The organism is Solidesulfovibrio alcoholivorans DSM 5433, from assembly GCF_000702665.1.
In the GTDB taxonomy this organism is placed as follows: Bacteria; Desulfobacterota; Desulfovibrionia; order Desulfovibrionales; family Desulfovibrionaceae; genus Solidesulfovibrio; species Solidesulfovibrio alcoholivorans.
Genome location: NZ_JNJA01000005.1, coordinates 110,653 through 339,952, shown reverse-complemented (window position 1 = coordinate 339,952; position 229,300 = coordinate 110,653). Strand labels below are relative to the sequence as shown.

Sequence of the window (229,300 nt, the reverse complement as noted above, 5' to 3'; positions counted from 1 at the left end):
TCATGAGCGCCCTGCGGCCCATGGTCCTGGCCCTGGGACTGCCCACGGAGAAGAATTCGGCTATTTTTCGCAGCATCGTCCACTCGTCCCTGATCGACGCCCTGGAGCGCGGCGACGCAGCCGCCGCGGAAAACGTGCTCCGGGAAATCCTGCCCGCCGCCCTGCACGGGGACACGGCCGGGCTGATCGCGGGAGCCCTTGGCCATGCCGGCGCTTAACCTGCTCTTTATCTGCGTCATCGCCGCCTATTTCCTGGGCGCGACCCTGCATCTGCTCGGCGTGGTCACGAGACGGGCGCGCCTGCGCCGCACGGGCGAGGCGCTGACCCTTTCCGGCTTCGTCCTGCACACGGCCGATTTGGTCGTGCTGCTCGCGGCCGAGGGCGGCGCGGCCCTGCTGCTCGGCGAATTCTACTTCAGCCTCCTCGCCTGGAGCCTGCTTCTCATCTGCCTCATCCTGTGGTGGCGGCTGCGTCTGGAAATGCTCGGACTGCTCGCGGCCCCCCTGGCGCTTTTCCTCTTCCTGTCCTCCCAGGCGGTGACGGCCACGCGCATGCCCCTGCCCAAGGCGCTCGGCGGGCTTTTCTTCGGGCTGCACATCGGCGCGCTCTTTCTGGCGATAAGCCTGCTCGCCATGGCCTGCGGCGCGGGCGCGGCCTACCTCTACCTCGACCGCAAGATCAAGACCAAGGAGAAGCTCTCCGGCTTTTCCAAGGCCCTGCCGGCGCTGTCCACCTGCGACACCGTCAACCGCTGGGCCGTGGCCGCCGGATTTCCGCTTTACACCGTCGGCCTTCTTTCGGGATTCATCTGGGCCAAACTCACCTGGAACCGCATTTTCTCCTGGGATCCCAAGGAGATCACGGCCATCTGCGTCTGGCTGCTTTTCGCCTTTCTGTTCCACCAGCGACTGTTTCTCGGCTGGCGCGGCCGCAAGCCCGCGCGTCTGGCCATGTGGATATTCTGCCTGACGCTCGTGTCCTTGCTCGTCATCAACTTTTTCATGCCAACGCATCACAGCTTCGCGCGATATATCGATGGAGCATCAAATCTACCTGTTTGGCCTCAACCATAAGACCGCCGGGGTCGAGGTCCGCGAGGCGTTCGCCCTGGGCGACAAGCCCACGCTCGGCGATCTGCTCGTGCGCGGCGAGGCCCGCGTGCGCGAGGCGCTGGTGCTGTCCACCTGCAACCGGGTGGAGGTGCTCGTCGCCGACGCGCCGGGCCGCGACATCCGCCCGGCGGTACTCGCCGCCTGGGCGGCCCACTGCGGCCAGGACCCGGACATGCTCGCCCCGCACCTCTACGAGCACGCGGGACTCAAGGCCGTGGAGCACCTCTTTTGCGTGGCCTCGGGCCTCGACTCCCTGGTCCTCGGCGAGCCGCAGATACTGGGGCAGCTCAAGGCCGCCTACCGCCACGCCGTGAACCTGGGCACGGCCGGGGTCATCACCAACCGCCTGTGTCACAAGGCCTTTTCCGTGGCCAAGAAGGTGCGCACGGCCACGGGCATCGGCGCTTCCGCGGTGTCCATCAGCTACGCGGCCGTGGAGCTGGCCAAGCGCATCTTCGGCGAGATGGCCGGCAAGCGGGCCATGCTCGTGGGCGCGGGCGAAATGGCGGAACTGGCGGCGCTGCACCTGCTCAACGCCGGCGTTTCCGAGATCCTCGTCGCCAACCGCACCTACGCCCGGGCCGAGGAGCTGGCCGCGCGCTTCAAGGGCCGGCCCGTGGCGTTCGACGAGTTCGTCACCCGCCTGCACGAGGCGGACATCGTCATCAGCTCGACCGGCGCGCCCCATGTGGTCATAAAGGCCAGGGACGTGCGTTCCGTGCTCAAAGCGCGCAAGCATAAGCCCATGTTTTTCATCGATATCGCGGTGCCTCGCGATATCGACCCCGACGTCAACAGCCTGGACAACGTCTATCTCTACGACATCGACGACCTCCAGGAAGTGGTCGAGGAAAATCTGGCCCAGCGGCGCGAGGAAGCGGCCCGCGCCCGGGACATCATCGGTTTGCAGGTGGAGCGTTTCGGCGAGTGGCTCAAATCCCTGGACGTCAAGCCGACCATTGTGGATCTGCTTGCCGCAGGCGAGGACGTCGCCCGCCGCGAACTGGCCAAAACCCTGCGCCGCCTCGGCCCCGACGTCCCCGACGAGACCCGCCGGGCCATCGAGACCCTGTCCCTTTCCATCAGCCACAAATTGCTCCACGAGCCCATCTCCTTTCTCAAACGCCGGGCCAGGGAGGAAAAAGGCGACAGGTTCATCGATCTCACCCGCCGCATGTACAACCTGGACCGCGAAGGCGTGCCGCCAAACGCCCATGCGGACCGGAAACCGCCCGAAGACGGGGTCATGGCCCCGGACCTCGATGCGACGGAAGACAGCGAGTAACCCCATGCGATCCTACCTCATCGACGAAGTTTCCGCCGAGAACATGGAAACCATCGAGCGGCACCTGTCCGAGAAAGGGTTCAAAGGCCCCCTCGACCACATCTACTACATCCCCTTCCCCATGGAGATGTTAAACGACGAGCAGCAGCAGCACTACAACGAGTGCGGCCCGTACATGCTCATCCTCGAAACGGGGCGCAACTGGCTCAAGCTCGAACTGCTCGTGCGCGGCAGCGGCAAGCTGCGCTGCTCCTGCATCAGCTACTGCACGACCGAGCAGCGCCAGCAGATGATCGATTTCCTCGACAACTTCATCCGGGAGCTCGACATTCCGGTCTGAGCCGGTGCCGCAGGAAAAGCCCGTTACGGCAATCCGAATGCCCTTGGGAAAGCGTGCGCCGGATTGCCTGGCAATACGTCGAAACCCTTTGAAGGGAGTCCAGAGGGCGGGAGCCCTTTGGCCGCCGGAGGCGTCTCCCCTGACCACCACGCCCGGCCTGCGCGACCTGCCGCGGTCCCAGGCGAAACTGTGCCTGGGCGTGGCCCGCTTCCTCACCCGGGAATGCGGGCACGCCCCGGCCGGCGCGACCTGGATCGTCGCCCTCTCCGGCGGGCCGGACTCCCTTGTCCTGCTGACCGTCCTCGCCGTCCTCGCCCCGCGCCTTGGCGCGCGCCTGGAGGCCGCCCACCTGGACCACGGACTGCGCCCGGAATCCGCGGCCGAGGCCGCGCACGTCGCCGCCTTCTGCCGGCAGCGCGCCATCCCCTGCCATAGCCGCCGCATGGACGTTGCCGCCCTGGCCCGCCGGACGCGAAAAGGCGTCGAGGACGCCGGCCGTGACGCCCGCTACGCCTTTTTCGCGGAACTGGCCGCGGCCCGCGAAAACGCCTGGATCGCGCTCGGACACCAGCTCAACGACCTGGCCGAGGACCAGCTCCTGCGCGCCACGCGCGGCGCGGGCTGGCCGGCCCTTGGCGGCATGCCCGCCCTGGACGCCGCGCGCCGCCTGCTGCGCCCGCTTTTGCTCACGCCCCGGGCGGCCATCGAAGACTTCGCCGCGGCCCTCGCCCTGCCGACCCTTACCGACCCGGGCAACGCCGACCGGGCCTTCCGGCGAAATCGCCTGCGCCACGACGTCCTGCCCCTTTTGTGCGCCGAAAACCCGCGCTACCTCGACGCGGCGGCGCGGCTGTGGCGGCAGGCGCGCCTCGACGAGGGGCTGCTTGAGAGCCTTCTGCCCGCAACGGACGATCCGGCCGTCCTGCCCATGAATACCGTCCTCGCCCTGCACCCGTCCCTGCGCCCGCGCCTCTACCGCAAGGCGCTGGCGTCGCTTGGGCCGGGGCAGGCCCTGGCCGATGCCCTGCGCGGCCTGGACGATGCCGTGATGCGCCGCCAGACGGGCCGGGTGTTCCAGTTTCCGGGCGGCAAGGAGGCGCGGATCGCCCGCCGGGCCGTGGTTTTCAGCCGGTGCGCGCCTTGCGGGCCAAACCCGGAAACGCCATTGACAGGGCTTGCGGCGGAGGGTAGTGGAGTCGATTGTGAAAAATCAAACATGGAGGCAGTCCCGGTGAATATCCTCATTTTCGGTCCCAATGGCAGCGGCAAGGGCACCCAGGGTTCCCTGGTGAAGAAAAAATACGACCTGGCCCACATCGAGTCCGGGGCGATCTTCCGCGAGCATATCGGCGGCGGCACCGAGCTCGGCAAGAAGGCCAAGGGCTTCATCGACAAGGGCGAGCTCGTCCCGGACGAGATCACCATCCCCATGATCCTCGAGACGCTGAAGGCCAAGGGCGGCAACGGCTGGCTCCTCGACGGCTTCCCCCGCAACATGGTCCAGGCCGAGAAGCTCTGGGACGCCCTGCAGAAGGAAGGCATGAAGCTCGATTACGTCATCGAGATCCTGCTGCCCCGCCAGATCGCCAAGGACCGCATCATGGGCCGTCGCCTCTGCGTCAACGACCCCAACCACCCGAACAACATCTTCATCGACGCCATCAAGCCGAACGGCGACAAGTGCCGGGTGTGCGGCGGCGACCTCAAGACCCGCTCCGACGACCAGGACGAAGGCGCCATCGGCAAACGCCACGACATCTACTACGACACCACCACCGGCACCCTGGCCGCCGCCTACTTCTACAAGAAGCTGGCCGCCGAGGGGAAGACCAAGTACATCGAGCTCAACGGCGAAGGCACCATCGACTCCATCAAGGAAACCCTGCTGGCCCAGCTCGCCTAGTTCACCGGAATTCGCCTTGATTGCCGGCCCCGGGGGGAATACCTTCGGGGCCGCGTTTTTTTCGCGCGCAAAGGAGGGGCGCCCATGGCTCACGGGCCCTTGAAACTCGGCCGCATCGCCTACCTCAACGTCTGGCCGCTCTACGAATCCCTGATCCCGGACTTTCCCGAGGGGCCGGACATCACCTACGTGCCCGGGCATCCGTCCGAACTCAACACCGCGCTGGCGGCCGGCGACATCGACGCCGCCCCGGCCTCGGCGTTCGCCTACCTGGCCAGGCCCGGGGCCTTCAAGCTGCTGCCGGACCTGTGCATCCGCGCGGCGGTCGCGCCCATCCAGAGCGTGCTGCTCCTCTCGCCCGTGCCCCTGGCCGAGCTGCCCGCGCACCTGCGGCGTACCGGCGACCCGGTCCTTTTCTCCGGGGCCTCGGCCAGTTCCAACGCCCTGACGCGGGTGCTGTGGCGCTTCGCCTGGAATTTCCCCGACGTCCGCTTCGAGAGCGTGCCGCCCGGCACCGGGCTGGCGACGGGCAAACCCTTCGTCGAGATCGGCGACCTGGCCCTTGGGCGCTATCTCGATCCCCCGGCCGGCTGGCACGTCACGGACCTGGGCCAGGCCTGGTTCGACTACGCCGGCACGCCCTTCGTCTTCGCCCTCTGGATCGTGCGCGCCGGACTTTCCGGGCAGCGCCTGGAGGCGCTCGGCAAGCTCCACACGGCGCTTGCGGCCATAAACGCGAACCTGCCCGAGCGCCTGCCCGCCCTCGTGCGCGCGCCGTCGCGGCCCGACTGGATAAGCGAAACGGACCTGCTCAACTACCTGCGCGTGGTCAACTACGACCTGGACGCGTCGGCCAAGGCGAGCCTCGTGCTTTTCGCCGAACACTGCCGGGAGCTCGGGAGCATCGAGGCCGTGCCGGGGCTGCGCTTCGCCCTGTAGCGGCGTTCCCCGTTGACACGGCGCGGCCGGGCTTTTACCCAGAGAGCATCCCCCCCCCCGGCCCGTTGCCGCAACGCCAAGGAGACCGCCATGACGCCTCTGTGCTCCGCCCGATTCCTGCCCCGGCTGCTCGCCTGCGCCCTTTTCCTCGCGATCCTGGGCGCCGCCAAGCCCGGCCCCGGCGCGGACGGTCCCGTGCTCATCTACGACTATCCGCCCGGGCAGGCCCTGCCCATCCACTTCCGCCTGGCCGACGGCGGCCCCAAGGGCGACCCGGCAAGCGCGAAACTGCGCCTGTCCGGCAGCTCGGAATTCGACGCCGCCGGGCTCGACAACCTCGCGCGCACCCTGCCCGGACCGCTCACCATCGTCGATTTGCGCCAGGAATCGCACGGATTCCTCAACGACCGCCCCGTGAGCTGGTTTGCGCCAAAAGACGAAGCCAACATGGGCAAGACGCCCGAGGAGGCGGCCCGCGACGAAGCGCAGCGCCTGGCCGCCCTGTCCAAGGCGGGTACGGCGGCAGTGACGGTCATCGAGGCGAAGAGCAAGTCCGGGGGCATCAAGAAGGCGCGTACGCTTCGCGTGGACGTGGTGGGCGTCGCGTCCGAGGCGCAGCTGACCGCGGCGCGGGCCGTGGGCTACCTGCGGCTTTTCGTCACCGACGACATGGCACCGGATGCGGCACAGGTGGACAGGTTCGTGGAATACTGCCGGAGCATGGCCCCGAACACGTGGCTGCACGTGCATTGCCATGCCGGGGACGGGCGCACGACCACGTTCATGGTGCTCTACGCCCTGCTCCACAATCCCGCGGGCCGGTCCCTGGAAGAAATCGCCGCGGATCAGGCGGCGGCCGGTGGCGTGGACCTCATCGGCCAGCCGCGCAAAGGCTGGAAGAAGCCGCTCTACATGGCGCGGGTCGCGTTCCTCGAACGCTTCGCCGCCTACGCCGCAGCCAATCCCGGCGGCGCGCCCATGACCTTCAGCGCGTGGACAGCCACGCACAAATAAGGCCAAGGCGATCGCGGGGCCCCCTGCCTCAGCAGCAGGGCAACCCCAGGATCTCGGATTTGCGGGCCTGGACAAGGAGGTCGGCGAGGCGGATGGCGTCGAGTTCCCGAAACAGGCTGGCCGTGGCCCGGGCCCAGATCTGGCGCGTGACGCAATCGCCGGAGATGACGCAGGATTCGGGGTTGCCCACGCATTCGGTCAGTTCGGGCCGGCTTTCCAGAGCCCGGACCACATCGCCCACCCGGATGTCTTCCGGCGACACGGCCAGCACGTGGCCGCCCTTGGGACCACGCTTGCTGTGGATGAAGCCGGCCTTTTTCAACGCGCGAATCAACTGCTCAAGATACTTGATGGAAATGTTGCGGCGCTTGGCGATGTCCTGGATGCGCACCGGTCGCTCGTCGCCGTGAAGAGCGATGTCGAGAAGCATGCGCAGGCCGTAGCGGCTACGCGTAGTGAGTTGCATGAGCCGGGTACCCCTTGGGAACGGATTTGTGCAAAACCGAACAAGGGTTCCCTAGCAGATAGATTCACGGATGGCAAAAGGCGGTTTTTCACAGCGCCTGGAAGCCCGGGGCCAAAGACCGGGGGCCGATCGGGCGAAGGTTTTCCGCTCCCTGGCGCAGTTGGCGGCGCGTCACCACGCCGCCGACCGGGATGTCCCGCTCCAGCACGCACTGGCTGCAGATTTTTCCCTGTGCCCGCAGGATATAGACGTCAAGCGCCTCGATGGCGCGGCCGCATACGCAGCAATGCCGGGAATCCATGGTGTTCCTCCCGCCGGTGAAAGGTGCCGGCGGGAGGGACCGTTTCAAGAACCATACCGGCGGCCTCAGGATCCGGCCGCGCCCGGCCCGTCGCCCGCAGCGCCCGAACCGTTCCCCGGAGTGTCGTCGCCTGGACCGCCCGGCTTGGGACGCCGGCGCGGCAGGCGCAGGGCGCGCCAGCCGCCGCCGGTGGTGACGCTCTCGAAGCCCAGGCGCAGCCAGCGCGGCAGCATGAAGGCCAGCCAGGCGGCCCAGGCCAGCATCAGCGCCCGGAATACCGCCATGGGCGCGGAAACGACCGTGGCCGCGGGCAACACGCCCGGCACGCGGTCCCAGGTCCAGGCAAGCCCCGCCGCTCCGCCGCCGGGACCGGCCACCTGCATGCGCGGCAGTCCGAGCAGGCCCTGGCCGAGCACGTCGTAAAGCGAAAACAACCCGATCAGGGTCAGGACCACGAGCCCCACTTGCGCCGCGTCGAAGGCCAGCGCGCCCTGCGGCCAGCGCCGCCGGCGCAGGCCCAGGGCCGCAAGCCAGGCCGTGGCCAGAACCACGCCGCCGGGCGTGGCCTGGCTGAGGCCCAGGGCGTAGAGCAGCCACTGCGTGCGGCCAAGCAGCGTGTCCGGCAGGCAGGAAAGCCCGAATCCCAGGGCCGCGACCACGGCGAGGAATCCCCAGTAGAGTACGGCCGGCCCCATGAAGGTGTCGGCAAAAACGGCAAGCAGCCAGCGGCCCTGCGGCAGGTCCAGGCGCGTCGTCGCGGACGCGGCGGGAAGGCCGAGGTCCGGCGCGGGCGTTTGCAGGAAAAGCCCGAGCCCGACCGGTTCCCGGAAGGCCAGTTCCACGTCCGTCACGCCGGGCGGCAGGGAAAAGCCCACCTGCCCGCCCTCGCCCGTGGGCAGCGTCTCGCGGCCGGCGACGGCCAGGCGCGTGACCGTGGCCCCAGGCGGCAGGGTCAGCACATGGCGCGCGCCCTTTGCCGCGCGGAAACGCAGGGAAAGCGTGCTCTCGCGCATGGCGCCGCCCTGGCGCGTCGCAAGCGTCGCCCGTTCGAGCGTGAGCGCTTCGCCCGGCGCAGCCTTGGGCCGCGAAACAGCCACATCGAGCTTCTCGCCCGGCCAGGGCACGAAGCGCGGCCGCAACCCGCCCGCAGGCCCAAGAAGCGCCACGGGCGGCACGCCGGTAAAGGCCACGTCGTAAAACGGCGCGGCGGTCAGTTCCCAGACCTCGACCACGTCCGTCCCCGACGGCGCGGCCAGGGCCACGGACTCCCGGGGCGTCAGGCGCGAGCGCCAGGAGACGCGCGCCACGCCCGCGGGAAAGGCCGCCTCGGCCATGCCGCCGGCGACGGTCACGCCGGCCGCGTCGGGATGCTCGCCGGCAAGAAGCGCCACCCGGGCCACGGCCGCGACATCCGCCGGTGAACGGCGCACGACCTCGGTTTCCACCTCCCAGGCAAGGCCCAGGCGCAACGAACGCCGCACCTCGAAAAAGGGCGGAATGTCGCGGCCGGCCGGCTGCGCTGTCTGGGCCGCCTGCCCGTCAGAAGTTTTCCCCTCGGGCGCGGCCCGGGTCAGCTCCAGCGGCCCGGCGAGCATGCCCCGCGCATCCAGGCCGCGGATGCGGTAGCCCGGGGCGGCAACGACGACCTTGCCCGGCGCAAGCGCCGGGGTCACGGTAAAGGACACGGCCGTCGGGGCCGGGCCGGACAGGATCAGCACGTGGCGGCCGGGCTCGACGAGCGCCTTGAGGGCGTCCCCCGCGCGCGTAAGCGGCGCGCCCGGCGCGCCGTCCAGGGTCACGGCGTCGGGCCGCCAGCCCTCGGAAACCGCCGGTAGCGGCGCGGCCACGCGCGCGGCGGCGTCGATTGCCGTGGTCACGACCAGCCGGCCACCCTCCAGGCGGACCTCGAAGGAGGGGCTGCCCAGGCAGTGCGGCAGGCAAAGGGGCGGTTCGGTCAGGCGCTCGCGCAGCAAGTCGAGAAGTTGTCGATCCGGGAAATCCGCGGCCCGGGCCGCCGGGACAAGGCCCACAAGAATAAGGAGGACCGCGCCCGCGCCGACGGAGGCCAGGCGCACGCGGCGCAAGCGCGCCCGGTCGCACAGCAGGAAAAGCGCCGCGCCCCACAGGAGCGCGCGCAGCAGATGCAGCAGGCGCGAGGCGAAAGGCGGCACGAGATAAAGGCGCAGCCGCTCGCCCGGCGCGACCGGCCCGTTCCAGGTCATGGTCGCCGTGGCGAAACGCCAGTCCGGCATGGCCGGCCCGGTCTGCACCAGGGCCTCAGGGTCCTCCTCCGGCAGCTCCCGCACCGCCCCGGCGGCGGCATCGGCGGCGGGCGCGGCCATCTGCATCGCCCTGGCCTTTCCCTTCAGTGCGGCGGGAGGCGGCGCGGGGGCCATGGCCGCATTTTCCTGCATCGCCAGGCGGGGCAGCGGCGCGGCGGCCGGCGGCACGATCTGCGGCGCGACGGCCCCGCGCAACTGCCAGGACAGAAAAGGAATCGAAACGACGACCAGACAGACCAGGGAGGCCGCGAAAACCAGCACGGCAAAGCGCCGCACGCCGGCATGGCCGGCGAGGCGGCCGGCATCGGACGCCAGGCGCAGCAAGGCCAGCCCGCACAGCACGAACACCCACACGCCCGTGGGCGCGTCCGGCTCGTGCCAGGAGAGCAGAAGAAAAAGGCCGAGCGCCAGACCGGCCGCCCCCCCGCGCAGGGAAAAGGCGGCCACGGCCAGGACCAGGGCCAAAAAGACGTCGAGCAGCGTCCAGGGCGAAAGCAGGCCGCCGCGCACGGCGTCGGGCCCTGTGGCGAAAAAAAGCGCCCAGCCCGGAGCCAAGTGGAGCGTGGCCGTCACATGCGTGAATTCCCGGTCGAAGCCGCCGGCCGGCAGCGGCGCGCCGGCGTCGGGATAGCGGGAGAACGCGGAAAGGGACAGGCGCGAAGCGCGCAGTTCCACGCCCCGCGCGGTCCCTTCCTTGCCGAGCAGCAGCACGGGCTGGTCCCGGCCGTCCGCGACGACCCGGCCGAGTTCGCCCGGCGCGGCCATGGCAAGCGTGAAGCGGGAGCGGTTCTCGCCCGAAAGCGTGTCGTGGACGCTTAGGCCCGCGCCGCTCATGTCGAGCCACATTTCCCGCGAGACCGTCAGGGCGTCACGGCCCGGAGGCACGCCGCGCCCGAGTTCGCGGATGTCGAGCGTCGCGCCGGCGGCCACGGCGAAGGCCGGCAGGTTGCGCCAGGAGTCGGGCACGTCGGCGGTCTTGGGGTCCAGGGCCGGCGCGCCTTCCAGGCGCGTCTCGCGCAGTTCGGGCGCGGCGCGGTAGGACCAAACCTCGCGGCCGTAGGGCGCGGCAACCGGGCCGATCCGCCCGGTTTTGCCCGGAAAGCGGGAGACAACCTCCACGTCGTAGCGCCCGGGCCCGGCGTCGAGGACCACGCTGCCGTCCGGCCCGAGCGTCGCGGGCACGGGGGAGCGCACGGCCAGGGCCAACGCCTTTTCCGGCACGGCCCCGGCCAGGGAGACGGAGCGGGCGAGCCCGGAGACTTCCAGCCGGAAAAACGTCGTCAGGGTTGCCGGGTCGCCGTCGGCAAGCTGGCGGAAGACTTTGACGTGTTCCGTGTTTTCCACGGCCTTGGCCGCTTTTTCGCCGGCCAGGGACAGCTCGCCCGAGGCAGAGACGACAACCGGCGCGGGAGCGCCCCGGCGGGCAAGGGTCACAAGTCCGACACCCGCCGGCAGGCGCAGCGCCTCCGGGGCGGCGTTCCAGGCAAGGCGACCGGAAAGGACGTGCTCGCCCGGACCGAGCCAGACCACGGGGCCGCGCTCCCCGGCGACCACGGGGAGCGCCTTGCCGCCCTCGCGCGCCGCCGCGACCCACACGCCCGCGCCATACGGCAGCGGCACGGCGGCGGTGTCGAAAAGCCGCGCCGCAAGCGTGAAATCCGCGCCCGCCGCATCGACATTCACGTCCAGCCGCGACGGGAACAGGCAGATTCGGGCTTTGGCGTCCCCCCCGTCCGGCGGGCACAGCCGTTCGGCCGCGCCGTGCAGGGAAAATCCCCGCCAGGGATCGAGGGCCGGCGGCACGTCGGGCGCGCCGGCCTGGGCCAGGGCCGGCAAAGCGGAACCGGCAAGGATGGAAACGACGAGAAAAACGCACGCCAGCGCATGCCGCATGACAGGCCTCCTCGGGCTCTCTCCTTCGCCTTATTCCCGAAAGGCGCGGCCTTGGCAATCGAGCGCCCTTTCCTCACGGCGCAATCGGCATTATGGGATTGTCCACGAGGTTATATGCACATGTCCGACGTTTCCGCCTTCGTGCCGCTTCTGCTTGACTGGTTCGCCGCCAACAAACGCGACCTGCCCTGGCGGCGCTGCCGCGACCCCTATGCCGTCTGGGTTTCGGAAATCATGGCCCAGCAGACGCAGATGGACCGTGTGGTCGTCTATTTCGACCGCTTCATGGACCGCTTCCCGGACGTGGCCGCGCTTGCTGCGGCTACCGAGGACGCGGTGCTCAAGGCCTGGGAGGGCCTGGGCTACTATTCCCGGGCCCGCAACCTCCACGCCGCGGCCAGGCGGATCATGGCCGACCACGGCGGCGCGTTTCCGACCACGTTTCCGGCCGTGCGCGCATTGCCCGGCGTCGGAGCCTACACGGCCGGGGCCGTGGCCAGCATGGCGCTCGGGCTCGACGAGGTGGCCGTGGACGCCAATGTGCTGCGTGTGCTTGCGCGAGTGTGCGACATCGACGCGCCCGTCAAGGAACCGGCCGGCCGCGCGCGGGCCGAGGCGCTGGCGCGCGAACTGTTGCCGCCGGGTCGGGCCGGTGATTTCAACGAGGCGCTCATGGAATTCGGGGCGCTCGTCTGCCGGCCGAAAAACCCGGACTGCGCCCGCTGTCCCCTTGGCGGCGTGTGCCAGGCGCGCCACCTCGGCATCGTGGCCGACCGGCCGGTACTCTCCAAATCCAAGGACATCACCCCGCTTTTCGTGGCCACGGGCGTGCTCGTCCACCACGGCAAGGTGTTCATCCAGAAACGCCTGCCCGCCGGGGCCTGGGGCAACCTCTGGGAATTCCCGGGCGGACGCATCGAGGAGGGCGAAACGCCCGAGGCGGCCATCGTACGGGAATTTCGCGAGGAAACGGACTTTCCCACCGCCGTTTCCGCCAAGCTCGCCGTGATCCGCCACGGCTACACCACCTACCGCGTGACGCTACACTGTTTTTTGCTGTGCCTGACGAACGGCGCAAGACATGGCGCAACACAGCCCGAACCGACGCTGACCGCCGCGCAGGAGAGCCTCTGGGTCGCGCCCGAAGCCCTGGCCCGCTTCGCTTTTCCGGCCGGACACAGAAAGCTCATCGACCGGATGGCGAACAGTTTGTGGCTTTCCTAGGCCGAAAGCGTAACGGAATCCGCCCTGTTGCGTCTTGACGGACGCCCTGTGGCTTGCCATGACCCCGGAAACACGAAACGGGAGTCCCATGAGCGATACCCTCGATGCGCTGCGCATCACCGCGGCGGACAAGTCCGACCGGTTTTCGGGCCCCGGGCCGCGCCGCCGTCGCCGCCGCTGGCCCTATGTCCTGGCAGTGCTGCTTGCAGCCGCCGTCGCGGCCTGGGCGTTTTCGCCGCGCACGTTTACCGTGACGGCCGCAACCGTCGGCCTGGCCTACCCGTCGCGCACGCTGACCAAGCTGACGGCCAGCGGCTACGTCGTGGCCCAGCGCAAGGCGTCGCTCGCCACCAAGGCCACGGCCCAGCTCGTCTGGCTCGGCGTGGAGGAAGGCAGCCGGGTGCAAAAAGGCCAGGTGGTGGCGCGCCTGGAAAGCGCCGACGTCGAAGCCTCGCGCGAGCAGGCCCGCCATGACATGGAAGCGGCCAGATACCAGATCGCCTCGGCCGAGGCGGAGCTCGCCGACGCGCGCATCCATTACGGGCGCATGGGAAAACTCGTGACCGGCGACTATGTGGCCCGCTCCGACTACGACACTGCCGAGGCACGCCTCAAAAAGGCCGCCGCGTCCCTGTCCCAGGCCAAGGCCAACCTCAAGGCCCGCAGCGAAGCCCTGAACCAAGCCGAGGCACAGCTGACCTACACCGACCTCGAAGCGCCCTTCGACGCCGTGGTGCTGACCAAAAACGCCGACGTCGGCGACATCATTTCGCCGCTTGGCGCCTCCTCCACATCCAAGGCCGCCGTGGTCAGCATCGCGGACATGGGGTCGCTCGCCGTGGAGGTGGACGTCTCGGAATCGAGCCTGCGCGAAGTGGCCATGGGCGAACCCTGCGAAATCATGCTCGATGCCATCCCCAGCGAGCGATTTCCCGGCAAGGTGCACATGATCGTGCCCACGGCCGACCGCACCAAGGCCACCGTGCTCGTCAAGGTGCGTTTCGACGCCCTGGACCCGCGCGTGCTACCGGAAATGAGCGCCAAGGTGGCCTTTCTCTCGCGCGCGCTGACACCTGCCGAGACCACGCCGCGCCTGGCCGTGCCGGCCGCCGCCGTGACCACGCGTGACGGGCGCGACGCCGTCTTCGTCATCAAGGACGGCAAGGCGCTGCTCACCCCCGTGACGCTCGGCGAGCCCCTCGGCGATATGCGCGAAGTGACCTCGGGCCTGGAATCCGGGCTCAAGGTCGTGCTCTCGCCCCCGGACAAGCTCGCCTCCGGCGACGCCGTGACCCTGGCCGAGGGCTGATCATGACGCAGCAGCCGCTGATCGAGATCGCCCACCTGTCGAAGTCCTACCGGCGCGGCGACCAGGTCATCCCCGTGCTTTCCGACATCACCTTCGACATCGCCGCCGGGGAATTCCTGGCGCTGATCGGCCCCTCGGGCTCGGGCAAGTCCACGCTTTTAAACTGCATCGCCGGCATCGACGCCGTGGACGCCGGCACGATCACCGTCGGCGGCACGGACATCACGACCCTAAGCGAAGGGGAGCTCGCCGCCTGGCGCAGCCGCCACGTGGGCTTCGTCTTCCAGTTCTACAACCTGATCCCGGTGCTCACGGCGCTCGAAAACGTGGAACTGCCGCTGCTTTTAACCGGCCTTTCCGCCCGGGCGCGCCGGGAGCATGCCCTGGCGGCGCTTGCGGCCGTGGGCCTGCCCGAGCGCACGGACCACAAGCCTGCCCAGCTTTCCGGCGGCCAGCAGCAGCGCGTGGCCATCGCCCGGGCCATCGTCACCGACCCGGACATCCTCGTCGCCGACGAGCCCACGGGCGACCTGGACCGGCAATCCGCCGCGGACATCATGGCGCTTTTAGGGCGCCTCAACCGGGAACTGGGCAAAACCATCGTCATGGTCACCCATGACCACCGGGCCGCCGAGGCCGCCCACCTCGTACGCGAGCTCGACAAGGGCGAATTGCGTGTTGCTCCTTAGGCTCATCGTCAAAAACGCCTTCCGCCACCGCCTGCGCTCGCTTCTGACCATCGTCGGCGTGGCCATCGCGCTCACGGCCTTCGGGCTCATGCGCACGGTCCTCGACGCCTGGCACGCCGGGGTGTCGGCCTCCTCGGCCAACCGCCTCGTCACGCGAAACGCCGTCTCCCTGACCCAGCCCCTGCCCTATGCCTACAAGGGCCGCATCCGCCAGGTCACGGGCGTGGACATCGTCGCCGCCGGCAACTGGTTCGGCGGCGTCTACCTCGACGAAAAGAACTTCTTCGCCAACTTCGCCATGGAGGCCGAGGATTTCTTCCGCCTCTACCCGGAGCTCGTCGTCTCCCCCGTCGAGCGCAAGGCCTTTCTGGCCGACCGCAAGGCCGCGGTCATCGGCCGCAAGCTGGCCGCGCGCTTCCACTGGCGCGTGGGCGACACCATCACCCTGCGCGGCACCATCTTCCCGGGCCAGTGGCCCATGACCATCCGCGCCATCTACAAGGGCGCGCGGCCGGACACCGACGAAACCGTGCTCTACCTCCACTGGTCCTACGTCGACGAGGTCATGAAAAAAACGACCCCGCGCCGCGCCGGCCAGACGGGCTTTTTCATGGTCGGCATCGACGACGCCACGAAGGCGGCGGAGATTTCCAAGAACATCGATGCGATCTTCCGCAATTCCCAGGCCGAGACCCTGACCGAGACGGAAAAGGCCTTCCAGATGGGTTTCGTCTCCATGAGCGAGGCCATCCTCATGGCCATCACCGTGGTCTCCTATGTGGTCATCGTCATCATCCTGGCCGTGGCCGCCAACACCATGGCCATGTCCGCCCGGGAACGGCTGGGGGAATTCGCGGTGCTCAAAACCCTGGGGTTTTCCGGCCCGGCGCTCGGGCTCATGCTCCTGGCCGAATCCCTGCTATTGTCCCTTTCCGGCGCGGCCCTGGCCATGGGCCTGCTCCCGGCCATCACCGACGCCTTTGCCAAGCACCTGGCCGAATATTTCCCCATCTTCTTCGTCTCGCGCGAAACCATGCTCCTCATCCCGGCCTTCGGCGCGGCCGTGGGCGTGCTGGCCGCCGTGGCCCCTGCCGTGCGCGTGGGCACGGTGCGCATCGCCGAGGCGTTCCGGAGGATCGGCTGATGGCCGTGCCGCTCGCCTATTCCTGGCGCAATCTGACCACGCGCCGCCTGACCACGGCGCTGACCGCCGGCGGCATGGCCCTCGTGGTCTTCGTGTTCGCGGCCACGCTCATGCTGGCCGAGGGCCTGCGCCAAACCCTCGTGGCCACGGGGTCGCCCGGGAACGCCATCGTGCTGCGCAAGGGCTCGGAAACCGAGGTGCAAAGCGGCATCGAACGCGCCCAGGCCGCGGCCATCGTCACCCGGCCCGAGATCGCGCTCGGCGGCGACGGCCAGGCGCTTGCGGCGAAGGAATCCGTGGTGCTCATCGGCCTCACGAAAAAATCCACGGGCAAGACCTCCAACGTGGTCATCCGGGGCACGGAACCCGCCTCCCTGGCGCTGCGGCCGCAGATACGCCTCGCCTCCGGCCGCCTGCCGCGCCCGGGCACGCCGGAAATCATGGTCGGCACGGCCGTGGTCAAGGGGTTCGAGAACGCGGGGATCGGCCAGAGCCTGCGCTTCGGCAAGCGCGAGTGGCCCATCGTCGGCATTTTCGATGCCGGGCAGACCGGATTTTCCTCGGAGATCTGGGGCGACGCGGACCAGCTCATGCCGGCCTTCGGGCGCGGGGCCTATTCGATCGTGGTCGCGGGGCTGCGCGAACCCGGGCTTTTCGACGCCTTCAAGGAGGCCGTGGAGGCCGACCCACGCCTACAGGCCGAGGCCTGGCGCGAGACGCGCTATTACGAGAAGCAGTCGGACATGATGCGCAAGTTCCTGACGGTCCTTGGCGTGGCGCTCACGGCCATCTTTTCGCTGGGGGCGATGATCGGGGCCACGATCACCATGTATTCCGCCGTGGCCAACCGCGTGCCGGAGATCGGCACCCTGCGCGCCATCGGCTTCACGCGCGGGAGCATCCTGGCCGCGTTTCTGCTCGAATCGATGTTCCTCGGCCTGCTCGGGGGCGTGGCGGGCCTGATCCTTGCGGCCGGACTTTCCTTCGTCTCTCTTTCCACGACCAACTTCCAGACATTTTCCGAACTCTCCTTCAGGTTCGCCCTCGCGCCCTGGATCGTGGCCCTTTCCCTGGCCTTCTCCCTGGTCATGGGCGTGGTCGGCGGCTTTTTGCCCGCGGTGCGGGCCTCGCGCATGAACATCGTGTCAGCCCTGCGCCAGGGCTGACGTCCCGCCACCAAAACGTCACCGCGCGTCGGTAACGTGTCGGCGTCGTCCTCCCCGTCCGGGGCGGCCAGTTCCCCTTTCGCGAGGCTTCGTCATGCTCAGGCACATGCGCCCCCAACACGTCAAGGCCAACCAGGACTTCGGCACCGTCTCCTATGTCGGCGCGGCCAAGGCCTTTTCCCCGTACGTCAGCGTCATCGTCTACGGCGACGGCAGTTTCGCCGAAACGCGCTACGAACACGGCCAGACGCCCGTCATCCCCGCGCCGCGCGAGGACCGCGTCATCTGGGTGCGCGTGGTCGGCGTCCACGACATCGGCGTCATCAAATCCGTGGGCGCATCCATCGACATGCCCTCCATGCTCATGGAGGACGTGGCCGACACCACGCAGCGTCCGAAATACGAGGAATTCGGCGACGCCATGTTCATGGCGCTCAAGATCATCGACATGGACGCGGCGCAGGAGTCGCTGACCGCCGAACAGGTGAGCATCGCCATGGACGGGGCGTCGGTCTTCACCTTCCAGGAAAACGCGGCAAACGTCTGGGACAACTACCTGGACCGGCTGCGCAAGGGCCGGCACCTGGGCAAGTCCGATCCGCACTACCTGATGCTCGCGCTGCTCGACGTCATCGTCGACCGCTACATGATCACGCTCGGCAAGCTCGGCGACAAGGCCGAGAAGCTCGAGGAACTGCTTTTCGGCGCACAGACCGAGGCGACGCTGTCGGAATTCTACAACCTCAAGCGCGAGACGGCGTACCTGCGCAAGTACATCTGGCCCCTGCGCGAGGTGTTGCAGGCGCTTTCGCACAAAAAGCATTCAAAAAAAGTCAGCGAATACGCGAAATCCTACATGCGCGAGATCGTGGACCACGTCAAAATGGTGGTGGAGACGGTGGACACGCTCAACCAGATCGCCACGAGCATGATCGACGTCTATTCGTCCGTTGCGGACATGCGCATGAACATGGTGATGAAGGTGCTCACCGTCATCGGCACGATATTCCTGCCGCTCACCTTCATCACGAGCCTGTACGGCATGAACTTCGAAAACATGCCGGAACTCAAATGGCGCTACGGCTACTACTTCATCCTCGGGTTCATGCTCGCGCTGTCGATAGGCATGCTGGCCTGGTTTCGCAAGAAGAAGTGGCTGTAGCCGGGCGAACAGTTCTCGCTTTCAGGGAGGGCCGGAAAGGGGTAGTCCCCCTCCCGGCCGCCAAAGGCGTTCCTCCCTTCCCCTCTCTCACTAGATCGCGTCGCCGCCGGTTTCGCCGGTACGGATGCGCACGGCGTCGTCCATGTTCAGGATGAAGATCTTGCCGTCGCCTACCTCTCCCGTATGCGCGGCTTCGCGGATGGCCGCGACGAGCGTCGGCACCACCGCATCCTCCACGATCAGTTCGATCTTGACCTTGGGCACGAAATCCACGTTGTATTCCGCGCCGCGATAGATTTCCGTATGGCCGCGTTGGCGGCCAAAGCCCCGCACCTCTTCCACGGTCATGCCCTTGATGCCGATGGAGGCGAGCTTTTCCTTGACCTCGTCGAGCCTATACGGCCGGATGATGGCTTCGATGCGTTTCATGGCGCTCCCGGGACCTGGGCCTGCGGCCCAGGTCGGTCGTAGGGTTGTCCGCTACTCGCCGTAGGCGGCTTCGGTATGTTCCGAAAGGTCGAGGCCGATGGTCTCCGCCTGGGGCGCAAGCCGCAGGCCCATGGCGGCGCGCACGGCCACGAGGAGCAGCCAGCTCACGGCAAAGGCGAAAACGCCGACCACGACCACGGCCAGGGCCTGGACGCCGAGCTGGCCGGGATTGCCGCAAGCCAGGCCGTCGGCCCCGGCCGGGTTGACCAGCTTGCTCGCCGCGACGCCGACCAGGAGCGTCCCGAGCACGCCGCCGACGCCGTGGATGCCCACCACGTCCAGGCTGTCGTCGAAGCGCAAACGGGCCTTCACCAGAACCGCGCCGTAGCACACGGCCCCGGCCAGCATGCCGATGGCGACGGCCCAGCCCGGGGAGACGAAGCCCGCGCCCGGCGTGATGGTGGCCAGTCCCGCGACGGCCCCGGAGGCCGCGCCCAGGGTCGTGGGCTTGCCGCGGTGCCACCATTCGATGACGCACCAGGTGGCCATGCCGGCCATGCCGCCGAGATGGGTGGCGGCGAAAGCCCCCACGGCCACGCCGTCGGCGGCCAGGGCGCTGCCGGCGTTGAAGCCGAACCAGCCGAACCACAAAAGGCCCGTGCCGAGCAGCGTCATGGGCAGGTTGTGCGGCACGATCTGATGCCGGCCGTGGTCCTTGCGCGGCCCGGTTGCAAGCACCGCTGCCAGCGCGGCCGCGCCGCAGGTCAGATGCACGACGATGCCGCCGGCGAAATCCAGCACGCCCATTTCCTTGAGCCAGCCGCCGTTGCCCCAGACCCAGTGGCACACCGGATTATAAACCAGGATGGTCCAGGCCAGGGAAAAGACCAGAAACGGCCCGAAGCGCAGGCGTTCGGCCACGGCCCCGGTGATCAGCGCCGGCGTGATGGCCGCGAACATGCACTGGAACATGGCGAAGGCCAGATGGGGCACGGTTGCGGCGTAGTCCGGGTTGGGCGCGGCGCCGACGCCGGAAAATCCCGCCCAGCGCAGGGAACCGATCAGTCCCTTGATGTCCGGGCCGAAGGACAGGGAATAGCCGAGGTAGACCCATTCGAACGTGACCAGGGAAATCAGGATGAAGCTTTGCATGATGGTGCCGAGCACGTTTTTCTTGCGCACCATGCCGCCGTAGAAAAGGGCCAGTCCCGGAATCATGAGCAGCACCAGCGCCGCACTGATGAGGACAAAGGCCGTATCGCCGCTTTGCAGCATATCGCCCCCCTCAAAAAGGTTTGGCGGGCCAGTAGCATGGGCTCCGTGGTCGAGCAAATCACCGAATTGTCAATTGCTGTTCTTGAAGGCGGGTTTTCCCGGCCGCTGTTTTCCATAATTCACGGGAAGGGGCCGCACTGCGGACGGCCACGCGCACGGTTCACGGAAAGTGATGCTTGCGCTGCAAGGGAAAGATGCCCCTGCCACCCGGACGCCTCGTCCGCGTGAGCGCATGTCGCTTGTCCGGGCGCTGCGTCGACAAAGCCGGGGCTAATATTTCAAATCTGAAATAAATGCTCCGGGATCGCGCCGCCCGAGAGCCCGCCCCCGGTGCGCGGCCCGCAAAACGCCGCTCCCGGACGTGCCGCAGGCGGCTTTGCGGCCTCGAAAAGGGCCGAACTGTGGAAAACTCCGGGACTATGCCCAAAAATGGAAAACCGGGGCAGGACGAATCCGCCCTGCCCCGGTGCGAAGAAAACCGAACCGCGTTGCGGCACGGAAAATGCGGGCGTTTTGCCCTAGCTGGAAAGGCTCCCCCGGTAGGCATCGAGGTTTTCTACCCCCAGCTCCTCCATCAGCGCCGGCAGGCGCTCGGCGATGCGAAACGCCGTGTCCGGCCGCATGAAGTTGGCCGTGCCGATCTGCACCGCGTGCGCGCCGACGAGGATGAATTCCAGCACGTCCTCGGCGCTGCTGATGCCGCCCACGGCGATGACCGGTGCCGAAACCGCCCGGCAGACCTGCCAGACGCAGCGCAAGGCCACGGGCTTGATCGCCGGCCCGGACAGCCCGCCGATCACGTTGGCCAGGCGGGGCCTGCGCGTGCGGATGTCGACCGCCATGCCCGTGAGCGTATTGATGCAGGTCAGCGCGTCCGCGCCGCCAAGCACCGCCGCGCGGGCGATCTCCACGATGTCCGTGACGTTGGGCGAGAGCTTGACCCAGACGGGCTTGTCCCCGGCGCGCTTTTTCACGGCCTCGGCCAGCCGGCCGGCCATGGCCGGGTCCTGGCCGAAGGCGATGCCGCCGGCCTTGACGTTGGGACAGGAAATATTGACCTCGAGCGCCGCCACGCCCTCCGCGGCCGACAACACGCCGGCCAGCTCGGCGAACTCGTCGGCGTCGCAGGCGTAGAGGTTGGCAACGATCGGCGTTGTGGCATGGGGCAGCAGCGGCAGCTTGTCGCGCAGAAACTTTTCCACGCCGCAGTTCTGCAGGCCGATGGCGTTTAACATGCCGCACGGCGTCTCGGCGATGCGCGGCATGGGATTGCCCAGGCGTGGTTTCAGCGACAAGCCCTTGACCACGATGCCGCCAAGGGCCTGCAAATCGCCGTAGGGCGCGAACTCCAGGCCGTAACCGAAGGTGCCCGAGGCGGTCAGGATCGGATTCTTGAGCGCCAGCCCGGCCAGGCGCACGCTTGCGTTCGCGCTCATGCGTCCTCCGCAAGGGCCAGTTCCTCGACCCAGAAGACAGGCCCCTCGGTGCACGTCTGCACGTACGCGCCCAGGGCGTTTTTCTCCACGCAACCCAGGCACCCGCCCACGCCGCAGGCCATGCGGTTTTCAAGCGACACCTGCGCCCGGGCGCTGTACTTGCGCGCAAGCCGCGCGACCGTAAGCAGAAAGGGCCTGGGGCCGCAGGCCAGGATCAGTCCGGCCGCGGCGGCGGCCACGGTCTTGTCGAGCAGCTCGATAAACGCCGGCAAATCCTCGGGGCTTTTCTCGCAAAACGCCTCGGCGCGTCCGACGATCTCCGCCAACGCGTCGAAAGGATAGCAGGAAAGCGGCTGGCGGTGGCCGAAGACCAGGGACAGGTTGGACGGGGCGGGATGCGTGGCCGCGTATTCCACGAACGGCGCGATGCCCACGCCTCCGGCCAGCATGACCGTGGGCGTTTGCGGCGCAAGCGCGAACCCCTGCCCGAGCGGCCCCCAGACCGTGACCCGGTCCCCGGCGGCAAGCCCGCACAGGATATCCGTGCCCCGGCCACAGGCCTGGACGAAAAGCGTCAGCGTCGCCGACGTCAGCCGGCAGATGGAAAACGGACGCGGCCAGACCGGATTCTGGCCGAAACGCTCCGGCCTCACCATGACGAACTGGCCGGCCACGGCCGGTCCCAGGCCGGGATTTTCCAGTTCCAGCAGATAGCAGCCGTGCGCCGCCCCCTCGGGACCGCACGGGGCCACGGACAGGAGCTTCACGTCACGGCAGGCGCTTTCCTTGCCCAAGCGTCACCTCGCAACAAAATGATGCCGCGTTGTAGCCTCTTTGCCGCACCTTGTAAAAGGCCCGAAAGCTCCAGGGAATTACGGGCTTCGCCGGCCGGGGTTCTTGAACTTGGCCGGTGTTGCCCGTAGGGTGAAGCGCGATGGAATAACCGGCCGCCCAGAGCGGAACGGGAGGCAGGCATGCGCCAGGACATCGACCTCGAAGACGAAGACGACCACGACTCCATCGTACGGACCTTCCACAAGGGCGCAGTGCTGTTCAAGGAAGGCCAGCCGAGCGATGTGGCCTACATCATCAAGAAGGGCCGGGTCGCCATCTACCGCCTCGTCAACAACAAGCGCGTGGGTCTTGGCGAACGCGGCCCGGGCGAAATGGTGGGCGAGATGGGGGCCGTGGGCGGCGCTGTCCGCTCGAGCTTCGCCGAAGCCGTCGCATACACCGAGGCGCTCGTGTGCGACCAGCGCCTGCTGCGCACCATGCTGCTCAAAAGCCCCCGGCCGGTGCAGCTGCTCACGGGCTATCTGGTCGAACGCGTGCGCGCCCTGTCCGAGCAGATCACGGACCGCCCCTCGGGCAACGCCTTCTGGTCCGTGTGCCGCGTGACGGCCCTGTGCTGGCAGGGAGCCGTGCGCTCCGGGGCGCAGGAGTTGAGCTACGCGGAACTCTCGCGCACGCTCAAGGACATTTTGCTCCTGAGCCAGATCGAAATCGACGCCGTGTTCGACCGCCTCAAAAAATTGCGCCTCGTATCCCTCACCGACGTCCAGGGCAGCTTCAGCCGCGAGGACCCGCTGCTCGGCCGCAAGAAGCCCGGCACGAAATTCGTGCGCGACCGCCTGCTGCGTCTGCCCGACGCCGACAACTTCCTGGCCGTGGCCAAGAACGTGGCCCGGGAATACCGCGACCGTCCCGACTTCGGCGTGGATCTGGAATTTTTCGATCTGGCCGATTTCGCCCGCGAAGCCCAGTCCTCGCCGGACATCCTCTACAAGAAGATCGGCTACCGGGAAATCCCCGAAGACCTCTTCTTCTTCCACAAGGCCCGCGCGCAAGCCTACATCGAAGCCATGGGCCTGGAGTTTTTCCGCCAGGCGCGCCGGCCGCGTCTGGCCGCGGCGGACCTCGCGCGCATCGACGACATCGTAAACGTCGACAACGCCACGCTCCAGGAAGCCTTCTCCGCACTGGGCTTCCACAAGGTGGCCGTGGCCCTGGGCGCGGCCGGAGAAGCGGCACGCGAGAAAATCCTCAAGAACCTCTCGAAGAAAATAGCGGCCGTGGTGCGCGAGGAAGCCGCCGCACTGGGCGAACCCGACGAAGACGAGGGCGCCGACGTGGAAAAGGAACTGCTCGACCGCATCAAAGCCATCAAGGGACTGGCCTCGTGAACATCGCCACCGTCATCGGCATCGTCTTCGGCATCGCCATCCTGGGGTTCGCCACCTTCCTCTCCACGGACAGCGCGGGGGTGTTCATCAATGTCCCGGGCCTGGCCATCGTGCTCGGCGGCACCCTGGCCTCGACCTTCATCTGCTTCCCCATGAAGGAAGTGATGCGGGTCTTCAACACCTTCCTCGTGGCGCTCAGGCGCGAGGAACTGCCCACGGACAACTACATCGAGGAAATCGTCGCCATCGCCCGCCAGGCCTCGACCCGGGGCAAGATCCACCTGGAAACCGCCCTGCCCGGCATCGAGAACGAATTCCTGCAAAGCGCCATTCAGATGCTCGTGGACGGCTACTCCCGCGAGGAAATCCAGGAAATCCTCGACACGCGCATCGAGCAGACCTACCAACAGGAACTGTCCTCCGCCGGCATCTATCGCACCATGGCCAAACTCTCCCCTGCCTACGGCATCATCGGCACGCTGATCGGGCTCATCGGCATGATGCAGTCCATGAGCGTAGGCCTGGGGAACCTCGGCGCGCACATGGCCGTGGCGCTGACCACCACGCTCTACGGCATCCTGCTCGCCAACCTCATTTTCCTGCCCATCGCCGTCAAGGTGGAAAAACTCATCGAGGAACGCGTGGTGCTCATGTGCGTCATCCGCGACGGCACGCTGTTCATCAAGGACAAGACCCCGGCCGCCATCGTGCTGGACAAGCTCAAGGCCTACCTGCCCACGCGGCGCTGGGCCTCCATCGAACGGCGCGAGGCCGAGGGGGACGCCTGACATGGTCCCGACCCGCCGCAAACCCGGCGCGTCCCTCGTGAGCCTGTCCGACCTGCGCAAGCAGCGCCACGACGACGAAGACCTCTGGCCTATCTCCCTGGCCGACATGATGACGCTGCTGCTGTGCTTTTTCCTGCTCATCGTGGCCGTGTCCCACGTGGACCTCAACCGCTACGAGCGCGTGGCCGACTCCATGCAGAAAGCCATGGTCACGGATCGGCCCGCGCCACGGCAAAAAACCGCCGAAACGCCGCCCGTCACCGCCAAAACAGCCCCGCCCAAGCCCGAAAAATCCCCGGAACCGTCCACCGTGCGTTCCAAGGTCAGCCACACGACCCTCAAAAGCGAAACCCCTCCCCTGGAGCCCGCGAAACCCAAGGAACAACCCGCCCCGTCCCAGGTCGTCGCCCAGCCCAAGCCCGGCGAAGCGCAGCCGGCTCCGACCGCGACAGCCCCCCAACCGCCCGCCAAAGCCCCGGAGAACGAACGTACCGGCCCCACGCGCAAAAGCCTGGATGACATCCGCAAGGAACTCGCCTGCAAGCTCGACATCGCCTCGGGAGCCGTCGAAATCGTGCCGCGCGAAAACGGTGTGGAACTGAGCCTTCGCGGCGCGGCCTTCTTCGACCTCGCCAGCGCGGACATCAAACCCGCCGGGCTGCCGCTCCTGCGCGACATCGCCGCGACGCTCGCCGGCACGCCCTACAAAGTCACCGTCGAAGGGCACACCGATAACCTGCCCATCGAATCCTGGCTCTACCCCTCCAACTGGGAACTGTCCTCGGCCCGGGCCAGCCGCGTGGCGCGCTTCCTCATCGACCACGGCGTGGCGCGCGAACACCTGCGCGTCGAAGGCCTCGCCGACACCATGCCCGTAGCCCCCAACACCGACGAGGCCGGCCGCTCCATCCCCGAGAACCAGGCCAAAAACCGGCGTGTCGTGATACTGGTCAGCCCGTCGTAAGGGTGTGGGGGGAGGAAAGGCAAAAGGCGTGAAGAGGCCTCCGGCGGCCAGGAGGGGGTGCCCCCCTCCTGGACCTCCGCGATGGGGGGAGATGGGAAGCGGGTGGAAGCGTGGTCGTAGGCGGGGTGCGTCGGCGACCGCTTCGCCATCCGCTTGCCATCCCTCCCTCACAACGCCGCCGCGTCGGGATCATGACGCCCGTACTGCGCCAGGGCGCGCTCGAAGCTCGACGTGGCGTAGCAGTAGCGGCAGCCGAACAGGCAGCGGTCGTACGCGCCGATATCCTTGCTCGGCGCGCAGCCGCAGCGCGGGCGCTGGTGCGCGTCCTTGCCGGGCGGCAGGGGCTTGCCGGTGCGGGCCGCGATCCAGTCCGGGTCGATGCAGCGGGAGGCGGCGATGCCGGCCTGCTCAAAGGCTTCGGGCTGGCAGCAGGTGAAAAGGCGCATGCCACAGGCGGCGGCCATGTCGCGCAGGTCCGTGAGCAGCGAGACGGCCTGCGCCTGCTCGAGAGGCAGCATGGGGAAACCGGCCTCGGCCACGTGCCGCATACGGCCGGCGATTTTGCGGTAGGGTTCCATGAAACTCACGATCACGCGGTCCGTGAAGCCGGACAGGCGCGCGCACAGCCGCTCGAATGTGGCCCGGTGCCAGTCAGACGGCGTTTTTCCCGTGAGCACCAACGGATCATAGCGCCAGGCGACACGCCCCGGCAGGGCCTCGGCCAGGGCGGCAAAGGCGGGGATCGCGACCTCCGGCCCGGGGCATTTGGGGTCCAGGGCGCGGGGGTTGTCCATGAGCGTGAAGAGAAAAAACGGCTCGTGGCCCATGGCCATGATCTCGGGCAGATGCGGCATAAGCGGCCTGGGATCGCGGGTCCAGAAGACGATGGCGTCCACGTCCGCGGGCAGAAGCGACACCAGGCTCACCTGGGCGGCGTTGAAGGGGTTGGCCACTTCGCAGCATCCGGCGCGCAGCCGGTTGAGGAGCCAACGGGAGTAGAAGGCCGGGATGTCCGTGCGCCGGCTGGCGCTGACGATCACCGGCCTTCCCCGGCCAGGGCGAGCACGGCGGCGAAATCGTCGTCCGGCAGCATGCCGCCGCCCGTGGCCCAGACGATATGCGTAGCCGGCCGCCCGGCCAGGACGGGAAGCTCCGCGGCGCGGGACATGGCCGGGCCGACCAGGGCAACGGCGGCGGAAGGCTCCAGGCGCAGGCCGCCTTCCTGCCGGGCGCGGGCGACCAGGCGCGGCAGATCGGCTTCGGCCACGGTCGCGAGGGCATCGACCACGTGTTCCATGAGCTTGGCCACGAGCCCCGACGGCCGGGGCACGGCCAATCCGTCGGCCAGAGTCAGGCCGGTAAGGCCCAGTTCGCGGATATCCGCGTCGTCGCGGCGGCCGCTCGCCAGGCCCCAGAGCATGCACGGGGCTTGCGTCGGCTCGATGAAGACGGCCAGCGCGGCATCGCCCAAGGCATAGCGCGCGCCGAGCGCGATGCCGCCCGGCGCGCCGCCCACGCCGCAGGGCAGGTGCAGACAGAGCGGACGGTCGGAGGAGACCTCCATCCCTTTGGCGGCGAGCTGCCCGGGCAGGCGCAGGCCGGCCACGGCGTAGCCGAGGAAGAGGTCGCGGGAATTCTCGTCATCGATGAAATGGTTGCGCGGATCGTGCGCTGCCTGCGCTCGCGCCACCGCGCAGGCGGCGGCGTAGTCGCCGGCATGTTCCACGACGGTCGCGCCGGCGCTGCGCAGCATTTCCTTTTTCCAGACCTTGGCCTCGGCGGACATGTGCACCGTGACGGCAAACCCCAGCGCCCGGCCGAGGATGCCGATGGAGAGGCCGAGGTTGCCGGTGGAGCCGACCGAAAGCGTGTGCCCGGCGAAAAAGGCCCGGGCCGCGTCCGTGGCCAGCGCCCGCGTGTCGGCCTCCGCCCCCGGCAGCAGCCCGGCGGCCAGGGCCAGGGATTCGGCCACGCAAAGCACGGCATGAAAGCCGCCGCGCGCCTTGACCGAGCCGGCCACGGGCAGCAGGTGGTCGGCCTTGAGCCAGACCGAGTCCCCGGGCGGCAGGCCCTGCGCGGCCCAGTCGCCAAGGGGCAGCAGGTCGGATTCGATGATGCCGCCCGTGGCGGCGAGTGCCCCGGGGAAAAGCGCGGCCAAAAGCGGCGCGAACCGGGCAAGCCTGTCGGCGGCGGCCCGGACGGCGTCCGAAGTGACGGATAAGCGGGAACGCGCGGCGTCCAGGGGAAGACGTCCGGGATTTTTCCAGAAAACGGGCTTCGCGGCCTCAAGGGCCTGACGCAAGAGGGCTTCCATGGCGACCAAAGTAGCCCAAAGGCGCAGCCGGGCCAAGACGCGACATGCGCCGGGAGCGGGCGGCAGCGCTCCCGGCGGCGGAAACGGTGTCAGTCGTAGGACGGCACGTAGACCTGGGCGCGGACGAATGCCTCGATGTCCCTGGGCCGCTCCACGCCGGCAAGGCCGTCGTCGAAGATAAGCGTTGCCACCGTGGTCGCGGTCCTGATCTCGGTTTCGAGGATGTCGGCCTGGAGCGGATAGAGCAGGCCCTGCGCGAGCTGCGCGTCCGTGACCTGCGCGGCCACGGCCCGGGCGGCGCGGATGAACATGCCGTCGGTCACGCGTCTGGCCCGGGTCGCCACGATGGCCATGCCCACGGCCGGGAAGATGTAGAAGTTATTGGCCTGTCCGGGCAGGAAGGTACGGCCCTCGCAGGTCACCGGCTCGAACTGCACACCGGCGGCGAAAAGCGCCTTGCCCTTGCTCCAGGCATAGGCCTGCTCCGCCGTGCATTCGGCCTTCTCCGTGGGATTGGACAGCGCCAGGATGATGGGGCGTTCATTGACCTCGCACATGGCCTCGACGACGTCCTGGTCGAATGCGCCGCCCGTGGTGCTCACACCAATGATCGTGGTCGGGCGCAGTTCACGCACGGCCTTGGCGAAATCACTTCGCGCCATGGGCGCGTGGGCATGGGCGTAGGGCTTCTGGAAATCGACGAGGTCCGTGCGCGTGGATTCGAGCAGGCCCACGACGTCGAACATGTGGACCCTGGCCCGCGCGGCCTCCAGGGGCAGCCCCTCCTCCACCAGGGCCGCGCACAAGAGATCGGCCAGGCCGATGCCGGCCGACCCCGCGCCGAGGAACAGAAAGGACTCGTCGGCGAGCTTCGAGCCCTTGGCCCGGCAGGCGTTCAGCATGCCGGCGAGCGTGATGCCGGCCGTGCCCTGGACGTCGTCGTTGTAGCAGCAGACCTTGTCGCGGTAGCGCGCGAGCAGATGCACGGCATCGACGCCGGTCCAGTCCTCGAAGTGGATGCAGCAGCCCGGGAACACCTCCTGCACCGCCTCCACGAACTCGTCCACGAAGGCGTAAAGCTCGGCGGTCGGCGGCCGCTTGCGCCGCAGGCCCAGATAGAGCGGGTCATCGAGCAACGTTTCGTTGTTCGTGCCGGCGTCGAGGAACATGGGCAGCAGGCCGCGCGGCGAAACGCCGGCCGCGGCGGTGTAGAGCTCGAGCTTGCCTATCGGGATGCCCACGCCATTGGCCCCGAGGTCGCCAAGGCCGAGGATGCGTCCGCCGTTGGTCACGCAGATGACGCGCACGTCTTTTTCCGGCCAGTTGCCGAGCACCTCGCGCACCCGGCCCCGCCGCAGGAGGGAGAGGTAAAGCCCGCGCGGCTGGCGGTAGATATGCCCGAACTTCAGGCAGGCCTCGCCGATGGTCGGGTCGTAGACGATGGGCAGAAACCGCGTCGGATCGGACATGATGGTCTTGAAAAAAAGCGTCTCGTTGTGGTCGAGGAGATTGACCAGATAGATGTAGCGTTCGAGGTCCGAGGTCTTGTGGTCCAGTTGCCGCAGCACGCGCGTCAGTTGCAACTCCAGGGTTTCCACGGTCTCGGGCACGAGGCCGATCAGGCCCAGGGCCTCCTTTTGCGCCTCGGTAAATCCCGTCAGACGGTTGAGCGCGGGGTCCAGCAACACATCCCTGCCGCGTTTCATCCACTGCGTCATAAGGCACCGCCTTTCCGGCACGTCGGCCGGCTGCCGGAAGCGTTGTCAGTCCTTGGCCACAAACGGCGTGGTCATCCGCGAAGGCACCACGATGCGGTCGTATTCGGCCGCGTCCACATAGCCCAGGTCGAGCGCCGCCTCGCGCAGGGTGAGGTCGTGCTCCATGGCGTGGTGGGCGATCTTCGAGGCCTTGTCGTAGCCGATGACCGGAGACAGGGCCGTCACGAGCATGAGCGAGCGGCCGACGAATTCGGCGATGCGCTTGCGGTTGGGCTCCATGCCCTCGACAAGGAAGACCCGGAAGTTGTGCATGGAATCGGCAAGCAACCGGATGGACTTCATGATGTTGTAGATCATCAGCGGCTTGTAGACGTTCATTTCCAGGATGCCGCCCGCGCCGCCAAATCCCACGGCCACGTCGCAGGCCATGACTTGCGCCGCCGCCATGGTCAGGGCCTCGCACTGGGTGGGGTTGACCTTGCCGGGCATGATCGAGGAGCCGGGCTCGTTGGAGGGGATGACGAGCTCGTAGAAGCCGGCGCGCGGGCCGCAGGCGAGCAGGCGGATGTCGCAGGCGATCTTGTAAAGCGATACGGCCAGCGTGCGCAGCGTTCCGGAGAGCTGGACCAGGGCGTCGTGGGAGCCCTGGACCGTGAACTTGTTGGGCGCGGGGACAAACGGCAGGCCGGTCAGCCGCGCGATGGCCGCGATGGCCGCCTCGGCGAAGCCCGGCGCGGCGTTGATACCCGTGCCCACGGCCGTGCCGCCGAGCGGCAGCTTGTAGACGTCGCCGAGAGAGGCTTCCAGGCGCGCCGTGTCGTCTGCGAGCAGCCCGGCGTAGCCGGAAAATTCCTGGCCCAAGGTCAGCGGCACGGCATCCTGGAGGTGGGTGCGGCCGATTTTCACGATGTCCTTCCAGGCCTCGGCCTTGGCGGCCAGGGCGTCGTGCAGGGCATGAAGCGACGGCAGGAGCTTTTCGGCAACGCCCATGGCCGCGGCCATGTACATGGCCGTCGGAAAATTGTCGTTGGACGACTGGGACATGTTGACGTGGTCGTTGGGATGCACGGGCTTTTTGGAGCCGAGCGCCGTACCGGCCAGCTGGCAGCAGCGGTTGGAGATCACCTCGTTGACGTTCATGTTGAACTGGGTGCCACTGCCGGTCATCCAAACGTGCAGGGGAAACATGTCGTCGTGCCCATGCGCGAGGATCTCGTCGCACACGGCAATGACGACGTCGGCCAGTTCCCTGGGCAGCCGCCCCTGTGCGGCGTTGGCCTCGGCCGCGCCTTTCTTGAGAAAGGCGTAGGCGGTGATCATTTCGCGGGGCATGAGGTCGTCGCCGATGCTGAAGTGCGCAAGCGACCGTTGCGTCTGCGCCCCCCAGAGCTTGTCCGCCGGAACCTTCACTTCGCCCAGGCTGTCCGTTTCGATGCGCTCGTCCATCAAGCCCTCCTTCCCGGGCTTCGGGAAACGGTTTGGCGGCCGAAACTTCGGTCGCGCGGTCACGGAAAGATCACCCCCACCGCGCGGGGGAAGCCTGAACCCACACTCCCCCGGTACCGCATCGGGCAGGACGCGGCAAGGCAAAAGGAAATATTGGCCCCTCCCTTCAAAAAGCCTGGGTCAGGATGCGCGCGCCGGCCTGCGCGCCCACCATCGCGCCCGGGGCGAGGCAGATCGTACGGTGCACGCCGTGGACGAACACGCCGGTGAAGACATGGCTGAGCGCCCGGCGAGGGCCATGCTCGCCAGGATGAAATGGGACGTGGCCGTGGCCACGTGCACGGGAAAGGACAGAATATTGACCAGGGCCGGCACGTGGATGATGTCGCCGCCGGCTCCGATCAGCGTGCCGTACGCGCCGACGCCAAGGCCAAGCAGGATGGAGCCGAAATCATGCACTCCCTCGGGCGACAAGGGGCGACCTCCGCAACAGGGATCAACGGCCGCGTCCCCGCAGGCGACCGAGCAATGGCGCAAGCCCGGCCGGGGCCATGCGCAGGAGCACGTTGTCGCGCAGCACGAAATGGTGCTTCATGGCCGCGCCGGCGTGCAGGAAAAAAAGCAGTGCGAGAAGCGCGGCCACGGCCCCGTGCGCGCCGGCAAGCAACTCCCGCGCCCCCGCTCCGGCAAGGCCGCCCCAGGGCAGCTTGGGGATGGGGAAAAGCCCGAAAAAGGCCCGCGGCACTGGCGAAAGCGAATAGAGGCTCCAGCCGATGAGCGGTTGCAGGAGGAGACACGCGTAAAAAAGCCTGTGCACGGCCACGGCGGCAAAGGCCTCCCACGGCCGCAACCCGCCGGGAAGCGGCGGCGAGGCATGCCCGAAGCGCCAAACCAGGCGCGCAAGCGTCAGCAGCAGGAGGCAAAGCCCCAGGGATTCGTGCCACATGACCAGCGACGGCGTGGCACGGGACATCAGGCCGCCCAGGACGAACAGGGCAAGCACGATGGCGACGGTCAGCCAATGGATCGTCTTCCAGACGGGGTCGTAGTCCGTGGCATTTTCGGAAAAAGGCATGGCATCCCCCTGCGCTCGCGGAAGCGGCCCTGGCAGGCTTTCGCACACGGGCGCGGGCTCGCGTAAGGCACTCCTTCCGCCCATACTCCAGGGTTGTGCCCCTTCCTTGTGACGAGGACAAGGCGGATGCCGGCAGGAAAATACGGGGGCAACGCGGAAGCAGACGTTCTTCGGCGGGTCTCGTGCAGGGCGGACAACACCGCCGACGGGCACTGCGCGCGGCAAGGAGCCCTACGCGGCTTCCCACGCGTGGGGGCAAGGCTTGTCGGGCCCGGGTCGCCATCCCTCCTGCCCCGACCGTCGCGGCGATTATGAGGGGAAATCCAGCCTTCCGTCCTGGTAGCGCAGGGTGGCGGCGTTTTGCCGGCCCGCGACGAGGTCGGCGTGGCCATGGGCAAGCCAGGCTTCGGTGATGCCCTCCTGCCCGGCAGCGGCGTTTTCGTTCACAATACCCGCCACCACCCGCATGTCGGCCAATACGCCCTGTTGATTCCAGAGGCCCAGAACATCCGAACGCAGCGCGGAATTGTCCTGGAAAAGGTTCTCGACAGCCTGCCATTGGGGATGGTCCCGACCGACATGGATCTGGCTTTCCCCAGCCTCGTCGTAGGTCACCGTCATGGAAAAATCGCGCGAGGGATCGATCCCCGCCTGCTCGATACAATTGGCAAGCACCTCTTCGACCGCCGGCGTGTCTTCGGCGACCTGGGTTCGCAACGCATCCATGCGCCATAAGGAGTCCGGCGTCGGGCACGATACGAAGTCCCCATCCGATGCCGCATCACTGCCTGTGGCGGCAGGCACCCGCATTATCGAATACGCGACGCCACTGATTGGCCTCTGCAAGAGATCCGTGCGCTCCCCCGTCATCATGTTGAGGGTCTCATGAAACGAGGCTCCTCGCTCCACAGCCTTCTGATGCGTCAGGAAAAGCGAGCCTTCAATGCATTCGGAATCGGAGATGCCGGAGACACTCATAGGATACGCTCCATCCGCCGCAGCCTCGCTTGGGCGCGGATTATGACAAGACGCAATGGCAATCGTGCGGCCGGCCCTCGCCGAGGGCGTCACCCCCGGCCGGGACCTCGGCCCGGCGCAGCCAGTTACCGGGGAACACTGGTTCAAGTCGCTCACAGACGACGGACGCAGGTTACATGCAATCCGTAAGCCATGCATAAAAACTCATTATTTACAATAAAATCAGAATATTATAAAGACAATCACACACCCTTGCCCGGCAAGAATTGCCCTTCGGGCAACATTCGCGCGATGCGCAGGGAAGAGCTTGCCTGCAAGGGCATCGCGCCCCGCGTCACCCCAAAGGAGAAACCGTCCCCGCGCGCTTGCTGCTCCGTAACTTGAACGCCCGCGCCAGCGTCCCGACCGGGACCGGCGACGCGGTTCCCGGCGAGCCGCCTCCCCGCCCTTTACCCCCGGCCTGTCGTGCATTATCCTCATTCCAGCCATGAAATTTCACATCACGACCATGGGCTGCCAGATGAACGTCGGCGACGGCGACTGGCTGACCCGCTCCCTCGTTTCCCAGGGGTTCACGCCGGCTCTGGAGGATCAGGCGGAAATATTTATTCTTTTCACCTGCTCCGTGCGCGACAAACCGGAGCAGAAAGTGGCCAGCGAGCTGGGCCGCATCGCCGACCGCCACGGCGGCAACCCGCGCGCCTTCGTGGCCGTGGGCGGCTGCACGGCGCAGCAGATCGGCACGGCGCTGTGGCGGCGCTTCCCCATGGTGCGACTGGTGTTCGGCACCGACGGTCTGGCCGGGGCGCCGCGCGCCCTGGCGCGCATCGTCGACGAACCCGGCCTGCGCCTGTCGCTTCTGGATTTCACCGAGACCTACCCCGAGCGCGAGCAGACATGGCCCGAGGACAGGCTCCCGCCCAAGGCGTTCGTGTCCATCATGCAGGGCTGCGACAACTTCTGCGCCTACTGCATCGTGCCCTTCGTGCGCGGGCGGCAGAAATCCCGCAGCCTGCCGGCGGTCGTCGCGGAGGTGCGCGAGCTTGCCGCGCGCGGCGTGCGCGAGGTGACGCTCCTTGGCCAAAACGTCAACAGCTACGGCCTGGACGCCGCCGGCGACGGCACGCGCTTCGCCGCGCTGCTCGACGCCGTGGCCGCGGTGCCCGGCATCGCCCGCATCCGTTTCACCACCTCCCACCCCAAGGACTTAAGCGACGACGTCATCGCCCGCTTCGCCGACCTGCCCCAGCTGTGCCCGGCGCTGCACCTGCCGGTGCAATCCGGCTCGGACGCGGTGCTTGCGCGCATGGGCCGGGGCTACGACACGGCCGCCTACCTGCGCCTGGTGGAAAAGCTGCGCCGGGCCAGGCCCGACGTGTCCCTGACCACGGACCTCATCGTCGGCTTCCCGGGAGAGACGGACGCCGACTTTCGCTTGACCCTCGATCTCGTCCGTGCTGTAGGATTTGATAGCGGTTTCTCCTTCATGTACTGTGACAGGCCGGGAACCGCATCCGAACGCCTGGAGCCCAAGGTCGCCCAGGACGTCAAATCCGCCCGCCTGGCCGCGCTCCAGACGCTGCTCGACGCGCGGCTGACAGCGGCCCTGGCCGCCCAGGTCGGCATGGTCACGGAAGTGCTCATCGAGGGCAAAAGCCGCAGGGACGGCCCCGACGGCCCGTCCTGGCAGGGGCGCGATCCCGGCGGGCGCATCGTCAACATGGCCCTGCCCGGGACGGCCGACGCAACGGGAAGCCTCGTCCGGGCGCGCATCCGCCAAGCCAAAAAGCACTCCCTGATCGGGGAGGCGGAGGCCGATCATGATTGAAATGAAAGTGTTCGGACTGGCGCTTGACGAAGAGTCCCAGGTCCCCGTGCTCATCCTCAAGGACATGGAGGAAAAGACCGTCCTGCCCATCTGGATCGGCGCGATGGAGGCCATGGCCATCTCCCTGGCCCTCAACGACGTGGTGCTGCCGCGGCCCATGACCCACGACCTGCTGCTGCACATGATCCAGAAGCTCGACGCGCACGTGGTGGCCGTCAACGTCACGGAGTTGACGGAAGGCACCTACTACGCCGATATCGAGGTGGAGGTCGAAGGCGGCATCCGGCGCATCGACAGCCGCCCTTCCGACGCCATCGCCCTGGCCCTTCGCGCCAAGTCGCCCATCCTGGTGTCCGAAACGGTCATCGAACAGGTGGCCAATGAGGCCAAGGATTCGAGCGTGCCGGCCTTTTCCAGCGACGACACGGACAAATGGACGGAGTTGCTCGAACAGTTCGACTTAAACGACACCAAATACAAAATGTAGGGCCATGATCGACCTGCACACCCACACCACGTTTTCCGACGGCGAGCTCATCCCCGCGGAACTGGCCCGGCGCGCGGCCAAGGCCGGCTACCGCGCCATGGCCATGACCGACCATGCCGACTTCTCCAACCTGGACCTCATCCTGACGAACATCGGCCGGTTCGTGGCCGAGACCGGCCCCTTTCTCGGCGTCACGGTGATCACGGGCGTGGAGATCACCCACGTGCCGCCGCCGCTCATTCCCCACATGGTGGAAATGGCCCGCGAACGCGGGGCGCAGCTCGTGGTCGTGCACGGCGAAACCATCGTCGAGCCCGTGGAGATCGGCACCAACCTCGCCGCCATCGAGGCCGGCGTGGACATCCTGGCCCACCCGGGCCTCATCACGCCAGAGGAAACGGCGCTCGCCGCCGAACGCGGCGTGGCCCTCGAAATCACCACGCGCAAGGGGCACAGCCTGACCAACGGCCACGTGGCCGCCATGGCCAGGCGTTTCGGGGCCAAACTCGTCATCGACAACGACGCCCACGCCCCGGACGACCTCGTCTCCCAGGACCGGCGCAAGAAAGTGGCGCTCGGCGCGGGCCTCAGCCACGAGGAATACCTGCGCGCCGAAGCCAACTCCCGCGACATCGTCTCCCGCATCCTCGGCCCCGGCCGCATGGACTGAGTTATTGGGGGGAAAATGCCTCCGGCGGCCAGGAGGGGCCGGGGCCCCTCCTGGACTACCCCGAAAGGGGGAGGCTGGAGGCATGGCTTGATTTTGTCGGGGCGGCCAAGACGAAGCCTTCGCCGCCTTTTATCGTCGCACCGACGCCGCGCCGCGCACAGACGGCGCTTTCGATGAACGGCGTCAATTCCTCGATAAACGGCCTTTGCGATCCTTCCCTATGGGTTTATGGATTTCGAGCCGCCATTTACCGAAAATTCCTGGCCGGGCCGGCCCGATTGCGGCAAGGTCCGCCTGACATCGACCCAACATCCCAACACCGGGGGAAACCATGATCGCCGACAACATTGAAAGCCTCATGCACGAAAACCGCTGTTACGAACCGCCCGTCGAAGGCCGCGACCGCGCCCACGTCAAGAGCATCGAGGAATACAACGCCATCTACAAGCGTTCCATCGAGGACCCGGACGGCTATTGGGGCGACCGTGCAAGCGAGCTGCTCACCTGGTTCAAACCCTGGGACAAGGTGCTGGAATACGATTTCGACAAGCCGGAAATCAAATGGTTCGCCGGCGGCAAGCTCAACGCCACCTACAACTGCCTGGACCGCCACCTGACCGACGGCCGGCGCAACAAGGCCGCGCTCATCTGGCAGGGCGAGGACGACGGCCAGGTGCGCACCTACACCTACCAGATGCTCCACGACGAGGTCTGCCGCTTCGCCAACGTGCTGCGCAAGATGGGCGTGAAAAAGGGCGACCGCGTCAGCCTCTACCTGCCCATGATTCCCGAGCTCGCCATCGCCATGCTCGCCTGCGCCCGCATCGGCGCGCCGCACAGTATCGTCTTCGCCGGCTTTTCCGCGGGCAGCCTGCGCGACCGCGTCAACGACTGCGAATCGAAAATCCTGGTCGTCAGCGACGCAGTCATCCGCTCGGGCAAGACCATCCCGCTCAAGCCCAACGCCGACGAGGCCGTCAAGGAATGCGCCAGCGTCGAGAAGGTCGTGGTCGTGCGCCACGCCGGCAACGACGTGGAGATGCTGCCCGGCCGCGACCTCTGGTGGCACGATGTCATGTGCGATCACGATGTCCAGGGCTGCTGCGAACCCGAGCCCATGGACGCCGAGGACGTGCTTTTTATCCTCTACACCTCCGGCTCCACGGGCAAGCCCAAGGGCGTCTACCACACGACCGGCGGCTACCTGACCTACGCCGCGCACACGAGCCAGCTCGTCTTCGACCTGCACGACGACGACATCCACTGGTGCACGGCGGACATCGGCTGGATCACCGGACACTCCTACATCGTCTACGGGCCGCTGGCGCTCGGCGCGACCTCGCTCATGTTCGAAAGCGTGCCCACCTACCCGGCCCCGGACCGCTTCTGGCAGATCTGCGAAAAGTTCAAGGTCAACATCTTCTACACCGCGCCGACCGTCGTCCGCTCGCTCATGCGCTCGGGGCCGGCCTGGACGCAAAAGCACGACCTTTCCTCGCTGCGCATCCTCGGCTCCGTGGGCGAGCCCATCAACCCGGAAGCCTGGATGTGGTATCACGAGCACATCGGCCACGGGAAACTGCCCATCGTCGATACCTGGTGGCAGACCGAGACCGGCGGCCTCATGATCTCCCCCCTGCCCTACGCCACGGATTTGAAGCCCGGCTCGGCCTCCCTGCCCCTGCCCGGCATCGACCCCATCATCGTGGACACGGACAACAAGGAAGTGCCGGCGGGCCAGGGCGGGTTCCTGGTCATCCGCAAACCCTGGCCGGGCATGCTGCGCGGCATCTGGGGCGCTCCCGAGCGCTTCAAGCAGCAGTATTTCACGGGATTCAAGGGCAGCTACGAATCGGGCGACGGCGCGCGGCGCGACGCGGACGGCTATTTCTGGATCATGGGCCGCGTGGACGACGTCATAAACGTCTCCGGCCACCGCATGGGCACGGCCGAGATCGAGTCGGCGCTGGTGTCCCACCCGACCGTGGCCGAGGCGGCCGTGGTCGGCATGCCCCACGACATCAAGGGCCAGAGCATCTACGCCTACGTGACGCTCAAGGCCGGCTACGAGGAGAACGACGACCTCCTCAAGGCCCTCAAGATGCACGTGCGCAAGGAAATCGGGCCCATCGCAGCGCCCGAGGTCATCCAGTTCGCGCCGGGGCTGCCCAAGACCCGAAGCGGCAAGATCATGCGGCGCATCCTGCGCAAGATCGCCTCCAACGAGGTGGAGAGCCTGGGCGATACCTCGACGCTGGCCGATCCGAGCGTGGTGACGGAGCTGATCGAAGGCAAGAAGAAGCTCTTCGGCTAGCCGCCGTCGCGGGAAGCCGCACGAGGAAAACGCCGGCCCGGACGCGCTGTCCGGGCCGGCGTTTCGCGTTGGCGGCAGGAGCGCGGTTTACCGGCCGTCGCCCAGGCGGCCGTCGGCCCACAGGCCGGCTTCCAGATGGCGCAGAGCGTCGTAGGACACCTCCCCGCCCAGAGCGTCGTAGACCGGCGTCAGGCCCATGGTCCTGGCCCGGCGCGCCTCCAGGATGACCTCTTCGGCGCGCGCCGCCACGGCCGCGTCGAGCCCGGCGGCCTCGCACGCGGCAAGCTCGCCCCGGCGCACGAAAAAAAGCAGATGGCCGTGCACCGTGGTCAACGCAAGCCCCCGTTGCGCAGCCACTTCCTCGGCCGTGCCGCATTCCCGAAAAAGACGCAGGCTCTCCGCGGCCGTGGCGCTCGGGGACTTTTCCCGGGCTTCGCGGCGGGCGACGGCCTCGGCCGGTTCGATGGCGACGTCCGACACCCGGCGGCCGTGGGCGGCGCAGTGCGTGTCCAGGATCGCCAGCAGTTCGTGGCCGTACTTTTCGAGCTTGGCCCGGCCCATGCCCGGGAGATCGGCCAGGGCCTGGGCGGTTTCGGGCTTGGCCGCGGCCACGGCGACCAGGGTGCGGTCCTGGAAGACCACATAGGGCGGCACGCCCGCCTCCCGGGCCGTCTGCGCCCGCCAGGCGCGAAGCGCCTCCCAGAGTGCAAGATCATCCGGCGTGGGAAGCGCCTCGCGAATCCAGTCCTGGACCGGCTCCGTTTCCCGCCGCCGCGTCCGCCCGCCTGTCCGCCCGCCCGGCGTTTTCACCGCCGCCTCGGGCAGGCGCATGGAAAATTCCCGCCGGCCCTTCAGGATATCCCAGGCCGCGGGCGTCAGCACCAATCCGCCGTGGCCTTCGGGATGGGGCGCGAGCGCGCCCATGGCCGCCAAGCGGCGCATGAGCGCCTTCCACTGGTCCTTGGACAGTTCCGCGCCGATGCCGAAGGTGGAAAGCTCGGTGTGGCCGAGCGTCACGGCCCGGGTCGTGGGCTTGCCGAGCAACACGTCGATGATATGTCCGGCGCCAAAGCGCTGCCCCGTGCGGAACACGCACGACAGGGCCTTTTGCGCGGGAACGGTGGCGGGAACTGCCGGCTGCGGGTCGAGGCAGATGTCGCAGTTGCCACAGGGCGCGTCGAGCGCCTGGCCGAAGTAGCCGAGCAGCACGCCCCGGCGGCAAGCGTCGCATTCGCAGTAGCCGGCCATGGCGTCGAGCTTGGAGAGCTCCACGCGGCGGCGGCCTTCGCCCGTGCCCTCGGGGTCGATGAGGTGGCGCAGGGCCACGAAATCGGCCGGCGCGTGGAGCAGCAGCGCCTCGGCCGGCTCACCGTCGCGCCCGGCCCTGCCCGTTTCCTGGTGGTAGGCCTCGAGGCTCTTGGGCGGGTCGAGATGGGCGACGAAGCGCACGTCGGGCTTGTCCACGCCCATGCCGAAGGCGACCGTGGCGACCATGACCAGCCCTTCCTCGCGCATGAAGCGGTCCTGGCGCGCGTCCCGTTCGGCGGCGGAAAGGCCGGCGTGGTAGGCCAGCGCCGGCACGCCGTGCGCCGTGAGCCACTCCGCCAGATCCTCGACCTTGCGCCGCGACAGCCGGTAGACGATGCCCGACTGGCCGGGGTGCTCGTCCTGGATAAAACGCAACAGCCGCCGGCGCGGATGGTCCTTGGCCTCGACGCGGTAGCGGATGTTGGGCCGGTCGAAGCCCGTGGCGAAGACGCGCGCGCGGCGCAATTCCAGGCGCACGAGAATGTCGTCGCGCGTGGGGCCGTCGGCCGTGGCGGTCAGGGCCAGACGCGGCGTGACCGGAAAGCGCGCGGCGAGCTGCGCCAGTTGCAGGTATTCCGGCCGGAACTCGTGCCCCCACTGCGAAACGCAGTGCGCCTCGTCGATGGCGAAAAGCGCCAGGGGAACGGATTCGAGCAGCGCGGCGAAGGCCGGGGTCATCACCCGCTCCGGAGCGGCGTAAAGAATGTCCAGGCGGCCGGAAGCCAGGCGCGCCGTCACCTCCCGCGCCTCGCCCGCGCCAAGGCCGGAATGGAGCGCGGCCGCGGCCACGCCCAGGGCTTCGAGCGCGCGGACCTGATCGCGCATGAGCGCAATCAGCGGCGAAACGACCACGGCCGTGCCCGGTAAAATCAATGCCGGGATCTGGTAGCACAGCGACTTGCCGCCGCCTGTCGGCATGACGACCAGCGCGTCGCCGCCCGCGCAAACGTGGTCGATGACCTCCTGCTGGGGGCCGCGAAAGCGGTCGTAGCCGAAGACCTGCTTGAGGATATCCTGGGGCGTGGTCATGGGAAAGCGGAAGGAGCGGTTACGGCGCGGGGTCCACGGACACGAGGCGCTGGCCGTGAAACGTCCCGTCCGGGCCGAAATCGAAGGAGACCGCCACGTGCCCGAGCACCTCGCAGGCATGGCAGCCGTTAAGGAGCGCATAGGCGAACGTGAACCCCTGGCCGCCGTCCGCCAGCGCTTCCACGGCGCGCGGCTCCTCGCCCACGGGCCAGGTCATGACGTCGGGATGGGCTTTCTTGATGGCGGCGTATTGGGCGTTGGCCGCAAGGCCCGGGATGTCCGCATCGAGCTCGCTGGAAACGAGCGGCGGCTCGCCGTTGACGAGGTAGGCCACCTCGTTGGAATTGGCCCGCAGCGGAAAGGTCACCTCGGCCACGTCCACCCGGCCCGCTTCGCGAAACGCGGTCATGTAGCCTTCGCCGTCGAGCAGTTTGTTGATTGCGACGGCCTGCGGCGACGCCCCGCCGTCTTGCATGAGCGAGGCCAGACAGCCTGTGGCGTCGGCATTTCGCTTGAGGCAGGCGGTCCAGGCCGCCTCGGGCAGGGTCCAGACGCCGTCCGGACCGAAACGCGCCGTCACCTGGCCCGCCGCCGTGGCCGCGAAACAGGCGACGGCCGCGAGCGCAAGCGGCAGGGAAAGCGGGCGTCGGGGCATGGCAGGCTCCTTGGCGGGTTGCGGTTGCGACGGCGTCAGGCCAGAAGCGGCGCGGCAACGGCCGCAAGCACCCGTTTGGCGTCGGCCGGGGACAGGCGCACCATCACCCCGCGCTGGCCGGCGTTGATGATGACGTGGGGTTCGGCAAGCGCCGCCTCTTCCATGGCCGTGGGCACGGCCTTGCGCTGGCCGAAGGGGCTGATGCCGCCGACATGGTAACCCGTGACCTTCTCGGCCTCGGCCGGGGGCAGCATGGCCGCCGTCTTGCCGCCAAACGCCGCAGCCACGCGCTTCATGGACAGCTCGCCGTCGGAGGGAATCACGGCGCAGGCGGGCTTGCCGTCCACGCTGACCATGAGCGTCTTGAGCACCCGCGACGGTGCTTCGCCGATGGCCGCGGCGGCGTGCAGGCCGATGCGGTCCGCTCCGGCTTCGTAGGCGTATTCGACGACGGTGAAGGCGACGCCGGCCTTGGCCAGGGCCTGGGTCGCCCGGGTGGCCTTGGCCATGGGACGTTCCTTTTGCACGCCGCTCCGGAAGGGATGCGCGCGGCGGTGATGCTTGTCGCCGCCGGCAAACCTACTCCAAGGCCATGGACCAGGCAAGGCCGCGCCGCCGGTTGCGCCCTTCCGGCTGATCGTGCTGATTTTCCCGAGCATTTCTCGCGTGGCGCACTTGCCTGGCGGGCGAAAACATTCTAGGGAACGAGGGGGTTTATTCTTCCAAGGAGGACTGTATGGAGTTTCGAGGCGCAATCACGGCATTGGTGACGCCCTTTCGAAACGGCGAAATCGATGAAGAGGCCTTCCGCGCCTTCATCGAATGGCAGATCGAGCAGGGCATCCACGGGCTCGTCCCCTGCGGCACCACGGGCGAATCGGCCACGCTCTCCCACGAGGAGCACAAACGGGTCATCCGTATCTGCGTGGACCAGGTCAAAGGCCGCGTTCCGGTCCTCGCCGGCGCGGGTTCCAACAACACCCGCGAAGCCATCGAGCTGACCAAGGACGCCCAAAAAGCCAAAGCCGACGGCGCGCTTCTCATCACTCCCTACTACAACAAACCGACGCAGGCCGGTTTGGTCGCCCATTTCAAGGCCATCGGCGAAAAGGTGGACTTTCCCCTGATCGTCTACAACGTGCCGAGCCGCACGGCCGTCAACCTCCTGCCCGAAACGCTGGCGACCCTCAAAAAGGAGATCCCGCAGGTGGTCGGCGTCAAGGAGGCCACGGGAGACCTGAACCAGGTGTCACGGGTGCTGGAATTCTGCGGCGAGGACTTCATGGTGCTCTCCGGCGACGACTTCACGGCCCTGCCCACCATGGCCATCGGCGGCCGTGGCGTCATCTCGGTGGTTTCCAACTTCGTGCCGGGAAAGATGGCCGCAATGTGCGACGCCGCGCTTTCCGGCGACCTGACCAAGGCCAAGGCGCTGCACTACGCCATGAGCCCCCTGTACCGGGCCGCCTTCCTCGAGACCAACCCGGCCCCGACCAAGGAAGCCCTGGCCATGATGGGCCGCTTCCCGTTCGAGGTGCGTCTGCCCATGGTGCCGCTTACGCCCGCGAACCGCGAAAAGCTCAAAACCGCGCTCAGCGAGGCCGGACTGCTCTAATGTGTTTCAACTTTTGACTTTTGAAACGGGCCTCTCCCGGGAGGCCCGTTTTTTGTTCCCTCCTTATGGCCATATCCACTCTGCGCATCACCCTTGAAAACGCCTGCGTCTCCTTTTCCGGCCGGCCTGCGCTCACGTGCGCGAACCTGACGCTCGGCCCGGGCGAGCGCCTGCTCGTGCTCGGCGGCAACGGTTCCGGCAAATCCACCCTGCTGCGGCTTCTGCGCGGCGACATCTGGCCCGACGACGACGGCCGGGGCGTGCGCGCCTACGTCGCGGACGACGGCCCCGGCCGGGCCTCGCCCATCGGCGTGCGCGAGCGTTGCGGCATCGTCTCCCCGGAAATCCAGCGCGCGACCAAGCGACTGTGCGCGCAACTGCCGGCGCGCACCGTGATCCTCGCCGGCATGCGCGACGCCGTCTACATCCAGGGCAAGCCCAGCCCCGGTGAGCTTGCGCAACTGGCCAAGGTCACGGACCTGCTCGGCATCGCGCACCTGCTGGACACGCCCGTGGAGGCGCTTTCCAACGGCCAGTTGCGCGCCGTGCTCCTGGCCCGCGCCCTGGCCACGCGCCCGCTGGTCCTTTTCCTCGACGAATTCCTCGACGGCCTGGACGACACGGCGCGGGAATCGGCCACGCGCGCCGTGGGAAAAGCCTCCACCGACGGTGCGGCCATCGTGCTCACCAGCCACCAGGGCGCGGCCCTGCCACCCGGAGAGGCCAAGGGAATCACCCTGGCCGGTGGCCGAATCATCGACGCCGGGCCGGCCGCGACCGTGCTCGCCCGCTACCGCAAGGCCATGGACGGCCCGGTCCGGGAACAGGCCGCGCCGCCCCCGGCCACGGACACGCCCCGGGAGGGGCTGCCGCTGGTCGTGCTCGAACACGCCACGGTCTTTCTGGCGCGCAAGGAAATCCTCAAGGACATCTGCCTGACGGTTTCCCCGGGCGGGCACATGGCCGTGTTCGGGGCCAACGGCGCGGGCAAGTCCACGCTGCTGAGGCTCATCGCCGGCGAGCACCACCCGGCGCTCGGCGGCCGGGCCGTGCGGCCGGGACTGGCCGCGCCGGAAGGGTTCACGGACCTGCGCGAGATCCGCCGGCGCATCGGCATGGTCTCCTTCGAGCTGGAAGCGGACTACGACAAGGACCTCTCCGCCCTGGAACTCGTCACGTCCGGCATCGCCGCCACCATGGGAATCTACGCGGAACCTTCTCCCGCCGATTTCGCGGCGGCCAGGCGCTGGATGGAATTTTTCGGCGTAAGCGACCTTGCCGCGCGCCGGCTGGGGCAACTCTCCGCCGGCCAGACGCGGCGGCTGTTCCTGGCCCGGGCCATGGTCGGCGAACCGCGCCTGCTGCTCCTCGACGAACCCTTCTCCGGCCTCGACGGCCCGTCGCGGCGGCTGGCCATGGAAGCGGTCTCGGCCGCGGCGCGGAGCGGCGTTACGGTCATCGCGGCCGTGCACCGCCGCGGCGACGTGATCCCGGAGATCCAGAGCGTCTACCGCCTGGAAGCCGGCCGCCTGCGCTTGGCGTAGGGGGAAAGAGGGGAAGGGGGAAGAGGCCCTCCGGCGGCCAGGAGGGGCGACGGCCCCTCCTGAACCTCCCGAAAAGGGGAGAACGCGGCCGCGGCAACTCCTCGGAAGCTTCCGCTCGCGCGGAGCGCTACCCTTCCGGCGGCGCTTCGTTCGCGGACGTGACCACGATCACGTTGCCCACGATCTTGGAGTTGGGCACGATGATGACGTCGCCCGTGTCGGAACGGATGACGGTGTTGAAGACGTCGATGGACGCGACCACGCCCGAAGCGCCGGCTGCGCCGGGCACGTTGACCCTGTCGCCCACGCGGAAAAATCGGAAAAGCAGCAGCATCACGCCCGAGGCGAAGTTTGAAAGCGTGTCCTTGAGCGCCAAGCTGACGGCGAGGCCGGCCGCGCCGAAAAGCGCGAGCAGCGAACTGACGTTGAGCCCGAACTGCCCCAGGGCGGCGATGAGCACGACAAGGTAGAGACCGTAGCGCACGAGGCTGGCCACGAAGGACACGATCTCGGACGGGACGTTTCGCCGGCGCATGATCCGCGACAGCAGCAGCGTCAGCCGGCCGGCGACCCAGATGCCGGCGAAAAAGAGCAGCAGCCCCGACACCAGCCGGCTGCCCAGGGACAACGCCCAGGGCACGATCTGGTCAGCGAAGAAAGTCTGGCCGCCCACGGCGAGGCGCGTGCGGCCGCCGACCTTTTCCACGGCCACGGGCACGGCGGCCGCCGCATTGTCCTTGAGCGCCGCAGCGGCCTTGTCCAGGGCGGACGCGTCACCGCTTGCAGAGGCGGCCACAGGCGGCGTCGGCTGGGATTGCGTGGCGGCGGGAGCCTGCGCGGGCGCGGCCTTGGCGGCAGCGGCCGGAGGCGGTGCGGCCGCGGGCTTGGCAGCGGTCGCGGGCAGGTCATGCTCCCTGATCCCGCTGCCGGGCAAGGGCTGAGTGGCCTGGGGCGCGGACTGGGGACGCAACTCGACGCCATGGGGCTTTTCGGCCGTTGGCTGCGGAGGTTGCTCCTCGGCCGCCGGCGCTGCCGCAGCGGGAGCCTGGGCGGCCGGCCCCCGGGGCGGGATGACGAGGGCCTTGCCCAGTTGCAGGCGCGAGGCGTCGAGCCCGGGATTGGCCCTCAGGATGGCGGCGGCCGGCACGCCGTAGCGCATGGCCAGGGCGTTGAGCGTGTCGCCGGCCTTGATCACGTGCCTGGTCGGCGCGACCGCGAGCACCATGACCGGGGCCGGTTCCCCGGTGCGCGAAAAGCACGGGCCCGCGTCCGAAAGCAGCATGCTGCCCGCAAGCAGCGCCGTGAGCAGGAAGTATTTCGCCAGATCGCCCATCGTCACCTCCGCTTGCAGTCTTCAAAAATCCCGTCGCGCCCCAAAGGCTAGCACACGGACGAAGGGCCCGCAAAGCCATGCCCCGGCGCGCAGGTGTTACGCCTTGGCGACGGAAAGCCGACCTTACGCGCGACGCCTGGCCAGCAGCACGCCCGAGCCGATGGGCACGACCACGCCGTCGAGCCTGGGGTCGGCCAGGATGCGCTCGACCACGCCGGGAATCTCGTGGGCGTGGCTGATGACGTTGTCCGCGGCCAGGATGCCGCCGGGGACCAAGCGCTCGGCGAGCAGCGCGACGCAGGGCCACAGCACATCGCGGTTGGCGTCGATGAAGGCGAAGGCGATGCCGCGCATGGCGGCGAGCGCCTCCAGGGCGTCGCCGCGCACGAGCCGCACCGCATCGGCGCAGCCGGCCAGGCGCAGGGTCTCCTCGGCCAGGGCGAGCTTGTCCGGGTCGCGGTCGATGCTCGCCAGCACGCCGCCTCGCGCCCGGCAGGCAAGCGACAGCCACAGGGCGGAATAGCCGGCGCTCGTGCCCACCTCGACAAGGTTCCCGGCCGGCGCGGATGCGGCCAGTATGGCCAGGAACCGGCCGGTTTCGGGCGGAATCTGGCGCAGCCGCTTCGCGTGCGGCGTGCCGTCGGTACGGTCCGCGGCGTCCAGGGCCTCGAGCGCCTGCATGCGCGCGGCCATGGCCGGCGTGATGGCTTCGAACACGGCGTTGTCCTTTCCTGTCGCGGGCATGGAAGCATGCACGCGGCCTGAGCCGTAACCCACCTTATTGAAACACGAATTCCTGGAAGTAGATGTTTTTCACCTTGCCCGCGCCAGCGTACTTGTTGAAAAGCTCGATCAGCTCCTGGCGCAGGGCCATCTTGCCGGCATTGGTCAACAAATCCTCGGCGAGTTTGGTGGAGAGGCGGAAAATCAGATCCTCCCGGGCGTCCGGCAAAGTGATGCGCTCGGCCGCCGCATTGTCCTCGCACTGCACGAGCATGGACAGGCGCAGGAAGCGGAAGCCCTTGTTGCTCAGGATGTTGACTGTGAGCGGGCCGACGACGATGGCCCCGTTCTCGGGCTTGTTCGCGTCCTTGCCCTCGCCCTTCTTCTCGCTTTTCTTGGAATCGCCGCCGTGGCCGCCTTCCGAGGAGGCGTGCAGCGCGCCCATGTGCGGCGTGGCCAGGACAAATGCCAGGAGCATCAGCCCGATCTTCACCCAATGCGACGGCAGCATCACGGCAGATTCCTCCGTTTCCCGGCCATGGGGTCAGCCCCGGGCCTTGGCCTGCCGCCGGCGGGCGTGCAGGATGGGTTCGGTGTAGCCGCTCGGCTGCGCGCGGCCCTCGAAAATGAGGTCGCAGGCGGCGGCGAAGGCGACGCTTGCGGAAAGGTCCGTCGCCATGGGCCGGTAGGCCGGGTCCAGGGCGTTTTGCCGGTCGACCACGGCGGCCATGCGGGCGAGCACCTCGCGCACCTGCTTCTCGTCGCAAAGGCCGTGGCGCAGCCAGTTGGCGATGTGCTGGCTGGAGATGCGCAACGTCGCCCGGTCCTCCATGAGGCCGATATCGGCAAGATCCGGCACCTTGGAGCAGCCGATGCCCTGGTCCACCCAGCGCGAGACGTAGCCGAGAATGCTCTGGGCGTTGGTTTCGAGCTCGTGCAGGACGTCTTCGGGCGTGGGCCGCGCTTTGCCGAGGAGCGGCAGGATGAGCAGTTTTTCGCGGTCGGCGCGCACGCGGCCGGCGATCTCGCGCTGGCGGTCGAAGACGTCCACGGCGTGGTAGTGCATGGCGTGCAGCGTCGCGGCCGTGGGCGAAGGGACCCAGGCGCAGTTGGCGCCGCTGCGCGGGTGTTCGACCTTGGTCGCGACCATCTCGGCCATCTTGTCCGGCTTGGCCCACATGCCCTTGCCGATCTGCGCCCGGCCGGAAAAGCCGCAGGCAAGGCCCACGTCCACGTTGCCGTCCTCGTAGGCGGCCATCCAGGGCTCGGCGCGCATGGCGGCCTTGCCGACCACGGGGCCGGCCTCCATGACGGTGTGGATCTCGTCGCCCGTGCGGTCCAGGAAGCCGGTGTTGATGAAGACGATGCGCGTCTTGGCCGCGCGCACGCATTCCTTGAGATTGAGCGACGTGCGCCGCTCCTCGTCCATCACGCCGATCTTGAGCGTGTTGCGCGCCATGCCGAGGGCGTCCTCGACGCGGTCGAAGAGCGTGCAGGCGAAGGCGACTTCCTCGGGGCCGTGCATCTTGGGCTTGACGATGTAGACCGCGCCCGAGCGGCTGTTGTGCAGCCGCCCCAGGCCGCGCAGGTCGTGCAGCCCGGCCGCGGCCGTGGCCATGGCGTCGAGCATGCCCTCGGGAATCTCCTCCCCGCTTGCGTCCAGCACCGCGTCGGTCGTCATCAGGTGGCCGACGTTGCGTACGAAAAGGAGGCTGCGCCCGGGCAGGTCGAGCGCCCCGCCGTCCGGCGCGACGTAGCTGCGATCCGGGGCCAGGCCGCGGTCCACGGCCTTGCCGCCCTTGTCGAAGCGGGCGGTCAGGTCGCCGCGAAAAAGCCCAAGCAGGTTATGGTAGGCGAGCGCCTTGTCCGGGCCGTCCACCACGGCCACGGAGTCCTCGCAGTCGAGGATGGTGGTCACGGCGGCTTCGAGCAGCACGTCCTTGAGTCCCGAGGGACTGGCCTTGCCCACGGGATGGTTGCGGTCGAAAACGAGTTCGATGTGCAGGCCGTTGTTGCGCAGGAGCACGTGCGTCGGCGCGGCGGGATCGCCCACGTGGCCGGCGAAGCGCTCGGGCCGGGCCAGGCCCGTGGTCTGGCCGTTTGCGAGGGTCACGGTCAGCACGCCGTCCGCGACGGCATAGGCGGTCACGTCGGCGTGGCGGCCGTAGGCCAGGGGCACGGCCATGTCCAGGAAGCTCGATGCATAGGCAACCACGGCCGCGCCGCGCGCCGGGTTGTAGCCCGGCCCTTTGGCGGCGTCCCCGGTTTCGGGGATGACGTCCGTGCCGTAGAGCGCGTCGTAGAGGCTGCCGAATCGGGCGTTGGCGGCGTTTATGGCGTAGCGCGCGTTGGTGATGGGCACCACGAGCTGGGGCCCGGGGACGGAGGCGATTTCCGGGTCCACATCGATGGTTTCTATGGCGAAATCCGGGCCTTCGGGGAGCAGGTAGCCGATGCCGGCCAGGAAGCACTTGTAGGCTTCGGGATCGTGGGGCTGTCCGGCGCGTTCCTTGTGCCAGACGTCTATGGCGGCCTGCATGGCGTCGCGTTTGGCGAGCAGTTCGCGGTTTTTCGGCCCGAGCGTGGCGACGATGTCGGCCAGGGAGGCGAAGAAGGCTTCGGGCGCGATGCCGGTTGCGGGGAGGATTTCCCCGGCGATGACGTCGTAGAGCGTTTTTTCGACGGACAGGCCGGCGACGGCGATGCGGTCTGACATGGGCGGCGCTCCTTGCTGCTGCGGCCGTGATCTGCCCCGGATGGGGCAACGATGCGGCAGTGTACGGGATTTGGCCGCCCGCGCAAAGGGGTGGCGGATTACGGGGTCATTTCATGAATTCGCTTTCCGAAGGCGGCAAGGCAGGGGTTAGCTTTCGGCTGGGGGAAAATCCTGGGCGATATCTGAGAAACAGGGCTTCTCCTTTTGAAGCGGTTTCCACCAATAAGCGTCCGAGGGCTGGCCGGTCAGAACAAAGCAACTATGTTAGTTGCGCAGTTGTTGAAGTTGTCTCACTATGTAATTTGACAATGGAAACGAGGATTCTTCCGCGCGTTTAATTGCTGTAATAATATCTTCTTTAGTTGTATGTTTGGAACCATATTTGGGCAAATAAACATCTTCATAATACCTAAATCCAAGCTTTATCATTTCCTGATCTTTCTTTTCGTCACCATAAGGAGCACCTTGAAATGCTTCTTTAAAATCTAACAATGCCTTACAATACTCTTTATCATGATAGTCAACAACAGATTTATGCTGATAAATCTGCACAATACCAGCGGCCTGAAGAGCCCATTTTTCTTGAAATCCAAAGGCTTTTGCCGTAGCCCCGAAATTAAAATTTCCAAAATTCTCGTATTCAGGGTCTTTTCGTTTATAATCCCATGCCCCTTTAGGCATCACCATTTCCACGAACCAATAAGGGTTAAAACTTTCTCTCGCTTTTTTAATATTTGCATCGATATCTGCATCCGAAGGGTGTGCCGGAATTTTAAGAGGAGGAAAGTTCGGATCAATATACCCAGCATCCTCATCCCTTTTATTCATCGTCCCATACCGTATTTTCATTATCTTGTTTTGAATGACATAAAACGTGCTTATTTCAAGCAATGTCTCAGAGAATGCATCCATCGCTTTGGGCTCGACTCCTTCAACCTCTCCATAATTCTCTCTCGCCATGGTCATTTCCTTTTTTTATTTGACAAAAGCATTCAATCACTTATAAGTCCACACATTATTTATCGTGTCAACCTGTTTTGCCCAAAGTTCAAAAAATAAAAAACAACACCACACCATCATTGAAACTGCATCCAGAGCAGCGGCAACCATCCGAAAAGACCGCGTCCTCACCCCCTTCTCCGGCCAAACGGGAAATCGCCCTGCGACGTTGCAGGCTGGCGCTTCTCTGGACGCTTTGTCTTGAATGCTTATCATGGCCGCTTCTGAACTATGAGTTCATAATCTATTCTTATTTACCACCCGTATTCTACGACTGGGGTCCACCGCTTCTCACAATTACCACTCTCGCTACGGAAATATACAGCATATACCTTCCACTTCGCTATCTTAGACGGGCAAGATTTCGTTCCATATATCCATTTATCATCGTCATACTTTCGCATTACGCTATTGGCGCGACAAGTCCTGTCAATACAAACATTACTTCCTACCATACATGGTTCAAAAACGAACGCGAAAATATCGTAGCATCCTATTGTTCCGGCAAAATCTCCCTCGAACCAGGCGACTGCGAGAAGTGTGTGCAGCTCCCGAAAGAATGGCAGCGTTTCTCCCTCATGAGCGATCACCTCGACATCACATGCGACGAGATAAAAACACAGGCGCTTTTCTATACCAGATGGGGATTCTTCAGCTACTGGGAAGCGCTCTTGTATCGAGCGGACGGCAGCTACCCGGACGACCCGCTCATTCTCAGGTCATATAAAATAACAAGACTGGACGATAACTGGTTTTACATTATACATTAAGAATTGTTGTCCACAGTTTCCGAGCTGCGGCGAAGCCAGGACAATGCTTAGCTTCGCCGCAGCTCGATCCCGTTATTTGAGGACGATCTCTTCCATCGTCTTGCGCTTGCGCGGGTACACCTCCGGCTCGTCGGGATGGCCCACGGCCAGGATGTTCACGATGCGCAGGCCTTCCGGGATGGCGAAACGCGCCTTGATGTTCGCCTCGTCGAACATGCCCACCCAGCACGTGCCAAGACCCATCTCCACGGCGCGCAACATGAGGAACGCCTCGGCAATGGCCGTGTTCATGGCGCAGGCCCCGAACTTGGCCTGCTCCGCCGCCGCGGCCTCGCGCGCCACATAGGCGTCGATGCCGTCCATGGGCTCGCCCGTGATGATGTTGCTGTCGCGGTAGAAAAACGCCGCGGACTGCGAATCCTTCACGTAATGCGCGAGGTCCGCGCAGCAGATGAAAATCGCCGCGGCACCCGCCAGCCAGCCCTGCTTGCGCGAGGCTTCGCTCGTGCCGAACCAGGCGAGATCCGCCGGGTCCGTCACCACCTTGAAGCGCCACGGTTGCGTGTTGAGGCTCGACGGCGCGTTGCGGGCCGCCTCCAGCAGTTCGTGAATCTCGTCTCCGGTCAACGGTTTCCTGGCGAAGGCGCGCACGCTGTGGCGCGCGGCAATGGCTTCCTTGACGCCCATGCTCATGGTCGCGACTCCTTGTCGGTAAGGTTATGGCGGCGCAGCAGCCTGCGCCACGCCATAAGCCCTAGCGCGTCCTGGGGCCGCCACCAAGCCCCGTTTCTGTCGCCGGCTTGCCTGATCCTGCGAAATGTCGGATTTTCGGCTGCACATGACGCGCTTTTGCGGCAGGATAACCGAAAGGAGCGGCACGAATGACGCAAGCGACCGAATGCGACCGGCAGCGCCTGGCCAGCCTGCTCGCGGCCCAGGTGAAGCGCGACGGCTTTTCCGATTCCCCGCTGCCCGGCGTGCGCTACGCCCGGGCCCTGCGCCACTATCCCCTGGCCCCGGCGCTCTACGAACCTTCCGTGGTCATACTGGCCACGGGGAACAAGCGCGCCGTGGTCGGCGAAACGATCCACATCCTGGACCCCGGCCACTACTGGGTGGTTTCCGTGCCCCTGGCCTTTTCCTGCGAGACGTTCGCCACGCCGGACACGCCGCTTTACGGGTTTTCCGTGCGTGTGGACCCGGCCATGCTCGGCGAACTGCTCCTGGAAATGGACGACGCGCCCGAGGCGACGCCCCCTGTTGCGTTCGAGGCGTCGCGCGACCAAACCTCGACCATCGGCATGCGGGCCATGCCCATGACCGAGACCCTGGCCGATGCGGCGGCGCGGCTGGCGGCCTGCCTTGCCGAACCGGGCGAGGCCCGCATCCTGGGGCCGGGCATCGTGCGCGAGATCCTCTACCGCGTGCTGCTCGGGCCGCAGGGAGCGACCCTTCGCGCCCTGGCCGCGCAAAACGGCCGCCTGCGCGCGGTCTCCCGGGCGCTAAAGCGCATCCATTCGGATTTCAAGGAAGAGCTGGATGTGGAGATGCTCGCTCGCGAGGCGCACATGGGGCTCTCGACCTTCCACCATGCCTTTCGCGCGGTCACGGCCACGACGCCGCTCCAATACGTGAAGGCCGTGCGCCTGCACAAGGCGCGGACGTTTCTGGCCGAACCCGACGCCACGGCCGCCGACGCCGGCCGGCGCGCGGGCTACGTGAGCGCCTCGCAGTTTTCGCGGGAATTCAAGCGCCTGTTCGGCGCGACGCCGTCGGAAGAACTGGCGCGGCTGCGCAGTGCGGCGGGCTAGCCGCCCAACCGGAACATGGCCAGATATTCCTGATTGCCCTTGGGGCCCTTGACCTTGGACGGCACGACGCCGCCCGGCGCGAGCCCGAGCTCCTCGCGGGCGAAAGCCGTCACCTTGTCGATGGCCTCCTGGCGGAAGGCCTCCTCGCGCACGACGCCGCCCTTGCCCACCTTCTCGGGTGTGAGCTCGAACTGGGGCTTGACCAGCGTCACGACCAGCCCGCCGGGCTTTAAAAACCGCACGAGCGCCGGCAGCACCTTGGTCAGCGAGATAAACGACAAATCGGCCACGACAAGGTCCACGGGCTCGGGCAGCAGGTCGGCCGGCGCATGGCGCAGGTTGACGTTCTCCATGGACACCACGCGCGCGTCGGCGCGCAGTTTCTCGTGCAGTTGCGCCGTGCCCACGTCCACGGCGTAGATCCTCGCCGCGCCGTGCTGAAGCAGACAGTCCGTGAACCCGCCCGTGGACGCGCCGGCATCCAGGGCGACAAGGCCCGAGACGTCCAAGCCGAACGTCTCGAGCGCCGTTTCGAGCTTGCCCCCGCCCCGGCTGACGTACCGCTCCCCCGCCTCCAGGGAAAAGACCGTGCCGGCAACGAACATCCGGCCCGGCTTGTCCACCACCGTCTCCCGGCCGTCCACGGCCACGCGCACGAGCCCGGCCATGATCAGCCGCTTGGCCCGTTCCCTGGTGTCCGCCAGCCCCTGCTCGAACACGAGCTGGTCCGCCCGTTGCTTGTCCTTGGCCATGACGCGTCCTTGTGAAGAGGAAGAACCGGGGCGCTGCCCCGGATCCTGCCGGGGGGAAGGCTTCCCCCCGGACCCCCTCGACGGGAAGAGGGTTGCTTCAATCGGACACAAAATGCGTCCGGCAAAATGCGGAAAAGACGCGTTACGCGTCCTTGTCGCAGCGTCCCAGAATGCGGCGCAGCGTGTCCTTGGAGATGCCCAGTTCGCGGCAGGCGGCGTTGCGGTTGCCGCCGTGGCGGTCCACCGCTTCCTGCGCGGCCTGGAAGCGGACCTCGGCCATGGTCCGGCCCCGCTTGTAGGCGCAGCCGGCCTCGCCGCGCAGGTGCTCGGGCAGGTGGCAGGGCTCGATGGCGCGGTCCTGGCAGAGGATGGCCGCGTATTCGATGATGTTTTCGAGTTCCCGGATATTGCCCGGATAGTCGTAGGCCATGAGCCGTTCCATGGCCTCGGCGCTCACGGATTCGACCTTCTTGGCCAAAGCCACGCGGCAGCGCCCGAGCACGCGCTCGACGAGCAGCGGCACGTCGCCGCGGCGCTCGCGCAGGGGCGGAATGCGAATGACCACGACGCTTAAGCGGTAATAGAGGTCCTGGCGGAACTGGCCGTCGACCACCATGCGGCCGAGGTCGCGGTTGGTCGCGGCGATCACGCGCACGTCGGCCGGAATGGTCTCCACGCCGCCCAGGGGCTCGTAGGAGCGCTCCTGGAGCGCGCGCAGGATCTTCGCCTGCATGGCGTAGGGCAGGTCGCCGATCTCGTCGAGGAGCAGCGTGCCGGAATCGGCCAGGGCGAACCGGCCGGGCTTGTCCTTGCGCGCGTCGGTGAAGGCCCCGGATTTGTAGCCGAAAAGCTCCGATTCAATGAGCTGCTCGGGCAGCGCGCCGCAGTTGACGGCGACGAACGGCCCGCTGCCGCGCTGGGAGAGTTTGTGGATGGCCCGGGCGAAGACTTCCTTGCCCGTGCCCGATTCGCCAAGGAGCAGCACCGTGGAGTCGCTTTGCGCGATCTGCGGCAGCATACGCACGATTTCGGACAGATGCGGGTCGCGGGTACCGAAGTCGTCGAGGGGCTGCAACCCGGCCAGACGGCTGACGAATCCCCCGCCCGAGAGGTCGCGAAAAATCTGCACGCCGCCGATGACCATGCCGCCCGTGGCCCAGATGGGCGCGACGCTCACGCACACCGGCACGTCCGGGCAGCCCGTGCGCTTGAGCGTCACGATGCGGTTGGCGATGGGCCGGGCCTCCTCCATGCACTGGCGCAGCACGCAGACCGTGCGGCAGTTGGAGACGCCGAACACCTCGCGGCAGGTGCGGCCCACGGCGTCCGCCGGGTCCATGCGGGCGATCTCCCCCGCGGCCAGGTTGCAGTAGCGCACGATGAAATCGCGATCCACGGCAAACACGCCATCCGCCACGTTTTCCAGGGCAAAAGCGCTGGCATCGTCTCCGGGAAAAACATCAAAAGGTCGCTTCATGCAGGCTCCGGCGGCAAAGTGATCCGGCGCCAGTGTGCCCATCCCCTCGGGCGAGGTCAACGCTAGCGGAAGCAAAAGTCGTCCACAAGCTGCTTCCCAAGCACAGATAGACATGCAACATGCCGGAATAAAAGAAAGTTCAGAACGGCACGAAAAGTGCTTTTTTTCCCAAACAAACGCGAACCCCGCTCCAAGGAGAACCGATATGAACCTGACCCTGACCATCACCGGCCTGTGTTGCGATCTGGCCCTGCACCCCGTGGACAACGACAATGCCGCCCGCGTGTGCATGCTCGGCGAGAATCTCTACAAGACCAACTCCCTGGAGTGGTGGCGCGCCAACGGCAACAACACCTGCGGCATGCGCCTGACCCGCGATTCGCGTATCGAGGCCAGCATCGACGGCGCGCCCGTGCTCCTCGACCCCGCCCACATCTCCACCGCCGCCACCATGCTCACGCAACGGGAACTGCTCGACCGCCCCGAGGCGCAGGTCTGCCTGCTCGGCTACGATGACGAGCAGTGCTCCCGGACCTGGACCTGGCGCAACGTGAGCGCCTGTGACGTGGAGCGCTTCCAGTTCCTCGTGCAGTGCTGGGACCGCATCCTCGGCGAAAAGGAATATCTGGTCCTCGAAGATGTGCTCTACGCCGGCCGCGCCGCCGACAGCGCCGCCTGGGGCGAGAGCCAGGGCTTTTCCTTCCGCGAGCCCATGGTCGTGCCCATGGATGTCGTGCGCAACGAACTCGGCGCGCGCCAGGAAAAGGCCGCCTAACCAACGCCTGCCAGGGGATTGTGGGAACCGACCCCTCCCGCCCCCTTCGTCGGTAGGACATCCGCCCCAAAGTCCCTGCCCTCCTTCCGGGAGGATGTCCTACCGATCTTTTTCCCAAGGCCCGTCGGCCGCCCCGAGGCAAACACCAGCCAAGGGGTCCCCGGCGGGACTTTTTTTTTGCGCTATGGGTGGAGAGGGAGGCGAGGAACGCCTCCGGCGTCCAGGAGGGGTCGGGGGCCCCTCCTGGACCACCCCATTCTGGGATGCGCCGGGAAGCGGAAGGAGGGGTGGGCGCTATTTGCGCGAGAGGCCGAGCGTCTCGACGATGGCTGCGGCCGCCTTGGCCGTGTAGTCCTCGGGCGAAAGCGACGCCTTGTCCGCGTCGGAAAGGATGCCGCGCGGCTTGTTGACGAATCTGGGGTCGGGCGTGACGCCGTAGGATTCGGGGAAGGCGTTCTCGAAGTACATCTCCTGGAAGCCGATGAACTTCAGGTGGTGCGCCGTGGCGTCGAGGATGGACACTTCCGACGGCTCCACGAGCCCCATCTCCCGGGCCTTCATGAGGCCGGCCAGGCATTCGCCGCCCTGCGTGCAGCTGATGTGTCCGTGGCGGTTGGCCGTGAGCATGCCGTCCATGATGGCCTGCTCGGTCACCTGGATCACCTGGAAACTGCCCGGGCCGCCGATCTTCTCGTACTGCTCCACGAAATGGGCCACGCGCGGGAACGAGACCGGATTGCCGATCATGGCCGCCTGGGCCACGGACGGGGTCACGGCCACAGGCTCGTAATGCCGCTTGGCCGGGTCGGACTCGGCGTAGTAGCGCCAGACCGGGTCGGCATGGTGGGACTGCACGCCGAAGATGCGGGGCAGGGAGCGGATGACGCCGAGCTTTTTGAGCTTCAGGAAGCCGCCCATGATCGCCGTCACGTTGCCCGCGTTGCCGATGGGCACGAACACGCACTTGCGGTAGGTGTCCCAGCCGAACCACTGCGCCACCTCGAAGGCGTAGGACTCCTGGCCCAGGATGCGCCAGGCGTTTTTCGAGTTGAGCAGCGCCACGCGGTAGTTGTCGGCCAAGTGCTCGACCACCTTCATGCAGTCGTCGAACACGCCCGGCACCTCGATGACCGTGGCCCCGCTGCCGAGCGGCTGGGCCAGCTGCTGCGGCGTGACCTTGCCCTTGGGCAGGATGACCACGGACTTGATGGGGCCGCCGACGTAGGCGGCGTAGAGCGCGGCCGAGGCCGAGGTGTCCCCCGTGGAGGCGCACACGGTGAGCACGGAATCCCAGGCGTTGACCCGCACGAGGTGCTTCAGATAGCTGAAGGCGCAGGCCATGCCCCGGTCCTTGAAGGAGGCGCTGGGGTTCTGGCCGTCGTTTTTGTAGTAGAAGGGCACGCCGACGGCTTCGGTCAGGGCCTCGTTGGCGGCCACGAGCGGCGTGTGCCCCTCGCCGAGGTAGACGATGTCGCCCTCGTCCATGACCGGGGCCATGAGCTCGTAGTAGCGCAGCACGCCGCGCAGCGCGGTCACGCGCGTGGACGCCCGCTTGTCGAACAACGACTGCCAGTAGCTGGCCGGGTATTCGAGCAGGCTGTCGAAGGTCGTGTCCTCAAGGATGAACACGCCCCCGCAGTGCGGACAGGTGTAGTAAAGCTCCCGGATGTCGAACCGGGCCTGGCAACCCAGGCAGACATATTCCATCTTGCCCCGGTAGGCCGGAAAATCGCTGACCGTGATCATGGCGCTTCCTTCTCCTCGCGTCGTGTCCCCGAAGCCTGCCCGGCACGGACCGACCATCGCAACAACGAACTTCGCTCAATAAACACGTTCCAGGCTCCAACAACAATCCACTTTATCCCGGAACACACCCAAAATCGCACAATGCCCAGACCCCAAAAAAGGAGTCCAGAGGGCGCCAGCCCTTTGGCCGCCGGAGGCTTTCCCCCCACTCCACCCTCATCTCCACAGACTACGCCGGCCACAAGGCGCGGGCCGTGGCCACCCACATGACGACGCCGCAGGCGACCTTGGCGGTCATGCCGAACACCTTGCCGTACATGGCCCCCATGGCGGCCCGACGCGCCCCGGCGTCGTCGCGCCCATGGGCGCGCTCGAAGACATAGCAGCCGACAAACGCGCCGGCAACGGCTCCAAAGAGGGCCCCGATGCCGAGAAAAAACGGTGCGCCGAGCAGCGCGCCGGCGAACGCGCCGAGAAACCCGCCCAGGTTGCCCTTGCCCGTTGCCCCGTATTTCTTCGCGCCGAAGATCTGGGCGAAAAGCTCCACCGCCTCGCCGGCCAACCCCACGCACACGAGCATGGCGTAGAAGGCGAACCCGAGGTGCGGCGCGGGATGGAAATAGTCCCACAGGGCCACGAGCCCGAGCAGCAGCCAGTTGGCCGGGAGCCCGAAAACGTGCAGCGTCAGGCACCCCAGCAGCACGAGCAGGAACACGACGACAAAGGCGATCGTCACGCGCCCTTCTCCCTATTGTCGATGACGCGCGTGGCCTTGCCCTCGGACTTGGGCAGGGAATTGCGCTCCACGAGCTCCACCTTGGGTGTGACCAGAATTTCGTCGCGAAGCCGCGCCACGATGCGCTTTTGCAAAGCGGCCAGCTGGCGCATGTCCTCCACGAAGTACTCGTCGCGGATTTCCACCTTGACCCGCAGGTTGTCGATGAATCCGTCGCGCTCGAGCATGATGAGGTAGTTCTGGCCGACCTCGGGCATGGCCATGAGGATGCGCTCGATCTGCATGGGGAAGATGTTGCAGCCCTTGACGATCATCATGTCGTCGCAACGCCCCTGCAAGCGGTCGAGGCGGCGATGCTCGCGGCCGCAAGGGCAGGTACCGGGCAGAAAGCGCGTCATGTCGCGGGTGCGGTAGCGGATGATGGGCATGCCCTCGCGCCCGAGGCTCGTCATGACGAGTTCGCCGAGTTCGCCGTCGGGCACGGGCTCGCCCGTGGCCGGGTCCACGATCTCGGGCAGGTAGGCGTCCTCCCAGACATGCATGCCGTGCTGCTCCCGGCACTCGAAGGCGACGCCCGGCCCGTTCATTTCGGAGAGGCCGTAGGAGTTGTAGCACTTCATGTCGTAGAGCGCTTCCAGGCGGCGGCGCGTCTCCTCGGTGTAGGGCTCGGCACCGACCAGGGCGACGCGCAGCGGCAGCGTGCGCGGGTCGACGCCCATCTCGGCGAAAACCGTGGACAGGTACAGGGCGTAGGACGGAATGATGTGGATGCCCGTGACCTTGAAGTCCATGAGCAGCTTGATCTGGCGGTGGCTGTTGCCCGCGCCGGCGGGAATGGTCAGGCAGCCGAGCTTTTCCGCGCCGCAGTGGATGCCGAGGCCGCCGGTGAAAAGGCCGTAGCCGGACATGTTCTGGAAGACGTCGTCCTTGCGCAGGCCCACCATATGCATGCAGCGCGCCATGAGCGACGCCCACCAGTCCAGGTCGTTTTTCGTGTGGTAGATGACCGTGGGCGTGCCGGTGGTGCCGGAAGAGACGTGCATGCGCACCATTTCGCTTTGCGGCAGGGCAAGCAGCTTGTCCGGGTAGCTGTCGCGCAGGTCCTGCTTGGTGGTAAACGGCAGGCGCTTCACGTCATCGAGGCTCGTGACCGCCTCGGGATCGACGCTGCACTCCTTGAAGCGCTGCGCGTAAAACGGCGATTTTGCCGCCTGCTTGAGCGTCGTTTTCAGGCGCTTGAGCTGCAACCGCTCGATCTCGAGCCTCGAAAGCCCTTCCGCTGCATCGTAATACACGGCCGCTCCTTTACGCGCTTTGCGTGCGCATGCGGAGGGGAATGAAGATGTGGGGAGAAACCCCCCTTTTTGAAAAAAGGGGGGTTTCTCCCCACACCCCTCTTCCCCCCAAAAACTTTCAACGTAATATAGCGTCCAGGAATCGCCGTCCAGGCGGCGCGGCCGCTATTTTGCGGGAGCGCCGACCTCGCCCTTGGGGGTGGTCCAGGAGGGGCCCCCTGCCCCTCCTGGCCGCCGGAGGCGTTCCTCCTCCGTTACCCTGTTACCCCGTTACCCGAAGCCCAGTTCGGACGGGGGCGGGATGTCGGAGAGATTCTCGAACGCTGTGGATTCCTTGAAAAAAGTCAGCCGTACCATGCCCGTGGGCCCGTTTCGCTGCTTGCCGATGATGATTTCGGCCACATTGTCCTCGGGCGTGAGCTCTTCCTTCTTTTTGTAGGCGGCGGCGCGGTAGAGGAAGATGATGACGTCGGCGTCCTGTTCGATGGCCCCAGATTCGCGCAGGTCGGACATCATGGGGCGTTTGTCCGCGCGTTCCTCGACCTTGCGGTTGAGCTGGGAGAGCGCGATGACGGGCACGTGCAGTTCCTTGGCCAGCGCCTTGAGGCTGCGGGAAATGTCGGAAATCTCCTGCTCGCGCGAATCGATGTGGCGCGAGGCGCGCATGAGCTGCAAGTAGTCCACCACGATGAGCCCGAGGCCGTGTTCGGCCTTGAGGCGGCGGCAGCGGGCGCGCAGGTCCATGGTGGTGATGGCCGGGGTGTCGTCCACGAAGATGGGCGAGGCCGAGAGATGGTTGGCGGCGTCGTAGAGCTTGGCCCAGTCCTCGTCGTCCAGGCGTCCCCGGCGCAGCTTGGCGAGGTCCACCTTGCCCCAGCAGCACAGCATGCGCTGCATGATCTGCTCCATGGACATTTCGAGGGAAAAGACGGCGGTGGGCACGCCGTGCATGGCCGCGCCGCGCATGGCCACGTTCATGGCGAAGGCGGTCTTGCCCATGGAGGGCCGGCCGGCGATGATGATGAGGTCCGAGGGTTGCAGGCCGGCGGTGTATTCGTCGAACTGGTAGTAGCCCGTGGGCACGCCGGTGACGAGCTCCTTGTTCTCCATGCGCTTTTCGATCTGCTCGAAAACGCGGGTGACGAGGTCCTTGGAGGAGTGCAGGCCCTTGGTCGTGCGCGAGTCGGCGATGGCGAAGATGGCCTGCTCGGATTCGTCGAGGAGCTTTTCGGTTTCCTGGCCGCCCTCGTAACAGCGGGAGATGATGTCCACGGCCGCGCCGATGAGCTTTCGCTGCACGGCCTTTTCCCGGACGATGCCGGCATGGTGCAGGGCGTTGGCCGCGGCGATGGTGGAGGAGGTCAGTTCGGCCAGGTAGGCCGGGCCGCCGACCTCGTCCAGGCGTCCGGACGCGCGCAGGCCCTCGGCCAGGGACACGAGGTCGATGGGGGCGTTTTGGCGCGAAAGATCGAGGATCGCCTGATAGATGAGACGGTGGGCCGGGGAGTAGAAATCGTCTTCGCCGACGAGGTCGACGAGATTGAACAGGATGGAATTTTGCAGCAAAATCCCCCCCAGAACCGCCTGTTCGGCTTCGAGGTTCTGGGGGGGAACTTTTTTAAGGACGTCTGCGGAGACCCGCTCCAGGGCCTGCCCGGTCAGCGGCTCGCCGCTTCCGACAAGGCCGGAAGACTTGGCGTTACGCGGTTTCTTCCTCGGGCTGTCCACTGGCTTCGGCGGAGGTTTCGACTTCGGCCCCGGCAGGCGCGGCGGCGGCCGGCGCGGCAAGGACTTCCTCTTCTTCGACGCCGCCCTGGCGGACGACGGACACCTTCACGATGCCGCGCACCTCGGGCATGAGCTTGACCGCCACTTCGTACTGGCCAAGGGCCCGGATGGGGTCGTCCAGCACGATCTTCTTGCGGTCGATCTCGATGCCGAGTTCGGCCATCCTGTCGGCGATGATGCCGGAGGTGACGGAACCGTAGAGCTTGTCGCCCTCGCCCACGCGCACCTCGATGACGACCTCGACCGCAGCGATCTTGTCGGCCAGGCTCTGGGCGGCGAAAGCCAGCGCGTCGCGCTTGGCCTGCAGTTTTTTGCGCTCGTTTTCGAAACGGCGCAGGTTGGCGTCGGAGGCCAGCATGGCCAGTCCCTGGGGTATCAGATAATTGCGGCCGTAACCGGGCTTGACCGAAACCTTGTCGCCAAGGCGGCCCAGGCTCTCCACGTCCGCGCGCAAAATCAGTTCCATGGCGTCCCTACCTTACATTTTCTTGAGGTGCTCGGCGCTATGGGTGGCCGTGTAGTACAGAAGGGCCATCTGCCGGGCGCGTTTGATCTGCAAGGTCAGGCGACGCTGACACTTGGCGCAGGTGCCGGTGATGCGCCGGGCGATGATCTTGCCCCGCTCCGTGACGAAATCCTTGAGGATGTCCGGGCGTTTGTAGTCGATGGGCAGGTTCTTGTTGGCGCAGAAACGGCAGAACTTCTTTTTGGGGGTGAATTTCTTTTTGAACGCCATGGCTTAGGCTCCCTCGGGCACGTACTTGTCGGCGAGCTTGACGGTGACGAACTTCATGATGCCGTCGGTGATGCGCACGATGCGCTCGAATTCGGCGATGGCCGTGGCCGGCGCGGCGAATTCGAAACGCGTATAGTGGCCACGGGTCTTTTTCTGGACGGGGTAGGCGAGCTCGCGCATCCCCCACTCGTCCACGGCCAGCATGGCGGCGTCCTGGCGTTCGAGAACCCCTTTGAGGTTCTCGAGGATTTCCTGCCGGTTGTCGGCTGCGAGCTCGGGTGAGAGCAGCAGCAGGGCTTCGTACTTCCGCATGGTTCCTCCTTGTGGTCTGTGGCCCTTTCTCCCGGGTGCGGCCCATCGGAAAGAGCAAGGCGAGCCGGAGTGATTACCCCCGCCGCCCGCCCCTGTCAAGCGGCTTGGCCGGCTTCTTGCCAAAGCACGCACCCCGGCATAAAACCGCGCGTACCCGACAGGAACCATCCCCGCCGCGGCGTCGCGACGCGGCCGCCGAGGAATCCATGCGCATCCGCACCAAGCTCCTGCTCGTCCTTCTGGCCCTGGCCCTGCCACCGCTTATGGGTGTGTGCTTCTACGCCGTGTACGAAGGCCGGCTGCTCGGCCACGAACTGGCCACCCGCGCCGCGGACGCCTCCCGCCGCGCCGCCGAGCAGGAACTGGCGCTCATGGTGGACCTCATCGGCGAGGACCTCAACGACAACAGAAGAATGATGGAGTTGTCCCTGGCGCTGCTCGGCCAGGAGACGCGCACGGCCCTGACGTCGCCCCTTCCCGCCGGGACCGCGTCGGCCGCGGGCGCGACCTTCGACGCGATCGACGGCATTCCCCCGAGCCTCGCCACCTTGCCGGACTACCCCGTGCCGGCCACGGCCGCCGCCATGTCGCTGAGCCTCACCGGCGGGAGCGGGACGCGCGTGCCGGCGGAACAGGCGGCACGGCTCGCGCTGTTGCCCCCCACCATGCACGTGCTGCGGCGCAAACTCGCCGAGAACATGCTCTGGGCCTACGTCGCCCTGCCCGACGGGCTCATGGCGTCCTATCCCGGCCACGGGCGCATGCCCGACGACTACGACCCGCGTACCCGCCCCTGGTACGAAAACGCCGTCTCCCGCAAGAAAGAGGTCTGGAGCATCCTGGTGGACGCCTCCACAGGGCGGTTGACGGCCACGGTGTCCGGGCCGATCTACGACGCCGGGGGCAAACTGCTCGGTGTCGCCGCCATCGACGCCCCTTTCGAGGCCATGCTGCCGGAAAGCGACCTGTCGCGGCGCTGGGGCAAGGGGGTCAAGGCGCTGCTCGTGCACGCCGCGCCCGGGGATGCCGGCCAGTTGGAAGTCATCGGCAGCCAAAGCTTCCTGGATGCGGCGCAAAGCTGGAAAACCACGCCTTCACCCGAACCGTTTTCTTCCACCGACTCCGGCGACGCGGTCCGCCTGGCCCGGGCCATCGCGTCCAAAATGCCGGAGCAGCTTTCGATGCAGGTGGAGGGGCAGGCGTATTTCGCCGTGTTCAAGCCCTTCCCGGACACGCCGGCCGGGCTGCTCGTGCTCGTGCCGCGCGAGGCGGTGCTGCGCCAGGCCGATTCGGCCGAGGCCGCGATCCTCGAGCGCACGCGCGGCATGATCGCCGTGGTCGTGGGCGTAAGCCTGCTTGCCGTGGCCGGCGCGGTCCTCCTGGCGGGCTTCGGCGCGCGGGCCGTAACCAGACCCGTCATGGCCCTGTGCGAGGCGGCGGGCAAGCTGGCCCAGGGCGATCTGGCCTGCCGCGCCCCGGTCACGAGCCGCGACGAACTGGCCGACCTGGCGAAGACCTTCAACGAGATGGCCCCCAAGCTGGCCGAGCGGCTGCGGCTCAAGCAGGACATGCTGCTCGCCATGGAGGTGCAGCAAAACCTCCTGCCCGCCACGCCGCCAAAGCTGGCGGGGCTGTCCATCGCCGGGTCCACGCGGTTTTGCGACGAGACCGGCGGCGATTATTTCGACTTCCTCAAGATGACCGACGACGGGGCGGGGGGGCTTGACGTGATCGTGGGCGACGCCACGGGGCACGGCATCGCGGCGGCGCTGTTCATGGCCACGGGGCGCGCGCTCTTGCGCGGAGGCCGCGCGGCCAAGGCCGACCCGGCCGCCCTGCTCACCCTGGCCAACGGGCTTTTGTGCGAGGACACCATGGACTCCGGGCGGTTCCTGACACTTTTCGCCCTGCGCCTGGTCCACGGCGGCCTCGCCCCGGGCGGCCACCTGGAATGGGCCCGGGCCGGGCACGATCCGGCGCTCGTCTACGATCCGGCGACCGACGCCTTCGAGGAGCTTTTCGGGCCTGGCCTGCCGCTTGGCGTCTTGCCCGACTATATCTACGAGGGCCAGGCCCATCCCGGGCTGCGGCCGGGGCAGGTGCTGGCCCTCGGCACGGATGGCATCTGGGAGGCGCGCAATCCCGCCGGCGAGATGTACGGCAAGGACCGTTTCCGCGAAGTGCTGCGGGCCAACGCCGCGGCCTCGGCCGAGGAGATCCTGGCCGCCGGGCACAAGAACGTGGCCGATTTCCAGGCCGGAGCCCCGCGCGACGACGACATCACGCTGGTGATCGTCAAAGCGGACCCGGCATAAGCTCCACGTCCCTCCAGCCCCGCCCCATGCCCCCTACAGCCAGCGCGCCTGCACAGGGTTGCGCGGCGGCACGCCGGCATAACGCGCCTTGGGGTAGCCGAGCATGAGCCCGCCGTGGACCACATGCCCCTCGGGCACGCCAAGCGCCGCGCGCAGGGCCGCGTCGCCGTTGGCCGCGAACGTGAGCAGTCCGGCCCAGCACGTGCCGAGCCCGCGCGAAACGGCGGCAAGCTCCAGAAACGTCAGCGCGATGCCGGTATCCGCCGCGCCGAAGCGCATCTCCGCCTCGGTATGGATCACGGCCAGGGCCGGTGCGCCGCGCAGGTACACGTCGAGTCCCCCCTTCCACAGCGCCGCGTAGCGCGTCAGCACGGGCCGGCTGTTGTCGCCGGCGAACCACGCCGCCGTCAGCGCGGCGAGTTCCCGCACCTTGGCCGGATCGACCGTGACGATCCAGCGGATCTCCTGGACGTTGGAGGCCGTGGGCGCATAGCGGGCGACATCGAGCAGCTCCTCCATGAGCTCCCGCGCAAGCGGCTTTTCCTTGTAGGCGCGGATGGAGCGCCGGCCGAGAAGCAGCCCGTCCACCGCCTCGGGCGCGGGCCAGGAGTTGAGGTTCCCGCGCACGCCGGAGGCCGGATTGACCGCCTCCACCTTGGCGTTGACGAGCGCGCCATGGGGGCAAACGGCCACGCAGTGCCCGCAGGCGTTGCAGATGACGGCATCGGTCACGACGGGGCCGCCCGAGGCGTCCAGCGCGAGCGCCCTGGTTGGGCACTCGAGCACGCACAGCCCGTCCTTTTTGCATTTTTCGGCATCCACTGAAATCAACTCCATCACTCCCTCCTTCTCGCAATGCATCTCCGCCGCGACCGCGCGGCAAGGCATCGGTCGCGAGAGTAGCGCGACGCCCACGGTTTGCAAGAAGGCACGCGAAAGTGGCGTGGCCACCGCCAGGGAACCGGCGGGCAAGACACAGGATGCGACCTGTCGGAAATCAAGGGGACAGCGACGCCGGAACGGGAGTCCAGAGGGCGCCAGCCCTCTGGCCGCCGAAGGCGCTCCCCCAAACTCTCTATCGTATATATTCGGCAGCGGTTCGGGGCAGCGGCGGCCGGACCCGGAGGCAGGGGACGGGGCCGGCCGACGGTCCCTTCAAGAAGGGGGGACCCGCCATGCGCGTGTACGGGTCGGCGCGACAAGTCGCGCGGCTTGGCGCTTTCGAGGACGCGACAGGCCTAGAGCCAGGTGATCCTCGTGCCGGGGACGTTCTCCCGGCCGGCGTTTCGTGAACCGGGATAGCCGAGGAAGACCGCGGCGCAGACCGTGGCCGTGGACGGAATGGCCAAGGCCGCGAACAGTTCCGGGCATGCCGCTGCGGCGCGCACGATCTCCCCGGCGAAACAGGTGGCAAGGCCCTGTCCGGCGGCGAGCCACTCCATGCGGGCCACGGCCAGGGAACAGGCGGCGACCGCGGCGTCGTCGCCGGCGGGGCCGTAGGCCACTGCCATGTGCGGCGCGCCGCCGAAGACCACTTTCCGGGCCTTGGCCTCGGGAGCCAGCCCGTCGGCCAGGAAACCTTCCCGGCGCAGCCAGGCCGCGGCCAGTTCCGACGCATTGTCCATGGCGTTTTCGGATTCCAGTACGACGAAACGCGCCAATCCCGCTGTTGCGCCGGGAAGCGGGAAGCACGCGCCGTCCACCAGGCCGCGCAACACCCGCATGCCGACCACCTTATCGGCAAAAACACGCACCGCGCGGCGGCTCTTCATGAGTTCCTGCTGCGCCTTGCCGGCGACACCGGTCCAGGCGCAACGTCCCGAGGCCGGATTCGCCTGTCCGGGCAGAAGGTTGTCCCGACAAAAGCCCGCATTGACGCGAAATGCCACGTCCGGGCCCACTGCTGTTGCGGCCTGGAGGGACGGCTTTGGCTGCAACTTCATCGGTGCTGCGGGAGCTGGAGAAGCAGCCGGCGCGTCCCCAGACGCAGATACGTCGTTTTTCCCCGCAGGCTGGGGGCATTTGAAGGGAATGCCCCTGATGGACATGATCCGTACCGATGTGCCAATGCCTTTGTCCTGCATGTGTTCCATGAGACGCTCCTTTAAGACTTTCTGGTCTTATGTACGGGCCTACGCCCAAACTTCGCCCTGCACAACAACCCGAATTCCCTATGAAGCGTGACCGAACACGCCGTGACCGCTAGCCCCACCTGTTTTTTTCTTGTGCCCACCTGCCGGCTGCGATATGAATTTTTTTCAAAAACAGGGAGGAAAACGCCATGCGAGTGCTTGTGGTGGACGACGACCCGGCCAGCCGGCAAGTGCTTGCGGCCCATCTTTCCGGGCTGGCCGAAACCTTCCTGTGCGCCAGTGGCCCCGAAGCCGTGGACGCCGCGGGCGCGGCCATCGCGTCGGGAGCCCCGTTCGACGTGGTCTTCCTGGACATCATCATGCCGCACATGGACGGCCACGAGACCCTTGTGCGCCTGCGCGAAGTCGAAGAACGCGCCGGCGTCGTCCCGGAAAACCGCATGCGCGCCGTCATGATCACCTCCATGGACGACGAGACGAACACCATGACCGCGCTCTTCGACGGCCAGGTCGCCGCCTATCTGGTCAAGCCGCCCAACCGCTCGGAACTCCTCGAAAAGCTCGTGACCCTCGGTTTGCTCTCCCTGGGCTAACGTCGCACCCGCGCAGCCCGCGTCTGTCCTTTCAAGGGGAACACCCTTGAATCGTTTCTTTTTACTTGAAAAACACTCCCGTATTTTTCAAGGGACACGATACGAGCGGTTTTTCTTGCACGCATCAATCGATTAGTCTATTTTTATTTAAAAATAGATTGGTCGACGCCCATGCCTTTTCCCTACCGCCTGCCGGCCTGCCTGCTGGCCGCCTGCCTTGCGCTTGGCGCGGGAAGCGCCCTGGCGCAAACCGCCCGCGACTACGGAAGCGTCGCGGCCGTGGTGGTACGCGTGTGCGACGGGGACACGGTGGTGGTGGACATCCCGGAGTACCCGGATGTTATCGGCAAGCAGATTCGCGTCCGCCTGGCCGGCGTCGATGCGCCGGAGCTGCGGGACAAGGCCCCGGACGTGCGGCTGGCGGCACGGCAGGCCCGCAACGCCATGGCCGCCCTGCTGCCGCCGGGAACGGCGGTGACGCTTTCGGGGCTTCGGCGCGACAAGTATTTCCGCCTCGACGCCGCCATCGCGGTCGGCGGGCGAGACGTGGCCCAGGCGCTCGGGCTGCCGGAGAGTGCGCCGCGTGGAACGCGGCCGGCCGTCAGTCGGGATTGAAATCGGCCAGCGCCGCCGCCAGGGCGTCGCGACGGGCCGTGAGGTCGGCCAGGGCCTGGCGCCGGGCGGCGATGTCCTCGAAAAAAGGCGCGAAGCGGGCGGCGAGCTCGCGGAACACCCGGTCCAGGCGGGCGGCGAGGCGCTCGTCGAGTTCCAGGCGCAGCCGTTCGCCGCCGGCAGCCAGCCGCCGGCGCATCTCGCGCAGCACGCGCGGGCGCTGCCAGAAAAGCGCGCTGCCGGCGATGAGCGCGCCAAGCGCCGCGACCACGCCACCGGTCACGTCGAGGACCGTGCCCTTGACCGCCACGGCGAAAATCGTGCCGAGCACCACCAGCGCCCCGCCCAGCGTCGCCTTGGGGTCCATGCCCGTGACGCTGCCCGGGTCGATGCCGGACAGCGGCCCGCCGTCGGCAAGGAGCGCCTCCACCCGTTCGACGGTTTCGGCGAGCACGCGGTCGCGCTGCTCGCCGAGCGCGTCGGCCGAAAGCCCTTCCCCCTCGCGCCTCCGGCGCAACTCGTCCACGAGCATGCGCACCGAACCGGTCACGCTCTCGAACACGTGCTGCGCGCCCTGGCGCGCGATGGCCTCCACCTCGCGTTCGAGGTCGCGGGCGAAGACCTCGCCGAGCTCCCGCAGGCGCGCCGCCGGCCCGGCCTCGGACTTGCGCCGGAACATGCCGGCAAAGGAGCGGCCGAGCATGCCGCCAAACGTCAGTTCGCGGGCGAACGCCACCTCGAATGCGCCGGAAAGCCGCGTATAGGCCGCCTCGATCCGCGTGCGCAGCACCTCTGCCTCGCGCCCGGCGGCCAGCCGGGCGGCGTCCAGCCGCTTGGCGATGCGCGTGGCCTCGGCCGCGTCGGCGTCGAGCTCGCGCGCCCGGCCGTCCAGGGTCTCCGACAGCCCGGCCAGCACCCGCTCGGCCGCGCGGCGGGTGGCGTCGAGCTTGGCGGCAAAATGCCCGCCCGAGGCGGTCAGCGCGCGGATGTGGCGGCGCAGGGCCTCGATGCCCCCGGCTTCGGGATCGGCAAGGCTTTTGGTGGCGGATACGAGGAAAATTCGCGGTTCGGCCACGCCCCGGGCGGCGGCCAGCTCGCGCAGGCGGAGGGAATTGACCGCGATCTGTTCTTCGCTCGCCAGGTCCGCCTGGGTCAGGGCGAAGGCGACGTTGCGCCGCCAGGTCGCGGAGGCCAGATCGAAAAATTCCCAGGCCGAGCGGGAATAGGGATTGAGCGCCGAAAAAACGAACAGCACGAGATCGGCCCGGGGAATGAACTCCTCGGTGATCTCCTGGTGTCGGTCGATGATGCTGTCCACGCCCGGGGTGTCCACGATGGCCAGACCGTCGAGGATGGGGTTGTCGAGGGTCACGCGCGTGTGCAACGGCCCCTCGGGCGTCTCGCCGGGTGCGTCGCCGCGGCCGATGATGCGGATGCGGTCCGTGCAGGGGTCCGGCGCGACGTCAGTCACGGTTGCGCCGAGCAGGGCGTTTATCAGGCTGCTCTTGCCGGTCTTGACCTCGCCGACGACCACGAAAAGAAACGGTTCCAGGGCATGGGCGGCAAGCTCCGCCGCGACCTTTTCCAGGTCGGCCCGGCCGCAACGGGCCGTCAGTTCGCCAAGGCGTCCCATGAGGCCGGACAACGCGGCCCGGCGGTCGAGAAACCGGGATTCAAGCAGCGAATTCCCCACGCGTTCTCCCAGGCGTCCCCGTTAATGGGGCAGAAACCAGTCCAGGCCGAGGGCTTCGGCGTCCACGGCCAGATGGGCGGAACCGCCCGCGCCCGAGGCCTTTTTCTCGGCCGCGCGGCACAACTCCTCCTCGCGCACCATGGACGTCGCCGCGATGCGGATGGAGTTGCCGTCGGTAAACGCCCCGTCCTCGCCCTCGTAGTGCATGAGGATCAGGCTTACGGGCTCGCCGTTCGCGGCGCGCAGCCCCCATTTCCAGGTGCGCAGCGTGCCGAAGGCGTTGCCGCGCCATTCCCTGGGTTCGCCGTAGCGCTGCTTGAGCGCGGTCATGAGCTTGTTGAAAAACGCCAGGGAATCGTCGGCGTAGTTCATCTTGATGCGCACGATCCGCCCGGGTTTGGCGCAAAGGCCGACATCGACGTAGCCGCTGCGGTAGCCCGGCAGGGGGGCCACGGCCACGACGCCGATGGACGGCCGCTGGGGCGAGCGATCGACGACGGGCGAAACCAGTTTCCCGGCCAGCGCGTCCACGGTTGCCCCGAGCCGGATGCCGGCCAGTTCCATGGGCCCGTCCGCGGCGCGCACGCCCGCCGCGAGAACAAGGAGGGCAAGCGCCAGGACGCATGCGGCCAGCGCACGCGGCAGATGGCGAAAAAAGGCATGCATGGCGACGACTTCTCCCCGGGGATGCCCGTCCCCGACGTCGGTTGCGCCCCCGGAAACCGTGCCGACGCCTTCCGGGGACAAGGGACCCGCTTCACTCCGGCCCAAAACGGGACGCGCGCTCAGGCGAAATGGCCCAAGGCCTCCTCCTGGGTGGCGTAGATCGGAAAGATCTCCGTATAGCCGGAGATCTCGAACACTTCCTTCATGTAGTCCTTGATGGTGGACAGCACAAGCTTGCCCTGGGTCTTTTTCAGCTGTTGCAGGGCGAGCAGCAGCACGCGCAGCCCCGTGGAGTTGATGTAGTCCACGTCCTTGAAGTCCATAAGGACCTTTTTCTTCCCCTGCCCCAGGATCTCCATGACCTTGTCTTCGAGCACTTTGGACGTGTTGCTGTCCAGGCGTCCCCCGAGCTCCAGCACGGTGACTTCGCCGCTCTCCTTCTCCACGAGTTGCATGGCCCCACCCCTTTTGCGTTAATCGATGTCCTTCTCGAGTATCAGACGATTCGTGCCGCCCACCCTCTCGTAGGCGACGCGATCCATGATCGTGCGCACCAGATGGATGCCGAGGCCCCCGATCTGGCGTTGCTCCACCGCGGAGTCCAAGTCCGGGGCACCGGCCGTCAGCGGATCGAAAGGCCGGGCGTCGTCCTCGATGACGAAGCGCAGCCGGCGGCCCTTCTGCCCCATGGCCACGGCAATGCTGTGCACGCCGTCGTCGCCGTAGCCGTAATTGATGATGTTGGTCAGCAGTTCGTCGAGAACCAGTCGCACCTGGAAGCGGAGCTTGGCGGCGAGGCCGTGGGCCTCGCCAAACGCCTCCACCGCGTCGGCGAGGCGGTCGAGTTCCAGCAGTCGGTTGTCGAGTCGCAGGGTAAAACCCGGTTCCATCCTGACCCCGAGCGGAGGGCCGGCGTAACGCCGGCCCAGGCCGCAGGCATGTTTGCCGCGCCTGACGCAACGCGGCGCGCGACCGTCGGCAGCCGGCTCCCCTCTGCGCGCCCCCATTCGTCGGGACGCCGCCGGCTCCTGATCGATCTCCGTCAATTTCCGTTTTTCGCCCCACTGTCAAGGCGGGCTGCGCGCCGGGAGCTGTGCGCAGCCGTGCGTTTTGTCGGGACAAACAGCAATTTTATACCGGCATTCCCCCCCCACTATGCGCTTTCGGATACGGAAACAACGGCAGTCGTGCTCGCCCGGCCGGCGGTTGCCAAGGCGCGTTCGGGGACGTAGAAGGCCCGGGCAAGGAGCCTGCCGCATGAAAGACTTAAACGACGCCCTGGCCGAAACCGAGGCCGACGCCACCGACGCTTTCCTCAACTCCCTGCCGGAGCTCAAGCCCGGGGAGTCCTTCCGTTTCGCCTGCCATCCCGAGGTGCCCTGCTTCAACGCCTGCTGCTCGGACCTGACGCTCATGCTCACGCCTTACGACATGCTGCGCCTGCGTCGGGCGCTTTCCATTTCCTCGACGGATTTTCTCACGCATTTCGCCCTGCGCATCACCATCCCGGACTCGGGTTTTCCCATGCCACGGCTCAAGATGCGCGAGGAACGGCTCAAGCGCTGCCCCTTCGTTTCGCCCGAGGGCTGCAAGGTCTACCCCAACCGCCCCGGGGCCTGCCGCACCTATCCCCTGGGCCGGGCCAGCCGTATGGGCGAGGACGGGAAAGTCGTGGAGCAGTTTTTCGTGGTGCGCGAGCCCCATTGCCAGGGCTTCGAGGAGGCCGCGTCCTGGGACGCCGCGAGCTGGCTCGCCGACCAGGACCTCGCCGCCTACAACCGCAACAACGACCGCTACATGATGCTCATGTCCCTGGCCCGGGGCAAGGGGGCGCGGCTCACGGCCAAGCAGGAACAGATGGTCTGGCTCGCGCTGTACCAGCCCGACGACTTTCAGAAATTCATCGCCAAGATGGACCTGTTCCGGCTGGTGGAGATCGACGAGGAACGCAAGGCGCGCATCCTGGCCGACGAGGAAGCCGCGCTCGACTTCGGCCTGGACTGGCTGGAACTGGTCTTTTTCGGCATCGAAGAAGGACTTAGGCGCAAGCGCCACCCCATGCCGTAAACGCTACGGCAGCCCCCAGCCCTGTCGGCCTTCGCGGTAGAGCCGCTCGGGCAGCACGGCCATGACCGGGGCGGCCGCCGGGTCGAGCCAGGCCGCAATTCCCGCCGCCACGTCCTCGGGACAGCCCACGGCTCCGCCCGTGGGCGGTCCGGACGCAGGGCGCATGTTGAGAAACACGCAGGAACCGGCTCCGGGGTCGGACGCGTCGCGGTTGTGCCCGATGACCACGCCCCAGAGATTGGCGCGGTCGTCGCGCACCATGCGCTCCTGGCGGGTGACGCCCGCGGCGGCGCGCTCGTCCGGGCCGACGACACGGCCGAAAAGCGGCGACGCGGCGTCGGTCACGCAGGCCGCGCGGTCGGTCAGGGGCTGATAGGGAAGGCGCACGCCCGCCGCCTTGGCCGCAGCCTCCTCGGCGTAGCCGAAGGCCTCGGGCAGGCTGAAAAAACCGGCGGGCGTACGGCCGTCGCCCTGCTTTTTTTCCGGTCCCCCGGACAGGGGCACGAGGCCGCGCCCGATGCCGAGGCCATGGCGGCCCAGCGTACACGGCGTCGCCGGCCCTTCCTCACGCCAGGGCGCGTCCGGACTTTGGCGGCTGAAGCGGCGCAAAAGGCCCTTTGTCGCGGCGAAATCCGGGGCCGTGACCAGCACCAGCTGCCGGCAGGCAGCCACGGGAAAATCCTTGGATGCCGCGCCGCCTGCCGCCCCGGCGGCTCCAGCGGAGGTTGCCGTCGCCGCAGGCTGCGGCATGGCAACTGTCGCGGTCTGGGACGCGGCGGGCGGCGCGGCCTGGGCCATACGGGCCGGCGCGGCGACGGGCGCGGCCTGCGCCACAGCCGGCGGCGCGGCCTGTTCCGGCTTTGCGGCGGGAACGGTGTCAGGCCTGCCTGCGAACAGGCGGTTCGCGCCGGGCTCCGCGCCTGCGGCCGGGGCGTTCTCGGCCTTGCGCTCGAGATCGACGGCCAGGGACTGGCGGTAGTCCGGGGAGAGCACCGCCGCGCCACCGGGGCTGCGCCGGTGCACGTCCTCGGGGCGCACGACCGGGGTCTTGCCCGTCACGGAGTGCCTGTCCTCGAGCGGCGCGTCGTCGGAACAGCCGGAGAGGGCCAGGGCGCACGCGGCCGCAAGGCACCACAAGCACAGGGCCGCCGCCCCGAGGCGCGCCCGGCGACGCGTTTGGCCCCGCCTCATGCCGCGCCCGGCTCCCCGTCCGCTTCGTTGCCGTCCGTTTCCGGGGAGACCGCGCCGGCATCCGGTTCCGGCTGCGCCTTGTCCTTGCGCTTGCCCCGCTTGCCGCCCGGCAGGAGCGCGGCCAGCTTTTCCGCGGCCTTGCCCGCGTCTTCGGATTTGCCCAGGAAATGCATCTCCCCGCGCGGGGAAATCCAGTGCCAGCCGGCAGGCTTGACCAACTCGGTCGCACCGTGCTTTTCCAAAAACTCCAGGGCCTTCACCGCTTCGAGTTCCACCGCCACGGAAGCCAGCAAGGCGTCCGCCTCGAAGACGGCCTCGGCGTTGCGGAAAATCTCGAACGCGCCGTGGGCCACGTCGAACAGGGAAAAATCGCCTTTCTTGCGCCGCCCGGACAGCACGGCCTCGAGCACGGCCAGATCGCCGCGCAGGGCCTTGAGTTCCTTAAGCGCCGCGTCGCGGGCGGCTTCACGCCGCTCTTCCAGGGTCTTGCCGACTGCCGCCGTAGCGGCGCGTTTCGGGGGCATCGCAACCTCGCTTCGTTTCCTTTAAGTGTAGGGCCAAACGCGCCGAATGTGGAGTATAAAGTCCGCGGCACCCCTCCTGCGGCAAGCTCGCGGAAGAAAATTGCGTTTTGCGCGCCGGGCCGCGCTTTCAGGGCTGCCCCGCGCGTCTGGCGCAGGCCGTGCAGCGCCGTCGCTTCCGAAAAAAAAACGACCCAGGAATACAGGCGCGCCATGAAACACAGGAGTCCGCAGCACAAATAAAACGAAAAAAACATTGTCCCGGCAAGGGCATCCGTGTAGGCTGACGTTCAGGAACCGGCCTTGGTGCAACCATGGAACGCAACGCGCCCAACATGCACAACCCCGTCAGGGAAAAGGGAATCGCCATGGCCTCAATCGCTCAAGCGGAAAGCCAGCGCTTTCTCACCATGACCCTCGGCCATGAGATCTTCGCCATCGACATCTTTTCCGTGCGTGAAATCCTCGACTACACGGATATCACGCGTATCCCCCAGACGCCGGAATTCATGCGTGGCGTGGTCAACGTGCGCGGCAGCGCCGTACCCGTGGTGGACCTGCGCATGAAGTTCGGGCTGGGCCAGGTGGAGCGCACGCTCAACACGCGCATCGTCATCGTGGAAATCCGCCGCGACGACACGGTATCGGTCATGGGCGCCCTGGCCGATTCGGTCAAGGAAGTGCTGGAACTGGAAACCGACCGCATCGACCCGCCTCCACGCATGGGCGCGGCCGTTCGCGCCGACTTCATCCGGGGCATCGGCAAGCACGCCGACCGGTTCATCCTCATCCTCGACGTGGACAAGGTCTTTTCCAGCGACGAGATCCAGGACATGTCGCAGATGCTCGCCGAAGGCGGGCCTTCCGTCGGCGCCACACTGCCGCCGTCGGCCGACGAAGACTTCTTTCGCTGATCGTGAAGCCTGCGAGAGGATTGCCGGCATCACCGGCGCACCGGGGGCTTCGTTCCGTCTGAAGGCCACGGGAATCGAAAATGCGCAACAGCAGGAAGAGGTGCCTCATGTTCAAAAACCGCGGTCTTGCCTTCAAACTCGGTCTGGGATTCTGTCTGGCTATCCTCTTCACCATCATCGTGGCCGGCGTCGGCTACAAAAGCCTGGACATGCTGCTGTCACGCTCGAAAAAAATGGAAACGGTCAATTCCATCAGCGATGCGATCACGGGCGCCCGCATGGACATGCTTTATTACATGAACAACAAGGATGCGGCGCGCCTCGAGAGCTTCCGCAAGCACCTGGGCTCGGCCAAGGACATGGCGCAAACCCTCAAACGCGAACTCGACGACCCGCGCAACCGGGAGCGCATGGACGCCATCATCACCGATGCCGCCGCCTACGAAAGCGGCCTCGGCCGCTACCTGGAGAACGAAAAAGCGCGCGACGAGACGCTCAAGACCGTGGTGGAAGCGGCCACCGCCCTGCAAAAGGCGGGCGAGGCCCTCGTCAAGCGGCAGGCCGAGTCCATGGAAAAAGCCGCCGGCCTCGGCGTCGAAGCGGTGGGCAAGATCGCGATGGCGCAGCACAAGGTCGACGTTCTCGTCGAGCAATTCCTGCGTTCGCGCATCGAAGTCCTTTATTATCTTTGGAAGGGCGACAAGGCCCGCATGGACACCGCCCGGGGCGTCCTCGAACACCTCGCCGCCACAGGGCGCGCAGCCATGCCTCTGATGACGACGCCGGATGAGCGGACCATGCTGGAAGACATCGTCTCCCGCGCCGAAACCTACAAGACCCGGATGGAAGGTTTCGTCACGGTCTCCGAGGCCCAGGCGGTCATCACAAAGGAAATGGCCGCCGCCGCCGACAAGGCGGGCAACGTCGCGGCCGCCGCCGTGGAGATGCAACAGGAGCAAATGCGCCAGGAATCGAGCACCGCAAATACCATCACCCTCGTCACGGCCGTGGTCGCCATTCTGCTCGGCGCGCTTTTCGCCACGCTCATCACCAGGGGCATCCTGCGCGGAGTGAAAAAGGCCATTACCGCAGCGGAAGCCGTCGCCCACGGCGACCTCGACGTGGATGTCACGACGGACGGCCGCGACGAGATCGCCATGCTGCTGACCGCCATGAGTCGCATGATCGAGGCCGAGCGGACCACGGCCGAAGCGGCCGGCCGGCTGGCCGACGGCGATCTGACCGTCAGCGTGACCGCCCGCTCGGACAAGGACGTGATGCTTTCAAGCCTTGCGGAAATGATCGACCGGCTGCGCGACGTGGTCGGCGAGGTCCAGTCCGGGGCGGAGAACGTGGCCTCGGGCAGCGAGGAAATGAGCGCTTCGGCCGAATCCCTGTCCCAGGGGGCCACGGAGCAGGCCTCGGCCGTGGAGGAATCCTCCTCGGCCATGGAGGAAATGGCGTCGAGCATCAGCCAGAACGCCGACAACGCGAGCCAGACCGAGGCCATCGCCGTCAAGGCCGCAAACGACGCCCGGGAATCCGGCCAGGCCGTCACCCAGGCCGTGGCCGCCATGAAGGAAATCGCCGGCAAGATTTCGATCATCGAGGAGATCGCCCGCCAGACCGACCTGCTGGCCTTAAACGCCGCCGTGGAAGCGGCGCGGGCCGGCGAGCACGGCCGGGGATTCGCGGTCGTGGCCTCGGAAGTCCGCAAACTCGCCGAACGCAGCCAGGCGGCGGCCTCGGAAATCACCCAGCTCTCGCGCACAACCACCGGCGTGGCCGAACGGGCCGGCGAACTTTTGGCCAAGCTCGTGCCCGACATCCAGCGCACCGCGGACCTCGTCCAGGAAATCAACGCCGCGAGCCAGGAGCAGTCCAGCGGCTCGGCGCAAGTCAACAAGGCCTTGCAGCAACTCGACCAGGTCATCCAGCAAAACGCCTCGGCGTCCGAGGAGCTGGCCTCCACCTCCGAGGAGCTCTCCGCCCAAGCCGAACAGCTGCAAGCCAGCATCGCGTTTTTCCGCCTGGACACCGCCGTCCGTTCGCCCAAGCCCCTGCCCCAGGCGAACAAGGCCAAGCCGGCAGGCCGACCCGGGGCGGCCAAAACCGTCGCACCGGGTCGCAAGGCCATCGCCGCGTCGACGCGGGCGCGGGAAAGCGCCGCGGTCAGCATCGATATGGACAACGACGACGAGCAGTTTGAACGTTTCTAGCACCCGCGCGACGACGACGCGGGCAGCCCTTGCGCAAACGGAGGCGCGCCATGTCGGAAATTGATCCTTCCATCGCCCTCTATGTGGAAGAAACGCGGGAACTGCTCGGCGAACTGGAAAGGGCCCTGCTTGAGCTCGAGAAAAACCCGGGCGACATGGAGCGCGTGGACGCCTGCTTCCGGGCCATGCACACCATCAAGGGCGGCGGGGCCATGTTCGGCTTCGAGGAGATCTCGCGCTTCACCCACGACGTGGAAACCGTGTTCGACCGCGTGCGCGCGGGCGTGCTGCCGGTGACCAGCGAACTGCTGACCCTGACGCTCGGGGCCAGGGACCATATCCTCGCCCTGCTCGAGTCCCCTGGAGGGACTTCCCCGGAATTGCGCGAGGCGTCCGACGCCCTGCTCGCGTCCTTCGCGGCCTTTCTGCCCGAAGGACGCGAAGCCCGGGCTCCGGCCGCCGCGCCGCCGCCCGCGCAACGGCAGCCTCTGGCCGTCCTGGAAGAGGAAGCCTACGCCTGCGCGGCCGAACCCGGGCCGCCTTCCATCTACTGGCTGCGTTTCCGACCCACGGCGCGCATCCTGCACACCGGCAACGACCCCGTGCGCCTGCTGGCCGAATGCGACGCCCTGGGCCGCGTGCGCGCGCTGCGCCACGGCCCCATGCCCGACCTCGACGCCTCGGAGTTCGAGCCCGAGGAGGCCTACGGCGTCTTCGACCTGCTCGTGCGCACGCCTTGCGGCGCAAACAGCCTGCAAGACGTGTTCATCTTCGTCGAGGGCGATTCCGACATCATTATCGAGCGCATCCACCAAGGAACGCTTCGCGACAGCGACTTGAGCGATCTGCTGCACACCCTGGAGGGGCTCGACGCCGCGCCGCCGGAGGTCGTCCTCGACGCCCTGTCCCGGGCCCTTGCCGCCAAGCTCGCCAGCATCACCGAAGCCAAGGCCCGCGTGGCCGCAAAAAGCGCCCGCCTCGGCGTGGCCGACGCGGGAAAACAGCGGCACGCGCCGGCCGCCTCCACCACGTTGCGCGTGGACGCGGCGCGCCTGGACAGCGTGGTCAGCATGGCCGGCGAACTGGTCATCCTCCAGTCCCGCCTGCGCCAGGCCGTGCAGGCCCGCGACCTCGACGCCGCCGCCGCCGTGGACGAGGACCTCGAACGCCTGACCGACGCCATGCGCGACGTGGCGCTGGGCCTGCGCATGCTGCCCATCGGCACGGTCTTCAGCCAGTTCACGCGGCTTTTGCGCGACCTTTCGGCAACGCTCGGCAAGGACGTGGAATTCGAGGCCCTGGGCGGCGACACGGAGCTCGACAAGACCGTCATCGACCGCATCAAGGACCCGCTGGTCCACCTGCTGCGCAACAGCCTCGACCACGGCATCGAACCGCCGGCCGAACGCCTGGCCGCCGGCAAGCCCGCCCGCGGCCGCGTCACCCTCTCGGCCAGCCACTCCGGCGGCAACGTCGTCATCTCCATCAGCGACGACGGCCGGGGCATCAACGTCGCGGCCGTGCGCAAAAAGGCCGTGGAACGCGGCCTGCTCCCCGCCGACGCGGAGATCGGCGACAAGGAAGTCATGGAGCTGATTTTCGCCCCGGGCTTTTCCACGGCCGAGAAGGTTTCCGACGTTTCCGGCCGGGGCGTGGGCATGGACGTGGTCAAGCGCAACATCGAGGCCCTGCGCGGCATGGTGGAACTCGAAAGCGCCGAGGGCCGGGGCTCCACGGTCACCATCAAGCTGCCGCTCACGCTCGCCATCATCGACGGCTTCTCCGTGGTCGTCGGCGGCGATTCCTTCATCGTGCCCCTGGTCAACCTGCGCGGCTTCCAGGAACGCTTCCCCGAAGGCGAGGTGCGCACCGTGGAGAACATGGAGCGCATGGGCGACCTGATTCCGGTGGTCAGCCTGCGCCGGCTCTTCGAGGTGCCCGGGGACCAGCCCGGCTACGAACGGGTGGTCGTCACCGAGGTCGAAGGGGAAATGGTGGGATTTTGCGTGGACAAGGTGGTAGGCCGGCAGCAGGCCGTCATCAAGAGCCTCGACGACTGCTACCGCCATCTCAAATGGATTTCCGGCACGACGATCAACGGCGATGGCAGCATCTCGCTCATTCTCGACGTGCCGCAACTGGTACGCTTCGTGCGCGGGCAGGAAGACTCCCGCTTGCATGCGGCCAAGGCCTCCCGTACACTGACCCAGTAGCCCCGGAAACGGGCGACAGGAGCGCCATAAGGCATGGAAATAAACCAGACGCGGGAAGGCGATTGCCTCACCCTGGCCATTTCCGGTAAATGCACGGTGGAGCACGCCACCGCCTTGCGCGAGGCCCTGCTCAAGGCCGTTGCCGCAGGCAGCGTGCTCGTCCTCGACGTCTCGGGCGTCGAGGAAGCCGACGTGACGTTTTTGCAGCTCGTGCTGGCCACGGCCCTGACCTTGCAGCGCGAGGGCAAGACCCTGCTCAGGCATGGCCCGGTCAGCGAGGCGGCCGGCCAGGCAGCCCGCGTTTCCGGGTTCGACCGCACGCCCCAACTCCAAACTTTTTTCGCCGATGAGGGACGCGATGGCTAAAAGAATCATGACCGTGGACGACTCGGCGAGCGTACGCCAGATGGTGGCCTTCACGCTCAAGAAAGAAGGATACGACGTCGTTGAGGCGTCCGACGGCAAGGACGCGCTGTCCAAGCTCAGCGGTACCGTGGACATGGTCATCACCGACCTCAACATGCCCAATCTCGACGGCATCGGCCTTATAAAAGGCATCCGCGCCCAGGCCGCCTACAAGTTCATCCCCATCGTCATGCTCACCACCGAATCCCAGGCCGGCAAAAAGGCCGAGGGCAAGGCCGCCGGCGCCACCGGCTGGATCGTCAAGCCCTTCACCCCGGACCAGCTCGTGGCCGTGGTGAAAAAAGTCCTGCGCTGATTCCGGCAACTCCCGCTTCGCCCCGACGCCCGGCCCAGGTTCTCGCCCCGGCCGGGTTTTTTCATGCGCAAAAGCCGCGTTACGGCGTGAGCAGCACTTTGATGTCGCAGACGTTGGTGTTGGTCGGGCCGGTTTTGAGCAGACGGCCCACCGCCTCGAAATAGTGGTAGGCGTCGTTGTCGGCGAGATAGCGCCCGGCATCGAGCCCCAGCGCCTGACCCCGGCGCAGGATGGGCAGCGACGCGAACGCGCCCGTGGCGTCGGTCGGGCCGTCGGAGCCGTCCGTGGAGGCGGCCAGGAACACGGCGTCCTCGGCGTTTTTGGCGTCGCGCCCTAGTCCCGCCAGATAGGCCAGGGCCATCTCCTGGTTGCGCCCGCCCTTGCCATGGCCGCGAAGGGTCACGGTCGTCTCGCCGCCGGCGATGACGCAGGCCGGGCGCGGCAGGGGCACGCCGTATTCGGCGATGTCGCGCGCCATGCCCAGAAACAGGTTGGCCATCTCCCGCGCCTCGCCCGTCAGGTGGGAGGTGACGATCACCGTGGCGTAGCCGAGCGCGGCCGCCTTGTCCCGCGCCGCGAGCAGTGCCTGGAAATTGGTGCCCACGAGCACGGTGCGCGTGTGTGTAAACGCCGGGTCGCCGGGTTTGGGCGTATCCGGAGCGCGCCCGGCGGCCACGTCCGTGAGCACGGCCAGGGCGTCCGGCGCGACGGTGTCCGTCACGCCGTAGCGCGCAAGCACGGCTAGGGCGTCGGCCCCGGTCGTCGGATCGGGCACGGTGGGGCCGCTGGCGATGACGTCGAGATCGTCGCCGACCACGTCGGACAGCAGCAGCCCCAGGCAGTGGGCCGGGGCGATGGCCGCCGCGAGCCTGCCCCCCTTGACCGCCGAGAGCTTCTTGCGCACGCAGTTGATCTCCTGGATCGTCGCGCCGCAGGCAAGCAGCACCCGCGTGGTCTGCTGCTTGTCGGCCAGGGTCAGGCGATGGCCGGGCAGTTCCAGGGGCGCGGCCAGGATGGCCGAGCCGCCGCCGGAAACGAGCACGATGACAAGGTCGTCCGGCCCGGCTTTTCCGGCCAGGGCGAGCACCTCCCGGGCCGCGGCCAGGCCGCGCGCGTCGGGCACGGGATGGGCCGCCTCCATGAGGCGGATGCGCGAAAGCGTCTCCAGGTAGCCTTCCTTGACCGCCGCCACGCCGTCCGCGATCCGGTCGCCCAAAATCCGCTCGAGGCCGAGCGCCATGCGCGCCGCGGCCTTGCCCGCGCCGAGCACATAGATGCGCCGGTAGCGCGCCAGGTCGTAAGCATGGCATTCGGTTTCGGTGGTCACCCGCAGGATGTCCCCGTCCAGGGTCAGCACCCGGCCCATCATGGCCAGGGGATCGACCCGGGCGAGTCCCGCGCGGAAAATGGCCTCGGCATCGGCGACGGCGTCGCGCATGGCGTCCTCCCTGTGCTTCCGTATCCGGCTGTGCCAGGGCGCAGGCGCGGCGTCAAGGCCGCACGCGCTGGCCAAAACCCGCCGGCCGGCGTATCCTCCGGGACGCGGGCCGGGAAGGCGGCCCGCACAAACGCACGAGGACGCCATGCCCTACCCCGAAGCCGTCAACCTCGCCTTCAACCGCGCCTCGATCGCCGCGGACTATGCCTTCGGCACTCCGGACAAGGATGTACCCGGCGCGCCCGGCTACTGGCTGGCCCTGCGCGAGGGCGCTTTGTTCGTGCGCGCGGAGGAACCGGGCCAAGCCCCCGAACTGCCGTTTGGCGCCGCCCCCCCGGCCGGCCCCTTCGCCGTGCCACCGGTCTATGTCGGCACATGGCGGGGAAAGCCGCTGCGCGCCCTTCGCCTGGAACCCGAGGCGGATATCCCCCACCGACTGCGCGCCGTGCCCTCGGGCTACCGCTCCGAAGACCTCGGCGAAGCCCTGCTCACGCTGGCCGGGCTTGCCCGGCAGGTGCTGCACTGGCGCGACCGCAGCCGCGTCTGCCCGGCCTGCGGCGGCGCGCCGCGCGAGATTCCCGGCAGCTTCGGCGCGCGCTGCCCGGACTGCGCCCGCGAATACTACCCCCGCATCCACCCCGCGGTGATCGTGCTCATCCGCCGCGGCGAGGAATACCTGTTCGTGCGCAAGCCCGGCTGGCCACAAGGCCAGTACGGGATGGTCGCCGGCTTCGTGGAATTCGCCGAGTCCTTCGAGGAATGCGTCGTGCGCGAAGTCATGGAGGAAACGGGCCTGACCGTTGCCGACATCCGCTACGCAGGCAGCCAGAACTGGCCCTTCCCGAGCCAGATCATGGCCGGCTTCACAGCCCGCTACGCCGGCGGCGAACTGGCCGTGGACACCACGGAACTGGAGAGCGCGGCCTGGTTTTCGGTGAAAAATCCCCCCGCCGCGCTGCCCCCGGCCTCGAGCATCGCCCGCCACCTCATCGACCGCTACGCCCCGGATCTGGCCGCGGCCGTCCTGGCCAAAAAATAACGGCATGGGGCGGCGGGAATTCCGTTGACAGGCCCGCGCGGGCCATATATAGGATCAATCAAGTCCGATTAATCCAAATTGAGGTCCGTCATGCGTCTGACCCGCGCCGGCGAATACGCCATCCGCTGCCTGCTCTACCTGTCCATGCACCGCGACCGCGAGGTCATCGGCCGCAAGGAAATCGCCGAGGCCATGGACATTCCCGCCCAGTTCCTGGGCAAGGTGGCGCAGCAGCTGGCCCGGGCCGGCATCATCGCCATCCGCCAGGGCGCGCAGGGCGGCTACGAACTCGTCACGCGGCCGGAAGCGCTCACCCTGCTCTCCGTGGTCGAGGCCATCGACGGGGAAATCTATTTGAACGACTGCATTCATCGCCCGGAAAGCTGCGACCGGCAGTGCATCTGCTCGGTGCACCTGGTGTGGGAAAAGGCGCGCACGCAGCTGCGGGAGACGCTGGCCGGCACGACGCTGGCCCGCTTGGCCGAGGAAGAGGCGCAAGGGTGCGCAAAACGGTCTCCCGGACCGTGAAAATACAGGGCCGCGCAAGCGGAAAATACCGTGGGGTTGGTGCATTTTCCCCGGCGGGGTGCTAGGAAAGGGCCGGAAAGACGTGTGGCCGGCGGCATGAAGGGCCGCCCCGCGCCGGATACGGCAACGCCAGGGACGATGCGCCAAGGGAAGTCAAGACCTTTGGACCAGACGGAGGAAAAGGAGACGGATCATGGACGTATTAATGCTTTCCCGGTTGCAGTTCGCCTTCGCCACATTCATTCACTTCATCTTCGTGCCGCTCACCCTGGGCCTGTCGTTCATCACGGCGGTCATGGAGACGAAGTACGTGCGCACGGGCGACGAGACGTACAAACGCATGGCCAAGTTCTGGGGTAAACTATTTCTGATCAACTTCGCCCTGGGCGTGGTCACGGGCATCACCCTGGAATTCCAGTTCGGCACCAACTGGTCGCGCTATTCGGAATTCGTGGGCGACATCTTCGGCTCGCTGCTCGCCATCGAGGCCACGGCGGCCTTTTTCCTCGAATCCACGTTCCTCGCCGTGTGGGTGTTCGGCTGGGAAAAACTCTCGCCCAAGCTCCACGCCGTCTGTATCTGGATCGTGGCCTTCGCCGCCAACCTTTCCGCCCTGTGGATCCTCCTGGCCAACGGCTTCATGCAGCACCCGGTGGGCTATGTGATCCAAAACGGCCGGGCGGAACTGGGCAGCTTCCTTGACGTCGTCACCAACCCCTACGGCTGGAACGAATTCTTTCACACGGTGACTGGCGCCTGGGCCCTCGGCGGCTTCTTCGTGGTCGGCGTCTCCGCCTACCACCTGCTGCGCAAGCAGAACGTCGATTTCTTCACCAAGTCCTTCCGCGTGGGCGCGGCGTTCGCGCTGATCTTCTCCCTGGTCGTGGCCCTGGTCGGCCACCGTCAGGGCAACATCGTGGCCGAAGTCCAGCCCGCCAAGCTCGCGGCCATGGAATCCCACTGGGAAACCCAGAAGAACGCCCCCATGTATCTTCTGGCCGTGCCCGATCCCGCCAACGAGGGCAACAGCATCCAGATCGGGCGCATTCCGAGCATCTTAAGCCTCATGGCCTTCAACGATCCCTCGGCCGAGGTCAAGGGCCTCAAGGACTTCCCCAAGGAAGACCGTCCGCCCGTGACGCTGACCTTCTCCGCCTTCCGCCTGATGGTCGGGCTCGGCACGCTCATGCTCATCATGGCCGTGCTGGCCTTCATCTCCCGCCACCAACCCGCGGAGAGTTCGCCCAAGCTCCTGAAGGCCCTCGTCTGGATGATCCCCGTGCCCTACATCGCCCTGCAGGCCGGCTGGGCCGTGGCCGAGGTCGGCCGCCAGCCCTGGATCGTCTACGGCCTCATGCGCACCAAGGACGCCGTTTCGCCGATCGCCGTCGAACAGGTCGCCATCAGCCTCGTGGCCTTCTTCGTGGTCTACATCCTGCTCGCGGCCCTGGACATCTTCCTGCTGGCCAAGTACGCCCGCAAGGAACCGGCATAAGGCCTTCCGGCGACACGGGATTCCTTTCGACGCAACAAGCCCGACCCCCGGCCCGGCCGGCGGCAAGCTTTAAGGAGAATGGCCATGGATCTCGGAACCACCTGGTTTATCCTGTGGGGAGTGCTCTGGGCGGTCTATTTCGTCCTGGACGGATTCGACTTCGGCATCGGCATCATCCGCCCCTTCTTCTCCAAAAACGATACTGAAACCCGCATCATGTACAATGCCATGGGCCCCTTCTGGGACGGCAACGAGGTGTGGCTCATCACGGCCGGCGGCGTGACCTTCGCCGCCTTCCCCAAGACCTACGCCGTCATGTTCTCGAGCCTGTACACCCCGCTGATGCTGCTGCTTTTCGCCCTGATCCTGCGCGGCGTCACGCTCGAGTTCCGCTCCAAGGTGGACAGCGACGGCTGGCGCAAGCTCTGGGACACCTGTAACTTCATCGGCAGCTTCCTGCCCGCGCTGCTGCTCGGCGTCGCCTTCGCCAACATCTTCAAGGGCGTGCCCATCGACGGCGACGGCATCCTCCAGGGCAACCTGTTTACCCTGCTCAACCCCTACGGCCTGGCCGGGGGCCTGCTGTTCGTGTTCCTCTTCGCCCACCACGGCGCGCTGTGGCTGGCGTTCAAGTCCGAAGGCGACATCCGCGACCGCGCCATGCGCCTGGCCGGCAAGCTCTGGCCGGTCGTGGCCGTGCTGGTGGTGCTGTTCCTCGTCATGTCCTGGGGCATGACGCAGCTTTTCACCAACTACCTCGTGCATCCGGTCCTTTTCGCCATCCTGCTCGTGCCCGTGGCCGGGCTGTTGCTGACCTACAGCTACCGCCGCCAGGCACGGCCGCTGGCCGCCTGGGTCGGCTCGGCCCTGCTCATCGGCGGGGCGGCGCTCTTTGGCGTCGTCGGCATCTTCCCGGCGCTTCTGCCCTCGAGCCTCAATCCGGCCTATTCGCTGACCATCGCGAACTCCTCCTCCACGCCGCTGACCCTTTCCATCATGCTCGGCGTGGCCCTGGTCTTCGTGCCCATCGTCATCATCTACCAGGTCTGGGCCATCCACACCTTCCGCCATCCGGTGACCAAGGAAGATCTGGAGTACGAAGAAGCGTATTAGGCTTTCCGACGCATTGTTTGCCAAGCGCCTCCGACGGTCCGCCGTCGGAGGCGCTTTTTGTTTCCACCCGACCCATTCGACATTGACAACCATTTTCATTTGGGCGTATCCCTGCGTCATCGCATGCGGAACATGCGACGTCGCAAGCCTCCGGCAAGCGAAATCTGAAAGCGACCGCCCGGAGCGGCGCAGGAACGGATCGACGATTACGACGCATCTTGGAGCACCCGCGCATGCAGTACCGCGCCGCCATTCGCCTCTCACCGCCCCTCTCCCCGACGCCGCATGCCCAGGAATCCAGATCCCCCGATGCGGTCGCCATGCCCGAACCATGCGATGCCGCCCCCCCGAAACGGCAGGGGAGCGGAAGGGTGCTCGCGCCGCAACGCCCTGTCGCCGGGGCGCAGAGCCTTGCGGACGTCCTGTGCCGCACGCCGGCAGGCGACGCCGGGGTCATCCATCTCGTCCATGAGTTGGCCGCCTCCCTGGGGCGGGCCATTGACGCCAAGGACGCCCACACCCAGGCCCACTCCGAAGAAGTGGCCGAGGTGGCGCGGGTGCTGGCCGCCGGCATGGGCCTGCCCCAGGCCCAGGTCAACGTGGTCCATGTGGCCGGGCATCTCCACGACATCGGCAAGATCGGCGTGCCGGACGCGGTGCTGCTCAAACCCGGCCGCCTCACCCCCGAAGAATGGGCGTGCATGCAGGCGCACCCGGCCATGGGCGGCGAGATCCTCGCGCCGCTGTCCTGCCTGGCCGAAATGGGCGTGGTCGCCATGGTGCGCGCCCACCACGAACGTTTCGACGGCCGCGGCTACCCCGCCGGTCTTGCCGGGCGCGTGATTCCGCTTGGCGCGCGCATCATCGCCGTGGCCGACAGCCTCTCGGCCATGCTGCAGACGCGCCCCTACCGCCCGGCCATGGATTTCGACCGGGCCTGCCACGAAATCGTCGCCTGCGCCGGCACGCAATTCGACCCGGACGTGGTGGCGGCGTTTACGGCGGCAAAGGACGCCCTGCGCCGCCTGACCGAGACGTTTCGCGACACCCCGGCACGGGCCTGACAACCGCGCCGCCGTGGCCATGACGCACGAGAACAAGGACGGGCCCATGCAAACCGTATCCACCGCCGACAGATTGCAGGCCGGACAGGCTGCCGCGACGCCCCGGGTCGGTGCCGCCGAAAAGGCGCACCCCAGGCGCGGCATCGGCGTCACCACGCGCATGCGCCTGGTGCTCCTGCTCCTTTTCGCCCTGCCCCCGGGCGTGGCCCTGTATCTTGTGGAAAACGATCTCGTCGCCTCGCCCGGGCGCATGCTCGGCCTGTGGCTGGCCGGGGCGCTCGTGCTGGCGCTGCCGCTCTCGCGCCTGGCGGCGCGGTTCGTGGTCCTTGGCGACGTCGCGGCCATCAACGCTTTTTGCGCGGCCCTGCGCCGGGGCGAATACCAGCGCCGCCTGCCCCTGCCCCCCCAGGGCGACGACGAGCACGAGCTCCTGCGCCTCAAACGCGACCTCAACTGGCTGGCCCACGGCGTGGAGACCCGGGAGACCTGGCTGACCGCCCTGCTCGACGAGACCAAGCGCCGCGAACGCCATTTCGCCGACCTCTCCCGCACCGACGGCCTGACCGGGCTCTACAACCGACGCCACTTCGACGCGACCCTGCCGGCGCTCGCCGAGGAAGCCGCTTCCAGCGGCCATCCCCTGTGGCTGGCCTTTCTCGACTGCGACGCCTTCAAGGGCGTCAACGACCGCTTCGGCCATCCGGCCGGCGACGCGGTGCTTGCCGCCATAGGGAAAACCCTGCTCGACTCCACGCGCGAAGGCCTGGACATGCCCTTTCGCCTCGGCGGCGACGAATTCGCCGTGCTCCTCACCCGCCTGCCCGCCGAAGCGGCGCTGGCCGTGGCCGAACGCATCCGCCGCCGCTTCGCCGCGAGCCAGGAATACGGGGTCACGGCCAGCATCGGCCTGGCCCGCTTCGACCCCCGCCGCGACGCCAAGCCCTACGCCGCCTCCCTGGCCTCCCGCTGCGACGCGGCCCTGTACGCGGCCAAGGCCGGCGGGGGCGACACCGTGTCCGTCGCCCCCGGCGACGGCGCGCCTGCGCCCAGACCGCCTGCGGAGGAACAATAAGCCATGTCCCCGTCCCTCACCTTCGCCCTGGCCGGCAACCCCAATTGCGGCAAGACCACCCTTTTCAACGCCCTGACCGGCGCGCGCCAGCACGTGGGCAACTACCCCGGCGTCACCGTGGAAAAGCGCGAGGGACGGGTGCTGTCCGCCGGCCGCGACGTGACCCTGGTCGATCTGCCGGGCATGTACTCCCTGACCGCCTACTGCGCCGACGAACAGGCCGCGCGCACCTTTCTCGTGGAGGAAAAGCCAAGCTGCGTCATCGACGTGGTCGATGCCGGCACCCTGGAGCGCGGCCTCTACCTCACGGTGCAGCTGCTCGAACTCGGTGCGCCCGTGGTCATTGCGCTCAACATGATGGACGAGGTCCGCCGCCGGGGCATGGTCCTCGACACGGGCCTGCTCGCGCGCCTGCTCGACCTGCCCGTGGTCGAGACCGTGGCCCGCGTGGGCGAAGGCACGGATACGCTCGTGCGCGAGGCCCTGGACTACGCCAGGGCGCGGCGCGGCCAATGGAAGCCGTTGGAGCTCTCCTACGGCGCGGACGTGGACCGGGCGCTTCTCGCCATGCAGGCGCGCATCGAGGCCGACCGTTTCCTCGTCGACCGATTCCCGGCCCGCTGGCTCGCGCTCAAGTACCTCGAAAACGACGAGGACGTCCGGGCCCTGGGCCGCCGCGCCGGCGCGACCGCCGCCTTTCTCGAGGAGTCCGCGGCCGCGCTCGCGCGCCACGTCAAGGCCACCCGGAACACCTTTCCCGAGGCCGTCATTTCCGACTACCGCTACGGCTTCATTGCCTCCCTGCTGCGCCGGGGCGTGCTCCGAAAAAACGCCTCCCCGGACCGCGTCGCCCTGACCGACGCCTGCGACAGGGTGCTCACCCATACCGTGGCCGGCCCGGTCATCATGCTTGCCGTGCTGTTCGGCATGTTCCAGCTGACGTTTCTCGTTTCGAGCTATCCCATGGCCTGGCTGGAGGCGGGGTTCGGCCTGCTTGGCGACACGGTCGGGGCGCTTCTGCCCGAGGGTTTGCTGCGCTCCCTGGCCGTTTCCGGCGTCATTGCCGGCGTCGGCGGGGTGCTCGGGTTCGTGCCGCTCATCTGCGTCATGTTCTTCCTGCTCTCGTGCCTGGAGGACCTGGGTTACACGGCGCGCATGGCCTACATGCTCGACAGGGTGTTCCGGGCCTTCGGCCTGCACGGGGCGTCGGTGATGCCGTTCATCATCTCCGGCGGCATCCCCGGCGGCTGCGCCGTGCCCGGGGTCATGGCCGCCCGGACCCTGCGCAGCCCCAAGGAACGCCTGGCCACCATCTTAAGCGCGCCTTTCATGGCCTGCGGTGCGAAAATTCCGGTCTATCTCCTGCTGATCGCCGCATTTTTCCCCGAGCATCCGGGGCTCGTCATGTTCGCCGTCACTCTCGCTTCCTGGGCCGCCGCCCTGGGCGTGGCCAGATTGTGGCGCTCGACGGTCATCCCCGGGGCCTCGACGCCCTTTCTCATGGAGCTGCCGCCCTACCGCCTGCCCACCCTGCGCGGGCTTTGCGTCCACACCTTCGAGCGCGCCTGGCAGTACGTCAAAAAGGCCGGCACCGTGGTCCTGGCCATCTCCATCGTGATGTGGGCGGCCATGACCTTTCCGGGCCTGCCCGCCGCGCGCCAGGAAGCCTTCGACGCCAAGCGCCTGGAACTCGCGGCCGCGCGCGATACGCTGCCCGAGGGCGAGGCCCGCACGGCGCTTTCCCAGGAGATCGACGCCCTGGACAACGTCCGGGCCGAGGAGGCCCTGCGCGCCTCGCTCGCCGGCCGGCTCGGCGTGGCCCTTACGAGCGTGAGCCGCCTGGCAGGCTTCGACTGGCGCGTCAACATCGCACTCATCGGAGGGCTCGCCGCCAAGGAGGTGGTGGTCTCCACCCTGGGCACGGCCTACGACCTGGGCGAAGCCTCGCCCGACGCGCCGGAAACCCTGTCCGCGCGCCTGGCCGCCGACCCGGGTTTCACTCCGGCCGTGGCCCTGGCGCTTCTCGCCTTCACCATTTTGTACGCGCCCTGTTTCGTGACGGTCGCCGTCATGGCCCGGGAAACGCATTGGAAATGGGCCTCCTTCGCCGTGGTCGCCAACACGGCGTTGGGCTTCGTCGTGGCCGTGGCGGTCTTTCGGATCGCCCGCGCCTGGTGAGCCCCCAAACCTGCAACCGGAGGGAGGAGCAGCTAGACAACATATAAAATAAAAAATAGTGTTACCTGTAAAACATGTCATAACTTTCCACCCAAGGGAGACATCCTGTATGCGAGTAAGGCACCTTTTCGCCGCCCTGCTCTTCGTGGCGGCCGCAGCGACCGCCGCGCACGCCGCCACGGAAGTGCGCATGGCCGGCGATACCCGCGTCTACGGCGTTTTCTTCGCCAACCGCAATTTCACCGGTTGGGATGAGACAGGGACCCAGACCGAGGACCGCGTGACCATCTGGCAGCGCCTGCGGCTGCGCAGCGACTTCGTGGCCAACGAAAACCTCAAGTTCCGCTTCGGCATGCGCGTCGACGACGAAGCCTGGGGCCACGGCTACCTGACCGCGGCCAACCCGACCGTGGCCATCGAGCCCTACCTCGCCTACCTGCAATTCAAGTTCCCCGGCACCGACATCGAGGTGACGGCCGGCTACCAGCCCCTGTCCGTGCCCCACACCGAGGTCTTCTACGACAGCATCGTGCTCGCCGCCGACGACGGCGACCAGTCGAGCGCCGCGCTGCACGTGAACATCCCGGTGAATGAAAACCTCTCGGTCCAGGCCGCCTACGGCAGACTGCTTGCCGCCAACCGGACCTTCCAGCAGACCACGACGCAGGTCGGCGACGCCTTCGACGTCTACCAGCTCGCCCTGCCCGTGACCGTGGACGGCTTTGCGGCCACGCCCTGGGGCCTGGTCGGCGTCTACGGCAAGAACGCCGATCCGGAAGGCCTGTTCAACGCCGGCCTGCTTTCGGCCGGCAGCTACTTGAACACCACGGGCTATCCCTACAAGGACAACCAGAACGCCATGTGGTGGGGCGGCCTCGCGCTCACCATGGAAGCCCTCGATCCCGTCAAGTTCTACGCCGACGCCATCTACGGCGACGCCGCCCCGGGCGACCGGGAGCGCAACCGCCGCCGCGGGTATTTCATCGACGCCGGCGTCACCTATTCCGGCTTCGACTGGATGCTGCCCGGACTCTTCGGCTGGGTGGCCAGCGGCGAGGATTCGAGCATCAGCAACGGCAGCGAGCGCCTGCCCGTCATCACGCCCAAATGGGGCCCGGGCACGTCGTTTCTCTTCGACTGTGACCAGGAGTTCGCCAACAACAGCATCGGCGTGGACCCGACCGGCACCTGGGGTCTGGCCGCGAGCCTGCGCGACGTGAGCTTCATCGAGGCGCTCAAAAGCCGCCTGACCGTGGCCGTCATCGCCGGCACGAACAGCGCCGCCGGCCTGCGCAAGGCCGTCGTCGCCACCGGCGGCGTGGGCGAATACGTGACCATGGGCCGCAACCTGGCCGAAGGCGAATGGGTGCTCGGCGTCAACTTCGACAATTCCTACGCCATCACCGAACAGCTGAGCCTCACCATGCAGACCGGCTTCGCCTCGCCCCAGGGGCTCAAGACCAGCATCTGGGGACACCGCTTCACGAACCAGGCCGAAAACGCCTTCATGGGCTCCCTCGGCTTCCTCTACACCTTCTAGGCCAAACGCCCGCAACCCCCGCAAGCCTGGACGCCCCGCAGCCCCCGTGCTAGGGGATGTCCAGGCTTGCGGCGTCACGACAGCCGCCGCAGCGAAGCGAACATCCTCAAAGCCCAGCCACCGCAACGGCCGCGACGGCGCGCCGGATCGGAGAGACCACAGGATCGCCATGTATCGCCCCACGCGGCCCGCCCCGAACGGTTTTCCGCATGCCGTGCGCCTTGCCGGCGGCGCATGCGCCCTGCTCCTTATCCTGGCGTCAGTGGGCGTCGCCCGCCCCGTCACGGCCGCGCCGCCCCCCAAAGAGGCCGCCCCCGCCGCGCAGGAAGCGCCGGCCCCCGCGCCGGCCGCTCCCGGTTCCAAATCCATCAGCCTCAACTTCGACGGCGTGGACCTGCGCGCCTTCATCAAATACATCAGCCAGGTCACGGGCAAGAATTTCGTCATCGACGACGCCGTCAAGGGCAACGTCACGGTCATCTCCCCGGCCCCGCTGTCCGAGGAAGAGGTCTACAAGGTCTTCGAGTCCGTGCTCGAGGTCAACGGCTTCACCGCCCTGCCCACGGCGAACTTCGTCAAGATCGTGCCGGCCAAGACCAGCCGCACGCGCAGCATGCCCGTGGTCGACGGCCGGGAGGTGGTCCCCTCACCCAACGACCACATGATCACGCAGGTCATAAACCTCGCCAACGTGCGCTCGCCGGAAGTGCGCAAGGTGCTCGCGCCGCTGGTCTCCCCGGACGGCCTGCTCGCGGACTATGCCGACACCAACACGCTCATCATCACCGACTACCGGCCCAACATCCAGCGCATCATCGGCATCGTCAACCAGATCGACGTGGCCTCGGCCAAGGCCTCGCTTTACCTCTTTCCCCTGAAACACGCCTCGGCGGCCAAGCTCGCCCAGAAAATCGAAAAGGTCCTCTCCCAGGAAGCCCGCAAGGACGGCGGCGGCGCGGCCAAGCTCAACGTCGTGGCCGAGGAACGCACCAATTCCATCATCGTCATGGCCGAGCCGCAATACGTGAGCCAAGTCAAGGCGCTACTCGCCAAGCTCGACGTGCCCAACCAGACCGAACAGGGCAACCTGCGCGTCTACAAGCTCCAGCACGCCGACGCCGAAAACCTGAGCAAGGTCTTAAACGAACTCTTCACCAAGGGCTCCACGACTTCGGGAGGCGACGGCAAGGCGCAGGGCGCGCCGACGATCTCCGGCGGCTTCAACTTCGTGGCCGACAAGGCCACCAACAGCCTGCTCGTCACGGCCGCGCCCGAGGACTTCGGCTTCGTGGACAACGTGGTGAAAAAGCTCGATTCCCCGCGCAAGCAGGTCTACGTGGAAGCGCTCATCATGGAGGTGTCCACGGACAAGTCCGTGTCCTTCGGCGTGAACCTGAACGTGGCCAACAAGCAGAAAGCCCTCGGCGACAGCAAGTACGGCGGACTCGTCTTCGGCTCGTCCAACCCCTCGGGCTACGAATCGCTCTACAATTCCTCCGGGGCCTTCGTGCCGCCGGCCGGCGGGTCGCTCGGCGCGCTGGCCTTTCCCGTGAAAATCGGCGAGGTCGTCTATTCCAACCTCCAGGCCATGGTGAGCGCCGCCAAGTCCGACAACAACTTCAACATCATCGCCACGCCGCAGCTCATGACCCTCGACAACGAGGAAGCCACCATCACCGTGGCCGAGAACCGCCCCTACCTGACGAGCCAGGACGTGGGCCAGTCCACCACCGACCGGCCCTACCAGCGCTTCGACTACAAGGACGTCGGCACCACGCTCAAGGTCACGCCGCAGATCAACGAAGGCAACGCCATCAAGCTCAAGATCAAGCAGGAAACCAGCCGCATCGACGAGACCGTGACCAAGGAAACCGGCACGCTCCAGCCCACCACACGCAAGCGCGTCACCGAGACCACGGTCATGTGCCACAACGGCGAGACCATCGTGCTCTCGGGGCTGATCGGCAAAAGCCGCAGCGAGGGCAACAGCAAGGTGCCGGGCCTCGGCGACGTGCCGGTTGTGGGCTGGCTTTTCAAGAACAAGTCCGTGGTGGACGACCGCACCAACCTCTACGTCTTCATCACGCCGCGCATCACCTCTCCGGGCCCGGACAGCGACAAACTCCTCTACGACAAGCAGAAAGACATCGAACGCCAGATCGAGTTCGGCGAAGAGGAACTGTCCACGCCCATCCGCAAGGCCCCGGTCTTTTTCGCGGCCGGCGGCGGCAGGCGGCCATGACCGGGACGCCGTCCCCGGCCGCCCCCCCCCGCCGTCCCCTCCTTGCGCGCCTGGGCGCGGCCTGCCGCCTGCCGCTTTTCGCCGGGCAGGCCGTTTCCCCCACCGCGCCTTCGCGGGAGCCCGCGACCGCGCCCGAACATTGCCTGCCCCGACGCGTTCTGCTCGAACCCGTGGCCGAAACGCTCGGCATCGGCTGCGACGCCCTGGAGGAAACCTTCCGCGAAGCGGCGCGGCTCGGGCAAAATCCCCTCAAGCGGCTGGCCGAGGTCCACAAGGCGGACCCCGAACTGGCCGGCCGGGCCTTGGCCGAGGCGCTCGGCGTGCCCTATCTCGCGGCGATCGAACTCTCCGAGGAGGACGCGGAACGCATCCGCGCGCTGCCCTTCGCCTACCTCAAGCGCAACCTCGCCATCCCCCTGGGGCCGCCCGAGGACATGCGCCTGGCCATGGCCGACCCGTTTTGCCCGGAGCTCGCCGACGACGTGCGCCGGCTCGTGGGGGCGGGCGACCTCGCCCCGGTCCTGGCCCCGGCCGAAGCCATCCTCTCCGCCATCAACCAGGCCTTCGGCGAGGCCGACGCCGCAAGCCAGCCCGGCCTCGGCGACGTCAGCCTCGACGATTTCATGGGGCCGCCGCCGGAAAACATGTCCACCGAGGACCTGCTGGACGAGACCAGCAACGCGCCGGTCATCCGCCTTGTGAACCAGCTCCTCACCCAGGCCGTCAAGGACTTGTGCAGCGACATCCACATCGAGCCCTACCAGAACGCGCTCAAGATACGCTTCCGCCTCGACGGCGTGCTCTACGACATCAAGACCCTGGACAAGCGCTGGCATCCGCCGGTCGTCTCCCACGTCAAGATCCGCTCCAAGCTCGACATCGCCGAGCGGCGGCTGCCCCAGGACGGCAGCTTCGACATTCGCCTCGGCAACCGCAACGTGGACATCCGCGTCTCGGTTTTTCCCACCAAGTTCGGCGAACGGCTCGTGCTGCGCCTGCTCGAAAAAAACACGCGCATCCTGAGCCTTGGCGAGCTGGGCCTGGCCCCGGGCAACCTGGAGATCGTCAAGCGCCTCGTGGCCCTGCCCCACGGTATCATCCTGGTCACCGGCCCCACGGGCTCGGGCAAGTCCACCACGCTCTACGCCACCATCAACCACATCAATTCCTCGGACAAGAACATCCTCACCATCGAGGACCCCGTGGAATACCAGATCGAGGGCGTGGGCCAGATGCAGGTCAACGCCAAAATCGACCTGACCTTCGCCAGCGGCCTGCGCTCGATCCTGCGCCAGGACCCGGACGTGATCCTGGTCGGCGAGATCCGCGACGAGGAAACGGCGCAGATCGCCTGCCAGGCGGCGCTGACCGGCCACCTCGTCTTTTCCACCCTGCACACCAACGACGCCGCTTCCGCCGTCACGCGCATGGTGGACATGGGCATCGAACCCTACATGGTCGCCTCGGTGGTGCGGGCGCTCGTGGCCCAGCGCCTGGTGCGCGTGCTGTGCCCCCGCTGCCGCGAACCGTTCGCCGCGGCCGAGGAACACTGCATCGCCTTGGGCCCCGCGGCTGAAAAGCTCATCGGGCGCACCCTGCACCGCGCCGTGGGCTGCACCCAGTGCATGCACACCGGCTTTCGCGGCCGCACCTCCATCCACGAGATCCTGGTCGTGGACGAGCCCATGGCCGAAACCATCCTGCACGGCGCCGAGGCCGGCCGCATCCGCGCCACGGCCATCGCCGCCGGCATGTCCACGCTGCGCGACGACGGCATCGCCAAGATCCTGGACGGCGTCACCACCCTCGAAGAGGTCGTGCGCGCGACCGTGGTCTAGGCCGCGCGCCAGTCTTTCCCGCTCGAAAACACAGGCTTGACGGCCCTGCTCCGGGCAGGCTATCAGCCCCCTTCCCCATTGAAATTCTTTCCTTGACACCACGTAAACAGGTGTTAACTTCCGTCCATGGCAGAACGCTTGGAGTCCCCCCTGCGCCGGGAGCAGATCGCCGAGGCGGCGCTCGCCATCGTGGTCGAGCACGGCATCGGCGCGGTGACCGTACGCCGCGTGGCCGAGGCCGTGGGCATTTCGGCCGCGGCGCTGTACCGGCATTACAAGAACAAGGGGGACATCCTGGCCGCCATCCTGGAGGAGCACCACGAACTCCACATGGTCAACGTCCGCCGGGCTCTCGCCACGGGACGTAGCCCCATGGACTCGCTGCGCATTCTCTACGCGGACATCATGAAGCTCGTGGCCCGGTTCCGGGCCCTGCCCGTGATCTTCCTCTCCGATGTGGTCTGGTTCGAGGAGACGCGCCTGCGCGAGCTCAAGATGCGCCACCACGCCGCCATCCGGGACGTCCTCATGGAACTGATCCTCAAGGGGCAGGAGCAGGGAGAGATCCGGGCCGACATCCGCGCCCAGGAGCTGGTCAACCACTTCATCAGCCTCGTGGCCATGCCCGCGCTCATGTGCGCCCGCACGCCCGAGGACGTGGACATGGCCCTCCAGACCGCCGCCAACTGGGAGTTGTTTGCCCATGCCGTCACTGTGTGATTTTTTTTGCCGGACAAGTGAACATCCGTTCACCCGCAGGCGCGCCCGGATCGGGCTCGTCGCGGGCTTGGCGGGCCTCACGGTCCTGGCCCTTTTTGCGGCCGAGACGGCCGCCGCGACGAATGATGCGCCGGAGCCGCAGGCCGTGCGCGCCAAGTACGCCGCCTTTCTCCCGTTCGTCTCCAGCGAAGGGGAACTGGCCGTATACCAGGGCGATCCCGACCTGCCGGTCGTAGACTGCGCGTCGCTGCCTGCCGGGCGCACCATGGTCGCCCTGGTATTCGGCCAGTCCAACGCGTCCAACACGGTGGATCCGGGCTACGACGCGGTCAAGCCGGTCTACGCCTTTTCCGGCGGCAGCTGCCGCCGCGTGCGCGACGCCATCCCCGGGGCCACGGGCGCAAAGGGAAGTTCCTGGGCGCGCCTGGGCGACCGGATCGTCGACAGCGGCCTGTACGACGCCGTGGTGTTCGTGGACATCGCCCGGGGCGGCTCGTCGATCCTGCACTGGAGTCGGGGCGGCCAGTTCCACGACCTTCTGACCGGCTCCCTGGACGCACTGGCGGTCCGGGGCATACCCGCGACCCACGTCCTGTTCCACCAGGGCGAGGCCGATTGCGCCATGGGGATGACCCGCCAGGAATACGGCGCGGTGCTCGCCGAATTGCTCGAAGACGTCCGCGCCCATGTCGGCCCGCGCACCGATATCTTCGTCTCGCGCGCCTCCCTGTTCCTGGACCCCGCCTGCGGCGACAGGCGCAACCCCGGCTGCTACCAGTCCTGTCCGGCCGTCACCGCAGCCCAGACCGCGGCCGCCGACCCCGAACGCCGGATATTTTCCGGCCCGAACACCGACCTGCTCGTGCCCTGGTTCGACCGCAGCGATGGCTACCATTTCACGTCCCGGGCGGCCGATCGCTTCGCCGCCGCCTGGATGCCGCTGCTTGCACGGGGAGACGCCCCGCAGCGGCAGATACGCTAACCGATGACGCACGCAACTCCGCCTGCGCCCCGGGTGACGGGGCGCAGGCGCGAATCGTTCCGGAGGAGAGCATGACCGTTTTCCGTTTGTCCGCGAAATTCCGCATTCTGGCCGCCCTGGGCATGGCCTCCCTGCTGGCCATGAGCCTGTCCGGCTGCGCCACGGACAGTTCGGGCCAGGAGACCGCCGCACAGGCCCCGCCGCCGCCCGAAATCGTGGCCTATTCCGTCCGCCACGCCGACATCCCCCTGGACATGGCCTTCATGGGCCAGACGGCGGGCTCGCGCGAGGTCGAGGTCCGGGCCCGGGTCGGCGGCATCCTGCTGCGCCGCAACTATGAGGAAGGCCGTCCCGTGCGCCGGGGCGAGCTCATGTTCGAGATCGACCCCGCCCCCTACCAGGCCGCGCTCGAGCAGGCCAAGGGCGCGCTGGGCCAGGCCGAGGCCACCCTGGACCAGGCCAAGCGCGACGCCGCCCGCATGGAGACGCTCTACAAGGGCGACGTGGTGGCGAAAAAGGACTACGACGACGCCAAGACCACCCTGGATTCGGCCACGGCCGCCGTGGAGACCGCCCGGGGCAAGGTGCGCGAGGCCTCGCTCAACCTCGAGTGGACCAAGGTCACGGCCCCCATTTCCGGCCTGACCAGCAAGGAGGCCCGCTCCGAGGGCAGCCTCATCACCACGTCCAGCGACGGGAGCCTGCTCACCACCATCAACCGCGTCGATCCGCTCTACGTCAACTTCTCCATGTCCGGGCAGGAGTCCCTGCGCCTGCGCAAGCTCCAGGCCGAGGGCAAGGTGGCGTTCGGCCACGAGGGCGACTTCGTCGTGCGCCTGACCCTGCCCGACGGCAGCGCCTACAAGGAGCCCGGGCGCATCAACTTCACGGACACGCAGGTCGATCCCACCACGGGCGTGGTCAAGGTCCGGGCCGAATTCAAGAACCCGGACGCGGCCGTGCTGCCCGGCCAGTTCGTGCGCGTGCGCCTGGAAGGCGCGCACTACAAGGCCGTGCTCGCCGTGCCGCAGGGCGCGGTGCTCAACACGCAGCAGGGAGCCATGGTCTGGGCGCTGGACGAGAAGAACCAGGTTTCGCCCCGCCCCGTGGCCCTCGGCGACGCCGTGGGCAACGACTACCTGATCGAAAAGGGCCTTTCCGACGGCGAGCGGATCGTGTCCGAAGGCGTCATCAAGGTGCGCCCCGGCATGACCGTGCGCGTGCGCCAGGATGCCCCGGCCGTCGGTTCCGGCGCGGCGACCAAGGCCGCCGACGCCGGTGAGCCTGCCAAGGAGCCTCGTTCATGATCTCACGCTTCTTCCTGGGCCGCCCGGTCTTCTCCATCGTCATCTCGCTGGCCATCGTCCTGGCCGGCCTGGCGGCGATCCGCAACCTGCCCATCGCCCAGTACCCGGACATCATTCCGCCCGAGGTCAACGTCACCACCGCCTATCCCGGGGCCAGCCCCGAGGTCATCGCGGAAACCGTGGCCGCGCCGCTCGAACAGCAGATCAACGGCGTGGACAACATGCTCTACATGCGCTCGACGAGTTCCGGCGACGGGTCGTTGTCCATCACCGTCACCTTCGCCGTGGGCACGAACCCCGATCAGGCCACCATCAACGTCAATAACCGCGTCCAGGCGGCGCTCACCACCCTGCCCACGGAAGTGCAGCGCCAGGGCGTGGTCGTACGCAAGAAATCCTCGAACACCCTGCAGATTCCGGTCTTCGAGTCGCCCAACAAGCGCTACGATGCCGTCTACATCAGCAACTACGTGCTGGTGAACGTCATTGACGAGCTCAAACGCCTGCCCGGCGTCGGCGACGCCTCCATCTTCGGGGCCAAGGACTACTCCATGCGCGTCTGGCTGCGCCCGGACAAGCTGGCCCAGCTCAAGCTCACGCCGACCGACGTGGCCGCGGCCATCGAGGAGCAAAACGCCCAGTTCGCGGCCGGCCGCATAGGCGCGGAACCCACCGATCCGGCCAAGCCGGTGGCCCTCAACTACATGGTGACCACTAAGGGCCGCCTCGTCAGCCCCGAGGAATTCGAGAACATCATCCTCAAGGCCCAAAACGACGGATCGGTACTGCGCCTCAAGGACGTGGCCCGGGTGGAACTCGGGTCCAAGGACTACAACTCCGTCTCCAAGCTCAACGGCAACCCCTCGGTCGCCGTTGGCATCTTCCTGTCGCCGGGAGCCAACGCCCTGGACACGGCGGACCTCGTCAGCAACAAGCTGGCCGAACTGTCCAAACGTTTCCCGGACGGCCTGGACTACAAGATCGCGCTCGACACCACCACGTTCGTGCGCGTTTCCATCGAGGAGGTCATCCACACCCTGGTCGAGGCCATGATCCTGGTCTTTCTCGTGGTCTTCCTGTTCCTGCAAAACTTCCGCGCCACGCTCATTCCGTGCCTGGCCGTGCCGGTTTCCATCATCGGCACCTTCGCCGGCATGCAGGCCCTCGGGTTCACCATCAACACGCTTACGCTCTTCGGCATGGTGCTCGCCATCGGCATCGTCGTGGACGACGCCATCGTGGTGCTCGAAAACGTCGAGCGCATCATGACCAAGGAGAAGCTGCCGCCCAAGGCGGCCACGGCCAAGGCCATGGAAGAGGTCACGGGGCCGGTCATCGCCATCGTGCTGGTGCTTTGCGCCGTGTTCGTGCCCGTGGCCTTCCTCGGCGGCCTCACAGGCCAGATGTACAAGCAGTTCGCCATTACCATCGCCGTGTCCGTGGTCATCTCGGGCCTTGTGGCCCTGACCCTGACCCCGGCCCTGTGCGCCGCGTTGCTCAAACCCGGCCACAAGGAACCCAACCTTTTCTTCCGCGCCTTCAATCGGCTTTTCGAGAAGATCACCAACGGCTACGCCGCGGGCGTGGGCTTCCTGTTGCGCCGCAGCTTCGTGGCGGTGGTGCTTTTCGCCGGACTGTGTACTGGGGCCTTAATGCTGTTCCGCCTCGTGCCCGGCGGCCTGGTGCCCGACGAGGACGTGGGCTACATCCTCGGCATCAACATCCTGCCCGACGGCACCTCGCTGCGAGCCACCGAAGCCGTGGACGACGCCATGGACGCCATGAACGCGCAGGACCCGAGCAGACTCTATCAGATCACCATCTCGGGCCTCGACATCCTCACGAGTACCTACCGTTCCAACTACGGCACCATGTTCATCCCGCTCAAGCCCTGGGATGAGCGCAAAATGCCCGGCGAAAGCTCGTTCGACATGGTCAAGCGTCTGTTCGGGCGCGGCATGGCCCTGCCCAAGAGCCTGACCCTGGCCTTCAATCCGCCGCCCATCACCGGCATGTCCAACACCGGCGGCTTCGAGGCCTACCTGCAAAGTCGCGGCGAGGGCGGCGTCCAGGAGCTGGCCGCCATGACCGACAAGCTCATCGCCGAGGCCAAAAAGAACCCGGCGCTCGGCCGTGTGGCCACCACCTTCGGGGCCAACGTGCCGCAGCTGCGCGTGGAGCTCGACCGCCAGAAGGCCAAGGCCCTGAGTGTGGCCGTAAGCGACGTCTATGCCGCGATGCAGGCCACGTTCGGCGCGTATTATGTCAACGACTTCAACAAGTTCGGCCGCACCTTCCGGGTCCAGATCCAGTCCGAGGCGGACTATCGCGACCGGCCCGAGGACCTGCGCGACGTGTACGTGCGCTCGAGCAAGGGCGAGATGATTCCGCTGACCGCCCTGGCGACCATCGAGAAGTCCACCGGCCCCGAGGTCCTGGAGCGCTTCAACGTGTTCCCGGCGGCCAAGATCATGGGCCAGCCCGCCGACGGCCACACCTCGAGCGAGGCCCTGACCGCCATGGAGCAGGCCGCGGCCAAGGTGCTGCCGGCGGACTACACCCTGGCCTGGACCGGGTCGGCCTACCAGGAAAAGGCGGCACAGGGCTCCTCGGCGCTCATCTTCGCCATGGGCATCGTCATGGTCATCCTGATCCTGGCCGCCCAGTACGAACGCTGGACCCTGCCCTTCGCCGTGGTCATGGCCGTGCCGTTCGCGCTTTTCGGCGCCATTCTCGCCGTGTTCGGCAGGGGGCTGTCCAACGACATCTACTTCCAGATCGCGCTGGTCACGCTGATCGGCCTTGCGGCCAAGAACGCGATCCTCATCGTGGAATTCGCCGTGCTCGAGGTCAAGGCCGGCAAATCGCTCGCCGACGCCGCCCTTTCCGCGGCCAGGCTGCGCTTTCGCCCCATCATTATGACCTCGCTGGCCTTCATCCTCGGCTGTCTGCCCCTGGCCATCTCCACCGGCGCGGGCGCCAACAGCCGCCACGCCATCGGCACGGGTGTCATCGGCGGCATGCTCGGCGCAACGATCCTCGCGCCGTTTTTCATCCCCGTCTTCTTCAAGCTCATCATGGGTCTCGGCGCCTGGACCAAGCGCCTGACCGGCGGCCACGACGACGACGGCACGACCGCCTGATCCTCATATCGCCCTCCCCCCAGCCCGACCGGGCGTCGCGACGCACTGCCCCCCGCTCGCGACGCCCCGCCGGGCCTTTCCCCCCTGCGCAAAATGCAACTTGTCCAACGCGCTTTTTTCCTGCATCATCGCCACGACGTTCATTATGAAAGCCGACGCCTGCGACGTCGCCCGTACGCCGCAGCGCATCCAGCCCCGAGGGTATGTCCACGCACCAGTCGTCCTCACTGCGGCGTCTTGCCGCCGCTGTCGCGCTCGCCGTCCTGTGCGTCGCCGGCTGCGCCGACAAGCGGCCGCCCACGGCCGTGCGCGCGCCCGACGCCGCCACGGGTCCCGGCCCGGAGGATGTCGTCCGCGAGGCGTCTCCGGCCATCGCCAAAGGCAACGCCCCGGCCGCGACCTACCAGGAGCGCGGGGAAGCCTACTACCGGCTCGGCCAGTTCGAGCTGGCGCAAAAGGATTTCGAAAAGGCGCAATCCGCCGGCGGGGCCTCGGCCGAAACCCTCTACGACCTCGGCGCGGCGGCCTACATGCGCCACGACTACGACGACGCCCTCAAGCGCTTCAGCGACGCCCTTGCCCGCGACGGCGGCATGGGCCAGGCCTACAACAACCGGGGCGTCACCTACTTCGCCCTGGGCCAGTACGAAAACGCCCTGGCCGATTTCAACACCGCGCAGCGCCTCGGCGGTCCGAGCGAAAAGGCGGCGCTTTTCAACCGCGCCCTGACCTACCAGACCATGCGCGACCTCGACCGGGCCATGGCCGACTACGACAGGATCATCGCCGCCGACCCGGGCAACGCCGCCGCGCGCAACAACAAGGCCGACATCCTCATTTCCCTGCGCCGCTTCGACGAGGCGGCATCGCTCCTCGACGCGGCCATCGCCACCACGCCGGGCGACCCGGAACTCTACTTCAACCGGGCGCTCGCCCGGGAGGCATTAAACCAGTACCCCGCGGCCAAGGCCGACTACGACCAGGCCCTCCGGCTGCGTTCCAATTTCGCCGAAGCCTACCGCAACCGGGGTGTGCTGCACCTGCGGCTGCACCAGACCAAGGAAGGCTGCGCCGACCTCGCCCTGGCCTGCCGGTTCGGACAGTGCAAGCAGACGCAGAAAGCCAAAGACTTCGGCATGTGCCAATGACCGGGGGAGGCGGATCGCGGCTGCCATGACCGAATCCCGATTCCACCGCGCCGTCGTCCTGACGACCGTGCTCTCCCTGGCCGGGGCCATTGCCCTGGTGGTCCACGCCGTCTGGTTTTCCCCCCTGCCGGCGGCTCCGGCGGCGAACCCCCGGGCTCCCGAGGAAAAACACGCACCCAAACGCGCACCGCAAACCGCGGAACTGACCCGGGCCATCCTCGCCAACGACATTTTCGGGCTCAAACCCACGGCCGCCGAGGCGACCCGCAACGCCGTCCCGCCCAAGCCCGCCGAGATCGACATGGACCTGACCGGCACGGTGGTCACGGCCGACCCTGACCGCAACGTGGCCTTCCTGCGGGAACGCAGCGGCAGGACGCAGAAGCCCTACCGCATCGGGGCCAGCGTGAAGGACGCGACCATCATCTCCATCGGCAGGAATTCCGTCATCCTCTCGCGCCAGGGGCGCGAGGAGATCCTGACGATGAAACCCTGACCGGCCGCCCGCCCGACGCCAGCGCACACAGGAAGCCATGCCCGTTTTCGAATACACCGCCGTCGACGCCAGGGGACGCTCCCGCCAAGGCATTCTCTCGGCCGAAAGCGCCCAGGCCGCCCGTCAGCTGCTGCGCGCCAAGCGCCTTTTCGTCAGCGCCATAGCCGAAGCCCAAAGCCCCGGCGCGGCCGCCGCCGGAACCAGGGAACGCCAGCCCCTTTTTTCCCGCCGCGTCGGCCGGGCACAGCTGTTGACCGCAACGCAGGTCCTCGCCACCCTGCTCGAAGCCGGGCTGCCGCTGGACAAGGCCCTGGCCTCGCTGATCGACCAGATGCGCCCCGGCCGGGCCAAGTGGGTCTTTTCCCACATCCTCGAACGCATCCGCGAAGGCCAGGAGTTTTCCACGGCCCTGGCCGCCTACCCCGGCGTCTTTCCGCCCACCTACATCAGCATGGTGCGCTCCGCCGAGGCCACGGGCATGCTGCCCATCGTGCTGTCCAACCTGGCCGAATACATGGATCGGCAGATGGCGCTCGCGCGCACGCTCCAGGCGGCGCTGGCGTACCCGGCCTTCATGTTCTTTTTCGGCATCCTCGTGCTGGCGTTGCTCCTCACCTACGTCATCCCGGAGGTCACGCGCATCTTCGTCGACCTCAAGCGGTCCCTGCCCCTGCCCACGGTCATCCTCATCGCGGTGAGCGACTTTTTCCGGACCTGGTGGCCGGCCCTGCTCGGGGGAAGCGCCGGCGTCATCGCGCTTGGCGTACGCCTGGCGCACACCGCACGCGGCCGTGCCCTTCTCGACCGGTTCACCCTGGGCCTGCCCGTGGTCGGGACCATCGCCCGCAACGCCGCCACGGCCCGCCTTTGCCGCACGCTCGGCACCTGCCTGCTCCAGGGCGTGACCATGCTCGCGGCGCTGCGTATCGCCGGATCGGTCTCCGGCAATACGGTCTTCGAGCAGGTCATGGAGCGCATCCGCGACGAAGCGAGCCAGGGCGGCGGCCTCACCGACCCCATGCGCGAGGCCGAGATATTCCCGCCCATCGTCATCCAGCTCGTCTCCGCCGGCGAACAGAGCGGCCGGCTGGGCGAACTGCTCGTCAACCTCGGGCGCATGCTCGAAAACGACGTTTCCACGCGCATCCGCGCGGCAAGCGCCCTGTTCGAGCCCCTGATGATCCTGTTGCTCGGCGGCATGGTGGGGCTTATGGTCCTGGCCGTACTGCTGCCCATCTTCGAAATGAGCAGCCTCATCGGATAATGTGCGCTCCAGCAGCGACAAGGAGGAACCATGAACGCCCACGCCCGCCCCTTCCCGCGCCGCCGCGCCGCCCGTTGCGGCGACGCCGCCGGCTTCACCCTGATCGAGCTGATGGTGGTCATCGTGATCCTCGGCGTCCTGGCCGGGCTCGTGCTGCCGCGCATCGTGGACCAGCCGGACAAGGCCCGGGTGGTCAAGGCCAAGATGCAGATCGAGAGCCTGTCCATGGGGCTTAAGCAATACAAGCTCGACAACGGTTTCTACCCCAGCACCGAACAGGGCCTGCGCGCGCTCAAGGAAAAACCCTCCATCGGCCGCGTGCCCCAGAACTATCCGGCCAAGGGCTATCTCGACACCGTGCCCAAGGACCCCTGGGGCCGCGACTACGTCTACATCTGCCCCGGCGAGCACGGCGACTTCGACCTGCTCTCGCTCGGCGCGGACCGCGAGGAAGGCGGCGAAGGGGTCAACGCCGACATCAAGAGCTGGGACCTTGGCGGCTAGCCGCCGCGTTCCGGCGCACTGCGCCGCGCCGGGGACGTCCGGCTTCACCCTGGTGGAACTGACCATCGCGCTCGTGGTCATGGGCATCGCCGCCGGCCTGACCCTGCCCATGCTTTCCAGCCTGCTCTCCCGCGAAGGCGAAAAAACCGCGGCCAGGGTGCTCCAGGGCGTGCTGCGCCGCACCCAGGCCGAAGCCCTGCTTTCCGGCCGCGACTGGCGTGTGGACATCGACTGGGCACGGGGCAAATGCCGGGCCATGCAGATCGAAAAACCGCTTCCCGGGCCGGTGCGCGCCGCAGGGGACGCCGCGTCCCGGGGGTCCAAAGCGCCCACGCCCCGCGCGCCCGACGCCAAGGACGGCCGGGACGTCGTGGTGACGGCCGACCTGCCCGACGCCGCCCGGCCGGCGCTGGTCCTGACCGCCGGCGGCGAGGCCCGCCTGCCCGAAGTCACCTCCCTCGTGCTGCGCCCCCAGGGCCTATGCCAGCCGGCCTTCATCCAGCTGGCCGACGTCGCGGGCAAAAGCGCGGCCCTGGCCATTTCCGCGGTCGGATGCCGTGTGGAGCTCGTCCAGGCCGACCTGGACACGGCCCGGGAGCGTTTCGCCAAGGCCCACGCCCTGCCCCGCCTGCCCTGGGGCGACGATCCCCTGCCCGCAGCCGGGAGCTGAACCGTGGCCGGCGACGCATCCCGCAACGAAGCCGGACAGGCCCTGCTCGAAACGCTGATCGCCGTGGCCATCCTGGCCATCGCCCTGGTGGCGCTCCTGGCCGGGCTCGTCCAGCTCCAGGACCGCCGCCTCGACGCCGCCCGCACCCGCCATGCCGGGCAACTCGCCGCGGACAAACTGGCCGCGGTGGAACTGCTCGGCGAAGCGGGCATCGCCAATGCTTCGGGCGAATTTCCCGCGCCGGACACCGATTTCTCCTGGAAGGTCACCGTCACGGCCACGCCCGACGCGCTCTTCCGGGTGCTCGCCGTGGAGGTGCGGGCCAAGGGCTCCCAGGATCTGTCCGTAACCTACTCGCGCCTGGAGCCCAAGCCGTGATCCGGCCAGGGCCGCGCCAGGCGGGCTTCACTCTGGTCGAGGTGCTGCTGGCCGTCTTCATCGCGGGCCTCGTCATGGTCGGCAGCTATTCCGTGGCCTCCCAGGTCATGCGGCTCTCGGAAGAGGCGGGCGTGCGGCTCGCCGAGGAATCGGCCCAGGACATCCTGCGCCTGGCCCTCGGCAACGACCTCGGCTCGATCATCTACGTGGAAAGCGCGAAAGGCGACGCCAAGGACGCCATGGCGTTTACGGGCGGCGCTTCCACTACGACGCTGTCCGACCAGACGGAAAAGACCTTGTTGTCCCTGGCCACCGCCGCGACCCTCGATCCCGGTCGCCCCTTTCCTTCCAACGGCTTCAACCACGTCGTCTACGTGCTGCGCCAGGACGAAAGCACGCGCCAGGACAAGCGTACGAGCCTCGTGCGCCGCGAACGCAGCGCCGCCACGGTTCCCCGACGGCCGGGAAAAGAACTCCCCTGGGACGAGACGGTGCTTGCGGAGCGGGTCGAAAACATGACCATCCGTTTCTACGCCTCCGGCGGTTCGGACGCGGGCGAAACCTGGGACAGCCAGGACCGGGAGCGGGCCAAGACCGCTCCCTTGCCGGCCCAGGTGCGGCTGCGCGGCGTCATGGTCGTTTCCGGGCAACGCTTTCCCTTGGATGTGCGGGTCAACCTCCCGGCGCGCGCCATCGCCATGGAGCGGCGCTGAGATGTCGCGGCGCGCGCAACCGGCCGGCGCGGTGCTGCTTTTCGTGCTGGCGCTGGTGGCGCTGCTGTCGGCGCTTGCGGTGCAAACCATCCGCACCTCCCAGCTCGAGGTGTTCGCCGCCTACGCCGGCATCTATTCGCGCCAGGCCGAGGCCATGGCCGAATCCGGGCTGCTTGCGGCCGCGTCCCTGCTCGGCGCCGAAGAAAAGTTCGGGACGACGGTCAACCTGACCCAGGACTGGGCCTATTTTCCCGAACTCAATGCGTATCCCGGCAAATGGTTTCTCGACGGCCACCTGCACGGGCGCATCGAGGACGAACTGGGCAAATTCCCGATCAACAACCTGCATCCCGGGCTGTCCGGCCATGCCGTCTACGAGGCCGTTTTCCTGCGACTGTTGACGGCCAAGCCCTTTTCCCTGCCGACGGCCAAGGCGCAGGCGTTGCTGGCCGCCGTCGTGGACTGGCTTGATCCTGACGACGCTCCGGTTTCCGGCGGGGCAGAGGACGCCTTCTACGCCGCCGACAACCTGCCCTACCGTGTGAAAAACAACTCCCTGGACACCTTGGGCGAGCTCCTGCTCGTCAAGGGGTTCTCCAGGGAACTGCTCTATGGCCATAAGGACAAGCCCGGGCTGTGCAGCTTGCTGACCGTCTGGGGGCCGGGGCTGATCAACGTGAACACGGCCCCTGTGGCGGTCCTGGCCGCCCTGCCGTCGAACATCGACGCCGTCCGCGCCCGAACCGTCGCCGAGGCCATCGACGCCTACCGCCGCGACCCTGTGCGCCGCGACAGCCTCGACTCCCTGGAATGGCTGCAAAAAGCCGTTCCGGACCAGGGCATCGAGTGGCCAAGCGAAATCATGACGCATCGCAGCGTCTGCTTTTCCGTCACCCTCGAGGGCGTTTCCGGGGCGGCGTCCAGGCGTCTGTACGCCGTGCTCAAGCGCAGCCAGCAGAAACATTCCAACCGTGCGGCAGGCTGGGACGTCCTGTACAGGGAGTTGCGCTGACCGTCCCGGCATGCCACAATTCCCCCATGGCTCCTTCCGTCTTGTCCGTGGTCTGCCGCCGCGACGCCGTGCGCCTGTTGCGTCTTTCCCGCATGCCGGGCGGCATGGACATACGTTTGGCCGAAGCCATGCCAGGCGCCGACGACACGCCGGCCGGCCTGGCACGGCTGGCCGCGCAGACAGCCCTTGGCGCGGGGCTTGGCACCGAACGCCTGATCCTCGGCCTCGACGGCGGGGAGGCCACCCTGCGTCGCCTGCGTTTTCCCTTCACCACGCGCAGCAAGATCGATCTGGTGCTCGGCCCGGAACTGGAGCCGCACCTGCCCGTGCCCCTGGCCGAGACGGCCCTGTCCTGGGTCAAGACCGCCCTGGAGCCGTCGCCTGCCGTCGTCGCCCTTGTCGCCGCCACGCCCCTTATGCCGCTGCAGGATATGCTCGAGGCCTTAAGCGACGCGCTGCTGCCCGCCCCGGGCGCGGCCTGCCTGGACCTCGCCGGGCTCGACGCCGTCCTGGAACGGCTCGCCCCCACGGGCGCTGCGCTGCTGCTTAGCCTCGACGGCGCGCAGGCTTCCTGCCTCTGCCGCCTGGCCGGCGCGCCGGCCATCTGGCGCACGTTCCCCGCGCCGACGCAAGGCGACCCCGCCCTGCCCGACATCCTGGCCCGGGAAGCCCTGCTGACCCTGGCCGCCGTGGCCCCGAGCCCTCCCCGGGACCTCCGGCTTTTTACCGTCGGGATTACGGACGCGTCCGTCGCCGCGGCGCTTGACCGCGCCATGGGCGCAACCGCCCATCCGGTCGCCGCACAGCCGCGCTGGCCGAAGCTTGCGGACGGGACGGCGCTGCCGGACCGTTTCGCCGCCGCCTACGGCCTGGCGCTTTTGGACGCGGCCGACCCGGGCACGCGGAACTTCCTGCGCGGGGATCTCGCCCCGGTCATCGCCCCGGCCGTCAAACGCCGGGGCCTGCTGCTGGCCGGCACGGCGCTGGCCGCAGTGCTCCTTTGCGCCGTGGGCAGCCTCTGGTTCGCCTACCACCGCCTGGACACGGCCATCGAGGCCGCGGGACATCGCACGGCCGCCCTGGTGGAACAGGCCGCGCCGGATGCCGGCCCCGGACTCACCGTCACCCAGAAGCTGTCCGTGCTGCGCGGCCGCATGGCCGCCCAGGCCGATGCGGCCAAAAACAGCAGTGACACCTCGGGTTCTGCCATCGAGCTCCTCGCCGCCATCCATCAGGCCCTGGGGCCGGGCGGACGCACCCACGTGCGGCGCATCTCCCTCGACGACCGGCGCGCGACCATCGACGCCACCGCCGACGACTACAATACCGTGGAAGAAGTCAAGCGTCGCCTTTCGGCCTCGGACCTGTTCACGGAAGTGGAAATCAAGGGGGCCAAGAACGTGCCCGAGAAAAAACAGGTCGAGTTCCAGCTCGATATGCGGCTGTCCGGCCGCAGGGACAGCGGCGCGTGAACACACGGCTTCCCCATCCCGCGGTCCTGGCCGCCGGCGTGGCGGCGTTGCTGCTCGGAATTTACATGTGGGTGGTCACGCCCCTGGCCGACGGCCTGACGGCGCGGGAAAACCGGCTGGCGGCGGCGCTTCGCGCCGAAGCCGACGCCGCGCGCCTGGCCGCCGCCATTGACCGGGCGCAAAAGGGCCCGGCCGCGCCGGCACGCCCCGAGACCTTCACGATCTTTTCCTTTGTCGAGAACGCGGCCACCCGGGAAGGCATCAAGGACCATGTGGAATTCATGCGCCCGGCGAGCAAGGACCTGGGCGACGGCAGGCGCGAAATGGCCGTGGACCTGCGCCTGTCGGGCCTTGGCATGCAGCAGGTGCTCGCTTTTCTCCAGCGGGTGGAAGCCCCGGACATGGGCGTGCGCGTGCGCCAGCTGATCCTCCAGGCCTCCCAAAAGGGCGGGCTGGACGCCGACATGTCCGTGGCCGTCGTGACGGACAAACCCCGCTGAGCCGGCCGGCTTAATAAAAAGTGCCGAGCACCGGCGCGGTGACGGAAAGCGTGCTTGTCGTGGTGGACGTGGAGGAAGAGGCTGTCGTGTAAGGGAGGGAAGACGAAGCATACGACGTCGTCGTGGACGAAGGAGAGTATGACGTTCCGACCAGCGAAGACGTGCCGCTGGAGTAGGACGTGGACGTCGCCGTGGTGACGGTGTTTTGCATCTTCTGGACCTGGGCCAGATCGTTCTGGGCGTTTTTCTGGTAGTTCGCCGCCATGACGGGATCGGCCGTGGCCGTGGCGATGGCAGCCCAGGATGCCGCGCGCCCGACCAGGGCGATGACGTAATTTGCGTTTAAGGACAAGGCCTTGTCGTACGCTTCCAGGGCGTATTTGTAATTGCCCTGCAGCGCGCGCAGCAGTCCGAAACTCGCATAGGCCGCCAGGTAGTTCGCATCCTGGGCCACTGCGGCCTCGTATTCCTCGTTGGCCCGCGCGTAATCCCCGATGCTGACCCAATAGGCGCCCCTGGCCACGTAGGCGGCCGGCTCGGAAGGCGCGTAGGTCACGGCCAGATTGAGTTCGGTCAGCGCCGCCGAAGAGGCTCCCTGCCCGAGATAGGCCAGTCCCAGGCCGGCCGCGGCCTTGGCGTCGCTTTCGTCGAGTTCCAGGGCGGCGGCGAAGCCCCGCTGCGCCTGGGCATAGCTTTGCCCCAGCAGATAGCCCCTGCCGAGCGACGTGTAGCCGTCCACAAGCGCGGTCAGGTTGTTGAGGTAGATGCCGCCACAATACGACGAGTACAGCGCCATCTGTGTCGCCGTCTCGTTGTATTCGTTCATTGTTTCATTTTTTTCTTTATCCTTGTCCGTCAAGTCCTCGGCAACGGGCAGATTGGTGCTGCCGCTCGAGGAGGCGAAGAGGCCGGAACTGGTCGTCGAGGAGGAAGAAGAGGTCGACGAACTCGTCGTCGAAGTGGTCGTGCCCGTGCCGGAAGTTGTCCCCGTCGTGCCGGTTGTTGTCGTCCCTGTCGTGCCGGTCGTTCCCGTCGTTGTGGAACCGGAGGTGGTCGAGGTTCCCGTGGACGACAGGCCGTTGATGGAAGTCAGGTTGAGGACGCTACCGTAACCGTAAAGTCCGCTCAGGCCGGAGGTCAGGCCAAGGGTGTTATACGTGCTTGAAGAAGCAAGGAGCAGCGGGTTGTCCGATTGCAGGAACTGGTCGCATGTATCCGAAGCGCGCAGGTAGGCGACGGCGGTCGTCGCGTCGCTGACGGCATTGGACGGCAGATAATAAAGCAGATCGAGTTTCGACCGTTCCAGATACACATAGCCGTTCTGGCTGTTGTTCGTCAGCGCATTGTTGAGATAGACGAACGCCGTGTTGTAGTCCTTGGCATCTATGGCGGCAAGGGCGGTCTGGTAATCGGTGTCGTTGGTCGTGGAAAGCTGGTTGGTGCTCGCCGCCCGCGCTCCCCAAGGCAGCAAGCAGACGGCGCAGACAAGGAACAGGGCAAACCCTTGATGCGCGTTCGATGCCTTCATGCCCCCCCCTGCTTCGCCGCATGGCGGCGCCTTTCCCGCAACGCGCGACAGCGCGCGAAGCCGCAGTCTTGCTCTTGTCTTAAGGATGCGTCGCAGCGGCGTCAAGGCTGCCGGTTCCTGGCGGCCTCCACCCATGCGATTTCGCGGCTGATGGACGCGGCCACATCCGCGATTTTCAAGTCTGGCGGCAGGACGCTCCAGGTGTAGGTCTCCACCTCCATCGGCGTATCAGGGGGGAAAAGCGGCAGTATCTCCTGCAAGAAAGGCTGCGTCGTCTCACATTCCGGCAATGCGCGCACGAATACCGGCAAATGGAAATGCACGCGCCATGATGCAACGTCGGCCGGTGCTGCGGCGAGGGCTTCGTGCAGATCGTTAAACCGCAGCAGGGTTCCATCCTTTTGCCGCGCCACGGCCTGATGCAGGTACACGGGCTCCACGAAACGGCGCAGGAGTGAAAGCGCCGCGCCTTCCAGATGCAGTGCCGAGGAAACCTGCACGTGCCCGACGGCGATTCCCGCCGCGGCAAGGCGCGCCAGGGACGCGGCCGGGTCCTCGTATTGCAGCGCCTGATGGCAGCAGTCGTAGCAGATCGCCAGATGCCGCCGGTATGCGCCTTCGGGGTCCAGGGCCGCGCACAGGGCGACGGACTCGTCCGTGGTTTCGACGAGGCAGCCCGGTTCGGGCTCCACGGACAGGCGGATCACCCGGCCGGTGCGCGCGGCCAGGGCGACCAGGGCGGCCAGGGCGCGGCGCATCTGCGCAAGCGCTGTCGGCCGGTCCTTTGCGGGAAATCCCCGGCGAAACCCGACGGGCACCGTGGAGAGGGACCCCGTCGCGCCCTCCGGCAGCCAGCAGGCGAGCGCCTCGGCCAGGCGCAGGGTGTAGGCCAGGCGCTCCGGGTCGCGCCAGTCCGGCAGATAGACCGCCTCCTTGACCGGTGCGTCGTGGAAGCGGCCGTACGGGAAGGCGTTGACCGTGGTCACGGCGAGGCCGTTTTCCTTCAGCCACCGACCGAGGTCCTCCGCCTCCCCCGCCTGCGCAAGTTCAAGGCTGGCCCGCCCCGACAGGCGCAGCCCCACGGGAAAAGGGGCATCCGGCGAACAGGCCGCCTTGACGCGCAGCGTATGCGCCGCAAGGGCCGCGCGCGTCTCGGCCAGGCTCTCCCCGGCATGGATGTTGGTGCAGTAGGTGACCGCGCCCATGGCGTCCTCCCGCGTCAGGCCCGCGGACGCAGCCGCTCCCGGGCGGCGGCCATCAGCGCGAAATCCACGTCGTGGACCTCGACGCGCCGGCCGATGCCGTCGAGCAGGCTCAGGTGGAGCCGGCCGCCCAGGTGCTCGCGAAAGGAAGCCACGGCAGCCTCCATGTCGAGGGAATCCAGGGCGGGATGCCACACGGAAAGCCCCAGCGCGCCAAGAAGCGCGAGCACGGTCCCGGTCGCTTCCGGACCGATGCGGCCGGTCAGCTCCGAATACACGGTGTCCAGGGCCACGCCCACGGCCACGGCCTCGCCGTGGCGCAGCGCCCCGTGCGTGGCCTCCTCCAGGGCATGGGCGGCCCAGTGGCCGAAATCGAGGGGCCGCGCCGACCCGAGTTCGAAGGGGTCGCCGCCCGTGGCGATATGCGTGAGATGCGCCAGGGCGCAAAGCCGGTTGGCTTCCTCCAGGGCGTCGTCGTCGAGCACGGCGAGGCGCGGGGCGAGCTCGCGCAGGCGCGCGAAAAAGGCCGCGTCGCGCACGAGCGCCACCTTGACGGCCTCGGCCAGCCCCGCCCGCGCCTCGCGCGCGGGGAGCGTCGCCAGGAGCGCGTGGTCGTTGACCACGGCATACGGCGGCGCGAAGGAGCCCAGAAAGTTCTTGCGGCCGAAGGCGTTGACGCCGTTTTTGACGCCGACGCCGGCGTCGTTCTGGGCCAGCGCCGTGCTCGGCATGCGCACAAGGCGCACGCCCCGGTGGGCCGTGGCCGCAGCGAAGCCGGCGGCGTCGAGCACCGCGCCGCCGCCGAGCACGAGCAGAAACGACTGGCGGCAAAGCCGCGTCTCGAAAATATGCCGCCACACGGCCTCGACCACGGCGAAATCCGCCTTGGCCCGCTCGCCGCCGGGGACGACCAGCGGCGGCGCGACCAGGGCGAAAACGTCGGCGCGCGCCGCGAAAAAACCGCTTATGCGATCGCACAGCCCGGGCTCGGCCCCGGCCGCTCCCGCGTCCACGACCACGCCCAGGCGGTGCGGCCCGGGCCCGGCCCGCTCCACGGCCGCGACCAAGGCGGGATTGGCCGGGTCGAAGGCGTCACGGGTGAAAAGGACGGGAAAATCGAAGGCGAGCGCGATATGCTGCGAAGTTGTACGGATCATGCATCCTCGATCGACGGACGTTGCGCCTCCTCGGCCTCGACCCGGTCGCGGCCCAGGGATTTGGCAGCGTAAAGAGCCTGGTCGGCCCGGGCCAGGAGGCTTTCACCAGTATCGCCGGCGCGCGCCGCCGCCACGCCGAAACTGCACGTGACGCGCAGCCCCCCGGTCTCGAGGACAAGGGCGTGGGTGGCGCGCCGCAAATCTTCGGCCAGCCGGAAGGCCGCGTCCAGGGCCATCCCCGGACAAAGCACCACGAACTCCTCGCCGCCCCAGCGGCCGATTTCGCAGTCCACGGGCACGCCGCCGCGCAACAACGCGCCCAGGGCGGCAAGGACCGTGTCGCCGCGCAGATGGCCGTAGCGGTCGTTTATGGCCTTGAAGTGGTCGATGTCGAGCATGATGAGGCCAAGCGGCCGGCCCTGCGCCCCGGCCCGGGCCAGGACCTCGGCCAGGCGGGCATCCGCGTGTTGGCGATTGGCCAGGCCCGTGAGCAAATCCGTGGTGGACAGGCGCACGAGTTCGATGTTCTTCAGCGCCAACTCGGCGTGGGCCTCGGCGAGGCGGTTCTGCGTCTCCTTGAGTTCGGAGATGTCCACGGCGATGGAATACTTGACCACCCTGCCGTCGGGCCAGGTCATGGCCCGCACCTGCATCTGGTACCAGCGGTCGTCGGCCTCGTTGAAATGCTCGAAAACCTGGGTGGCGCCGTTTGGCAACCCGTCCGGCGCAAGCAGTTCGGCCATGCGGCAGTGCCGGCATGGCGCGTCGTTTTCATAGAGCGCCTTGTGGCAGATGCGGCCATGGTGGTCGCCGAAACGCTCGATGAAGGCTTTGTTGCTGTAAATGAGGGTGTAGGAAGCCGCGTCCACGACGTAGATGCCGAAGGGGATGAGATCGAAATGGCTCTCGAAGAGCGCGTTTTCCATCATGACGCGCTACCGGGCCGGCGCGGCAACGTGACGGTCACGCTGGTGCGGCCGGGAACGCCCGCGTCCAGGGCGACGCCGCCGCCGTGCGCCCTGGCGGCCAGGGCGGCGGAATAGGCACCGAGCCCCGTGCCGCCCCGCTTGCCCATGGTGACGTACTTGTCGAACATCCGGTCGCGGATGCCTGCGGGCACTTCCCCCTGGTTGGACAGAACCACGGCCAGGGTCGCGGGATCGTCGTCGCGGATGTCGATGACGACCTCGCCACCGTGGGGCGTGGACTCCAGGGCGTTGACCAGGAGATTTTGCAGCATGGGGTCGAGCAGGAGCGCGTCGCCGTCGAGGGGGACGACGTCCTTCGTGGCCAGGGGCACGCCGTTTCGCGTCAGGCGGATCGTGCGGCTGCGGGCCACGGACATGGTGGCCAGGCGCGCGGCCGTGCGCCGGACCATGTCCGCGAGGTCGAGCGGCTGGGAAGAGAGGTCATAGGCCCCGGTTTCCAGGCGGTAGAGCACCAGGGACTGGTTGAGCATCTCGAGCATGGAATGGCCGGCCTGCTCGATGAGGCGCACCACCTTCTCGGCGTCGGGGGGCAGGTCATAGTTGTCGAGCAGCACCTGGGGCAGGCCGATGAGCGCCGAAAGAGGCGCTTTGAGGTCGTGGCGGGCGATGCGCTCGACGTGTTCGCGCAGCTCGATGTTTTCCTGGAGCACACGGTTGCGGCCGGCGAGCTCCTTGTTGCGGATGGCCAGCTCGGCATGGGCCTCGGCGAGGCGGTTCTGCGTTTCCTTGAGCTCGGAAATGTCCACGGCGATGGCATACTTGACCACGCGGCCATCGGGCCAGCCCATGGTCTTTTCCTGCATCTGGTACCAGTGCTCCTCGCGTTCGTTGTAATGGTCGTAGATCACGGTGACGCCGTTCGGCATGCCGGCGTCGGTGAGCAGTTCGGGAATGCGGCAATGCAGGCAGGGGCCGGGCTCGTCGAAGAGCACCTCGTGGCACCGCCGACCTTCGGCGGCGCCCAGCATGTCCCGGAAGTGCTTGTTGACGAAGACGATTTCGTAAGTCGACACATCCACGACATAGATGCCAAAGGGAATGACGTCGAAATGCGTCTGGAGCAAGGCGCTTTCGAGCATGGAGGCGTTCATGGGAGATACTTTGCGGCCACGGTTTCGAGGGTTTCCTTGAGCTTTTCCGGCTTGACGGGCTTGAGGATATAGCCCTTGGCCCCGGCTTCGATGGCGTCCATGACCATCTGCTCCTGGCCGTGGGAGGTGACGATGACGATGCGGGCGTCGGGGGAGACGGCCATGATGCGGCGGGTGGCCTCAATGCCGTCGAGGTCGGGCATGGTGATGTCCATGGCCACGATGTCCGGGGCCACAGCGGCGTAGGCGTCCACGGCTTCCTGACCGGTAGCGGCCACGGCCGCCACCTCGTGCCCGAGGCCTTCCAGCATCTTGACCATTTTCTTGACGGTGAGGCCGGAGTCGTCCACCACCATAATGCGAAGCGGTTTCATGCCCTACTCCTTCACGTATTCCAGGGAGTCGTTGAAAAGCTCCCCCGGCCCGATGAGGTGGATGCTCAGCCGGCCTGGCTCGGCCGACAGCTCTGCCGAGGCGAACTTGGCCGCCCGGTGGCGCATGACGGACTTGGCCTCGGTCAGGATGATAGGCGGGGAAAGCGCGATGGCCGGGCCTTTTTCGGCGACGTCGGCCAGGGCGTTGCCGACGATGATGTTGATGATATCGCCCGCGGTTTCCTGGACGGCGTCCTCGCGTTCGTCCTCGCCGATGTCGAGGCCGTCGGTGTAGGCGACGAAGGCGGTGTCGAGCAGGGCGGCGTCGAAACTGTAGGCCAGGTAGAGCTTGAGCTGCCCGGCGGCGCTGAGGATCGCCGTGGTGTGGCGCAGGTCGAGCTTCTGCACGTCGTCGACATGGAAGTCCGGCGGCGACAGGAGGATGCCGAGTTCCTCGCGGAAAAAGGCGTCGGTGCGGTCGGCCAGGGCGCGCAGAAAAGCGGCAAGGTCAAGGTGCTCGGTCATTAACCCTCCACGGACGTCTTGTGCGGCTCAAGGGGAACCTCGATCACGAATCGGCTCCCATGGCCGGGGGTGTTTTCCAAATCGATCGTTCCGCCCAGGCGTGCGGCCTCGGCGCGCACTGCGGCGAGCCCCACGCCCCGTCCGGACAGATCCCCTGCCACCCGGCGCGAGGTGAATCCGTCGCGAAACACCAGGCGCAGGATGGCGGCGTCGTCCATGCCGGCCAGTTCCTCGGCCCCGGCGAGCCCGAGTTCGAAAGCCCGGGAGCGGATCAGGCCGACGTCCACGCCCCTGCCGTCGTCGGCGACGACAATGCGGACCTTGCCCGGCATGGCTTCCACCACCAGGGAAATATGGCAGACCTCGTCCTTGCCCAGGGCCTCGCGCTCGGCCGGAGGCTCCAGGCCGTGGTCCACGGCATTGCGTATCACATGAATCAGGCTTTTCGCCAGAGCGGCATAGCGGGCCGGATCGACCAACACGGCGTCGCCCTCCACCGCGAAGGGGGCGAGTTCCTTGCCCTGGGCCGCGGCCAGCCGCCGGGCCGTGCGGGGATAGACGGCGAGCATCCTGCGCAGATCGACGAACCGCAGGGTGCGCGCCGCGCCGAGCACGGCGGCGTCGGCCGCGTCGAGTCCCAGTTCGTCCAGGCGGGAGAGCAGCCGGCCGGCCAGGGACGCCAGCGCCCCGGCCAGCGCGCCGTCGAGGCAGACCTCGCCCCGGCGATCGAAATATTCCCGGCCCAGGGCCTCGCGCACCACGTCCAGGTCCTGTTCCAGGGCCGCGTCCACGTCGTTTCCGTCCAACAGGGCGCAGACCGCCTCGCGGTCCGACGCGGCTTCCTGGCGCAACTGCGACAGGCGATCTTCCAGGGTGTCGAGGGCCTTGGCCACATGGCCGCATTCGAGCTGCAGAAAAAGCCCTTTGAAGGTATGCACCTTGCGGTAGAGCGCGTCCAGGGCCTGGCGTTCGTCGGGTGCCGCCTGGGCCTGCGCCGCGCCCTCGCGCCGGAATGCGGCGAAATCGTCGAGCACGGCGAAAAAGTCCCGCTGGTCGCGCACGGCCGCGACCACACAGGCCAGCCGGTTGCGCTCCCGGGTCACGGCGTCCTTGAGGCGCGCCTCGCCCGTGACATCGGTGATGACGAACATCAGGCGGTCCTCGCCCAGGGGCCGGTAGGCCAGGCGCAACGACGCCTCGCCGCGCCGGATCATGGGCGGCATGAGCGAAATGTAGAGGTCGCGGCGGTAGGGATCGGGCTCGTCCACCACCCGGCGGACATTGACGGACATGGCCGCGCCGTCGGCTTCGTCGTGGGGGAAAAGCAGCGCGGCGACGTTGTCCCCGGCGATGTCGCGACCGAAAAGGTTGCGGCATTCGGCGCTGTACTGCGGGTCCACCATGCCGTCGCGGTCCACGGACAAAAAGCCCTGCCCGGCGTTGTCGAGCAGCGCGGCCACGCGCCGCGCCGCAGCGTCGCGGGCCTCGTTGGCCTGGCGCAAGGCGCGGTTGAGGCTCGAAAGTTTGCGGTTCCACCAGACCACCACGACCAGGACGCACACGGCTCCGGCCACGATCTTCCAGACCAGCGCGTAGTCGAAGCCCTGCTCGAAGGTGACGGCCAGCCACCGCTTCATGATGGCGTCGGATTCTTCCTTGGTCAGCGTGTTGACGGCCTTCTGGAACAGCGAAGCCAGTTCCGGTTCGTCGTCGCGGCTGGCCATGGCCAGGTCGAGGTGGGCCTCCAGGCGACCGGCGATCTTGAGGTCGCTGTAGTGGTCCTTGGCCAGGGCCTGGCTGATGGCCGGCACGGTGTCGATATAGCCGTAGAGCCGACCGTCGGCCACGAGCTTGAGGCCTTCGGCGACGCTCGGCACTTCCTTGAGGTTCATGCCCGGGTATTTGGCGCGCAGGATGTCGAGGCTCGCGTAGCCATTGACCACGCCCAGGGTCTTGCCGGCGAGGCTTTCGGGATTTTCGATGTACGGGGCCTTGGCCAAGGTGGCCACGACCATGGGAAAGTGCAGATAGGGCGAGGTGAAGCGCAGGAACCGGCGGCGGTCCTTGGTGTCGCTGGCGGCGGGCAGGAAATCGCAGCGCCGTTTCTTCACCGCCTCCAGGGTCTGACTCCAGGAGGCCGTGGGCACAAGGACCATGGGCACGCCGATGCGCTCACCGATGAGTTTCAGGAAATCCGCGCCGATGCCGACATAGCGGCCGTTTTCGTCGATGCGCTCGATCGGGGGCCAGTCCGGGTCCACGCAATAGGACAGGGCTTTTTTGCGGGCCAGATAGTCGCGCTCCCGCTCGGTCAGGGCGATGGCGCCGGCCGCCGGCCCGGCCGTATCCAGGCCGGATTCGGGATTGGCCACGCCATGCTTGTACACGGGCAGCCATTTGGCGAGCAGCGCCGCCATCTCGGCCTCGGTGACCAGGGCCTGCCCTTTCTTGAGAATGGAAGCCAGCTGCGGCCAGTCGTCGCGCACCAGGGTGTAGATCTCGAAGTTATAGTCGAGCTGGCCGGAAATCTTGACATTGGTCAGGCCCGAGGCGCGGATGGCGTAGGCGGCCACGGCGAGATTCTCGACGGCCGCGTCGGCCTGGCCCATGGCGACCATGGACAGGGCGTCGCTGGCGTCCCTGGCCGGCAGGAGCGTGATGTCGCGGCCGTTGGCCTTGATGTATTCGTAGGCCGTGCCGCCCCGGCCGGCGGCGACCTTCTTGTGCGCAAGCGTCGCCAGGGAATACGCCGTGGCGTCGTCGCGGGCCATGATCGCCAGGGGGAAGCGCAGGAAGGGTCCGACGAAAATCGCATACCTGGCCCGGTCCGGGGTCTTGCCCGTGCCGTCGATCATGTCAATGCGCTTTTCCCGCAAGGCGTCGAGCACCTGCTGGAAATCATGGCCGTCGCCGATGCGCTCGAACTGGAAGGCCAGCCCGGTCTTCTGGGAGATCAGGGTGTAATAGTCGTGGAAAAGCCCGGAGATACGGCCGTCTTCGAAGATGGACAGGGGCCGCCAGTCGGTGTCACAGAAACGGATGACGGGATGGGCCTCGATGAAGGCCTTCTCGTCAGGGGTCAGTTCCAGGTCGTCGGCCCGGGCCGACGACGCTGCCGCCGCCAGGAGCAGGGCCCAGGGCAACAGAAAAAAAAGCGCCCGCATCGCCGCCAGGACGTTTGCCGATCGGTTCCGGTACGTCACAACACCGTTCGCCATGTGCACAATGTTAGCGCAACGAGACACGTTTCCCAACAAAAAAAAGCCGCTTCATCCGGCTTCGGCCAGATGGAAGCGGACGGCATGGGTGAGCCGTGCCGACGGCGCGTCCCCCCGGAACGTGCCCACGACCGGGGCGGCATCGGCCGGGTCCGCGGCGGCGGCGACCGCCACATGGCGGTCGGCTACGGCCAGCCCCAGCGACGGATCGAAGCCGCGCCAGCCGCCTCCCGGCAGCCAGGCCTCGGCCCAGGCATGCAGGTCCCGTTCCTCGCGTTCGGGATCGCCCTCGTGATAGCCGCTGACGAAACGAGCCGGAAGGCCTGCATGGCGGCAGGCCGCGATGTAGCACAAGGTCAGGTCGCGACAGGCCCCCTCCCCGGCGGCCAGCACCGCGTCCGGGCTCATGAGCCCAGGCTCTTCGCGCGCCACGGAGACGAGGTTCTCGGCCATCCAGCCGAGCAGCGCCAGGGTGAAGGCCTGCGGCGTGTCCGCGCCGTCCCGGCGCAACCGCGCGGCCAGGGCCGCGGCCGCGCCGTCGGGCAGGCCCGTAGGCGCCAGGCACGGGGCGGCGGCCAGGGCCTCCCCGGGAGCAAGGGGCACGGGCAGGACGTTTTGTCCCGCTTGCAGCAGGTAGTCGAAGGGATTTTTGCGCAAGGTCTCCACGGAAGCCGCGACATGCACGTCCAGGTGGTCGGTCAGCTCCGAGAACCAGACCGAGAGCACGGCGTTGCCGGAAAGGTCCGTGCACAGGGAGCGGCCCACAGGCTCCGGCGAGACCTCCACCTCCAGGGCGCGGACGCGCTGGCAGGCGTCGGGTCTGGGCAGCAGGCGCAACACATGAGGCTCCAGGAAGACGGGCCGGGAAAAATCGTAGCGCGTGCGGTGCGAAAGCAGGCAAATCACGGATTACTTGGCGGACGCGGGATGGCAGGAGGAACGTTCGGAGACCTTGGTCAGCTTGGAGGCGACGTTGTCGATCCATTCCGAAGGCAGGTCATGGACGAGGCCGCGCAAATGCTCCTGCCACCAGGAGGAGATGTCGGCCAAGTCTTCCTTTTCGTAACGGTGCTGGGCCAGATCCAGGCAACCTTTGTGGTAGAGGACCACGTCGATGGGAAAATCCACGTCCGCGGAACTGATGCGGGTGGAATCGAAGGCCAGGCAACCGACCTTGAGGGCCATGCGCAACGGATCGGAATACTTGAGTGTGCGGTCGAGCACCGGCTTGCCGTACCCGCTCTCGCCGATGATGTGATACGGCGTGCCGTGGCTGATCTCCACCCAGTTCCCCTCGGGGTAGACGAGGTAGAGCTTGTGCACGGCGTCGTTCGTCAGTTGGCCGCCGATGAGCACGTGCAGGTTGAAGTGCAGCCCGGATTCGGCCAGGTACGGCTTGTCCTCGGCGGCCACCCGGCGCAGGGAAGCGGAAAAGGCGTTGACGGCCTTGTAGAGCTTGTCGAAAGGCGAGGTGCAGGTTTCGAGGACTTCGTCGAAATAGGTGAGGGTCTTGTCGCGCACCGAACGCAGGCCCGAGGTCATGAGGAAAAACGCGCCGTTGCCGTTCTGGTAGGTGGTCACCTTCTGGGCGCTGGTCAATTCGTTGCCCGACGTGATGCGCGTGTCGGCGATGCCGACGAGTCCTTCCTCCACGGTAATGCCCAGGCAAAAAGTCATGGGCGTATCCTTGTCACTGTTGCCCTGCGGCGTCAATAGCCGGAAACGTTGCGAAAAACGTGGCGTAGCAGGCCTCGTCCACGAGGTTCATGCGGGTCTGGAGATCGTCGGTGAATTCGTGCAGGCCGAAGGCGAAAACCTCGTCCACGACCTTGTAGGCCAGGTCGCCGCACAGGTGCCCCAGGCGCTTTTCGGCGGGATTGCTGAAATAGCCGATCTGCGTCCCGGTAATGGCGTGCAGGCACTGTTGGGCGCGCAACAGGCAGGCCAGGACCGAACGGGGGAAATCGTGGTCGAGCAGCAGGAATTCCGCGATGCGGTCGGGCTGGATGCGGCCGTGGCGGCGGCGGTAGGCCTCCAGGGCGCTGATGGCTTTGAGGAGCGCCGCCCACTGCACGTAGTCGAGGTTGGAGCCGACGTCGGTGGGGTGCGGCAGGAGGATGAAGTACTTGACATCGAGGATGCGCGAGGTCTTGTCCGCGCGTTCGAGCAGCTTGCCCAGGCGCAGGAAGTCCCAGGCCTCGTCGTGGGACATGGCGTCGCTGGCGATGCCGCTTATGGTCAGGTCGCGGCGTTTGATCTCGTCGCAGAACTGGTAGGGGTTGGCCAGGATGGCACGGCTGTCGCGGGCGGCGTCGCGGGCCAGGTGGTAGAAGACGTTGATCTGCTCCCACATTTCCGTGGGGATGATCTCGCGGATGGTGCGCGCGTTGTCCCGGGCGTGGGACAGGCAGGAGACGATGGAATTGGGCGAGGCGGGATCGAAGGCCAGAAAGCGGATGACCCCGTCGCGGTCCTGGGAGACGCCCTTTTCCAGGAACAGGTCCCAGTCGCCCATGGCGCGCACGAGCGGCGTCCACTGCTCCGTCCTGGCCCCGGGCGCGTCCAGGGTCAGGTGCCAGTTGACGTCGATGAAGCGGGCGATGTTTTCAGCCCGTTCCAGGTAGCGGCTCATCCAGTAGATGGCGTCGGCCACGCGGCTCAGCATGGGGAGCTCCTTGCCGGAAATGTCGGGTTGGAAAAGGACGTCGCCGCCTCAGGCCGCCGGGCCGCCCAGGACCCAGGTGTCCTTGCTGCCGCCGCCCTGGGACGAATTGACCACGAGCGAGCCTTTCTTGAGCGCCACGCGCGTGAGGCCGCCGGGGATGACCCGGATGTCCTCGCCGTAGAGCACATAGGGTCGCAGGTCCACGTGGCGTCCCTCGAAATGGTCGCCCACGATGACGGGCGTGCGCGAGAGGCCCACGGTCGGCTGGGCGATGTAGTTGCGCGGGTTGGCCTCGATCTTCGCGGCGAAGGCCTCGCGCTCCTCGGGCGTGGCCGCAGGTCCAACGAGCATGCCGTAGCCGCCCGATTCCGCCGCGGCCTTGACCACCATCGTGTCCAGGTTGGCGAGCACGTGCCGGCGCGCCTTGTCCTCCCAGCACAAAAACGTCTCCACGTTGTCGAGCAGCGGCTCCTCGCCCAGGTAGTAGCGGATCATGCGCGGCACGTAGGCGTAGACCACCTTGTCGTCGGCCACGCCCGTGCCCGGCGCGTTGGCCATGGCCACCCGACCGGCCTTGTAGACCTCCATGATGCCCGGCACGCCGAGCAGGGAATCGGGCCGGAAGACCGTGGGGTCGAGGAAGTCCTCGCCCACGCGGCGGTAGAGCACGTCCACGCGCTTGAGGCCCCTGGTCGTGCGCATGTGCACGTAGCCGTCCACGACCACGAGGTCGCGGCCCTCGACCAGCTCGATGCCGGCCTGCTGGGCCAGGAAGGTGTGCTCGAAATAGGCGGAGTTGAAGACGCCGGGCGTGAGCAGCGCGGCCGTCGGCCGGGAACCGCCCACCGGCGCGATGGAATGGAGCATGTCGAGCAGAAGCGGCGCATAGTCGTCCACGGGGCGGATGTCGATGGCCTCGAACACCTGCGGGAAGGCGCGTTTGAGGATGCGGCGGTTGGCCAGGACGTAGGAGACGCCGGACGGGCAGCGCAGGTTGTCCTCGAGGACCAGAAAGCGGCCGTCTTCGTCGCGCACGAGGTCCGTGCCCGTGATGTGGCACCAGACCCCGCGCGGCGGCGTAAGGCCGATGCAGGCGGGAAAATAGCCCGAGGAGGACTCCACCACCGAGCGCGGCACCACGCCGTCGGCCATGATGCGGCCCTTGCCGTAGACGTCGGCGATGAAAAGGTTGAGCGCCGCGATGCGCTGGACGAGCCCCCGTTCCAGGGCGTTCCACTGCGCGGACTCGATGACGCGGGGGATGATGTCGAAGGGAAAGATCTTTTCCGTGCCGTCCTCGTGGCCGTAGACGGTAAAGGTGATGCCCATGTCGTAGAGGGCCTGCTCGGCGGCGGCCTGCCGGGCCAGTACTTCTCCCGGCGGCAGGGAGATGATTTTTTCGTAAAGCATCCGGCAGCCAGGTCGCGGCGCACCTGCGGCGTCGAACATCTCGTCGTAATAGGGGCCTGGGTCGTAACCGGAAAAGTCCATTTTCTGCGCCATGGAGACTCCCTTCCGCCGTGGGGGACGACGCGGTTTCGGCCCGGGGGATCACTCGCAACGCCCCTTTTCGCGACCCTAGGGCCTGGGCCTGATTAACTTTTTTGGTAAACCAAGCCGCGAAGCCCTGTCAACGGGAATCCCCCGCCCCCCCCCTTTGCCCGCACGCCGGTGGACACGATGCCCTCCCCGGCTTACGAACAAACCATGCGCCAAGATCCCGCCCTCGCCCTGCTCGACGCCATCGCCTCCCGGTTCGCGTCCGGCCTGCCCCAGGACGCCTCCGTGGCCCATTACATCCGCTCCACCCACGGCGACCTGCCGCCACAGCGCCTGGAGGCCCTGGTCGCCGACGGCGACGACCCGCAGGGCGCGAGCCTTGCCGAATTGCTGCTTTTCCCTGGCGAGGACACGGCCCGCGCCCTGGAGCCCGCGCTCGCCGCGGCCGCCCTGGACGACGCCGGAGTCGCCGCCCTGGCCGCGAACCTGGGGCAGCGCGTCATCCGGGCCACGGCCATCCTGCCGGACGGTACGCGCCTGGCCGTGCCCGTTTCCGCGGACGCGGCCGCGCGGTTCGTCTCGCGCCTGGGGCCGCAGCGGACGCTGCCCGCCGCAGCGGCGGCCTGCGTCGCGGAGCGTTTCGGCGACGACGCCGCCCTGGCCCTGGCCGTGGCGGCGCGGCGCACGGGCCCCGTGCCCTGGACGCCGGGAGCGGCGTCGCTTGCGCGCGCGGTGGCCTCGCGCCTGCCCGCGGACGCGCCGGACGCCCAGGAGACACTACACTATGTCGTGCGCTTCCTCGGCGGCCTGGCGCAGGACACGCTTCCCCTGCCCGCGCTGATTGCGCGCCGGAGCCGGCTCGCGGCCCAGCTGCGCCGGGCCCGCCAGCAGGAACAGGCGATGAAAGCGAGCAATTTCGAGACGCTGGCCATGACCGGCGCGCGCCTGCCCTACCTGCACGCCCCGGACATCGCCAGGGAACTGGCCCTGGCCGACGCGGCCATCCTCGCGGCCACGGGGCGGCCGGCTCCGGACACCACAGGAAGCTGCCTGGACATGGGCGTGGTAGCGGACATGGACGGCCTGCTGGCCGCGCTCGACGATCAGGCGGACTGACGCGCGTCCGCGCCCCCGGCCAGGGGCAGGCGCACGGTCAGGGTGGTGCCGGCGATGTCGTCGGTCTCCATGGCGATGTCGCCGCCGTGCAGCCGGGCCACGGTCCGGGCCAAGTAGGCGCCGAGCCCGGTACCGTCCTTCTTGCCGCTCGTGGCGTATTTCGCGAAAAAGCGTGCGCGGATATCCTCGGGCACCGCGCCGAGGTTGTGCACAACGATGCGCGCCTCGCCCGCGGCGACGGACAAGGCGGCGCGCACTTCGCTGCCGGCCGGCGCGGCTTCCAGGGCGTTGGCGAAAAGGTTCGCGAACATGGCGGCCAAAAGCGAGGATTCGCCGGAAACGACGGGCGCGTCGCCCGGCGCGTCGCAGCCCGGGCCGACGATGCGCAGCGTCACCCGCCGCGCGCGGGCCATGGCGGCGTATTCCCGCCCCAGGCGCAGCAGAAGCGCGGCCAACGGCACCGGCGACGGGGAGAGCGCGTAGCGTCCCTGCTCGATCTTGAGCAGGTCGAGGTTGCGCTCCACCATGGAGTAAAGCCGTTCCGCGGTCTCGCGGATCACCTCGGCCATTTCCGCGCCTTCGGGGCACAGGCCGGCATCGACCAGGTGCGCGGACAGGCCGACGATGCCGGACAGCGGCGAGCGCAGGTCATGGCGCAGCATCTGCTCCACCCTTTCCCGCGCCTGCTCGGCGCGCACCCGCTCGGTCACATCGTGGACGATGGAAAAAAGCAGCGTGCGGCCGGCGAACTCCACCGGCCCCGAATACACCTCCACCTCCCGCAACGTGCCGTCAGCCAGGCGGTGGGTGAAGCGAAAAAAACGCCTCCCCTCCTCCTTGGCCGCACGCATTTCCTCGCGGGTCTTTTCGGGACCGAGCACGTTGATGTCCCAGATGGAGAGGCCGCGCAGCACGCCCGGCGCATAACCGTAAAAGGCGCACGCCGCCGGGTTGGCCTCCACGATGCGGCCCGAGTCCGGATCGACCAGGAGCTTGACCGCGACGTTGGCGAAAAAAATGGCCCGATAGCGCGCTTCGGCTTCGGCCAGGGCCCGTCCCGTCTCCTGGCGGGAAAGGGCCATGGCCACGCCCACGGCCAGCCGCTCCAGCGCGGTCACACCCGCGGCGTCCAGCCGGTCCCGGCGGGAGTCGTTGAGCTGCAACAGCCCCAGTATCCGGCCCTCGGCCCGCAGGGGGACCAGGGCCACGGTCTCGAACCCGGCACTGTTGCAACGGTTGCGGGTGGCGCCCAGGGAGCCGTCGACTGCGGCCCGGGCCAAAAGATCGCTGGTCGCGCCGGTGAAAAACGAGCCTCCGGGCGTGAAAAACGGCAAGGCAGGATCGGTTCGGCCGCGCAGCACCCGTCCGCACATGCAGGCGAGTTCGGCCCGGCCCGCCGCGTCCCGCACGGGCTCCCCGGTCCCGTCACGGACGCACAGCGAGGATTCCGCCAGCACGAACGCCTCGGAAAACCCTTCGGTCGTATAATAGGGATAGTCCTCGCCCTGGGCCAGACGCACGCCGACGGCGTCGCAGCCCGTAAAGCGGCGCAGCAGGCCGATGACGCAGCGCAAGAGCCGTTCCCTGTCCGGCATGGCCAAAAGCAGGGAAACAGCGTCGTCAAGGCCTGGGTCCACGTGGGGGGGAGCCGGTTCGGCGATCATAACCGCCGCATAACACTCTTTTTAGGACGATCTCAAGAGGTGGCCGCCTCGCGCACGGCTTCCGCCGGCGCGGGGGGCGTCTCGGGGATGCGCACCGAGAAGTGCGTGCCGACGCCGGGTTCGGAAGCCAGGGCGATGGAACCGCCGTGCTTGACCACCATGTCGTTGGCGATGAAAAGCCCAAGCCCCGTGCCGCGCAGGCCCTTGGAGGAAAAAAAGAGCGTAAAGGCCTTTTCGCGCGTCTCCTGGTCCATGCCCATGCCGTTGTCCTCGATGTCGAAGACGAGGGTGCGGCCCTCGCGCGAGATGCGAAAGGCGATGCGGTGCGCTGGCTTGGCCGTGTCGGCCACGCAGGCGTCCACGGCGTTTTCCAGGATGTTGACCAGGGCAGCCTGGAGGTTGACGGCGTCCACGGCCATTTCGCCCAGGTCCGCGCCGATGGCGGTCTCGAGGGCCACCCCCTCCCGCGCGGCCTTGGGGGCCACGGTCTGGGCCATGGACGCGGCGAAAGCGGCCACATCGACGGTTTCCGGAGCCAGCTCCCGGGACTTGGCGTAATACAGGACGTTGAGCACGAGCGCGCGCACGCGGCCGACCAGGGTGCGCACGGCCTCGGCCGCGGCCTGGGAACGGGGGATGTCGCCGCGCCGCAAGCCCGATTCCACGCGGTAGACCGCGCCTTCGAGCGCCGTGAGCATGCCCTTGACCCCGTGGGAGATGGAGCCGAGCATGAGCCCGAGCGAGGTCAGATGGCTTTGCAGCTCGCGGATGCTCGTGATGTCGGCGGACATCTCCATGACCTCGACCACTTCACCCGCGGCGTTGCGGATGGCGGCCGTGGAGATGAGCACGTTGCGCTGACGGCAGTCGCGCGTGGTGACCACCGTCTCGTGGTAATGCGGTTCGCCGTCGGCGAAGGTCAGTGCGGCCGGGCAGTCCGGGCAGGGTTCGCTGCGGTGCGCGAAGACGTCGTGGCAGGCCCGGCCCACGCCCTCGCCGAAGTCCTCGACGAAACGGTGGTTGTTGGCGACCACCGTGCCCTCCCTGTCGCGCACGGCGATGTAACAGGGCGTGGCGTCGAAAAGGTCCATGTATTTCTGCTGGGTGACGCGCAGCTCTTCCTGAAGGCGCTTGATTTCGCTCACGTCCACGGCCATTTCGAGCACGAGCTCCACCTTGCCGTTGGTGGCGGCGATGGGCGAGGTGTGGACCATGACCGGCAGCTCGTTGCCGTTCTTGCACAGCATGGTCTCGCGGCAACGCTGGCCCTTGCCGGTCTCGAACGTCTTCCAGATGGGGCCGGTGAAGCCGCGCAGGGCCTGGCCGGCATAGACCTCCCAGCTGTGGCGGCCGACCATGTCGCCCAGGCGGTCCTTGTAGAGCTGGTTGGTGGCCACGACCTCGAGGGAGGCGTTGTGCACGGCCACGAAGCAGGGCATTTCGTTGAAATAGCCCGTGCCCTCGCCGAGGTCGGCAGAGAGCCCGGAGATGGCCTGGCACATGGTCTCGGCCATCTGCCCGGCGGCGAGCTGGCGTTCGAGCTCCACCACGCGGCTGGACTTCTCGCGCACGAGCTTTTCCAGGTTCTGCGTGTACTGGCGCAGTTCCCGGCGCATGGCGAGTTTTTCGTCGATGCGCTTGAGGGCCGCGTCGAGGATGTCGTGGTTGATGGGCTTGGTGACGAAGTCCGCGGCGTCGTTTTGCAGGCAGCTGATGGCCAGGTCCATGTCGCCGTGGCCGGAGATCATGACCACTTCGATGTCGGGATTCCTGGCCTTGATGCGTTTGAGCAGCTCCAGACCGTCCATGACGGGCATCTTGATGTCCGTGAGCACGATGGAGGGATCGACCTCGTCGAGCACGGCCAGGGCTTCCTCGCCGTTGGCCGCGGCGTGGACGACGTAGCCGAGGTCGGCAAGAAAAAGCCCCAGAAACCGGCGGATGTCTTCCTCGTCGTCGACGAGCAGCAAGGTCTCGCTCATGACAGCATCGCCTCGTCGTGTCGGGCCGGCCGAATGTTTGGGGGAGGCCGCGCCAGGGCGGCCTCCCCCGGGCCGGGTTATTCGCCGAGGATGCCGCGCACCACGCGCACGACTTCGTCGGCCTCGAAGGGTTTGGCCAGAAAGGCCGCCGCCTTGGGGATGATGTATTGCAGCTCGCTGTGCCCGGTGATGACCACGATGGGGATGGTGGCCAGGGCGCTGTTTTTCTGGATGGCCCGGCTGACCCAGGGGCCGGTCTTGTCGGGCATCTCCACGTCCAAGGTGATGAGGTCCGGACGCATGGTCGCGAGCAGCTCCATGGCCTTGTCGCCGTTTTCCGCAGTGACCACCGCGTAGCCATTGTCGGTGAAGACGGCTTCCAGGTAGTCGCGGATATTGGGATCGTCATCCACGGTCAGAATGGTTTTCTTGCTCATGGTTCCACTTCTCCTTTGCGTGGAGGGGCAGACGCGGGGATCGCGCTAGGCATCCGCCGTCGCCGGGAGCTTGTCCGGCCGGTTGATGCTGATCACGGGACACGTGGCCCGCACCAGGACCTGTTCCAGGGTGCTGCCGAAAGGACGCTCGTCGGGATCGAGTTCGCGGGTATGGTGGGCCATGACGATCAGGTCGGCCTGCCGCTCGCGCGCGAACTTGACGATCTCCACATAGGGCGATCCTTCCCAGACCTCAATGGTGGTCCGCTTGGCCAGATCGCCGAGCTTGGACGCGTAGGAAACCTGGATCTTGCGCCGGGCCTCGGCCAACCGGCCCTCGATGCCCTCCTGGGTGAGTGCGATGGGCGACTGCAGGCGGTCGAGGTTCAGGCAGTGGAACAGGTGCAAATCGCCGCCCACGTCCTTGGCGATGGACGAAGCCAGCTGGAAGGCCGATTCCGACGCCTTGGAGAAGTCGGTGGCGAAGACGATGTTGGAAAAGCCGCCCCAGAAAGACGCGGCCGGCCGGGCCACGGTCAGCACCGGACAGCGGGCGGCCTTGGCCACCTTTTCGTGGGTGCCGCCGATGACGCCGCGCTTGTAGAAGCCGCCGACCTCCATGCCCGCGCCGCGCGCGCCCATGACGACGAGATCCGCGTCCTCCTTGCGGGCGATGCGCAGCACCTCCCGCGAGGGATTGCCCACGGCGATCTCGATGCGGGCGTTTTTGCAGCCCGTAAGCTGAATGGCGTAGGTGGTGCGCAGTTCCTCGCGCACGCCCTCCAGGTATTCCTCGTCGGCGTCCACTTCCTCGCCCGTGCGCACGTCGAGCACCAGGCTGCTGTCGCCCTTGCCCGGGATGCCCAGGCAATGGAAGACGATGATTTCCGAGCCGTAACGGCCCGCCATGTCGAAAGCCACGCGGGCGGCGCTGTCGCAATCCGGCGCTCCCGAAGTCGCAAACACTATTTTCCCAAACATTCCGGACCCCCCTGGTACGTGATCGCGTTAGCTGCGTGAGAGGTGTCTTGCCGCAAGGGCACAAGCGCCCGCCCTATTCCTCGTCCTCGTCCTTGGGCTTCAAATGCTCCGGCACGATGACCATCTTGATAAGCAACGGCTTGAGGAAAGACCAGTCGATGCCGATCTCGTACTCTTCCTCGAGGTCGCGGATGGCGTCCCAGCAGTTGTGGCAGGGCGCGATGACGAGCTTGGCCCCGGTGGAAAGGATCTGGTCGCGCTTGGTGAGAAGCGCCTTGTTGCGCTGGGGGCGGAACTTGCCGATGCCGTTGAAGCCGCCGCCGCCGCCGCAGCAGTAGTTGTGCTCCTTGTTGGGCGTCATCTCGCGCAGGTAGCCGGGTTCCACGAGGTAGGAAAGGATCTCGCGGGCGGTCTCTGCCAGGCCCCAGTTGCGGATGTAGTTGCAGGAGTCCTGGTAGGTGACGGGCTGCTTGATGCGCTTGGCCGGATCGATCTTGAGCTTGCCGGTGCGCAGGGCCTCGGCCACCCACTGCACGTAGTGGATGTAGGGCGCCGGCGGCTGGCCGTCGGGACGACCGGCCCAGTACGGGCCCTCGATGACCGTGGCGCGGTGGGCGTGGCCGCATTCCGTGCCGATGACGCGCTTGGGGCGCAGGCGCTCGATGGCGGCGTAGACGTTTTGCACCTGCAGCTTGCAGGCTTCCCAGTCGCCGGCGAACATGGACAGGCTCGTCTGCTCCCAGCCCTCGGAAGGAACGGTCCAGTTCTCCCCGGCGATGTGGAACAGGATGGCCGCCTCGGCCAGGTCTTCGGGATAGTGCTTGGGCTCGCGGGCATTACACGTGTACATGATGTCCGCGTCTTCCTTGTCCACGGGAATCTCGAGGCCCGGCCAGTCGTCCTGCTGCTCCTCGGCCATCCACTCGCAGGTCTCGACCCAGTCCTCGGTGGTCACGTCCATCTGGGCGCGGTAGACGCGGTGCATGCCGGCGCCGATCTTGAGTTCCCAGGGCACGAAGCCCTGCGAGTAGAGCAAGCCGCGCAGATAGCCCATCATGATGCCGATGTCGATGCCGTGGGGGCAGTACATGGCGCAGCGGTTGCAACAGGTGCAGCGCGACCAGGCCACTTCCATGGCGTGGCGCATGAAGGCGTTGTCCACGTCGCCCTTGCGCTTGACGATCTCGCCGAGCGTGGAGTGGATCTTGTAGGACGGCACCTGCTCGGGGTTGCGGTCGTTGACCAGGTAGAGGAAGCAGGAGTCGGCGCACAGCCCGCAGCGGGCGCAGACGTCGAGCCAGGTCCGCATGCGGGATTTGAAGGTCTTCTGGACGGTGGCCCACAGCTTTTCGCGGTCCACTTCCAGCTGTTCCATTTCCTCGTAGTATTTCTTGCCGCGGGTGTCCGAAAGCAGGGCCTTGAGGGCCTCCTCGGTCGTGATCGGCGTCTTGTTGCAGTAGATTCCTTCAGGCATGTCGATTCTCTCCTTGGCGACGTGGCGTCGGCCGTTTCTACCAGACGATGCCGCGGCCGCGCTGTCCGCCGCGTTTCACGCCGAAGTCCACACCGATCTGGGCCCGGGAACAGAAGAACAGCACCACATGGGAGAGCTTGGTGAAGGGGATGGCGATGAGCCAGATCTCGCCGGTAAGGATGTGGGCGAGCAGCCAGCCGCTTCCCTCGCCGCCCTGATGCGCGGCCACGAAACCCGTGACCAGCGGCGCGAGGCTGATGGCCATGATCCAGAGGTCATGGGCCGTGGTGATGATGCGCACTTCCGGCAGGGCGAAGCGGCGCAGCAGGATGAACGCCCCGGCGGCGATGGCGAGCACGGTCAGCGTGTCGGCCAGCCCCGCAGGCAGGGTCGGCCAGCTGATGCCGAAACGCTCGGACACAAGCATGACGTGGGCGAAGAGAAACAGCGGCACGAGGACCAGGCCCACGTGCAGGAGGAAAAAGGCCGCCGCATACAGGGGCTTCAGGCGCCAGCTGCGCGAGCCGTAGGGGGTCAGCCAGTGGAAAATGGATTTGAGCGCGCCCTTGACGGCCAGCTCGCGGTAGTAGCCGTACGGCACGCGGTCGAGCTGCCAATCGAGGCCCTTGACGTATTTCACGACGCGCCAGGCGCTGCCGATGATGAAGATGGCGAACGACAGCCACAGCATCGGCCCCGTCAGGAATGCATACATGGTCTTCTCCTTGCCTTTAGCGAGGTCCGTCGGGCTAGTAGCGCCGGTTGCGTTCTTCGCGACCCGTTAAAAACCGCCAGAAGCCTATGAAGCAGATGAGCACCACGGCCATGAGCACATAGGTCACGCTCTTGTTGTGCAGCATCAGATCTTGCAGGGTGTTAAACATCACGTATCTCCCCTTTCATCCTAGTGGGACGAGTCTTTGTACGCCGGGTGCGCGTAGAAGATCGGCATGCGGGTGACGATCCAGCGGAAGACCAGGACGCCGACGGTGACCACGAACAGCGAAATGATGATTTCGCCCAGGCTCGGGAAGTAGCGTTCGGCGCTCGGCAGCTGCCAGTTGAAGGCAATGAGGCTCACATCGAAGCGGTTGAGCATGATGCCGATGACCGTCCACGGGGCGGCGAGGCGCACGAGGCCGATGTTGCGGTCGCGGTAGCCCACGGCGTAGCAGTAGCACGGCAGCATGACGAAGCCGACGACCTCGAACAGCCACCACGCGCCGTAGCCCGTGAAGAGGTAGTGCCAGCGGTTGTCCATGGAGAGCCCGAGCAGCTTCATGGCCAGGTAGCCGGCCATGATCCAGGCCGCGCCCTTGGCGAAGGCGAACTGGAGGTCCAGGTAGTTGGCGTTGTAGTCCTCGTCCATCTTGTGATGGAAGTACTTGTGCGAGAGCGTGCCCTCGAAGACGACCATGGACAGGCCGGCGAACATGCTCGACATGAAGAACATCACCGGCAGGTACGGGGTGTACCAGAGGGGATGCAGCTTGGACGGGACGATGAGGTAGAGCGCGCCGAGCGAGCTCTGGTGCAGGGTCGAGAGGATGACGCCGAGGATGGTCAGCCCCATGGTCAGCTTGACCAGGATGCCGCGGTACTTGTCCAGGCCGCCCTTCCACTCGAGGGCGGCGGGCAGGTATTCGAGGAAGAGCACCGTCAGGTAGATGAACACGCACAGGCCGACTTCGAAGAGAATCGAGGTCGTGCCCTGCTGGTAGAAGATGGGGTACGGCAGGCGCCAGGGGCGGCCGACGTCGTAGTTGAGCGCGAACACGACCAGGGCGTAGCCCAGGAAGGCCGTGAGGATCGCCGGGCGCACCGCGGCGTGGAAGCGCTTGAACCCGAAGATGTAGCAGGCGGCGGAGGTGGTGTAGCCGCCGGCGGCCAGGGCGACGCCGCACAGGAGGTCGAAGCCGATCCAGATGCCCCAGGGGTTGTTGTCCGAGAGGTTGGTCACCGCGCCAAGGCCCATGGTGAAGCGCATGATCGTCACCACGATGCCGGCGGCCAGGATGATGCCGGCGACAATGTTAAACGGCGTGAACAGGGAACCGTTTTTGCTGTTTTCCGTCGACATTACGCGTCCTCCCCGCCTTCGGAATCCTTGGCGGCCGCTTCGAGGGCCTTTTTCACCTCGACCTCGATGCGCCGCTTGTTGGCGACCTCGGCCTTGGTGAGCTCCTCGGCCAGCTTGGCTTCGGCGTCGGCGCTGGCCTTGGCGATGGCCGCCTCGACCGCCGCCTTCTTCTCTTCCTCGGCGATTTTGTCCTTGCGCTTGCTGATGGCGTAGATGCCCGTCAAAAGCACCGGCCAGATGCCGGCCACGGCCGGCACGGCGGCCAGCGCCCCGGAAGTCAGCTCGGGGGCCGAGGCCGTGCCCAGGCCCTCGTCCATGCCGAGCGAGGCGAAGGAGGGCTTGGGCGCGATGTAGAGCCAGCTCGTGCCGCCCATCTCGTGCTCACCGTAGACGTGCTGCACGTACTTGTCCGGGTTCGCCGTGACGCGGTCCCAGGCGATGTTGAGGAGCTCCCGGCGCTTGCCGAACTGCAAGGCCTCCTTGGGGCAGGCCTCGACACAGCCGGGGAGTTTTCCTTCGAGCAGGCGCGGGTGGCACAGCGTGCATTTCATGACACGCGGCGACAGCGCCTTGTCGTACTCGTAGGCCGGGATGTTGAAGGGGCAGGCCACCATGCAGTAGCGGCAGCCGACGCAGACCGAGGGGTCGTAGACGACCGCGCCGGTCTCGGTCTTCTTGAACGCCTTCACGAAGCAGGCCGAGGCGCAGGCCGGCTCCATGCAGTGGTTGCACTGGATCTTGCGGAAGACCGGGTTTTCGCCGGGCTTCGGCACGTATTTGTTGACCACGGTGTAGCTCTTCGCGTCGGTGCGGCGCGTGGTGTCGAGCACCGTGAGGTCGTCAAAGGGTTTCGCCGGTTTGGGCAGATCGTTGACCTGGTTGCAGGCGGCCTCGCACTTGCGGCAGCCGATGCAGCGGCTGGCGTCGAAAAGGACGCCCCCGACGTTCGGCATGCCCGCGACATCCGCGCTGGAGGAGGCCTTGGCCGTGACGGCCGTTGTCAGGCTCACCCCGGCCGCTCCCATAAGGCCCAGAAAGTGTCTCCGTTTCATCGTATCGCGACCTCGACTGGTTGGGGTGCTATTGCTTCTTTGCCGCGTGGCAACCGGTGCAGTCCGTAGCCTTGGGCACGGGTTTGGCCCCCGGGGCCTTGTCCACGACCTTGCCGTCGATGCCCATGGCCGTATGGCAGCCCATGCACTGGTTATGATAGGCGGCCTTGAGGGCCGGACGCGGCGAGGCGGCCGTGCCTTCCACGGCGGGATGGCAGTTGCCGCAGCGCGGCGGAGTCTTGGAAGCGGGGCTGTTATGATGGCAGCCCTGGCACACGGCCGCGTCGGTGGCGTGGAACGCCCCGGCGAGCTTGCTGTCCTTCATGCCCGCCACCATGGAGAGCACGATCTTGCGGTGCGGCAGCACCGACGCCTCGTACTCCTTGGCAAGGGAGCCGATGGTCACGGTTTCGGGAATATCCGAGGCGGCGAAGGTCACGGTTTGCTCACGCTTGCCGGCGAGGAGCCTCTCGGCCAGGGCCGGGGCCATGGCCGCGGCTTCCTTGTCGTTGCGCTCCATGAATTCCGACACGGCGGCGTCCAGGCCGTCTTTGGGCGTCACGTGGCAGGAGCCGCACTGCGACTTGTCGCCGACACCCTTCTTCATGGAATTGTGGCAGCCGGCGCACTCGGGCTTTTTCTGCAACGCGGCGTGGCAGCCGGCGCAGCTTTGCGTCGCGTCCGCCTTGTGCATGGCCCCTTCCAGGGTCACGAAGCCGCCGTCCTTGGAGCCGGGCACGGTGTGGCACTTCTCCGCGCAGGAGGTCAGGGCCGCGTGGTGGCAGGAGACGCAGGTCTCGCTCTTGGCCTCGTGGTACTTGTGGTCGAAGGGCACCGGCGGCATGCCGTAGGGCTTGACCGGCTTGCCGTCCGCGCCCACAAGCGGCTTGGCGGCGGCGGCCGGGCGGATCATGGCGTAGTCGGGCTGGCCGCGCTTGATGCGCAGGTCGGCGTCGGCCGGGACCTTTTTCAGCGACGTCTCGGCGATGGCCTTCTGGTCGAGCGGACCGTGGCAGCCGGCGCAGGTGGACGGGCCCGTGGCGACGTCCTTGCCGCCGGAAGCGGCCACGGAGCGGTGGCAGGTCACGCATTCGCCGTGGGCGGCCAGGCGCAGCGACCGGATTTTTTCGGGCTTGCGGCCAGGCACCACCGAGCCGGACTCGGTGTGGCAGTAGACGCAGGCGCCGGGCACCTTCTCGGGCGCGGGCGCGGCGATGGTCTTGCCGGCGGCCTCGTCGTAGATATGGTGGCAGGCGCCGCACTTGTTCTCCGACTGGGCCTGCGTGGCGGCGTGGCGGAAGTGCAGGCGCTTGTCCACGACGATGGGCTGCCAGTTGGAGGCGACGTCGGGCTTGCCGTTGTGGCAGCCCTTGCACTGCACGTCCGTGGGGCCGGATTTGACGCCCGCTGCGGACATGTCCATATGGCATTTGATGCAGTTGTTGTGGTAGGTGTCCTTGATCTTGTCGGCCGAGGCGGGCGCGTCGTCGCGCCGGTAGGCCAGGAACATGGTCCCGTCCTTGTCCGACAGGTGGCAGGTGCCGCATTCCTTCTGGTAGAACTTGGCCTGCTTGCCGAGCGCGGCCGTGTGCTTGTCGTGGAGGAAGACGACCGGAGGCTGGGTGAGCGGCCCGAACTGTTTCAGTTCGTCGATGGAGAGGATGTCGGCCCGCAGCTTCTCGTCCCCCTGCTCCTTGGCCGCGCCTTGTCCCGCGGTCAGCGTCAGCAAGCCGCCGGCCCCGGCCAGGACCAGGGCGACAAGCAGTGTTCCCGTGCGCCGTTTTGCATTTTTCATACGATCTTCGACCTTCTGCTTGACGTGTTCACTTCACCCATCTCCCATGGCCACGGTCCTTGGCGCGCCGTCCTGCGGCCCTTGCCGGCCGTCCCCGGGGGAACGCATCCGGGAGGGAAAACCCGCTTCAAAAATGGTTCTTGACAGCGTCGCAAAAAATAATCACGATTTGCATGCAATACGTGAGGTTAGTCCTTAGCGAGTTTTGTGAAACTTGTCACCTGATTTTTTGACTTCCTGCGGACGGCACCACGGAGTTTGTCACGAAATGCCGAAGTCACGAAACCCATCCGTGACACACCGGAACGGGGAATAGAGGACAATATTTTGGAATCATTGATAAAAAATAAAAAACTGGACGCCTCTGGCGACGGCGTTCCCACGGCTTCCACCAAGTTCCTGACCACGGAACAGCTCGCCCAACTCGATCAGGCCTTCGCCACATGGGTGGCCAACGCCCGGGGCAAGCGTTCGCGAATGTCACGAAACCGTTGTCGTCTGGTCTTTCTGATGCTGCGCCACACCGGCGCCAAGCTCGGCGAAGTACTGGCCGTGCGCGACGACGAGGACTTCGACCTCGTCGCCCGCAAGGCCCGCCTGGGCGGGCGCGGCGAGGAGGCCCGGACCTGGCGCGAGGTCTACATGCCCCACGAGCTGCACGCCGAGCTCGGCCAGATCCTGCGCGACGCCGACTACGCCCCCCTGCGCGGCGCGCTCTTCGCCCTGGACCAGGGCTACGTGCGCCGGGTGCTCTACGAACGCGCGGCCGAATGCGGCCTGCCCCGCCACCTGGCCAACCCCAACACCCTGCGCCGCTCGCGCGGCATCGAGCTCTTGCGCGGCGGCGTGCCCCTCGTCGCCATCCAGCGCAGCCTCGGCCACCTGACCGCCAATTCCACGGCCGCCTTCCTGGAGCTCTCCGGCGAGGACACCGCCGCCTTGGACCTGGCCCTGCTCGAGCGGGAGAAAAATCCCACCGAGGACAACCGCAACGTCTTTTCCGGCAAGATCGCGGCCATCAACCCCGGCGACCTGCAATCCCTGGTCGAGGTCGAGACCCCCGGCGGGCACAGGCTCGTCTCGGTGCTCTCCAACGACCACCTGCGCGCCATGGGCCTGCGCCGCGGCAGCGCGGTCACGGCCCGCATCCGGCCGCCGCGCCTCAGCCGCGACGACGCCGGCGGCGCGGCCGCGGGCCCCAACCGCTTTCACGGCGTGGTCGAACGCATCATGGTCGGCGCGGACACGGCCGAGGTGGTGGTGCAACTCGAGGACGGGGCCCGGGTCTGCTCCGTCGTCACCCCGGAAAGTCTGGCCAACATGCGCCTGGAGGTGGGCGAACCCGTCTGGGCCATGACCGGGGCGTTTTCCATCACGGTCAGCCTGCCCTGACCCCGGGCCGGAACCGTCGGAGGGACCATGGGAAAGCGCACAACATCACAGGGAGCGACAGCGGCCCGACCGCCGCTCGAGCACTTCGCCCAGAGCGCCGGCGGGCTGTTCGCGCGCATCCGCTGTTCGCTCATCACCAAGCTCGCCATTGTCTCCGGCGCGGCGCTCATGTTTTTCTTCTTCCTGTGGTCCTCGCTCAACATGGAAGCCATGGAAGCCCTGTCCATGGAAAACACGATTTCCGACATCGACCGCCTGGGCACCACCATCATCCTCGGGCTGCACGATTCCATGCTGACCTACACGCCCGACGCCACCCAGGAAATCGTGCGCAACATCGGCACCCAGCGGGCCATCCGCTCCATCCGCGTCTACAACAAGCGCGGCGAGATCAAGTACTCCAACCAGACCACGGAAATCGGCGCGGTCACGGACATCAAGCAAGAGGCCTGCTACGTCTGCCACCGCCTGGAACCGCCCCGATCGCGCCTGGACATCAAGCAGCGCACCCGCGTCTTCACCGACGCCGCGGGCGAAAAATGCATCGGCATCCTCTTTCCCATCCGCAACGACACCTCCTGCTCGGGCGATCCCTGCCACGTGCATGCGCCCGGCAAGGAGATCCTCGGCCTGCTCGACATGGTCGTCTCCCTGGAGGGGCCGCTGGCCAACCTGTCACGCTTCAGTCGCATCAATTTCCTCATGGCCCTGGCCATCGCCGGGGCGCTTTTCCTCATCCTCTTTCTGTGCCTGCACCTGCTCGTCAACAACCCCGTGCGCAAGATGATGCGCGCCACGCGTTCCATCGCCCGGGGCGAGGGATTCGCGGGCCTCGACATGCGCCAGTGCGACGAGATGGGGGAGCTCGGCCGGGCGATAGGCGCCATGGGCCGCGAGGTGCTCTCCAAGCAGGCCGAACTCGCCCGCCAGATGAAGCGCTACCAGGAGCTCTTCGAACACGTGCCCTGCACCATCACCGTGCAGGACCGCGACCTGCGCCTGGTCAGCTACAACCAGCTCTTCTCCGGGGAATTCCACGCGCGCCCCGGCGAATACTGCTACAAGGCCTACAAGGGCCTGGACGCCCCCTGTCCCAACTGCCCGGTGATCCGCACCTTCGAGGACGGCCTGCCCCACGTCACCGAGGAGGTGACCACGGCCAGGGACGGCTCCAAGCGCGCCCTGTTCGTGAGCACCGCGCCCATGACCGACGCCGCGGGCAATGTGAACGCCGTCATGGAGATCAGCCTCGACATCACCTCGAGCAAGTTCCTGGAAGAGGAGCTCGAACGCTCGCGGCGCAAGTACCTCGGCATCTTCAGCTGCATTCCCACGGCACTGTTCGTCCTCGACCAGGAAACGCTCACCATCCTCGAGTGCAACCAGAAGGCGCTTACGGTCTACGGCTACAGCGAGAAGGAGCTCCTGGGAAAACGCTTCACGGAACTGTTCGCCGACCGCGACCGCACCGGCTGCGAACGCCGCATCCGCGAACAGGCCGCCATCGACCGGGCGCGGCACGTCAGGCAAAACGGCGACGCCATCTACGTTTCCATGCGCATCTCCACGGCCGCGTTCCCGGGCAACCAGGTCTATCTGGTCTCGGCCACGGACATCACCCGGCGGCTGGAAACCGAACAGCAGCTCATCCAGGCAAGCAAGATGGCGACGCTTGGCGAGATGGCGACGAGCGTCGCACACGAGCTCAACCAGCCCATGACCGTCATCCAGACCATTTCCGATTATCTGTTGCGCAAGACCAAGGGCGACGCGGCCGTACCCCGCGAGCTCTTCACGGAAATGGCCGAGGGCATCGGCCGCCACATCGCCCGGGCCACGCGCATCATCAACCACATGCGGGAATTCGGCCGCAAATCCGACCTCGTGATCGAACCCGTGGACCTCGGCGAGGTGCTCACCCGCACCCTCGAGCTCTTCACCCAGCAGCTCAAGGTGCGCAACATCGAGGTGGACTGCGCAATCGACCCGGACCTGCCCAAGGTCATGGCCGAGGGCAACCGGCTGGAGCAGGTGTTCATGAACCTGCTCTTAAACGCCCGCGACGCCATCGAGGAGCACGCGGGGGCGGCCGGGTCCGGCGCGGCCAAGCGCGTGACCCTGCGCGTCCATGCCGCGGGCGACGACGTGGCCGTGGAAATCGCCGACACCGGCGGCGGCATCGCGCCGAACATCCAGGACAAGATCTTCGAGCCCTTTTTCACCACCAAGACCGTGGGCAAGGGCACCGGGCTCGGACTCTCCATCAGCTACGGCATCATCAAGGACTACGGGGGCAGCATCGAGGCGGTCAACGATCCCGGGCAAGGGGCGCGCTTCATCATCCGCCTGCCCCGCGTGCGCCCGGAAAACGGCCAGGAAGCCGGGGAGTTGCGTGCATGAAACGATACGTGTATGGTTTTGGAAATAATTTCAGACCATTATACGTAAGAATCGGCAGAGGGAAACCGGCGCACGCGCCGGAGTAACGCCCGAACAGGGAAACCCGTTGTCGCGCCCTTTCCCGGGCGCGGGCCCCTGTGCTAGGCAACGGGCATTCCCGCAAGGCTATGGCGTACATCGCGATCAACCGCATCGGGACCGCGTCCGCAGCCGGCCGCGCGCCCACCAAGGAGACGGAGATGGCCAAGAAAATCATGGTGGTGGATGACGATCCGCAGATCGTCTCCTATCTCGTCACGCTGCTTGGGGACAATGGCTTTGAAACGTGCAGCGCTTCCGACGGCGACGCGGCCATGGACGTGCTCGAGCGCGAGCGTCCGGACTGCATCACCCTGGACCTGGAGATGCCCCACGAATGGGGGCCGCGCTTCTACCGGAAGTTCTCCCAGAAGGAAGAGTACAAGAACATCCCCGTGGTGGTCATCAGCGGCCTGACCGGCCATGACATGGCCATCCGCAAGGCCGTGGCCGCCATCCACAAGCCCTTCGAGCCCGAGGCCGTGCTCACGGCCGTCAAAAAGGCCTGCGGCGAATAGCGCAAGCCCCGGGACCGGTCCCGGCGGGGACCGGTCCCGGCTCCTTCCCGCCCCGTTTACATGCCCCGCGCAGCGGGGTATCATGCCAGCATGTCGGAAATCGCACGACTCATGGATGCCCTGTGCCGACAGGAAGGAGCCACGCCGACCCCACTTCCCGGCGTGCGCCTGCACCGCACTTCGCGCGACATCGCGCGCGTCCCCCTGCTCTACGCCCAAGGCATCATCATCGTCGGCCAGGGCTCGAAAAAGGTCCATCTCGGCGGCAAGGTCCACGCCTACGATCCGGACCATTACCTGGTGCTGTCCGTGCCGCTGCCTGCGGAATGCGAGGCCGTGGTCGACCCGGCCCAACCGCTCCTGTCCATGGTCGTGGACATCGACATGGAGATGCTGCGCGGCATCATCGGCCGGCTCGAAGAGCGGCGGGAGACCCCGCGGCCGGGCTGCGCGCAAAAGGGCCTGTACCTGGCCCGGGCCGACGCGGCATTCAAGGACACGACGACGCGGCTTCTGCGCGCGCTGGCCGCGCCCGACGAGGCGCGCGTGCTGGGGCGGGGACTCGTGCGGGAGCTGCTTTTCCGGGTGCTGCAAGGGGAAAACGCCGCGGCGCTCTATGCCCTGGCCGCGCACAACACGGGGCTGTCGCGCATCGACAAGGCACTCAGGCAGATCCACGAGAACTTCAACCAGTCCTTTAACGTGGAGCAGCTGGCCGAGGTCGTCAACATGAGCCCCTCGGCCTTCCACCGCGCCTTCAAGGAAGTGACCGCCCAGTCGCCGATCCAGTATCTCAAGCGGGTGCGGCTCAACAAGGCCAAGAGCCTGCTCGTGGAAAGCGGCCTGCGTTCGAGCGACGCGGCGCGGCTGGTGGGCTACGAAAGCGTTTCCCAGTTCAACAGGGAATTCAAGCGCTACTTCGGGGCGAGCCCCCGCCATCTGCCGGAACTCGCCGGCTGGCAGTAAACCTCCCGCCACGCACCATCTGCGCCCCTGCGGGGCGTCTCTCCCAACGCCCCCCTACAAGGGGGCCGGGGGATTATCCCCCCCGGCCGCCGGAGGCATCTTCCCTTTCCCTCTTTCTTCTCCTCCCCTCAAATCACCATCCCGTTCGCCGCGATGTCGGCCACGATGCGTTCCTTGATCATCCGCGACACCGGACCGGGCTTGCCGTCGCCCACGGCTGCGCCGTTGTAGCGCACGATGCTCAGGCAGTCGTTGGTGGTGCCAAGGATCATCATCTCCCTGGCCGTGGCCACGGCCTCTTCGCGCACGGAGGCAAAGACCACTTCGATCTCGCCCTGGATCAGCTCCACCGCGCGCATGAGCGTCGTGCCGCGAAGGGCGTTGTTGAGCTCCGGCACGATGAAACGGCCCTGCGCGTCCACGAGGCAGATGTTTTCCGTGGCGCCCTCGGCCAGGAAGCCCTTGTCGTCGTAGCAGACCGGATAGTCCTCGCCGCGCTCGGTTGCCTCGCGGCGCATGAGGACGTTGGGCAGGTAGTCGATGGACTTGATGCGCGCCAGATAGTTCTGTTTGGCCGGGATGGAGGTGCGAAAGGCGGTGACGCCCTTGGCGAACGCCTCGGCCGGCCGGGGATGGAAACGGTAGGCGACGATGGTGAGGCTCGGCGTCGGGCACTCGGCCGGATCGATGCCGAAGCCGCCGGGGCCGCGCCCGACGATGACGCGCACAAGGCCCGTGTCCGAACCGCCGGCCCGGCAGACGTCCAGGGTCAAGGCCGCGACCGCGTCCCAGGGACAGGGCGGGGCCAGGTAGATGGCGGCCGCCGAACGCTCCATGCGTTCGAAATGCGGGCCGACCTGGTAGAGCCTGCCGCCGACGTACTTGAGAGTCTCGAACACCCCGTCGCCCCGGTGGACGAGGTGGTCGTCCAGGGGAATGAGCAACATCCGCGGGTCCGTGCAGATCACGCCCAGGCGGTGCTCGTAGAAGGCCAGCACGTTTTCGCCGCCCGGTCGCGGCGTGGCGAGCAGCCGGGCGACGTAGGCGTCGGCGTCGACAATATCGGGCATGGATTGAACTCCTTGAAAAACAGTTGGGGGAAACGCCCCAAGGACGTTTCCCCCATTCACGATTTTTCCTGTCCGGTCAAATGCGCGTCAGGCGGGCACGCCCACCTTGTCGCGGCTGATGAGCAGCTCGGCGATCTGCACGGCATTGAGCGCCGCGCCCTTGCGGATGTTGTCGGACACGATCCAGAGATTGAGCCCGTTGTCGATGGTGTTGTCCTCGCGGATGCGCCCCACGAACACGTCGTCCTCGCCCGCGGCGTGGATGGGCATGGGATAGATCTTCTCGGACGGGTTGTCGTAGACCGTGACCCCGGGAGCCTGGGAGAGGATGACCCGGGCGTCCTTGGCCGTGAGCTTTTTCTCCGTCTCGATGTTGACCGACTCGCTGTGGCTGTAGAAAACCGGCACGCGCACCGTGGTGGCCGTGACCTTGATCGAGTCGTCGCCCATGATCTTGTTCGTTTCCTTGATCATCTTGATTTCTTCGAAGGTGTAGTCGCCGTCGGAGAAAACGTCGATCTGCGGCAGGCAGTTGAAGGCGATCTGGTAGGGATAGACCTTCGCCTCGGGGTCCTGCATGTTGAACAGCTGGCGCACCTGGGTCTCGAGCTCGGCAATGGCCTTCTGCCCGGTGCCGGAAACGGCCTGGTACGTGGAAACGACCACGCGCTTGATCTTCGCCGCGTCGTGCAGGGGCTTGAGCGCCACCACCATCTGGATGGTCGAGCAGTTGGGGTTGGCGATGATGCCCTTGTGCCAGTCCACGTCGTCGGGATTGACCTCGGGCACCACCAGCGGCACCTCGGGGTCCATGCGCCAAGCGCTCGAATTGTCGATGACCACGCAGCCGGATTTGACGGCGAAGGGCGCAAATTTTTTCGAGGTGGCGCCGCCGGCGGAGAAGAGGGCGATGTCCACACCCTTGAAGGAATCCTCGGTCATCTCCTCGACGGTGAGCTCCCCATCGGCATACGGCACGGTCGTGCCCGCCGAGCGCGAGGAAGCCAAGGCCTTGACGGTCTTGGCCGGAAACGCGCGCTGTTCGAGGGTCTTGAGCATCTCCCGTCCCACGGCTCCCGTGGCCCCAGCCACGGCCACAACCCATTCGCCCCTGGCCATATGGTCCTCCATTAGGTGATTAAGACGCCTCCGGCGTCCAGGAGGGACACTGTCCCTCCTGGACCTCCCGCAAGGGGAAGTCACGGAAAGCTCTGTCTAGGCGATTCCCCGGGGAAACGCCAGATTTTTATCAAATGAAATGAGGCTATTGTAAAAATTCACAATCCCGCGTCGCGAGGATACACAAACGGTAACAGACTGAAATCATTGGGGGGGACTTCCCCCTTAAAGCCCCATCGAAAAGCCGAACAACCATTTTCGTGTATCCCTGCAACACACGCTCCGCCCCTTTCGGGGTGGTCCAGGAGGGGCCCTCGGCCCCTTCTGACCGCCGGAGGCATCTCCCCTCCCCTCACCCGAGCCCGGCAATAATGGACAACACGGCCTCGGCCTTGTTGAGCGTGTAGAGATGCACGCCCGGCGCGCCGCGGGCGAGGAGATCCTTCGCCTGGCGCGTGGCGTAGGCGATGCCGGCCTTGGCCACGGCCGCCGCGCCGCCCGAGGCGTCCGCGGCCTCCAGCTCGGCCAGATAGGCCGACGGCAGGGTCGCGCCGCACATGCCGACCAGCCGCTTCACGCTCGCCAGGCTCATGACCGGCAGCACGCCCGGCACGATGGGCGCGTCGATGCCAAGCGCCCGCACTTTTTCCACGAAGCGGAAATAACAGTCGTTGTCGAAAAAGAGCTGCGTGACCACGAAGTCGCCGCCCAACGCGAGCTTTTGGCGCAGGAAATCCAGGTCCGCCTCGGGCGAAACCGCCTCGGGATGGCACTCGGGATAGCCGGCCACGCCCAGGCACAGCCCGGGGTATTCCCGGCGGATGAAGCCGACGAGGTCGGAAGCGTGCCGGAAGTCATCGGAATCCGGGACGAAGTTCTCCTGTCCCCGGGGCGGGTCGCCACGTAGCGCCAGCACGTTGTCCACGCCCGCCGCGCGCAATCCGTCGAGGAAACCGCGAATCTTCTCCCGGCTCGCCCCGACGCAGGTCAAATGGGCCATGGGCTCGAGGCCGTAGGCGGTCTTGAGGCGCGACACGATCTCCAGCGTGTGGGCATGGGTGCTGCCGCCGGCCCCGTAGGTCACGGAGACGAAAAGCGGATGCACCGGCAACAGCCGCTCCACCACGTCGAAGAACCCGGCCCAGGCCTCGCGCTCCTTGGGCGGGAAAAACTCCAGCGAAACGAACGGCCGCCTGGCCGCGATCAAGTCTCTGATGCGCACGCGGTCTCCTTTCCGGGGAGGAGCAGAAGAAGCGAAGACCGGGGGGGAACCCCCTTTTTGAAAAGGGGGTCCCCCCCCCCCCGGCCCCCCTTTCCCCGAAGAACTTTCAAAGGGGATAGCGACAAAACGTAGCGGCAACGCGACAGACGGTGTTGGTGGGAGGAATTACGCCCCCCCTTTCGGGGTGGTCCAGGAGAGGCCCCTCGGCTCCTCCTGGCCGCCGGAGGCATTTCCTCCTCCCCCTCTCCATCACCCGCACCCGCACTCTCTACTGAATGACTTCGCTGCCCGTGACGGCCAACTGCGCCACGATGTCCTGGTCCGCTTCAAGAAAAGGCCTGTCCTTCCCCTCCTCGGGGGTCAGCCATTCCATTTCCTGGCCCTCGCGCGGAGACAGTTCGCCCTCAAAGGCACGGACATGGAAGAAATGCAGGTGCACGGAAATATGCGCGTAGGAATGCTCTTTTTCCTGGAAAAAGGCAATCGAGGTAGGCGTTATGTCCAATTCCTCACGCAGTTCCCGCACGAGCGCCGCGCGCACCGATTCGTCGGGCTCCACCTTGCCGCCGGGGAACTCGTACAGCCCGGCCATGGGCTTGCCCTGGGGGCGCTTGACGCCCAGATACTTTCCATCCCGCCAGATGACGGCGGCCACAACAGTCACAATCTTCGGCGCACACTTCATGATGCCTCCAGCAATGCGGCCCGGCGGGCCTCCAAATCGGCGAGTTCCTCTTCCAGTACCGCCATGCGGGCAAGCAGTTCCTCGGCCTCGTGGCCAAGGGCCCCGTATTCCTTGCCGAGCGAGGAAAAGAGCTCCTTTTGGGCATACGTTTCCGGCTCGGCCATGACAGCTTCCACTTCGGACTGGCGCGCCAGCACCGCTTCAAGCCTGGCCTCGAGCTTGTCGAAGGCCTCGCGCTTGGGCTTGATGTCGCGGTAGAGGGCGTTGCGCTGTTCGGCCACGCGGCGTTTGCGTTCCTTGTCCTCCTGGCGCGAGAGCTTCGGCGCGGACGGGGCGTCGCCGGCGTCGTCGCCGGAGGTCGCGGCGGCCTCGTTTTGGCGGGCGGCCTGCGCCTGCTCGTAGGCGGCGAACCCCTCGTCGTAGACCGTGACGCCGTCCTCGCCCACGGCCCAGACTTCCCCTGCCGCCTCGCGCAGCAGATAGCGGTCGTGGGCGACCATGAGGATGGTGCCGGTGTATTCCGCGAGCGCCCGCACAAGGGCTTCGCGGCTCTCCAGGTCCAGGTGGTTGGTGGGTTCGTCGAGGACGAGGAAATTGGCCCGCGCGGAAAAAAGGCCGGCCAGCACCAGCCGCGACTTCTCGCCGCCGGAGAGTTCCGACACCCGACGCTCCCAGTAGTCCTCGCCGAGAAGAAACAGCCCCAGGATGGAGCAGACTTCCAGGTGCGTGGCGCGGGGGCCGGCCATACGCTTCATCTCGGACATGACCAGGGCGTCTGATTGCAGGATCTCCGTCTGGTGCTGGCTGAAATAGCCGAGCTTGACCCCTGTGCCGAGCAGCAGCCGGCCCGAGGCGGGCTTGAGCGCGCCGACCACGAGCTTTAAAAGCGTGGTCTTGCCCGCGCCGTTGTGCCCGACCAGCGCCACTTTCTGGCCGCGAAAGAGCTGGAAGGTCAGCGGCGGCCAGAGGGGTTTGCGGTCGGGATAGGAGTAAGAAAGATCGGCCGCCGCGCACACGGTCTTGTCCGACTTCTCGGGCTCGGGCAGCGTGAAATTGAGCGTCTTGGCGCGCACGTCCGGACGCTCGTTTTTGAGCGCCGCCATCTCCTTTTCGAGCTTGTCAACATTCTTCAGTTTGCTTTGCGCCTGGCGCGCCTTGGTCGCCTTGTAGCGGAAGCGGTCCACGAAGGCGTTGTGCTGCTTGATCTTGTTGTCGATGGCCGCCGCCTGCCGCTCCCACTGCTTTTCCATCTCCTCGCGCCAGGCGAGGAACTGCGTGAAGGAGCCGGGCCGCCAGATGGGCTTGACGTCGCCCATGAAGAGCGTGTGCGTGGCCACGCGGTCGAGAAAGACGCGGTCGTGGGCGACGAAGACCAGCACACCGGGGAAATTGCACAAAAAGGATTCGAGCCAGGACACGGCGTCAAGGTCCAGGTGGTTGGTGGGCTCGTCGAGGAGCAGCACGTCGGCCCCGGCCGTAAGCACCCTGGCGAGCTTGGCCCGCTCGCGCCAGCCGCCGGAAAGCGCGGCAAGGGGCGCGCCCTGGTGCTTTTCCTCGAAGCCCAGGCCCGTGAGGATCGTCTTGGCCCGGTGCTCGGGGTTGTAGCCCAGCGCGTGTTCGAGGCTCGCCTGTTCGTGGGCCAGCGCCTCCATGGCGGGCTTGTCGCCGGCGGCGACGGCCGCGTCGTAGCGCGCCCAGAACTCCTTCCAGGACGGCAAGGCGGCCATGACCCAGGCTAAAAGCGTCATGCCGAGGTCGGCCTCGTCCATGTCCTGGGCGACGTAGCCCAGGCGCGCGCCGGTCGAGAGCGACACCTTGCCGCCGTCGGGTTCGGACACGCCGGCGATGAGTTTTAAAAGCGTGGATTTGCCCGCGCCGTTCTGGCCGACCACGGCCAGGCGCGTGCCGCCGGGAATCTCCAGGGAAAAATCCTTGAAGAGGTCGCGGCCGCCATAGGACTTGGAGAGATTTTGCAGACTGACTTTGGCCATAACTTCCATCGGGCGCGGCGCAGGCCGCACAAGAACTGCCGGGCGGGACCGTCCGGCCGTGCCTGCATACGCAAAAAAGGCCCGGAAAACCAGCCCCCGCCGCCGGTGAATGCCGGCAGTCGGCAGCTGTTTCGCCGGGCCTTGTGATTAAAGGGGGTTGCCTAACCCAACCGGGCCACGACGAGATCGCCCATGGCCTTGCAGCCGACGAGATTCCTGCCCGGCTCCATGATGTCGCCCGTGCGGTAGCCCTCGGCCAGCACCTTGGCGCAGGCCGCCTCGATGGCGTCCGCCGCAGCGATTTCATTGAAGGAATGTTTGAGCATCATGGCCACGGACAGGATGGTGGCCAGGGGATTGGCCTTGTCCTGGCCCGCGATGTCCGGGGCCGAACCGTGGATGGGCTCGTACAGGCCCGGGTTGGCCGCGCCGAGCGACGCCGAGGGCAGCATGCCGATGGAGCCGGTGATGACCGCGGCCTCGTCGGAGAGGATGTCGCCGAAGAGGTTCTCGGTCACGATGACGTCGAACTGGGACGGATCGCGCACGAGCTGCATGGCGGCGTTGTCCACGTACATGTGCGAAAGCTCCACGTCCGGGTAGTCCTTGGCCACTTCCAGCACCACCGCGCGCCACAGGCGCGAGACGTCGAGCACGTTGGCCTTGTCCACGCTGCACAGCTTGCCGCGGCGCTTTTTCGCGGTTTCGAAGCCGACCTTGGCGATGCGGCGCACCTCGTGCTCGGCGTAGACCATGGTGTTGAAGCCGACCTTCTCGCCGCCACGCTCCTCGATGCCGCGCGGTTCGCCGAAATAGGCCCCGCCCGTGAGCTCGCGCACGACCATGACGTCGAGGCCCTTGCCCACGATGTCCGGGCGCAGGCAGCAGGCGGCGGCAAGCTCGGGGAAGAGCCTGGCCGGGCGCAGGTTGGCGAACAGCCCGAGCGCCTTGCGGATGCCGAGCAGGCCCTTTTCCGGGCGGATGGACGGATCGAGGGTGTCCCACTGCGGGCCGCCGACCGCGCCGAGCAGCACGGCATCGGCCGCCTTGCAGGCCGCGACCGTGGCCTCGGGCAGGGGGCCGCCCGTGGCGTCGATGGCCGCGCCGCCGATCAGCGCTTCGGTAAAAACGAATTCCAGGCCGTACTTCTTGCCGACCGTCCCCAGTACCTTCATGGCCTCGGCCACGATCTCCGGCCCGATCCCGTCGCCCGGCATCACACAGATGTTATAACGCATGGTATATCCTTGGGATATGCCTCCGGCGGCCGGGAGAGGCGCTGCCTCTCCCGGACCCTCTCCGCCGGGGGGGATCATCCCCCCCGGACCCCCGGCATAGGGGGCGAGTCATTCATTTGCTATCACTCAGAATACCCTCCGGGTTTCACCCCCCCTTTCGGGGTGGTCCAGGAGGGGCCCCCGGCCCCTCCTGGCCGCCGGAGGCATTCCTCTTCTCCCTCTGCCTCTTCCGCGCTACGCGCGTACGGCCAGCCTATCCTTGACGTAGGGAATGAGCCCCCCCTTGTCGAGGATGCCCTTCATGAAGGTCGGCACGGGCTTGCACTGGATTTTCGCGCCCGTGGTCAGGTTTTCGATGACGCCGGTGTCGGCGTCGACGTTCAGTTCGTCGCCGTCGCTGATCTTGCTCACGTCGTCGCCGATCTCCAGCAGCACGAGGCCCATGTTGAAGCCGTTGCGGTAGAAGATGCGGGCGAAGCTGTGGGCGATGACCACGGGAATGCCCGCGCCGAGGATGGCGACGGGCGCGTGCTCGCGCGAGGAACCGCAGCCGAAGTTCTCGCCGGCGACCATGAGGTCGCCCTTCTGCACCCGCTTGATCCAGCCGGGCTCCAGGCCTTCCATGCAGTTGGCCCCGAGTTCGGCCACGTCGGTGGTGACCAGGAACCGGGCGGGAATGATCGCGTCGGTGTCGATATGCGCCCCGACTTTGTGCGCTTTGCCATGGAACATTATATTTCTCTCCTTCGTCGCTGGGGAATCCCCCCCCATCGAGGGGGTCCGGGGGGCATCATGCCCCCCGGCCGCCGGAGGCATCTTCCTCTTCCCTCTTCCTTACACCTTCGCCGGGTCGATGATCTCGCCGGCGATGGCCGCAGCCGCCGCGGCGGCGGGGCCGGAGAGGTAGACTTCGCTTTCGAGGCTGCCCATGCGGCCCTTGAAGTTGCGGTTGGTGGTGGCGATGGCGCGCTCGCCGCCGGCCAGGATGCCCATATGCCCGCCCAGGCACGGCCCGCAGGTGGCCGGGCCGACGATGCAGCCGGAATCCATGAAGGTCTCGATGAGCCCTTCGGCCAGCGCCTGCCGCCAGATGGCCGGGGTCGCGGGCAGGACGATGCAGCGCACGTCCTTGCTGACCTTTTTGCCCTTGAGCACCGCAGCGGCCTGACGCAGGTCCTCGATGCGGCCGTTGGTGCAGGAGCCGATGACGGCCTGGTCCACGCGCAGGCCGGCGACCGCGGACACGGGCTTGACGTTGTCCGGCAGGTGCGGGCAGGCGATTTGCGGCTCCATGCCCGTGGCGTCGATGGTCACGACGCGCTCGTAGGTCGCGCCGGCGTCGGCGGCGAGCGCCACGTCGCCCTTGCGGCCATGGGCGGCGGCGTATTCCAGGGTCTTGGCGTCCACGGGGAAAAGCCCGACCTTGCCGCCGGCCTCGATGGCCATGTTGGACATGGTCATGCGGCCCTCGATGGAGAGTGCCGACGCCAGGGGGCCGGTGAATTCCAGGGCCTTGTAGAGCGCGCCGGAGACGCCGATGGTCCCGATCAGCGCGAGCATGAGGTCCTTGCCGCCGACGAATTCGCCGAGCGTGCCGGTCAGCACCACCTGGATGGTGGGCGGCACCTTGAACCAGGTTTCGCCAAGGGCCATGCCGCCGGCGATGTCGGTCGAACCCATGCCCGTGGCGAACGCGCCGAGGCCGCCGTAGGTGCAGGTGTGGGAGTCCGCGCCGATGACCACGTCGCCCGGGCCGACGAGGCCGAGCTCGGGCAAGAGCGCGTGCTCGACGCCGACGTTGCCGCCCTCGTAGTAATGGGTAATGCCCATTTCCTTGGCGAATTCGCGGCAGACCTTGACCTGCTCGGCCGAGGCGATGTCCTTATTCGGCGTGAAGTGATCGGCCACGATGGCCACCTTATCCTTGTCGAAAACGGCGGTCGCGCCCATCTTCTTGAAGGACTTGATGGCCAGCGGCGCGGTGATGTCGTTGGCCAGGACCAGGGACAACCGGCAACGCACGATCTGCCCGGGTCCGGTGACCGTCTCGTCGCTGTGCGCCTGCAGGATTTTTTCGGCTAAAGTTGCGGGCATATCCGGTCTCCCTCCTTTTTGGCCAACCGGTTGAGTGCGTTGATGAAGGCGAGCGTGCTCGCCATGATGACGTCGTCGTGGACGCCGCGGCCGACCGAGGTGGCGTCGCCTTCGCGCACGCGCACGGTCACTTCGCCCTGGGCGTCGGTGCCGCCGGTGATGGCGTTGATGTGGAATTCCTCGAGCTCGGGCTTGCGGCCCACGGCCTCGCACACGGCGTTGAAGGAGGCGTCCACGGGGCCGGAGCCGGAGGCGTACTGGCGCACTTCCTTGCCGTCCACGATCATCTTGACCACGGCCATGGGCGCGAGTTCCACGTTGCCGCAGTGCACGGAGATGAACTGCAAGGCGTAGTGGTCGGGCCGGCGCAGCACCTTTTCGAGGATGAGCGCCTCGATGTCCTCGTCGAGAATGTTCTGCTTGCGGTCGGCCAGTTCCTTGACCGCGTCGAAGACGATCTTGAGCTCGTCATCGGTGAGCTTGTAGTTGAGTTCCTTGACCTTGGCGTCCAGGGCATGGCGGCCGGAGTGCTTGCCGAGCACGACCACCGCGCCCTTGCGGCCGATGTGCTCGGCCGTCATGATCTCATAGGTACGGCGGTCCTTCAGCACGCCGTGCTGATGGATGCCGGACTCGTGGGCAAAGGCGTTGCGGCCGATGATCGGCGCATAGGGCGGTATGGGCTGGCCGATGATGCCGGAGAGGCGGCGGCACGAGGGGAAAAGCTCCTCGGTGACGATGCCCGTGGTCAGGTTGTAGTAGTTGGGCCGGGTGACGAGGCCCATGACCACCTGTTCGAGGGACGCGTTGCCGGCGCGCTCGCCGATGCCGGAGAGCGTCACTTCCGCCTGGCGCGCGCCGGCGTGCAGCGCGGCCAGGGTGTTGGCCACGCCGAGGCCGAGGTCGTTGTGGCAGTGCACGGCGAAGGTGACGTTGCCCGCGCCTGCGACCGTGGCCAGGAGGTGGCGGATGAGGTCCGCGAATTCGGCGGGCTGGGCGTAGCCCACGGTATCGGGGATGTTGACGATGGTCGCGCCCGCGGCGATCACGCGGTTGCAGACTTCAACCAGGAATTCGCGATCGGAGCGCGAGGCGTCCTCGGCCGAAAACTGGACCTCGACGCCTTTGGATACGGCATGGCGCACGGCCGCCTCGGCCATCTCCAGCACCTGCGCCGGGGTCTTGCCGAGCTTGTGCTCCATGTGCAGGGCCGAGGTGGCGAGGAAAGTGTGGATGCGCTTGCGTTTGGCGTTTTTGATCGCCTCGTAGCCTCGGTCGATGTCCGCGGGCAGCGCCCGACACAAGGCCGCGACCACGGGTTTTTCCACGGCTTCGGCGATGGCGGCCACGGCTTCGAAGTCGCCGACGCTTGCGGCCGGAAAGCCGGCCTCGATCACGTCCACGCCGAGCGTTTCCAGCTGGCGGGCCATGCGGACTTTTTCCTCGCGGGTCATGGTGGCCCCGGGCGACTGTTCGCCGTCCCGGAGCGTGGTGTCAAAAATGTATACCCTGTTTTCGTCGGGCATGGAGATTCTCCCTTTAATGTCCCGCAACGGGCGCGGGATGTGCCGGCCTGACGGCGCGCAACAGCGAATGTTGGTTAGCCGAGGCCCCGGACGATGACAAGCGATGTCAGAAAGGGAATGACGGTATTATGAGAGCTCCTGGAGGGGCTCCCGTAGCTTGGCGCGGCGCGGCAGAACGAAGAAGGTGTAGAAGGGACCGGAGAGGAGGTAGGCGGAGAAGAGCAGGAAGCCCATGAGCCAGGGCTCGGAGGCCACCACGACGAAGAGGAGCATGGCCGTGACCATGGCGCTGAAGGGGTGGGCCTTGACCAGCCCGAATTCCTTGAAGGAGGCGTAGCGCACGCGGCTGACCATGAGGAAGGACAGGGCGTAGACGAGGGCGAGGCAGGCCTTGGGCATGACCACGGCGGCGATTTCGGCGGGCAGGTAGCGCTCGAACATGTAGAAAAGCGCGAGCATGCAGCCGGCTGCCGGGATGGGCAGGCCGACGAAGAACTTCTTGGAGGTCACGGTCTTGCCGGACATGACGTTGAAGCGCGCGAGCCGAAGCGCCCCGCAGGCCACGAGCATGAACGAAGCCAGGATGCCCAGGCGGCCGAAGGGGGCGAGCTGCCACTGGTAGACCATGATCGCCGGGGTGACGCCGAAGGCCACGAGATCGGAGAGCGAATCGAACTGGACGCCGAAATCGCTGCTGGTGCCCGTGAGCCGGGCGACCTTGCCGTCGAGGCCGTCGAAGAGGCAGGAAAAAAGGATGGCCAGGCAGGTCATGTCGAAACGGCCCTCGATGGCCCAAAGCGCGCCCAGAAACCCGGCGAAAAGGCTCGCCATGGTAAACAGGTTGGGCAGGATGTAGACGCTCCTGCGCGCTTTGCTTTTGCTGATCTGCTCTTCTTCCATCGGGTCCGGCTTCAGGACCGGCATCCTCGCAATGCGTTTCCCGCATTGCCGGGACACCGGGCTCGACAATTTTCCTTCAAAAATACAGCCGTATTTTTGAAATGGGGTGCGGCTTCAGTCGTCCTTTTGCGCCAGGACGGTGACGCCCGCCATGGTCTTCTGCCCCATTGTGACGGCCGGATGATAACCACGCGGCAAATAGACGTCAAGCCGCGAGCCGAACTTGATCATGCCGTAGCGCTCGCCGCGCTTGAGGCTGTCGCCGGGCGCGGCCTTGCACACGATGCGCCGCGCGATCAGCCCCGCGATCTGCACCACGGACCACTGCCCGCCGTCGGCGCCGCGCAGGCCAAGGACGTTGCGCTCGTTGTCCGTGGAGGCCTTGTCGAAGGAGGCATTGAAAAATTTTCCCGGGATGTAGCGCACTTCCGTCACCGTACCGTCAACGACCGCGCGGTTCACGTGGACGTTGAACACGTTCATGAAGATGCACACCACCTGCCGCATCTCGCCGGTCAGGGGATCGGCCGCCTCGCCCATCTTGCAGACCACGCCGTCGGCCGGGGCCACGGCGATGCCGGGGCCGGTCGGTGCGGCACGGTCCGGGTCGCGAAAAAAATTGAGGCAAAACGCCGTGAGCAGAAGCAGCGCCACGGCGGGAACGGGCCAGCGCAAAAGCGCCGCGACAAGGGTCGCCAGGGCGCACAGGCCAATGATGGGCAGGCCGTCGCGGGCCAGACCGAAGAGGGGATTATACACGCGGGACTCCAAGGGTCGGACAGACATCGGCGAAATCACGGAAGAAACCGGCCTCGTCGCGGTAAAGGATGGTGGAAAAGCCAAGCGACGCGGCCAGTTCCACGTTGCGCGGCGCATCGTCGATGAAAAGCGACGTCTCGGCCTTGGCCCCCATGGCGGCGAGCGCCAGCTCGAAAAAGGCGGCGTCGCGCTTGCTCACGCCGTGGTGGTAGCTGTTGAACACCGCGTCGAAATGGGAAAAAATGCCGTGGCGGGCGTCGAGGCGGCCCAGCCACTCGGTCTGGTCGCTTAAAATCGCGGTCCGGATGCCGGCGGCCCGTGCGGCGTCGGCCAGGGCGAACATGCGCGGCCGCAGGGTGAAACGCGACAGCACCGTTTCCGTCAGCCACGCGTCGTCGGCCGTGATGCCCGTGGCCTCGCGAAACGCCCGCCAGAAGCCGGCCTCGTCGCAGCCGCCGACCACGAAGCCCGTGCTCCAGGCCATCTCGTAGGCCAGCGGTTCGAGCACGTCAGGATCGCGGCCGGTCTCCCGGGCGATGGCGAGCAAGGCCGCGCGAAAGCCCTCCTCGGCCAGCACGCCGCCGAAATCGAAAAATATGGTCGTGGGGCGGCAAAGCCCCTCCAGCACATGATTCAAGAAAGCCTCCGTTCGCTTCCCATGCCGGGCCAAACCCCGTAAACTGCCCGAAGGCCAGTTCGCCTTTAGCCGGTTCCCCCGCGCCAAGCAAGCGCGGAGGGGAAGGGAAGAGGAGAGAAGACCGGGGCGCTGCCCCGGGCCCCGCCGGGGGGAATGATTCCCCCCCGGACCCCCTCGAAGGGGGTGGGGGGAGAGGGAGGGAATAATGGCGGAGACGATCCGTGTGGGGGTGAGCGCCTGCCTGCTCGGGCAGAACGTGCGCTACGACGGCGGGCACAAACGCGATGCATACGTCGTGGAAACACTGGGGAAATTCTTCGAGTTCGTCCCCGTGTGCCCGGAGGTGGAGTGCGGCCTGGGCGTGCCGCGCGAGGCCATGCGCCTTGTCGGCGATCCCGAGGCCCCACGCCTGGTGACGATAAAATCGGGCGTGGACCTCACGGAGCGCATGCGCGTCTGGGCCTTGCGCCGGGTGCGCGAACTCGGAGGCGAAGATCTCCGCGGCTTCATTTTCAAGGCCAAATCCCCGTCGAGCGGCATGGCCCGGGTGAAAGTCTACGGCGAAAAGGGCACGCCGGCCCCGCGCGGCACCGGCCTTTTCGCACGGGTCTTCATGGACGCCTTCCCCCTGCTCCCCGTTGAGGAAGAGGGCCGCCTGCACGACGACCGGCTGCGGGAAAACTTCATCGAGCGCATCTTCACCCTCGACCGCTGGCGCGCGACCCTTGCCGGCGACGGCCGCACGGGCCTTCCCGCCCGGCTCGTCGCCTTCACCGCGACCAACAAGCTGCTGCTCATGTCGCACAGTCCGGAGATGGCCCGCCAGCTCGGCAGGCTCACGGCCGAAGCGAAGAACTGGCCCGCCGACGCCCTGCGCGCATCCTACGAGACCGTGCTCATGCGCACCTTGAGCCTGCCCGCGACCCCGGCCAAGCACGCCAACGTGCTCGAGCACATCGCCGGCTATTTCAAGAAGTTCCTCGACGCGGACGACAAGGCGGAGTTGCAGGCCGTCATCCGCGACTACCGCACGGGCCTCGTGCCCCTGGTCGTGCCCGTGACCCTTTGCGCCCATTACGCGCGCAAGTTCCAGGTGGACTATCTCCTGGCCCAGGCATACCTCCATCCCCATCCCGTGGAGCTCAAACTGCGCAATCACGTCTAACCCCGGAAACACCGCATGCGCATCCTGTTTGTCGCCCTGCTCCTGCTCGCCTGCCTTCCCGCCTCGGCCGCGGCGGCGCGGCCCAGGGCCCTGCCGAGCGCCCAGGCCACGGCGCAAGTCGTCGGCAAATTGACGGCGTCCGGCCGTGTCCACGGCCTGGTGGTAGGCTTCGTCAGCCCCCAGGGACGGGCGGTCTACGGCTTCGGGCATTTCGGCGAGGGCAAAAACGACCCGCCCCCGGACGGGCGCACGCTGTTCGAGCTCGGCTCCATCACCAAGACCTTCACCGGCCAGATGCTGGCGCAGGCAATCATGGCGGGGCGCGTGCGCGTCACCGACCCCATGCGGCTCTATCTGCCCCAGGACGTCATCGCCAAGGACTCGCCGCTTTTCTGGGTGAGCCTGCTCGACCTCGCCACCCACACCTCGGGCCTGCCCGAAACGCCGTCCAACCTGCCCTCCAAGGACCCGCGCAATCCCATGGCCGGTTATTCCACCGCCCTGCTCCTGGACTACCTGCGCACGGCCAAGCCGATCGCGCCCGTCGGCCAGAACTTCTATTACAGCAACACCGCCGCCGGCGCCCTGGGCATGCTGCTCGCGCGGCTGTGGGACACGGACTACGAAACGCTCGTCAAAACGCGCCTGTGCGCGCCACTTTTCCTGCGCGACACAACGATTACCCTAAGCCCCGACCAGGCCGCGCGCATGACCCGGGCCCATGCCGCAGACGGCAGCCTGCTGCCCAACTGGGACGTGACCGGGCTCGAAGGAGCCGGGGCCTTCCGCTCCACGGCCGAAGACATGCTCACCTACGCCGCGGCCAACCTCGGCATCCTGCCCTCGCCGCTTTTGCCGGCCATGAAGCTGGCCCAACTGCCGCGCAAGCACGTCTCGTCCATTCCCACGCTCTACATCGGCCTCTTCTGGAACATCATGAACTTCGGCGGCAAGGAGTACGTGCTCCACGCCGGCCGCTCCGGGGGCTATTTCGCGCTGGTGCTGCTTTCGCCCGAGGACGGGGCCGGCGTGGTGTTTCTGTCCGACACCGAAGGCGACTTCTCCGACGAGGGCTGGAAGCTCCTGGAACTCGTCTCGGGCAAGCGCCAGCCCTGACCCGGGCCGGATGGAATCGGATTTGCATCGGGCAGGCCGCGCGACACAATTCCCAAACGCCGGCCGGCGCGTCCCGCTCCACCGCGCTCCGGCCCCAACGCCCCAACCGGAGGAACCGCATGGCCGCGTCCGACAAACCACAAAAAGCCGCCGGCATCGGCTGGGACCTCGACGCCCTGCCCCTGGACAAGGCCTGCCGCTACTTCCGCAATTATCTCGACGCGTTCGCCATCGACCTCCCCCTGGCGGTCACCTTCGTCAACCGCATCCTCGAGGACAACGCCTCGAACCTGCCCACTCTGCCCGAAGACGCGCACCGGCTGCTTACGCACGCCATCCGTTCGGCCGTGCGCCTGGCCACGTTCGATCCGGCCATCCTGGGGCTTGGCGCAAGCTCCGGCGTCGCGCCCGGCGTGCAGACCATCGTCAAGGTGCTCGAAGCAACGCACGTGGAGCCGGAGATCTTCAACCAGCTGCGCAAGGCTTCGGTCAGGTACCAGGCCGAGGACATCCGCGCCATCTGCGAAAAGGTGCTGGCGCGAAACCCCATGGCCGTGCGCTACGCCGACCTGCTGCTCGCCGTCGATTTTCACGAGGGCCGGCCGCCGAGCCCCGCCCTGGGGGGCTTCCGCTGCCCCAAGGTGCTCTCGCCCCTGTGGGCCAGGCGCCTTTTCGACCACCACGCCGGCATGGGCGACGACGACGCCGCCCTTGCGCTGTGGGAAAGCGTCAAGCCCCTCGCCGACGACCCCGTCACCCTGGGGCTGGCCGCCGAACTGCACCGCCGCGCCGGGGATACGGAAACGGCCCTGGCCCTTTACGACAGGGCCATCGCCCTCGACCCCTTCGGGCGGCCGTACCGGCTGCGCCGCGAAGAACTCGCCGCGCCCTTTCGCCCCGATCCCGGGCTCGTGGAGCGCAAGGACGTGGCCGTCTACCTCTACAGCTTCAACAAGGCGCAAGTTCTCGGCGAGACGCTTACGAGCCTGCGCGGCAGCGCCATCGGCCCGGCGCGCATCAAGATTCTCCTCAATGGCTGCACCGACGACAGTCTGGTCGTCGCCAGACGGGCCAAGGAACTTTTCCCGGAAAACGAGGTGGAGATCATAAGCCTCCCGGTCAACGTGGGCGCGCCCGCGGCGCGCAACTGGCTGCTGGCCCAGCCCGCCACCCGGGAATGCGAATACGTGGCCTTCCTCGACGACGACGTCTACGTCCAGCCCGACTGGCTGGCCCACCTGCTCACCGTGGCCGAGCGCGACCCGCGCATCGGCAACGTGGGCTGCAAGGTCGTCTTTCCCGGCCGCTTTCCCCTGCTGCAATACCTCTACCGCCACGTAGCCATCGCCCACCCCGAGGTGATCCGTGTCAGCCTGCCCACGCCCCCGGACCAGTACGACACCGGGCTGTACGACGTGGTGCGCGAAACGCGCGTGGTCATGGGTTGCCAGCACCTGTTGCGCACGGCCTCCCTGGCCGACGCGCCCGCCTTCGACATCCGCTACTCGCCCTCGCAGATCGACGACACCGACCACGACCTGCAACTGTGCCTGGCCGGCTGGAAAGTCTTCTACTGCGGCACGGTGACCTGCGTGCACCGCCAGGGCTCGGGCACCTCCGCGCGCAGTCGGCTTTCCATGGCGAGCCAGGGCAGCATCATCGGCAACGACGTGAAGTTCTCCTACAAATGGTTCGACCGCCGCGAGGAGCTGGAGCGCCTCGACGCCATGAGCCTGCACGAAGGGACGTAAGCGCCGGCCCTCCCCTTGACACGGCGCCGTTCGTGTCAATTATTTGAGCATACGAAACCACCGATGAGGAGGTTGGATATGTTCAGGAGTCTTTTGCCGCGCCTGCGGGAAAAGTCCGTGGCGGCCAGGCGGCCGGCGAGCATGGCCGACCTGATGGAGGATTTCTGGCGCGAGCCTTTCGGCGCGCTGCCCGCCCTTTTCAAGGACATGGAGTATCCGGCCGTGGACGTCAGCGAAGCCGATGGCGTGGTCACGGTCAAGGCGGAACTGCCGGGACTTGAACCGGGCGATGTGGAACTTTCCGTGGAAAACGACGCTCTGGTCCTTCGCGGCGAAAAGAAGTTCGCCGACGAGGAAAAAAAGGACGATTACCATCGCATCGAGCGGTCCTACGGCGCGTTTTCCCGCGTGATCCCGCTGCCGGGCAAGGTGCGCGAGGCCGAGGCCAAGGCCCGCTTCGACAAGGGCGTGCTTGTCGTGACCCTGCCCCGCGACGCGGCCGAGGCCGCCAGGAAGATCACCATCGAAAGCTAGCTTCCCTTCCGCGGCGTATCGCCGCATCCCACCGACCGGGAGCGCCCGTGCAGGCGCTCCCGGTTTTTTTTCGCCCAATCCGGGGCCGGCCGTCGCATCCGGCCACGCGGCACGGTACGGGCAGGCACGCGCCACAGCCGACACGGCCGGCCGGCGCGGCGACCCCGTTTCTCTTGCCCTCTGCCTGCGGGTCGACCTCCCGTGCCCTCCACCGGGCCAACCCCGTTTCGGCACGGTCGCAAGGCCGGACAAGCGATTCAAAAACAATTATAAAATCAATATATTACAAAATTTATTCATTTCTCCGCAAATTCCTTGTTGACGACGGCCCGCTGATTTGGCAGTTATGCCCCTCGGCAACGGCGGCCGCCCCGCCGCTCCGGACCGGACGGAAAAAAGTGAAAGAAATTGATTGACAACCGGGCCGGGCGCAAGTAACTAGACGGGTCCTTGAAACGAGGCGGCATAGCCAAGTGGTAAGGCAGAGGTCTGCAAAACCTCCATTCTCCGGTTCAAATCCGGATGCCGCCTCCACAGCCGATCCTGAGCGGGAATAACTCAGTGGTAGAGTGCAACCTTGCCAAGGTTGAAGTCGCGGGTTCAAATCCCGTTTCCCGCTCCACCGAACAATCGAAGGCCGGCCCCAAAGCCGGCCTTTTTCTTTGCCTCCCCGGCCGATTCGCGGTAAGCCGCCTTTGTCTACCAAAACGGGAGCCAATCGTGAGCCGTACCATTTCCCTCGACGCCCCCCTGGACGAACTGCTCGATTTCGCCAAGAGCCGCTACACGGTCCGTTTCGAACCCGTGGCCGTGGCCGGCGAAACGCTGGACATCCTCCAGATCGACGACCTCGAAGCCCTCATCGACCGCCTGGTCCGGGAAGCGGGCAACGGCCAGATCACGCTGCCCTACTGGGCCAAGATCTGGCCCGCCGCCATGCTCCTTTCGCATTTCCTGCCCCACCTCGGCCCGGGCGAGGGGCGCACGCTGCTGGAACTCGGCGCGGGCGTCGGCGTGTGCGGCCTGTTTGCGGCCCGGCGCGGCTTCGACGTGCTCCTGACCGACATCAACCCCGACGCCCTGTTGTTTTCCCGGATCAACATCCTGCAAAACGGCCTGTCCGACCGGGCGCGCGTCGCCCGCGCAGACTTTGCCGCCGACCGCCTGGGACGGCGCTTCGACGTCATCCTCGGGGCCGAGGTCCTGTATATCGAGGACCTCTACCGCGGGCTGTGCAAGTTCCTCCTGGCCCACATCGCCCCGGATCCGGCCGCCGAAGTCGTGCTGATCAAGGACTTCACCCGCCGGGCCGGCCGCTTCATGACGCTGGCCGAAAAGGAATTCCACATCACCGAACGCGTGGTGGGCTACAAGGAAACCGACCCCGCCGACGGCAAGCCGGAACGCAAACTGTGCCAGGTCTTCCGCCTGCGCCCCCGCAAGCATGCCTGAACCGGCCCGCGTCCGGCCCTGCCGCCACCCATCCCCCCAGCGCGGGCGACGCGTCCGCCCGGCCGCAAGACCGCCCCTGCCGCCTGGGAACACAGCGAGCATCGCATGAACGCATCCCCCGCCGCCCTGCGCGGCCTGACTTCCCGGCCCAAGACCCACACCCTGGAACTGGACAAGACCTGCCCCCCGGCCGAGACCGTGGCCCGGGCCAAGGAAGCCTTCGCGCGCCTGGGCAAGGGGGTGCTCGCCGAAACCCGGCGCATCGACACGGGCCGCCTCGGCATCCCCGTGTACATGAGCCTGTGCGGCGAGGCCGCGCGCGGCGTCATGCCCACGCGCAAGCAAATGGGCAAGGGCGCAAGCCCCATCCAGGCCGAGGCCTCGGCCCTCATGGAGCTGGCCGAACGCTTCAGCTTCTTTTCCTACTTCGCCGACACGGACCGCTTCGCCCCGGCCACCTGGAGCCAGGCCGAAACCTTTTTCGGGGAGGCGCTCCTGCCGCCGCGGCTCGTCGCCCACAGCGTCGGCGACGCCTGCGACGCGGCCACGGCAAGGTGCATCCTCGACCTGTACCCCTGGGATTTCGTCCTGGCCCGGGACGTGGCCGCCGGGCGCGACGTGGCCGTGCCCCTCGACTGGTTCAAGCTCTTAAACGAATTCAACGGCTCCTCGGCCGGCAACTGTTACGAGGAATCCGTGCTCCAGGGCGCGTGCGAACTCATCGAACGCCATGTCTGCGCCGTGATCGACCGCACGCGGCCCACGCTCCCCACCATCGCCCCGGAAAGCTGCACCGACCCGGTGCTGCGGGAACTGCTCGCCGCATTTGAGAAAACCGGCGTCCGGGTCGTGCTCAAGGACTTCAGCCTCGGCATGCCCGCGCCGACCGTCGCGGCCATCGCCTACGACCCGGCCACCTTTCCCCACGCTTCGGAGATCGTCTTCACCGCCGGTACGGCCTCCTCCCCGGCCAAGGCCGCCATCCGCGCCCTGACCGAAGTGGCGCAACTGGCCGGCGATTTCGAGACGGGGAGCAACTACGAGGCCTCGGGCCTGCCGAAATTCACGCGCCTTGCCGACGCCGCCTGGGTCATGGACGGGCCGGTCGCGCCCCTTGCCAGCCTGCCCGATCTCGCCGCCCCGGACATCGCCGCGGAACTGGCGACCCTGGCCGACCGGATGGCGGCGCTCGGACATCCGCTTTTCACCGTGGAAACCACCCACCCGGAGCTGGGCCTTTGCGCCAACTACAGCTTCGCTCCGGGCCTGGCCTTTCGCGAGCGCACTCCTGCCGCGAGCCTCGGGCTTTTCACCGGCCGGATGCTCGCCGAGCGCGCCGACCCGGACACGGCGCGGGCCGGGCTTGCCGTGCTCGCCGCGCTTTTCCCGCAGGCGGCCTACGTGCCGTTTTACGAGGGCATGCTCGCGCTGCGCCTGGACGACCCCGAAGGGGCGCTGCCGCACTTCGCCCGGGCCTGGGAACGGGAGACGCGCGACGAGGACCGGGCCCTGGCCGCCTTCTACCAGGCCCACGCCCTGTCGCTTATGGGCCGCCATGCCGAAACCCCGCCCCTGCTCGACCGGGCCATCGCCCTTTGTCCCGAGGTCAAGGAATACTACAACCTGCGCGGCGTGGCACGCTTTCGCGCCGGGGACTACGCCCGCGCGGCCGAAGATTTCCAGGCCGCCCTGGACCTTGACGCGGGTTCGGCCATGGACCTGGCCAACCTGGGGTTGTGCCTGGAGCGCATGGGCCGGCTGGAAATGGCCGTCCACCATCTGGACGCGGCCCTGTCCCTTGATGCCGGCATCGACTTCGCCAGGAAGGCTTTGGCGCGCATCAAAGGGGAAGCAATTTGACACGCTTTGCCACAATAAAGCGATTTCATGGACATTTTTGGCAATACTACACGGCCAATCCCGTGAAAGGCATTGACAAAACAGGGCTGCGGCGATTACGTTAAAAAAATAACTCGGGAGCCGGAGCCTTCTCACACGGCTCGCCAGTGCAACATTGACCCATCGGGCATCAAGGGTGCTCTGATTCATGGGTGAGGCCTCCCGTAACACGGGGCGCCGTCAGGAACCCGCCCGGGTTTCCGCAAACGGTCCGGGCGCTTTTCTCACAACCTGTAAGGAGGATGCGCATGGCTACTGTCGAGTACAAAGGCAAATCGTTCGAAGTCGATGAAGACGGCTTCCTGCAGCGCTTTGAAGATTGGACCGAGGAGTGGGTTGACTACGTGAAGGACTCCGAGGGCATCAAGGAACTGACCCCCGAGCACAACAAGGTCATCGAGTTCCTCCAGGACTACTACAAGAAGAACGGCATCGCCCCCATGGTGCGCATCCTTTCCAAGGTCACCGGCTTCAAGCTCAAGCACATCTATGAGCTGTTCCCGTCCGGACCCGGCAAAGGAGCCTGCAAAATGGCCGGCCTGCCCAAGCCCACCGGCTGCGTCTAGGCCTACCTTTCCTCGAGGAAAAAAGGCGGCGAGGCGACTCGCCGCCTTTTTTTGCGCCCATGGGCCCGTGCCGGGGCGCGGCTGCGCCGCAGCCCTTCCCTGCCCCGGGGACAAAGCGGCGACGGCCCGACAGACACGCCGGACCGCGACGAGGCGCGCGCGGGCGCGGCAACCGATGCCGGCCCGCGAGCCCAGCGCGCATCGGGCGTGGCCTGCGCGGCGGCGTTTCCGCCGCGGCCTCCCGGCTACTTTTGCGGTTTGGGCTTGGCCTTGGGCTTCGGCTTCTTTTTCGGCTTGGGCTTTTTCTTCGGCAGCTTGCCTTCCTCGGCGAGCTTGAACAGCTTGCGCTTTTTCGACTCGAAGGAGATGGCGGTCTTGATGGCCGCCAGCGCCATGGCCGCGATGGTCAGGATGATGACCAGCCCCTTTTGCAGCTGCCACTTCTGCTGCTCCATCATGTCCGCCACCCAGCCCTGGCCCGAGGACTGGAACAGGTAGACGAAAAGCGGCACCAGCACCAGGGACAGCCCGAGTCCCGCCACTTCCATCCACAGGAAGTTGCGGCCGAGCAGCATGCAGAAAAAGGTCGAATCGCGCACGATGCGCAGCGTGATGAGCCGCGTGCGCAAGGTGCGGATACGCTCGTCCACCTCGGGCAGGTATTCGCGGCTCTTGTGGAAGTTCGCCGGCTCGTCCATGGGCGAGGTCCGCATCCAGTTGAGCTTGGTGGCGCAGAAATTGAAATCGGTGTTGAATTCCCGCAGCAGCGACGGGAACGGAAACCAGGCCGCCTCGCGCTGCACGCTTTTGAGGTCCTCGTACTGCCGGGCCTGCTCCGCCTGCATCACCTTGACTTCGCTGGCGACCTTCTTGGCGACCTGCGCCTCGACATCCGCGACGCCGGCCTCGAACCCCTTGTAGGCCACGTAGTTGCCCAGCTTGCCAAGCGCCAGCAGTTCCTGGATCTTCTCCTCCGAGGCGACGAGGTACGGCTCCCCCTCGAGGAACCGCTCCCGCAGCGATTCCGAAAGCGCGCCAAGGCTGGCCACGAGCGCCTGGGACGCCTCCTGCGCCTGCTTCCAGACCCGCCACAGCGCGGCCAGGATGTGCAGCCGGCCCCGTTCCAGTTCCGGGTCGATCATCACCCGGTTGAACATGGACGGGTCCGTAGCCATCAGCTGCGAAAAAAGCTGCATCGCCTGGTCCGTGAACCCCATCTTCACCAGACACACGCCCTGGCGGTAGACGGGTTCGAACCAGCGGGGGCTTTCCTTGAGGCTCTCCCGATACAGGGAGATGGCCTTGTGCTGCTCGCCCTGGACCTCGAAGGCCCGGGCCTGGAGCCAGAGGAAATAGGCACGTTGCAGCGCCGTGTAGCAAAGCCGGCCGGACTCCTGCCAGTAGTAGACCGCCTTGGTCCAGTCTCCTGCCTCCATGGCGGCGAAGCCCTGGAGCGACTTGGGCTGGTAGGCGCGGGGGTACTTGGTCAGGGCCTGAAGCAGCATTTCCTCGTACTTCTCGGCGTTGCGCTCGCGAAGCGCCGTCAGCGCGTCCCAGTAGAAATCCCCCTCGCGCCGGCCGGTCTGCGCCAGCCCCGCGGGCAGATCCTTGCCCTTGGCGCGCCAGACCGCCTCCAGCATGCGCGTCTGCAGGGACTGGTCGATCTCGAAAATGGCCGCGAGCAACAGGTCCGTGTCTTCCTTGCCGGTCAGGCGCCTGGTCATCTCGCCCAGCGTGTCGTTCGCCAGGGCGGCGTCGAGCTTCTGGGAGAGCGCTTCGAGCCCGGTGATGGGCAGCCGGCCGAAGCGCTCCCAGACGTCCGGGCGGGGCGCGTCCAGGACCTTGGACGGACACTGCCGGGGCTCGTGGTTGCTCAGGCCGCAGTAGAAGCAGGGCACGGCGTCGGCCGCGGACAGGTTGCCGGGCAGCGGCACGGCCAGGGAGCCGGCCTTGTCGGACTCCTCCCCGGCCGTGACCAGGCTTACGTTGCACCAGTCGTCGATGTTCACGCCGCGGGAAAGCGCCCGGGCCTCGTGGATGACGAACTCGTCCCCCAGGAAGAAGGCCGAACGAAAGCTCATGTGCGGAAAGTCCGGGGCCATCTGGTCCCAGTTGAGCCCCAGCCGGCGCGGCAGGTCCTTGCCGAAGGTGCGGCCCTTGGAGGGGACCGCGGCCATGACGCTCGGCCAGTAATGCCCGTCGCCGCCCGCGTCCTTTTCCGCTTCCAGACGCATGATGCGCGAGACGGTGTCGCGGCACCAGGTACGGAAATGCTTGAGCCCCGGGGCCTCGAACAGCAGGAAGCCCTCGTGGCGCATGAACCTGAGTCCCAGGCGGTCGATGATGTCGTGCAGTTCCGCCGCGATGTTGCGCCAGCCCTCGGCCGTGTCGCGGCTCAAGGGGTCGCCCAGGGGCCGGATGACCCCCATCCAGGCCAGCCCCGTGTCGTAGGCCAGGCCGGGGTCGGCCTCGAAGCGCTCGAAATGCACCCGGGCCAGCCCCGAGGACGGCTTGACCGGCGTGCCCGACAGGCCCGGATTGCCGGCCAGCTGGGGCTTGAGGTTGGGATGGAGCAGGATCTCCAGGGAATCCGAAGGAATGGCATGCTGCCGGGACAGTTCCACGGAAATGGACAGGGTGCGGTCGAATTTGGGACCGACGAGCAGCGAGGCCGGGAAGACCTCGATGAAGATCGGCAACGCGTTGACGCGGCCCCAGACATGGATGCGGGCCAGGGCGCGCAGCCCCTCGTCGCCGAGAAAGTACCACAGCGACTGCCCCGTGGTCTCGGCCATGCGGAAGCCGCCGTAGTCCTCGAGCATGGCGTCGAAGGCCGCGTCGAGTTGCCCCTCCCAGGCCACCCACACGCCGATGCCCGTGTGCACCATCCGGGTGGAACTCACATGGGGCAATTTCTCGAGTAAACTAGTAATGTATAATGTGGACAACGGCGGGCTTCTCCCTTATCTGGCTTCCATGGACATCTCAAAAACCATCGCATCTCTCAAGGCCGAGCCGGGCTTTCTCGAAAAGGTCGGCATGGTGCTCGTGCACAACGGCGTGGCCCGGGCCACGTCGCGCAACGGCGCCCCCGTGGGCAAGCTCGAAGTCCGCGTGGACCAGGACCTCGTCGAGGCCATCCGCCGCGAGGGCGAAGCCATGCCCGGCATGTTCCGGGTGCTGGTCGAAGCCCGGGCCGGCACGTTCACGCCCGGCGACGACCTGCTGTTCATCGTCGCGGCCGGCGACATCCGCGAGCACGTCCTGGCCGGGCTGACGTACACGCTCACCCGCATCAAGGCCGAAGCCATCACCAAGAAAGAACTCGCGCCGGAGTGAGAAGGGCCGGGGGGACGCCTCCGGCGGCCAAAGGGCTGTCGCCCTCTGGACTCGCGTGACGATTTCCCTCCTTTCGCTTCCACTCTGCCGCCCGCTTCCAGGTGATCCGGTTGATCGGGGGCCACCCCGGCCGTCCGGTTCATTTATGGTCCGCCCCGGCTGTGCGTATCAATTCCATTATGCGTGCGGCTTCTTCCGGCTTGTCGCGCTTGAGGCATCCCTGCGCGTAGCGCAGGGCCTTGCGCCACAGTTCTTTTTGTATGCATTCCCTGTGCCAGTCCGTAATATCGTCGCGGGCGAGGAGCTTGCACATGGAACGGATGCGAAAGAGGTCCTGGCCGAGGTAGATGGCCGAAAGCTGGTCCGCGCGGCCGCCGTGGCGCACGGCCAGGGGCGCGTCGAGCAGCCCCACGGGATGGCGCAGCAGGGTGCGCAGCCACAGGTCGTAGTCCTCGCAGGCCGGCAGGGTCTCGTCGAAGCCGCCGATCTCCAGCCAGAATTCCCGAGTGAGCATGACCGTGGAGGGGCTGACCAGGCAACGCGCCAGCGCCTGCTCGAAAAAAAAGCCGTCCGGCTTGGCGTGGACGCGCCCGGGGTTGACGCGCCGGCCGCCGCGCATCCAGATCTCCTGGGTCTGGCTGATGGCCAGCCCCCGCGCGCGCATGCATTCCAGTTGCCGTGCGGTCTTTTCAGGAAGCCAGACATCGTCGGAATCAAGGAGCGCGAAATAGGCTCCCCTGGCCGCAGCGAGCCCTGTGTTGCGCGCCGCGGAAACGCCCCGGGAGTGCGCGTGGGCGAGCACGCGCAGCCTGGGGTCGCCGATGCCCGCAAGCACCGCCGCCGTGCCGTCCGTGGAGCCGTCGTCCACCACCACCACTTCCAGGGAAACGCCCGTTTGCGCAAGGGCCGAGGCCACGGCGCGCCCGATCATCCCCGCCCGGTCCCGCACGGGAATGACGGCGGTGACCAGGGGCGCGTCCGTTCCGGCGAACGTCCCGGCATGGCTTGGCTGCTCCATGGCCGCGAGCTTACATGCCCGCTTCCGCCCTGCCAAGGCCGCCCTTCCCAGGCGCGCCGGCCTGGCGTAATTTGCTGCACGCGCCCCAAGGGAGGACCGCCGTCCATGCCGTCCGTGTTCACCGATTCCGTGCGCGCCTACCGTCAGGAACTGCTCGCCCGCGCCGGGGAGCAGGCCTTCCAGGTGGTGGTGGCGCAGACCGACCTGTTCGTCCTGGCCGCACGCGACCTCGGCCGGGACGTGGCCGCTTACGTCTCCGCCCTGCGGCGCGGGCTCGAGACGTACATCCTGCTCCACCCGGATTTTCGCACCTCGCTTTCGCCCGTGGCCGTCGGCGACGACGCGCCGGCCATCGCCAGGGACATGGCGGAAGCGGCGGCGCGCTTCGGCGTGGGACCCTTCGCGGCCGTGGCCGGTGCCTTTTCCCAGGCCGTGGCCGACGCCTTTGCCGCAGCCTCGCCCGAGATCGTGGTGGAAAACGGCGGCGACATCTTCCTGCGCGGCGCGGCGGCGCGCACGGTGGCCCTTCTCGCCAGGCCCGTGGACGGCGCGCGCCTGGCGCTCACCTTCGCGCCGGACAAGCTGCCGGCGGCGGTGTGCGCCTCCTCGGCAACGGTGGGGCATTCGCTCTCCCTCGGCGAGGCCGACATGGTGACCGTGGTCGCGGACCGCGGCGCGGTGGCCGATGCCGCAGCCACGGCCCTTGGCAACATGCTGCGCACGAGCGCCGACCTGCCGGCCGTGCTGGCGGCGGCGGAAGCCCTGCGCAGGCGCGGCGTGCGCGGCGTCTTCGCCCAGCTCGGCGAGATGGTCGGCGTGGTCGGCGACGTGGAACTCGCGGCCATCGAATCCTGACCACTTCCCACGGGGCGGCATTTGTGCCAAGAATTGCCCACGCTCTCCACTTCGGGAACGGCAGGCATACCATGGAACAGGCAAACACCTCGATCGCACGACTCCGCGGGGAACTGGCCACGGCGCGGCAAAGGATCGCGACGCTCGAGGCGGCTCTCGCGGCGACGGGGCAGGAATCGCCGGGGTGCGGCCGGACCAATGCGCCGGCCAACTTCTACCTCACCATATTAGACGACGCGCCGGCACTCATCTGGCGGGCCGGGCGCGACGCCAAGTGCGACTGGTTCAACAAGACCTGGCTGTCCTTCACCGGACGCTCGCTCGAGCGGGAACTCGGCGACGGCTGGGCCGAGGGCGTGCATCCCGACGATTTCCAGCGCTGCCTCGAAACCTATCTGCACGCCTTCCACGCCCGGCAGTTCTTCGAGATGGAATACCGCCTGCTGCACCACAGCGGCGGGTATCGCTGGATTCTCGACATTGGCTGCCCGTTTACGGAGCCCGACGGCGCGTTCGGCGGCTACATCGGCTACTGCTTCGACGTTACCCAGCGCCGGCAGGACGAACAGTTCCGCCGGGACGTGGACCGCATGATCCGCCATGACATCAAGGCGCCGCTCAATTCCCTGAAAACCCTGGCCCAGGCCCTTTTTTCCGATGTGCAGGACGCGGAGGTCAAGCCGCTGCTGCCACGGCTGCACCACGCCATCGGCAACGTCGTCAACCTCGTGGACTCCACGGAAAAGATCCTCCAGATCGAGCGCGGCGAGTACGCCCCCCCGGCGATCCGCCTGGACCTGCGCGCCATCTGCCGCAACACGGCCGCGACCCTGGCCCCCCAGACCGAAGCCGGCGGCCCGCGCATCCTCTTTCCCGAAAGCGGCCCCGAGGCCGCGCCGCTGTGCCACGGCGAGGAAGTTCTTATCGAAACGCTGCTCACCAACCTCGTCAAAAACGCCGTGGAAGCCTCTCTTCCGGGCGCGGCCGTCACGGTGCGGACATTCTCCGGACCTGACGCCGTGGGCGTGGCCGTCCACAACCAGGGGGTCATCCCGGAGGCGATCCGGGACGTCTTTTTCGAGAAAGGCGTCACCTCGGGCAAGGCGGGCGGCGCCGGACTCGGGACATACAGCGCGGCGATCATCGCCAAGGCCCACGGCGGGCGCATCGACTTCACCACCTCGGAGACGGCGGGCACGACGGTGACCGTGACCCTTCCGCCAGCCCCCCGGGCGTCGCGCGAAGACGCATGACTTCGCGGCCTGTGGACACGGCCTGAGCACCTCTCCGAAGCGCTGTTTCAAGCGTCCTCGCCCGAGCGGACAGGCGCGACGCCGGAGCCGCCCCCAAAACGAACGCCGGACGCTTGCGCGCCCGGCGTTCGCCTGGCCAATGGCGGCCTCCCCCTAGCTGGCGATGGCTGATCGTATGTCAAGGCGCGCCAAAAAACCGGCCGCCCGGCCGCAATGCGGCCGGGGACGCCGGGGCGCGCGACAGCGCGAAGCCGGAAGGTACGGGGAAAGTTCAGGCATGGACGCTCTCGATGGTCCGTTCGAGTTCCCGGCCAAGGGGCGTGCGCAGGGACAGGTGGCGCTCGATCGACGTGATGCCCTTGACCACGGTGGAGTGGCGGCGGTTGAAGCGGTTGCCGATGTCCACGAGCGACAGGTCGGTGTGCTGGCGGGCCAGGAGGAAGGCGGTGTTGCGGGCGAGCACGTACTGGCGTTTGCGCGATTTCGAGACGAGCTGGTCGGGCGAAATGCGGTAGACGTCGCAGACGTAGCTCACGATGTCGTCGAGGGTGAGCGGCCGTGCGGCGAGATCGTAGTGGCGCAGCACGTCCCAGGCGAGGTCCACGGAGATGCGGCAGTTCAAGAGCCGCGCCTTGAGCACGAGGTTTTGCAGGCAGCTTTCGAGCTGGCGCACGTCGGCGTGCAGCCGGTCGGCCAGGAGCGTGGACACCTCGTCGGGCAGCAGCACCTGGTGGATGGCGGCCTTGCGTTCGAGGATGCGCTTGCGCGTGGCCAGATCGGGCTTGTCGATGACCGCCAGGAAGCCCGAGGAGATGCGCGAGAGCAGCTGCGGATCGAGGCCCGTCAGGTCGCGGGGCAGAAAGGAGCTGGTGAAAACCAGGCGGCAGCCCCGGGAATTGAGCGCTTTCAAGGTATTGAGCAGTTCGTCCTGGATGCGCGGCTTGTCGCGGAAAAAATGCACGTCCTCGAGCAACAGCACATCCACGTTTTCGCGAAACGCGGCCTTGAACCGCTCCACCTGCTTGGTCTTAAGCGCCATGACCAGGCGGTTGGCGAATTCCTCGGCCGAAAGGTAGGCCACGCGCAGGCTGCGGCCGTGATCCTCGCCGTCATGGCACAGGCGGCGGCCCATGGACTGGATGAGGTGGGTCTTGCCGAGGCCGGGCGCGGAACTGATGAAGAGCTGGTCGGCGGAGAGCGACATGTCGCAGATGCCCTTGCTCGCCACGTAGGCCAGTTCGTTGGAGGGGCCGACCACGAACTCGTCGTAGCTGAACCGGAACCGGTCCGGGATCAGTTCCGGAGCCTTGGGCTCCATGGGCAGGGTCAGGGATTTGTGGATCTTGGCCGGGCGCGGCGGGACGATCGCCGTTTTCGCGGGCGCGTCATCGACGGCGCGGGCGGTGACGACCACCTTGGGCCGCGTGCCCATGACCACGGCCGCGGCCTCGGTCACGGCGTCGGTCAGCCTATCCCGCACCCAGGTTGCCACGAAGGCGTTGGGGGCGGAAAGTTCCAGAACTCCGTCACGGGCCCGGGCCGAAAGCGGCTTGATCCAGAGGTTGTAGAGTCCAGGACTCAAGGTCGATTCAAGTAGCTGCTTTGTTTTGGGCCAGATCGTTTCCATGGGGGGCACATTACGGAGGGGGGGACATGGGGCAAAGGCCGGTTAGGAGCCGCTTTCCCGGGGGGGCGCTTCCGGTTCTCTACAGCATAACAGGCTTGATTTATGAAACTTATTTTTCGAGCAAGCAAGGACGGGGCTTTGGGGCCGTCCCTGTGAGGCCACGCCGGACGGGGCTTTCCGGCTGTCGGCAGTTATTATACACACATGTGAAAGCGTTTTCCACAAGCGCATCTCGCAATATCTCCACTTTTCGCACTGAAGATTTATTTTTTTCGTCTTCCAACATATCACTTTTGGGTTGACCACAAGGGAAACCCGCTTGGCCGTTGCCGATCCGTGGTCAAGCCCCCCCAAACGGTCATGCACATGTCACGAACAACAAGCTAATTTCATTGTAAAAAAAAGATTGTCCCGCATCCGTGCCGCGTTACGATCGGAAAAACGAAAAAACCCGCCACGGAAATGGCGGGTTTAAAACAGACACGGGAAGGCCGAAATTCGGGATTTAAACCGAACTAGACGACATTTGCGCCAATCGCGGATAACGGCCGCAGGAAAACCGTTCGTCTTCCGGGCAATATCCGAGCCGCTCGCAACGCGCACCGGCTCCGGCGAAGATGACCGGCAGCGCCTCGCGGCAAAGGCCAAGCATGGCGCAGGCCATGGCCCGGATCTCCCATTGGGCGCGCATGCAGCAGCGCAGTTCGAAAAAGTGCAAGAGCGACCGGCAGTTCATGGTCACGACGACTTTCGTCTCGCAGGCGTTGGGCAACACGAACCGGGCGTCCTCGTTGGCCTTGGCCCCGCGCCCGTTTGCGGCGAGGATTTCCTGGAGCTCGGCGTAGGCCGCGCCGGCCTGCGCCATGGCCGCCTCGAAGCGCGCGCGCGCTTCGGGGATGGCGGCGATCTGCGGCGGCAGCACGTAGTCGAAGCCGGCGGCGTCCACGTAGCGCTGGGACTGCTGGGAATAGCTCGCGATGCGATGGCGCACGAGCTGGTGGGAAAGCGCCCGGGACACACCGGCCACGGCAAAGGTGAAGGAAACGTGCTCCACCGGGGACTCGTGGCCCGAGGCCAGGATGCGGGAGACGAATTCTGCCTGCTTTTCCGGCGCGATCTCGCCGGAAAGCAGGCGCGGCCACATGTCCGCCACATACCCGGGATGGTAACATTGCCGGAAGGCGGCGTAGATGAGCGAGAGCGCGTCCGGGGTGTGGGCGAGGAGATTTACGGCGAGGGTCGTTGCGGGCATGTCAGTCCAGCATTCCTTTCTTGATGTGCGCATACGCCTTGGCCGTGGCCACGCGGCCGCGCGGCGTGCGTTTGATGAGCCCGCATTGGATCAGGTAGGGCTCGTAGATTTCCTCGATGGTGCGCACCTCTTCGCTTAGGGCCACGGCGAGCGTCTTCACCCCCACCGGGCCGCCCTCGTAGTGGCCGATGAGGATTTCGAGGATCTTGCGGTCCATCTGGTCGAGGCCGTGCGGGTCCACGTCCAGGCGCGCGAGCGCCTCGCGGGCGAGCTCCTCGTCGAGGGTCGTCGCGCCGGCGACCACCGCGAAATCGCGCAGCCGGCGCAAAAGCCGTCCGGCGATGCGCGGCGTGCCCCGCGAACGCTGCCCAACGACCAGCGCCCCGGCCGGAGTGATGCCGATGCCGATGATACCCGCCGCGCGGGTCACGATGCGCGCGAGTTCCTCGGGCGAGTAGAACTCCAGGCGGAAAATCACGCCGAAGCGGTCGCGCAAGGGCGAAGTGAGAAGCCCCAGGCGCGTGGTCGCGCCGACCAGCGTAAAGGGCTCGAGGTCGATGCGCACCGTGCGCGCCCCGGGCCCCTGGCCGATGATGAGGTCGAGCTTGAAGTCCTCCATGGCCGGGTAGAGGATCTCCTCCACCGCCGGGGGCATGCGGTGGATCTCATCAATAAAGAGGATGTCGCCGCGCCGCAAATTGGTGACGATGGCGGCGAGGTCGCCGCAGCGCTCGAGCACCGGTCCCGTGGTCGTGACCAGATTGACGCCGAGTTCCGAGGCCATGATCTGGGCGAGCGTGGTCTTGCCGAGTCCCGGCGGGCCGTAGAGCAAACTATGGTCGAGCGGTCTGCCCTGCTCCATGGCCGCATCGAGGAACACGCGCAGGTTGGCGCGCAGGTCGTCCTGGCCTATGAAATCGTTTAAGCGCGACGGCCGGATGGAGTCGTCGGGAGTGGCGGCAACGGGGCCGGAAGGCGGGCAGGCGTCGTTCATGTCTTCTCGGAGGCCAGGCGTTTGAGCGCCTGGCGCAACGCCCCGGCCACGTCGAGGTCGGGCTCGTCCTCGAGCACGGCCGCCCCCACGCGCCTGGCATCGGCATCGGCATAGCCCAGATTGGTCAGTCCCGCCACCACGTCGGCGAGCACGCCCGCGCCGACGCCGGCCGGCGCGGCCAGGGGCGCGGCGGCCGACGCGCGGCCTTCCAGCTTGTAGGTCAGTTCGATGAAAATGCGTTGCGCGCTTTTCTTGCCGATGCCCGGCACGCGCACGAGGGCTTCCATGTCGCCCGTGGCCACGAGCCGCGCCAGATCGTCCGCGGAAAAGCACGACAGGATGCCAAGGGCCGTGCGCGGCCCGAGCTTGCTGATGCCAAGGAGCAGGCGGAAGGTTTCGCGGTCGTCGAGCGTCGCGAAGCCGAAGAGCTCGAAGGCGTCCTCGCGCACCACGGTGTGGACGAAAAGGGCGCAGGTGCCGCCCGGGGCCGGCAGGGACGCGGCCACGGGAGCGGGCAGCTCCAGCTCGTAGCCCACGCCGCCCGGGGTGAGCACGATGGCGAAGCGTTCGCGCCGGGCCACGACCCGGCCTTCGAGATAACCGATCATCGCGCCTCGCACAGGCGCTTGAGCCGCCTCTGGTTCAGGTGACACACGGCCGCGGCCAAAGCGTCGGTCGCGTCCACGGCGAATGTTTCCCGGCATGCGAGCACCCTGGCCACCATGAAGGCCACCTGGGTTTTTTCGGCCCGGCCCGTGCCGACCAGGCTCTTTTTAATGATGGTCGGCTCGTAGGAGGCCACGGGCAGCCCGGCCACGGCGCAGGCCGCCAGGGCCGCGCCTCGGGCCTGGCCCAGTTTCAGGGCCGTTGCCGCGTTTTTGGACACGAACACGTTTTCCACCGCGACCTCGACGGGCGCGTGGCGGGCGATGAGTTCGGCCACGGCGCTGTAGATCACGCCCAGGCGGCGGGGAAAATCCGTTTCCGCGCCGGTGCGCACCACGCCCGCGGCGACGAGCTCCAGCACGCCCGAACGCTCGCGCACGAAGCCGTAGCCCGTGACGCGCGAGCCCGGGTCGAGCCCGAGCACAATCAGTTCCTGCGCCTCCCCCATCCGTCGTGTCCATCCTCCTGCACCTTATTGCTGCCCCCCTTTCCCCCCTAGCGAGGGGGTCCGGGGGGCATCATGCCCCCCGGTGGGGTGGGTCCGGGAGGGGCAACGCCCCTCCTGGCTCTTCGGTTCTATCCCAGCAATTCGTCGGGCAGGTCGCCGTTGGTGTGGACTTTCTGCACATCGTCGTTGTCTTCGAGCATATCGATGAGTTTGAGCAGCTTCTGGCCGTTTTCCGCATCCAGGGAAACGGTGTTGGCCGGCATCATGGCCACTTCGGCGTCCTCGGAAACCATGCCCGCGGCTTCGAAGGCGGCGCTTAAGGCATCATAATCCTCGGGCGCGCAGTGGACCTCCCAGACGTCACCTTCGTCGGCGACTTCCTCGGCCCCGTGCTCCAGGGCCACTTCCATGAGCTGGTCCTCGGTAAAGGACGCTTTGGGGAAGGCGAAGACGCCCTTTTTGGAGAACATCCAGCCGACGCAGCCGGCCTCGCCCATGGCCCCGCCGCCCTTGGCCAGGATGTGGCGCACTTCGGCCACGGTGCGGTTGCGGTTGTCCGTGGCGGCCTCGACCAGGATGGCCACGCCGCCCGGGCCGTAGCCTTCGTAGAGGACCTCGTCGAAGCTCTCGCCGGCAAGTTCGCCCGTGCCCTTCTTGATGGCCTGCTCGATCTTGTCCTTGGGCAGGTTCACGGCCTTGGCCGCGGCGATGGCGGATTTGAGGCGCGTGTTGAGCGCCGTGTCCGCGCCGCCGGCCCGGGCCGCGAGCATGAGCTCCTTGGTGACCTTGGTGAAAAACTTGCTCTTCTTGGCGTCCTGCACCGACTTGCGGGCCTGAATGTTATGCCATTTGCTATGTCCGGCCATTGCGCTTCCTCACTCTCTGCCAAACCGGGCGCGCCCGGTCGCTGTCTTTACCTTGTTGCTTCAGTCCGTATTTTCCCTAGCCGTCCCGTCCGGATCGGGCAAGGGCGGGGGATCGGGCTCGGGCAGCTCCGCGCGGGGACGGAATCCCGTGGCCACGTAGAAGATTTCCTTGCTCTCGGCCCGGGAGCTTTTGGGCTTGGCCACACGGACCTTCTCGAAATAGTCCCGCAACCCCTTCTGGTAGGCCGGGGCGTCGGGGCCCTGGAAAATTTTCACCACAAACGCGCCGCCGGGCTTGAGGCGGGCAACGGCCACGGCCAGGGCCGCCTCGCACAGTTCCAGGGAGCGGGCCTGATCCGTGAACTTGACCCCCGTGGTCTTGGGGGCCATGTCCGAAAGGACCACATCGAAGGGCCCAAGGCGCGAAAACGCCTCGCGAATCTCCGGCCCGGGATCGAGCATGTCGCCGGTCAGGTACGTGACATGGCCGGGAAAGGCCGTGCCGGGGGGATTGAGGTCGATGGCGAGCACCCGGCCGGCCGGGCCGACGCGCGAAGCGGCGTAAAGCGTCCAGGAGCCCGGGCAGGCTCCGAGGTCGAGCACGGCCGCGCGGGGAAAGAGCAGGCGCGACTGCTTCTCGATCTCTTCCAGCTTGTAGACCGACCGGGCCGGATAATTTTCCTGCTTGGCCTTCTTGAAATAATGATCGCGGTACGTTTTCATGGCGAGCTGCCCGGGATACCGTTATCCGAAACAGGTTTCAAGGGAAAGACGCCTGGCGCGGCCGCAAAGGCGGCCCTTGCCGCCGCCGGGGCAGGCCTTATGTACGGCACAGACCCCAAGGAGCGAAAGACCTATGGCTGGCATCACCCGGGACGCCGTGCGGCGCGCCCTCGACTGGGCCTGGGAGCGGGCCGCGCGGGGCCTGCCCGGCCAGAAGACGGCCAGGGAACTGGCCGACCGGCACAACGACCCGTCCGTGCCGCTGGCGCAGCGGCTGCGCACCCTCGTCAAAGAGCACAAACGCCAAGCCGCGGCCGCCGGGTTCCTCACCAACGCCGGCGGGCTGGCCCTTCTGCCCGTGTCCGTGCCGGCGAGCCTTGCCGGCACGCTCTACGTGCAGCTGCGCATGGTGCAGTCCATGGCGCTCGTGTGCGGCCACGACCTCGCCGACGCCAGGGTGCGGGCGCTTTGCGGGCTGTGCCTGTGCGGGGCCAAGGCCGCGGACGTGGCGGCGGCCGCCGGAGCGCTTGCCGGGGGCAAGCTGACGGAGCGCGCGCTTTTAAACCTTGGCGCGGAAACCATCCGGCGCATCAACGAACTGGTGGGATTTCGGCTGCTGGCCCAATTCGGGGAGACCGGGCTGCTCGGGGCCTCCCGGCTCGCGCCCGTGGCCGGGGGGATCGCCGGGGCCGCCGTCGGGGTCGCGGCCACGGCCGGCATCGCCAAGGCGGCCATGACCCTGCTCGCCGACCTGCCGGGCGAAGACGCGGCGGGAACGGGAGCGGGATGACCTAGTGCCGCGGCAGCCGCCAGGACGCGTCGTAATGGCCCTGCCTGGGCCGGCGCGAGGTGTCGCCGTGCAGGCCGCGGCGGATCATGTAGAGCAGTCTGCGCGTGAATTTCGCCGCCCAGGCGTCGCAGGCCTTGTCCTGGCGGATGCGCTCGACCATGGTCGCTGCGGCCGGCGGCAGGCCTTCGCGGCGGGCGATGCGCCGGCGCAGGGCGTAATGCCCCAGCTCGTCGGCCAAGGCCATGGTCTTGCGGAAATCACGCACCGAGCGGTTGATGAAAATATTATAGTGGCCGTCGCGAAACAGCAAAAATCCCCAGCTATCGATGTCGTCGACCTCGGTCACCTTGAGGTCGGCGCGTTTTGCGGCTAGTTCGAAAAGCCTGGCCAGCAATCCCGCCATACGTGCTCCTTCGCCGACCGGTCGGTCCGACAGGGGAAACATAACCCATGGCCGTCACCCGTCAAGGCGGCCGCCCCGCGGTGTTGCGCGGCGACGGTGCGGGTGCTAGGCTGCAACGGCGTGACAGGACGCGATTTTCGCCTGAAGTATCCAGGGCTGACGTCATGGCGCTGCTCGAATACAAACGCTGTCCCCATTGCGGCAAGGCCACCTGGCAGGAGTTCATCCCCCAGGCCCCGCCGGCCTCTTCCTATTGGCGTTGCCGCGACTGCGGCGACCGCCGCGACGCGCTGCGCATCAGCGTCGGCAACGGGGCCGAACTCAACCGCGGCCGCGTCCAGACCGAGGAAATCTGCGCGGACGTGTTCATCGTGGATATCAGCCGCCGCGGCGCACGGCTGCGCTGCGACGACGACCTGCCCGTGCGCGTCAGCCTCGGCCAGCGGCTGCTGTTCAATCCCCAGCTCCAACCCTTCGGAGAGCTTGCCCACTACCAGTCCGGCGTCGTGCGCTGGATTCGCGACAACGAATTCGGCATCTGCTTCGAGCGGCCCCTGGCCGTGTCCCCCGGCGACATCACGCGCATCGTCAAGAACTGACGCCGTGCGCGGTTGCGCCCGAACGGGCAAGCGGCTATCATTTCGCAAAGTCGCGGTCCGATCGGCGGACGCGACGCAAGCAAAGGCACGGCCCGGCCCATGCAGGACTACGAAAAGATACGCCACGCGGTCAAAACCGGCGACAAGATCATGGAACTGGCGGCGTCGCTGGGCCTCGACCCCCGGCGCAACACCATCAAGGACCTGGCCGACAAGCTGCTCGAAAACGCCCTGGCCGAGGACGCCCCTCCCGCCGTCACCGGCGGGTGAGATAATAATGGGGAAAGAATGCCTCCGGCGGCAAGGATGGGCCGGGGGCTCCGCCGGGACCACCCCGGAAAGGGGGGAGCGGCGGCAGACAGGCGTTATGGCGATGCGCCCGGGCTAGAGAGATGGCTGTTTAGGGAAGCCGCGCAAAAGAAAAGCCCGACGCCGGAGCGCCGGGCCTAAAAGAACGCATGCGTCGGCAAGCCGCCGACGGCGTCAATTCTCCAGATCGATGATGACCGGCCCGAGCACCGTGGGCAGCGGCCGCGAAAGGAACTCCTCCCGCTTGATCTCCTTGCCGTCGTAAAGCATGCTCTCGATGTGGATAACCTTCTGCATCCAGACGTTGTTCTCGATGGTCTTGGGCACTTCCGTCTCGACGATGCGGGCCGTGATCTTGTCGATGTCGATTTCTTCCACATCACTGAAGGAATAGGTGTGGATATATTCCTCGTTGTAACCGAAGCAATACAGCAGGCTGTTCTTCACAAAGGGCTGAAAAATCTTCTTGGCCGGGTAATTCTTGACCTCACAATTGATCTTGTTTAGGCTGACCCGGAGCTTTTCTTTTTCGTTCACGATGATGTAGACAACAGGGCGATTGCTTTCCAGAAGATCCTCGCCGGAAGAATGGATGTTGTTGTCCACCCCGTGGAAGATGTATTCGATGTAGCGTTCCCGGTTGGCTTCTCTGGCTTCGCGGACCAGTTCCTTTTCAATATAGGAATAAAAAACCCGCTGACCGAAACCCCTGATCTCAATGTTGAACTTCATCCTCCGCCTCCTGAGCAGATTCCTTGGTGTTCCGGCCTGGTCCGGGAAACGGCCCCAGCCTTTCCGGCCCGGTTATCTTATTCACGCTACGCGGCTTTTTAAGCGCGGTCAATTTGTTGCATCGGCCATCCTGCTTGCGCTCGCCATCGGCCTGACCCCGGCCGTTGCCGCGTCGGCCGCCGACCCGGAAACGCTGCTCGCACCCCTTGCCGGCATGCCCTACCGCGACGACGGCGTGGACGCCCCGGACGGCCGCCACACACTTTTCGCCGACCCCGCCGCCACGTTCCCCACGCCGGGCTACAATTGCAGCGGCTTCGTGGTCACGGCCTCCCGCGCCCTGCTCCGCCGCCCCCTGCCGCCGGACGCCGCCAAGCGCGACCGCAAGGGCGATTCCGGCCCCGGCAGCCGCCAGGGCGAGGATTGGGACTTCGGCTACGACCTGATCCTCAACATCGGCGAGGGCCTGCCCCGGCGCATCCTGGCCCCGGGCGCGCCCCTGCCCGATCCGGCAACCATCGACGCGGCGAAAACGCGCGGCTTCCCCCTGCACGACGCCGCGGCCTGGAAGGAGGCGCTTTCGCGCCTGCGGCCCGGGGAGATGGCCCTCGCCGCGCTCAGCAAGGACGTCAAAGGCCGGCTGCTCTACTACCATGTGGCCCTGGTCGCGCGCGACCCGGCCGGCCGCGTCTTCTTCCACCACGCCACGCCCGGGACCGGCGTCCACCGCCTGGAAATCTCCGCGCCGGCCGGCATGGCCGCGCTGCGCAAGGAATTCGCGGAGAAGCGTTTCGGCGACAAATGGGTGCTGCTCGTGGCCGTGCCCCTGCCGTAGGCAGCACCGCAAGGGGGACGCGCGGGTACCGCCGGCTTCCACCGGTCCGCCGTCTTTCACTGTCTCCTCCCCGTCAGGCCGACAGCCATGCGGCCCGCTCGCCCGTTCGGGGCGAGCCGGATTGCAGGCGAGACCGTTACGGGATTCCCCTTTGCCCAGCGGCAGCGGATCGAAGCCTTGCAGCGCCCTGCCGCAAAAAGGCTCTCCTTGAAAACCGGTTGCCAGGACGGCCTGCTCTGGCCGTCCTGGCAACCGGTTCGATGACGCGAAAGTCCCTCCAGCGGCTGGGAACCGCCCTGCCCTTGCCCCGCCGGGGCCTTTCTCCCCTGCTACGCCATGTCTTCCTTCTTCTCTTCCTTATGGCCGGAGATCCAGGTCTGGAGCTGGTCCATATAGGTGTAGAAGACCGGGGTCAGGTAGAGGGTGACCAACTGGGATATGACGAGGCCGCCGGCAACGACCAGGCCCAGGGGCTGGCGGGCGTCGCCGCCCGCGCCGACACCGAGCGCGATGGGGAAGATGCCGGCGATGGCCGCCACCGTGGTCATCATGATCGGACGGAAGCGCACGACGCAGCCCTCGAACACGGCGTCGAACGGCGTCTTGCCCTCGCGTTCGGCCTCGATGGCGAAGTCGATGACCATGATCGAATTCTTCTTGACGATACCGATGAGCATGATGATGCCGATGAAGCCGTAGAGGTCGAGCTGGCGGCCGAAGACGAGCAGCGTGACCAACCCGCCGAGCGCCGCCGAAGGCAGGCCCGACAGGATGGTGATCGGGTGGATGAAGCTCTCGTAGAGGATGCCGAGAATGAGATAGATGATCATGATGGCCAGGAAAAGCAGGAACGGCACGCTGGCCAGGGACTCCTGGAAGGCCGTGGCCTGGCCTTCGAAGATGTAGCTGATGTTGGTGGGCAATTCCTTTTTCGCCAGGGCCTGGATGGAGGTCACGGCCTGGCCCAGGGAGTACTTGCCGGCGGTATTAAACGAGATGGTCACCGAGGTGAGCTGCCCGGTGTGGTTGACCACGAGCGGCCCCACGCCTTCGCTCATTTTCACCAGGCCGTTTAATGGCACCATGATGGGATTGCCGTCGGAATCGACGTTGCTCGACTTGACGTAGAGCTTGTTGAGCAGGTCCGGCCGGCGCTGGTACTCGGGCTGAACCTCGACGATGACCTTGTAGGTGTCGGTGGATCCGTAGAGGTTGGTCACCTGGCGGGCGGAATAGGCGGTCATGAGCGCCGTCTCGAGGGAGGAGGCGGTGATGCCAAGCGCCTGCGCCTTGTCGCGGTCGATGTCCAGAAAGACTTGCGGCCCGTCGATCTGCATGTCGGTGTTGACGTCGGCGATCTCCGGCAGCTTGCGCATGGCTCCGGCCATCTTGCGGGCCACGGGGTAGAGTTCGTCGGGGTCGGGCGAGAGCAGTGTGAACTGGTAGAGGGCTTTCGTCTGCTTGCCGCCGATCTGGATGGACGGTGGATTGTACATGAAGGTGAACATGTCGGGCAGCTGGGCGAGCTTGGGCCGCAGGTCGTCGATGATCTGCTGGGCGCTGCGCTTGCGTTTGTCCAGGGGCGCGAGCAGCGGGAACATGGCGGCGTTGTTCATGGAGGTGTTGGGGCCGCCGACGCCGACCACGCCGATGAACTTGAACACGTCCGGATCGGCCATGAAGATGCGGCCGACCTTGAGCACGCGGTCCTTCATGGTTTCGAAGGAGGCGCTCTGCTCGGCCATGCCGAAGGCGTAGAAGATGCCCGAGTCCGTGGCCGGGATGAAGCCTGTGGGAATGATGGTAAAAAGCCAGAACGTCAGCCCAAGGATGCCCACGGACAGGATCATGACGAAAAAGCGCCAGCGCAGGGCGAAGTGCAGGGATTTCTCGTAGCCGCGCTCGAACCATTTGAAGAAGCGCCCGGACTCGGAAATCTTGCCCGAGAGGAACCGGCTGCACAGCATCGGCGTCAGCGAAAGCGTGACGAAGCCCGAGACCAGGATGCACAGCGTGATGGTCACGGCCATCTCGTTGAGCACCCGGCCGAGGATGCCGGCCATGAACATGATGGGAATAAAGACCACAGCCAGCGACAACGTCATGGAAATGATGGTGAAGCCGATCTGGCGCGCGCCGTCGAGAGACGCCTGCATGATCTTCTTGCCCATCTCGGTGTGGCGCACGATGTTCTCGATCATGACGATGGCGTCGTCCACGACGAAGCCGACGGCCAGGATGATGGCCATGGCCGAGAGGTTGTCGATGGAGAAATTGAACGCGACCATGAGCGAAAGCGTGCCGATCAGCGCCGTGGGCAGGGCCAGGCTCGCGATGATGGTGGCCGGGAGGTTTTTGAGGAACATGTAGACCACGATGACGACGAGGGAAATGGACAAAAGCAGCGTGAACTGGACGTCGTCGATGGCGGCCTTGATGGACAGGGAGCGGTCGTAGAGGAATTCCAGGTGCACCGAGGGCGGCAGCGTGGCCTCGATGCCCGGCATCATGGCGCGGATGGCCTGCACGAGCTGGATGGTGTTGGTGCCGGCGGCGCGCTTGACCGCGATGACGATGCCTTGCTGCTGGTCGAAAAACGCGGCGTTCTTGTCGTTGATCGTGGAATCGATGGCGCGGCCCACGTCCTGGAGGCGCACGGGGTTGCCGTTGCGGTAGGCGATGATCTGGCGGTTGTAGGCCGTGGCGCTGGTCAACTGGCCCTGCGCCTTGATCGTGAAGAGCTTGTCGATGCCATAGAGGGAGCCTGTCGGCAGCATCACGGTTTCATTGCTGAAGGCGCTCGCCACCTCGTCCACGCCGATGCCGAGCGAGGCCAGCTTGTCCGGATTGACCTGGACTCGGGGGGAGTAGGTCTGGTCGCCGTAGACGGCCACCTGCGCCACGCCGTTGATCATGGAGATGCGCTGGGCGATGTAGACCTTGGCGTAGTTGGTGACGCGGAAAAGCGGCATGGTGTCGCTGGAGACGCGGATGTAGATGATGGGCATGTCCGCCGGGTTGACCTTCTGGAAGGTCGGCGGCGCGGGCATGGTGCTCGGCAGGCTGCCCTGGGCGGCGTTGATGTAGGTGAGCACGTCGGTTCCCGCGCCGTCGATGTTGCGCGAGAGGTCGAACTGGAGCGTGATGGTCGTGGTGCCGAGCGAGTTGCTCGAGCTCATGGACTGCAGGCCCGAGATGGACGTGAACTGCCGCTCGAGCGGCGTGGCCACGGCCGAGGCCATGGTCTGGGGGTCGGCGCCGGGCAGGGAGGCCGTCACCTGGATCGTGGGGAAGTCGATGCTCGGCATTTCGCTGATGGGCAGCGAAAAATAGGAAACCACGCCGAAAAAGACCAGCGCGGCCATGAGCAGCGTCGTTGCGACCGGACGCTTGATAAAAAGGTCCGTCATGTCACTTCCCCTGATCCTGGCGGCCCGGGCTCAGCGCCGACTTGTCCTTGCCGGCCACGGCGGCCGGGGACACGGGGCCTTCCTGGTAGGCCTGCGCGTCCACGATCTTGACCGGTACGCCCGGGAACAGCTTGATCTGCGCGGAGGTGATGACCTTGTCCCCTGGGGAGACGCCCTTTTCAACGACGGTTTCGGCGCCGATCTTGCGGCCGGCCGTGATCTTGCGGATCTCCACGGTGTTGTCCGGCTTGGCGATGAAGACCGACGAACCGTCCTGGGTTTCGGCCACGGCGCTCGAGGGTACGAGGATGGTGTCGGCGGTTTCGGCAAGGATCACCGAGGCGTCCACGAACTGGCCGGGCCAGAGGAAGCGGTCGCTGTTGGGGAATTCGCCCTGCAGGGTGATGGTGCCGGAACTCACGTCCACGGTGTTGTTGATGACCGTGAGCTTGCCCTTGGAGGCCTTTTCCGGGTGCCCCGGATAGCGGGCTTCCACGGCGAGGGAGCCCTTGCCGGCGTAGGCGCGGATGTCCGGCAGGTACTTTTCGGCCACGGCGAACTGGACGTTGATGGGCTCGATCTGGTTGATGGTGACGATGATGTAGTCTTCGGACTTGATCAGGTTGCCGGTCTTGTACTGCTGCAGGCCGACGACGCCGGTGCAGGGGGCATTGATGTAGCAATAGCCGAGGTTGACCTTGGCCTTGGCCACGCTCGCCTCGTCCACGCGCACCTGCTCCAGGTCCTGCTGGTAGGTGGTGCGCTTCTGCTCGTAGTCTTCCTGGCTGATGACGGCCTGGGCCACGAGGTCCTTGTAGCGCAGCCAGTCACGCTTGGACTGGGCGGCGACGGCCCGGTCGCGGGCCAGGGTGCTCACGGCCTCGTCCAGGGCGGCCTTGTAGGAGTCGGGGTCGATGAGCAAAAGCGGCTGGCCCTTCTGCACGAGGTCGCCTTCGGAAAAATACGTTTCCTTGAGTACGCCGGAGACCTGCGCCCGGACGTTGATGGTCGTCAGGGCGTAGACGTGGCCGATGCCGTCCACGGCCAGGGGCGCGGTGGTCGCCTTGGCCTCGTAGACGGTCACCTCCACGGGCGTGGGCGGCTCGGCCTTGGGCTTGCCCCTGTCGCATCCGCCCAGGGCGAAAAGGACCAGCGCCGACGCCAGAAGAAGCGACGCTCGATACGAACGAGGGATGCTATGGGGAAAAAAGACAGGCATGGATGCGCTCTCCTCTCGGCAAAGATCGCCCGGATGGTGCCCGACCGGCCGACGCTTACGCCACGCTATTGGGGGGAACTTTCACCAAATCCCCTATTCCATTCATAAAGTCAAGGCAGTACACGCATTGTCACGTTCCTGCCGCACAGTCCCGATGCAGCGGGCCGGAGGAACGATCCCGCGAACCTTGCGCAGGTCAATGGATGCCCGCCTTGCCCAGGTAAGGCCCGAACACACGCCGGCGGTAGGCATAGTCTTCCATGCGCCGCAGCAGGGCGATATTGACCGCCTTTCGCAGCGTCGACCCCCGGGGGAAGGCGAATCCATAGAGCTGGGGATCGAAAAAACCCGGCAGCACCTGTATGCGGCCGGAATTTTCGTGCGCCTGACAGTACAGCAGAATGGGCCGGTCGTGCACGAAGGCGTCGAGGGTGCCGGACTCGAGCGCGCGCAGGCCGTCCTCCAGCGTCTCATAGGTCCGATAGCCGATGTGCGTGGCCGTGAACTCCTCGGCCGCGGACGCGTCGCGCACCACGCCCACGCGCACGCGCTTCAGGTCGTCCGGGTCGCGCACCGAACTGCCCAGGGATTCCACGGTCAAAAGCGATGTGATGCCGGCGGTGAAAGAAGCGAGCAAGGCCACGGACACGAACATCCAGACCAGGGCCACGGAACGGCCGAGCAGGGTCTTGGGCGTCGCGTCGCCGTAGCCGACCGAGGTCATGGTCACGGCCGACCACCACAGGCCGTCGCCAAGGCCTTTGCGCCCCGGCCGGAAATGCCCGGGGTTGCGCCGGCGCTCCACCGCCCAGACCAGCGCGCCCACCACGAAGAGCAGCACCAGCAACGACCCGACATAGGCGAGCACTTTTTCGGAAAACACCCGCCCCAGCGTCGTCTCGATGCGGTCCAGGGCATTGCGGGCCGGCACGGCGATGCCGAGCCCGGTGTAGTAGAAGGGCTGCGAGAAATCCATTGCGCTCTCGCGCTCCGGGGTGATGGACAGCGCCGACACGCCGACGTCCACATCCCCCTTTTCAATGGCCCGCAGCAGGTCTTCGAGTTCGAATTCGCGCACGTCGTACGTCAGGCCCATGTCCTCGGCGATGTCGTGCCACAGGGCGAGCGCCATGCCGTGGTAATGGCCGGTATTGGTCTTTTCCAGAAAAGGCGGCGCAACATAGACGCCGACGCGCACGTGGCGCTTTGCCCCGGGTTGCGGCGCTTCCGGCAGGGCCTGGGCGCAAGCGGCGTACGCGCCGCCCCCGAGCCAGGCCAGGACCAGGACGAGCCAAACGACGCGTCGCATCTATTCCTCCTCCGTCCGTTCCGTCGGCGCAACGGGCCAGCGAAGCCTGGCATGGGTGCGGCGCAGCCGGCGGGTCTTGCCGAGCACCAGGGCGCGCTTGGCACGCAGTTCCTCGCGCAGGGCTTCGAGCTGCATGGCCTCGCTGCCCTTGGGCTTGTACTTCACCTTCACGCTCTGGAAGGCCAGGAGTATCTTGTTTTCCTGGAACTCCCTGTCGATGGCCGCGGCCAGCTCGGACTGGACCTGGAACTTCTTCATGAAGTTGTCGATCCAGACGTGGAGGTCGAACTCCAGGCCCAGACGACTGAACGCGTTCATGAGCACCTCCGGGGCCGGCTCCTTGAGCACGTCGGGATGCTCCCTGGCGATGGCGAGCAGGATCTTGCGCACCTTTTTGGGCTTGGTGCCCGGGGCCACGGTCACCGGGATGGTCAGGCGCAGCGTGGCGTCCTGGTAGCTCAGGTTCACGATCTCGCCGCGCAGGAAGCTGGAGTTTGGAATGATGACCGTGGTGTTGTCCAGGGTGCGCATGATGGTGTTGCGCACGGACAGGTCCACCACTTCGCCGATGTTCTTGCCCTGTTGGATGATGTCCCCCTTTTTCACCGCGCCGCCGAACATGATGATCAGCCCGCTGACGAAGTTGTTGACGATGTCCTTGAGCCCGAAGCCGATGCCCACGGACAGGCCGCTGGCGATCCAGGTCAGCGCGCCGAGCGGCACCTCGAACAGGTGCAGGGCGAACAGGAGAAAAAGCACCCACGTCGCATAGGAAAAGACCGCGCCGAGCGTGTGGGCCAGCCCTGGGTCGAGGGCCTTGCCGCGGAGCGTGGCCAACCCGAGCAGACGCACGAACCAGGCCTGGGCCAGACGCAGCAGGAAAAAGGTCAACAGCAACACGACCACGGCTTCCGGGGAGATCGTCACCCGGCCGAGCTGCGCCTTGAGCCCGAACACGTAGTCCATAAGCCCCGGCCCGCCGAGAAAGACCAGCACCCAGGCCACGTAGAGCGTGGCCAGCACCGTGGCGGCCAGGGGCGCGGCCAGCTCGGCCAGGGAACGCCTGCCGCCGGCATGGCGCGCGGCGAGATGGCGCTGGACCGCCCCCGCGACGCCAAGGGCCAGGTGCAGCATGAAAAGCGCCTGCACCAGGGCCACGCCCTGGGGGCCGTAACCGAACACCCCGGCGACGCCCGCCGCAGCCAGCGCCACCATGTCGGTGGTCAAACCGCAGCCGCAACGTCGCAGCCGCCAGATCGCCGCGGCCGCGAGCACGGGCAACACCGCCCCGGCCACCGAGGCCGGAACGTTGCCGACATCGCAGGCCACCGTGACCGCGAAACAGACGAAAAGCGTCCGCAGACGCGCGCTCCCGCCGAGCATGCCCACAAGGCCCCAACTGACGGCCAACACCCAGGCCAGCGAGGTGAACTGGTTGGCCGCGAAAAGCACCGCCTGCCGGCCGGCGAAAAAGGCCAGCCCGGCAACGAGCCAGATCTGCGGCCCGAGCGCCCGTCCGCCTATGGCTGGAAAGCGGCGACGGCACAGGTGCAGGACGCCGAACAACACGGCGAAATACGCGGCGGCGACGGCGCCATAGCGCTCCCACGGCGTCCAGGAAGCCATGGGCTTCCAGAAACGCGGCGCGGCGTTTCGCCATTGGGAAAAATCGTCCACCATGCCCGCCAGCCCGGAAATGGCGAGCAGGGAGCCTGACGATGCGAAATAGGCCTGCTTGAACAGGGCGACGAAGCGGTCCACCTCCTCCTCGCGGGCAACCTCGATATCCGCGTCAAGGGCCGTCGCCTGGGCCAGGAAAGCATCCACCTCGGCCTTGACCGCGTCCACGTCGTTCTTGAGTTCCCTGAACTCCCGCCCGGGGCCGGACAACTCTTCGCTCACGAGCTCGGCATACTCGCGGCTGGCGTTGCGGGCCCGTATCTGGCGCAGGACGGCGTATTCCTGCTTGGTGCGCGCAAGCGCGTCGCGCATGTCGCGCAGCGGCTCGCAGGCGACGTCCACGGCGTCCGACAATCCTTGCAATTGCATGAGCAGGCTGCGCGAGGCCCAGGGCGTTTCCCCGGCCACGCCGCGCAGGAGCAGGATCTGGTCGAGCCGGCTGCTCACGTCGCTAAGGGCCGCCTCGAGCGCCGCCTTGTCCGCGGGCAGGACCTTGCGGATGCGGTCGAGCTCCTGGCGCTTGATTTCGATGTTGCGGTGCAAGCCGTCGCTGATGGACCGCCAAAGCGGCGTCTGCCCGTCCGCGGCCCGGGCGGCGCAGGAAAAGACGAGGGCGAGCAGGCACCCGGCAAGCGGCACGGCGAGGCGGCGCGGAAAAGAGGCCTGCATGGAGACTCCCGGGGCTGGCGGTTCGGATCGTTTCGGTTTTCTAGTCTGTCAGGGGGTTTCGGGCAACCCCCGGCGTGCGCCGGCGCGCTCGCCGCGTCGGGCGCGCTTGCACTGCCCGGCCACGGCCGGTATGACACGGGCGCAACGATGAGGAACCCAGCATGAAAAAACTCGTTTTCGGCATCATTTTGCTTCTGACGGCCATCGCCGCGGCCTGCGGTTATTTTTTCCTGACGGACACCGTCAAACCGACCATCGCGCTTTCGCCGGCAAGCGACGTGGCCGCGCCCAAGCGCGAGTTCACGCTGCACTTGGCGGACGCCGGTTCGGGACTCAAGAACGCCAAGGTCACCGTGACCCAGGGCGACAAGCAGATCACCCTGCTCGACCAATCCTACGCCACCCCGGTCAAGGACGCGGAAGAAAAGTTCACCCTGGAACCGGCCGGCCTGCGCGACGGGACGTTCGGCCTGACGGTGACGGCCACGGACCGTTCCCTGGCCAACTTCGGCGCGGGCAACACCGTGCGCTTCGAGAAAACCATGACGCTCGACACCACGCCACCGCGCGTGGAGGTGACGAGTCTGGCCCACAACGTGCGCCAGGGCGGCGTCGGGGCCGTGTCCTTCCAGGTCAACGAGGAGCCCGAAAGCGCCGGCGTGGTGGTGGGCAAGGACTTCTTCCCGGCCTACAAAATGGAAAACGGCAAGTATTTCGGACTCTACGTCTTCCCCTACGACATGGACCCGAAAGACTTCGTGCCCAAGGTCAAGGTGACGGACAAGGCCGGCAACACGGCCGTCGCCTCCTTCCGCTACCAGGCCATCCCGCGCAAGTTCCGCCAGGACAAGATCAACATCTCCGATGCGTTCCTGGAATCCAAGATGCCGCAGTACTACGACATCATCACCGACACGCGGGACAACCTCCAGATCTACCTGCGCGTCAACAACGACGTGCGCAAGCAAAATGCCGTGTTCCTGCGCGAGTTGGCCCTCAAGTCCTCCCCGACCATGCTCTGGGACAAGAAGGCCTTCCTGCGCCTGCCCAACGCCGCGCCCAAGGCCGGCTTCGGCGACCACCGCACCTACTACTACCAGGGCAAGGAAATCGACCAACAGACGCACATGGGCGTGGACCTGGCCTCCCTCGAGGGCGCGCCCGTGCCCGCGGCCAACACCGGAAAGGTGGTCTTCGCGGGCTTTCTCGGCATCTACGGCGAAACGGTGATCATCGACCACGGCCTGGGCCTGCAAACACTCTACGCCCACCTGCGCCGTATCGACGTGAAGGTCGGCCAGGAGATCAAGAAGGGCGAAATCCTCGGCCGCACCGGCGTCAGCGGGCTGGCCGGCGGCGACCACCTGCACTTCGGCGTGCTGGTCTTCGGCGAGGAGACCTCGCCCATCGAATGGTGGGACCAGCACTGGATCGACGACAACATCCTCAACAAGCTGTAGCCCCCATCTCCCCGACGCAAAACGGCCGCCCAGGGCAAACCCGGGCGGCCGTTTCCATTTCTCGGGGAGGGCCGGGAGGGGCGCGCCCCTCCCGGTCGCCGGAGGCTTTTTCCGGCGTATCCGCCTACCACTTCTTCAGGCGCTGGGCGGCCAGCGCCTCGGCCTGCTCCTTGAAGGAGTCGAAGCCGGCCTGGCGCATGGCGTCGTAGACCGTGCTCGGCCAGTCCCAGGTGGCGTAGAGCACCGGCTTGTGGAACAGGCGGCGGAACGTCTCCATCTCCTGGCGGTAGAAGGCGGCCTTGGGGCTTTCCAGATTCTCCCGCAACTGCTCGGCCAGGCGGGTCAGCTCGCCGTCGTACCAGTCCTTGATGTCCACGGCGGTGTCGTACTTCTTGGCGATGTGCTCGTACTTGTTCTCGCGAAGCACGGCCTTGAGGCGTTCCAGGTGCTGCTGCCCCAGCCACTCGCCGAGCCTGCTCACCGGGATGTCCTCGGCCTCGACGTGGGCCATGTCGAACTTGGTGCGGAAGTAGGTGTCCGGCACGACCGAGGCGCAAACGATGCCGGCGATGGCGACCAGGCCCCGGATGATGAGGCTGTTGGAGACGCCCTGGCCGCAAAAACCCACCTTCTTGCCGAACTTCTGGCCGGCGAAGATGGTGACGAGCAAGGCCCAGACCACGGCCGGGTCCTCTTCGTCGTAGATGTGGCGCAGCGCCGGGTTGTCGCGGTCGGTGCCGAGCACCATCTGCGTCATGTCGTTGGAGCCGATGGAGAAGCCGTCGAACTCCTGGATGAACTGCTTGGCCAGGATGGCGTTGCTCGGGATCTCGGACATGATGAACATCTTGAGCCCGTCGTCGCCGGAGTGCAGCTTGTGCACCCGCTCGAGGTAGCGCTTCATGGAGGTGGCCTCCTCCACGGTGCGCACGAAGGGCAGCATGATGTGCAGGTTCTTGCCGCCGAAGATGCCGCGCGCGAGCTTGAACGACTCGATCTCCCAGTCGTGGATGTTGCGCGAGACGCCCCGGTAGCCGAGCATGGGATTGTCCTCCACGGTCTCGAACAGGTTGCCGCCGAGGAGGTTGCGGTATTCGTTCGATTTGAAGTCCGTGGTGCGGTAGAGGATGGCTTTGCCGTGGAAGGCCATGGCGAAAAGCCCCAGCCCCTGGGAAAGCGTCTGGACGTAGAGCTCCTTGCCGCTGCGGAAGCCGCGGGAGAAGAGCTGCTTGCGGATCTTGCCGAGGAGCGACTGGAGGTCGTCGATCTGCCCCTTGATGCCGATCTGGCGTGCCACTTCCTGGCGCATGGCCGCGATCTTGGCCAGGGTGTCCTTGACCATGGGGTCCTCGGCCACGGCCGCCACGCGCTCCTCGATGCGGGCCTTGATCTCGTAGCGGCGCTTGATCGCGTCGGGATCGACGGCCTTCTCTTGGAGTTCGTCCCAGTAGCCGAGGATGATGGCGACGTGGGTGGCGAGGTCCGCCGAGGTCTTGAGGAGGTCCAGGCGGCGGGTGACCTCTTCCAGGTGGTGGTCGAGGCGCTTTTCCAGCTCGCGGATCTGGCGGTGCACGGCCATGACTTCGTCGGTGCCGCGCGCGCCGGCATGGTCGGCCAGGGCGTCGAGCTCGCCCGCCAGACCCGTGATGAGGCCGACGTAGCCGCGCAGCTTGATCTGCACGTTGATGAAACCCGCCGCGAGCTGCTCGCGCACGATCTTGGTCAGCTTGGCGTCGAGTTCCTTGACCTTGGCCTCGATCAGGCTCGGCAGGGTGCCGTTGTCATAGGCCTCGAGGGCCTGGGGATGGACGCCGATGTTGCCGAGCATGAACTCGGCGCGCAGCAGGCCCACTTCGAAATCCGGGACGTTGCGCAGGCGGGAGAGAAACAGCGCCTGCCCGACGTCGGCCAGGATCAGGCCAACCTTGGTCTTGGTCGCCGGGAGCTGGGACAAATCCATCTCGCCGCCGACTTCCTGCAGGGGCAAAAGCCCCCGGTAGACGCAGCCGCGCGAGCCGTCCACGGTCACGTACTGGCCGTCGAGGGCACGCAGGGTCTCGGCGCGCTGGATGCCGATGACGGCGGGAATGCCGAGTTCGCGGGAGGTGATGGCGGCGTGGCTGGTGTCGCCGCCGGCGTCGGCCAGGATGGCCGAGGCCACGCGCATGCCCGGCACCATGTCCGGGTCGGTGCGTTCGGCGGCGAGCACGTCGCCCTTCTGGATCTTGTTGAGTTCGAGCGCCGAGCGCAGGAAGCGCACCATGCCCTGTCCCGCCCCGCGCGAAGCGCCGTTGCCCTCGAGGATGACCTCGGCCGTGGCCACGGCCTTCTTGTCCACCTCCATGCGGCGCATGAAGATGGTGTGCGGATGGCGTTCGAGCTCCTCGTTCCAGCGGGTCTCGGGCCGGGCCTGCACGAACCAGAGCCGGTCGGACTGGTCGATGCAGAATTCCGTGTCCATGATGCAGCCGCCGTAGGCGACGCTGATGGCGCGAACGCCCCGGGCGACCTCTTCGGCCTGGGCCAGGGAGAGCGCCCAGCGGTAGGCTTCCTCGTCGGAAACCTTGACGAGCTTGGTGCCGCCTTCCTTGTCGTCGTAGACGATCTTCTTGTCCTTGAAGCCCATGTTGCGGATCACGACCTCGGACCCGTCGTCGCGCTGGAAGACGAAGAGCTTGTCGGGCGTGACCATGCCGCCGACCACGGCCTCGCCGAGGCCGTAGCTGGCGTCGATGGAGACGAGGTCGTTGCGCGAGGTGCCCCGGCAGCCGGTGGCCGTGTCCGCGGCGAAGGCCGTGCCGGAAATGACGGGATTGATCATGCGCATGAGGCACACGGACAAGGACGTGTTTTCGATGGCCCACTCGATCTTGGCGTTTTCGGCGATGGAGTCGTCGCCGGTGCGTTCGGCGGCGGCCACGGCGTCGAGGATGGCCTCGCGGCGGTAGGTCATGGAGCGCAGGTTATAGGCCGAGGCGCAGTCCCACTGGTAGGCCTTGACGGCCTGTGCCGCGCCTACGATGTTGAGATAGGTGTCCTGGAGGCCGGCGAAGGCCTTCTTGCGGCTGTCCTCGCCCGCGGCCGAGGAGCGCACGGCCACGGGGACGTCCTCGAGGCCGGCGTCCCGGCAGATGTCGTTGTAGGCGTTGGACACGGCCTCGCGGACTTCGGCCGGCATGTCGACGGAGAGGATGGCGACCTGGACGAGAACCGAGCGTTTGCGCAGCTGGTCGATGCCTTCGGGAGAGGTGGCGAAGCCCTCGACCACGTTGTTGATGAAGGTGCGCAGCTTGATGGCCGAGCCCGAGGCGTCGGCGAACTTGCCCCTGGCTTCCTCGGCGAGGTCGCGCACGAGGTTTTTCATGTACTCCGGGTCGCTGTTGACTTCCTCGTCGTTCCAGTTGACCCGGCGGTAGCCGTCGTTGACCACTTCGCGGATCAGCGACGCGTTGACCTTGGTCTCGTCGAGTACGCGGTGGAAGGCCACGGAGGATACGGCCCGGAATTGGGGCGCGCGGATGCCGGCGATCTGGCTGATGAGCGCCGTATTGTAGTTCTTGCCTCCGACGAGAATTTCAGCCTCTTCGCCGATGCCGACGATGTCGGCCCCGGTGAGGATGAGCGTGGTGGCGGTATCGATGGCCGCGTCTCCTTGTTTGGCGGGCTTGGCGGACGTGGCGTCCTCCAGACGCGGCGTATCCTTGGCTTTTGTCTTGGCCATTCTCCCCTCCTTGTCTCTTCCGGATCGGCGGGCCGCTCCGTCAAGCGGCCGCCGTTACATGTTCGTCGCGAAACCTACACCTGCTGGCCGCAGTTGGGGCAGTACTTGTAATGCTCGTCGGCTACCGGCTGGCGGCAGGCCGGACAGTCGCGGGTGACGGGGCCGAGCTCGACGAGGAGCTCGCCTTCGCGGACCGGGACCATCTTGCGGTCGTTGGCGTAGTCGGCGCTTTTGAGCACCCGTTTGACCATGGCGTCAACAGGGGAAGCCACGGATTTTTCCTGTTTCATGACCGAGATGTTGAAGAGTTCCTCCCCGGCCTTGACGTAGTCGTTGGGGCTGACCTGCATGACCCAGAGGTCGCCGGAGACCGGCGCGCCCACGTGGTAGGGGTTTTTCGGGTCGGCCATCTCCACCTTGGGCGCAGTGCCGCCCTGGGGCGCGGCCACCGGCACCTGGTGGGTCAGAATCTCCGAATCGAGCACGTAGCGCACCGTGGCCGCGCCGCTGGCGTCGGGCTGGGAGATGTTCATGATCGCCATGTGGTGCGGCTTGCCCTGGCTGTCGGAGAACAGCAGCTCCTCGCCCGGCTCCAGGCCCTCGAACCAGACGTCCAGGGGCAGCCTGTTGGGATCGCCGAACTTCTTGCGGAATTCGATGGTCTTGAGCGCGTCGCCCGGATGGTTGAGGTAAAGCACGAACTCCTCGTTGGTGGGTTCGCGGCCGATCTGCTTGGTCAGCGACGCCATTTCGGCCTCCATGTCCACCTCGCCCAGGCTGTCCAGGGGCGAGGCCTCGGTGCGCTCGGCCACGGCCTGTTTCCAGTCCGCGCCGAAGGCGCTCTCGTAGACCCAGTCCGGCGGGAACCCGAGCGGCATCCTGCCGAACTTGCCGAGCAGCAGGTTGCGGAAGGCGTCGTTGCAGTTGGCGTACAAAAGCAGCCGGTCGTGCTTGGCGGCCTGGGTCAGGCACTCGTCGCAGTTTTCCGACACGGCGTCGAGCACCTCGAGCATGTCCCTGACCGCCCGCTCGCCGCCGGCCTTGTAGGCGCTGGTCACGGCCAGAAACGCCGTGTTCCAGGTGATCTGCGAGCCCGGAGTGACGTCGTGGTAGCGCACGATCTTGCGCGTGCCGGCCAGGAACTTGAGCATGTAGGGAAGCAGGTGGATGTAGCCCTGCTTCATGGCCCCTTCCTGGGAGGACGAGGTCGCGCCGCCGGGCATGGCGTGCTCGACCACGTCGTAGTCGATGCCCTGGAAGTACGGGGCGGTGTAGCGGTCGTAATAGGGCATGACCTGCTTGAGAACGAAGTTGGCGGAGCGGATCATGTCCTTGTCGGCCTTGGTCAGGGCCACGGGCACGCCGAGGTCCTCCTCGATATAGGCCGCGGTGGAGAGCACCTCGCCCTGGCCGTACCAGCGCACGGACGCGCCGAGCGCGGTGTCCACGATGTGGCAGCCGGCCGCGGCCGCCGCGCCCACGGCCGGCACGAACAGGCCGTCGGTGTAGTGGCGGTGGTAGTCGAGGACGAGCTCGGGATAGGCCTTGCGGATGGCCGCGACCATGGCCGCGACGAACCGCGGCGGACACATGCCGGCCATGTCCTTGAGGCACAGGATGATGCTCTTCGCCGCCTTGGCCTTGCTCATGCCGCCGGCCTTGGCCACCTGGTCGAGGATGGCCTCGAGCACGCTCATATAGTGGGCGACGTCGAAGCCCTGGGCGTAGGAAAACGAGATGGCCGGCTCGAAAATGACGCCGGGGCGTGACAGGGCGACCTCGGCGAAGGGGTACATGTTGTCGATGTGGTTGAGGAAATCAAAGCAGCGGATGATGTCGAAATGCTCGCAAATCATCTCGCCGGTCAGGCGCATGAGGTTGCGCGGCTGGGGCTTGTAGCCGAGCACGTTGGTCGAACGGATGAGCAGCTGCTTGAGAGTTTTTGGCGCGAAACGGTTCCACTCCGCCGCCTCGGTGAAGGGGTAGGTCATGTTGGCCATCATGGCCACGTGGAAGTGCGCGCCGCCGCCGTTTTCGAGCGACAGGAAGCCGCAGTTGTCGAGGTAGGGGCCGACCAGTTCGTCCTCGGCCAGACGGAAGCGGTTGCCGCTGTTGGACTGGGTGATGTCGCGGCAGGTGGTGTCCACGAAATGGACCTTGCCCGAGTCACGCACCACGTCGAGGATGCCCTTGCGGTCGCCGCGCGGATAGGGGCTCTCGTGGCGGCGGAAATCGGCATCGGGCAAATAGGGCTTGAAGCGGCCCAGGCGGTAGTCGCTGCGGCCGCGGTACTTGCCGAGCATGACGTGCGGGTTGTAGCCCCGCGCGGCGATGTCGGACACGAGCCAGGACAGGCGCAGCGCCTCGGGCTCCTCGTCGAGGTAGTTGAGCAGGTAGGGATTGTCGTTGATGAACTTGGTGGCGAACTCGCCCTTGATGAAGTCCGGGTTGCGCAGGATCTGGCGGTGGAACGGAATGGTCGTCTTGAGCCCGCCGATGATGTACTCGCGCAGCGCCCGCTCCATGACGGCCACGACCTTGGGCCAGTTGCGGCCGTAGGAGATGAGCAGCGCGCCGGCGGAGTCGTACTGGGTCGGAAACTCGTAGCCGGCCGACAGGCAGGAATCCAGGCGAATGCCCTGGCCGCCGGGCGAGAGGTAGCGGGCGATCAGGCCGGCATTCGGCGAAAAGCCGTTTTTCGGGTCCTCGCAGTTGATACGCAGCTGCATGGCGTGCAGAAACGGCCGGGTGTCGCCGCAGTTGAAGCGCAGCTTGCCGCCAAACGCGATGTTGATCTGCTCTTCCACGAGGTCCACGCCGTAGCGGCACTCGGTGATGCCGTGCTCCACCTGCAGGCGGGTGTTGACCTCGATCAGGTAGGGCTCGCCGTCGGCATCGACCAAAAATTCCACCGTTGCCAGGGAATAATACCCCGTTTCGCGCACCAGGCGCTCGGCGTAGTCCTTGAGGCGCTGGCGCAGCTCGTCGGTCATGCCGCGCCAGGGCGAAGGCGTGATCTCCACGAGCTTCTGGTGGTTGCGCTGCACGGAGCAGTCGCGTTCGTCGAAGGCGAAGACGTTGCCGTGCATGTCCGCCGCCACCTGGATCTCGATGTGGCGCACGGAGGTGAGCAGCTTTTCGACGAACAGGCGCGGGTTGCCGAAGGAGGCCTGCGCCATGGCCGAGGCTTTGGAAAAGGCGGATTCGAGCTGTGCCTCGGAGTAGATTTCGTAGATGCCCCGGCCGCCGCCGCCGCCCTCGGCTTTGAGCATGATGGGAAAACCGATTCTGCCGGCGATCTCCCGGGCCTCGGGAATGGAGACCGAGCCCTCGGAGCCGGGCACCACCGGGATGCCCAGGCCCATGGCCAGCCGGCGCACCTCGACCTTGTTGCCGAGGCTCTGCATGGCCTCGGCCGAGGAGCCGATGAAGATGATGCCGGCCTCGGCGCATTTGCGCGGAAATTCGCTGTCTTCCGAAGCGAAGCCCCAGCCGGGGTGGATGGCCACCACGCCGTGGGCTTTGGCTTTTTTGATGACGGTATCGATATCGAGATAGGCGCGGGGGTCCGCACCCAGGGTGATGAGCTCGTGCGCCCCGGCGGTGGCCGGGGAGGTCATGTCCACGTCGGTGACAGTCAGTACCGGAATGGCGCGCAGCCGTTCACGGATGGAACGCAGCACCCGCCGGGCCGAGATGCCCCGGTTGGCGACGAGTATCTTCTTTCCTTCGACTTCGGAAAGCACTTCCTGAAACGTCTTGGCGATCATGCTGTCCTCTAACCCCTGGGGCGAACTGCCCATTGTCTCGAGTGACGGTCCGGCGGGGGCCGGCATCAAAGGAGGGATATGCTCCCGCTAAGAAGCGTCAAAACCTGCCCTGGACCCGCCTCGTCCCGCCGCAGCCGAAGTCCCCCGTCCTCGGCCAGTCCGACGATGCGCGCCCGATATTCGTGCGACCCGCCCTCGCAAACACGCACTTCCCGGCCAAGCCAGGCCAACCGGCCTTCAAGGAAACGGGACAGCGCTCGGGAGCCCGATACCGCAACGCACAGGAGATAGCAGGTTCGGGCGGACTTCACAAGATCGACCCAGAGCGTAACCGCGCCGGGAACCTCGCCAAACGCGGCAAGGCAGGACGCCTGCGCGGCGTGGTCGCGGCGCAGGACCGACGGGTCCGGGGCGCTCGCCAGATTGAGCCCGATGCCGGCGAAAACCCGCCCCCCCCGCTCCTCAATGAGGATGCCGCCCACCTTGCGCCCGTCGGCGAGGAGGTCGTTTGGCCACTTGACCTGTGCGGGAAAGCCCCGGGCGTAGAGCGCGTCGGCCAGGCACGCGCCTACCACCACCGGCGCGGCCGCGCCAAGCTCGCCCGCGTCCGCGGGCCAGGACAGGGCGGCGTAGAGGTTGCCCGGCGGCGAGACCCATTGCCGCCGCATCTGCCCCCGGCCGCCGGTCTGGGAAAGCGCCAGCACCGAGGCAAAAGGCGGCAGGAACCCCGCTTCGCCGAGCACCCGGGCCACGTCCAGGCTGGAGGCGCAGGCCCCGGTCACGAAGACCGGGTCGGCGCACGCCCCGGCCGCGCCCGCGGCCGCGAGCCAGACGCCCGCCGCCGGACCGTACTGCGGCCCGAGAACGACCTCGCGAAAGGGAGACAGGCGCGCGACATCGGCCGCCCACAAGGGATGGGCGGCGGCCAGGGCGTCCGGGGAAAGGGGCGCGGCCAGCCCCGGCGCGCCGTCGCGCCACAGCCACACGCCGCCCCCGGCGAAGGGACTTCGCGCGGGGCCGGCATTGCCTGCTGGATTTTTCACGCCATTTGGGACAATGTCCGCGCCGGAGTCATGCATGAAACGGTATCTCGTAGGCGGCGCAGTCCGCGATATTCTTCTCGGCCGCCCTGTTGTGGATCAGGATTACCTCATCGTCGACGCCACGCCCGAAGCGTTTTTGCGTAGGTATCGGAGAGCCCGGCAAGTCGGCAAGACCTTTCCGGTTTTCATGCTGGGCAGCGCCCAGTACGCCTGGCCGCGCGGCGACGACATCCACGAGGATCTCCTCGCCCGGGATCTGACGATCAACGCCATCGCCATGGGCGATTCGCGCCAGATCGCCGGCCGGCTGCATTTCCATCCGCTGGCCCTGCCGGACCTGCGCGACCGCATCCTGCGGCCCTGCGGCGAGACGTCCATGTTCGACGATCCGCTGCGGGTCTACCGGGCGGCCCGGTTCGCGTCCTCGCTGCCGGACTTTTCGCCCCACCCGGAGCTTATTGCCCAGATGCGGGCCGTGGCCGCCTGCGGTGCGCTCGACGACATCTTCGCCGAACGCGTGGCCCAGGAGGTGCGCAAGGCGCTGGACGCGGCCAAGCCATCGCGTTTTTTCCGCCTGCTGGCCGAAACCGGCTGCCTCCTGCCCTGGATGCCGGAACTCGAGGCCTCGCGGCACATCCCGGCCGGACCGCCCGAAAACCACGGCGACAACAGCATTTTCGACCACATGTGCGAGCTCGTGGACATCCTGGCCGGCCAGCCCATCGCCGGCTGGATGGCCGTGTGCCACGACCTCGGCAAAACGCTCACGCCGCAAAGCGAATGGCCACGCCACCTCGGCCACGACGACGCCGGCGCCGACGTGGCCGAGGAACTCGGCAGGCGGCTCAAGCTGCCCAACCGCGTGCGCGAGGCGGGCGTGGCCGCGGCGCGGCTGCACATGAAGGCCGCCCGCTACGCCGAACTGCGCCCGTCCACGCGCGTGGACATGCTGACCTGGCTGCACAAGCACGAGATGGTGGAACCGCTTTTCGACCTGGTGAACGCCGATTCCGGGCACAACGTCTGGCCGCTGGCGAAGCGCGACCTTACGGTCATGCTCTCCGTGCACCTGCCCGGCAAGCAGCGCATGCGCGGCCCGGCCTCGGGCGAAAAACTGCGCGGCCTGCGCTGCCAAAAACTGGCCGCAGCGGACAAGGCGCGGGAAACGCAAGACGCCGAGGAGTGAACAGACAGGGGGGAACGCCTCCGGCGGCCAAAGGGCTGACGCCCTCCGGACTCCCCTTTGTCGCATATCTGCGCGGACCCCGTTGATCTCCCAGACTTTCCTCCGCCCCCTCCACTGACGCAAAAAAAGGGCTGCGGCATCTCCACCGCAGCCCTTTCATACCCTTATTCGGGAGGTCCAGGAGGGGCCGTCGCCCCTCCTGGCCGCCGGAGGCATCTTCTCTCCGTCTCCCCTTCCGCCTAATGGCGCGGTTCGGGGCGGTATTCCTCTTTGAGCAGCGATTCCGCCAGCGGGATGTCGTTGGCGTCGCGGCGGCAGAAGATCTTTTCCGGCTCCTGGCAGACGAGGGCCTTGGACAGCACTTCGTCCATGCTCTCGACCTTGATGATCTCCATGTCATTCAGGATCGTCTCGGGCACGTCCTTCAAATCCTTCTCGTTTTCCGCCGGGATGATCGCCGTGCGGATAAGCCCCCGGTGGGCGGCAAGCAGCTTCTCGCGCAGGCCGCCGATGGGCAGGACCCGGCCGCGCAACGTGATCTCGCCGGTCATGGCGAGGTCGTTGCGCACGGGGATATTGAGGAGCGCCGAGATGATGGTCGTGGCCAGCGTGATGCCGGCCGAGGGGCCGTCTTTCGGGATCGCGCCCTCGGGCACGTGGATGTGGATGTCAATTTCCTTGTGGAAATCGGGCTTGAGGCCGTAGAGCCCCGAGCGCGAGCGCAGGTAGGAAAGCGCGGCCCGCGCCGACTCCTGCATGACGTCTCCGAGCTTGCCCGTGATCTCCACCTTGCCCGTGCCGGGCATGATGGCCGCTTCGACCATGAGGATCTCGCCGCCGACCTCGGTGTAGGCCATGCCGGTGCAAAGGCCCACGCGCGGCGCGGCTTCCATCTCGCCGTGGCGGTGCTTGGGCACACCCAGGTACGATTCGAGGTCGTCCTTGCTGATGGGATGGACCCCGTCCTCGTCCTTGCCCTCCACGATCTTGCGCGCCACCTTGCGGCACACCGAGGCGATCTCGCGCTCGAGATTGCGCACGCCGGCCTCGCGGGTGTAACGCCGGATGACCTCGAGCAGGGCCTCTTCGGAGAAGTCGAGGTTCTCGTCCTTGAGCCCGTGCTGCTCGATGTTTTTCGGCAGCAGGAACCTGCGGCCGATCTGCAGCTTCTCCGTCTCCAGGTAGCCCGGGATGCGGATGATCTCCATGCGATCCTGCAAGGGCAGCGGAATGGAGTGCAGCGAGTTGGCCGTGGTGATGAAGAAGATCTTGGACAGGTCGTAGTCCAGATCGAGGTAATGGTCGTTGTAGGCGTAGTTCTGCTCGGGATCGAGGACTTCGAGCAGCGCGGACGAGGGGTCGCCCCGGAAATCCGTGCTCATCTTGTCCACTTCGTCCAGGCAGAAGACGGGATTGTTGAATTTGACGCGCTTGAGCGACTGGATGATCTTTCCGGGCAGCGCGCCGACATAGGTGCGCCGATGGCCGCGGATCTCGGCCTCGTCGCGCACGCCGCCCAGGGACAGGCGCACGAACTCGCGGCCCATGGCCTTGGCGATGGACTTGGCGAGCGACGTCTTGCCGACGCCCGGGGGGCCGACCAGACAGAGGATGGGGCCCTTGATGCGCTCCACGAGCTTTTGCACGGCCAGATATTCAAGGATGCGTTCCTTGGGCTTTTCCAGGCCGTAATGGTCCTCGTTGAGGATGCCCTCGGCGGCCGTGATGTCGAGATCCGCTTCCTTGTAGACGTTCCAGGGCAGGTCCAGGATCCATTCCACGTAGTTGCGCACGACCGTGTACTCGGCCGAGGACGGCGGGATCTGGCGCAGCTTCTTGATCTCGCGAAGCGTCTTTTCCCGGGCCTCGTCGGGCATGTTCTTCTCGCCCAGGCGCGCCTCGAACTCGGCGGCCTCGGCCCCGGGATCGTCCTCGCGGCCCATCTCCTTGTTGATGGCCTTGATCTGCTCGTTTAAATAGTACTCTTTCTGGTTCTTCTCCATCTGCTGCTTGACGCGGTTCTTGATCCGCTTCTCGATGGAGGAGATTTCGATCTCGCCCTGGAGAAAGGCATAGGCCTCTTCCAGGCGCTTGACGGGCTCGAGCTCCTCGAGCACGCCCTGCTTCTTGATGTAGTCCACCTTGAGGTGGGGCATGACGGCGTCGGCGAGCCGGCCCGGGGCGGTGATGGAATTGATGGCGAGGATGGTCTCGGGCGCGAGCTTCTTGTTGATGCGGCCGTACTGCTCGAGCGCCTCCTGGGTCGCGCGGATGAGCGCGTCGGACTCGGCCCCGGCGGATTCCTCCTCGGGCACGCGGCGCACGGTGACCATGGGATAGTCGGCGTCCTCGCCCACGCCCATGGACTCGACGTCCCACTCGGCGCGGTACAGGCCCTCGAAGAGCACCTTGATGGTGCCGTCGGGCAGGCGCAGCATCTGGAGGATCTTGCTCACGGTGCCCATGGCGAACAGGTCGTCGGGATTGGGCTTTTCGGTCTCGGGCGAGCGCTGGGCGACCAGGAAAATCTTCTTGTCGTGGGCGGCCACGGCCTGTTCGATGGCTTTGATCGAGGCTTCGCGTCCGACGAAAAGGGGAGCTATGGAGCGCGGGAACATGACCACTTCCCGCAGGCTCATCATGGGCATGCGTATGGCGTCGGCGGCAAACCGGTCGTTGTCGAAGGTAAAACCCGTCATGCAACCTCCCGCTTACGGGGTTATCTCATCGTCTGGGCCGGGCCGGCGCGTGGCCGGCCCGGCGGTTCTGTTGCGGCAGGTTTGAGTGTAAGGCCGATGTCGCCGTTGTCAAACGGGAAACCGGGCGGCCTAGGCCGTCTTGACTTCCTGGTGGTAGAAAAGCAGCGGTTCGAGCCCCTTCTCCACCACGGCCTTGTTGATCACGCATTCCTTGACGCCGGTTAAGGACGGCAGCTTGTACATGATCTCGAGCATGATGCTTTCCATGACGTTGCGCAGGCCGCGTGCGCCGGTCTTGCGCTCGATGGCCTTCTCGGCGATGGAGTCCATGGCGTTTTTCGTGAAGCGCAGGCGCACCTTGTCCAGCTCGAAGAGCTTCTGGTACTGCTTGACCAGGGCGTTTTTCGGCTCGGTCAGGATGCGCACCAGATCTTCCTTGGTCAACTCCTCGAGGCTCGTGAGGATGGGGATGCGGCCGATGAATTCGGGGATGAGCCCGAACTTGATGAGGTCGGCCGGATGCGTCTGGGCGAGCATGCGCGTGGCGTCGTCGTCGTGACGCGGTTCGACCTTGGCGCCGAATCCCATGGCCGAGCCGCGCATGCGCTGGCCGACGATCTTGTCCAGGCCAATGAACGCGCCACCCACGATGAACAGGATATTGGCGGTATTTAAGCGGATGAATTCCTGCTGCGGGTGCTTGCGGCCGCCCTTGGGCGGAATGTTGGCCTCGGTGCCCTCGATGATCTTGAGCAGGGCCTGCTGCACGCCCTCGCCGGAGACGTCGCGTGTGATGGACGGGCTGTCGCCCTTGCGCGCGATCTTGTCGATCTCGTCGATATAGATGATGCCCTTGCTCGCCGCCTCGATGTCGTAGTCGGCGTTTTGCAGCAGCTGGACCAGGATGTTCTCCACGTCCTCGCCCACGTAGCCGGCCTCGGTCAGGGTGGTGGCGTCGGCGATGGCGAAGGGGACGTTGAGGATGCGGGCCAGGGTCTGGGCGAGCAGGGTCTTGCCCGAGCCGGTGGGACCGATCAGGAGAATGTTGCTCTTGTCGATCTCCACGTCGTCGACGCCGGCGGCCCCGGCATAGAACACGCGCTTGTAGTGGTTGTGGACGGCCACGGCGAGGATCTTCTTCGCCTGTTCCTGGCCGATGACGTATTCGTCGAGCAGGCGCTTGATCTCGGCCGGCGGCAGCAGCTTGCCGCCTTCGGTCTCCTCGCTCACGGACTCCTGGGCGATGATCTCGTTGCAAAGCGAGACGCACTCGTCGCAGATGTAGACGTCCGGGCCGGCGATGAGCCGCTGGACCTCGTCCTGGTTCTTGCCGCAAAAGGAGCAGCACAACTCGCCTGAAACGGTGCTCTTCTTCCTAGTCATTGGGTAAACCCACCCTGTCCGGAAGGCCGGACGTTTTCGCCTGGGACCTGTTGGGGCCTAGACGTCCTCGGGTTCCTTTTTCGCGACAGGTTCCCTGGAGGTCAACATTTTGTCAATGAGGCCGTACGCCATGGCTTCCTCGGCGCTCATGAAATTGTCGCGTTCGGTGTCCACCTGGATCTTCTCTATGGGCTGGCCGGTGTGCTTGGCCATGATCTCGTTGAGGGCCTCGCGCGTGCGCTTGGTCTCCTTGGCGTGGATCTCGATGTCCGTGGCCTGCCCCTGGAAGCCGCCCGAAGGCTGGTGGATCATGATGCGGCTGTGCGGCAGGGCGTAACGCATGCCCGTGGCGCCGGCGCACAGCAAAAGCGCGCCCATGCTCGCGGCCTGGCCCATGCACAGGGTCGAGACCGGCGGCAGGATGAACTGCATGGTGTCGTAGATGGCAAGCCCGGCCGAGACCACGCCGCCCGGGGAGTTGATGTACATGAAGATCTCCTTTTCCGGGTCTTCGGACTCCAGGAAAAGGAGCTGCGCGCAGATGAGGTTGGCGACATAATCGTCCACGGCGCTGCCGAGCAGGATGATGCGGTCGCGCAGCAGCCGGGAATAGATGTCGTAGGCCCGTTCGGAACGACCGGTGGTCTCGATGACTATGGGGATGGTGGTCATGTCGCTCCCGTTTTGCGCCGGCCGGGGAGGCGGGCAAGACAATTTTGTCGCTTCCCCGTCCCCGCCGCGCACGCGCGCTTCGGGTTTTGGGCCGCGGCAGGCGGGTTGTCGCCGCCGCGGCCCGTTGTCGTCAACGAACCTTATGCAAAAACCGGCCCATAACTGGGCTAGTCACGCACGCCGTAGCCCTTGTCGTCCCCTTCCGTCTCGCCCTCGGGCTTTTCCGCGGGCGGCACCTTGGTGACGGCGGCGTTGGCGTAGATGAAATCCGCGGCCTTGTCCGCCAAAAGCTTGTCGCGCACCATGATCATGAGGCCGTTGTCCTCATAGTAGCGCTTGAGCAGGATGACGTCCTGGCCGGTCTGGCTGGAGAGGCGGTAGAAGAACGCGTCCATTTCCTGGGGCGAGACGGTGAGCTCTTCCTTGGCGGCCACGGCGGCGAGGAAGATCTGCGTCTTGACCATCTCCTCGGCCCGGGGCTTCATGTCGGCCTCCAGGTCGGCCATGGTCTTGCCCGCGCCTTCCAGGCTCTTGCCCTGGCGCTCCAGCTTATCCACGAAATCATTGGCCATGCCCGCAAGCTGCTGTTCCACGGTGGTGGGGGGCAGCGGGAAATCGACCTGGGCCAGCAGCTTGTCCAGCAGCTTTTTCTGGGCGGCGGAACGGTGCAGGTCCTGGCGCGATTTCTTGTAGGACATGGTAATGGCTTCGCGCATCTTGTCCAGGGTTTCGAAATTGCCGGCTTTCTTGGCCAGCTCGTCGTCGATGGCGGGCAGGGTGCGTTCCTTGATCACGTGCACGGCCACCTTCATGTTCACGGTGCGGCCGGCGAGCTCGGTATTGATGAAGTCCGCGGGGAAGGTCATCTCGGCCTCGCCTTCGCTGCCGGCGGGCACGGTTTTGACCAGGGCCTCGAACTCGGGCAGGGCCTGGCCCTCGCCGAGGGAGAGCTCGAAATTCTCGGCGCGCACGCCGGGAACGGCCTCGCCGTTTTCGAAGGCCTCGAAGGTGACGGACACCACTTCGCCGTCCTTGGCCGGACGGTTGTCGCTGATGGGCTTGACCTCGGCCAGATTCTTGCGCACGCGCTCGATGACGGCGTCGATGTCGGCGTCGTTGACGAGCACGTCCTCTTCCTCGATGGCCTGGCCCTTGTAGTCGGGCAGGTCGAAGGCCGGGGCGTGTTCAAAGGAGAACGTGTATTCCAGGGGCGTGTCGCGCGCCAGGGAGGCCTCGCCGACGTCGAGGCCGGACAGCGGCGACAGCTTGAGTTCGCCCATGATCTCGTTGATGTGCACGTTGATGAGATCGGTGGTGGCCTCGGCGGCGATTTCCTTCTTGAAGCGGGACTCGATGAGGCTCGACGGCACCTTGCCCTTGCGGAAGCCTTTAATGTCGGCCTTGGAGCGGTAGAGGGCCACGGCAGTGGCCAGGGCGGCATTGGCCTCTTCGGTCGGAACGCTGACGTTAACCTGTGTTTTTACAGGCGAAATTTGCGAAACAGTATATTCCAAGGCTTCCTCCAGGAGTGTCGCCCCGCCTTTGGCAGGCAGGTCGGATTGCGGATCGTTCGGGGTAAATTCGTGGCGGATACGAAATAGGCAATGCTACGCGAAAAGTCGAGGAAGGGGAAGCGCAAATCCCCCGCCCCCCAGGGACGGCCGGGACGGCCGCGCGGGCGTCGGAACCTGCCGCAATCGCGGGGAAAACCTCAGGCCGCCGGGCCGAAGCCGCCGCCGCCGGGCGTCTCCAGGCGCAGACGGTCGCCCGCGTGCAGGCGCACGTGGAACTTGGCCGGCATGATCATCTCGCCCCGCCGCCGCGTCACCGTATTGACGCCCGTCGCGCCTTCGCCGCCGCCGGCTGCGCCCCACGGCCCGCGCAACCGCCGCTCGGAGAGCACGGTCGCCTCCATGTCGGCCAGGGCCTCGACTTCCCGCACGAGCCCGTCGCCGCCGACGTGCCCGCCCGGGCCGCCCGAGCCCCGGCGCACGGCGTAACGTGTCACGCGCAGCGGATAGGCGTATTCCAGGGCCTCGACGGGCGTGTTGCGGGTGTTGGTCATGTGGGAGTGCACGGCGCTCTGGCCGTCGCCCGCCGCATCGGCCCCCGCGCCGCCGGCCAGGGTTTCGTAATAGGTGAAGGGCTTTTTCGTGCGCGGATCGACCCCGCCCATGGCCACGTTGTTCATGGTGCCCTGGGAGGCGGCCGGTATGCGCTCGGGCAATGCCTTGGCCAGCGCGGCCAGGATCACGTCCACGATGCGCTGGGAGGTTTCGACGTTGCCGCCGGCCACCGCGGCCGGAGATTTCGCGTCGACGAGCGTGCCGCCCTTGGTGGTCACGGTCACGGGGCGCATGCAGCCGGCGTTGGTCGGCATCTTGCCGCCGGCCAGTGCGCGCAGCACGTAGAGCGCGGCGGAGACGGCTATGGCGCGCACGGCGTTGACGCAGCCGGCCGTTTGCGGGTCGGAGTCGGTGAAATCGAGTTCGGCCTCGCCGTCGGCGATGGAGAGCGTCAGGCGTATGGCGAGGTCGGGATTGCCCGCGCCGTCGTCGTCCAGGAAGTCCTCGGCCGCGTAGCTGCCTTCGGGCATGGCGGCTATGGCGGCGCGCATGAGGCGTTCGGCGTAGTCCATGAGCGCGGCGGCCATGGCGGTCACGGCCTCGCGGCCGTAGGCGGCGACGAGGGCCTCCATGCGCGCGACGCCGACGCGGTTGGCCATGATCTGGGCGGCGAAGTCGCCCTGGCGTTCGGTGGGCGTGCGCACGTTGGCGAGGAAGAGGTTCATGACGTCGGGGACGATTTCGCCGGCCGCGACGATTTTGACGGGCGGTATGACGAGCCCTTCCTGGAATATGGAGGTGGATAGTGGCATGGAACCTGCGGCCATGCCGCCGACGTCGGCGTGGTGGGCGCGGCTGGCGACGTAGAAGGCCGGCGCGTCGCCCCCGGCGTAGACCGGCGCGACGAGGGTGATGTCGGGCAGGTGGGTGCCGCCGCGAAACGGGTCGTTGAGCATGGCCATTTCGCCCGGCGCGAGTTCCATGGCTTCGAGCACGGCGGCGACGGAGAGCGGCATGGAACCGAGATGCACGGGGATGTGCGCGGCCTGTGCGACCATGTCGCCGGCGGCGTCGAACACGGCGCAGGAGAAGTCGCGGCGCTCTTTAATGTTGGGCGAATACGCCGCCCGGCACAGCGCCGACCCCATTTCCTCGGCGACGGACGCGAACTTGTTCTTGAAGACTTCCAGGGTGATGGGCGTGATGTTCATGATAACCCTTTTTTAATCCTTCTACACAACAATAAAAATTCAATCATCTCAAGCTATTTGCAATCTCCAGAGAAAAGCAAGATGCAATCGCCCCGCATACAAAGTAAGCAATACTCATCTCGACCAAGACCACACTACCAATAGCATTATCTCGCAGCATCGATTCTATTTTCTCGTCTCTTTGAATTCTAAAATTCCTTTCTTCATAAATATCATCTTTAACTTTTCTAATTTTATCATTCGTTATTCCACTAAAATGTGTTATTCTTGCGTCAAGATAAGAAATATAATCTTCAATTAATTTTATACGATCTGCCAGATCGCCATCCTTTGGAGAAAAAAGTTGATGTCCCTCCCCATAAACTTCTGGCATAGGCAAATTGCAACGGGCCTCTCCATGTATCGCTCTTCTCTTGTAAAAAGGAAACTCTATAATCCAAGTCTTAATCCTCGCCAAGAAGCTCGGATATTTGAAAAAGACTTCAGTCCTATATAACACCACTAAACTACATAGAAACCCAACAAGCTGAAAGCAAAGACTAACTATCTTTACATAAACCTCTTCTCTCAAAAAATACAAAAAAGCGAACGCCAAAAGAATAGAACCGAGAAATATCCAAAGAGCGATCGCCTTTCCCAGCCAACGCAAAAGAAGCAGCATATCATCGCCTCTACAACTTATCAGCTTCACTTATTATCGAAGTCTAGCTAAGAATTGTCCAAACTCCCCCACATACGCCTTCCCCCCATGATGCGCGAAGCGCCCCGGCACGCTCACGTGCACCTTGCCGCCGATGTCGCGCCAGCGTTTGCAGAAGGCGTAGTCCTCGGGCAGGTAGTCGCGCGTGACTGGGTCGATGGACGTGTCGAAAAACGCGTAATTGTCCGCCGGGGCCTCATTGGTGCAACTGTACCGATAGTGCAAATCCGGGTAGGCGTCCATGAGGCGCGCAAACACCTCGCGGCGGATCATCATGAACCCCGTGGCCGCGTACTCCACTTCCAGGAAGCCCTGCGCGTCCATACGGCAGCCCGGCTTGACCTTCACCGCGTAATCGAGACTCGCGGCCTCGGCGACCTGCGGCGGCGTGCCCGCCGGTTGCGCCATGACGCGCTCGAGCCGAAGCCCCTTGACCGGATAGACGCCGCAGACCACGTCCAGGCCGCTGCCGAGCAGGCGCGGCACCAGGGCCGGCTGGAACTCGATGTCCGCGTCGATGAAAAGCAGATGCGTGGCGCGGTCGTCGCGCAAGAACTCGGCCACGATGGCGTTGCGCACGCGGGTAATCAGGCTGTCGTTTGCGGGCGTGAGTAGCCGAAACGGCGTCTTGTCGCGGTTGAGCACGTCCTTGAGCGCCAGCATGGACAGCATGTAGGGCAGCGTGACCACCCCGCCATAACACGGCGTGCCAATAACAAGCATCTCCACGCCTCCCCACCGCTTCACCCCCCTCCCCTTCCCGTCGAGGGGGTCCGGGGGGCATCATGCCCCCCGGCCGCCGGAGGCATCTTCCTCTTCCCGCTTCTCTTCTTCCCGCTTCCCGCTTCCGCTTCCCGCCTACTCCACGCCGGTCTCGATGACGATATTGCCGAAGCCGTCCACGACCGCCTCGGCCTTGGGCGGAACGAAGGTCGTGGCCGAGGTCTCGGCGACGAGCGCCGGGCCGGTGATGCGGTTGCCCGCCTGCAGGTGCTCGCGGTCGTACCACATGGCCCCGATGTCGCGGGTTTTCCAGACGAGCGGCTTCTCGCCGAGCTTCGCCGCGTCGGCGACGGCGGCCACGAAGTGCCCGGCCTCGACAAACGGCGGCTTCTCGGTGATGCCCCGGGCGCGAATGCGAAGCGTCACCACCTCGACCACTTCGCGCGGGTTCTTGAAGCCGAAAACGGCCTCGTGGCGCGAATGAAACGCGGTGTAGGGATCGGCCACGAAACGGATGGGGATCTCATGGGACTGGCCGCGATAGCGCATGTCGAGCTGGCGCTCGAGCACGAGCTTGGCCGCGGGCACGCCCTCGGCGGCCATGGCCTCGCGGACCTTGTCCTCGAGCGGCCCGAAAAGCCCCGCCAGCTCGAAAATGTCCGTCTTGTCGGACGCGGCCATGACCGTCTCGGAAAAATCCCGCACGACATCGGCATAGAGCATGCCCAGGGCGGAAAAAAGCCCGGGATGGCGCGGCACCACGACCTTGCGCACGCCGAGCAGCCGCGCGAGGGACACGGCGTGCAGCCCCCCTGCCCCGCCGAAGGAAAGGAGCGCGAAATCGGCCGGATCGTGCCCACGCTCCACGGAGATGACCCGGATCGCCCGCTCCATGGCCGCCTCGGCCACGGCCACGACGCCCTCGGCCGCCTCCACGGCGGAAAGCCCGGCCGCCTGGCCAAGGGCCTCGAACAGCGCGGGCAGGCGCTCGGGATAAAGCGCCATGCCGCCGCCCAGGAACCGCTCGGGCGAAAGCCGGCCCAGAAACAGGTTGGCGTCGGTGACCGTCAGCCCCTCGCCCTTGCCGTAACAGGCCGGGCCGGGATCGGCCCCGGCGCTTTGCGGCCCGACGAGCAGCGCCCCCCCGGCGTCCAGGGAGGCCAGCGAACCGCCGCCCGCGCCCACGGTGTGGATATCGATCATGGGCGTTTTCACGGGCAGCCCGGCGATGCGCGTCTCCATGGCCATGGAAAGCATGCCGTCCATGAGGGAGACGTCCGTGGACGTGCCGCCCATGTCGAAGGTGATCAGCTGCTCGAAACCGGCGGCCTTGCCCACGGCCAGGGCGGCCACGACGCCGCCGGCCGGACCGGAGAGGATGGTGCGCACGGGCTCGCGCCGGGCCTGGGCCGCGGCGCTCAGGCCCCCGCTCGACTGCATGACGGAAAGCGGCGCGCCATCCGGCATGTTCGCCTCGAGCTCGCCGAGATACGCCTCCATGACCGGCGCGACGTAGGCGTTGGCCACGGTCGTGGCGGCGCGCTCGTATTCGCGAAATTCCGCCAGGATATCGCTCGAAAGGGAGACGGCAAGACCGGCCTCGGCCAAGGCCTGGCCGAGGAGCCGTTCGTGCTCGGGCTTGAGAAACGAGAAAAGCAGGCACACCGCGGCGGATGTCGCGCCGGAATCGGCCACGGTCTGCGCCGCCTGCCAGGCCTGCTCCGGGGTCAGATCCTCGAGAACCTTGCCCTGGGCGGACACCCGACCGGGCACGCCGAAGCGCAGTGCCTCGGGCACGAGACAGGGTTCCTTGCGGCTGGAAAGATCGTAAAGTTCGGAGCGGTTTTGCCGGCCGATGGCGATGACGTCCTCGAAACCGGCGTTGCCCACGTAGGCCGTGACCGCGCCCTTGCGTTCGAGAAGCGCATTGGTGGCCACGGTCGAGCCGTGCAGCACCTTGCGCGGCAAAACACCCAGGCGGGCCAGTCCCGCAAGCACCGCCCGGGCCGGATTGTCCGGCGTGGAAGGCAGCTTGACCACCAGAAAGCCTTCATCCCGGCGGCAGATGATGTCTGTGAACGTACCCCCGGTATCGACGCCGACAACGGCCATGTGGCCCCCTTTCCCCCGGGCGCGCCGGGGGCTTCACGACTCGCGTTTCGTGGACTCGTCCGTCGGATCCTGCGGCGCAGGAGAATCGCCGCGCGTCACGCTTCCCCGGGGCCGGGGAAATCGCCGGAAGGGCGGAGGTGAGGCCAGGCCCCTCGACCCTTCCGGCGCAGCAGGTTCGGGTTACAGATTCTTCGCCAAAAGCTCGCCGAACGCGGCACAGCCGATGGTGGTCGCGCCCGGAATCTGGTCGGCCAGATCCACGGTGACCTTCTTGCCGGAAATGGTCTTGTCCATGGAATCATGGATCAGCTTGGCCGCCTCGTTCCAGCCGATGTGCTCAAGCAGCATCGCGCCGCTCAGGATGAGGCTGCCCGGGTTGGCCTTGTCCTTGCCGGCCAGGGCCGGGGCGATGCCGTGGGTGGGCTCGAAGAAGGCGAGCTTCTCGCTCATGTTGACGCCGGGAGCCAAGCCCAGCCCGCCGACCTGGGCGGCCAGGGCGTCGGAGATGTAGTCGCCGTTCAAATTCGTCGTGGCGATGACCGAGTAGTCCTGGGGCCGCATGAGCGCGACCTGGAACATGTTGTCGGCGATGCGGTCCTTGATGACCAGGGGCTTGCTGCCGCCGGCGGCGGCCTCTTCCTCGGTCATGGTCTTGTCCCCGAATTCCGTTGCCGCCACTTCGTAGCCGAAAGCCCGGAACGCGCCTTCGGTGTACTTCATGATGTTGCCCTTGTGCACCAGGGTCACGCTCGGGCGGTTGGTTGCGAGGGCGAACTGGATGGCCTTGCGCACCAGGCGCTTGGACCCTGCCGGGGTGATGGGCTTGATGCCGATGCCGGCCGTCTCGTCCACATTGGCCCCGAGCGCGTCGCGCAGGAAGGCGATGAGCTTCTTGGCCTCGGGCGTGCCCGTGGCGTATTCGATGCCGGCGTACACGTCCTCGGTGTTCTCGCGGTAGATGACCATGTCCACGAGGTCGGGCCGCTTGACCGGGGATTCGATGCCCTTGAAATACTTGATGGGCCGGATGCAGGCGTAGAGGTCGAGAACTTGGCGCAGGGTGACGTTTAGGCTGCGGAAGCCCCCGCCCACGGGCGTGGCCAGCGGGCCCTTGAAGGCCAGTTCCGCGCCGGAAAGCGCATCGAGCGTGGCCTGGGGCAGGTAGTCGCCGGTCTCCTTGAACGCCTTGCCGCCGGCGAGCAGCTCCTTCCAGACCAGTTTGCGGCTGCCGCCGTAGGCCTTTTCCACGGCGGCGTCGAGGACAGGCCGACCGGCCTTCCAGACATCCGGGCCGATACCGTCGCCCTCGATCCAATATACCGTCTTTTCCATGCGCCTTTGCTCCTCATGAGAAATTTTGAACAACGGACGACGTTAAAAAGGGGGACCGGCCTTTGTCAACACGGCCGCCGCGCCCCCGGCCGGGCTTACTGCTGCGGCGCGTCGCCGCCCGAAGCGTACCGCTTGATTTTGCTGGTAACATTGTCTTCCAGCCAGTGCGCGTCCCACCACTCGATGGGAATCACGGGCCGGCCGTGGAGGTACATGGCGAAATGGACCTGGTCCCCGGGCGCCAGTCCCGACGTGCCCGTCGCGCCGACCAGATCGCCCTTTTTCACCTCGTCGTCCGTATGCACGGCCAGGGACGACAGGTTGCCGTAGAGACTTTGCAAGCCCATGCCGTGGTCGATGACCACGGTGTTGCCGTAGACGCCGAGCGGCCCGGCAAAGACCACCCGGCCGTTGTTGGCCGCCGGCACCGGCGCGCGCGGCGTGGAGGACAGGTCGATGCCCATGTGCCGCTCGCTGGCGATCTCCTGGCCCTTGTAGGTGTAAGTCCGGTCCGCGCCGAAGGAGCCGCGCACCACGGAGCGGGGCATGTAAATGAATGCGCCGTCCCAGAGCTGCTCCGGGGAAGACTTTTTGCCGAGCGCGTCCAGGGTCGCGTCGTTTTGCTTTCGCAACTCGCTTTCCAACTTTTTGAAACGCTCGACCGGATCGCGCGTTTCCGGGAACAGCCCGGCAAAGGCGGGCAGGCGCGCGGCGAGGAATTCGTCGGAGACGTCCACCCGTTCCTCGCGAAAGCGCCTTTTGATGGCCATATTGACGAAAAATCCGGCCCTTTCGTTGCCTGCCGCGTCCTCGACAAAAAGACGCGGCTTGAAGGCGTCGGCGTCCATGTCCGCCGGAAACGCGAACAGGCAGACGTATTGGCCGCTTTTTTGCTTGTAGCCGGGATAGAGGACGTCGCCGACCATGACGCCGGACCGGGTGGCGTCCTTGTTGACCTCGTAGACGACCAGCCCCACCCCGCCCTGGCGCACATAGTGCGCGGGGGTCAGCGGCTTGACCGAGGGCGGCATCATGTCGAGGAGCATGCGCCGGGAGACGCGGGCGGCGTTGCCCGCGCCGAGATTGGCGAAAGAGCCGTCATAGGCCGCGACCTGCATCTCGAAGACGCCGCCGCGCAGCTCCGACCCTTCCAGGTTGAAGCGCTCGGAAATCTTGTCGCGGGGCGGGTCGTACTGCCGGCGCAGCACGTCGGTGCGGCGCTGGCCCTGAGTGACGGTGACGGTGAGGGAACGGATGCCGGACTCCTCGTCCGCGGCGGAAACCGTGAACGTGCGCTTAAGCGATGCCGCTTCGGCCTCGGGCAAAAGCGTCACTTGCGGTTTATGCGCATCCTTGAGAAACAGGTAATACCCGGCGACTCCCGCCACGACCAAGGGCGCGGCCACGAGCAGGCCGGCGACGAGGTAAAAGAGCGGGCCGAAGCCGCCGCTTTTCTTGAAAGGCTTTTTGATGCGCATGCGTTCCGTATCCCCCGGCATCCGGATCGCGACAGTATAGGACAGGGCGCGACTGCGGGCAAGGAGCCCCGCTTGGCGCGCTCCGGGCAAAGGAGGTTTGCATGAACGAACACCCCCAACAGACTTCGCAGGCGCCTTCGCGCGGCGAGATCGCGCGCTGCGCGTCCCTGGCCGCGCTGGCCGTCGCGGCCTTCGGCCTCAGTTACGGCAGCGAAGAACTCGCCAGACGCACGGCCGCGCTGCGCCACGAAAACGCCCTCGCCGCCCAGGAGGCTGTCATGGCCGCGACCTCGCGCGAGACCATGGGCGACCTCTTCACCCTGGACGAGGGAGACCGGCGGCGCTTCACGCTCACCGCCACGGCCTACTGCCCGCTGTGCGGCTCCGAGGACGGCCAGCCGCAACCCACGGCGCACGGCGGCGTGGTGCGCCCCGGGCGCACGGTGGCCGTATCCCAGGACCTCAAGCGCCTGCTCGGCAGGAAAGTCTACATCGAGGGGCTCGGCGTGCGTGTGGTCGAGGACCTCATGCACCCCCGCTTCACCGACCGGCTGGACCTCTGCCTGTCCGACCGCGAAACCGCCCTGGCCTTCGGCGTCAAACGCCTGGAGATGGTCGTACTCGATTAAGCGGCGGCGAGGGAAGGGAGAGGGAGGTGGAAACGCCTCCGGCGGCCAGGAGGGGCAAGGGCCCCTCCTGGACCTCCCCGAAAGGGGGGGCAGCCCTCGCGGACCGGCGATCGGCCTACGGACGAAAAAATCAATACGCCCCGCGCATGCCGCAGACCACCGGGATGGTGGCGAGCAGGATCTTGATGTCCAGCGCCACGGACCACGTGTCCACGTACTCGATGTCGCATTCCATCATGCGCTCGAACGGCAGGGCGTTGCGGCCGCGAATCTGCCAGAAGCAGGTGATGCCGGGCTTGACGCCGAAGCGGCGGCGCGGCCAGTCGTTTTCGATGCGCTCCACGTCGCGCACGGGCAGCGGCCGGGGGCCGACAAGGCTCATGTCGCCGCGCAGCACGTTGTAGAGCTGCGGCAGTTCGTCGATGCTGGTCTTGCGCAGGATGCGGCCGAGAGGCGTGATGCGCGGGTCGTTGCGCATTTTAAATGTCGCGCCGTTGGTTTCGTTTTGCGCTTCAAGATCGGCCTGGAGCGCCTCGGCGTTTTGCACCATGGTGCGGAACTTGTAGAATTTGAAAAGGCGCTTGTTGAGCCCCACCCGCTCCTGCACGAAAAACGCCGGCCCCGGCGACGTCAGCCGCACCAGACACCACACCATGCCGAGAAGCGGCGACAACGCGACCAGGGCCACGCCGGCCACGCTCACGTCCAGAAACCGTTTGAGGATCAGCTCGCGCTCATCGGCCAGGGTGTTGGAGATGGTTGCCACGATCTCGCCGCCATGGCTGCCGGGCCGGTGGCGGGGGTTTTTGACCTCGAACACGCGAGTGACCACGGTCATGGCCACGCCGTGTTCCTCGCAGGCCGTGGCCAGGGCCGTGGCCGTGTCGCACAGGGCATGCATGGGCAGGCAGACCAGCACCTCGTCCACCACGTGCTCGCGCAGGTAATCGGGCAGAGCCGCGGGTGCGGCCAGGAGGGCAAACCGTTCGGGACGCAGCGCCGGCGGCGGCACTTCCCAGCCATCGGCGACGAAACCCAGGAAGCGGTGGCCATGGCCGGGATGCTCGAGCATGTCCCGGGCGATCTCCTGGGCGCGCTGGCCCGTGCCGACGATGAGCGTACGCCGCGCGGCGATGCCCTGCGCCTCGGTGAGGAAAAGCAGCCGCCTGCCGGCATGGCGCACGGCGACCCCGCCCAGGCACGACAGCAGCCAATAGGCGGCCAGAAACGCCGGCGTGGCGAGCGGCGAACGCAATAATGCGGCCGCGGCCACGAGCACGAGCAGCACGCCGGTTGCGGCCTTGACCATGGCCTTGAGCGCCTGCCGCCACTGGAAGAGCGCCGTTTCGGTGTAGAGCGCGAACGCCGGAAACACGCAGGCCGTGGCCCCCAAGGCGACGCAGAAAAGCCCCGCCCCCGAGGCGTTGACATGCATGGCCGCCGCGCCGGACGCACCGCCAGCGCGGACCGTTTCCGCCACGATCGCCGCTGCCGAAAAGGAAAATGCGGCCACGGACAGATCGGCCACGCGCAGCCAGGTGATGGCGCTTTGCCTGGTCCTTATGGGCATGTCTCACCCCGCCTCGGCGGCGGCCGGTCCGCGGGTGGGACCGTTCGGGAAAAGTGCATCAGGAGTGGAAGCCGCCCGTACATGGTTGCAACGTACACCCAGTATCACGAAATTTGCAACCAGGATGCCACATTTGCGTCTCCTCCCCGCCGACACACGCCATTGCGCAAAAATCCGTCCCGCGCGGCAGAAACACAGGCCGGCGCAGGCCCCTTATCCCCACGCCCGACCGCCGGGCAACCACAATTGGTCGCGGGCGAGGGGCCTTCATCCTCGTGTGGTACCGTTCCGTTTCCAGGCGCACACGATGCGGCGGCCAGTGGTGCGGCGAACAGTCGCCCCGCGCTGCCGGAATAATGACGCTATGACGGCAAATCGCGCAAAGATCGCGCATGGTCCGAAACGGCACCCTGCATTCGGCCACCGCCCGAAACAAAAAAGCCCGGCCGCCAAGGCGGCCGGGCTTTTGCGCGTACAATGGAAACGTCCGGGCTACTTCTTGTTGAGCCCCACTTCCTGCGGGAAAATGGGCAGGTAGCGGTAGGACAGGCTCATGACGATGAAGCCGTAGGCGATGACCATGCCCGAGGTCAGCCATTCCGCCCAGTTGGGGGTGTATATCTCCCACTTGGTGAACGGCAGTACCGGCTGGGCCAGGGCCTGGACGGTGAAGACGTAGCGGTTGATGATCACGCCGAGGCAGGCAAGGATCGCGCCGGCGTACATGAACGCCGGCTTCTTGCGCAGGGGCGTGAGCAGGAAGATGACCGGCACCGGCAAACAGAGCACGATTTCGGTGAAAAACAGCCACTTGCCGTAAACCAGGCCGTAGAACATCTGGTCGAAGGTCAGGCCGGCCTTGGGCAGCACGCCGTTGATCCAGGCCCAGGTGTCCAGGTACTTGAACACCATGTAGATGAGCAGCATGGTGCCGCCGATTTTGCTCATCAGGGACTTGATCCGGTAGGTGGTCAGCTTGCGGCCGGAAAGCTTCTCCATGAAGCCGCAGATGAGCACGGTCAGGCACGGGCCCGAGGAGATGGCCGACAGGACGAACAGGAAGAAGGTCCAGGGCCAGATGAAGAAGCCTTCGCGGAAGGCGTAGGGACGCGCGAACATGACGCCGTACATGCCACCGAGGGACCCCTGGTGAAACGTGGACAGAAACGCGCCGATGCCGGCGAAAAGCGGCATGACGACGTGCATCTGGTGGGCCAGGTTGTGCAGGAACGGAATCTTGTTGAGCTGCTTCTGCTCAAGGATCAGCGGGATGTACTCGATGATGAGCACGAGCAGGTAGCAGGTGATGCAGAAGATGACTTCGGTCAGCATGGAGTGGACGTTGGGGTGCCAGTAGCCGAACCAGGCGCGTACCGGCTGGCCGACGTCCAGGGAGAGGATCAGCATGGCTCCGGAGTAGCAGAGGAAGCCTTTGATGACCGTCAGGTTGATGATGTTTTTGAGTTCATCCACACCGATGATGTAGCGGATGAGCCCTGTGAAGAAGGCGCCCGCGCCCAGGGCGATGACGGCGAGGTCGAAGGTGATCCACAGGCCGAACCCGAAGTAGTTGTCCAGGCCCGTAACGCCAATGCCGCGGTAGAAGACCCAGAGCATGGAGATAAGGCCGAGCAGGCCGACAAAGGCCCAGATCCCGAGCCAGCCCATGAATTTCCCCAGGCCGCACCGGGCGACGCCCTCGGGGTACCAGTTTTTTTCCATCTCGATAAAGCTCATAGCGTCCCCCGCTTACTCGCTCTTAAGGTAGTTGTCGCCGAGTTTGCGCACCCATTCCCGCCGGCTGATGTAGTAGACCTGGGTGTTGGTGCCCAGGCGCTGGAGCAGCCGGAAGGCGTAAGGGCTCTTGATGAGCTCATGCACCTTGTGTTTGGGGTTCTTGATGTCCCCGAAGGACAACGCGCCCGAGGGACAGTTCTGCACGCAGGCGGTCACGTAGGCGCCGTCTTCGAGGCTGTCGGGGTCCTTGCCCTGGGCGCGCGCGGCGTCCTTGGCCAGGTTCCAGCGATGGTGGCAGAAGGTGCACTTCTCCACCACGCCGCGGGGGCGCACGGAAGTCAGGGGCGAGAGGGTCTTCTCCATGCCTTCGGGCCAGACCGGGTCGTACCAGCCGAAGTAGCGGACGTGGTAGGGACAGGCCGCCACGCAGTACCGGCAGCCGATACAGCGGGGGTAGATCTGGCTCACGATGCCGCCGTCCTCGTTCTTATCCGTGGCCACGACCGGGCACACGGACACGCAGGGCGGATTGCCGCACTGCTGGCAGGGACGGGGCAGGAAGGCGATGTCGTGATCCGGGAAGGCCTTGTCGTTGGTCAACTCGTAGACCAGCATCCACGAGGTGGACCGCAGCTTGTTGGAGGCCTCCGGTTGGGGTTCGATATTGTTCTCCGTCTGGCAGGAGGCCATGCAGGCCCCGCAGCCGGTGCATTTGTCGATGTCGATCACCATGCCCCAGGTGATCGGGAATTCCTTGAAGTGTCCGGACATAGCGGCTTCCCTTTGACTCGTGGTTAGGCGATTTTGACATCCGCGGCCGTCCAGGTGGACAAGCCGCTGCCCGGCTCCTCGACAACGGCCATGAGGGACAGGTAGTTGGCCCCCTTGCCTTTGCTGAAGATGTCGAAGGCGGTGTGGCCAAAGCCCAGGGGAGCCGAAACCACGCCGGTCATGACGCTTTCAAAGATGTGTACCTTGGCGTCGCAACGCGCGTCGCCGGCGCGCAGGGTGACCGTCGCGCCCTTTTTCACGCCGAGCGCCTTGGCCGTGGCGCTGTTGAGCCGCACGAGGGTGGTTTCCTTTTCCAGCTCGGTGTCGGGCACCAGGGTCAGGTCCTGGCAGGGAATGCCCGTGGTCGGGGTGCCGGTGCGCAGCTGGGCGTAGGGCACGAGCAGCGCGCCCTTCTCCGGCGCCTTGGCGGCCTTGACGGCCTTGGCCAGCACTTCCGGGGCGAAGCCGAGGTTCGTCTGCGCCACCTGGCCGACCATGGTCCAGGCGTAGCCGGCGGAAAGGGCCTTCCAGAGGTCGCCGCCGGCAAGCGCAGGGGCGGGCTTGCCCGCCGCCACCTGCCAGGGCATGACGTCCTTGGCCACGAAACCGCCGGAGGCCTTGGCCAGGGTGGCCACCTTCTCCTTGAGCAGCTGCAGGAAGTTGTCGAACTTGAGATCGACGCTCATCTTGCGGGCCAGGGTGAGGATGACGTCGCCCGTGGTCCGGGTGTCGTGCACGGGTTTCTGGTAGGGCACGGTGAGGCTGTAGACGCAAAAGCCGGAGCCGTAGGGCGTGGCCAGATCGTCGTAGCGCTCGAGCGTCAGGGAATTGGGCAGGACAAGGTCGCACATGGCCGCGGTCTCGTCCATGAAGGAGGAGAAGCTGACCTTGTAGGGGATCTTTTCCAGGGCCTTGGCCATGGTCGCCGTTTCCGGCAGGCCGTAGGCCGGGTTGGCGTCGTAGACCAGCAGGGCCTTGGGGGCCGGGGTCTTGCCGCCGGCCACGCCCTTGAGGAAGGCGGGCAGGTCGCCGGCGAGCATGGCCTCGCGGGTCATGGCGCCGGGAACGACCGTGGCCAGTTCCGGCAGGGCAAAGACACCGCCGGGCTTGTTGATGCGCCCGAGCAGGATGTTGAGCGCCATGCCGGCGATGAAAGGCGCGGCGCCGAGGCCCTGGCCGCAGGGGGAACCGGTCACGACCAGCGGGGCCTTGGAGGCGGCCAGCGCCTTGGCCACGCCGGCGAGCGTCTCGGGGGCGATGCCCGTGGCGCGCTTGACGTCGTCGGGCGAGAAGCCGCCGTTGACCACGGCCTTGAAAGTGTCGAAGCCCGGGGCGTTGCTCGTGGCGCCGGCCTTGAGCAGGTGCCAGGCGATGCCGAGCGCCACCACGCCGAGGTCCGCGGCCGAAGCCGGGATCCACTGGTCGCACACGGCGGCGGTGTTGTTTTTGGTCGGGCCGACGTAGATGTAATCGGATTTGGGCTTTTCCCCGACCGGGCGGGTCGCGCCGAAAGCCTTGCGGTTGCGGGTGGAGGTGCCCCAGGTCTCGAAGATGTCCGCGCCGAGCACCAGCACGGTCTGGGCGTTTTCGAAGTCGTAGCCGGCCTGGCCCTTGCCGCCCATGAGTTTCACGCCCTTGGCGGCGGTGGTGGCCTCGGAGGGCATCATGAAGTAGCCGGCCGCGCCGAGCTTGCCGACGAAGGCGGAGAGCAGCTCGTTGACGGTGCCGGTGCCGTCGCCGGAGACGCAGGCGACCGCGCCCTTGGCCGCGCCGAGCTTGTCGGCCATCTCGATGAGCGCCTGTTCCCAGGTGATGGGCGTAAAGCCCTTGCCCGACTTCTTCATGGGCGACTTCACGCGGGCCGGGCTGTAGAGCATGTAGACTTCGGAGCGGGCCAGCGCCGAGACACCGCCGCGGGACAGGGGATGATCCGGGTTGCCGGCGGCGCTTACGGGGTTGCCGGCCACACGCATGATCTTGAGGCCCTCGCCGGCGGGGCACAGCTTGCTCGTGGTGGCCACATAGTCGATCTGGCCCTTGGGCACGCGGGGAATCCACGACCAGTTCTGGGTCCAGATAGAAGCATCATCCAACAATTTCCACGGGATGGGGGTGAACATGGTGCCCACGGCGCCACCAGCCACAAGCCCGAGGAAAGCTCTGCGATCAAGTCCCATTTCTTCCCCCTTATTTATGACAGACGAAGCAGGCGTTGCTCGTGCCCATGGACGCGTGGCAGCGTTCGCACTCCCACATCTTCATCGTATCCTTGCTGTAGCCGCTGATCCGGTTCTCGTAGTAGGCCGGAGGCGTGTCGGTCTTGGCCACGTCGGGGTGGCACTTGGTGCACTCGAACCCCTTGTGGGCGGCATGGGAGAAGAACACGTTGTCGGGCTGATACTGGTAGACAAGCCAGGGGACCTGGACGCCGGTCTTGACGTAGTCCTTCACGAACTTGTCGATTTCCTTGCCATTGGGCGATGCGTCCCCGGTTTCCTCGCCATGGCATTCGGCGCAGGATTCGGTCGTGGGCAGGCCGGCGAAGCGGCCGTCAGGTCCAAGATGGTGGCACTGTTCGCACTCGATGCCGAGTTGCGCGTGGACGGTGTGACTGAAACGAATAGGTTGCGTCTTCTCGCTGTACAACAGCTTCGGAAAGATGACCCACCCCACCACGAGGGCGCCGACGAAGCCGATCAGGGCAAAAAGCACCATGCCGCCAACGCCGCCGGCCGAATTCGATCTTTTCTCCTCCATACTTCCCCTGCCCATTGCCGTTGCTGGTTAACCCCGCGCGAAATTCGCGCGACGTCCGCCGTCCCCCGGGGCACGGCCGAAAAAAAGAAATGCTGGCGCGATGCGGGCTCCTGCCGGGGGCAATCCCCTCTCCCCGGCGGGAGAGCCGCACCGCGCTTTTTACCCAGGCCGCAACTTCCGTGTCAAGGTTTAATGAAAAAATTCACGAATCCCCGGCATCGGAAACACCACCTCAGGACGCCTTGCCGCCGCCCCCGACCTTGCGGCCGTAGACGTCGTCGAAACGCACGATGTCGTCCTCCTCCAGGTACGGGCCGGACTGGATCTCGATGATCTCCACCGGCACCTTGCCCGGATTGGACAAACGGTGCTTGGACCCCTTGGGAATATCCACGGACTGGTTTTCCGTAAGCAGCCGCTCCTCGTCGCCGATCTGCACCAGGGCCGTGCCCGAGACCACCACCCAGTGCTCGCTGCGGTGGTGGTGCATCTGCAGGGACAGCCGCCCCGCCGGCGGCACCTCGATGCGCTTGATCTTGTAGCCCGGGCCGCCTTCGAGCACGGTGTAGCTGCCCCAGGGCCGGCGCACCGTGACGTGGGCCTCCACGAGCTTGCTGCCCTGGGACTTGAGCGCCCCGACCACGTCCTTGACCCGCTGCGCCTCGGACACCGGACACACGAGCGTGGCGTCGCGGGTCTGGATGACGATCATGTCCTTGACCCCGGCCACGGCCAGGGAACTGCCCTGGGAATAGAAAAGCGAGCCCTCGCAATCGAGCGCCAGCACTTCGCCCTGGACCACGCAGCCCGAACCGTCCTTTTCGCCGAGGCGGTAAAGCGCCTCCCAGCTGCCGAGGTCGTCCCAGTCGAACGGGGCCTCGACCATGGCGATGCGACCGGCCTTTTCCACCACGCCGTAGTCCACGGACATGTCCGGCAGGGAGGAATAGCCGTCGCGGAGGGGACGTTCGCCGCGCGCGGCCCACCACTCGAAAAATTCCGGGGCATGGGCGGCCACGGCGTCGCAGAAGACGTCGGCCCGGAACACGAACATGCCGCTGTTCCAGAAATGCTCGCCGCCGGCGAGGAGCCGCTGCGCCGTGGCGAGGTCGGGCTTTTCCGTGAACCCGGCCACGGCATAGCTGCCTTCGCCGAGCGCCTCGCCGCGATGAATGTAGCCGTAGCCGGTTTCCGGGGAACGCGGCGGGATGCCGAAAGTGACGAACCAGCCGTCCCGGGCCAGGGCCGCGGCGCGGTCCATGGCGGCGATCCAGGCGGGCCGGTCGTCGATGCGGTGGTCGGCCGGAAAGACGCCGACGACGGCCTCGGGGTCGGCGTCGACGATGGGGGCGAGCCCGAGCAGGATGGCGGGCAGGGTGTTGCGGCCCACGGGCTCGGCCAGCACCTGCGCGGCGGCCTGGGGCACGAGGCCCTTGAGCTGCGAGCGCACCTCGAAGGCGTGCTCCTCGTTGGTGACGACGTACAGACGCGTGGCGTCGAAGGCTTCGACCACGCGCCGGACCGTGGCCTGCAACAAGGTCGCGCCGTCGCCGAGGTCGAGCAGCTGTTTGGGCAAAAGCGTGCGGGAAAGCGGCCACAGCCGCGTTCCCGAACCGCCCGCCAGCACGATGGCGTAGCGGTTCTGGCGATCATCGCAATGCGCATTGGCCATGGCGTCAAGACTCCTTAGGGACGGTCGGCGTAGACGAAGGGGGTGCCCGCTTCGGCCAGAAGCGGCTGGCGGGTGTCCTTTTCCGAGAGGAGGGGGTCGGCGACGGGCCAATCCACGCCGATCTCCGGGTCGTTCCAGGCGATGCCCCCGTCCTCGGCCGGGGCGTACGGGGCGTCCACCTTGTACATGAATTCCGCGTCCTCGGTCAGCGTCACGTAGCCGTGGGCGAACCCCCGGGGGACCATGAGGCGCAGAAAGTTGTCCTCGCTCAGCTCGATGCCGAACCATTTTTTGTACGTCGGGGAGCCTGCGCGCAGGTCCACGGCAACGTCGTACACCGCGCCGCGCACCACCCACACGAGCTTGGCCTGGGTGGCCGGCGGACGCTGGAAGTGCAGGCCGCGCAACACGCCGCGCGCGCCCGAGCGGGCGTGGTTGTCCTGGACGAAATCATAATCGAGTCCGGCCGCGGCGAACGCCGCCCGGCTGTACGTTTCCAGAAAAAAACCCCGGTTATCCCGGAACACCCTGGGCTTTACGATGACAAGCCCGGGGATGCCGGTCTGTGACACCTCCACGCGGGACCTCCATGGCAGAATCGTTCACTACATTTGGACAATGAGGATGCGCTGTCCCTATCGTATTTCAGGAACGCGGACAACAACGAGCCGCGGCAAGGGACGCCGCCTGGCCGGCCTTGTAGGAACTGCGCGCCAGGGGCGCGCAGACCATTTCGGCGATGCCGCGGCGCCGGCCGAGCGCGGCCAGAGCCTCGAATTCCCCGGGCGGCGCATAGCGGGTCACGGGCAGGTTGCGCCGCGACGGCCGCAGGTACTGCCCCACCGTGACCATGCCGCAGCCTGCCGTGGCCAGATCCCGAAGCGTCGCGTCGCACTCTTGTGCAGTTTCACCGAGCCCGAGCATGAAGCCGCTCTTGACCACGGCGCGGCCCCGGCGCGCGGCCCGGGCGAGCACGGCGAGGCTGCGCGCGTAGTCCGCGCCCGCGCGCACGGCCGGGTACAGGCGCGGCACGGTCTCGACGTTGTGGTTGAAGACGTCGGGACAGGCGCCCAGCACCACGTCCAGGGCGGCGGCGTCTCCCGCGAAATCGGGCGTGAGCACCTCCACCGTGGCCCCGGGAGCATGCCGGCGCACGGCCCGGATGGCGGCCGCGAACTGCCCTGCGCCGCCGTCCGGCAGGTCGTCGCGGGTGACGGAGGTGAGCACGGCATGGGAGAGCCCAAGCGTCGCCACGGCCCTGCCCAGACGCTCCGGCTCGTCCGGGTCCACGGCGTCGGGCGTTCCCGCGGCGATGTTGCAAAACGCACAGCCGCGCGTGCACGTGCCGCCGAGGATCAGGAACGTGGCCGTGCCCCTGGAGAAGCACTCGAAGATGTTGGGACAGCGCGCGCCGCGGCAGACCGTGCGCAGGCCGGCGGCGGCCACGGTCCGCGCCGTGGCGGCGAATCCGGCGTCCGCGGGCAGCTTCACGCGCAGCCAGGGCGGCAGGCGGCCGGCGCCTGTGGCATTTCGTGACTTGTCTTCAGGAGAAAACATCAATTGGTCCTTTTCCGCGAAACACGTTTCGAGGGCCGCGCCGCACCGGGCGTCTCTCCGGAGGCATGGCGCGCAGGGCCGCCGGAAGCGCCGCCGCGGGAACCGCGCGGCGGACGGGGATGCTTGCCTTTGCCGCCAGGACGGCCGTTGCGCGACGGCGCGCCCGGACCGGGCGGTCCCTTGCGCGCGGGACGGTTCGCCGGCCGGGGGACGTCTCCCTCCCCTGCCCCGCGTGCGGGACGCTCCGCCGTGTCGCGCGGCGCAGCCGGGGCATTCCCAGTGGCGGGCCGGTCGTGGCCGGGCAGCACGAGGCGTGGCGCGCCGGATTTGGGATCGCGCGGGGCGCCTTCCGGCACGGGCAGCGTCACGGCGTCGCCCGGGCGCGGCGCGCGGCCGTCCGGGGCCTGGAGCACCACGAGCCCCTCGGGCGAGCAGCCGTAGACCGCCGCGCCCGGGGCGTCGGCCAGGGAAAACGCCCCGGAGACGACGCGCACCGTGTTCGCGGCAAAGGCAGGCGGCTGCTTGGCCGCCAGGAGAAAGGACAGGCTCAGGCGCGTCTTGCCCAGCCGCAGACGCTCGGACAAGGCGGCAAGCCACGCCGGCGCGCCGGCCGGGGACATGGTGAAATGGCACCAGGCCCGGGTGTGCGCGGCGAGGAGCGAACATTCCTCGCCGTGCGGACACGGCGCATCGAGGCCAAGGCCCATCTCCAGAAAGGCTTCGCGCAGGCCCAGCAGGCAGCGCCAGCCCAGGCGCGTCCCCGGCTCGACGACAAGCGCCCGGCCGCCCGGGGCCAGGGCCTCGGCCACCTGCCCGGCGAGCCGTCCCATGCGCGCGTCGAGCGGCTCGCGCACGCCGCCGGCAAGCTCGTTGGCCAGGTTGACCATGGTCACGAGGGAAGCGTTCTCGGAAAGCCCCTGCCAGTACTCGCCGCGCAGAACGCGCACGCGCCAGGGGGCGTCCTGGGCGGCCGGATCGAAGCCGGCGAGCCGGCGAAAAAGACCGAGCCCCAGGTCGAGCGCCCGGCGCGAACGGTCCACGCAGACAAAGCGCAGGCGTTTTTCCCGCAGGTCCGGCCGCGACAGCCACAGTGCCTGCAAAAAGGTCAGCGGCCCGGCCCCGAGGTCGCACACGAGCCCGTCGTCCGGGATTTCGAGGGGCAGCGCGGGCAGAAGCCGCGACAGGCGCAGAAGATTCCAGGGCAGGAAATACCAGGCATAGGCGGCCAGGGTGCGCGGTTCGCTCAAGTATCCGGGCTTGGGCCCCCCTTCCCGCTCGGCGGTCAGGGACAGGGAAAGGTCGCGCACGGCGCGCGGCATGGCCCGCTCCATGCCGGGCGAAAGCGCGAGTTCCCGGCGCAACAGGCCCTGGTAGGCGGCCAGGGCGGCCGCGACGTCCGGGGCAAGCGGCGGAAAGAGGCGGCGGGCCGGTGCGACGGCCGGTCGGGAATCAGGGGACATAGGCGAACACCATCCTGGAAATGAAGGAATCCCCTGCGTCCGACGCAGCACTTGCGTCGGGAACGAGGGGCACGATCGTCGTCGCCGCCGGCAACGCCTCGGCCGCGTCCCGGGCCTCGGGGGCGCGAAGGAAAAGCGCCGCACCCTCAAGCGAAAGGTTGCCGGCGACCCGGATGCGCGACGCGAGCCCGGGCGGAAAAAAGCCCAGCGTCTCGAGCGCTTCGGCCGAAACCCTGGCCCCGAACGCGCCGGCTAAGTACACCGCGTCGAGAGCGGCCGTGGCGAGGCCTGCGGCGCGCAGCAAGGCGGCGACAGCCATGTTGCAGGCCGCCTTGACCTTGAGCAGTTCTTCCACGTCCGACGCGGAGAAACGGCAGCCGGCGACCGGGAAAAAGGCCTCGCCCTCCTCCCGGCCGACCAGCCGGCGCAGGCGCTCGCCGAGTGGGGTCGGGGCCGCGTTTTGGGCGAAACGGCCGTCCGCGTCAAGCACGCCCTGCTCGCGCAGGAGTGCGGCCAGGCGCAGGTAGCCCGGGCCGGCGATGCCGCGCGCTGCGCCGGGTGCGTCCTGGCCGTCGAAGAACACGGGCGCGACGCCGGCCGGGGTCAGGTCGAAAGAGACGGCCACGCCCGGCCCGGCCAAGGCTCCGTGGGAGAGCCCCACGCCTTCGAGCGCCGGCCCCAAGGGCGCGCTTGCGGCCAGAAACCGGTCCGGGGCCAGGGCCAGGACCATTTCGGCGTTGGTGCCGAGGTCGGCCAGCAGGAAAGGATAGGCGGGGCTGCGACGCAACAGCGCCGTCAGGCCGGCGCTCAGGTCCGCGCCGACAAAAGGCCCGAGCAGCGGGGGGATGTAGGCCGGCGGCAGGCCGCGCCCGAGGGCGACCGTTTCGCCGCCGGCCCAGGCCAGGCCGTAGGGCGCGCGGGCCAGTCCGGCCAGGGGCTTGTCGCACAAGATCGAAACCATGGCCGGATTGCCGGCCACGCACAGCCCGGTCAGGCGCGGCCCGGCCTTTGCGGCCCGCGCTTCCAGGACATCGAGCAAAAGCCCGCGCAGATATTCTCCGCCGCCCGGAGTCAAAGCGAAGGCCAGGCGCGACACCACGTCCCCGCCCGCGCCGAGCTGCGGATTGACCCCGCGCCCCTCGGCCACGGCGCGGCCGTCCTCGCGGTCGAGGATGCGCCAAGCCAGGCCCGTGGTGCCGCAATCGACGGCGAGCCCCAGTTCGCCGCCCGGCGCGGCCGTGGTCGCGAAATCGACGCGGTCGTAGGCCGGCGACGGTCCGGGATCGGCCACTTCGAGGCGTTCGCCGCCCGTGGCCGGGCGCAGGCAGGCGAGCCGCCAGCCCGCGTCCACGGCCTCGCGGCCCAGGCGGCGCAACTCCGCGGGCAACGGCTGCGGCGGGTCGGCGAGGTAGCGCACGCGACAGCGGCCGCAGCGCCCGAGCCCGGCGCACAGCGGCGCGCCGATGAAAAAGCCGGCCCGGAACAAGGCCCTGGCCAGCGTGTCGCCCGGCGCGACAGGGACGCGACGTACCCCTTGCGGCAGCGCCACGGAAAGGTGTATCTCCATGCCGTGCATGGTTCCCCATTCCCCGGGGGAAGGCAATCCCCGAGGGCCCGCCAACGGATCGTTACGTTTCAAATTATCAAATTGTAAAATCTGTCTTGACTCGTGTTTTTTATTCTTTTAAACGGGGCATAACTTCCGTGGAAAAGCGGGCAATTGAAGCAGGGAATTCGCGTTCGCCAACGCGAAATGGGCTGTTTTGGTGCCAATCCCCACGGATGGATCGTCTCTTCCGTTTCGTGGAAGCGGCCCCGGCCAGCAAACTCCAGCAAGGAGGAAGGATTTTGACCGACGCGCACGCACACGCCTTCCGCAAGCTCAAACCGGTAGTATTCGTCGCCCTGCTCGCCTTCCTGGCAGCCGGCTGTACCCCGAAACAAAAAACCTACTCCTACAAATTCGAAGAATACCAGGGTTTCAACGCCACAAACGACTTCCTCTCCAGCAGCTCTGCCCCCGAAGAACGGCTCAAGGCGGACGCCGAACAAAACCTCCTCTCCGGTAATCTTTTCGACCAGGGCAGCACCCCCAGCCACGCCCCCAAGGTCGCGTCCTCCACAGACCGTGTCCTGAGCGAAAATCTTTTCGAGCTGGCCGCCGTGCAGCGCAAAGGCAGCATCTACGACCGCATGCTGCGCACCGCCCACACCCAGGTCGGCACCCGCTATCGCTCCGGCGGCTGCGATCCCAACAGCGGCTTCGACTGCTCGGGATTCACCACGTGGGTTTTCAACCGCTATGGCATCCACCTGCCCCGCTCCTCGCGCGAGCAGTACCAGGTGGGCAAGATGGTGGCCAAAAACAACCTGCGCAAGGGCGACCTCGTCTTCTTCCGCTCCAAGCGCGGCATCAACCACGTCGGCATCTACCTGGAAAACGGCAAGTTCATTCACAGCGCCAGCAACGGCAAGACTGTGACCATCAGCCATCTCGACGAAGACTACTGGAGAACGCATTATGCCGGAGGCCGCCGGGTTTTCTAGCCCGACCGGCCGTGCGACGTCGCTTGCAAAGAACAAAGCGGGTTTCCCCGAAGCGGGGAGCCCGCTTTTTCGTCTGGCACGACGCACGGCGTTTTTCGCCCTGACGGCATGGCTGCTAGGCACGGCCGGGGGCTTCCTTGTCGCTACCTGCCAAGCTGCCGGCAAGGCCCCTGCCTTTCTCGAAACCGAACTCGCGCCCGTCGCCGACCCG

Annotated in this window: 194 protein-coding genes, 2 tRNA genes and 1 pseudogene (2 of these 197 running past the window's edge); 84 read left to right on the top strand and 113 right to left on the bottom strand. The window is 66.8% G+C overall.

All coding sequences use genetic code 11. From position 1 onward, the window contains the following. The 8 genes and pseudogenes from Q368_RS0112125 to Q368_RS0112090 form a co-directional block, all read left to right on the top strand. Positions 1 to 218, top strand: partial view of a precorrin-2 dehydrogenase/sirohydrochlorin ferrochelatase family protein gene (locus Q368_RS0112125; RefSeq protein ID WP_029459338.1) — the 3' end only. Its footprint begins 475 nt before the window's first position; only the last 218 of its 693 coding nucleotides appear in the window; its start codon lies beyond the left edge, outside the window; it ends in the stop codon at positions 216 to 218. Then, the gene (locus Q368_RS0112120) at positions 205 to 1,074 is read left to right on the top strand and encodes a cytochrome C assembly family protein (RefSeq protein WP_029459337.1); all 870 of its coding nucleotides are present in this window, start codon (positions 205 to 207) and stop codon (positions 1,072 to 1,074) included. The genes Q368_RS0112125 and Q368_RS0112120 overlap by 14 nt, the downstream gene beginning before the upstream one ends. Further along, a complete protein-coding gene (hemA, locus tag Q368_RS0112115) occupies positions 1,037 to 2,398 on the top strand; it encodes a glutamyl-tRNA reductase (RefSeq protein WP_029459336.1) in 1,362 nt (453 codons plus the stop codon). The genes Q368_RS0112120 and hemA overlap by 38 nt, the downstream gene beginning before the upstream one ends. 4 nt (positions 2,399 to 2,402) lie before the next feature. Next, entirely contained in the window at positions 2,403 to 2,738 is a 336-nt protein-coding gene (locus tag Q368_RS0112110; RefSeq protein WP_029459335.1) for a hypothetical protein, read from the top strand. Positions 2,739 to 2,775: 37 nt separating this feature from the next. Beyond that, positions 2,776 to 3,531, top strand: a pseudogene (tilS, locus tag Q368_RS26995) (tRNA lysidine(34) synthetase TilS); the annotation flags it as partial. Between the two features lie 438 nt (positions 3,532 to 3,969). Beyond that, entirely contained in the window at positions 3,970 to 4,641 is a 672-nt protein-coding gene (locus tag Q368_RS26990) for an adenylate kinase (protein WP_029459344.1), read from the top strand. Positions 4,642 to 4,725: 84 nt separating this feature from the next. Beyond that, the gene (locus Q368_RS0112095; RefSeq protein WP_029459334.1) at positions 4,726 to 5,580 is read left to right on the top strand and encodes a menaquinone biosynthetic enzyme MqnA/MqnD family protein; all 855 of its coding nucleotides are present in this window, start codon (positions 4,726 to 4,728) and stop codon (positions 5,578 to 5,580) included. Positions 5,581 to 5,670: 90 nt separating this feature from the next. Beyond that, on the top strand, positions 5,671 to 6,594 hold the full coding sequence (locus Q368_RS0112090) for a phosphatase domain-containing protein (RefSeq protein WP_052360131.1): 924 nt from the start codon (positions 5,671 to 5,673) through the stop codon (positions 6,592 to 6,594). A 28-nt stretch (positions 6,595 to 6,622) separates the two neighbouring features. Here Q368_RS0112090 and Q368_RS0112085 read toward each other — a convergent pair whose 3' ends face one another. From Q368_RS0112085 to Q368_RS0112075, 3 genes are all read right to left on the bottom strand, one after another. Further along, positions 6,623 to 7,060 carry an RrF2 family transcriptional regulator gene (locus Q368_RS0112085; protein WP_029459332.1) on the bottom strand — a complete coding sequence of 146 codons (438 nt, stop codon included), beginning with the start codon at positions 7,058 to 7,060 and terminating at the stop codon, positions 6,623 to 6,625. A gap of 88 nt (positions 7,061 to 7,148) precedes the next feature. Then, complete coding sequence (locus tag Q368_RS23115; RefSeq protein ID WP_043785768.1) at positions 7,149 to 7,361, bottom strand: hypothetical protein; 213 nt, start codon at positions 7,359 to 7,361, stop codon at positions 7,149 to 7,151. Positions 7,362 to 7,426: 65 nt separating this feature from the next. Then, positions 7,427 to 11,536 (bottom strand): hypothetical protein, encoded by a 4,110-nt coding sequence (locus Q368_RS0112075; protein WP_052360130.1) that lies wholly within the window; start codon positions 11,534 to 11,536, stop codon positions 7,427 to 7,429. Between the two features lie 120 nt (positions 11,537 to 11,656). Here Q368_RS0112075 and mutY point away from each other — a divergent pair, with 120 nt between their 5' ends. From mutY to corA, 6 genes are all read left to right on the top strand, one after another. Then, entirely contained in the window at positions 11,657 to 12,760 is a 1,104-nt protein-coding gene (gene mutY / locus Q368_RS0112070; RefSeq protein ID WP_029459330.1) for an A/G-specific adenine glycosylase, read from the top strand. Between the two features lie 88 nt (positions 12,761 to 12,848). Continuing rightward, complete coding sequence (locus tag Q368_RS0112065) at positions 12,849 to 14,069, top strand: efflux RND transporter periplasmic adaptor subunit (protein ID WP_029459329.1); 1,221 nt, start codon at positions 12,849 to 12,851, stop codon at positions 14,067 to 14,069. Positions 14,070 to 14,071: 2 nt separating this feature from the next. Next, a complete protein-coding gene (locus Q368_RS0112060) occupies positions 14,072 to 14,758 on the top strand; it encodes an ABC transporter ATP-binding protein (RefSeq protein ID WP_029459328.1) in 687 nt (228 codons plus the stop codon). Then, positions 14,745 to 15,902, top strand: coding sequence for an ABC transporter permease (locus Q368_RS0112055; RefSeq protein ID WP_029459327.1), 1,158 nt, complete (start codon positions 14,745 to 14,747; stop codon positions 15,900 to 15,902). The genes Q368_RS0112060 and Q368_RS0112055 overlap by 14 nt, the downstream gene beginning before the upstream one ends. Continuing rightward, on the top strand, positions 15,902 to 17,068 hold the full coding sequence (locus Q368_RS0112050; RefSeq protein ID WP_029459326.1) for an ABC transporter permease: 1,167 nt from the start codon (positions 15,902 to 15,904) through the stop codon (positions 17,066 to 17,068). Before Q368_RS0112055 ends, Q368_RS0112050 begins: the two co-directional genes overlap by 1 nt. Positions 17,069 to 17,162: 94 nt before the next feature. Continuing rightward, positions 17,163 to 18,230 carry a magnesium/cobalt transporter CorA gene (gene corA, locus Q368_RS0112045; protein ID WP_029459325.1) on the top strand — a complete coding sequence of 356 codons (1,068 nt, stop codon included), beginning with the start codon at positions 17,163 to 17,165 and terminating at the stop codon, positions 18,228 to 18,230. A gap of 90 nt (positions 18,231 to 18,320) precedes the next feature. Here the strand turns inward: corA and Q368_RS0112040 are convergent, their stop codons facing one another. The 4 genes from Q368_RS0112040 to Q368_RS0112025 all read right to left on the bottom strand — a co-directional run bounded on the left by Q368_RS0112040 (position 18,321) and on the right by Q368_RS0112025 (position 22,164). Then, positions 18,321 to 18,659, bottom strand: coding sequence for a P-II family nitrogen regulator (locus Q368_RS0112040; protein WP_029459324.1), 339 nt, complete (start codon positions 18,657 to 18,659; stop codon positions 18,321 to 18,323). A 51-nt stretch (positions 18,660 to 18,710) separates the two neighbouring features. After that, the gene (locus tag Q368_RS0112035; RefSeq protein ID WP_029459323.1) at positions 18,711 to 19,934 is read right to left on the bottom strand and encodes an ammonium transporter; all 1,224 of its coding nucleotides are present in this window, start codon (positions 19,932 to 19,934) and stop codon (positions 18,711 to 18,713) included. A 518-nt stretch (positions 19,935 to 20,452) separates the two neighbouring features. Then, positions 20,453 to 21,370: a dihydroorotate dehydrogenase gene (locus Q368_RS0112030; protein ID WP_029459322.1), complete on the bottom strand. Its 918-nt coding sequence runs from the start codon at positions 21,368 to 21,370 to the stop codon at positions 20,453 to 20,455. Continuing rightward, positions 21,367 to 22,164 carry an iron-sulfur cluster-binding protein gene (locus tag Q368_RS0112025; protein ID WP_029459321.1) on the bottom strand — a complete coding sequence of 266 codons (798 nt, stop codon included), beginning with the start codon at positions 22,162 to 22,164 and terminating at the stop codon, positions 21,367 to 21,369. The genes Q368_RS0112030 and Q368_RS0112025 overlap by 4 nt, the downstream gene beginning before the upstream one ends. Before the next feature lie 180 nt (positions 22,165 to 22,344). On the opposite strand from Q368_RS0112025, the gene Q368_RS0112020 reads away from it, so the two are divergent. From Q368_RS0112020 to Q368_RS0112010, 3 genes are read left to right on the top strand one after another with little or no spacing between them, the layout of a single operon-like run. Further along, complete coding sequence (locus Q368_RS0112020; protein WP_029459320.1) at positions 22,345 to 23,553, top strand: cyclic nucleotide-binding domain-containing protein; 1,209 nt, start codon at positions 22,345 to 22,347, stop codon at positions 23,551 to 23,553. After that, positions 23,550 to 24,341, top strand: a complete 792-nt coding sequence (locus Q368_RS0112015; RefSeq protein WP_029459319.1) for a motility protein A — start codon at positions 23,550 to 23,552, stop codon at positions 24,339 to 24,341. Before Q368_RS0112020 ends, Q368_RS0112015 begins: the two co-directional genes overlap by 4 nt. A gap of 1 nt (position 24,342) precedes the next feature. Continuing rightward, a complete protein-coding gene (locus tag Q368_RS0112010) occupies positions 24,343 to 25,305 on the top strand; it encodes an OmpA family protein (protein ID WP_029459318.1) in 963 nt (320 codons plus the stop codon). Between the two features lie 167 nt (positions 25,306 to 25,472). On the opposite strand, the gene Q368_RS0112005 is transcribed toward Q368_RS0112010, so the two are convergent. The 7 genes from Q368_RS0112005 to Q368_RS0111975 form a co-directional block, all read right to left on the bottom strand. Then, positions 25,473 to 26,345, bottom strand: coding sequence for a DUF1848 domain-containing protein (locus Q368_RS0112005; RefSeq protein WP_029459317.1), 873 nt, complete (start codon positions 26,343 to 26,345; stop codon positions 25,473 to 25,475). After that, positions 26,342 to 27,607, bottom strand: coding sequence for a D-serine ammonia-lyase (locus Q368_RS0112000; protein WP_245611333.1), 1,266 nt, complete (start codon positions 27,605 to 27,607; stop codon positions 26,342 to 26,344). Before Q368_RS0112000 ends, Q368_RS0112005 begins: the two co-directional genes overlap by 4 nt. Before the next feature lie 101 nt (positions 27,608 to 27,708). Continuing rightward, positions 27,709 to 29,337, bottom strand: coding sequence for an NAD-dependent malic enzyme (locus Q368_RS0111995; RefSeq protein WP_029459315.1), 1,629 nt, complete (start codon positions 29,335 to 29,337; stop codon positions 27,709 to 27,711). A gap of 45 nt (positions 29,338 to 29,382) precedes the next feature. Further along, positions 29,383 to 30,783, bottom strand: coding sequence for a class II fumarate hydratase (gene fumC, locus Q368_RS0111990; protein ID WP_029459314.1), 1,401 nt, complete (start codon positions 30,781 to 30,783; stop codon positions 29,383 to 29,385). Positions 30,784 to 30,963: 180 nt separating this feature from the next. Beyond that, positions 30,964 to 31,257 (bottom strand): sulfite exporter TauE/SafE family protein, encoded by a 294-nt coding sequence (locus Q368_RS0111985; RefSeq protein ID WP_029459313.1) that lies wholly within the window; start codon positions 31,255 to 31,257, stop codon positions 30,964 to 30,966. A 22-nt stretch (positions 31,258 to 31,279) separates the two neighbouring features. Beyond that, positions 31,280 to 31,858: a cytochrome b gene (locus tag Q368_RS0111980; RefSeq protein WP_052360129.1), complete on the bottom strand. Its 579-nt coding sequence runs from the start codon at positions 31,856 to 31,858 to the stop codon at positions 31,280 to 31,282. A gap of 309 nt (positions 31,859 to 32,167) precedes the next feature. After that, entirely contained in the window at positions 32,168 to 32,836 is a 669-nt protein-coding gene (locus tag Q368_RS0111975; RefSeq protein WP_029459311.1) for a hypothetical protein, read from the bottom strand. Positions 32,837 to 33,323: 487 nt separating this feature from the next. Here Q368_RS0111975 and miaB point away from each other — a divergent pair, with 487 nt between their 5' ends. The 4 genes from miaB to acs all read left to right on the top strand — a co-directional run bounded on the left by miaB (position 33,324) and on the right by acs (position 38,135). Further along, positions 33,324 to 34,664 carry a tRNA (N6-isopentenyl adenosine(37)-C2)-methylthiotransferase MiaB gene (gene miaB, locus Q368_RS0111970; RefSeq protein ID WP_029459310.1) on the top strand — a complete coding sequence of 447 codons (1,341 nt, stop codon included), beginning with the start codon at positions 33,324 to 33,326 and terminating at the stop codon, positions 34,662 to 34,664. After that, the gene (locus Q368_RS0111965; RefSeq protein WP_029459309.1) at positions 34,657 to 35,151 is read left to right on the top strand and encodes a bifunctional nuclease family protein; all 495 of its coding nucleotides are present in this window, start codon (positions 34,657 to 34,659) and stop codon (positions 35,149 to 35,151) included. The genes miaB and Q368_RS0111965 overlap by 8 nt, the downstream gene beginning before the upstream one ends. A 4-nt stretch (positions 35,152 to 35,155) precedes the next feature. Next, positions 35,156 to 35,821: a histidinol phosphate phosphatase domain-containing protein gene (locus Q368_RS0111960; protein WP_029459308.1), complete on the top strand. Its 666-nt coding sequence runs from the start codon at positions 35,156 to 35,158 to the stop codon at positions 35,819 to 35,821. Between the two features lie 331 nt (positions 35,822 to 36,152). Continuing rightward, the gene (gene acs, locus Q368_RS0111955; protein ID WP_029459307.1) at positions 36,153 to 38,135 is read left to right on the top strand and encodes an acetate--CoA ligase; all 1,983 of its coding nucleotides are present in this window, start codon (positions 36,153 to 36,155) and stop codon (positions 38,133 to 38,135) included. Positions 38,136 to 38,222: 87 nt separating this feature from the next. Here acs and recQ read toward each other — a convergent pair whose 3' ends face one another. From recQ to ybaK, 3 genes are read right to left on the bottom strand one after another with little or no spacing between them, the layout of a single operon-like run. Beyond that, positions 38,223 to 40,472, bottom strand: a complete 2,250-nt coding sequence (gene recQ / locus Q368_RS0111950; RefSeq protein WP_029459306.1) for a DNA helicase RecQ — start codon at positions 40,470 to 40,472, stop codon at positions 38,223 to 38,225. Between the two features lie 19 nt (positions 40,473 to 40,491). Further along, positions 40,492 to 41,127: a hypothetical protein gene (locus Q368_RS0111945; RefSeq protein WP_029459305.1), complete on the bottom strand. Its 636-nt coding sequence runs from the start codon at positions 41,125 to 41,127 to the stop codon at positions 40,492 to 40,494. Between the two features lie 35 nt (positions 41,128 to 41,162). Continuing rightward, positions 41,163 to 41,636, bottom strand: coding sequence for a Cys-tRNA(Pro) deacylase (gene ybaK, locus Q368_RS0111940; RefSeq protein ID WP_029459304.1), 474 nt, complete (start codon positions 41,634 to 41,636; stop codon positions 41,163 to 41,165). 227 nt (positions 41,637 to 41,863) lie between these two features. Here ybaK and dapA point away from each other — a divergent pair, with 227 nt between their 5' ends. After that, entirely contained in the window at positions 41,864 to 42,742 is an 879-nt protein-coding gene (dapA, locus tag Q368_RS0111935) for a 4-hydroxy-tetrahydrodipicolinate synthase (RefSeq protein WP_029459303.1), read from the top strand. Between the two features lie 65 nt (positions 42,743 to 42,807). Beyond that, positions 42,808 to 44,286: an ATP-binding cassette domain-containing protein gene (locus tag Q368_RS0111930; protein ID WP_029459302.1), complete on the top strand. Its 1,479-nt coding sequence runs from the start codon at positions 42,808 to 42,810 to the stop codon at positions 44,284 to 44,286. 127 nt (positions 44,287 to 44,413) lie between these two features. Here Q368_RS0111930 and Q368_RS23860 read toward each other — a convergent pair whose 3' ends face one another. The 6 genes from Q368_RS23860 to Q368_RS0111900 form a co-directional block, all read right to left on the bottom strand. Continuing rightward, positions 44,414 to 45,619, bottom strand: a complete 1,206-nt coding sequence (locus tag Q368_RS23860; RefSeq protein WP_029459301.1) for a mechanosensitive ion channel domain-containing protein — start codon at positions 45,617 to 45,619, stop codon at positions 44,414 to 44,416. A gap of 123 nt (positions 45,620 to 45,742) precedes the next feature. Then, a complete protein-coding gene (locus tag Q368_RS0111920; RefSeq protein WP_029459300.1) occupies positions 45,743 to 46,336 on the bottom strand; it encodes an O-methyltransferase in 594 nt (197 codons plus the stop codon). A 61-nt stretch (positions 46,337 to 46,397) separates the two neighbouring features. Continuing rightward, positions 46,398 to 46,853: a flagellar basal body-associated FliL family protein gene (locus tag Q368_RS0111915; RefSeq protein ID WP_029459299.1), complete on the bottom strand. Its 456-nt coding sequence runs from the start codon at positions 46,851 to 46,853 to the stop codon at positions 46,398 to 46,400. A 33-nt stretch (positions 46,854 to 46,886) separates the two neighbouring features. Continuing rightward, a complete protein-coding gene (locus Q368_RS0111910) occupies positions 46,887 to 49,058 on the bottom strand; it encodes a malate synthase G (protein ID WP_029459298.1) in 2,172 nt (723 codons plus the stop codon). A gap of 264 nt (positions 49,059 to 49,322) precedes the next feature. Next, on the bottom strand, positions 49,323 to 50,018 hold the full coding sequence (locus tag Q368_RS24525; RefSeq protein ID WP_162179639.1) for a polymorphic toxin type 44 domain-containing protein: 696 nt from the start codon (positions 50,016 to 50,018) through the stop codon (positions 49,323 to 49,325). 881 nt (positions 50,019 to 50,899) lie between these two features. Further along, a complete protein-coding gene (locus tag Q368_RS0111900) occupies positions 50,900 to 51,520 on the bottom strand; it encodes a nitroreductase family protein (RefSeq protein ID WP_029459296.1) in 621 nt (206 codons plus the stop codon). A 188-nt stretch (positions 51,521 to 51,708) separates the two neighbouring features. Here Q368_RS0111900 and Q368_RS0111895 point away from each other — a divergent pair, with 188 nt between their 5' ends. Further along, positions 51,709 to 52,638: an AraC family transcriptional regulator gene (locus Q368_RS0111895; RefSeq protein ID WP_029459295.1), complete on the top strand. Its 930-nt coding sequence runs from the start codon at positions 51,709 to 51,711 to the stop codon at positions 52,636 to 52,638. Here the strand turns inward: Q368_RS0111895 and Q368_RS0111890 are convergent. Together Q368_RS0111890 and Q368_RS0111885 are read right to left on the bottom strand one after the other, a co-directional pair. Then, positions 52,635 to 53,390: a TlyA family RNA methyltransferase gene (locus Q368_RS0111890; RefSeq protein ID WP_029459294.1), complete on the bottom strand. Its 756-nt coding sequence runs from the start codon at positions 53,388 to 53,390 to the stop codon at positions 52,635 to 52,637. The two genes, Q368_RS0111895 and Q368_RS0111890, sit on opposite strands and share 4 nt — an antisense overlap. 142 nt (positions 53,391 to 53,532) lie before the next feature. Continuing rightward, positions 53,533 to 54,867, bottom strand: coding sequence for a sigma-54 interaction domain-containing protein (locus tag Q368_RS0111885; protein WP_029459293.1), 1,335 nt, complete (start codon positions 54,865 to 54,867; stop codon positions 53,533 to 53,535). Positions 54,868 to 55,072: 205 nt separating this feature from the next. Between Q368_RS0111885 and Q368_RS0111880 the strand changes: the two genes are divergently transcribed. Further along, positions 55,073 to 55,642 (top strand): hypothetical protein, encoded by a 570-nt coding sequence (locus Q368_RS0111880; protein WP_029459292.1) that lies wholly within the window; start codon positions 55,073 to 55,075, stop codon positions 55,640 to 55,642. Between the two features lie 294 nt (positions 55,643 to 55,936). Here Q368_RS0111880 and thrC read toward each other — a convergent pair whose 3' ends face one another. From thrC to rpsF, 7 genes are all read right to left on the bottom strand, one after another. Next, positions 55,937 to 57,388 carry a threonine synthase gene (gene thrC / locus Q368_RS0111875; RefSeq protein ID WP_029459291.1) on the bottom strand — a complete coding sequence of 484 codons (1,452 nt, stop codon included), beginning with the start codon at positions 57,386 to 57,388 and terminating at the stop codon, positions 55,937 to 55,939. 229 nt (positions 57,389 to 57,617) lie between these two features. Continuing rightward, positions 57,618 to 58,124, bottom strand: coding sequence for a DUF456 domain-containing protein (locus Q368_RS0111870; RefSeq protein WP_029459290.1), 507 nt, complete (start codon positions 58,122 to 58,124; stop codon positions 57,618 to 57,620). Continuing rightward, a complete protein-coding gene (locus Q368_RS0111865; RefSeq protein WP_029459289.1) occupies positions 58,121 to 59,419 on the bottom strand; it encodes a phenylacetate--CoA ligase family protein in 1,299 nt (432 codons plus the stop codon). The genes Q368_RS0111870 and Q368_RS0111865 overlap by 4 nt, the downstream gene beginning before the upstream one ends. Positions 59,420 to 59,689: 270 nt before the next feature. Beyond that, positions 59,690 to 61,147 carry a replicative DNA helicase gene (dnaB, locus tag Q368_RS0111860; RefSeq protein WP_029459288.1) on the bottom strand — a complete coding sequence of 486 codons (1,458 nt, stop codon included), beginning with the start codon at positions 61,145 to 61,147 and terminating at the stop codon, positions 59,690 to 59,692. Next, complete coding sequence (gene rplI / locus Q368_RS0111855; protein WP_029459287.1) at positions 61,119 to 61,673, bottom strand: 50S ribosomal protein L9; 555 nt, start codon at positions 61,671 to 61,673, stop codon at positions 61,119 to 61,121. Before rplI ends, dnaB begins: the two co-directional genes overlap by 29 nt. Positions 61,674 to 61,685: 12 nt before the next feature. Continuing rightward, entirely contained in the window at positions 61,686 to 61,943 is a 258-nt protein-coding gene (gene rpsR, locus Q368_RS0111850) for a 30S ribosomal protein S18 (RefSeq protein ID WP_029459286.1), read from the bottom strand. 3 nt (positions 61,944 to 61,946) lie between these two features. Continuing rightward, positions 61,947 to 62,255, bottom strand: coding sequence for a 30S ribosomal protein S6 (rpsF, locus tag Q368_RS0111845; RefSeq protein WP_029459285.1), 309 nt, complete (start codon positions 62,253 to 62,255; stop codon positions 61,947 to 61,949). A gap of 206 nt (positions 62,256 to 62,461) precedes the next feature. Here rpsF and Q368_RS0111840 point away from each other — a divergent pair, with 206 nt between their 5' ends. Further along, entirely contained in the window at positions 62,462 to 64,570 is a 2,109-nt protein-coding gene (locus Q368_RS0111840) for a SpoIIE family protein phosphatase (RefSeq protein WP_029459284.1), read from the top strand. A gap of 33 nt (positions 64,571 to 64,603) precedes the next feature. Here Q368_RS0111840 and Q368_RS0111835 read toward each other — a convergent pair whose 3' ends face one another. Both Q368_RS0111835 and Q368_RS24515 read right to left on the bottom strand, forming a co-directional pair. Then, a complete protein-coding gene (locus Q368_RS0111835; protein WP_029459283.1) occupies positions 64,604 to 65,407 on the bottom strand; it encodes a nitroreductase family protein in 804 nt (267 codons plus the stop codon). Positions 65,408 to 65,808: 401 nt separating this feature from the next. Next, on the bottom strand, positions 65,809 to 66,513 hold the full coding sequence (locus Q368_RS24515) for a nitroreductase family protein (protein WP_162179638.1): 705 nt from the start codon (positions 66,511 to 66,513) through the stop codon (positions 65,809 to 65,811). Positions 66,514 to 66,851: 338 nt separating this feature from the next. On the opposite strand from Q368_RS24515, the gene Q368_RS0111825 reads away from it, so the two are divergent. Then, on the top strand, positions 66,852 to 67,256 hold the full coding sequence (locus Q368_RS0111825; RefSeq protein WP_029459281.1) for a response regulator: 405 nt from the start codon (positions 66,852 to 66,854) through the stop codon (positions 67,254 to 67,256). Positions 67,257 to 67,427: 171 nt separating this feature from the next. After that, positions 67,428 to 67,871 carry a thermonuclease family protein gene (locus Q368_RS23855; RefSeq protein WP_052360128.1) on the top strand — a complete coding sequence of 148 codons (444 nt, stop codon included), beginning with the start codon at positions 67,428 to 67,430 and terminating at the stop codon, positions 67,869 to 67,871. Here Q368_RS23855 and Q368_RS0111815 read toward each other — a convergent pair. The 4 genes from Q368_RS0111815 to Q368_RS0111800 all read right to left on the bottom strand — a co-directional run bounded on the left by Q368_RS0111815 (position 67,858) and on the right by Q368_RS0111800 (position 71,117). Then, positions 67,858 to 69,561, bottom strand: a complete 1,704-nt coding sequence (locus tag Q368_RS0111815; RefSeq protein ID WP_029459279.1) for a dynamin family protein — start codon at positions 69,559 to 69,561, stop codon at positions 67,858 to 67,860. The two genes, Q368_RS23855 and Q368_RS0111815, sit on opposite strands and share 14 nt — an antisense overlap. A 21-nt stretch (positions 69,562 to 69,582) precedes the next feature. Beyond that, positions 69,583 to 70,227, bottom strand: coding sequence for a hypothetical protein (locus Q368_RS0111810; RefSeq protein ID WP_029459278.1), 645 nt, complete (start codon positions 70,225 to 70,227; stop codon positions 69,583 to 69,585). A gap of 119 nt (positions 70,228 to 70,346) precedes the next feature. Continuing rightward, on the bottom strand, positions 70,347 to 70,682 hold the full coding sequence (locus tag Q368_RS0111805; protein ID WP_029459277.1) for an STAS domain-containing protein: 336 nt from the start codon (positions 70,680 to 70,682) through the stop codon (positions 70,347 to 70,349). An 18-nt stretch (positions 70,683 to 70,700) separates the two neighbouring features. Beyond that, on the bottom strand, positions 70,701 to 71,117 hold the full coding sequence (locus Q368_RS0111800) for an ATP-binding protein (RefSeq protein ID WP_029459276.1): 417 nt from the start codon (positions 71,115 to 71,117) through the stop codon (positions 70,701 to 70,703). A 367-nt stretch (positions 71,118 to 71,484) separates the two neighbouring features. Here Q368_RS0111800 and Q368_RS0111795 point away from each other — a divergent pair, with 367 nt between their 5' ends. Next, positions 71,485 to 72,294 carry a YkgJ family cysteine cluster protein gene (locus tag Q368_RS0111795; RefSeq protein ID WP_029459275.1) on the top strand — a complete coding sequence of 270 codons (810 nt, stop codon included), beginning with the start codon at positions 71,485 to 71,487 and terminating at the stop codon, positions 72,292 to 72,294. 3 nt (positions 72,295 to 72,297) lie between these two features. On the opposite strand, the gene Q368_RS0111790 is transcribed toward Q368_RS0111795, so the two are convergent. After that, positions 72,298 to 73,485 carry a hypothetical protein gene (locus Q368_RS0111790; RefSeq protein ID WP_029459274.1) on the bottom strand — a complete coding sequence of 396 codons (1,188 nt, stop codon included), beginning with the start codon at positions 73,483 to 73,485 and terminating at the stop codon, positions 72,298 to 72,300. After that, positions 73,482 to 74,009, bottom strand: a complete 528-nt coding sequence (locus tag Q368_RS0111785) for a hypothetical protein (protein ID WP_043785758.1) — start codon at positions 74,007 to 74,009, stop codon at positions 73,482 to 73,484. Before Q368_RS0111785 ends, Q368_RS0111790 begins: the two co-directional genes overlap by 4 nt. Positions 74,010 to 74,374: 365 nt before the next feature. Here Q368_RS0111785 and Q368_RS0111780 point away from each other — a divergent pair, with 365 nt between their 5' ends. The 5 genes from Q368_RS0111780 (at position 74,375) to Q368_RS0111760 (ending at position 80,073) form a co-directional block, all read left to right on the top strand. Further along, on the top strand, positions 74,375 to 74,920 hold the full coding sequence (locus Q368_RS0111780) for a chemotaxis protein CheW (RefSeq protein ID WP_029459272.1): 546 nt from the start codon (positions 74,375 to 74,377) through the stop codon (positions 74,918 to 74,920). 107 nt (positions 74,921 to 75,027) lie between these two features. Then, the gene (locus Q368_RS0111775; RefSeq protein WP_029459271.1) at positions 75,028 to 77,139 is read left to right on the top strand and encodes a HAMP domain-containing methyl-accepting chemotaxis protein; all 2,112 of its coding nucleotides are present in this window, start codon (positions 75,028 to 75,030) and stop codon (positions 77,137 to 77,139) included. Between the two features lie 50 nt (positions 77,140 to 77,189). Next, positions 77,190 to 79,352, top strand: coding sequence for a chemotaxis protein CheA (locus tag Q368_RS0111770; RefSeq protein WP_029459270.1), 2,163 nt, complete (start codon positions 77,190 to 77,192; stop codon positions 79,350 to 79,352). Positions 79,353 to 79,385: 33 nt separating this feature from the next. Further along, on the top strand, positions 79,386 to 79,718 hold the full coding sequence (locus Q368_RS0111765) for an STAS domain-containing protein (protein ID WP_029459269.1): 333 nt from the start codon (positions 79,386 to 79,388) through the stop codon (positions 79,716 to 79,718). Then, the gene (locus Q368_RS0111760) at positions 79,711 to 80,073 is read left to right on the top strand and encodes a response regulator (RefSeq protein ID WP_029459268.1); all 363 of its coding nucleotides are present in this window, start codon (positions 79,711 to 79,713) and stop codon (positions 80,071 to 80,073) included. Before Q368_RS0111765 ends, Q368_RS0111760 begins: the two co-directional genes overlap by 8 nt. A 79-nt stretch (positions 80,074 to 80,152) precedes the next feature. Here Q368_RS0111760 and Q368_RS0111755 read toward each other — a convergent pair whose 3' ends face one another. Further along, positions 80,153 to 81,511, bottom strand: coding sequence for a glycerate kinase type-2 family protein (locus Q368_RS0111755; protein WP_029459267.1), 1,359 nt, complete (start codon positions 81,509 to 81,511; stop codon positions 80,153 to 80,155). Between the two features lie 145 nt (positions 81,512 to 81,656). On the opposite strand from Q368_RS0111755, the gene nudC reads away from it, so the two are divergent. The 24 genes from nudC (at position 81,657) to gspM (ending at position 109,929) form a co-directional block, all read left to right on the top strand. After that, a complete protein-coding gene (nudC, locus tag Q368_RS0111750; protein WP_029459266.1) occupies positions 81,657 to 82,550 on the top strand; it encodes an NAD(+) diphosphatase in 894 nt (297 codons plus the stop codon). 90 nt (positions 82,551 to 82,640) lie between these two features. Continuing rightward, positions 82,641 to 83,078, top strand: coding sequence for an RrF2 family transcriptional regulator (locus Q368_RS0111745; protein WP_029459265.1), 438 nt, complete (start codon positions 82,641 to 82,643; stop codon positions 83,076 to 83,078). Positions 83,079 to 83,271: 193 nt separating this feature from the next. After that, complete coding sequence (locus Q368_RS0111740; protein ID WP_029459264.1) at positions 83,272 to 84,573, top strand: cytochrome ubiquinol oxidase subunit I; 1,302 nt, start codon at positions 83,272 to 83,274, stop codon at positions 84,571 to 84,573. A gap of 84 nt (positions 84,574 to 84,657) precedes the next feature. Next, positions 84,658 to 85,686, top strand: a complete 1,029-nt coding sequence (cydB, locus tag Q368_RS0111735) for a cytochrome d ubiquinol oxidase subunit II (RefSeq protein WP_029459263.1) — start codon at positions 84,658 to 84,660, stop codon at positions 85,684 to 85,686. 422 nt (positions 85,687 to 86,108) lie between these two features. Next, positions 86,109 to 86,750: an HD-GYP domain-containing protein gene (locus tag Q368_RS0111730; protein WP_052360136.1), complete on the top strand. Its 642-nt coding sequence runs from the start codon at positions 86,109 to 86,111 to the stop codon at positions 86,748 to 86,750. Positions 86,751 to 86,796: 46 nt separating this feature from the next. Next, entirely contained in the window at positions 86,797 to 87,822 is a 1,026-nt protein-coding gene (locus Q368_RS0111725) for a GGDEF domain-containing protein (protein ID WP_029459261.1), read from the top strand. A gap of 3 nt (positions 87,823 to 87,825) precedes the next feature. Then, positions 87,826 to 90,000, top strand: a complete 2,175-nt coding sequence (gene feoB / locus Q368_RS0111720; protein ID WP_029459260.1) for a ferrous iron transport protein B — start codon at positions 87,826 to 87,828, stop codon at positions 89,998 to 90,000. A 109-nt stretch (positions 90,001 to 90,109) separates the two neighbouring features. Beyond that, a complete protein-coding gene (locus Q368_RS0111715; RefSeq protein WP_029459259.1) occupies positions 90,110 to 91,540 on the top strand; it encodes an outer membrane homotrimeric porin in 1,431 nt (476 codons plus the stop codon). Between the two features lie 169 nt (positions 91,541 to 91,709). Beyond that, the gene (gene gspD, locus Q368_RS0111710; RefSeq protein WP_052360127.1) at positions 91,710 to 93,782 is read left to right on the top strand and encodes a type II secretion system secretin GspD; all 2,073 of its coding nucleotides are present in this window, start codon (positions 91,710 to 91,712) and stop codon (positions 93,780 to 93,782) included. Further along, positions 93,779 to 95,620: a type II secretion system ATPase GspE gene (gene gspE, locus Q368_RS0111705; protein WP_052360126.1), complete on the top strand. Its 1,842-nt coding sequence runs from the start codon at positions 93,779 to 93,781 to the stop codon at positions 95,618 to 95,620. Before gspD ends, gspE begins: the two co-directional genes overlap by 4 nt. A gap of 126 nt (positions 95,621 to 95,746) precedes the next feature. Next, the gene (locus Q368_RS0111700; protein WP_029459256.1) at positions 95,747 to 96,340 is read left to right on the top strand and encodes a TetR/AcrR family transcriptional regulator; all 594 of its coding nucleotides are present in this window, start codon (positions 95,747 to 95,749) and stop codon (positions 96,338 to 96,340) included. Continuing rightward, positions 96,324 to 97,322, top strand: coding sequence for a sialate O-acetylesterase (locus tag Q368_RS0111695; protein ID WP_029459255.1), 999 nt, complete (start codon positions 96,324 to 96,326; stop codon positions 97,320 to 97,322). The genes Q368_RS0111700 and Q368_RS0111695 overlap by 17 nt, the downstream gene beginning before the upstream one ends. Positions 97,323 to 97,393: 71 nt before the next feature. Next, positions 97,394 to 98,629: an efflux RND transporter periplasmic adaptor subunit gene (locus Q368_RS0111690; protein ID WP_029459254.1), complete on the top strand. Its 1,236-nt coding sequence runs from the start codon at positions 97,394 to 97,396 to the stop codon at positions 98,627 to 98,629. Beyond that, a complete protein-coding gene (locus tag Q368_RS0111685) occupies positions 98,626 to 101,772 on the top strand; it encodes an efflux RND transporter permease subunit (RefSeq protein ID WP_029459253.1) in 3,147 nt (1,048 codons plus the stop codon). The genes Q368_RS0111690 and Q368_RS0111685 overlap by 4 nt, the downstream gene beginning before the upstream one ends. A gap of 203 nt (positions 101,773 to 101,975) precedes the next feature. Further along, positions 101,976 to 102,920 (top strand): tetratricopeptide repeat protein, encoded by a 945-nt coding sequence (locus tag Q368_RS0111675; protein ID WP_084158745.1) that lies wholly within the window; start codon positions 101,976 to 101,978, stop codon positions 102,918 to 102,920. Between the two features lie 25 nt (positions 102,921 to 102,945). Further along, complete coding sequence (locus tag Q368_RS0111670; protein ID WP_029459250.1) at positions 102,946 to 103,416, top strand: type II secretion system protein N; 471 nt, start codon at positions 102,946 to 102,948, stop codon at positions 103,414 to 103,416. A 37-nt stretch (positions 103,417 to 103,453) separates the two neighbouring features. After that, positions 103,454 to 104,680: a type II secretion system F family protein gene (locus tag Q368_RS0111665; RefSeq protein WP_029459249.1), complete on the top strand. Its 1,227-nt coding sequence runs from the start codon at positions 103,454 to 103,456 to the stop codon at positions 104,678 to 104,680. 30 nt (positions 104,681 to 104,710) lie between these two features. Beyond that, a complete protein-coding gene (gene gspG, locus Q368_RS0111660; RefSeq protein WP_029459248.1) occupies positions 104,711 to 105,184 on the top strand; it encodes a type II secretion system major pseudopilin GspG in 474 nt (157 codons plus the stop codon). Next, on the top strand, positions 105,174 to 105,854 hold the full coding sequence (locus Q368_RS0111655) for a pilus assembly FimT family protein (RefSeq protein ID WP_052360125.1): 681 nt from the start codon (positions 105,174 to 105,176) through the stop codon (positions 105,852 to 105,854). The genes gspG and Q368_RS0111655 overlap by 11 nt, the downstream gene beginning before the upstream one ends. Before the next feature lie 3 nt (positions 105,855 to 105,857). Further along, entirely contained in the window at positions 105,858 to 106,232 is a 375-nt protein-coding gene (locus Q368_RS0111650; protein WP_029459246.1) for a type II secretion system protein, read from the top strand. After that, on the top strand, positions 106,229 to 106,945 hold the full coding sequence (locus Q368_RS0111645) for a prepilin-type N-terminal cleavage/methylation domain-containing protein (RefSeq protein ID WP_029459245.1): 717 nt from the start codon (positions 106,229 to 106,231) through the stop codon (positions 106,943 to 106,945). The genes Q368_RS0111650 and Q368_RS0111645 overlap by 4 nt, the downstream gene beginning before the upstream one ends. 1 nt (position 106,946) lies before the next feature. Beyond that, positions 106,947 to 107,957, top strand: coding sequence for a type II secretion system minor pseudopilin GspK (gene gspK, locus Q368_RS0111640; protein ID WP_029459244.1), 1,011 nt, complete (start codon positions 106,947 to 106,949; stop codon positions 107,955 to 107,957). 26 nt (positions 107,958 to 107,983) lie between these two features. Continuing rightward, positions 107,984 to 109,429, top strand: a complete 1,446-nt coding sequence (locus tag Q368_RS0111635; protein ID WP_029459243.1) for a PilN domain-containing protein — start codon at positions 107,984 to 107,986, stop codon at positions 109,427 to 109,429. After that, complete coding sequence (gene gspM / locus Q368_RS0111630) at positions 109,426 to 109,929, top strand: type II secretion system protein GspM (RefSeq protein ID WP_029459242.1); 504 nt, start codon at positions 109,426 to 109,428, stop codon at positions 109,927 to 109,929. Before Q368_RS0111635 ends, gspM begins: the two co-directional genes overlap by 4 nt. Before the next feature lie 10 nt (positions 109,930 to 109,939). On the opposite strand, the gene Q368_RS0111625 is transcribed toward gspM, so the two are convergent. The 12 genes from Q368_RS0111625 to Q368_RS0111570 all read right to left on the bottom strand — a co-directional run bounded on the left by Q368_RS0111625 (position 109,940) and on the right by Q368_RS0111570 (position 124,181). Further along, positions 109,940 to 111,457: a tetratricopeptide repeat protein gene (locus Q368_RS0111625; protein ID WP_052360124.1), complete on the bottom strand. Its 1,518-nt coding sequence runs from the start codon at positions 111,455 to 111,457 to the stop codon at positions 109,940 to 109,942. Positions 111,458 to 111,558: 101 nt separating this feature from the next. Next, entirely contained in the window at positions 111,559 to 112,662 is a 1,104-nt protein-coding gene (gene eboE, locus Q368_RS0111620) for a metabolite traffic protein EboE (RefSeq protein ID WP_029459240.1), read from the bottom strand. A 14-nt stretch (positions 112,663 to 112,676) separates the two neighbouring features. Beyond that, positions 112,677 to 113,816 (bottom strand): 3-dehydroquinate synthase, encoded by a 1,140-nt coding sequence (locus Q368_RS0111615; protein WP_029459239.1) that lies wholly within the window; start codon positions 113,814 to 113,816, stop codon positions 112,677 to 112,679. Beyond that, positions 113,813 to 114,745 (bottom strand): sensor domain-containing diguanylate cyclase, encoded by a 933-nt coding sequence (locus Q368_RS0111610; protein WP_052360123.1) that lies wholly within the window; start codon positions 114,743 to 114,745, stop codon positions 113,813 to 113,815. The genes Q368_RS0111615 and Q368_RS0111610 overlap by 4 nt, the downstream gene beginning before the upstream one ends. Next, positions 114,742 to 115,896 carry a sensor histidine kinase gene (locus Q368_RS0111605; protein WP_029459237.1) on the bottom strand — a complete coding sequence of 385 codons (1,155 nt, stop codon included), beginning with the start codon at positions 115,894 to 115,896 and terminating at the stop codon, positions 114,742 to 114,744. Before Q368_RS0111605 ends, Q368_RS0111610 begins: the two co-directional genes overlap by 4 nt. Beyond that, positions 115,893 to 116,270, bottom strand: coding sequence for a response regulator (locus tag Q368_RS0111600; protein WP_029459236.1), 378 nt, complete (start codon positions 116,268 to 116,270; stop codon positions 115,893 to 115,895). Before Q368_RS0111600 ends, Q368_RS0111605 begins: the two co-directional genes overlap by 4 nt. A 3-nt stretch (positions 116,271 to 116,273) precedes the next feature. After that, on the bottom strand, positions 116,274 to 116,795 hold the full coding sequence (locus Q368_RS0111595; protein WP_029459235.1) for a chemotaxis protein CheX: 522 nt from the start codon (positions 116,793 to 116,795) through the stop codon (positions 116,274 to 116,276). Next, positions 116,795 to 119,959, bottom strand: a complete 3,165-nt coding sequence (locus Q368_RS0111590; RefSeq protein ID WP_156955692.1) for a transporter substrate-binding domain-containing protein — start codon at positions 119,957 to 119,959, stop codon at positions 116,795 to 116,797. The genes Q368_RS0111595 and Q368_RS0111590 overlap by 1 nt, the downstream gene beginning before the upstream one ends. A 105-nt stretch (positions 119,960 to 120,064) precedes the next feature. Beyond that, positions 120,065 to 120,919, bottom strand: a complete 855-nt coding sequence (locus tag Q368_RS0111585) for a transglutaminase family protein (RefSeq protein WP_029459233.1) — start codon at positions 120,917 to 120,919, stop codon at positions 120,065 to 120,067. Between the two features lie 3 nt (positions 120,920 to 120,922). Beyond that, complete coding sequence (locus Q368_RS0111580; protein ID WP_029459232.1) at positions 120,923 to 121,690, bottom strand: proteasome-type protease; 768 nt, start codon at positions 121,688 to 121,690, stop codon at positions 120,923 to 120,925. A gap of 13 nt (positions 121,691 to 121,703) precedes the next feature. Then, positions 121,704 to 122,678 carry an alpha-E domain-containing protein gene (locus Q368_RS0111575; RefSeq protein WP_029459231.1) on the bottom strand — a complete coding sequence of 325 codons (975 nt, stop codon included), beginning with the start codon at positions 122,676 to 122,678 and terminating at the stop codon, positions 121,704 to 121,706. A gap of 48 nt (positions 122,679 to 122,726) precedes the next feature. Next, entirely contained in the window at positions 122,727 to 124,181 is a 1,455-nt protein-coding gene (locus Q368_RS0111570; RefSeq protein WP_211249773.1) for a circularly permuted type 2 ATP-grasp protein, read from the bottom strand. A gap of 204 nt (positions 124,182 to 124,385) precedes the next feature. On the opposite strand from Q368_RS0111570, the gene Q368_RS0111565 reads away from it, so the two are divergent. Next, a complete protein-coding gene (locus tag Q368_RS0111565; protein WP_156955691.1) occupies positions 124,386 to 125,294 on the top strand; it encodes a hypothetical protein in 909 nt (302 codons plus the stop codon). On the opposite strand, the gene Q368_RS0111560 is transcribed toward Q368_RS0111565, so the two are convergent. The 10 genes from Q368_RS0111560 to hmcA all read right to left on the bottom strand — a co-directional run bounded on the left by Q368_RS0111560 (position 125,282) and on the right by hmcA (position 136,759). After that, positions 125,282 to 126,958 (bottom strand): PAS domain S-box protein, encoded by a 1,677-nt coding sequence (locus Q368_RS0111560; protein ID WP_029459228.1) that lies wholly within the window; start codon positions 126,956 to 126,958, stop codon positions 125,282 to 125,284. The two genes, Q368_RS0111565 and Q368_RS0111560, sit on opposite strands and share 13 nt — an antisense overlap. Before the next feature lie 32 nt (positions 126,959 to 126,990). Beyond that, on the bottom strand, positions 126,991 to 128,940 hold the full coding sequence (locus tag Q368_RS0111555) for a hybrid sensor histidine kinase/response regulator (RefSeq protein WP_029459227.1): 1,950 nt from the start codon (positions 128,938 to 128,940) through the stop codon (positions 126,991 to 126,993). A gap of 77 nt (positions 128,941 to 129,017) precedes the next feature. After that, a complete protein-coding gene (locus tag Q368_RS0111550) occupies positions 129,018 to 129,377 on the bottom strand; it encodes a response regulator (RefSeq protein WP_029459226.1) in 360 nt (119 codons plus the stop codon). Positions 129,378 to 129,422: 45 nt separating this feature from the next. Beyond that, on the bottom strand, positions 129,423 to 130,358 hold the full coding sequence (locus Q368_RS0111545; RefSeq protein WP_029459225.1) for a universal stress protein: 936 nt from the start codon (positions 130,356 to 130,358) through the stop codon (positions 129,423 to 129,425). Positions 130,359 to 130,431: 73 nt separating this feature from the next. Then, complete coding sequence (gene hmcF, locus Q368_RS0111540; protein WP_029459224.1) at positions 130,432 to 131,832, bottom strand: sulfate respiration complex iron-sulfur protein HmcF; 1,401 nt, start codon at positions 131,830 to 131,832, stop codon at positions 130,432 to 130,434. A 37-nt stretch (positions 131,833 to 131,869) separates the two neighbouring features. Further along, positions 131,870 to 132,547 (bottom strand): sulfate respiration complex protein HmcE, encoded by a 678-nt coding sequence (hmcE, locus tag Q368_RS0111535; RefSeq protein ID WP_029459223.1) that lies wholly within the window; start codon positions 132,545 to 132,547, stop codon positions 131,870 to 131,872. 34 nt (positions 132,548 to 132,581) lie between these two features. After that, a complete protein-coding gene (hmcD, locus tag Q368_RS25630) occupies positions 132,582 to 132,716 on the bottom strand; it encodes a sulfate respiration complex protein HmcD (RefSeq protein WP_156955694.1) in 135 nt (44 codons plus the stop codon). A 20-nt stretch (positions 132,717 to 132,736) separates the two neighbouring features. Beyond that, positions 132,737 to 133,912, bottom strand: coding sequence for a sulfate respiration complex protein HmcC (gene hmcC, locus Q368_RS0111525; protein ID WP_029459222.1), 1,176 nt, complete (start codon positions 133,910 to 133,912; stop codon positions 132,737 to 132,739). Next, positions 133,912 to 134,964 carry a sulfate respiration complex iron-sulfur protein HmcB gene (gene hmcB / locus Q368_RS0111520; RefSeq protein ID WP_029459221.1) on the bottom strand — a complete coding sequence of 351 codons (1,053 nt, stop codon included), beginning with the start codon at positions 134,962 to 134,964 and terminating at the stop codon, positions 133,912 to 133,914. The genes hmcC and hmcB overlap by 1 nt, the downstream gene beginning before the upstream one ends. Before the next feature lie 28 nt (positions 134,965 to 134,992). Further along, positions 134,993 to 136,759 carry a sulfate respiration complex hexadecaheme cytochrome HmcA gene (gene hmcA / locus Q368_RS0111515; protein WP_029459220.1) on the bottom strand — a complete coding sequence of 589 codons (1,767 nt, stop codon included), beginning with the start codon at positions 136,757 to 136,759 and terminating at the stop codon, positions 134,993 to 134,995. Between the two features lie 327 nt (positions 136,760 to 137,086). Between hmcA and Q368_RS0111510 the strand changes: the two genes are divergently transcribed. The 4 genes from Q368_RS0111510 to Q368_RS0111495 all read left to right on the top strand — a co-directional run bounded on the left by Q368_RS0111510 (position 137,087) and on the right by Q368_RS0111495 (position 142,113). After that, positions 137,087 to 138,151 (top strand): TOBE domain-containing protein, encoded by a 1,065-nt coding sequence (locus Q368_RS0111510; protein ID WP_245611332.1) that lies wholly within the window; start codon positions 137,087 to 137,089, stop codon positions 138,149 to 138,151. Positions 138,152 to 138,178: 27 nt separating this feature from the next. After that, positions 138,179 to 140,551, top strand: coding sequence for an ATP-binding protein (locus tag Q368_RS0111505; RefSeq protein ID WP_052360121.1), 2,373 nt, complete (start codon positions 138,179 to 138,181; stop codon positions 140,549 to 140,551). A 239-nt stretch (positions 140,552 to 140,790) separates the two neighbouring features. Then, positions 140,791 to 141,147, top strand: a complete 357-nt coding sequence (divK, locus tag Q368_RS0111500) for a DVU0259 family response regulator domain-containing protein (protein WP_029459217.1) — start codon at positions 140,791 to 140,793, stop codon at positions 141,145 to 141,147. Positions 141,148 to 141,237: 90 nt separating this feature from the next. Then, positions 141,238 to 142,113 carry an AraC family transcriptional regulator gene (locus Q368_RS0111495; RefSeq protein ID WP_029459216.1) on the top strand — a complete coding sequence of 292 codons (876 nt, stop codon included), beginning with the start codon at positions 141,238 to 141,240 and terminating at the stop codon, positions 142,111 to 142,113. A gap of 128 nt (positions 142,114 to 142,241) precedes the next feature. On the opposite strand, the gene Q368_RS0111490 is transcribed toward Q368_RS0111495, so the two are convergent. From Q368_RS0111490 to Q368_RS0111435, 12 genes are all read right to left on the bottom strand, one after another. Continuing rightward, positions 142,242 to 143,183 (bottom strand): aminotransferase class IV, encoded by a 942-nt coding sequence (locus tag Q368_RS0111490; RefSeq protein ID WP_029459215.1) that lies wholly within the window; start codon positions 143,181 to 143,183, stop codon positions 142,242 to 142,244. Between the two features lie 87 nt (positions 143,184 to 143,270). Next, positions 143,271 to 144,302, bottom strand: coding sequence for an aspartate-semialdehyde dehydrogenase (locus Q368_RS0111485; protein WP_029459214.1), 1,032 nt, complete (start codon positions 144,300 to 144,302; stop codon positions 143,271 to 143,273). Between the two features lie 352 nt (positions 144,303 to 144,654). After that, a complete protein-coding gene (gene metF / locus Q368_RS0111480; RefSeq protein ID WP_029459213.1) occupies positions 144,655 to 145,524 on the bottom strand; it encodes a methylenetetrahydrofolate reductase [NAD(P)H] in 870 nt (289 codons plus the stop codon). A gap of 268 nt (positions 145,525 to 145,792) precedes the next feature. Beyond that, complete coding sequence (locus Q368_RS0111475; RefSeq protein WP_029459212.1) at positions 145,793 to 146,209, bottom strand: (deoxy)nucleoside triphosphate pyrophosphohydrolase; 417 nt, start codon at positions 146,207 to 146,209, stop codon at positions 145,793 to 145,795. Further along, complete coding sequence (locus Q368_RS0111470; protein ID WP_029459211.1) at positions 146,206 to 148,200, bottom strand: ABC-F family ATP-binding cassette domain-containing protein; 1,995 nt, start codon at positions 148,198 to 148,200, stop codon at positions 146,206 to 146,208. The genes Q368_RS0111475 and Q368_RS0111470 overlap by 4 nt, the downstream gene beginning before the upstream one ends. Positions 148,201 to 148,361: 161 nt before the next feature. Continuing rightward, entirely contained in the window at positions 148,362 to 149,438 is a 1,077-nt protein-coding gene (gene leuB, locus Q368_RS0111465) for a 3-isopropylmalate dehydrogenase (protein WP_029459210.1), read from the bottom strand. Between the two features lie 234 nt (positions 149,439 to 149,672). Continuing rightward, positions 149,673 to 150,170 carry a 3-isopropylmalate dehydratase small subunit gene (locus Q368_RS0111460; protein WP_029459209.1) on the bottom strand — a complete coding sequence of 166 codons (498 nt, stop codon included), beginning with the start codon at positions 150,168 to 150,170 and terminating at the stop codon, positions 149,673 to 149,675. Positions 150,171 to 150,272: 102 nt separating this feature from the next. After that, on the bottom strand, positions 150,273 to 151,532 hold the full coding sequence (gene leuC / locus Q368_RS0111455) for a 3-isopropylmalate dehydratase large subunit (RefSeq protein ID WP_029459208.1): 1,260 nt from the start codon (positions 151,530 to 151,532) through the stop codon (positions 150,273 to 150,275). Continuing rightward, complete coding sequence (locus tag Q368_RS0111450; protein ID WP_029459207.1) at positions 151,517 to 153,058, bottom strand: 2-isopropylmalate synthase; 1,542 nt, start codon at positions 153,056 to 153,058, stop codon at positions 151,517 to 151,519. The genes leuC and Q368_RS0111450 overlap by 16 nt, the downstream gene beginning before the upstream one ends. A 126-nt stretch (positions 153,059 to 153,184) precedes the next feature. After that, complete coding sequence (gene pssA, locus Q368_RS0111445) at positions 153,185 to 153,982, bottom strand: CDP-diacylglycerol--serine O-phosphatidyltransferase (protein ID WP_245611331.1); 798 nt, start codon at positions 153,980 to 153,982, stop codon at positions 153,185 to 153,187. Positions 153,983 to 154,072: 90 nt separating this feature from the next. Next, entirely contained in the window at positions 154,073 to 154,717 is a 645-nt protein-coding gene (locus Q368_RS0111440; RefSeq protein ID WP_029459205.1) for a phosphatidylserine decarboxylase family protein, read from the bottom strand. Then, complete coding sequence (locus Q368_RS0111435) at positions 154,710 to 155,345, bottom strand: HAD family hydrolase (RefSeq protein WP_029459204.1); 636 nt, start codon at positions 155,343 to 155,345, stop codon at positions 154,710 to 154,712. The genes Q368_RS0111440 and Q368_RS0111435 overlap by 8 nt, the downstream gene beginning before the upstream one ends. A gap of 214 nt (positions 155,346 to 155,559) precedes the next feature. On the opposite strand from Q368_RS0111435, the gene Q368_RS0111430 reads away from it, so the two are divergent. The 9 genes from Q368_RS0111430 (at position 155,560) to Q368_RS0111390 (ending at position 163,837) form a co-directional block, all read left to right on the top strand. After that, positions 155,560 to 156,519, top strand: coding sequence for a YbgA family protein (locus Q368_RS0111430; RefSeq protein WP_029459203.1), 960 nt, complete (start codon positions 155,560 to 155,562; stop codon positions 156,517 to 156,519). Positions 156,520 to 156,534: 15 nt separating this feature from the next. After that, positions 156,535 to 157,635: a serine hydrolase domain-containing protein gene (locus tag Q368_RS0111425; protein ID WP_029459202.1), complete on the top strand. Its 1,101-nt coding sequence runs from the start codon at positions 156,535 to 156,537 to the stop codon at positions 157,633 to 157,635. Positions 157,636 to 157,754: 119 nt separating this feature from the next. Then, positions 157,755 to 159,386 carry a glycosyltransferase gene (locus tag Q368_RS0111420; protein ID WP_029459201.1) on the top strand — a complete coding sequence of 544 codons (1,632 nt, stop codon included), beginning with the start codon at positions 157,755 to 157,757 and terminating at the stop codon, positions 159,384 to 159,386. A 78-nt stretch (positions 159,387 to 159,464) separates the two neighbouring features. Then, positions 159,465 to 159,920 (top strand): Hsp20/alpha crystallin family protein, encoded by a 456-nt coding sequence (locus Q368_RS0111415; RefSeq protein WP_029459200.1) that lies wholly within the window; start codon positions 159,465 to 159,467, stop codon positions 159,918 to 159,920. A gap of 459 nt (positions 159,921 to 160,379) precedes the next feature. Then, positions 160,380 to 160,454: transfer RNA gene (locus tag Q368_RS0111410), tRNA-Cys, on the top strand. A 13-nt stretch (positions 160,455 to 160,467) separates the two neighbouring features. After that, a tRNA-Gly gene (locus tag Q368_RS0111405) sits at positions 160,468 to 160,542 on the top strand. A gap of 98 nt (positions 160,543 to 160,640) precedes the next feature. After that, a complete protein-coding gene (locus Q368_RS0111400; protein ID WP_029459199.1) occupies positions 160,641 to 161,372 on the top strand; it encodes a class I SAM-dependent methyltransferase in 732 nt (243 codons plus the stop codon). 105 nt (positions 161,373 to 161,477) lie between these two features. Further along, complete coding sequence (locus tag Q368_RS0111395) at positions 161,478 to 163,232, top strand: YcaO-like family protein (RefSeq protein WP_029459198.1); 1,755 nt, start codon at positions 161,478 to 161,480, stop codon at positions 163,230 to 163,232. A gap of 287 nt (positions 163,233 to 163,519) precedes the next feature. Then, positions 163,520 to 163,837, top strand: a complete 318-nt coding sequence (locus tag Q368_RS0111390; protein WP_029459197.1) for a TusE/DsrC/DsvC family sulfur relay protein — start codon at positions 163,520 to 163,522, stop codon at positions 163,835 to 163,837. Between the two features lie 245 nt (positions 163,838 to 164,082). Here the strand turns inward: Q368_RS0111390 and Q368_RS0111385 are convergent, their stop codons facing one another. Continuing rightward, complete coding sequence (locus Q368_RS0111385; protein ID WP_245611330.1) at positions 164,083 to 166,740, bottom strand: tetratricopeptide repeat protein; 2,658 nt, start codon at positions 166,738 to 166,740, stop codon at positions 164,083 to 164,085. Positions 166,741 to 166,813: 73 nt separating this feature from the next. On the opposite strand from Q368_RS0111385, the gene Q368_RS0111380 reads away from it, so the two are divergent. Then, positions 166,814 to 167,176 (top strand): molybdenum cofactor biosynthesis protein MoaE, encoded by a 363-nt coding sequence (locus tag Q368_RS0111380; RefSeq protein WP_029459195.1) that lies wholly within the window; start codon positions 166,814 to 166,816, stop codon positions 167,174 to 167,176. Positions 167,177 to 167,315: 139 nt separating this feature from the next. On the opposite strand, the gene Q368_RS0111375 is transcribed toward Q368_RS0111380, so the two are convergent. Beyond that, positions 167,316 to 168,194, bottom strand: coding sequence for a glycosyltransferase family 2 protein (locus Q368_RS0111375; RefSeq protein WP_052360119.1), 879 nt, complete (start codon positions 168,192 to 168,194; stop codon positions 167,316 to 167,318). 105 nt (positions 168,195 to 168,299) lie between these two features. Here Q368_RS0111375 and Q368_RS0111370 point away from each other — a divergent pair, with 105 nt between their 5' ends. Next, the gene (locus Q368_RS0111370) at positions 168,300 to 169,049 is read left to right on the top strand and encodes a UPF0280 family protein (RefSeq protein WP_029459194.1); all 750 of its coding nucleotides are present in this window, start codon (positions 168,300 to 168,302) and stop codon (positions 169,047 to 169,049) included. A 71-nt stretch (positions 169,050 to 169,120) separates the two neighbouring features. Continuing rightward, complete coding sequence (locus Q368_RS23095) at positions 169,121 to 170,302, top strand: PAS domain-containing sensor histidine kinase (protein ID WP_043785742.1); 1,182 nt, start codon at positions 169,121 to 169,123, stop codon at positions 170,300 to 170,302. 271 nt (positions 170,303 to 170,573) lie between these two features. On the opposite strand, the gene Q368_RS0111360 is transcribed toward Q368_RS23095, so the two are convergent. The 7 genes from Q368_RS0111360 to Q368_RS0111330 all read right to left on the bottom strand — a co-directional run bounded on the left by Q368_RS0111360 (position 170,574) and on the right by Q368_RS0111330 (position 176,878). Further along, positions 170,574 to 171,929 (bottom strand): DnaA ATPase domain-containing protein, encoded by a 1,356-nt coding sequence (locus tag Q368_RS0111360; RefSeq protein WP_029459192.1) that lies wholly within the window; start codon positions 171,927 to 171,929, stop codon positions 170,574 to 170,576. 505 nt (positions 171,930 to 172,434) lie between these two features. Continuing rightward, positions 172,435 to 173,181 carry an FAD-dependent thymidylate synthase gene (thyX, locus tag Q368_RS0111355; RefSeq protein WP_029459191.1) on the bottom strand — a complete coding sequence of 249 codons (747 nt, stop codon included), beginning with the start codon at positions 173,179 to 173,181 and terminating at the stop codon, positions 172,435 to 172,437. Position 173,182: 1 nt separating this feature from the next. Further along, complete coding sequence (gene ruvB, locus Q368_RS0111350; RefSeq protein WP_029459190.1) at positions 173,183 to 174,175, bottom strand: Holliday junction branch migration DNA helicase RuvB; 993 nt, start codon at positions 174,173 to 174,175, stop codon at positions 173,183 to 173,185. Continuing rightward, positions 174,172 to 174,783, bottom strand: coding sequence for a Holliday junction branch migration protein RuvA (gene ruvA, locus Q368_RS0111345; RefSeq protein WP_029459189.1), 612 nt, complete (start codon positions 174,781 to 174,783; stop codon positions 174,172 to 174,174). Before ruvA ends, ruvB begins: the two co-directional genes overlap by 4 nt. Then, the gene (gene ruvC, locus Q368_RS0111340; protein ID WP_029459188.1) at positions 174,780 to 175,289 is read right to left on the bottom strand and encodes a crossover junction endodeoxyribonuclease RuvC; all 510 of its coding nucleotides are present in this window, start codon (positions 175,287 to 175,289) and stop codon (positions 174,780 to 174,782) included. Before ruvC ends, ruvA begins: the two co-directional genes overlap by 4 nt. 128 nt (positions 175,290 to 175,417) lie before the next feature. Next, complete coding sequence (locus Q368_RS0111335) at positions 175,418 to 176,155, bottom strand: YebC/PmpR family DNA-binding transcriptional regulator (protein ID WP_029459187.1); 738 nt, start codon at positions 176,153 to 176,155, stop codon at positions 175,418 to 175,420. Positions 176,156 to 176,215: 60 nt separating this feature from the next. After that, complete coding sequence (locus Q368_RS0111330) at positions 176,216 to 176,878, bottom strand: RlmE family RNA methyltransferase (RefSeq protein WP_052360118.1); 663 nt, start codon at positions 176,876 to 176,878, stop codon at positions 176,216 to 176,218. A 133-nt stretch (positions 176,879 to 177,011) separates the two neighbouring features. On the opposite strand from Q368_RS0111330, the gene Q368_RS0111325 reads away from it, so the two are divergent. After that, positions 177,012 to 177,668 (top strand): EcsC family protein, encoded by a 657-nt coding sequence (locus Q368_RS0111325; RefSeq protein ID WP_052360117.1) that lies wholly within the window; start codon positions 177,012 to 177,014, stop codon positions 177,666 to 177,668. Position 177,669: 1 nt separating this feature from the next. On the opposite strand, the gene Q368_RS0111320 is transcribed toward Q368_RS0111325, so the two are convergent. Beyond that, positions 177,670 to 178,071 (bottom strand): ImmA/IrrE family metallo-endopeptidase, encoded by a 402-nt coding sequence (locus tag Q368_RS0111320; RefSeq protein ID WP_029459184.1) that lies wholly within the window; start codon positions 178,069 to 178,071, stop codon positions 177,670 to 177,672. 164 nt (positions 178,072 to 178,235) lie between these two features. Here Q368_RS0111320 and Q368_RS0111315 point away from each other — a divergent pair, with 164 nt between their 5' ends. After that, a complete protein-coding gene (locus Q368_RS0111315) occupies positions 178,236 to 178,670 on the top strand; it encodes a PilZ domain-containing protein (RefSeq protein ID WP_029459183.1) in 435 nt (144 codons plus the stop codon). A 99-nt stretch (positions 178,671 to 178,769) separates the two neighbouring features. Further along, a complete protein-coding gene (locus Q368_RS26610) occupies positions 178,770 to 178,940 on the top strand; it encodes a hypothetical protein (RefSeq protein ID WP_169740594.1) in 171 nt (56 codons plus the stop codon). Between the two features lie 213 nt (positions 178,941 to 179,153). Here the strand turns inward: Q368_RS26610 and Q368_RS0111305 are convergent, their stop codons facing one another. Then, positions 179,154 to 179,711, bottom strand: a complete 558-nt coding sequence (locus Q368_RS0111305; protein ID WP_029459342.1) for a hypothetical protein — start codon at positions 179,709 to 179,711, stop codon at positions 179,154 to 179,156. On the opposite strand from Q368_RS0111305, the gene Q368_RS0111300 reads away from it, so the two are divergent. Next, positions 179,698 to 180,546 carry a hypothetical protein gene (locus Q368_RS0111300; RefSeq protein WP_052360116.1) on the top strand — a complete coding sequence of 283 codons (849 nt, stop codon included), beginning with the start codon at positions 179,698 to 179,700 and terminating at the stop codon, positions 180,544 to 180,546. The two genes, Q368_RS0111305 and Q368_RS0111300, sit on opposite strands and share 14 nt — an antisense overlap. Before the next feature lie 329 nt (positions 180,547 to 180,875). Here the strand turns inward: Q368_RS0111300 and Q368_RS0111295 are convergent, their stop codons facing one another. The 4 genes from Q368_RS0111295 to Q368_RS0111280 all read right to left on the bottom strand — a co-directional run bounded on the left by Q368_RS0111295 (position 180,876) and on the right by Q368_RS0111280 (position 188,833). Further along, entirely contained in the window at positions 180,876 to 183,956 is a 3,081-nt protein-coding gene (locus Q368_RS0111295) for an efflux RND transporter permease subunit (RefSeq protein WP_029459181.1), read from the bottom strand. 1 nt (position 183,957) lies between these two features. Then, the gene (locus Q368_RS0111290; RefSeq protein ID WP_029459180.1) at positions 183,958 to 185,175 is read right to left on the bottom strand and encodes an efflux RND transporter periplasmic adaptor subunit; all 1,218 of its coding nucleotides are present in this window, start codon (positions 185,173 to 185,175) and stop codon (positions 183,958 to 183,960) included. A gap of 196 nt (positions 185,176 to 185,371) precedes the next feature. After that, a complete protein-coding gene (locus tag Q368_RS0111285) occupies positions 185,372 to 186,484 on the bottom strand; it encodes a transporter substrate-binding domain-containing protein (protein ID WP_029459179.1) in 1,113 nt (370 codons plus the stop codon). Beyond that, a complete protein-coding gene (locus Q368_RS0111280; RefSeq protein ID WP_029459178.1) occupies positions 186,485 to 188,833 on the bottom strand; it encodes a mechanosensitive ion channel domain-containing protein in 2,349 nt (782 codons plus the stop codon). 161 nt (positions 188,834 to 188,994) lie between these two features. Here Q368_RS0111280 and Q368_RS0111275 point away from each other — a divergent pair, with 161 nt between their 5' ends. Beyond that, the gene (locus Q368_RS0111275; RefSeq protein ID WP_029459177.1) at positions 188,995 to 190,293 is read left to right on the top strand and encodes a peptidoglycan DD-metalloendopeptidase family protein; all 1,299 of its coding nucleotides are present in this window, start codon (positions 188,995 to 188,997) and stop codon (positions 190,291 to 190,293) included. Positions 190,294 to 190,417: 124 nt separating this feature from the next. Here Q368_RS0111275 and Q368_RS0111270 read toward each other — a convergent pair whose 3' ends face one another. The 3 genes from Q368_RS0111270 to Q368_RS0111260 form a co-directional block, all read right to left on the bottom strand. Further along, entirely contained in the window at positions 190,418 to 194,014 is a 3,597-nt protein-coding gene (locus tag Q368_RS0111270) for a PEP/pyruvate-binding domain-containing protein (RefSeq protein ID WP_029459176.1), read from the bottom strand. Positions 194,015 to 194,088: 74 nt separating this feature from the next. After that, entirely contained in the window at positions 194,089 to 197,784 is a 3,696-nt protein-coding gene (locus Q368_RS0111265) for a pyruvate carboxylase (protein WP_029459175.1), read from the bottom strand. Between the two features lie 65 nt (positions 197,785 to 197,849). Beyond that, positions 197,850 to 198,827, bottom strand: coding sequence for a biotin--[acetyl-CoA-carboxylase] ligase (locus Q368_RS0111260; RefSeq protein WP_052360134.1), 978 nt, complete (start codon positions 198,825 to 198,827; stop codon positions 197,850 to 197,852). A gap of 34 nt (positions 198,828 to 198,861) precedes the next feature. Between Q368_RS0111260 and Q368_RS0111255 the strand changes: the two genes are divergently transcribed. After that, a complete protein-coding gene (locus Q368_RS0111255) occupies positions 198,862 to 200,013 on the top strand; it encodes a tRNA nucleotidyltransferase/poly(A) polymerase-related protein (protein WP_029459173.1) in 1,152 nt (383 codons plus the stop codon). Positions 200,014 to 200,252: 239 nt separating this feature from the next. Here the strand turns inward: Q368_RS0111255 and lon are convergent, their stop codons facing one another. From lon to Q368_RS0111205, 10 genes are all read right to left on the bottom strand, one after another. Continuing rightward, entirely contained in the window at positions 200,253 to 202,712 is a 2,460-nt protein-coding gene (lon, locus tag Q368_RS0111250; protein ID WP_029459172.1) for an endopeptidase La, read from the bottom strand. Positions 202,713 to 202,841: 129 nt separating this feature from the next. Then, positions 202,842 to 204,095: an ATP-dependent Clp protease ATP-binding subunit ClpX gene (gene clpX / locus Q368_RS0111245; protein WP_029459171.1), complete on the bottom strand. Its 1,254-nt coding sequence runs from the start codon at positions 204,093 to 204,095 to the stop codon at positions 202,842 to 202,844. 57 nt (positions 204,096 to 204,152) lie between these two features. Further along, positions 204,153 to 204,767, bottom strand: a complete 615-nt coding sequence (gene clpP / locus Q368_RS0111240; protein WP_029459170.1) for an ATP-dependent Clp endopeptidase proteolytic subunit ClpP — start codon at positions 204,765 to 204,767, stop codon at positions 204,153 to 204,155. 167 nt (positions 204,768 to 204,934) lie between these two features. Next, positions 204,935 to 206,281: a trigger factor gene (gene tig / locus Q368_RS0111235; RefSeq protein WP_029459169.1), complete on the bottom strand. Its 1,347-nt coding sequence runs from the start codon at positions 206,279 to 206,281 to the stop codon at positions 204,935 to 204,937. A 197-nt stretch (positions 206,282 to 206,478) separates the two neighbouring features. Continuing rightward, on the bottom strand, positions 206,479 to 208,044 hold the full coding sequence (locus Q368_RS0111230) for a hydantoinase B/oxoprolinase family protein (protein ID WP_029459168.1): 1,566 nt from the start codon (positions 208,042 to 208,044) through the stop codon (positions 206,479 to 206,481). Positions 208,045 to 208,087: 43 nt separating this feature from the next. Continuing rightward, positions 208,088 to 208,705, bottom strand: coding sequence for a hypothetical protein (locus Q368_RS25625; RefSeq protein WP_156955690.1), 618 nt, complete (start codon positions 208,703 to 208,705; stop codon positions 208,088 to 208,090). A 33-nt stretch (positions 208,706 to 208,738) separates the two neighbouring features. Continuing rightward, entirely contained in the window at positions 208,739 to 209,467 is a 729-nt protein-coding gene (locus Q368_RS0111220) for a hypothetical protein (RefSeq protein WP_029459167.1), read from the bottom strand. Positions 209,468 to 209,602: 135 nt separating this feature from the next. Then, positions 209,603 to 211,579, bottom strand: a complete 1,977-nt coding sequence (locus Q368_RS0111215; RefSeq protein ID WP_029459166.1) for a hydantoinase/oxoprolinase family protein — start codon at positions 211,577 to 211,579, stop codon at positions 209,603 to 209,605. A gap of 180 nt (positions 211,580 to 211,759) precedes the next feature. Beyond that, positions 211,760 to 212,911, bottom strand: coding sequence for an NADP-dependent isocitrate dehydrogenase (icd, locus tag Q368_RS0111210; protein ID WP_029459165.1), 1,152 nt, complete (start codon positions 212,909 to 212,911; stop codon positions 211,760 to 211,762). A 95-nt stretch (positions 212,912 to 213,006) separates the two neighbouring features. Continuing rightward, positions 213,007 to 214,389: a M23 family metallopeptidase gene (locus tag Q368_RS0111205; RefSeq protein ID WP_029459164.1), complete on the bottom strand. Its 1,383-nt coding sequence runs from the start codon at positions 214,387 to 214,389 to the stop codon at positions 213,007 to 213,009. A gap of 101 nt (positions 214,390 to 214,490) precedes the next feature. Here Q368_RS0111205 and Q368_RS0111200 point away from each other — a divergent pair, with 101 nt between their 5' ends. Then, entirely contained in the window at positions 214,491 to 215,018 is a 528-nt protein-coding gene (locus Q368_RS0111200; protein WP_029459163.1) for a 3D domain-containing protein, read from the top strand. Between the two features lie 130 nt (positions 215,019 to 215,148). Here Q368_RS0111200 and Q368_RS0111195 read toward each other — a convergent pair whose 3' ends face one another. The 10 genes from Q368_RS0111195 to Q368_RS0111150 all read right to left on the bottom strand — a co-directional run bounded on the left by Q368_RS0111195 (position 215,149) and on the right by Q368_RS0111150 (position 228,109). Continuing rightward, positions 215,149 to 216,588: a sugar transferase gene (locus Q368_RS0111195; RefSeq protein WP_029459162.1), complete on the bottom strand. Its 1,440-nt coding sequence runs from the start codon at positions 216,586 to 216,588 to the stop codon at positions 215,149 to 215,151. 492 nt (positions 216,589 to 217,080) lie between these two features. Continuing rightward, positions 217,081 to 218,325, bottom strand: a complete 1,245-nt coding sequence (gene qrcD, locus Q368_RS0111190) for a menaquinone reductase integral membrane subunit QrcD (RefSeq protein WP_029459161.1) — start codon at positions 218,323 to 218,325, stop codon at positions 217,081 to 217,083. A gap of 12 nt (positions 218,326 to 218,337) precedes the next feature. Then, entirely contained in the window at positions 218,338 to 219,096 is a 759-nt protein-coding gene (gene qrcC / locus Q368_RS0111185) for a menaquinone reductase iron-sulfur cluster-binding subunit QrcC (protein ID WP_029459160.1), read from the bottom strand. Between the two features lie 23 nt (positions 219,097 to 219,119). Further along, positions 219,120 to 221,273 (bottom strand): menaquinone reductase molybdopterin-binding-like subunit QrcB, encoded by a 2,154-nt coding sequence (gene qrcB, locus Q368_RS0111180; RefSeq protein WP_029459159.1) that lies wholly within the window; start codon positions 221,271 to 221,273, stop codon positions 219,120 to 219,122. A gap of 10 nt (positions 221,274 to 221,283) precedes the next feature. Beyond that, on the bottom strand, positions 221,284 to 221,853 hold the full coding sequence (gene qrcA, locus Q368_RS0111175) for a menaquinone reductase multiheme cytochrome c subunit QrcA (protein ID WP_029459158.1): 570 nt from the start codon (positions 221,851 to 221,853) through the stop codon (positions 221,284 to 221,286). Between the two features lie 232 nt (positions 221,854 to 222,085). After that, the gene (locus tag Q368_RS0111170; RefSeq protein ID WP_029459157.1) at positions 222,086 to 223,525 is read right to left on the bottom strand and encodes a mannose-1-phosphate guanylyltransferase/mannose-6-phosphate isomerase; all 1,440 of its coding nucleotides are present in this window, start codon (positions 223,523 to 223,525) and stop codon (positions 222,086 to 222,088) included. Positions 223,526 to 223,539: 14 nt separating this feature from the next. Then, the gene (rfbC, locus tag Q368_RS0111165; RefSeq protein ID WP_029459156.1) at positions 223,540 to 224,103 is read right to left on the bottom strand and encodes a dTDP-4-dehydrorhamnose 3,5-epimerase; all 564 of its coding nucleotides are present in this window, start codon (positions 224,101 to 224,103) and stop codon (positions 223,540 to 223,542) included. Between the two features lie 67 nt (positions 224,104 to 224,170). Then, entirely contained in the window at positions 224,171 to 225,082 is a 912-nt protein-coding gene (lipA, locus tag Q368_RS0111160) for a lipoyl synthase (protein ID WP_029459155.1), read from the bottom strand. Next, on the bottom strand, positions 225,082 to 226,542 hold the full coding sequence (locus tag Q368_RS0111155) for a small ribosomal subunit Rsm22 family protein (protein ID WP_084158743.1): 1,461 nt from the start codon (positions 226,540 to 226,542) through the stop codon (positions 225,082 to 225,084). Before Q368_RS0111155 ends, lipA begins: the two co-directional genes overlap by 1 nt. Then, entirely contained in the window at positions 226,532 to 228,109 is a 1,578-nt protein-coding gene (locus Q368_RS0111150; protein ID WP_029459153.1) for an ASKHA domain-containing protein, read from the bottom strand. Before Q368_RS0111150 ends, Q368_RS0111155 begins: the two co-directional genes overlap by 11 nt. A 281-nt stretch (positions 228,110 to 228,390) precedes the next feature. Here Q368_RS0111150 and Q368_RS0111145 point away from each other — a divergent pair, with 281 nt between their 5' ends. Further along, entirely contained in the window at positions 228,391 to 229,089 is a 699-nt protein-coding gene (locus tag Q368_RS0111145; protein WP_029459152.1) for a C40 family peptidase, read from the top strand. Beyond that, positions 229,064 to 229,300: the start of a L,D-transpeptidase family protein gene (locus Q368_RS0111140; protein WP_029459151.1), read on the top strand. It continues 804 nt past the right edge of the window; only the first 237 of its 1,041 coding nucleotides appear in the window; its start codon is at positions 229,064 to 229,066; the stop codon falls past the right edge of the window. The genes Q368_RS0111145 and Q368_RS0111140 overlap by 26 nt, the downstream gene beginning before the upstream one ends.

Bases quoted from the DNA above. Each gene is read 5' to 3' on its own strand.
- Q368_RS0111715 (WP_029459259.1), top strand. From the start codon at position 90,110: ATGCGAGTAAGGCACCTTTTCGCCGCCCTGCTCTTCGTGGCGGCCGCA.
- Q368_RS0111725 (WP_029459261.1), top strand. From the start codon at position 86,797: ATGCAAACCGTATCCACCGCCGACAGATTGCAGGCCGGACAGGCTGCC.
- Q368_RS0111305 (WP_029459342.1), bottom strand. From the start codon at position 179,711: ATGAAGTTCAACATTGAGATCAGGGGTTTCGGTCAGCGGGTTTTTTAT.
- gspG (WP_029459248.1), top strand. From the start codon at position 104,711: ATGAACGCCCACGCCCGCCCCTTCCCGCGCCGCCGCGCCGCCCGTTGC.
- rpsR (WP_029459286.1), bottom strand. From the start codon at position 61,943: ATGGCGTTCAAAAAGAAATTCACCCCCAAAAAGAAGTTCTGCCGTTTC.
- thrC (WP_029459291.1), bottom strand. From the start codon at position 57,388: ATGATCACGGTCAGCGATTTTCCGGCCTACCGGGGCAAGATGGAATAT.
- Q368_RS0111740 (WP_029459264.1), top strand. From the start codon at position 83,272: ATGGACGTATTAATGCTTTCCCGGTTGCAGTTCGCCTTCGCCACATTC.
- Q368_RS0111835 (WP_029459283.1), bottom strand. From the start codon at position 65,407: ATGGAGTTGATTTCAGTGGATGCCGAAAAATGCAAAAAGGACGGGCTG.
- Q368_RS0111565 (WP_156955691.1), top strand. From the start codon at position 124,386: ATGCGCCAAGATCCCGCCCTCGCCCTGCTCGACGCCATCGCCTCCCGG.
- nudC (WP_029459266.1), top strand. From the start codon at position 81,657: ATGCCCTACCCCGAAGCCGTCAACCTCGCCTTCAACCGCGCCTCGATC.
- Q368_RS0111560 (WP_029459228.1), bottom strand. From the start codon at position 126,958: ATGATCGCCGAACCGGCTCCCCCCCACGTGGACCCAGGCCTTGACGAC.
- hmcA (WP_029459220.1), bottom strand. From the start codon at position 136,759: ATGAAAAATGCAAAACGGCGCACGGGAACACTGCTTGTCGCCCTGGTC.
- Q368_RS0111760 (WP_029459268.1), top strand. From the start codon at position 79,711: ATGGCTAAAAGAATCATGACCGTGGACGACTCGGCGAGCGTACGCCAG.
- Q368_RS0111770 (WP_029459270.1), top strand. From the start codon at position 77,190: ATGTCGGAAATTGATCCTTCCATCGCCCTCTATGTGGAAGAAACGCGG.
- Q368_RS0112075 (WP_052360130.1), bottom strand. From the start codon at position 11,536: ATGCGGCATGCGCTGGCGTGCGTTTTTCTCGTCGTTTCCATCCTTGCC.
- Q368_RS0111745 (WP_029459265.1), top strand. From the start codon at position 82,641: ATGCGTCTGACCCGCGCCGGCGAATACGCCATCCGCTGCCTGCTCTAC.
- Q368_RS0111495 (WP_029459216.1), top strand. From the start codon at position 141,238: ATGTCGGAAATCGCACGACTCATGGATGCCCTGTGCCGACAGGAAGGA.
- Q368_RS0111605 (WP_029459237.1), bottom strand. From the start codon at position 115,896: ATGAACGCCTCCATGCTCGAAAGCGCCTTGCTCCAGACGCATTTCGAC.
- Q368_RS0111685 (WP_029459253.1), top strand. From the start codon at position 98,626: ATGATCTCACGCTTCTTCCTGGGCCGCCCGGTCTTCTCCATCGTCATC.
- Q368_RS0111300 (WP_052360116.1), top strand. From the start codon at position 179,698: ATGTTGAACTTCATCCTCCGCCTCCTGAGCAGATTCCTTGGTGTTCCG.
- pssA (WP_245611331.1), bottom strand. From the start codon at position 153,982: ATGCCGGTCCTGAAGCCGGACCCGATGGAAGAAGAGCAGATCAGCAAA.
- Q368_RS0111945 (WP_029459305.1), bottom strand. From the start codon at position 41,127: ATGCCCCGACGCCCGCTTTCCCTGCCGCTTGCGCTCGCGGCCGTCGCC.
- Q368_RS0111490 (WP_029459215.1), bottom strand. From the start codon at position 143,183: ATGCCCGATATTGTCGACGCCGACGCCTACGTCGCCCGGCTGCTCGCC.
- Q368_RS0111800 (WP_029459276.1), bottom strand. From the start codon at position 71,117: ATGGAACCGGGTTTTACCCTGCGACTCGACAACCGACTGCTGGAACTC.
- Q368_RS0111795 (WP_029459275.1), top strand. From the start codon at position 71,485: ATGAAAGACTTAAACGACGCCCTGGCCGAAACCGAGGCCGACGCCACC.
- Q368_RS0112040 (WP_029459324.1), bottom strand. From the start codon at position 18,659: ATGAAACGCATCGAAGCCATCATCCGGCCGTATAGGCTCGACGAGGTC.
- Q368_RS0111280 (WP_029459178.1), bottom strand. From the start codon at position 188,833: ATGCAGGCCTCTTTTCCGCGCCGCCTCGCCGTGCCGCTTGCCGGGTGC.
- Q368_RS0111485 (WP_029459214.1), bottom strand. From the start codon at position 144,302: ATGGCCAGGGGCGAATGGGTTGTGGCCGTGGCTGGGGCCACGGGAGCC.
- Q368_RS0112095 (WP_029459334.1), top strand. From the start codon at position 4,726: ATGGCTCACGGGCCCTTGAAACTCGGCCGCATCGCCTACCTCAACGTC.
- feoB (WP_029459260.1), top strand. From the start codon at position 87,826: ATGTCCCCGTCCCTCACCTTCGCCCTGGCCGGCAACCCCAATTGCGGC.
- Q368_RS0111360 (WP_029459192.1), bottom strand. From the start codon at position 171,929: ATGGAAACGATCTGGCCCAAAACAAAGCAGCTACTTGAATCGACCTTG.
- Q368_RS0111325 (WP_052360117.1), top strand. From the start codon at position 177,012: ATGGCTGGCATCACCCGGGACGCCGTGCGGCGCGCCCTCGACTGGGCC.
- Q368_RS0111610 (WP_052360123.1), bottom strand. From the start codon at position 114,745: ATGATGGAAAACGCGCTCTTCGAGAGCCATTTCGATCTCATCCCCTTC.
- rplI (WP_029459287.1), bottom strand. From the start codon at position 61,673: ATGGAACTGATTTTGCGCGCGGACGTGGAGAGCCTGGGCCGCCTTGGC.
- ruvB (WP_029459190.1), bottom strand. From the start codon at position 174,175: ATGAACGACGCCTGCCCGCCTTCCGGCCCCGTTGCCGCCACTCCCGAC.
- Q368_RS0111505 (WP_052360121.1), top strand. From the start codon at position 138,179: ATGGGAAAGCGCACAACATCACAGGGAGCGACAGCGGCCCGACCGCCG.
- Q368_RS0111780 (WP_029459272.1), top strand. From the start codon at position 74,375: ATGGCCTCAATCGCTCAAGCGGAAAGCCAGCGCTTTCTCACCATGACC.
- hmcF (WP_029459224.1), bottom strand. From the start codon at position 131,832: ATGCCTGAAGGAATCTACTGCAACAAGACGCCGATCACGACCGAGGAG.
- Q368_RS24515 (WP_162179638.1), bottom strand. From the start codon at position 66,513: ATGAAGTTGCAGCCAAAGCCGTCCCTCCAGGCCGCAACAGCAGTGGGC.
- gspK (WP_029459244.1), top strand. From the start codon at position 106,947: ATGTCGCGGCGCGCGCAACCGGCCGGCGCGGTGCTGCTTTTCGTGCTG.
- Q368_RS0111575 (WP_029459231.1), bottom strand. From the start codon at position 122,678: ATGCTGAGCCGCGTGGCCGACGCCATCTACTGGATGAGCCGCTACCTG.
- clpP (WP_029459170.1), bottom strand. From the start codon at position 204,767: ATGACCACCATCCCCATAGTCATCGAGACCACCGGTCGTTCCGAACGG.
- Q368_RS0111880 (WP_029459292.1), top strand. From the start codon at position 55,073: ATGAACCTGACCCTGACCATCACCGGCCTGTGTTGCGATCTGGCCCTG.
- Q368_RS0111555 (WP_029459227.1), bottom strand. From the start codon at position 128,940: ATGAGCGAGACCTTGCTGCTCGTCGACGACGAGGAAGACATCCGCCGG.
- Q368_RS0111220 (WP_029459167.1), bottom strand. From the start codon at position 209,467: ATGCTTGTTATTGGCACGCCGTGTTATGGCGGGGTGGTCACGCTGCCC.
- hmcB (WP_029459221.1), bottom strand. From the start codon at position 134,964: ATGAAACGGAGACACTTTCTGGGCCTTATGGGAGCGGCCGGGGTGAGC.
- Q368_RS0111290 (WP_029459180.1), bottom strand. From the start codon at position 185,175: ATGCCTGTCTTTTTTCCCCATAGCATCCCTCGTTCGTATCGAGCGTCG.
- gspD (WP_052360127.1), top strand. From the start codon at position 91,710: ATGTATCGCCCCACGCGGCCCGCCCCGAACGGTTTTCCGCATGCCGTG.
- Q368_RS0111155 (WP_084158743.1), bottom strand. From the start codon at position 226,542: ATGTCCCCTGATTCCCGACCGGCCGTCGCACCGGCCCGCCGCCTCTTT.
- Q368_RS0111805 (WP_029459277.1), bottom strand. From the start codon at position 70,682: ATGCAACTCGTGGAGAAGGAGAGCGGCGAAGTCACCGTGCTGGAGCTC.
- Q368_RS0111980 (WP_052360129.1), bottom strand. From the start codon at position 31,858: ATGCCTTTTTCCGAAAATGCCACGGACTACGACCCCGTCTGGAAGACG.
- Q368_RS0111320 (WP_029459184.1), bottom strand. From the start codon at position 178,071: ATGGCGGGATTGCTGGCCAGGCTTTTCGAACTAGCCGCAAAACGCGCC.
- Q368_RS0111425 (WP_029459202.1), top strand. From the start codon at position 156,535: ATGCGCATCCTGTTTGTCGCCCTGCTCCTGCTCGCCTGCCTTCCCGCC.
- Q368_RS0111285 (WP_029459179.1), bottom strand. From the start codon at position 186,484: ATGCGACGCGTCGTTTGGCTCGTCCTGGTCCTGGCCTGGCTCGGGGGC.
- icd (WP_029459165.1), bottom strand. From the start codon at position 212,911: ATGGAAAAGACGGTATATTGGATCGAGGGCGACGGTATCGGCCCGGAT.
- Q368_RS0112085 (WP_029459332.1), bottom strand. From the start codon at position 7,060: ATGCAACTCACTACGCGTAGCCGCTACGGCCTGCGCATGCTTCTCGAC.
- hmcE (WP_029459223.1), bottom strand. From the start codon at position 132,547: ATGTATGCATTCCTGACGGGGCCGATGCTGTGGCTGTCGTTCGCCATC.
- hmcC (WP_029459222.1), bottom strand. From the start codon at position 133,912: ATGTCGACGGAAAACAGCAAAAACGGTTCCCTGTTCACGCCGTTTAAC.
- Q368_RS0111615 (WP_029459239.1), bottom strand. From the start codon at position 113,816: ATGATCCGTACAACTTCGCAGCATATCGCGCTCGCCTTCGATTTTCCC.
- Q368_RS0111590 (WP_156955692.1), bottom strand. From the start codon at position 119,959: ATGCGGGCGCTTTTTTTTCTGTTGCCCTGGGCCCTGCTCCTGGCGGCG.
- Q368_RS0111390 (WP_029459197.1), top strand. From the start codon at position 163,520: ATGGCTACTGTCGAGTACAAAGGCAAATCGTTCGAAGTCGATGAAGAC.
- Q368_RS23115 (WP_043785768.1), bottom strand. From the start codon at position 7,361: ATGGATTCCCGGCATTGCTGCGTATGCGGCCGCGCCATCGAGGCGCTT.
- Q368_RS0111965 (WP_029459309.1), top strand. From the start codon at position 34,657: ATGATTGAAATGAAAGTGTTCGGACTGGCGCTTGACGAAGAGTCCCAG.
- leuC (WP_029459208.1), bottom strand. From the start codon at position 151,532: ATGCCCGCAACTTTAGCCGAAAAAATCCTGCAGGCGCACAGCGACGAG.
- cydB (WP_029459263.1), top strand. From the start codon at position 84,658: ATGGATCTCGGAACCACCTGGTTTATCCTGTGGGGAGTGCTCTGGGCG.
- Q368_RS0111930 (WP_029459302.1), top strand. From the start codon at position 42,808: ATGGCCATATCCACTCTGCGCATCACCCTTGAAAACGCCTGCGTCTCC.
- Q368_RS0112020 (WP_029459320.1), top strand. From the start codon at position 22,345: ATGCGCCAGGACATCGACCTCGAAGACGAAGACGACCACGACTCCATC.
- Q368_RS0111150 (WP_029459153.1), bottom strand. From the start codon at position 228,109: ATGGAGATACACCTTTCCGTGGCGCTGCCGCAAGGGGTACGTCGCGTC.
- qrcA (WP_029459158.1), bottom strand. From the start codon at position 221,853: ATGGAGGAGAAAAGATCGAATTCGGCCGGCGGCGTTGGCGGCATGGTG.
- leuB (WP_029459210.1), bottom strand. From the start codon at position 149,438: ATGCGTTATAACATCTGTGTGATGCCGGGCGACGGGATCGGGCCGGAG.
- Q368_RS0111415 (WP_029459200.1), top strand. From the start codon at position 159,465: ATGTTCAGGAGTCTTTTGCCGCGCCTGCGGGAAAAGTCCGTGGCGGCC.
- divK (WP_029459217.1), top strand. From the start codon at position 140,791: ATGGCCAAGAAAATCATGGTGGTGGATGACGATCCGCAGATCGTCTCC.
- Q368_RS23860 (WP_029459301.1), bottom strand. From the start codon at position 45,619: ATGGGCGATCTGGCGAAATACTTCCTGCTCACGGCGCTGCTTGCGGGC.
- Q368_RS0112110 (WP_029459335.1), top strand. From the start codon at position 2,403: ATGCGATCCTACCTCATCGACGAAGTTTCCGCCGAGAACATGGAAACC.
- Q368_RS0111230 (WP_029459168.1), bottom strand. From the start codon at position 208,044: ATGAACATCACGCCCATCACCCTGGAAGTCTTCAAGAACAAGTTCGCG.
- Q368_RS0111690 (WP_029459254.1), top strand. From the start codon at position 97,394: ATGACCGTTTTCCGTTTGTCCGCGAAATTCCGCATTCTGGCCGCCCTG.
- Q368_RS0111695 (WP_029459255.1), top strand. From the start codon at position 96,324: ATGCCGTCACTGTGTGATTTTTTTTGCCGGACAAGTGAACATCCGTTC.
- Q368_RS0111665 (WP_029459249.1), top strand. From the start codon at position 103,454: ATGCCCGTTTTCGAATACACCGCCGTCGACGCCAGGGGACGCTCCCGC.
- Q368_RS0111315 (WP_029459183.1), top strand. From the start codon at position 178,236: ATGGCGCTGCTCGAATACAAACGCTGTCCCCATTGCGGCAAGGCCACC.
- Q368_RS0111900 (WP_029459296.1), bottom strand. From the start codon at position 51,520: ATGAGCATGGGCGTCAAGGAAGCCATTGCCGCGCGCCACAGCGTGCGC.
- Q368_RS0111580 (WP_029459232.1), bottom strand. From the start codon at position 121,690: ATGACTTTTTGCCTGGGCATTACCGTGGAGGAAGGACTCGTCGGCATC.
- Q368_RS0111765 (WP_029459269.1), top strand. From the start codon at position 79,386: ATGGAAATAAACCAGACGCGGGAAGGCGATTGCCTCACCCTGGCCATT.
- Q368_RS0111215 (WP_029459166.1), bottom strand. From the start codon at position 211,579: ATGGCCGTTGTCGGCGTCGATACCGGGGGTACGTTCACAGACATCATC.
- Q368_RS0111995 (WP_029459315.1), bottom strand. From the start codon at position 29,337: ATGACGCAGTGGATGAAACGCGGCAGGGATGTGTTGCTGGACCCCGCG.
- Q368_RS0111330 (WP_052360118.1), bottom strand. From the start codon at position 176,878: ATGAAAACGTACCGCGATCATTATTTCAAGAAGGCCAAGCAGGAAAAT.
- Q368_RS0111975 (WP_029459311.1), bottom strand. From the start codon at position 32,836: ATGAGTGTCTCCGGCATCTCCGATTCCGAATGCATTGAAGGCTCGCTT.
- Q368_RS0111420 (WP_029459201.1), top strand. From the start codon at position 157,755: ATGGCCGCGTCCGACAAACCACAAAAAGCCGCCGGCATCGGCTGGGAC.
- Q368_RS0111275 (WP_029459177.1), top strand. From the start codon at position 188,995: ATGAAAAAACTCGTTTTCGGCATCATTTTGCTTCTGACGGCCATCGCC.
- Q368_RS25625 (WP_156955690.1), bottom strand. From the start codon at position 208,705: ATGCTGCTTCTTTTGCGTTGGCTGGGAAAGGCGATCGCTCTTTGGATA.
- clpX (WP_029459171.1), bottom strand. From the start codon at position 204,095: ATGACTAGGAAGAAGAGCACCGTTTCAGGCGAGTTGTGCTGCTCCTTT.
- gspE (WP_052360126.1), top strand. From the start codon at position 93,779: ATGACCGGGACGCCGTCCCCGGCCGCCCCCCCCCGCCGTCCCCTCCTT.
- Q368_RS0112050 (WP_029459326.1), top strand. From the start codon at position 15,902: ATGGCCGTGCCGCTCGCCTATTCCTGGCGCAATCTGACCACGCGCCGC.
- Q368_RS0111475 (WP_029459212.1), bottom strand. From the start codon at position 146,209: ATGAAGTGTGCGCCGAAGATTGTGACTGTTGTGGCCGCCGTCATCTGG.
- Q368_RS0111890 (WP_029459294.1), bottom strand. From the start codon at position 53,390: ATGGCCAAGGACAAGCAACGGGCGGACCAGCTCGTGTTCGAGCAGGGG.
- Q368_RS0111785 (WP_043785758.1), bottom strand. From the start codon at position 74,009: ATGCCCCCGAAACGCGCCGCTACGGCGGCAGTCGGCAAGACCCTGGAA.
- Q368_RS0111460 (WP_029459209.1), bottom strand. From the start codon at position 150,170: ATGTTCCATGGCAAAGCGCACAAAGTCGGGGCGCATATCGACACCGAC.
- Q368_RS0111960 (WP_029459308.1), top strand. From the start codon at position 35,156: ATGATCGACCTGCACACCCACACCACGTTTTCCGACGGCGAGCTCATC.
- Q368_RS0111380 (WP_029459195.1), top strand. From the start codon at position 166,814: ATGGACATCTCAAAAACCATCGCATCTCTCAAGGCCGAGCCGGGCTTT.
- Q368_RS0112090 (WP_052360131.1), top strand. From the start codon at position 5,671: ATGACGCCTCTGTGCTCCGCCCGATTCCTGCCCCGGCTGCTCGCCTGC.
- acs (WP_029459307.1), top strand. From the start codon at position 36,153: ATGATCGCCGACAACATTGAAAGCCTCATGCACGAAAACCGCTGTTAC.
- qrcD (WP_029459161.1), bottom strand. From the start codon at position 218,325: ATGAGCTTTATCGAGATGGAAAAAAACTGGTACCCCGAGGGCGTCGCC.
- Q368_RS0111810 (WP_029459278.1), bottom strand. From the start codon at position 70,227: ATGCATGCCTTTTTTCGCCATCTGCCGCGTGCGCTGGCCGCATGCGTC.
- Q368_RS0111195 (WP_029459162.1), bottom strand. From the start codon at position 216,588: ATGCCCATAAGGACCAGGCAAAGCGCCATCACCTGGCTGCGCGTGGCC.
- Q368_RS0111395 (WP_029459198.1), top strand. From the start codon at position 161,478: ATGAACGCATCCCCCGCCGCCCTGCGCGGCCTGACTTCCCGGCCCAAG.
- Q368_RS0111550 (WP_029459226.1), bottom strand. From the start codon at position 129,377: ATGAGCAAGAAAACCATTCTGACCGTGGATGACGATCCCAATATCCGC.
- Q368_RS0111595 (WP_029459235.1), bottom strand. From the start codon at position 116,795: ATGACCGAGCACCTTGACCTTGCCGCTTTTCTGCGCGCCCTGGCCGAC.
- Q368_RS0111205 (WP_029459164.1), bottom strand. From the start codon at position 214,389: ATGCGCATCAAAAAGCCTTTCAAGAAAAGCGGCGGCTTCGGCCCGCTC.
- hemA (WP_029459336.1), top strand. From the start codon at position 1,037: ATGGAGCATCAAATCTACCTGTTTGGCCTCAACCATAAGACCGCCGGG.
- qrcB (WP_029459159.1), bottom strand. From the start codon at position 221,273: ATGGGACTTGATCGCAGAGCTTTCCTCGGGCTTGTGGCTGGTGGCGCC.
- Q368_RS0111335 (WP_029459187.1), bottom strand. From the start codon at position 176,155: ATGGCCGGACATAGCAAATGGCATAACATTCAGGCCCGCAAGTCGGTG.
- Q368_RS0111430 (WP_029459203.1), top strand. From the start codon at position 155,560: ATGGCGGAGACGATCCGTGTGGGGGTGAGCGCCTGCCTGCTCGGGCAG.
- fumC (WP_029459314.1), bottom strand. From the start codon at position 30,783: ATGGACGAGCGCATCGAAACGGACAGCCTGGGCGAAGTGAAGGTTCCG.
- Q368_RS0111775 (WP_029459271.1), top strand. From the start codon at position 75,028: ATGTTCAAAAACCGCGGTCTTGCCTTCAAACTCGGTCTGGGATTCTGT.
- lon (WP_029459172.1), bottom strand. From the start codon at position 202,712: ATGACGGGTTTTACCTTCGACAACGACCGGTTTGCCGCCGACGCCATA.
- qrcC (WP_029459160.1), bottom strand. From the start codon at position 219,096: ATGTCCGGACACTTCAAGGAATTCCCGATCACCTGGGGCATGGTGATC.
- Q368_RS0111915 (WP_029459299.1), bottom strand. From the start codon at position 46,853: ATGCTGCCGTCGCATTGGGTGAAGATCGGGCTGATGCTCCTGGCATTT.
- Q368_RS0111670 (WP_029459250.1), top strand. From the start codon at position 102,946: ATGACCGAATCCCGATTCCACCGCGCCGTCGTCCTGACGACCGTGCTC.
- Q368_RS0111200 (WP_029459163.1), top strand. From the start codon at position 214,491: ATGAACGAACACCCCCAACAGACTTCGCAGGCGCCTTCGCGCGGCGAG.
- Q368_RS0111755 (WP_029459267.1), bottom strand. From the start codon at position 81,511: ATGCGCGACGCCGTCGCCGATGCCGAGGCCATTTTCCGCGCGGGACTC.
- Q368_RS0111265 (WP_029459175.1), bottom strand. From the start codon at position 197,784: ATGATCGCCAAGACGTTTCAGGAAGTGCTTTCCGAAGTCGAAGGAAAG.
- Q368_RS23855 (WP_052360128.1), top strand. From the start codon at position 67,428: ATGCCTTTTCCCTACCGCCTGCCGGCCTGCCTGCTGGCCGCCTGCCTT.
- Q368_RS0111895 (WP_029459295.1), top strand. From the start codon at position 51,709: ATGACGCAAGCGACCGAATGCGACCGGCAGCGCCTGGCCAGCCTGCTC.
- Q368_RS0111570 (WP_211249773.1), bottom strand. From the start codon at position 124,181: ATGGCGCAGAAAATGGACTTTTCCGGTTACGACCCAGGCCCCTATTAC.
- corA (WP_029459325.1), top strand. From the start codon at position 17,163: ATGCTCAGGCACATGCGCCCCCAACACGTCAAGGCCAACCAGGACTTC.
- Q368_RS0111470 (WP_029459211.1), bottom strand. From the start codon at position 148,200: ATGGCCAAAGTCAGTCTGCAAAATCTCTCCAAGTCCTATGGCGGCCGC.
- Q368_RS0111825 (WP_029459281.1), top strand. From the start codon at position 66,852: ATGCGAGTGCTTGTGGTGGACGACGACCCGGCCAGCCGGCAAGTGCTT.
- Q368_RS0112035 (WP_029459323.1), bottom strand. From the start codon at position 19,934: ATGCTGCAAAGCGGCGATACGGCCTTTGTCCTCATCAGTGCGGCGCTG.
- Q368_RS0112060 (WP_029459328.1), top strand. From the start codon at position 14,072: ATGACGCAGCAGCCGCTGATCGAGATCGCCCACCTGTCGAAGTCCTAC.
- Q368_RS0111790 (WP_029459274.1), bottom strand. From the start codon at position 73,485: ATGAGGCGGGGCCAAACGCGTCGCCGGGCGCGCCTCGGGGCGGCGGCC.
- thyX (WP_029459191.1), bottom strand. From the start codon at position 173,181: ATGCCCGCAACGACCCTCGCCGTAAATCTCCTCGCCCACACCCCGGAC.
- recQ (WP_029459306.1), bottom strand. From the start codon at position 40,472: ATGACCACGCCCCAGGATATCCTCAAGCAGGTCTTCGGCTACGACCGC.
- Q368_RS0111625 (WP_052360124.1), bottom strand. From the start codon at position 111,457: ATGAAGGCATCGAACGCGCATCAAGGGTTTGCCCTGTTCCTTGTCTGC.
- miaB (WP_029459310.1), top strand. From the start codon at position 33,324: ATGAAATTTCACATCACGACCATGGGCTGCCAGATGAACGTCGGCGAC.
- rpsF (WP_029459285.1), bottom strand. From the start codon at position 62,255: ATGCGGAAGTACGAAGCCCTGCTGCTGCTCTCACCCGAGCTCGCAGCC.
- Q368_RS0112065 (WP_029459329.1), top strand. From the start codon at position 12,849: ATGAGCGATACCCTCGATGCGCTGCGCATCACCGCGGCGGACAAGTCC.
- lipA (WP_029459155.1), bottom strand. From the start codon at position 225,082: ATGTTTTCTCCTGAAGACAAGTCACGAAATGCCACAGGCGCCGGCCGC.
- ruvC (WP_029459188.1), bottom strand. From the start codon at position 175,289: ATGGGGGAGGCGCAGGAACTGATTGTGCTCGGGCTCGACCCGGGCTCG.
- Q368_RS23095 (WP_043785742.1), top strand. From the start codon at position 169,121: ATGGAACAGGCAAACACCTCGATCGCACGACTCCGCGGGGAACTGGCC.
- Q368_RS0111675 (WP_084158745.1), top strand. From the start codon at position 101,976: ATGTCCACGCACCAGTCGTCCTCACTGCGGCGTCTTGCCGCCGCTGTC.
- Q368_RS0112120 (WP_029459337.1), top strand. From the start codon at position 205: ATGCCGGCGCTTAACCTGCTCTTTATCTGCGTCATCGCCGCCTATTTC.
- ruvA (WP_029459189.1), bottom strand. From the start codon at position 174,783: ATGATCGGTTATCTCGAAGGCCGGGTCGTGGCCCGGCGCGAACGCTTC.
- Q368_RS0111270 (WP_029459176.1), bottom strand. From the start codon at position 194,014: ATGGCCAAGACAAAAGCCAAGGATACGCCGCGTCTGGAGGACGCCACG.
- Q368_RS0111255 (WP_029459173.1), top strand. From the start codon at position 198,862: ATGAAACGGTATCTCGTAGGCGGCGCAGTCCGCGATATTCTTCTCGGC.
- Q368_RS26610 (WP_169740594.1), top strand. From the start codon at position 178,770: ATGCAGGACTACGAAAAGATACGCCACGCGGTCAAAACCGGCGACAAG.
- Q368_RS0111885 (WP_029459293.1), bottom strand. From the start codon at position 54,867: ATGAAGCGACCTTTTGATGTTTTTCCCGGAGACGATGCCAGCGCTTTT.
- hmcD (WP_156955694.1), bottom strand. From the start codon at position 132,716: ATGTTTAACACCCTGCAAGATCTGATGCTGCACAACAAGAGCGTGACC.
- Q368_RS0111700 (WP_029459256.1), top strand. From the start codon at position 95,747: ATGGCAGAACGCTTGGAGTCCCCCCTGCGCCGGGAGCAGATCGCCGAG.
- dapA (WP_029459303.1), top strand. From the start codon at position 41,864: ATGGAGTTTCGAGGCGCAATCACGGCATTGGTGACGCCCTTTCGAAAC.
- Q368_RS0111375 (WP_052360119.1), bottom strand. From the start codon at position 168,194: ATGGAGCAGCCAAGCCATGCCGGGACGTTCGCCGGAACGGACGCGCCC.
- Q368_RS0111600 (WP_029459236.1), bottom strand. From the start codon at position 116,270: ATGAAACCGCTTCGCATTATGGTGGTGGACGACTCCGGCCTCACCGTC.
- Q368_RS0111840 (WP_029459284.1), top strand. From the start codon at position 62,462: ATGCGCATCCGCACCAAGCTCCTGCTCGTCCTTCTGGCCCTGGCCCTG.
- Q368_RS0112010 (WP_029459318.1), top strand. From the start codon at position 24,343: ATGGTCCCGACCCGCCGCAAACCCGGCGCGTCCCTCGTGAGCCTGTCC.
- Q368_RS0111635 (WP_029459243.1), top strand. From the start codon at position 107,984: ATGGCTCCTTCCGTCTTGTCCGTGGTCTGCCGCCGCGACGCCGTGCGC.
- ybaK (WP_029459304.1), bottom strand. From the start codon at position 41,636: ATGGCCAAGGCCACCCGGGCGACCCAGGCCCTGGCCAAGGCCGGCGTC.
- Q368_RS0112030 (WP_029459322.1), bottom strand. From the start codon at position 21,370: ATGAGCGCGAACGCAAGCGTGCGCCTGGCCGGGCTGGCGCTCAAGAAT.
- Q368_RS0111370 (WP_029459194.1), top strand. From the start codon at position 168,300: ATGCCGTCCGTGTTCACCGATTCCGTGCGCGCCTACCGTCAGGAACTG.
- Q368_RS0111295 (WP_029459181.1), bottom strand. From the start codon at position 183,956: ATGACGGACCTTTTTATCAAGCGTCCGGTCGCAACGACGCTGCTCATG.
- Q368_RS0111910 (WP_029459298.1), bottom strand. From the start codon at position 49,058: ATGTCAGACCGCATCGCCGTCGCCGGCCTGTCCGTCGAAAAAACGCTC.
- Q368_RS0111170 (WP_029459157.1), bottom strand. From the start codon at position 223,525: ATGGCCAATGCGCATTGCGATGATCGCCAGAACCGCTACGCCATCGTG.
- eboE (WP_029459240.1), bottom strand. From the start codon at position 112,662: ATGGGCGCGGTCACCTACTGCACCAACATCCATGCCGGGGAGAGCCTG.
- Q368_RS24525 (WP_162179639.1), bottom strand. From the start codon at position 50,018: ATGGCGAGAGAGAATTATGGAGAGGTTGAAGGAGTCGAGCCCAAAGCG.
- Q368_RS0111545 (WP_029459225.1), bottom strand. From the start codon at position 130,358: ATGTTTGGGAAAATAGTGTTTGCGACTTCGGGAGCGCCGGATTGCGAC.
- mutY (WP_029459330.1), top strand. From the start codon at position 11,657: ATGTCCGACGTTTCCGCCTTCGTGCCGCTTCTGCTTGACTGGTTCGCC.
- Q368_RS0111450 (WP_029459207.1), bottom strand. From the start codon at position 153,058: ATGCCCGACGAAAACAGGGTATACATTTTTGACACCACGCTCCGGGAC.